This is a genomic window from Sphingobacterium bambusae (assembly GCF_033955345.1).
Lineage (GTDB): Bacteria > Bacteroidota > Bacteroidia > Sphingobacteriales > Sphingobacteriaceae > Sphingobacterium > Sphingobacterium bambusae.
Window position 1 is genome coordinate 691,014 of sequence record NZ_CP138332.1, and the last position, 230,686, is coordinate 921,699.

150 protein-coding genes and 4 pseudogenes (2 of these 154 only partly in view) are annotated in these 230,686 nt (G+C 42.3%); 55 read left to right on the top strand and 99 right to left on the bottom strand.

The genetic code is table 11. From position 1 onward, the window contains the following. Positions 1-117, top strand: a pseudogene (locus SCB77_RS03040) (IS256 family transposase) (its annotated part extends 688 nt beyond the left edge of the window); the annotation flags it as partial. Positions 118-214: 97 nt separating this feature from the next. Here the strand turns inward: SCB77_RS03040 and SCB77_RS03045 are convergent. The 9 genes from SCB77_RS03045 to SCB77_RS03085 form a co-directional block, all read right to left on the bottom strand. Next, entirely contained in the window at positions 215-1,018 is an 804-nt protein-coding gene (locus SCB77_RS03045) for a M16 family metallopeptidase (protein ID WP_320184954.1), read from the bottom strand. 106 nt (positions 1,019-1,124) lie between these two features. Further along, complete coding sequence (locus SCB77_RS03050) at positions 1,125-3,041, bottom strand: M16 family metallopeptidase (RefSeq protein WP_320184955.1); 1,917 nt, start codon at positions 3,039-3,041, stop codon at positions 1,125-1,127. 148 nt (positions 3,042-3,189) lie between these two features. After that, entirely contained in the window at positions 3,190-4,386 is a 1,197-nt protein-coding gene (locus SCB77_RS03055) for a glycoside hydrolase family protein (RefSeq protein ID WP_320184956.1), read from the bottom strand. Positions 4,387-4,485: 99 nt separating this feature from the next. Beyond that, the gene (locus SCB77_RS03060; protein ID WP_320184957.1) at positions 4,486-6,030 is read right to left on the bottom strand and encodes a redoxin domain-containing protein; all 1,545 of its coding nucleotides are present in this window, start codon (positions 6,028-6,030) and stop codon (positions 4,486-4,488) included. Positions 6,031-6,135: 105 nt separating this feature from the next. Continuing rightward, on the bottom strand, positions 6,136-7,848 hold the full coding sequence (locus SCB77_RS03065; RefSeq protein WP_320184958.1) for a PKD-like family lipoprotein: 1,713 nt from the start codon (positions 7,846-7,848) through the stop codon (positions 6,136-6,138). Positions 7,849-7,965: 117 nt separating this feature from the next. Continuing rightward, on the bottom strand, positions 7,966-8,583 hold the full coding sequence (locus tag SCB77_RS03070; protein ID WP_320184959.1) for a DUF4843 domain-containing protein: 618 nt from the start codon (positions 8,581-8,583) through the stop codon (positions 7,966-7,968). Between the two features lie 106 nt (positions 8,584-8,689). Then, positions 8,690-10,147 carry a RagB/SusD family nutrient uptake outer membrane protein gene (locus SCB77_RS03075; protein ID WP_320184960.1) on the bottom strand — a complete coding sequence of 486 codons (1,458 nt, stop codon included), beginning with the start codon at positions 10,145-10,147 and terminating at the stop codon, positions 8,690-8,692. Positions 10,148-10,167: 20 nt separating this feature from the next. Beyond that, positions 10,168-13,542, bottom strand: a complete 3,375-nt coding sequence (locus tag SCB77_RS03080; RefSeq protein ID WP_320184961.1) for a SusC/RagA family TonB-linked outer membrane protein — start codon at positions 13,540-13,542, stop codon at positions 10,168-10,170. A gap of 192 nt (positions 13,543-13,734) precedes the next feature. Continuing rightward, positions 13,735-14,871, bottom strand: a complete 1,137-nt coding sequence (locus SCB77_RS03085) for a FecR family protein (protein WP_320184962.1) — start codon at positions 14,869-14,871, stop codon at positions 13,735-13,737. A 222-nt stretch (positions 14,872-15,093) separates the two neighbouring features. On the opposite strand from SCB77_RS03085, the gene SCB77_RS03090 reads away from it, so the two are divergent. Continuing rightward, positions 15,094-15,663, top strand: a complete 570-nt coding sequence (locus SCB77_RS03090; protein ID WP_320184963.1) for an RNA polymerase sigma-70 factor — start codon at positions 15,094-15,096, stop codon at positions 15,661-15,663. Between the two features lie 71 nt (positions 15,664-15,734). Then, positions 15,735-16,867, top strand: a pseudogene (locus SCB77_RS03095) (IS481 family transposase). A 54-nt stretch (positions 16,868-16,921) separates the two neighbouring features. On the opposite strand, the pseudogene SCB77_RS03100 reads toward SCB77_RS03095, so the two are convergent. The 6 genes and pseudogenes from SCB77_RS03100 to SCB77_RS03125 form a co-directional block, all read right to left on the bottom strand. Next, a pseudogene (locus tag SCB77_RS03100) lies at positions 16,922-18,109 on the bottom strand (IS256 family transposase). A gap of 638 nt (positions 18,110-18,747) precedes the next feature. Beyond that, positions 18,748-19,014, bottom strand: a complete 267-nt coding sequence (locus SCB77_RS03105) for a hypothetical protein (RefSeq protein ID WP_320184964.1) — start codon at positions 19,012-19,014, stop codon at positions 18,748-18,750. A 218-nt stretch (positions 19,015-19,232) separates the two neighbouring features. Then, the gene (locus tag SCB77_RS03110; RefSeq protein ID WP_320184965.1) at positions 19,233-20,510 is read right to left on the bottom strand and encodes a TolC family protein; all 1,278 of its coding nucleotides are present in this window, start codon (positions 20,508-20,510) and stop codon (positions 19,233-19,235) included. A 44-nt stretch (positions 20,511-20,554) separates the two neighbouring features. Then, a complete protein-coding gene (locus tag SCB77_RS03115; protein ID WP_320184966.1) occupies positions 20,555-23,683 on the bottom strand; it encodes an efflux RND transporter permease subunit in 3,129 nt (1,042 codons plus the stop codon). A gap of 131 nt (positions 23,684-23,814) precedes the next feature. Beyond that, positions 23,815-24,843, bottom strand: a complete 1,029-nt coding sequence (locus SCB77_RS03120; protein ID WP_320184967.1) for an efflux RND transporter periplasmic adaptor subunit — start codon at positions 24,841-24,843, stop codon at positions 23,815-23,817. A 283-nt stretch (positions 24,844-25,126) separates the two neighbouring features. After that, a complete protein-coding gene (locus tag SCB77_RS03125) occupies positions 25,127-26,047 on the bottom strand; it encodes a helix-turn-helix domain-containing protein (protein WP_320184968.1) in 921 nt (306 codons plus the stop codon). 259 nt (positions 26,048-26,306) lie between these two features. On the opposite strand from SCB77_RS03125, the gene SCB77_RS03130 reads away from it, so the two are divergent. From SCB77_RS03130 to SCB77_RS03180, 11 genes and pseudogenes are all read left to right on the top strand, one after another. Further along, positions 26,307-27,221: an SDR family oxidoreductase gene (locus SCB77_RS03130; RefSeq protein WP_320184969.1), complete on the top strand. Its 915-nt coding sequence runs from the start codon at positions 26,307-26,309 to the stop codon at positions 27,219-27,221. A gap of 396 nt (positions 27,222-27,617) precedes the next feature. Then, complete coding sequence (locus SCB77_RS03135; RefSeq protein WP_320184970.1) at positions 27,618-27,824, top strand: hypothetical protein; 207 nt, start codon at positions 27,618-27,620, stop codon at positions 27,822-27,824. Positions 27,825-27,826: 2 nt separating this feature from the next. Further along, on the top strand, positions 27,827-28,183 hold the full coding sequence (locus SCB77_RS03140) for a hypothetical protein (RefSeq protein WP_320184971.1): 357 nt from the start codon (positions 27,827-27,829) through the stop codon (positions 28,181-28,183). A 282-nt stretch (positions 28,184-28,465) separates the two neighbouring features. Then, positions 28,466-29,275, top strand: a pseudogene (locus tag SCB77_RS03145) (MBL fold metallo-hydrolase). A gap of 57 nt (positions 29,276-29,332) precedes the next feature. Further along, a complete protein-coding gene (locus SCB77_RS03150; protein ID WP_320184972.1) occupies positions 29,333-30,238 on the top strand; it encodes a helix-turn-helix domain-containing protein in 906 nt (301 codons plus the stop codon). Positions 30,239-30,404: 166 nt separating this feature from the next. After that, positions 30,405-30,962 carry a Crp/Fnr family transcriptional regulator gene (locus SCB77_RS03155; RefSeq protein ID WP_320184973.1) on the top strand — a complete coding sequence of 186 codons (558 nt, stop codon included), beginning with the start codon at positions 30,405-30,407 and terminating at the stop codon, positions 30,960-30,962. A 78-nt stretch (positions 30,963-31,040) separates the two neighbouring features. After that, positions 31,041-32,009, top strand: coding sequence for an SDR family NAD(P)-dependent oxidoreductase (locus tag SCB77_RS03160; RefSeq protein WP_320184974.1), 969 nt, complete (start codon positions 31,041-31,043; stop codon positions 32,007-32,009). Between the two features lie 194 nt (positions 32,010-32,203). Next, complete coding sequence (locus tag SCB77_RS03165) at positions 32,204-33,121, top strand: NmrA family NAD(P)-binding protein (RefSeq protein ID WP_320184975.1); 918 nt, start codon at positions 32,204-32,206, stop codon at positions 33,119-33,121. 12 nt (positions 33,122-33,133) lie between these two features. Continuing rightward, positions 33,134-33,901: an SDR family oxidoreductase gene (locus tag SCB77_RS03170; RefSeq protein ID WP_320184976.1), complete on the top strand. Its 768-nt coding sequence runs from the start codon at positions 33,134-33,136 to the stop codon at positions 33,899-33,901. 20 nt (positions 33,902-33,921) lie between these two features. After that, positions 33,922-34,839, top strand: a complete 918-nt coding sequence (locus SCB77_RS03175) for a helix-turn-helix domain-containing protein (RefSeq protein WP_320184977.1) — start codon at positions 33,922-33,924, stop codon at positions 34,837-34,839. A gap of 223 nt (positions 34,840-35,062) precedes the next feature. Next, on the top strand, positions 35,063-35,455 hold the full coding sequence (locus SCB77_RS03180) for a TetR/AcrR family transcriptional regulator (protein WP_320184978.1): 393 nt from the start codon (positions 35,063-35,065) through the stop codon (positions 35,453-35,455). 1,276 nt (positions 35,456-36,731) lie between these two features. Here SCB77_RS03180 and SCB77_RS03185 read toward each other — a convergent pair. The 10 genes from SCB77_RS03185 to SCB77_RS03230 all read right to left on the bottom strand — a co-directional run bounded on the left by SCB77_RS03185 (position 36,732) and on the right by SCB77_RS03230 (position 53,150). Beyond that, the gene (locus tag SCB77_RS03185) at positions 36,732-39,566 is read right to left on the bottom strand and encodes a M16 family metallopeptidase (RefSeq protein WP_320184979.1); all 2,835 of its coding nucleotides are present in this window, start codon (positions 39,564-39,566) and stop codon (positions 36,732-36,734) included. A 143-nt stretch (positions 39,567-39,709) separates the two neighbouring features. Continuing rightward, positions 39,710-40,813 carry a TlpA disulfide reductase family protein gene (locus tag SCB77_RS03190; protein ID WP_320184980.1) on the bottom strand — a complete coding sequence of 368 codons (1,104 nt, stop codon included), beginning with the start codon at positions 40,811-40,813 and terminating at the stop codon, positions 39,710-39,712. A 7-nt stretch (positions 40,814-40,820) separates the two neighbouring features. Continuing rightward, positions 40,821-42,611, bottom strand: a complete 1,791-nt coding sequence (locus tag SCB77_RS03195; protein WP_320184981.1) for an FG-GAP repeat domain-containing protein — start codon at positions 42,609-42,611, stop codon at positions 40,821-40,823. A gap of 60 nt (positions 42,612-42,671) precedes the next feature. After that, positions 42,672-43,736, bottom strand: a complete 1,065-nt coding sequence (locus SCB77_RS03200) for a TlpA family protein disulfide reductase (RefSeq protein ID WP_320184982.1) — start codon at positions 43,734-43,736, stop codon at positions 42,672-42,674. Between the two features lie 77 nt (positions 43,737-43,813). Beyond that, positions 43,814-45,466 carry a PKD-like family lipoprotein gene (locus tag SCB77_RS03205; protein WP_320184983.1) on the bottom strand — a complete coding sequence of 551 codons (1,653 nt, stop codon included), beginning with the start codon at positions 45,464-45,466 and terminating at the stop codon, positions 43,814-43,816. 34 nt (positions 45,467-45,500) lie between these two features. Beyond that, positions 45,501-46,217: a DUF4843 domain-containing protein gene (locus SCB77_RS03210; RefSeq protein WP_320184984.1), complete on the bottom strand. Its 717-nt coding sequence runs from the start codon at positions 46,215-46,217 to the stop codon at positions 45,501-45,503. Between the two features lie 2 nt (positions 46,218-46,219). Next, a complete protein-coding gene (locus SCB77_RS03215) occupies positions 46,220-47,725 on the bottom strand; it encodes a RagB/SusD family nutrient uptake outer membrane protein (RefSeq protein WP_320184985.1) in 1,506 nt (501 codons plus the stop codon). Positions 47,726-47,737: 12 nt separating this feature from the next. Next, positions 47,738-51,145: a SusC/RagA family TonB-linked outer membrane protein gene (locus SCB77_RS03220; protein WP_320184986.1), complete on the bottom strand. Its 3,408-nt coding sequence runs from the start codon at positions 51,143-51,145 to the stop codon at positions 47,738-47,740. Between the two features lie 134 nt (positions 51,146-51,279). Then, entirely contained in the window at positions 51,280-52,404 is a 1,125-nt protein-coding gene (locus SCB77_RS03225) for a FecR family protein (RefSeq protein WP_320184987.1), read from the bottom strand. Between the two features lie 176 nt (positions 52,405-52,580). Continuing rightward, on the bottom strand, positions 52,581-53,150 hold the full coding sequence (locus tag SCB77_RS03230) for an RNA polymerase sigma-70 factor (RefSeq protein ID WP_320184988.1): 570 nt from the start codon (positions 53,148-53,150) through the stop codon (positions 52,581-52,583). A 391-nt stretch (positions 53,151-53,541) separates the two neighbouring features. On the opposite strand from SCB77_RS03230, the gene SCB77_RS03235 reads away from it, so the two are divergent. The 5 genes from SCB77_RS03235 to SCB77_RS03255 all read left to right on the top strand — a co-directional run bounded on the left by SCB77_RS03235 (position 53,542) and on the right by SCB77_RS03255 (position 61,486). Beyond that, entirely contained in the window at positions 53,542-54,099 is a 558-nt protein-coding gene (locus SCB77_RS03235) for an RNA polymerase sigma factor (RefSeq protein ID WP_320186605.1), read from the top strand. 130 nt (positions 54,100-54,229) lie between these two features. Next, complete coding sequence (locus SCB77_RS03240) at positions 54,230-55,198, top strand: FecR family protein (protein ID WP_320184989.1); 969 nt, start codon at positions 54,230-54,232, stop codon at positions 55,196-55,198. 228 nt (positions 55,199-55,426) lie between these two features. Further along, a complete protein-coding gene (locus tag SCB77_RS03245) occupies positions 55,427-58,927 on the top strand; it encodes a SusC/RagA family TonB-linked outer membrane protein (RefSeq protein ID WP_320184990.1) in 3,501 nt (1,166 codons plus the stop codon). Between the two features lie 3 nt (positions 58,928-58,930). Further along, entirely contained in the window at positions 58,931-60,346 is a 1,416-nt protein-coding gene (locus SCB77_RS03250) for a RagB/SusD family nutrient uptake outer membrane protein (RefSeq protein WP_320184991.1), read from the top strand. A 12-nt stretch (positions 60,347-60,358) separates the two neighbouring features. Continuing rightward, a complete protein-coding gene (locus SCB77_RS03255; RefSeq protein ID WP_320184992.1) occupies positions 60,359-61,486 on the top strand; it encodes a TlpA disulfide reductase family protein in 1,128 nt (375 codons plus the stop codon). A 516-nt stretch (positions 61,487-62,002) separates the two neighbouring features. Here the strand turns inward: SCB77_RS03255 and SCB77_RS03260 are convergent. From SCB77_RS03260 to SCB77_RS03270, 3 genes are all read right to left on the bottom strand, one after another. Beyond that, positions 62,003-62,431: a nuclear transport factor 2 family protein gene (locus tag SCB77_RS03260; protein WP_320184993.1), complete on the bottom strand. Its 429-nt coding sequence runs from the start codon at positions 62,429-62,431 to the stop codon at positions 62,003-62,005. A gap of 283 nt (positions 62,432-62,714) precedes the next feature. Continuing rightward, a complete protein-coding gene (locus SCB77_RS03265; RefSeq protein WP_320184994.1) occupies positions 62,715-64,349 on the bottom strand; it encodes an alpha-L-fucosidase in 1,635 nt (544 codons plus the stop codon). 204 nt (positions 64,350-64,553) lie between these two features. After that, positions 64,554-64,952, bottom strand: coding sequence for an L-rhamnose mutarotase (locus tag SCB77_RS03270; RefSeq protein WP_320184995.1), 399 nt, complete (start codon positions 64,950-64,952; stop codon positions 64,554-64,556). 334 nt (positions 64,953-65,286) lie between these two features. Here SCB77_RS03270 and SCB77_RS03275 point away from each other — a divergent pair, with 334 nt between their 5' ends. Beyond that, positions 65,287-66,168, top strand: a complete 882-nt coding sequence (locus SCB77_RS03275) for a helix-turn-helix domain-containing protein (RefSeq protein ID WP_320184996.1) — start codon at positions 65,287-65,289, stop codon at positions 66,166-66,168. Here the strand turns inward: SCB77_RS03275 and SCB77_RS03280 are convergent. From SCB77_RS03280 to SCB77_RS03305, 6 genes are all read right to left on the bottom strand, one after another. After that, positions 66,165-67,190: a zinc-binding alcohol dehydrogenase family protein gene (locus SCB77_RS03280; RefSeq protein WP_320184997.1), complete on the bottom strand. Its 1,026-nt coding sequence runs from the start codon at positions 67,188-67,190 to the stop codon at positions 66,165-66,167. The genes SCB77_RS03275 and SCB77_RS03280 overlap by 4 nt on opposite strands. Beyond that, positions 67,190-68,227, bottom strand: coding sequence for an aldo/keto reductase (locus SCB77_RS03285; RefSeq protein WP_320184998.1), 1,038 nt, complete (start codon positions 68,225-68,227; stop codon positions 67,190-67,192). Before SCB77_RS03285 ends, SCB77_RS03280 begins: the two co-directional genes overlap by 1 nt. Positions 68,228-68,236: 9 nt before the next feature. Next, on the bottom strand, positions 68,237-69,499 hold the full coding sequence (locus SCB77_RS03290) for an MFS transporter (protein ID WP_320184999.1): 1,263 nt from the start codon (positions 69,497-69,499) through the stop codon (positions 68,237-68,239). Positions 69,500-69,832: 333 nt separating this feature from the next. Then, the gene (locus SCB77_RS03295; RefSeq protein ID WP_320185000.1) at positions 69,833-70,207 is read right to left on the bottom strand and encodes a DoxX family protein; all 375 of its coding nucleotides are present in this window, start codon (positions 70,205-70,207) and stop codon (positions 69,833-69,835) included. 18 nt (positions 70,208-70,225) lie between these two features. Next, on the bottom strand, positions 70,226-70,948 hold the full coding sequence (locus SCB77_RS03300) for an FAD-binding oxidoreductase (protein WP_320185001.1): 723 nt from the start codon (positions 70,946-70,948) through the stop codon (positions 70,226-70,228). Between the two features lie 385 nt (positions 70,949-71,333). Beyond that, positions 71,334-71,972, bottom strand: coding sequence for a TetR/AcrR family transcriptional regulator (locus SCB77_RS03305; RefSeq protein ID WP_320185002.1), 639 nt, complete (start codon positions 71,970-71,972; stop codon positions 71,334-71,336). A 531-nt stretch (positions 71,973-72,503) separates the two neighbouring features. On the opposite strand from SCB77_RS03305, the gene SCB77_RS03310 reads away from it, so the two are divergent. Next, positions 72,504-73,112 carry an IS3 family transposase gene (locus SCB77_RS03310; RefSeq protein ID WP_320185003.1) on the top strand — a complete coding sequence of 203 codons (609 nt, stop codon included), beginning with the start codon at positions 72,504-72,506 and terminating at the stop codon, positions 73,110-73,112. Positions 73,113-73,627: 515 nt separating this feature from the next. Here the strand turns inward: SCB77_RS03310 and SCB77_RS03315 are convergent. Next, a complete protein-coding gene (locus SCB77_RS03315; protein ID WP_320185004.1) occupies positions 73,628-74,212 on the bottom strand; it encodes a TetR/AcrR family transcriptional regulator in 585 nt (194 codons plus the stop codon). A 128-nt stretch (positions 74,213-74,340) separates the two neighbouring features. Between SCB77_RS03315 and SCB77_RS03320 the strand changes: the two genes are divergently transcribed. Further along, positions 74,341-74,520, top strand: a complete 180-nt coding sequence (locus tag SCB77_RS03320; protein ID WP_320185005.1) for a hypothetical protein — start codon at positions 74,341-74,343, stop codon at positions 74,518-74,520. A 771-nt stretch (positions 74,521-75,291) separates the two neighbouring features. Here the strand turns inward: SCB77_RS03320 and SCB77_RS03325 are convergent. The 5 genes from SCB77_RS03325 to SCB77_RS03345 all read right to left on the bottom strand — a co-directional run bounded on the left by SCB77_RS03325 (position 75,292) and on the right by SCB77_RS03345 (position 86,707). Next, positions 75,292-76,944 (bottom strand): glycoside hydrolase family protein, encoded by a 1,653-nt coding sequence (locus tag SCB77_RS03325; RefSeq protein WP_320185006.1) that lies wholly within the window; start codon positions 76,942-76,944, stop codon positions 75,292-75,294. Positions 76,945-76,996: 52 nt separating this feature from the next. After that, the gene (locus SCB77_RS03330) at positions 76,997-79,612 is read right to left on the bottom strand and encodes a glycoside hydrolase family 2 protein (protein ID WP_320185007.1); all 2,616 of its coding nucleotides are present in this window, start codon (positions 79,610-79,612) and stop codon (positions 76,997-76,999) included. Positions 79,613-79,637: 25 nt separating this feature from the next. Further along, positions 79,638-81,866 carry a glycoside hydrolase family 95 protein gene (locus SCB77_RS03335; RefSeq protein WP_320185008.1) on the bottom strand — a complete coding sequence of 743 codons (2,229 nt, stop codon included), beginning with the start codon at positions 81,864-81,866 and terminating at the stop codon, positions 79,638-79,640. Between the two features lie 77 nt (positions 81,867-81,943). Beyond that, on the bottom strand, positions 81,944-83,548 hold the full coding sequence (locus SCB77_RS03340) for a RagB/SusD family nutrient uptake outer membrane protein (RefSeq protein ID WP_320185009.1): 1,605 nt from the start codon (positions 83,546-83,548) through the stop codon (positions 81,944-81,946). A gap of 78 nt (positions 83,549-83,626) precedes the next feature. Further along, the gene (locus tag SCB77_RS03345) at positions 83,627-86,707 is read right to left on the bottom strand and encodes a SusC/RagA family TonB-linked outer membrane protein (RefSeq protein ID WP_320185010.1); all 3,081 of its coding nucleotides are present in this window, start codon (positions 86,705-86,707) and stop codon (positions 83,627-83,629) included. A gap of 401 nt (positions 86,708-87,108) precedes the next feature. On the opposite strand from SCB77_RS03345, the gene SCB77_RS03350 reads away from it, so the two are divergent. Beyond that, positions 87,109-91,203: a hybrid sensor histidine kinase/response regulator transcription factor gene (locus SCB77_RS03350; RefSeq protein ID WP_320185011.1), complete on the top strand. Its 4,095-nt coding sequence runs from the start codon at positions 87,109-87,111 to the stop codon at positions 91,201-91,203. A gap of 312 nt (positions 91,204-91,515) precedes the next feature. On the opposite strand, the gene SCB77_RS03355 is transcribed toward SCB77_RS03350, so the two are convergent. Beyond that, on the bottom strand, positions 91,516-94,047 hold the full coding sequence (locus SCB77_RS03355; RefSeq protein ID WP_320185012.1) for a glycoside hydrolase family 95 protein: 2,532 nt from the start codon (positions 94,045-94,047) through the stop codon (positions 91,516-91,518). A 103-nt stretch (positions 94,048-94,150) separates the two neighbouring features. On the opposite strand from SCB77_RS03355, the gene SCB77_RS03360 reads away from it, so the two are divergent. After that, positions 94,151-95,026 carry an AraC family transcriptional regulator gene (locus tag SCB77_RS03360; RefSeq protein ID WP_320185013.1) on the top strand — a complete coding sequence of 292 codons (876 nt, stop codon included), beginning with the start codon at positions 94,151-94,153 and terminating at the stop codon, positions 95,024-95,026. A gap of 51 nt (positions 95,027-95,077) precedes the next feature. On the opposite strand, the gene SCB77_RS03365 is transcribed toward SCB77_RS03360, so the two are convergent. From SCB77_RS03365 to SCB77_RS03385, 5 genes are all read right to left on the bottom strand, one after another. Next, positions 95,078-96,274 (bottom strand): DUF4998 domain-containing protein, encoded by a 1,197-nt coding sequence (locus SCB77_RS03365; RefSeq protein ID WP_320185014.1) that lies wholly within the window; start codon positions 96,272-96,274, stop codon positions 95,078-95,080. A 28-nt stretch (positions 96,275-96,302) separates the two neighbouring features. Beyond that, on the bottom strand, positions 96,303-97,529 hold the full coding sequence (locus SCB77_RS03370; RefSeq protein ID WP_320185015.1) for a DUF5000 domain-containing lipoprotein: 1,227 nt from the start codon (positions 97,527-97,529) through the stop codon (positions 96,303-96,305). Positions 97,530-97,578: 49 nt separating this feature from the next. Next, positions 97,579-99,516 carry a RagB/SusD family nutrient uptake outer membrane protein gene (locus SCB77_RS03375; RefSeq protein ID WP_320185016.1) on the bottom strand — a complete coding sequence of 646 codons (1,938 nt, stop codon included), beginning with the start codon at positions 99,514-99,516 and terminating at the stop codon, positions 97,579-97,581. 7 nt (positions 99,517-99,523) lie between these two features. Next, entirely contained in the window at positions 99,524-102,676 is a 3,153-nt protein-coding gene (locus tag SCB77_RS03380; RefSeq protein WP_320186606.1) for a SusC/RagA family TonB-linked outer membrane protein, read from the bottom strand. Between the two features lie 931 nt (positions 102,677-103,607). After that, a complete protein-coding gene (locus SCB77_RS03385; RefSeq protein ID WP_320185017.1) occupies positions 103,608-103,964 on the bottom strand; it encodes a PKD domain-containing protein in 357 nt (118 codons plus the stop codon). Between the two features lie 95 nt (positions 103,965-104,059). Between SCB77_RS03385 and SCB77_RS03390 the strand changes: the two genes are divergently transcribed. Beyond that, a complete protein-coding gene (locus SCB77_RS03390; protein ID WP_320185018.1) occupies positions 104,060-104,452 on the top strand; it encodes a hypothetical protein in 393 nt (130 codons plus the stop codon). A 6-nt stretch (positions 104,453-104,458) separates the two neighbouring features. Here the strand turns inward: SCB77_RS03390 and SCB77_RS03395 are convergent, their stop codons facing one another. The 10 genes from SCB77_RS03395 to SCB77_RS03440 form a co-directional block, all read right to left on the bottom strand. Beyond that, complete coding sequence (locus tag SCB77_RS03395; protein WP_320185019.1) at positions 104,459-105,220, bottom strand: outer membrane beta-barrel protein; 762 nt, start codon at positions 105,218-105,220, stop codon at positions 104,459-104,461. Further along, positions 105,217-106,284 (bottom strand): PCMD domain-containing protein, encoded by a 1,068-nt coding sequence (locus SCB77_RS03400; protein ID WP_320185020.1) that lies wholly within the window; start codon positions 106,282-106,284, stop codon positions 105,217-105,219. Before SCB77_RS03400 ends, SCB77_RS03395 begins: the two co-directional genes overlap by 4 nt. Positions 106,285-106,302: 18 nt before the next feature. After that, the gene (locus tag SCB77_RS03405; RefSeq protein ID WP_320185021.1) at positions 106,303-108,795 is read right to left on the bottom strand and encodes a mechanosensitive ion channel domain-containing protein; all 2,493 of its coding nucleotides are present in this window, start codon (positions 108,793-108,795) and stop codon (positions 106,303-106,305) included. A gap of 703 nt (positions 108,796-109,498) precedes the next feature. Next, positions 109,499-110,677: a lycopene cyclase family protein gene (locus SCB77_RS03410; protein ID WP_320185022.1), complete on the bottom strand. Its 1,179-nt coding sequence runs from the start codon at positions 110,675-110,677 to the stop codon at positions 109,499-109,501. Between the two features lie 695 nt (positions 110,678-111,372). Next, a complete protein-coding gene (locus SCB77_RS03415; RefSeq protein WP_320185023.1) occupies positions 111,373-113,904 on the bottom strand; it encodes a S8 family peptidase in 2,532 nt (843 codons plus the stop codon). 35 nt (positions 113,905-113,939) lie between these two features. Next, positions 113,940-114,935 (bottom strand): AAA family ATPase, encoded by a 996-nt coding sequence (locus SCB77_RS03420; RefSeq protein WP_320185024.1) that lies wholly within the window; start codon positions 114,933-114,935, stop codon positions 113,940-113,942. Between the two features lie 480 nt (positions 114,936-115,415). Beyond that, positions 115,416-116,387: an STING domain-containing protein gene (locus SCB77_RS03425; protein ID WP_320185025.1), complete on the bottom strand. Its 972-nt coding sequence runs from the start codon at positions 116,385-116,387 to the stop codon at positions 115,416-115,418. Then, positions 116,377-117,459 carry a nucleotidyltransferase domain-containing protein gene (locus tag SCB77_RS03430; protein WP_320185026.1) on the bottom strand — a complete coding sequence of 361 codons (1,083 nt, stop codon included), beginning with the start codon at positions 117,457-117,459 and terminating at the stop codon, positions 116,377-116,379. Before SCB77_RS03430 ends, SCB77_RS03425 begins: the two co-directional genes overlap by 11 nt. Before the next feature lie 3 nt (positions 117,460-117,462). Then, positions 117,463-117,636 carry a hypothetical protein gene (locus tag SCB77_RS03435; RefSeq protein WP_320185027.1) on the bottom strand — a complete coding sequence of 58 codons (174 nt, stop codon included), beginning with the start codon at positions 117,634-117,636 and terminating at the stop codon, positions 117,463-117,465. Between the two features lie 450 nt (positions 117,637-118,086). After that, on the bottom strand, positions 118,087-120,660 hold the full coding sequence (locus tag SCB77_RS03440) for a winged-helix domain-containing protein (protein ID WP_320185028.1): 2,574 nt from the start codon (positions 120,658-120,660) through the stop codon (positions 118,087-118,089). A gap of 987 nt (positions 120,661-121,647) precedes the next feature. Between SCB77_RS03440 and SCB77_RS03445 the strand changes: the two genes are divergently transcribed. Then, positions 121,648-122,001, top strand: a complete 354-nt coding sequence (locus SCB77_RS03445; protein ID WP_320184445.1) for an ISAon1 family transposase N-terminal region protein — start codon at positions 121,648-121,650, stop codon at positions 121,999-122,001. After that, positions 121,994-122,977: an ISAon1 family transposase gene (locus tag SCB77_RS03450; RefSeq protein WP_407028955.1), complete on the top strand. Its 984-nt coding sequence runs from the start codon at positions 121,994-121,996 to the stop codon at positions 122,975-122,977. Before SCB77_RS03445 ends, SCB77_RS03450 begins: the two co-directional genes overlap by 8 nt. A 304-nt stretch (positions 122,978-123,281) precedes the next feature. Here SCB77_RS03450 and SCB77_RS23140 read toward each other — a convergent pair whose 3' ends face one another. Then, entirely contained in the window at positions 123,282-123,605 is a 324-nt protein-coding gene (locus SCB77_RS23140) for an SdpI family protein (protein ID WP_407028956.1), read from the bottom strand. Positions 123,606-124,110: 505 nt separating this feature from the next. Here SCB77_RS23140 and SCB77_RS03455 point away from each other — a divergent pair. Then, on the top strand, positions 124,111-125,226 hold the full coding sequence (locus SCB77_RS03455; protein WP_320185029.1) for a 5-methyltetrahydropteroyltriglutamate--homocysteine S-methyltransferase: 1,116 nt from the start codon (positions 124,111-124,113) through the stop codon (positions 125,224-125,226). Positions 125,227-125,529: 303 nt separating this feature from the next. Here the strand turns inward: SCB77_RS03455 and SCB77_RS03460 are convergent, their stop codons facing one another. Together SCB77_RS03460 and SCB77_RS03465 are read right to left on the bottom strand one after the other, a co-directional pair. Continuing rightward, positions 125,530-126,189 carry a VOC family protein gene (locus tag SCB77_RS03460; protein WP_320185030.1) on the bottom strand — a complete coding sequence of 220 codons (660 nt, stop codon included), beginning with the start codon at positions 126,187-126,189 and terminating at the stop codon, positions 125,530-125,532. Positions 126,190-126,406: 217 nt separating this feature from the next. Then, positions 126,407-127,138, bottom strand: coding sequence for a siderophore-interacting protein (locus SCB77_RS03465; RefSeq protein WP_320185031.1), 732 nt, complete (start codon positions 127,136-127,138; stop codon positions 126,407-126,409). 474 nt (positions 127,139-127,612) lie between these two features. Here SCB77_RS03465 and SCB77_RS03470 point away from each other — a divergent pair, with 474 nt between their 5' ends. The 3 genes from SCB77_RS03470 (at position 127,613) to SCB77_RS03480 (ending at position 131,953) form a co-directional block, all read left to right on the top strand. Further along, the gene (locus tag SCB77_RS03470; RefSeq protein WP_320185032.1) at positions 127,613-128,155 is read left to right on the top strand and encodes a sigma-70 family RNA polymerase sigma factor; all 543 of its coding nucleotides are present in this window, start codon (positions 127,613-127,615) and stop codon (positions 128,153-128,155) included. 60 nt (positions 128,156-128,215) lie between these two features. Beyond that, on the top strand, positions 128,216-129,124 hold the full coding sequence (locus SCB77_RS03475) for a FecR family protein (RefSeq protein ID WP_320185033.1): 909 nt from the start codon (positions 128,216-128,218) through the stop codon (positions 129,122-129,124). Between the two features lie 84 nt (positions 129,125-129,208). Continuing rightward, the gene (locus SCB77_RS03480) at positions 129,209-131,953 is read left to right on the top strand and encodes a TonB-dependent receptor (RefSeq protein ID WP_320185034.1); all 2,745 of its coding nucleotides are present in this window, start codon (positions 129,209-129,211) and stop codon (positions 131,951-131,953) included. Positions 131,954-132,020: 67 nt separating this feature from the next. Here the strand turns inward: SCB77_RS03480 and SCB77_RS03485 are convergent, their stop codons facing one another. Together SCB77_RS03485 and SCB77_RS03490 are read right to left on the bottom strand one after the other, a co-directional pair. Beyond that, positions 132,021-133,298 (bottom strand): DUF4374 domain-containing protein, encoded by a 1,278-nt coding sequence (locus SCB77_RS03485; protein ID WP_320185035.1) that lies wholly within the window; start codon positions 133,296-133,298, stop codon positions 132,021-132,023. A gap of 11 nt (positions 133,299-133,309) precedes the next feature. Next, positions 133,310-135,508, bottom strand: coding sequence for a TonB-dependent receptor (locus tag SCB77_RS03490; RefSeq protein WP_320185036.1), 2,199 nt, complete (start codon positions 135,506-135,508; stop codon positions 133,310-133,312). Positions 135,509-135,623: 115 nt separating this feature from the next. Here SCB77_RS03490 and SCB77_RS03495 point away from each other — a divergent pair, with 115 nt between their 5' ends. Further along, on the top strand, positions 135,624-136,610 hold the full coding sequence (locus tag SCB77_RS03495) for a helix-turn-helix domain-containing protein (RefSeq protein WP_320185037.1): 987 nt from the start codon (positions 135,624-135,626) through the stop codon (positions 136,608-136,610). Here the strand turns inward: SCB77_RS03495 and SCB77_RS03500 are convergent. Both SCB77_RS03500 and SCB77_RS03505 read right to left on the bottom strand, forming a co-directional pair. Then, a complete protein-coding gene (locus tag SCB77_RS03500; RefSeq protein WP_320185038.1) occupies positions 136,607-138,157 on the bottom strand; it encodes a PepSY-associated TM helix domain-containing protein in 1,551 nt (516 codons plus the stop codon). The two genes, SCB77_RS03495 and SCB77_RS03500, sit on opposite strands and share 4 nt — an antisense overlap. Then, positions 138,154-138,420 carry a hypothetical protein gene (locus SCB77_RS03505; protein WP_320185039.1) on the bottom strand — a complete coding sequence of 89 codons (267 nt, stop codon included), beginning with the start codon at positions 138,418-138,420 and terminating at the stop codon, positions 138,154-138,156. Before SCB77_RS03505 ends, SCB77_RS03500 begins: the two co-directional genes overlap by 4 nt. A 505-nt stretch (positions 138,421-138,925) precedes the next feature. On the opposite strand from SCB77_RS03505, the gene SCB77_RS03510 reads away from it, so the two are divergent. Next, a complete protein-coding gene (locus SCB77_RS03510; protein ID WP_320185040.1) occupies positions 138,926-139,882 on the top strand; it encodes an alpha/beta hydrolase in 957 nt (318 codons plus the stop codon). A gap of 258 nt (positions 139,883-140,140) precedes the next feature. Here SCB77_RS03510 and SCB77_RS03515 read toward each other — a convergent pair whose 3' ends face one another. Further along, positions 140,141-141,280 carry a 5-methyltetrahydropteroyltriglutamate--homocysteine S-methyltransferase gene (locus SCB77_RS03515; protein ID WP_320185041.1) on the bottom strand — a complete coding sequence of 380 codons (1,140 nt, stop codon included), beginning with the start codon at positions 141,278-141,280 and terminating at the stop codon, positions 140,141-140,143. A 105-nt stretch (positions 141,281-141,385) separates the two neighbouring features. Here SCB77_RS03515 and SCB77_RS03520 point away from each other — a divergent pair, with 105 nt between their 5' ends. Then, positions 141,386-141,571, top strand: a complete 186-nt coding sequence (locus SCB77_RS03520; protein WP_320185042.1) for a hypothetical protein — start codon at positions 141,386-141,388, stop codon at positions 141,569-141,571. A gap of 1,545 nt (positions 141,572-143,116) precedes the next feature. On the opposite strand, the gene SCB77_RS03525 is transcribed toward SCB77_RS03520, so the two are convergent. The 4 genes from SCB77_RS03525 to SCB77_RS03540 all read right to left on the bottom strand — a co-directional run bounded on the left by SCB77_RS03525 (position 143,117) and on the right by SCB77_RS03540 (position 147,403). Beyond that, positions 143,117-144,439: a gluconate:H+ symporter gene (locus SCB77_RS03525; RefSeq protein ID WP_320185043.1), complete on the bottom strand. Its 1,323-nt coding sequence runs from the start codon at positions 144,437-144,439 to the stop codon at positions 143,117-143,119. Between the two features lie 16 nt (positions 144,440-144,455). After that, entirely contained in the window at positions 144,456-145,952 is a 1,497-nt protein-coding gene (locus SCB77_RS03530; protein WP_320185044.1) for a gluconokinase, read from the bottom strand. A 267-nt stretch (positions 145,953-146,219) separates the two neighbouring features. Then, positions 146,220-146,798, bottom strand: a complete 579-nt coding sequence (locus tag SCB77_RS03535; RefSeq protein WP_320185045.1) for a hypothetical protein — start codon at positions 146,796-146,798, stop codon at positions 146,220-146,222. 65 nt (positions 146,799-146,863) lie between these two features. Next, positions 146,864-147,403, bottom strand: coding sequence for a hypothetical protein (locus tag SCB77_RS03540; protein ID WP_320185046.1), 540 nt, complete (start codon positions 147,401-147,403; stop codon positions 146,864-146,866). Positions 147,404-147,526: 123 nt separating this feature from the next. Between SCB77_RS03540 and SCB77_RS03545 the strand changes: the two genes are divergently transcribed. The 4 genes from SCB77_RS03545 to SCB77_RS03560 all read left to right on the top strand — a co-directional run bounded on the left by SCB77_RS03545 (position 147,527) and on the right by SCB77_RS03560 (position 151,047). After that, positions 147,527-148,099 (top strand): Crp/Fnr family transcriptional regulator, encoded by a 573-nt coding sequence (locus SCB77_RS03545; RefSeq protein ID WP_320185047.1) that lies wholly within the window; start codon positions 147,527-147,529, stop codon positions 148,097-148,099. Positions 148,100-148,213: 114 nt separating this feature from the next. Beyond that, positions 148,214-148,912 carry a type 1 glutamine amidotransferase domain-containing protein gene (locus SCB77_RS03550; RefSeq protein ID WP_320185048.1) on the top strand — a complete coding sequence of 233 codons (699 nt, stop codon included), beginning with the start codon at positions 148,214-148,216 and terminating at the stop codon, positions 148,910-148,912. A 670-nt stretch (positions 148,913-149,582) separates the two neighbouring features. After that, positions 149,583-150,110: a hypothetical protein gene (locus tag SCB77_RS03555; protein WP_320185049.1), complete on the top strand. Its 528-nt coding sequence runs from the start codon at positions 149,583-149,585 to the stop codon at positions 150,108-150,110. Positions 150,111-150,360: 250 nt separating this feature from the next. Next, positions 150,361-151,047, top strand: coding sequence for a hypothetical protein (locus SCB77_RS03560; RefSeq protein ID WP_320185050.1), 687 nt, complete (start codon positions 150,361-150,363; stop codon positions 151,045-151,047). 112 nt (positions 151,048-151,159) lie between these two features. Here the strand turns inward: SCB77_RS03560 and pgl are convergent, their stop codons facing one another. The 5 genes from pgl to SCB77_RS03585 all read right to left on the bottom strand — a co-directional run bounded on the left by pgl (position 151,160) and on the right by SCB77_RS03585 (position 158,617). Beyond that, positions 151,160-151,879 carry a 6-phosphogluconolactonase gene (pgl, locus tag SCB77_RS03565; RefSeq protein ID WP_320185051.1) on the bottom strand — a complete coding sequence of 240 codons (720 nt, stop codon included), beginning with the start codon at positions 151,877-151,879 and terminating at the stop codon, positions 151,160-151,162. Then, a complete protein-coding gene (gene zwf, locus SCB77_RS03570) occupies positions 151,863-153,401 on the bottom strand; it encodes a glucose-6-phosphate dehydrogenase (RefSeq protein WP_320185052.1) in 1,539 nt (512 codons plus the stop codon). Before zwf ends, pgl begins: the two co-directional genes overlap by 17 nt. Before the next feature lie 11 nt (positions 153,402-153,412). Then, complete coding sequence (gndA, locus tag SCB77_RS03575; protein ID WP_320185053.1) at positions 153,413-154,813, bottom strand: NADP-dependent phosphogluconate dehydrogenase; 1,401 nt, start codon at positions 154,811-154,813, stop codon at positions 153,413-153,415. A 157-nt stretch (positions 154,814-154,970) separates the two neighbouring features. Next, positions 154,971-156,161, bottom strand: coding sequence for a PepSY-associated TM helix domain-containing protein (locus SCB77_RS03580; RefSeq protein WP_320185054.1), 1,191 nt, complete (start codon positions 156,159-156,161; stop codon positions 154,971-154,973). Between the two features lie 8 nt (positions 156,162-156,169). Beyond that, positions 156,170-158,617, bottom strand: a complete 2,448-nt coding sequence (locus SCB77_RS03585) for a TonB-dependent receptor domain-containing protein (protein ID WP_320185055.1) — start codon at positions 158,615-158,617, stop codon at positions 156,170-156,172. A 188-nt stretch (positions 158,618-158,805) separates the two neighbouring features. Between SCB77_RS03585 and SCB77_RS03590 the strand changes: the two genes are divergently transcribed. Continuing rightward, positions 158,806-159,387, top strand: coding sequence for a DUF1003 domain-containing protein (locus SCB77_RS03590; RefSeq protein WP_320185056.1), 582 nt, complete (start codon positions 158,806-158,808; stop codon positions 159,385-159,387). Between the two features lie 44 nt (positions 159,388-159,431). On the opposite strand, the gene SCB77_RS03595 is transcribed toward SCB77_RS03590, so the two are convergent. The 6 genes from SCB77_RS03595 to SCB77_RS03620 are packed head-to-tail and all read right to left on the bottom strand — an operon-like array spanning position 159,432 to position 170,437. Continuing rightward, positions 159,432-159,926 (bottom strand): cupin domain-containing protein, encoded by a 495-nt coding sequence (locus tag SCB77_RS03595; protein WP_320185057.1) that lies wholly within the window; start codon positions 159,924-159,926, stop codon positions 159,432-159,434. A 4-nt stretch (positions 159,927-159,930) separates the two neighbouring features. After that, positions 159,931-161,397, bottom strand: a complete 1,467-nt coding sequence (locus SCB77_RS03600; protein WP_320185058.1) for an arylsulfatase — start codon at positions 161,395-161,397, stop codon at positions 159,931-159,933. Positions 161,398-161,440: 43 nt separating this feature from the next. After that, positions 161,441-162,142, bottom strand: a complete 702-nt coding sequence (locus tag SCB77_RS03605; protein ID WP_320185059.1) for a DUF6250 domain-containing protein — start codon at positions 162,140-162,142, stop codon at positions 161,441-161,443. Between the two features lie 9 nt (positions 162,143-162,151). Further along, positions 162,152-164,854, bottom strand: a complete 2,703-nt coding sequence (locus SCB77_RS03610) for an exo-rhamnogalacturonan lyase family protein (RefSeq protein WP_320185060.1) — start codon at positions 164,852-164,854, stop codon at positions 162,152-162,154. Positions 164,855-164,866: 12 nt separating this feature from the next. Further along, positions 164,867-167,125: a RagB/SusD family nutrient uptake outer membrane protein gene (locus SCB77_RS03615; RefSeq protein ID WP_320185061.1), complete on the bottom strand. Its 2,259-nt coding sequence runs from the start codon at positions 167,123-167,125 to the stop codon at positions 164,867-164,869. 21 nt (positions 167,126-167,146) lie between these two features. Then, entirely contained in the window at positions 167,147-170,437 is a 3,291-nt protein-coding gene (locus SCB77_RS03620; protein WP_320185062.1) for a SusC/RagA family TonB-linked outer membrane protein, read from the bottom strand. Positions 170,438-171,076: 639 nt separating this feature from the next. On the opposite strand from SCB77_RS03620, the gene SCB77_RS03625 reads away from it, so the two are divergent. From SCB77_RS03625 to SCB77_RS03645, 5 genes are all read left to right on the top strand, one after another. After that, on the top strand, positions 171,077-171,403 hold the full coding sequence (locus tag SCB77_RS03625; RefSeq protein ID WP_320185063.1) for a hypothetical protein: 327 nt from the start codon (positions 171,077-171,079) through the stop codon (positions 171,401-171,403). Positions 171,404-171,614: 211 nt separating this feature from the next. Next, positions 171,615-172,211, top strand: coding sequence for a TetR/AcrR family transcriptional regulator (locus tag SCB77_RS03630; protein ID WP_320185064.1), 597 nt, complete (start codon positions 171,615-171,617; stop codon positions 172,209-172,211). A gap of 113 nt (positions 172,212-172,324) precedes the next feature. Continuing rightward, positions 172,325-173,524 (top strand): efflux RND transporter periplasmic adaptor subunit, encoded by a 1,200-nt coding sequence (locus SCB77_RS03635; protein ID WP_320185065.1) that lies wholly within the window; start codon positions 172,325-172,327, stop codon positions 173,522-173,524. Between the two features lie 18 nt (positions 173,525-173,542). Continuing rightward, positions 173,543-176,728, top strand: a complete 3,186-nt coding sequence (locus tag SCB77_RS03640; protein ID WP_320185066.1) for an efflux RND transporter permease subunit — start codon at positions 173,543-173,545, stop codon at positions 176,726-176,728. Positions 176,729-176,744: 16 nt separating this feature from the next. Beyond that, complete coding sequence (locus tag SCB77_RS03645) at positions 176,745-178,157, top strand: efflux transporter outer membrane subunit (RefSeq protein ID WP_320185067.1); 1,413 nt, start codon at positions 176,745-176,747, stop codon at positions 178,155-178,157. Between the two features lie 113 nt (positions 178,158-178,270). Here SCB77_RS03645 and SCB77_RS03650 read toward each other — a convergent pair whose 3' ends face one another. Together SCB77_RS03650 and SCB77_RS03655 are read right to left on the bottom strand one after the other, a co-directional pair. Beyond that, positions 178,271-178,642, bottom strand: coding sequence for a response regulator (locus SCB77_RS03650; RefSeq protein WP_320185068.1), 372 nt, complete (start codon positions 178,640-178,642; stop codon positions 178,271-178,273). 237 nt (positions 178,643-178,879) lie between these two features. Further along, positions 178,880-179,659, bottom strand: a complete 780-nt coding sequence (locus SCB77_RS03655) for a metallophosphoesterase (RefSeq protein ID WP_320185069.1) — start codon at positions 179,657-179,659, stop codon at positions 178,880-178,882. 199 nt (positions 179,660-179,858) lie between these two features. Here SCB77_RS03655 and SCB77_RS03660 point away from each other — a divergent pair, with 199 nt between their 5' ends. Beyond that, complete coding sequence (locus tag SCB77_RS03660) at positions 179,859-182,852, top strand: ATP-binding protein (RefSeq protein ID WP_320185070.1); 2,994 nt, start codon at positions 179,859-179,861, stop codon at positions 182,850-182,852. A gap of 16 nt (positions 182,853-182,868) precedes the next feature. Here SCB77_RS03660 and SCB77_RS03665 read toward each other — a convergent pair whose 3' ends face one another. The 17 genes from SCB77_RS03665 to SCB77_RS03745 form a co-directional block, all read right to left on the bottom strand. After that, positions 182,869-183,882, bottom strand: a complete 1,014-nt coding sequence (locus SCB77_RS03665) for a cytochrome-c peroxidase (RefSeq protein WP_320185071.1) — start codon at positions 183,880-183,882, stop codon at positions 182,869-182,871. 71 nt (positions 183,883-183,953) lie between these two features. After that, positions 183,954-184,811: an MbnP family protein gene (locus SCB77_RS03670; RefSeq protein WP_320185072.1), complete on the bottom strand. Its 858-nt coding sequence runs from the start codon at positions 184,809-184,811 to the stop codon at positions 183,954-183,956. 64 nt (positions 184,812-184,875) lie between these two features. Then, on the bottom strand, positions 184,876-186,870 hold the full coding sequence (locus SCB77_RS03675) for a TonB-dependent receptor plug domain-containing protein (RefSeq protein WP_320185073.1): 1,995 nt from the start codon (positions 186,868-186,870) through the stop codon (positions 184,876-184,878). Continuing rightward, positions 186,870-187,790 carry a hypothetical protein gene (locus tag SCB77_RS03680; protein WP_320185074.1) on the bottom strand — a complete coding sequence of 307 codons (921 nt, stop codon included), beginning with the start codon at positions 187,788-187,790 and terminating at the stop codon, positions 186,870-186,872. Before SCB77_RS03680 ends, SCB77_RS03675 begins: the two co-directional genes overlap by 1 nt. A 243-nt stretch (positions 187,791-188,033) precedes the next feature. Beyond that, on the bottom strand, positions 188,034-188,258 hold the full coding sequence (locus SCB77_RS03685) for a hypothetical protein (protein WP_320185075.1): 225 nt from the start codon (positions 188,256-188,258) through the stop codon (positions 188,034-188,036). A 306-nt stretch (positions 188,259-188,564) separates the two neighbouring features. Further along, a complete protein-coding gene (locus tag SCB77_RS03690; RefSeq protein ID WP_320185076.1) occupies positions 188,565-189,707 on the bottom strand; it encodes a DUF4998 domain-containing protein in 1,143 nt (380 codons plus the stop codon). Between the two features lie 48 nt (positions 189,708-189,755). Further along, the gene (locus SCB77_RS03695) at positions 189,756-190,967 is read right to left on the bottom strand and encodes a DUF5000 domain-containing lipoprotein (protein ID WP_320185077.1); all 1,212 of its coding nucleotides are present in this window, start codon (positions 190,965-190,967) and stop codon (positions 189,756-189,758) included. Between the two features lie 18 nt (positions 190,968-190,985). Then, entirely contained in the window at positions 190,986-192,920 is a 1,935-nt protein-coding gene (locus SCB77_RS03700) for a RagB/SusD family nutrient uptake outer membrane protein (protein WP_320185078.1), read from the bottom strand. Between the two features lie 16 nt (positions 192,921-192,936). Then, positions 192,937-196,233 (bottom strand): SusC/RagA family TonB-linked outer membrane protein, encoded by a 3,297-nt coding sequence (locus SCB77_RS03705; protein WP_320185079.1) that lies wholly within the window; start codon positions 196,231-196,233, stop codon positions 192,937-192,939. A gap of 584 nt (positions 196,234-196,817) precedes the next feature. After that, positions 196,818-198,734: an AAA domain-containing protein gene (locus SCB77_RS03710; RefSeq protein WP_320185080.1), complete on the bottom strand. Its 1,917-nt coding sequence runs from the start codon at positions 198,732-198,734 to the stop codon at positions 196,818-196,820. A gap of 96 nt (positions 198,735-198,830) precedes the next feature. Next, entirely contained in the window at positions 198,831-200,564 is a 1,734-nt protein-coding gene (locus tag SCB77_RS03715; RefSeq protein ID WP_320185081.1) for an alpha-L-rhamnosidase-related protein, read from the bottom strand. A gap of 66 nt (positions 200,565-200,630) precedes the next feature. Further along, positions 200,631-201,527: an AraC family transcriptional regulator gene (locus SCB77_RS03720; RefSeq protein WP_320185082.1), complete on the bottom strand. Its 897-nt coding sequence runs from the start codon at positions 201,525-201,527 to the stop codon at positions 200,631-200,633. A gap of 33 nt (positions 201,528-201,560) precedes the next feature. Further along, on the bottom strand, positions 201,561-203,636 hold the full coding sequence (locus SCB77_RS03725; protein ID WP_320185083.1) for a glycosyl hydrolase: 2,076 nt from the start codon (positions 203,634-203,636) through the stop codon (positions 201,561-201,563). Between the two features lie 201 nt (positions 203,637-203,837). Beyond that, positions 203,838-205,529, bottom strand: a complete 1,692-nt coding sequence (locus SCB77_RS03730; RefSeq protein WP_320185084.1) for a hypothetical protein — start codon at positions 205,527-205,529, stop codon at positions 203,838-203,840. Positions 205,530-205,577: 48 nt separating this feature from the next. Further along, a complete protein-coding gene (locus SCB77_RS03735) occupies positions 205,578-206,978 on the bottom strand; it encodes a sialate O-acetylesterase (protein ID WP_320185085.1) in 1,401 nt (466 codons plus the stop codon). A gap of 337 nt (positions 206,979-207,315) precedes the next feature. Continuing rightward, positions 207,316-208,080 (bottom strand): response regulator transcription factor, encoded by a 765-nt coding sequence (locus SCB77_RS03740; RefSeq protein WP_320185086.1) that lies wholly within the window; start codon positions 208,078-208,080, stop codon positions 207,316-207,318. Positions 208,081-208,085: 5 nt separating this feature from the next. Continuing rightward, positions 208,086-211,274: a ligand-binding sensor domain-containing protein gene (locus tag SCB77_RS03745; RefSeq protein ID WP_320185087.1), complete on the bottom strand. Its 3,189-nt coding sequence runs from the start codon at positions 211,272-211,274 to the stop codon at positions 208,086-208,088. A gap of 470 nt (positions 211,275-211,744) precedes the next feature. Between SCB77_RS03745 and SCB77_RS03750 the strand changes: the two genes are divergently transcribed. Further along, on the top strand, positions 211,745-215,032 hold the full coding sequence (locus tag SCB77_RS03750; RefSeq protein ID WP_320185088.1) for a SusC/RagA family TonB-linked outer membrane protein: 3,288 nt from the start codon (positions 211,745-211,747) through the stop codon (positions 215,030-215,032). A 33-nt stretch (positions 215,033-215,065) separates the two neighbouring features. Beyond that, entirely contained in the window at positions 215,066-217,072 is a 2,007-nt protein-coding gene (locus SCB77_RS03755) for a RagB/SusD family nutrient uptake outer membrane protein (protein ID WP_320185089.1), read from the top strand. Between the two features lie 86 nt (positions 217,073-217,158). Here SCB77_RS03755 and SCB77_RS03760 read toward each other — a convergent pair whose 3' ends face one another. Continuing rightward, entirely contained in the window at positions 217,159-218,568 is a 1,410-nt protein-coding gene (locus SCB77_RS03760; protein WP_320185090.1) for a sulfatase family protein, read from the bottom strand. Between the two features lie 550 nt (positions 218,569-219,118). Here SCB77_RS03760 and SCB77_RS03765 point away from each other — a divergent pair. The 8 genes from SCB77_RS03765 to SCB77_RS03800 all read left to right on the top strand — a co-directional run. Further along, complete coding sequence (locus SCB77_RS03765; RefSeq protein WP_320185091.1) at positions 219,119-222,394, top strand: SusC/RagA family TonB-linked outer membrane protein; 3,276 nt, start codon at positions 219,119-219,121, stop codon at positions 222,392-222,394. Between the two features lies 1 nt (position 222,395). After that, on the top strand, positions 222,396-224,381 hold the full coding sequence (locus SCB77_RS03770) for a RagB/SusD family nutrient uptake outer membrane protein (protein ID WP_320185092.1): 1,986 nt from the start codon (positions 222,396-222,398) through the stop codon (positions 224,379-224,381). A 35-nt stretch (positions 224,382-224,416) separates the two neighbouring features. Continuing rightward, on the top strand, positions 224,417-225,616 hold the full coding sequence (locus SCB77_RS03775) for a DUF5000 domain-containing lipoprotein (protein ID WP_320185093.1): 1,200 nt from the start codon (positions 224,417-224,419) through the stop codon (positions 225,614-225,616). A 43-nt stretch (positions 225,617-225,659) separates the two neighbouring features. Beyond that, the gene (locus SCB77_RS03780; protein ID WP_320185094.1) at positions 225,660-226,808 is read left to right on the top strand and encodes a DUF4998 domain-containing protein; all 1,149 of its coding nucleotides are present in this window, start codon (positions 225,660-225,662) and stop codon (positions 226,806-226,808) included. A gap of 39 nt (positions 226,809-226,847) precedes the next feature. Next, positions 226,848-228,350, top strand: a complete 1,503-nt coding sequence (locus SCB77_RS03785; protein WP_320185095.1) for a family 43 glycosylhydrolase — start codon at positions 226,848-226,850, stop codon at positions 228,348-228,350. A gap of 174 nt (positions 228,351-228,524) precedes the next feature. Beyond that, positions 228,525-229,316: a response regulator transcription factor gene (locus tag SCB77_RS03790; RefSeq protein WP_320185096.1), complete on the top strand. Its 792-nt coding sequence runs from the start codon at positions 228,525-228,527 to the stop codon at positions 229,314-229,316. A gap of 117 nt (positions 229,317-229,433) precedes the next feature. Then, positions 229,434-230,420, top strand: coding sequence for an endo alpha-1,4 polygalactosaminidase (locus tag SCB77_RS03795; protein WP_320185097.1), 987 nt, complete (start codon positions 229,434-229,436; stop codon positions 230,418-230,420). A 141-nt stretch (positions 230,421-230,561) separates the two neighbouring features. Next, on the top strand, positions 230,562-230,686 hold the 5' end (the start) of the coding sequence (locus SCB77_RS03800) for an enolase C-terminal domain-like protein (protein ID WP_320185098.1). The gene runs 1,090 nt beyond the window's last position; the window shows 125 of its 1,215 coding nt (coding positions 1-125); the start codon lies at positions 230,562-230,564; the stop codon falls past the right edge of the window.

Below are 230,686 nucleotides of genomic sequence, written 5' to 3' on the forward strand. Positions count from 1 at the left end.
ATCGAAACTGGTCTATTTAGCACATAAAAACATAAAGAAAAAATGGCCGATGCCACTGGTCAATCGGGGACTACGGCTCAGAAATTAGCGATTTGGTTTCCGGGAAGAATGGTGTGATATTTGCAATAAGCAAAATGGCAGAATTACCGCGACGCAGCGGTAATTCTGCCAATGACAAAGTTTGATTTACACTCCCAAATCAATATAATTAAGCTTATTTACCTTCGGGCATATGTACAAAACGCTTAAAAGAATTCGTGTTTAAATAATCTTCAGCTGCTTGTTGCACATCATTGGCTGTTAATCTATTCAATAACTCATCTTCATTCAACAGGTCTTTGGGATCTTCATTATTACGATAAGATTCTGTTAGGTATCCTAACCAAAATCCATTATCACGTACCTTAACTTCATTTTGTCGTTTTTCCTCACTTTTGAATTTCTGTAGATCCTCTTCGGATACACCGTTTTGTTGTAGCTTGCGAATTTCATCCAAAGTCGCTTCGATCAATTGATCGACGGATCCTGTGGAACAGCCAAAATTAGCCAAGACACTGTAACGTCCTGTTGGTATAACGCTTGTAGAAGCACCAACACTTGGGGTATACACCCCACTTTCCTTTTCACGAAGACGTTCCATTAAACGATAACCCAATATTTGCTCTAACGCACTCATCTTAACATTTTCTAATGGGTTTGCAATATAGTTACCATCAAATATCAATACGACTGTAGCTTTGTCTTCTTTGCCTTTATAAACAGTTTTACTGATCAAACCCTGAGGAGATCTTATACCTAGATCTTTAAAGTTCTCTTTCCGGTCTATAGAAGGTAGTGAACCTAGATATTGAGCCAATAAAGGTACTATCTGATCAATCTTGAAGCTTCCTGTAAAGACGAATGTAAAATCACTTGCATCCGCAAAACGATCTTTATAAATCGCTAAGACTTTATCCAGATCAATCGTATGCAGTCGATCAAGAGTCGTTGCCGCTCTACGGTAGTTATAGTTACCCATTACTGTAGATACTGTGTCACGAAATACATTCTCTGGTTGTTCATAACGATTTTTAACACTTGCCTCTGAATTACTTAATATCTTTTTAAATATTTCGCTATCACTCCTAGGTTCTGTAAAAGTACAAATACACCAATTGTAAAGCCGTTTCTAAATCTTTGACACTAGTAGCTCCATTAATCCCCTCAAAATAATCGTTAATATACGGGATAACCTGAACTTGTCTACCCGTTAACAACTTAGGAAGTGAAATAGGATCATGCTGTCCCACACCTGAAGCGGACAAGATACCTGATGCATTACGTGCAGATTCGAAATCGGCATCAGTATACAATGATGTTCCTCCAGTACTGAATGATCTAAATTGAATCGCATCATTCTGAAAATCAGTTGGTTTCAACACCACTTTAACCCCATTAGACAAGATCAACTCTGTAACACCAAGTTCCCTAATTTCATACTGGTGTACAACTTTCCCTCCATTAGGAACGTTTGACATAAGGGAAGAGGCCAGCCCATCCTCTGTGTATGCCTCCGCAGCTAATTTATTTCCATTAGCTAACCACTTTAACACTGTTGTCTCCGTAGGAAGCGTTAATTTATCTTTATCGGGTCCTGTGATAACGATATCACGATCTGTTTCTTTCAGTAGTTTTTTAATCTCTGTATTGACTTCTTGAAGCGTCATTTCATCTAAAACAGACATCACCCATTTATATTCGGTATCCAAACCCGGGGACAACTCACCTGTGGTAAAATGCCGTTGGTACTCCGACACAAACTCCTCCGAACTACGCTTGTTTTTTTCAGCTATCAAACGATCCATTGATGAACGAAAATTTGTTTTCACACGATCTAATTCTCCTTGCGTAAAGCCAAATCTTATAATCCGAACAATCTCTGCCCATCCAACCTCTACAGCTTCTTGAAGTTGTCCTTCTTTTGGAGAAAAAGATAAAGAAATTGTCGATAAATTTGATAAGAAACTTCCATAACCGGCCTGAATACTTAACATCGGAATACTAGGTTTCTTGCCATATTCAGTTATACGGGATGCTAGTAATTGTCCTGAGACATTACGTAGCATACTCGCTTTAAACATCTCGAAACTTTTGGAGACTATACCTTCATGTTTAATATACATTTCGAAACCTACCTGTGGAATCTCTGGGTCTGTAACAGTAATAAATTGATTTTTCCCGGTAAGTAAGATACGTATATCTTTTCGCGCTTTCGTATGCTTAGGCATTTTTAAATCTGCAAAGAGTGCTTTTACCTGCTCTTCAACCCTAATTGCATCGATATCACCAACGATTATCAAAGCCTGTAAATCTGGACGGTACCAGTCCTCATAAAAAGAAACAATATCTTCTCTTTTAAAGTTATTTAAGACCTCATCTGTGCCAATAGGAAGTCGGTCCGCATAGATACTACCATTTAACAACAATGGCAAAGTTTTATTAGAGACACGCTGTTCAGCACCTTGACGAAGTCTCTTTTCTTCCAAAATAACTCCTCGTTCTTTATCTATTTCAGATTGTTGTAATAATAACCCCTGTGCCCAGTCGCGCATAATTTTCAAGCCATTATTAAATAACTCTGCATCATCAGTCGGTATAGGCAATTGATAAACAGTCTCATCAAAAGAAGTGTATGCATTGAGATCAGAGCCAAACCTTACACCAGACTTTTGAAGATAATTGATCAATTCATTTTTTGGGAAGTGAGTGGTCCCATTAAAAGCCATATGCTCCAAAAAGTGGGCTAAACCTTGTTGTTTATCTGTCTCTAAAACAGAGCCCACTTTATTAACTAGATACAATTGTGCGCGTTGCTTCGGCTCTTCATTGTGTCGCACGTAATAGGTAAAACCATTGGGTAGCTTACCGTAACGAACTTCGGTGTCCAATCCTGATTGTTGTGCCTCCGCCCGAAAGCAAAAAGCAACGAATAGCACAAAGGCTATCAAAAAGTTAGAAAACCTACATTTAAGCAGGACGTAATCATTTTTTTGTTTATTCAATTTGTACATTTATTTAAAAAATTTTCTGTGTAAAATAATTGGCATCTGAAACGTACTTAACTGGTCGCAACAGAATTCATACCTCATAGTTATTACAATATTTTTTCTTTGCAAAATATTTACGTTCATCGGGTTTGCAAAAAACAGATTACGGAATTTTAGACATTTTCAATATATTACCATTACCATAGTCTATCCAAAATAACAGGATCTGCTTAGAATCTCCATGAATCAATATCTTCTGAAAAGCACCAATATAATCAGTATAACCAACAGACTGGCTCACCTTAATCTTACGCTCACTTTTTGGCTTGCATAATTCCGAAATATTATACTGTTCGTAGATAAACTTAATGCCTACATTGTCCTTAATAAAATAGCTGGTATGTAACACACTATTGCTACCAATAGCAGTACTTAACAAGAACCCTGTATCCGCAATACAAACCGGGCTTGTCCAAGTCGTTCCAGCATCATTACTACACAATACATATAATCCACCCAATTGATGATTTTTTTGTATAGAAATAACCATATCATCTTTATTGCCTGTTTCTAACTCCGTCATTGCAGCGCCTAATTCAGAAGAAATTTCACTAATACCATGAAAAGATAAATCCTTATTTTGAAATAGTCTTCCAGCTTTCTGAATAGCGAAATAAACACTATCCTGATGAAAACTTCCTACCGAAAATAGAAGATTATCTTTTGATATCTTGGTCGATGCCCCTAAAAACAAGATATTAGATTTAGGAGAAATATCAATAGCACTACTCCAAGACTTCCCTCCGTCTACAGACTGTTGATGCAATACCCGTCCTTCTGACATTCCGGAAGTATAAATAACATAGGTCAATTCAAAAATTCCATCTCTTACAACCAAAGATGGTTTATCCAAAAGGGCGCTTGTGGAGGAAAATGGCTGTGAAATATGAGAAAATTTTTTACGAACTACATCATATTTAAATAATTCTAGTCTAGAGGAAAAGAATGTATGATCTACGCTCATCAATGTCAAGTACACTTCTCCATTGTCATCCATCGCCAACTTCGGATTGGCCGTAATCATAGAATTAGGAAAATCAATTATAGATTTTTTAACCCAAGTTTTTCCAGTATCTGTGGAAGTAGCATAATAAACAGCTACATCCTTTATACCACGACCTTGGTTTACGACATCTGGACGATCGCCCATCCAAACTGCTATTAGATCTCCTTTGGAAGTTAAGATTGCATCTACTTCATAGGACCTCCCTTCATCAATTAAAATAGGAGTCTGTTGGGCATGGGAAAATAAAACAGCCAACAAGCTCACAAAAAATATAGATACACATTTTTTCATCATGTTTTATAACACCTCTAAAACGTCAACTAACAACAAAAAAACCGAGGCTGTTTGCTACTGAACCTAGCAAACAACCTCGAAAAAATTACAACAAAAAATCTATTTAAAAATTTCAGATAAAAATTCTTCTAAGAACTGATCTCGAAGTTTTCTCGCAATAATCTTACCTGTGGGGTCAATTAGTACGTTATCTGGCACACTGTTTACTTCGTATAGTTGAGAGGCTTCATTTTGCCAGCCCTTCAAATCTGAAACCTGTGTCCATAATAAATTATCGTCTTTAATCGCCTTCAACCATGCTTCTTTATTTTTATCCAAAGATACACCCAAAATTTCTAAACCTTTGTCTTTATACTTCGCGTAAGCAGCAACTAAATTGGGATTTTCTTCACGACAAGGAGCGCACCATGACGCCCAAAAATCAACCAATACGTATTTGCCACGATAGTCGGATAATCTTACTGGTTTACCAGCAACATCATTCTGAGTAAAATCTTTTGCTTGCGTATTGATATATGCCTTCTTATCAATCGGTTTCACAATCTGGATTGGTGCGGCCGATGCGACATCAGATATCTTCTCTACTGGGGTCAACTTTCCTGCTTTGTACTGTTCCAACATATTTTGTAAGTAATTCACAGTCTCGACATTTGCTCCAGACGTCTTAGCTACATTTATTGCTAGCTCTTGAGTAGCCACAGCCCCTAACTGATCTCCTACTCTAAATTTCACCTTAGCCTGCTGATCCAACACTATGAAATCCTTTCCACCATTGAATTCTTTAATAAGTCGATCAAATAATGAAATTGCATAAGCATTAACATCCTTTGACAACACATTAGCGGATTGAGCAATATCAATAGCGGTATTTGCAATGATACGATCTTGTTCCTCTGGATTGGTCAGGGTGTCAATGACAGGTTTGATAAAATCATAAGCATCCCACTCGGACAATGCCAACAAAGAGAAGAACTTCTCAGAGATGACTAGATTGGCCTTATCCGGTTGTTCTCGAATAAAAACATCACTTAGATAAACGACTTTTAAATGCTCCTTATCACGTTGCTGTTTGCGGATGTGAGCTATGGACGCCGCTGGCTGTTCTAACAAAAACCAAACTGCTGTTGCTATTTCATCAGCTATCTGCGGCGACCATGCATCCCATCTCCCGACAACATTTCCCGCCTTATCGATTAAAATCATGGTAGGATGACCTGCGTTTACAGATTCTGCATAGCTATCTCCATTTAATACAGTAGAAAATTTATGACCAGTATTTTTCCAGTAAGTTGCTGGATCGTCGCTTTTTCCTGTTAAATTTTCCTTATGATTGACTCCTATCATCTGAAAATCATCTCGTCCATGATAATTACCAATCAAACTATCCACCCTACCCGTTAGCGATCGGCAAGGTCCACACCAAGTTGCCCAAAAATCAAGAAGAACCACTTTACCTTTCAATTTTTCTGAATTTACAGCTTCACCATTCAACATCTTGAATCTGAATGGCTTAATAGCGAAACCGATATCCATACTTTCCGTACTTCCAAAATATTGCGTAAATGGCTTATCAACCATACTTTGCGCCTCAAGTTCATTTGCTAATCCTATTAGACCCAAAAACAAGAAAAAAATTCTATTCATATATATTATAATTTACTATCTAAAAGCAGACGACACGTAAAAAGCGATAAACCGCAACCCCAGTGCGCTGATTTGCCGTGTAGCTAATTGAACGGCAATCTATTGTTAATAAACATTATGTTTTAAGACAACATCATCAATATGACCAAATCCAGTATAAGTATTTTTCAACGATAATGTACCATTCGTCGGGTGTATATCATATACATATAGTTTACCATTATTGCTCGCATCGAGGGTACCAACCAATACAAGCTTATTGCTATTATAAGCATTGTCCCAACCCTCTTCTTTGAATATTTTCATCATGGTCACCTTTTCGCCAAAATCTGCATATGAAACGGCCAATAAAGCATCATTTGCTGTATTATCGTAGCGGTATTGATACAATTTACCTTCCGTAGCATAGTAGGCTGCCTCTCTTATCAGACCAAAAGAAAAAAATTTCGCATTATTGATTTCAGGTAAATGTTGCATATCTTTCCTTCGATAGGCGACCCTTTCTCTTTCAGAATTTTCGTCAAAATCGAATTCCGCTAAGTATAAATTATTGGTAGCATCGTCTTTCATAACAGCGATACTCGTGCTAGCAGGATGTCCCCAAGGCATATAATAGCTACGCTTCTCGAAATGAATGAGTTCAGCTTTCATCGCTGCAGGGTTAAACCCTACAGTACTGTTCGCATTATTGGGTAATCTCGATATCCCACCACCGTAGTAACTACCTGCCGCAACCATAAAGGATTTACTCAAATTATCAAAAAAGACAGCACCAATACCATTATCTCCTCCAACGATTACAAACTGAGGAGCTGCGTAATAGTTGAACGTTGTGTTAACATAATAACTGGTAAAAGGTCCACCACCGCTTGACTGATAAAAGAAATGTCCATCATCCACGATAGCTTCCAAATAAGAAGCATCATATGTTTGGTAAGATTGTGGTTTATTGAAGCCTAGACCATCAGCAATAAACATTTTTCGATAGTCGGTCCCCAATTCTTTCTGTAGGTAAAAATAGTCTGCCACATAACTACCCTGAGATGTATATATATATATTGCTCCATTACCATAAAATCGAATATGATGAGCCGGATTGGACGAATCGGGATTATATCTCGGATTGGATCTGAGATAACTTCTCTTGGCAATCTGTTTTCCAACACCTGGTATTCTGGCACTATTCACACGCGAGTAGTAAGTGGGATCCACCACGTTTTTATTTCCGTCATCAAAGTACGTAAACTCGTCTGTAGCAATGATACCGATATCTGATGACTCACCATCTGAATGCAGTACCATCAACCCCTCCAGTATGGATTCTTCTCCAAAAGTATTGTTAACAGTTACATCGATCACTCGAGAAAATGTTTTATTGGTTTCGTTATCTGTATCGCTTACTAGCGCTTTCATATTCGTGACGGCTAATCGCAATTTATATGTATTAACTGGCATAATCGCAGAAATGGCAACATTAGGAGTCCAAATATATTCACTCAAATTCTTTCCCTCATGCAATAAAACAAATTTAGAGACATTAGCGTTCCATATCTGCCATTCATATGCCAAATCCGTACTATTACCATCATAGGTAATAGCGGGATTAATCTCTGTAGGCTGGGTCTGAGAAGAGCCTGCTTTGTACAACTTTTCTCCCATATTAACTTTAAAAGTACCTACCAGATCCGTTGTATCAACCGATATACTTGTCGCTACGCTAGTATTATAGTTGTAATTACCCAAATCTTTATAACAACTCTGTAAAAACCATATACAGACGGTGATCAATATCCCGTATTTTAAATATCTACTATTCATATGTATAAAATTTGATTTTGAATGACCATATGGAATATCCAGCTTTCATGCATAGGTTGCTTGTATTTTACGAGCAAGGATATTCCATATTATTATTCATTATAGATTAATCTTCTGTTATTGTCCCCAACTAACTGTATCGCCATTTTCATCGACAAAATGGACGCCGTGTTCTTTAAAATACTCTGCTAGAGCAAGGTTCAAACGAAACTTCACATAGGCTAATTTTTCAAGATTATTTTCGTTATTGGGTCCTTTGGGATTTTCCATCGAACCTATAACGTCTAGATAAAACTGCATACGTAATACTGTGAACGGCTGATATTGAAAAGCATCATCCCACCAGTCTGGCTTTTCAATCTTATCCGAAAAAGATAACTCAAACTGTTCTCTAGAAAGTTTAGCTGCATTAATATCTTCTGAATCAACCAGTCTAAGCCAAGTGATAAAAGCATCATCTCTCATCTGCTCATTGCGATGCACCAATATTTTCATCATCGTTGTACTTGAATCTTTAGGCAGTACTATAGGTAATATTTCAAAATCTTTCCCCTCTACAGCAAACAAAGTACTGTCTACCACAACATTTATGGTTCTATCATGATCTGCTAAACGACCCAGCAATTGTAATGGTATATCTATGGTATCCACATTAGACTCATCTGACATACCATAAAAAGTATAAAGAAGACTACGATTTACAAAGAAAATAGAGTCTTTTGAATCATAGCTCATGATGTCTTTTTGACACGAGCTACATAAAACTGCGATCAAGAAAACAAATATGTATTTATTGAATTTACACATAAGTAAATAATTTTATAAGATATAGTGTTGTTAATTAACGTCCTCCGGCTTCTATTTCTTCAATAGGCAGCGAGAAAATATATGGATCTCGGTCTACAGGTAGATTCGGTATAACCTCATAATTATATCGCTTGAAGAAATACCAAGTTTGTCCTTCATTGATAAACTCTCTTTGGTATTCCTTTTGAAGCTGTATACGTATTTCTGCTGCATTACTTGCTGTAATTGGCGAAGTCCTTCCTCTGCTCCCAGCAACTTTATTAAGCAAAACTAACCCATCTTCATAATTTGGTTCACACTCTGCCGCAATGTAGTACATTTCAGAAATACGAATGATAGGCATCTGATGCTTAAAGTAACTAGCTGTAGAGGCATCCTGATACAATTTGGTAGGGAAATAACTCTGTTCACTATACTGACGCATTAAGGATCTGTATCTTGCATCTCCACCATCGCTAAACATATCGTTCAGAACAGCTGCATTCATATATAATAAATTGCTTCCAGAGCCAGAAGAAGATGATGATAGGTCATTTGGAACAGTAGTTTCTAAAGCACGGATATTTAAGGCGAAGATATGTTCTGTAGCAAAGGTACGATCTCTCTTTGTACCATCAATAGAAGCCAGCGGCTCTACCAGATGTTTGGAGAGCAAAATCCAAGGAAATCTCTCCTCCTGAACGGCAATCACCATTTTTGCATATCGGAGCGCCTCCTCTTTATTTCCCATCCAGAGGTGTACACGCGCTAAAGTTGCTAATGCAGCGTAATAATTGAATGTGTATTTTCTATTGAAAGATGGAGGTAATACAAAATCTTTGTCCCCTGTGTTAGCTGGTCCAGGCGCTAGAACGGCATTTGGAAAAACACCAGTTTTCATCGGGTCCTTTTCCAATAAAACAACAGCTTGCTCCAATTCATCAATAATCCGATTTGCTGCCTGTTCCATCGTTAACAACGGCTTGATATTGACAGACAAAGCATCTACGAAAGGAATACTTAGTTTTTCCTTTGCGCCTTCAACCAAAATGCCTGGCCCATAAATACGCAATAAATCAAAATGAAGAAAAGCTCGTAAGCCTATGGCTTCACCTTTTATCACCGTATAGTTGTCTTCTGAGAAAACGTGCTTTTGTTGATCAATAACTTCTAACACACTGTTGATCTCTGCGATTTGCTTGTAGAGACCTCGCCATATGCCATCGCGATATGCATCTGTTATATAGCGCCTTGCGTAAGACCCTAAGTCGTAATAACCTGCCATGGCGTCTAATGTCCCATAAGTAAGCGCTCTTCCGTAAAGACTTTGATCCGTCAGGCCAGAATAGGCTCCTGTCATTGCCAAACTAAAACCTTCCTCTGTTTGGAAAAGTTCCGCCCTTGGCAATTGTGTTTGAGGCTGTGCATCCAACCACTTATTACATGCTGTAAACAGTACTGTTGTAATAAAAAAGCCAAAAACAAAAACTATTTTTATATAAAACTTATTCATAATGATTATCCTCTCTACGTTTAAAATGAAGCTTGCAATGAAAATGAAAAATTACGTGCAAATGGATAACTTAAACCACGCTCGATCTGTATCGATGATATACGCAATAATTCATTCGTATAAAATGTTCCCCTCAACTGATCTAAACCAATTTTTTTCAAAAACTCTCTATTCTGAACAGCATAGCCTATATTAACAGATGAAAAATACAGCTCATTATTGTCCTGAAGAAATCTTGTTGTTGGTCTTGTCGTCCAAGGATCCATATTTGTACTGCCGACATTTGGTTTTCTATAAATAGCATTGTCACCTATTTGAGACCATGCATCCAAAATACGCAAATCAAGGTTTGAACGACCATCGATATCCTCTACACGCTGTGGGATAGTAGAGTTGTATAGTTGTCCTCCAAATCGGAATGTACAAGTCAAGGACATTGTAAATCCCTTGTAACCGCCATTAACATTAAAATTACCATTCAATTTTGGTTCCGTATCACCTACGACAACCTGATCTCTAGCCGACCAGGTAAAAGTCTGATTACCGTCAGCTGTTAAGTAGATTTCCTGTCCAGTTACGGGATCAATACCCAAAGATCTTACTGCCCATATAGGTGTCAAAGACTGCCCCTCAACGTACTTCACAGTAGGCTTAATTAGCCCTGTCCCTTGGGCTGCTAGTCTATCCTGTTCATCATTGTAACTTCTAAAAGCATTGGATAATTTATGTAACCAGTTTTTGTTTTTGGAAGCAGCAACAGCAAAATTCAAATAAGATCTTGTAGCAGCATCGTTAAACGCCTGGTACCTGACGGAGAATTCTTGTCCTTGATTGATAGAGCCGCCTAAATTTATACGATAGGTACTTGCTCCGATAGAAGGCGGTGCAGTGACTTCTTGCAATAAATTGGTCGTCACACGCTGATATAAATCATAACGCAACATCAACTTACTCTTGAAAATAGTTACATCTGCTCCAAAATTATAAGTTGTTTGTCTTTGCCACTGCAAGTCAGGATTAGGAATACCTAGCAGTGTAACACCTTTTTTGCCGTTATAAACTATACTTCTGTAATTATATGTAGCAGCAGTCAAAAATGAACTCGCATTCTGAGATCCTGTAGAACCAATTGAACCACGTAATCTCAATTGCTGAAAGATATTTAAATTTTTGACAAACGGTTCATTATGTAAATTCCATCCAGTACCCAGGGACCAGAAACCTTCCCAGCGACTATTGCTACCGTAAAGCGATGAGGCGCTTGTACGGTATGAACCGTCAAACAGAAATCGGTTGTCATAAGCATAATTGGTCATAGCCATTATACCTAGTGTCCTGCTAAGACCATCGCTACCCGAGGGCGAAGAACCTCGTTGATAATTTGCACCTAAAGAGATATCAGCAGCATCATTACTGGCAAACCCTTCTGCCGCAATCAAGGTAGAACTATTTTTATTCTCGTTGATATTGAATGTAATGTTACTCATCACAAAATGCTTACCTGCTGTTACCGAATAGTCTGCACCAACGTTACTCTCAAAAGATTGATTACCACCTAAAGATCTTGTCCATAGACCACGATACTCATCCGTTCCATCGGCTACCGTATAATTTATATAATCCGTATGTCCAGGAGGGGTGAATTTATTTTGTTCTTCTTTTTGATACATATACTGTAATCCACCTTTTAACCTCAGGTTATTCAATACTCTCCATTCAGCATAAAAATTTTCTATCACCTCCTGATATTTACTGCCATTTACTCCGCCTAATTGCGCATTGTATAAAGGGTTATAGGTAGGGTTTAATCCTCCAGAACCGACAGATGTGGGATAATAGCCCAACAACATTTTCAACGCTCCTGTTTCGTTCGTTGCTGTCCAATATGGATTCAGTTTTACATAGTCAGAAAATTCTCCATAAGGAGAGTTTTTTGCATTATTATGTGTAATTGTCAAGGCATTTGTAAATATTAAGTTTTTGTGCCGATATGATAAAGTAGAATTTCCGCTAAAGGTATTTCTCCCAGACTCTTTCATTGCTCCGGTAATCGTATTTTGCATCAGGTTCACACTGTAACGCACATAGTCATCACCACCGTCTATGATAACGGAATGACGTTGCCCAATCCCAACTTGCAAAGGTTTAGACAACCAGTACGTATCCACACCTTTCATATAAACGTCTTGATAAAGTTGATTGTAAAGATTCTGACGCATTGTATTCAATTCTGGATTAACAGAATAATACATGTTATGATTCTTCTCCCAATCCAGTTTTTGTTGGGCATTCATCAGATTGTATCCCGTCAAATCAGGAGCTTCTATATTTAAATTGCCATTGTAGCTTAAACGCAGTTTACCACTAGCTGGAGGGATTGTCTCAATAACCACGACACCATTACCGGCTTTAGCACCATAAATAGCCGCTGCGGCAGCATCCTTTAATAAGGTCACCGATTTCACTCTATTCATATCCAGATCATAGACCCGCTGTAATGTTGTTTCAAAACCATCCAATATAAAAAGTGGCTGGTTTGGATTACCGGTGTATGTTCCTGTCAAATCAGGCATGCTGGATTTACCCCGAAGGTTAATCTCTGGTAGTTGATTTGGATTGGACCCCATATCTAAATTGTCGGCAAAACGAAATGATGGATCAATATTTTTAATGCTCTGCAGGACATTCATGTTACCGCCATTGAATAACTGTTCTTTTGTAATCGTTAATGCCGATCCCGTAAAACTTTCTGCTTTACGCGTAACTAGCCCAGTAACAACGACATCCTCTATCGCTATACTCTTTGTTTGCAGTTTCACATTATAAACAAACTTATTACCATCGACATTAGTTTCAAAAGTTTCATAACCTACTTTTGAGAAAACAATGACATCTTCTATCTCAGCTTTGATCGAAAAAAAACCGTCTTCACTAGTTCCTACCCCTGCTTGCTTATTTTTTTGAAAAGAAATACTGACTCCTGATATAGGCTTACCGCTGTCATCCATGACAACCCCTTTGATATCGATCAGACTTTGTTTTGTGCTCTCTTTTTCATTTTTTTTACGACGTATCACGACGGCTTCGTCTATAAACTCATAATACAGATTCGTTTTCTCCAATGAGCGATCTAATACATCCTTGTAAGAAACATCTTGGACTTCGATAGAAATTTTACTTTGATCTACAAAGTATTTTTCGTCATAAAGGATAGAGATTCCGGTTTGTCGGGACACCTGCTTCAGCACATGCTGAATCGGTACATTTCTCATGTTTAAGGTAACATTCTGAGCCTTAACACTCCATGCTCCCATCAATCCTATAAATAACAAGATTGTTTTAAATAGATTTGTTTTTTTAATAGCAACTTTCTCTAGTTGTTGTTCAAAATTCATAATTTTAAAAGGTTTTTTGTCTTAAAACACACATAATATCGTGTGATAATTACCAACGTTGGGAGTTGCCGCAAACAACTTCCAACATTTTTCATATCATCTTCTGTTGATTTTTATTTCTATAACTTTTTTCTCAATTACAGACCTCCCTTTTTTAGATTAAAAATTGTTGGTTGGTTATCTTAAGTACTACTACTGTATATTACTTGGCTTTGATACATATAGTACATTGTTTTTCATTCTAAAGTTTAGATCATTTTTTTCAAGAATCTGGAGTATTTTCCCCAAGTTCATGTTTTTGCTGATACGTCCGCCTAATTTCACATCTTTTACTTGTTCATCTATGTCAATATCAACAGCATACCATCGTCCCAATTGTAGCATAATATCTTTTAAAGGCGTATTATCAAATTCAAAAAATCCTTCTTTCCAGGCAACATCTTGGTACACGTCTACATCTGTAGGTAACGGATCAAGAAGATTGGAAGTCAATAGGTGCTGTCCTGGTTTTACTAATTTAGTTTTGCCTTTATAACTAACCTCGACAAGCCCTTCAACTAATGATGTCTTAACCCCATCACTATCCAAATAAGCTTGCACGTTGAAATGTGTCCCCAATACCCTGACTTCAGTATCTTTAGCGAATACTTTAAATGGCTTTAATTTATTTTTTGCTACCTCAAAATAAGCTTCTCCTGTTAAATGTACGACCCGCTCACTTGATGTAAAATGAACAGGGATTTGAAGAGCAGAAGCGGAGTTTAACCACACAGATGTACCGTCTTCTAATCGAACCTCCAATTTGTTTCCCCCTGCTGTACGTATAGTATGGTATGATAAATTGTTATTCATATGATCATGGTTAGCTGAATATATCAACACACCATCTCGATAATAAATATTTACCCCTTCTTGAGAAAACAACTCTCCCTGGTGCGCATCGTCTAATACGATTGTGGATCCATCAGCAAGCTGGATGGCGCCAGCGGAAATACCCGGGGCAATATTAATCTGCTCAGCATAAATAACTTCATGTTGCCTTTTTAAATAAAATGCAGTTACAGCAAGACTAATAAATAGTACCGCAGCTGCTGCATAGCGAGTCCACATATATCTAATTTTTGGACGATAATCGCCATTAGACAGATTATTTTCTATTTTAGAAAATAATCGCTCCTTTGCAACATCAAACTCTTCGTTCTTCCATGAAAGAGTTTCGTCATCATCTTCATTATACCAATTGTCGAGCTCAATTTGTTCTTGCTCTGTAATGGTTCCCAACAAATATTTATTTGTTAGGTCTTTAATGCGCTCTGATTCTATACTCATCGTCAAAATTTTGGCTATTTAACTATATAGCGTACAGATCACGGCAAATCCCCTAGTAGGTTGTTGAAATATTTTGCATTTTTCTAAAGCAGAGCACATAAACATTGCAATAATTGCAACAAAAGCAAAAAATCACTAATGAGATTTTATAATAGTTTAAAGAAAATATGTCTTAAATATAAATTTTATGTAAGTTTGCATTATCTAGTGGTATCAAACAATATGCACATAGGAGATAATTTAACGGATGAAGAACTCTTTTCGCTACTTAGCCAGCACGAAGAACATCGTGCTTTTCGGCTATTATACCTGCGTTATTGGGATAGGTTACTGGCTCTAGCGTATAAAAAATTACAAGATACTGAAGAAGCGGAAGAAGTCGTGCAGGAAGTATTTACGAACCTATGGAGAAGAAGAAAATCGACAAAACTTAAACATACATTCAATACTTATATATCTGCATCTGTCAAATATGAGATTTTCTCTTGTTTTGCTAAAAGAAATAAGAAAAATCAATTAACCGAATACATCCAAACGATCGGCTATTCTGTAAATTCTGTAGAACGATGGATTGACTACAAAGATGTTTTATCAACAATACAGAATACTGTTTCTAACCTACCCGAGAAGTGTAGATTGGTTTTTCAATTAAGCAGAGAAGAAGGGTATACACAGCAAGAAATCGCCAAAGAATTAGAGATATCTACAAAAACAGTAGAAAGCCATATGACTAAAGCATTAAAGGCAATACGTATTTCACTTCATCTCCTAATACTTCTTTGTTTAGTGTGACTTAAGTTGAAGTAGTCAAGACTTAATCTGACAGTTGCAATAAATTCACAACTGAAAAATAGATTAGAGTTATGACAACACAAGAAAAAATCATCAAGAACAAACTGGGTGTTTTAGAGCTTGCCCAGCACTTAGGGAATGTATCAAGAGCCTGTAAAGTAATGGGCTATTCCAGAGACAGTTTTTATCGGTTCAAAGAATTGTATGATCAAGGAGGCGAGCTTGCACTTCAAGAACCTTCTAGAAGAAAGCCCATATTAAAGAACCAAGTAGAAGAGCATATTGAAAAAGCTGTTGTCGATCTAGCGATAGACCAGCCTGCTTTAGGTCAGTTACGTGTTTCTAATGAACTGAAAAAGCAAGGTATATTAATATCTCCTAGAGGGGTTAGGAGTATATGGATGAGGCATGATCTGCAGACCTTCAAGCTCAGATTAAAAGCCTTAGAGGCAAAGTCTGCTCAGGAAGGTATTGTTTTAACGGAAGCTCAGCTTGTAGCGCTGGAAAGAGCTATAGAAGAGGAAAAAGGCACACGGCGCGATAGAAATTCATCATCCCGGATATCTAGTCGCTCAGGATACATACGACGTCGGGAATATTAAGGGAGTTGGGCATATATATCAACAGACTTTCATTGATACATATTCTAAAGTCGCTTTTATAAAGCTGTACGATCGTAAGAATGCATTAGTTGCCGCAGATATGCTCAATGATCAGTTAGTCCCATTTTTCGAACAACATGACTTAGGATTTTTAAGAATACTAACCGATCGAGGAACAGAATACTGCGGGGTAAGAGACCAGCATGAATATCAGCTCTATTTAGCCATCGAAGATATAGATCACACGACAACAAAAGCAAAAAGCCCTCAAACAAATGGTATTTGCGAACGTTTCCATCGTACTATTCAGGATGAGTTTTATGCCGTTGCATTCAGAAAGAAAGTATACCGAAGCATTCAGGAACTCCAAAACGACCTTGATCGTTGGATGGAATTAATATAATCAGGATTGTACCCATACTGGAAAGTATTGTTTTGGAAAGACACCTATGCAGACCTTCACTGATACAATTAATTTGGCAAAAGAAAAGATGCTGGAGACACTAAAAGAATATCCACTCGTTACTTATCCGGTGCAAGAAAATAAGCAACAAGTTGAATCTATAGATTTTGCGGAAACATTACTATATTCAAATAGGTAATCTGATATTTTTTAAAAACAACCAACTGTCAGATCAAGTAGTGGCTATTACAGCTTATTGCAAAGCTGACACTATTCTTTCCAGAAACAAAATCGCTAATTTCTGAGCCGTAGTCCCCAATTGGCCAGTGGCATCGTCCATTTTTTCTTGATGTTTTTATGTGCTAAATAGACCAGTTTCAATAAAGCCATATCTGAGGTGAAGGCACTTTTGGTTCTAGTTACCTTACGTACCTGACGATCGAATCCTTCGATCGTACTGGTGGTGTAGATCAATTTTAGGATGAATTTATCGTATCGGTTATAGGTGGTCAGACGATCCCAGTTACGCCGACAGGAGTCGATGACCACCGGATACTTTTCGCCCCATTTATCCTGAAGTTCATCCATCCGCAGTCCGGCAAGATCCAATGTATCGGCTCGGTACACTGGTTTTAGGTCGTTCATAAATTACTTCTGGTCCTTACTGGCCACATACTTTAAGCTATTACGGATCTGCTGCAAGACGCAGGTCTGCACTTCGGTGTCGGGAAAAATACTTTGTATCGCCTCTGAAAAGCCTTTTAGATTATCGATACATGCTATTAAGATATCCTCCACACCCCGGTTCTGTAAATCGGTCAGTACGCTCAGCCAAAAGTTAGCACCCTCATTTTCCGAGAGATACATTCCCAGTAAATTCTTGTACCTATTTCGATCAATGCCAAGGATATTGTATACTGCCCGAGAAACAAAACGATGATCTTCTTTTACCTTGTAGTGCATAGCATCCATCCACACAATCGTACAAAGAGAATCCAAGCTTCTTGATTGCCATTCCTTGATCTCAGGAATGATCTATCGGTAATGGAAGAAAGTGTACTGTGGCTGATGTCAGTGTCGTACATTTCCTTGATGTGGTTCGAAATACCACGTAAGCTCATACCAAGACCATACATGCCTAAAATCTTTTTCTCCAGGCTCTCAGCTAAAATAGTCTCACGTTTCTTAACAAGCTGGGGCTCGAAGGTAGATCGACGATCACGAGGTGTTTCGATATCGATCGTACCCTCCGAAGTTCGGATCTCTTACTGGGCTTGCCGTTACGCCGATTACCACCGGAGCGTTGGGCCTCATCCATATGGCTCTCCATCTCAGCTTCTAAGGCTGCTTCTAAAAACTTTTTCATTAATGGAGCAAAAACTCCGTTCTTACCATAAAGTGATTCTCCGCTGCGTCACTGCTCCAGAGCTTTGTCCTTCATGGACTCAAAATCAAAATCGTTTTCTTTAATACTCATAATTACTATCTCAAAAATAATATTTCTATTTATTATCCTTGACACAGTTTATTCTACAGTCTCATACTATATTCGAATAGGCAATCTGACAATTTAAAAACAACCAACTGTCAGATGAAGTAGTGGCTATTACAGCGTAGATCCTATTTTAACTAAATTAGTTACCACCTATTTGTTGGATTAATTGTTGGACTAACCTAGCTTCGTACTTAATAACCTCGTCATCCCTCAGGTTTAGATACCTATTAATGTTGATATAGTTTAAATACTAATATTGCAACAACTCATTACCCTTTATTAATCTACATCTACGCAACTGAACCTGTATAGCCCACTCATTTTCATTAAAATAAGAAACTTTTCCCTCAAGCTCTACTTCTATTAATTCATATATCATAGTAGTTCGTTCCATAAAAAATTCGATAGATTTCCTTTTTACTTTCGAAATACTGGTAGATTTTAGATCTAGAACAACCCACCTTATTTTGAAGTTCTTTGAATAAAAAGTCAACCTTACCACTAAATAGAAACAAATCTTTGGCTTTATTTATTAAAGACAGGACAAAAGCAGATTCCTCTGACATCACATATTTTTCTAGTAATTAATTAGGAGTATATTCTGAGAAACTCAAATACTTAAAGCTAAACCCGAAAGAACTCATGAGCATCACCACTAGATTATCTACGCGTTCTAAAACTAAAAATTGCATTTTAAAAGAAGTATCTTCCATTTCTATCGCTTTAAGTTTAATATTGGGTATGTTGCTGTTTAATATCTCCAATACCCTATTTTTGTGTAAAACAGCCTTTTTACACACATTAAAATTCAACACATATTTCATGTTAATCAGTTTTTTTAATTGACTCATACTTGCACTTCTAATAAAGTTCAAGATCGTATATAGGCAAAGCCTTGGAAGGTACCAACATCACTTATGGGAATGAATTTGGACGCCTTTATTGATCAAATACACTCCAAATAAATTACGCTAATTCAAAGGTTTACAAAACTGTTAGAAACCGTTTTAACACGCTCTTACAAGAATTAAACAACGATTTTCGTTTTGATAACACACTCCCTTATTGTTTAGCAATTTTTTCGTCCAATCGTCCGTTTAAAAATAGCTTCATTTATATTAAATAGTACTTTAGCATCAATCACATTTGAATATGCCTGTTGCCAAAGTACCTGTGCCTCTTGTACATCTTTAGCAACAATGGTTCCAGCTTCAAATCGATCCTGTGCCAATTTAAGATTTTCCTCAGCTTGCTGTAATGATTGTTCAGCAAGCTCAATCTGCTTTATAGACTGCCCCAATGTTAGCCACGCCTGCTGTATCTCCAAATCCACAAACTCTTTAGCTTCTTCTAAACGAAGTCTGGTAATCTGAGTTTTAAGGTCATGTTCTTTTACCTTTTTAGCATTTCTGCCCCAATCAAAAATAGGTATTGACACATTCAAAACACCCAGATAAGTAGCAAAAGTATTGTTACTCGTAGTAAAATCAACATTTTTACCTATAGACAAACTCCCCATTCCTAGCAGGCCAACAGTAGGTAATAATTCACTTTTAATCATTTTTCGCTCCAGAGCCTGAGCGTCAAGAGCCATTTCCAACATCCGAAGTTCTGGCCTTTTAATTAACTCCTGTTTAACTCTTAACTCATGATGTAATCTGTACATTTTATTCAAACTATCTGAAACATCGTAATCGGTATTTCCACTCTGCCCTATAAGCTGCGATAATGCGAGTTTAGACATGATAACCCCATCTTTAGCTTTTCGAATGTTTAAAAGGGCTTCATTGTGAGCCACCCCTAAACGAAGAAGGTCATTTTTATAACTAAGCCCTGCTTCATAGGCATCATTCAAATCTTGATAAAACACAGATACTAATTGCTCGAATTTTTCAGATAGAATTACTTTCTGCTTAAGCTGTACCACTGTCCAATAGGCCTTTTCTACATCCAAGGTGATATCAGCATCTGTAAGCAATTTTTGTTCTTGAGCTATATCAACTGCTTTGTTCAATAGTTTATTTCCCAATGCAATCTTACCTCCTGTATAAATAGGCTGAATGATACTGACGCTAGCCCCGCCTACTACCTCTGGAAAAATATTATTTAATGGTTTCCCTATGTAAGCTCCGATTACAGAGCCTTGAATATCGGGAAGAGCGTTTAATCGCCCGCCTTGAGCAGCTGTATTTGAGGCATCAATATCCAGTTGTGCCACTTTTACCTTTTTATTATGAGAAATTGCAGATTGAACACATTCTTCTAAGGTAAATACTACAGGGGTCTGTGCTTGTAGTTTTGTTGTTAATAAACTGCAGCATAAAGCTGCCATTAGTATATACTTCATTTCTTTTATTTGTTATTGCACCTCAAGTGAGAATTACTATATTTTTAATGATGAGATGGTTTGTATTGTATTTCAATATCTGGATCCGATGTCTCTTCCTCTATACTTCTTGTACCTCTAACGAAGAAGCTGTATAAAACAGGAACTACAAAAAGTGTCAATATCATAGATACTATCAAGCCAAAAGCCAATACACTTCCAAGCGGCGCCCACATTGGCGAGCCACCCAAAATCATCGGAACTACTCCGACTGCTGCCGCTGCTGATGTTAGAAATATAGGTCTCATCCTGCGTTTAGCCGAAGCTAACGCCGCAGATTTAATAGAGTAACCATGATCTCTTACCAGCTCATCAGCATAGTCTACGAGGATAATTCCGTTACGAACTACAATTCCAATCAAACTAATTATACCCATGAAAGCAGTCATACCCATAGGATTATTGGTGAGGTATAATCCCATAAATGCTCCTAATAAGCTCAATGGAAAAGTAGAGAGAACAATCAGTGTTTTTCCTAGTGTTTTAAACTGAAAGAGTAAGGTTAAAAAAATCAACACTAAACTTGATCCCAAAGCCAGAGCCATTCCCGGTGCATTTTCAGTTGAACTTTCTGCATCTCCTCCATACTCAATTCGTATACCATCGGGAAGTTTCAACTGTTCTATCTTTGGCTGTGCTTCTTTTAAGATAACCGAAGCCCGTTTTCCCATTTGTGTTTCCGCCAAAATGGTTAATGTACGTACGCCATTTTTATGAACAATTTCGCCTGTGTGCCATGTTGGAGTTAAATCTACAAGTTCCTTTAGGGGCACATGTCCTCCATAAAGTGTATTAATACTTAAATTGCCTATATCCGAAAACCCATTTCGGTTTTGCTGGTCAAAACGTAGGAATACATCCACAGGCTTATCGCCCTCCCACATCTGGGTAACAGAAAATCCAGTAAGCCCCGCTCCAAGTGTTTGTGTCACTAGTTGCATAGGCACGCCCAAACGTGTCGCCACATCCTCTTTAGGCTGTAAATTAAGAGCTAGAAAATCCTCCTGATAATCTGTCCGTATCCAGTTTGGACCTTCCAGTTCAGCTAGAATATCCATAATCCGCCTGCCAACTATTTTTTGATCGGCTAAATTTTCTCCTACTACCCGTATAGCGATCGGTGCCCCTTCTTGCATGCTTAATTGACGAAGGTTAATAGCCGCCCCAGGAGCAAACTCCTTAAATTTAGGCAGGTATTCTTTCACCAACTCATTAACAGCTTCTGAACTTTCAGTTGTAATGAATAGTTGTGCGTAGTTTGTTCTAGGAATTTCGGGGGCATAAGCAAAATTAAATCGGGGAGAACTCATGCCTACAAAACTCGAAATTTCCAATACCCTTTTATCTTTTCTGAATTCTGACTCAACTAATCTTGTGATCTTATCCGTTTCTTCTAGTGATGTACCCGATGGCATCCAAACTTCAGCATTAAACTGCTTGGTTTCACTCATCGGAAAAAATTCTTCCTCTACATTTCCGGCTAAAGATAATCCCAAGGCAACTCCTAATGCTCCCAAAGCAATTGTGGTTTTAGGCCATCTAAAAGCTGCCTCAATAGCTGTATTAAAACCTTGTTGAAGATAATCAAGCATACTTTTCTTACGCACTTTGCGCATGTCCATCGTATGCTTCAATCCTTTTTTTATAAAGATGTAACACATCAGCGGCGTTAATAACAATGCAACTAACATGGAGACAATCAAAGCCACCGCTACGGTGACCGGTAGCGTAGCGACAAAATCTTTGGAAATACCATGCATGAATACTGCCAACGGAGCAAAGGCAAAAATAATAGCCATTGTCGCTGTTAAAATCGGTAATGATAGTTGCTGTGCTGCCTGCCACGCTCCAGTCCATGGTGTGATGCCTTCGTCCAGTTTTTCTACGTAATTATCAACAACTACAATAGCATTATCTACTACCATCCCCAAAACGATTATGAGTGCAGCAAGCGAAACCTGGTGTAATTCTACACCCATCAAATTGATAATTCCGAAAGTGATTAAGATAGAAATAGGTGCCGCCACCGAAGCTACTGTAGCTACACGAAGAGGCAACAAAAGCATAACAACAACCACAACAGCCAGAATAGCCAAAACAAACTCCTTCATAAAGTGTGAAATACTATCTTTTACCACTTCGGGCTGACTCACAATGGTCTTTATCTTTACATCATCAGGAAAACCCGATTGTATTTCTGCTAGTTTGCCTTCTATTTCTTTACCAAAAGCTACAATATTATTTCCAGGTTGCATTTCTATTGCAACCACCAAGGTCTTATCATCACCTATGCGAACATAGGAACTCTGCTCTTCGTAACGTCTTTCTATGGTAGCTACGTCTTTTAAACGCACAACTGTTCCTTCCGGACTTGTATAAACAAGTTGATTGGCTATGTCTGCTTCGCTTCTAAACTGACTCTCGGTAAAGACCGGGATATTCGTCCCATCTGTTTTCAATTCTCCCGAATAGCCAACTAGATTTTGTGCTTGTAAAACCTGTATAATCTGACCGATGTCAAAACCATATTGTTGTAGTTTTTTATTGTCGACAGATACATAAACCTGTTGTTTTTGTAAACCACTTCTATTAAGTCGAGATACAGATTTGATAAGCTTCAAATTATCTTCTAATTTATCCAAATACGATTCCAGTTCTGCATAGGATCTGGTAGGAGAAGAAAGTGTTATAATTTGAGCTGTAACTTCTCCAAAATTAGCATCTACGATAGGACCTATAACACTATTAGGTAAAACTTGTGGCATGTTAACATTAAGTCCATGCTGTAATGTGCTCCAAAACTTTTTCCTATCTTTAATACGGGCATGGACATGAACCGTAATAAAGGTCTGTCCATTCTTGGTCTGAGACTTAGTTTTTTCTTTGTCAATTTCTTCAAAGGAAAAAAGATATTGCTCTATTTTGTTGGTTACCTGTTTTTCTGTTTGCAGCTCATCTGCTCCCGGATAAAAAGCCATTACCATGGCAATAGGCATGTCTAGTTTTGGATTCTCCGCTCGAGGCATATTTAAAAGAGAGTAAACACCCAGAGCCATGAATAGCACTATAGTAACAATAGCTACTTGTTTGTACTTCATGGCAGCTTCTATGAAATTTATTTTTCTTTTTTTCATAATATATTTGAAATCAATTAGGCAAAGACCTTCCTACTTTCGCTGCTGTAGCAAGAAAGCACATTGACTTTGAGTCATTTTTTATAGGTTGAAGATTAATTCAACCTTTTTTAAAGATTTTAAGATTTTATTTAGAAGCTTACAGAACTTCCGTCTTTTAATTTGGCTTGACCATTAACGACCAATCGGTCCCCCTGCTGTAGCCCCTGTTTTATTATCACACTGTTTTTTCCTGTAATTGAGCCTAATTCCACTCGCTTGCGTAAGGCCTTATTTTTATCCGTTACTAAAAAAACATATGATACATTATCTTCTCCTTTGATAATGGCACTTGCAGGAATATGTATGACCTGATCTGATTTACCTGTTTGCACGGAGGTTTGGGTTAACATACCAGGCAAGAGTTGTCCTGAATTAATAAGCCTGATTTTGACATCATATGTTTTAGAAACAGGGTCTGCTTGCGGAATAATAATAGACACTTTTCCATTAAAAGAAGCTTCTAATGTTGGTATATAAACAGTCGCATCCATTCCTTTCTTGATAATTCCTACTTCACTTTCAGGTACAGTAACTTTGGCATACAGATAGTCCGTTTTAACGATATTAAACGCAGGCATACCCGGAGCGGCAGTACTGCCTTGCTCGACCATTTTCTGTGTAACAATTCCGTCCATGGGTGACAGTAATTTACTGTCTTTGATATGCTTGGCGTTGATGGCTTTATTTGCTTTTGCCTGTGCCAGCTTAGTTTTTATATCGATATAATCTTTTTCAGGAAGACTTCCCTTGGAATAAAGACCATTTAATCTGGTAAACATATCCTCTGCCTGTTCTAATGTAGCTTGGGCTATCTCATGAGCATGGATATACTCGGTAGCATCAATACTTGCTAATAACTGCCCTTTCCTTACGAATTCTCCCTCTTGTATACCAACGTTATTAATAACTCCGGGCACTGCAAACCCAATCGTCACTTTGTTATCAGGCTCTAATGTACCTGAATATTGCAATACGCCAGGTTCATCTGAAATTGTTATTGTTTCTGTGGCAACTTTTATCGATTGCTGAACATTTTCCTTTTTCTCCTCTGTTCTGCATCCAGTAAGTGCAAGTATTAAGATTACTGCCCCTGCAGCTTTCCATTTGAATATTCCCATGTATTTCTTTGCTTTATATTTTTTACTATTTTAATCACTGATAGATTAGCATTTTAACGACCAGTCACGAACTTATTGCAAAGGTCAGCGGTAATTAGAATATTTTCTTGCCCAAAATGAGACAAAACATGTCCGTTTCACGGTTTAGGTATTATTGGAAATACCCGAATTAGAAAATGGACAACTTATTTAGCAGAGAATTTATGTAAAAAAGAATATGGCAAAATGAGAGAAAACCTATCTGATATTTATAATATAGGCGTTCTTTTTTAATACGAGATGTTTATGACTTTGAACCAATGGTCCTGCGGTATTCCTGCGGAGAATTTCCTGTCATACGCTTGAAAAATTTTGAAAAGAATGAAGGACTGCTATAATTAAGATTGTACGCTATTTTTGATATACTTTGGTAAGGATCAGCTAAAACACGTTTGGCCTCAGCAATATTCGCTTCATCAATTACAACACCTGCGGTTTTACCAGTTACTTCTTTCACTGTTTCAGATAAATACTTGGCCGTTACAAAAAGTTTATCGGCATAATAATCGACTCTACGTTCTGAGAGACATTCTTGATCAACCAATTTAAGAAACTTTAAGACCAAATCTTCCTTTCGACCGAATTCCAAGGAACTTACGGCTTGAGATCTTGAATTGAAATTTGCGATATCGTATAAAAAAGTTAGAAACACATTGCCTAATATTTCCTTTCCAAATAAATGAGATGACATTTTTGCCACCCGCTTATTCAATTCTGCAAGGTTATCCATAAAAACCAATCGCTCTTCCTTATCCAATATCCATGATTCGGCAGGTTTAGAAAGATAATATTCCATTACCTCTACTAAATTAACGGTTGCACTCAAATCTTTAAAAAAATCAGCGGTAAAAGTTATTAGAATTAAACGACTATCGCTTTCACAACTAATTACTTGCTTGAAATGTCCTGGCAGAAAAAAAAGTAATTGATCCTGAATACCTAATACATCCTTTTGATTAACGCGTAGATTAATATGTCCATGATCGATAAATAGAACTACAAAGAAATCAGATTGCACTGATTCATCAAATAAACTATAATCTTCTAATGATATACGCTGAAGATCGATATTCGAAATAGAAAAATCATTAAGATAAACATCATTACTTTTAGGATTTTTAAAAGCGGATAACATCTCATGTTTTATATGACTTTTTCTTTTCATTCCTCTAATGTAGAGATAAATTTAAGTAGGCTGCGAAAAATAGATCGGGTAATATAAACAAAGATTAGTAATTAATTTTCCGAATATTAACACTTCAACAAAAAAAATAAATTCCTGAAGAAGAATAGCGTTAGTATAACCGACTCCAAATCATTCACCCTTTCCACTACAACAATACTCCTTTTGGCTACATCCGTTTTTTTGTCATTGCTGAATTTTGCAATATCAAAATTATTGTAAAACTCAAAAGCAATTAAAAATGAAAAATTGGACCGCAGCTAATATTCCACAAAACAGTGGCGATTTAGCCCTAATTACAGGAAGTACGGAAGGTATTGGTTATGAAGATGCATTGGCATTGTCATCTGCAGGATGGAAGGTGATAATGATGGGACGTAATGTCCAAAAAGGATCGGATGCCATTGATAAAATCCAACAGGTAAATCCAAAAGCAAAAATCACATTTGAAGAAATTGACCTTGCCGATTTATCGTCTGTCCTATCCTTTGCTGATAGAATGATTGCCAAAGGGCAACCCATCGACCTTTTAATAAATAATGCAGGAATAATGACTCCACCGCAACGTTTGGAAACTAAAGATGGTTTTGAGTTACAGTTTGGCACAAACCACATCGGCCACTTTGCATTAACTGCACAATTACTGCCTTTGTTACGTCAATCAGCTAATGCTCGTGTGGTAACGGTGTCGAGCATTGCCAATCGTGACGGGTCTATCAATTTTGACGATTTACAATCCACCTCATCTTACGTACCCATGAGAGCTTACGGTCAGTCGAAATTGGCGAACCTTATGTTTGCTTTAGAATTGCAAAGAAAAAGCGATAAACACGGCTGGGATATAACTAGTATAGCGGCACATCCTGGTGTTTCCCGCACCAATCTGATTCTTACAGGTTCGGGACAATGGAGTATACAAGGAATAACAAGAACGCTCTTGCCATTTTTATTTCAACCTTCTTCGCAAGGAGCATTGCCTACATTATACGCTGCATCCTGCCCGGAGGCGAAAGGCGGCATGTACTATGGACCTGACAAAATGAGTGAGACCCGCGGCTTTCCTGCATTAGCTAAAATCCCTGCACAGGCGGAAGATTTGGCTGTAGCTGCCAAACTATGGGATGTGTCGTTACAACTGGCAAAGGTGCATTTTTAACAAACTGAATTTATACGAAATGAACATCAAAATACTATTCATCATATTAATAAGCATCGTTAGTTTCTCATGCAGTCCTAACAAAAGCATATTCCTGAGCAACAAAACAGGAAGCCCTATTACACTCATTGTAGATATCGAAAAGGCACAAACTATGGCTTTCATAGACTCTTTAAATGGGTTATGAATAGAACAGAAAAAAGTGTTTGATTTTGGCAAAGGTAAATAGACAAAGGAAGACAAAGCTAATCTTGAAGAACTGCTAAAACATACAAAAATTATCGAAGAAGGAAGTTCAATGCCAACAGACTTACCTTCCAAGACCAATGTATCACATATCAGTTTGAATGTAGAGAACTTTAGCTAAGTATTAAATAAAAATTAAAGAAGAAAAAAATGAACAGTCAAAAGCAAGTCAACGACAAATTACCAATGGGTTTAACCATACTGTCAAACGCATTGCCACCGGTAGGTTTTTATCTGTACTACCGGTTTGGAAAAGCATTTCCTAAAAAAGCACGAACGGCTCTCATCAATGGCATTTTGGGCATACCTATTGGTACGATGGGCGGATATTTATTACAAACTTACGTTTTCAATTAATTATGATAAAGAACATCGTTTCATTATTACTGCTGTTAGTTTCGGCAGGTTTGAATTTCAGCCACGGCTGGGGTTCGTTTAATTACAAGAAAAATCCGGAATCGTTTAAAATGATGTCGGAGTTGGGGTTGGCAGAATGGACCATGCCTATGTTTGGTTGTATGGCAATGTTGGTAGGTGTATTGTTGCTGATACCGAAAACATTTTTAATCGGCAATCTGCTAAATGCCTTATCGGTTGTATTTATTATGGCGATGGCTTTGCGTGCGGGAAACATACGAATAGCCTTGATAGAAATTCCATTCTTACTAATTCCGTTGGTGCTAATTTGGCTGAAGTATCCGTTTAAAATTAAATAGATGTCTAAGCGAAAACTTTTCTGGTTATCCCTCTTGGCAATAATTATCACAATCGTAAGTATGGCTTTTTTAACGGCTTCATCAGAAGTAGCAGCGGTGCATCATCGTGTAGGTAATCCCGATTTAAAAACTATTTTACCATCCTGGCAAGGTACACATGTGGGCAAAAATGGACGATTTATGAACCACGAATTTCCGGGTAAGCATAGTTTTAAAAATGTGTTGAAATGGCAGTTTCAAAAAAATCCGCAAAGGGAATTGAAGAAGAGCGATACATGGAAAATGCCTGTGGTAAAGGATAACAGCTTTCTTCACACAAATGAAGATGTGATTGTAGCATTGGGACACGCTACATTTTTTATTCGACTGAATGGCAAACAAATCCTTATCGACCCGATTTTTGGAGAACTGTCTATGCACACACGCTACACAGATTTTCCTATTGAAACAGCTCAGCTTACAAACATCGACTATGTATTGATTTCGCATTCGCATTACGACCATTGCGATAAGACTAGTTTAAAAATTATTCAAAGTCAAAACCCCAATGCCGTGTTTCTGGCAGGGTGAAAAATGAAAGAATTATTAAGCAATTGGGTTGAAGAAAACAAAATTCAAGAAGCTGGCTGGTATCAGCAATACAAACTTGATAATGACAAGCTTGAAATTTTCTTTTTACCTGCACGGCACAGTTCCAGACGCTCATTGAATGATGTAAACAAAACTTTGTGGGGAGCATTTGTAATAAAAAGCAAAGACAGCCCCATCTATTACGGAGGCGACTCGGGCTATGGAAGCCACTACAAAGAAGTGGGCGAACTGTTTACTAATATAGATGTTGCACTGCTTGGCATTGGTGCCTATTCGCCCCGTTGGTTTATGTCGCCCAACCATCAAGATCCCGGACAAGCTGTTCAGGCATTTAATGAGACCAAAGCCAAGACGGTGATACCATTTCATTACGGAACTTTTGATATGGCAGACGAACCGTTTTCCGAAACCGAAAAGATATTAAATGATTTGGTTGCAGAAAATAAAATAAACCGAACATTGAAAATAGTAAAATTAGGACAAGGTGTTGTGTTAAAATAATCAATAAGTATTTGTCTTCTTCATCCTTATCATAACAAGATTATATAAATTAGCAAAATGGAAAATAATAAACCATACCGTATCAAAACCATCAGCGAAGTCTATCGTTTGTCGGGTAATGAAAAACCGCACCATCCGCTTATCGGTATCATCGATTTGAGCCAGTCGAGAAACGATGCAGAAGTGAGTGCTGTTATTTTCGATTTTTATGTCATTACCATGAAATCCGGTTGCGATAAACTTTATTACGGTCAACAAAAATACGATTTCGACGAAGGCGTGATGGCATTGATGGCACCCGGACAAATATTGCGGGGTACTTCGGATGCTAACTCGCAGATGAAGGGCTGGATGCTCTTTATCCACCCCGATTTTTTGTGGAATACCTCCCTTGCCAAAAAGATAAAGCAATACGAATATTTTGGCTACAACACCAGCGAAGCTTTATTTCTATCGGATAAAGAACAAGCACTTATCAATACGCTCATTGATAATATTAAAAACGAATACAGTTCCAATATAGATAAATTCAGTCAGGAGGTGATTATTGCTCAATTGGAATTACTCTTTACTTATGCCAAGCGTTTTTATGAGCGTCAGTTCATTACCAGAAAGGTTACGAACAGCAAAGTTTTAAACCGAGTAGAAGAAGTATTGAATAACTACTTCAACGGAGAAGAGATTGTTTCAAAAGGCTTGCCCAGTGTTCAATACGTGGCAGAGGAGCTGAATATTTCCATCAAATATTTAAGTAGTTTATTAAAGCAACTTACAGGATCAAGCACCCAACAACACATCCACGAAAAACTCATCGAAAAAGCCAAGGAAAAACTATCCACCACTGATTTATCGGTAAGTGAAATTGCCTACGAACTCGGCTTCGAGCATTCGCAATCGTTCAGTAAATTATTTAAAACCAAAACCAAGCAAAGTCCGCTGGAGTTTAGGGCTGGGTTTAATTGAGTAAAAAAACGTCTCAAATTTAGCTACAACGATAGCAGATTTGGCTACATCGGATAGTCAAATCTCTTCAAGCAGACATGACAGACGGAAAACCAAGCCGGCTCACTGCCCAATATTTTTACCAAATGTGAAATGACAGACTAGCAACAATGGCTAATTTTGAAGAATGAAAGAATTTATTGAATATCTACTGAAATTTGGCAATTTAAACAAACAGCAAATTAATCTCATTACAAGTAAAGCCACAGAGTTGGAACTTCCGAAAGACGGCTACTTTTGGGAAGCAGGAAAAATGCCCAAACATATTGGTTTTATTGTGGAAGGCGTTGTACGAGTTGCATATTACGACAACAAAGGTGAAGAAATAACCAAGTATTTTTTTGACGAAAATCACCTGATAAAAGATTGGGACAATTTTGAAGCAACATTTTATCTGCAAGCTGTTACCGACTGCAAATTCATCAGATTCACAAAAAAAGATTGGAAAGAAATTTCAGACACCATTTTAGATTGGGACAAGATGATTGATAAAATCATGATCAAAAACCACACCGAAAAAATGAATAATATAGCTCCTTTAATTTCGCAAGAAGCAACCACACGTTACCTTGAATTTCTAAAAAAATTTCCAAATACAGTTAATCGTATTCCGCTTTCTTATGTTGCTTCTTACTTAGGAATAACGCAACAATCTTTGAGTAGAATTAGAAAAAATATCAGCTAAAATCACTATTTACCAAATGTGAAATATTATCTCTTTTAATCGTGCCACCTTTACACCATAATTTAAACAAAGTAAAATATGGCAACGATTTTAATCACAGGCGGACATAGCGGTATAGGGATTGAATGTTCTAAACTTCTTGCTTCAACTTATCACTACAACTTAATTTTAGCAGGGCGAAGTCCTGAAAAAATGAATGAATTTGCGACTGAATTGCGAAACGCTTATGGGATAAAAGTAAGCGTTCTTAAAATGGATACATCATCTTTATCTTCTGTAAGATTGGGTGTTGCAGAATGTTGCAAAATGCTTGATAATGGAGAGGTAGACACTTTGCAAGCAATTATTTGTAACGCAGGTATTCGCCTCAACGGAAAAATTTCTTACACCGCAGACGGTTACGAAGAAACAATTGCCACCAACTATTTAGGACACGCTTTATTAGTAGAGTTGCTAATAGACCGAGTTGCAGAAAATGGGCGTATTGTTTTTACTGCAAGTGGCACACACGACCCCGACACTACAGACGGGAAAATGATGGGCATTGCGGCAGAGTATAGTGTTACGGAACTTGCCAACACAGGAAAAGACAGCAAAAAACCTGTTTCTCTTGGCAAATTATATGCTACTTCAAAATTGGATATAATACTTTATGCCTACGAGCTGGACAGACGATTAAGAAAATCGGGCAGTTCAATTTTATCAATAGCGTATGACCCCGGTGCAACTTCGGGAACCGGATTTTTGAGAAGTATGCCAAAACCTGTTCAATGGTTGGCAGGCAGTTCATTTGCGCATTGGTTAATGAAACGTAATGGCGTAACGATGGGTGATATAGTATTGTCGGGCAAGTTTCTTGCAACAGTTACAGCTAACCCAAAATATGCAAATGGTTCGGGCAAATATTTCCAGTCAAATGACGGCAATTTGATTGAGCAAAAATCTTCCAAACTTTCGTATGACGAACAACGAGCAAGAAAATTATGGAACGACACTAAAACGCTTATTCATTTGCAACCGAACGAAGAAGCTAAAATATTTCGTTGAGAATAAAAACTGCTTACAGGATCAACTATCAATGTGAACGGTGGTTATAATGCGTAAGATTTTATCAATCGTATTTACCGGAAGTTGTGGTTATTTTTTAACGCCAACTTCAAATCTGGCTACAACAAAGCAAGATTTGGCTACATCTGTTATATAAGTGTTGGTGAACTTTGCAGCAACAATATCACAGAAATATGAAAATAGTACTTACAGGCTCATTGGGGCATATTAGCCAACCACTTGCCATAGATTTGATCGCAAAAGGACATTCGGTAACCGTTATCAGTAGCAAGACAGAAAGGGAAAAAGAGATTGCCGCTTTAGGTGCAAAAGCGGCTGTTGGCAGCATTGATGACGCAGGTTTTCTTACGAAAACTTTTAAAGGAGCAGATATCGTTTATACTATGATCGCTCTGAACACTCATTCAGGAGCTTATTTTGATAAAAATTTTGATTTGGAAGCAGGGCATAAAAGAATAGCCGAAATTTATGCCCAAGCTATACAGGATGCAGGCGTAACAAAAGTAATTCACCTAAGTACCATTGGTGCCCATATGCCGACAGGTGTAGGGATGCTAAACCCGCATTTTCATGTGGAAGCCACGTTGAATAAACTGCCCCAAACCATTCACATAAAATTTATGCGACCTGTCGGGTTTTACTACAATATGTTTGGCTATATCCCCGCTATTAAAAACACCAGTTCCATAGTTCAAAATTATGGTGGAAACGAAAATGAACCTTGGGTTTCCCACTTGGATATTGCTGCAACTATTGTTGAAGAAATGGAAAAGCCTTTTGAAGGGCGTGCCGTCCGATATATTGCAAGTGATGAAGCTGCCCCAAATGAAGTCGCTACAACTTTAGGAAATGCAATTGGTATTCCCGATTTAAAAATCACGGTTATTGCGGATGAAGAATTTAAAGCTAACCTTATAAAAATAGGAATGACCCCTCAAGTAGCCAAAGGCTTAACCGAAATGAATGCAAGCCGTGTTAATGGCGTATTATACCAAGATTACTACAAACACAAACCAATACTCGGCAAAGTAAAACTAGCAGATTTTGCCAAGGAATTTGCAGCAGTATATCATCACAACAATTCAAACTAAAAATAATATTAGATGAAAACATTTGAACGTAAAATAGCATTGGTAACAGGCGGAAGCCGAGGCTTAGGCAAAAATATGGCCATTGCCATTGCCCAAAAAGGAATTGACCTTGTAATTACCTACAACAGCAACAAAGCAGCTTCCAATGAGGTAGTTACTGCCATTCAATCCATAGGGCAAAAAGCCGTGGCATTCCAATTGGATACAAGCAACACCAAACAGTTTGACACATTTATTGAACAGGTAACCACGTATTTGAAATCGGAATACGGGCAAGCCAAGTTTGATTTTTTAATCAACAATGCAGGTACGGCATTGTATGCACCTGTGGGCGATGTAACCGAAGAACAGATGGATGCCATTTACAACATTCACTACAAAGGCGTTTTCTTTCTTACACAAAAGGCCTTGCCTTTCTTACATGATGGCGGAGCTATCATCAATGTATCGTCTGGCCTTACAAGAATAACCATGCCGGGGGCTTCTGTATATGCTTCATTAAAAACTGCTGTCGAAACCCAAACAAGGTATTTGGCAAAAGAATTAGGTGGCAGAAAAATTCGTGCAAATGTGGTAGCACCGGGAGCTATTGAAACAGATTTTGGAGGAGGACGCACAAGGGACAACAAAGAAATAAACGCTACCATTGCAGGCTTTACGGCATTGGGACGAGTAGGCTTACCCGATGATATTGGCGGTGTGATTGCCTTTTTATGTACCGATGATGCGTATTGGATTAACGGGCAACGCATAGAAGTTTCCGGAGGACAAGCCCTTTAATTAAAAACTATCTTTGTGCCATGAACAATACTACACCTACCAAAATAAAATCAATAAGCGAATACCACCGTTTGCGCGGATTGCCACAGCCGGAACATCCGTTAATCAGCGTGGTAAATTATGCAGATATGCAGTTTACAACGGATGAAAACCCTGCCGGATATGTGTTTGAGCATTATTCGATTGCGCTAAAAAGAGGTGTGGGCAAGTTGTTCTATGGTCAACAAAAATATGATTTTGATGAAGGCGTGATGTATTTTATGGCACCCAATCAGGTGTTGAAAGTATATAACAATCCGGGTGATAGAACTTTACGCTCGGGTTGGTTGTTGTTGGTTCATCCCGATTTTTTATGGAATACGCCATTGGCAAAAAAAATAAAGCAATACGATCATTTTGATTATTCGGTACACGAAGCCCTGTTCCTTTCCGAAAAAGAAGAAGCTGTTTTAAACAACATTGTACAAAATATCAAACAAGAGTATCACGGTAATACCGATAAGTTCAGCAGGGATATTATCATCTCACAAATAGAAACTTTATTAAACTATTCAGAACGTTTTTACCAACGCCAATTTATCACCCGTGAAATCTCCAATCATCAGCTATTAGAGCGTTTGGAAGAGTTATTAAATGATTATTTTAATAAAGATGAATTGATAACAAAAGGATTGCCTACGGTTCAATTTGTTTCTGAAAGTTTGAACATTTCAGCAAGCTATCTGAGTCGAATGTTAAAGACTCTAACAGGTAGTAGTACCCAACAGCACATCCGTGAAAAGCTCATCGAAAAAGCAAAAGAAAAACTCTCCACTACCAAATTATCCGTGAGCGAAATCGCCTACGAATTGGGCTTCGAGCATCCGCAATCATTCAGTAAATTATTTAAATTAAAAACCAAGCAAAGCCCGTTGGAGTTTAGGGCGTGCTTTAATTGATTTAAAAAAACCTCAAATTCGGCTAAATTTGTTGTACCAGTTTAACAACAGTGTAAAAGAGGTATGATAACAGTAATTAAAGGGTCATTGGGGCATATCGGTAGTCTTATTATACAGAAATGTATTCACTGGGCTAGGCGCTAATCATCCTAAAATATTACACTAAAAAAAATCGAAATTATATTTGGAACCAACGGTTTAATTCTTTCAATTTTGCAAAAATATGCCAAGGCAAAAAGAATTTGATTACGATGAGAAGTTGATTTCAGTACGAAACCTTTTTTGGGAAAAGGGCTACAATGCTACGTCTATGAACGATTTGGTAGATACGCTTAAAATCAACAGAAGTAGTCTGTATTTAACGTATGGCAGCAGGCACGACCTTTTTATCAAATCCTTGACCAGCTACAACAAGCTAATAGAAGACGAGTACAAAAATGCAGAAACCAGCAATGAGAATTCACTAGAAGCAATAAAAAATATGGTGATTGCGGTTGTAGATGTTATATTAAAGGATGATAAAACCTGTTTGGTTGTCAACTCTTCGTTTGAGCTTGCCTGTACTGACGATGAAGTGAAAAAAATGATCAGCAATCAAATTGGAGGAAGCATTTAAACAGCAGAGAATTTACTTACAAAAGCCAAAGAAGAAAAATTGATACCATCTGATAATAACAACAAAGTATTAGCTCATTTTATTATAATGAGTATCACATCGCTATGGCACACACAAGTTATTTTCTGTTATGCTAAGCTTACCAAACAACTGACAGCGATTTTAATCGAAAACACCAGCAAATAATTTTTTCACCCAATATCGGAACGATTAGTTTAACTGAAATTCTACAATCATCATAAATTAACAAAGGCAATAAAAAAATGAGCAAATTGAAAAACAAAGTAGCAATATTATACGTCATTAATGGCTCTAACCATTTGGATTAAATACGATTAGCGGGAAGACTTTATTGCAAACTATTAATGCTCCGTAAAATTATATCGCGATCAGAATTGTCTCAGTTTTAATCCGCACATGAGGTATAGTGGACAATATTTTTGATCATAAACTTGTCAAGTAAATAATCAGTTGACAAACAAAATACGATTAAGGCTGCACTCGGGCGAGGCAGCCTTAATCTTGCTAACTAAACAACAATACCCTGGTGGGTATCTTCTTTTGGAGAAAGTCAATGCTTTCTCATACAGCTTAGCTCCGCTGTATTTACATGTCTTCTTCAAGTGCTACAATAAATTGCATTTATCAGGAAGCAGTAATTTCTAAATATTGAAAGTTATAAAATCAACAGTTCGTAACACAAAAATCTTAAAATCAAACAATTGCACCTTGTGTTGAGCGTGATATTCTTAAGAATACCACGCAAAATTCATCTAAAACCTATTTTGCGATCATCTTTTTGCAAAACATTCAAATTTCTTAAACGATTTATCTTTTTATTTCTACTCTAACTTCGCTCTGATAAAGGGTTAACGTACGGCGTGCTGACGACATGGATTTATCGATAGTTTCAAGTCCGCATATTTGACAACTTTCTTCAAATTTTAATTTAGCAAAAATTTCAGCTCCCCTTTGTTAGCTACTAGAATCCAAACCCACATATACAGCATTATAATTTACAGGCTTCACCAGCTCCTCTTGCAGCCGCAATGCTAAATTCAGTTGTTGCTTAATCAAGTTATTTTCTTTTTTAAGCATTTGCTGATTCGAAAGCTAGAGCGAGTGACTAACCTTTGATAAATGTTGCTAAAAAACGCATTATTTACAATGAACGCATTCCATTTCTGTAAAAAAACTTTTTAAAACTACGATATCAATAAATTTATAAGCTCTACAACATTTAATATCTTACTTTCCTATAAATAGTCAACCATAACTACTTAGCTTCAGGAATGTGTACAAAGCGCTTAAATGATTTTGCATTAATATAATCTTTAGCAGCTTTTTGTATGTCAGTTGCGTTCAACTGATCCAATACATTATCTTCGTTTAGAATTTTAGTCGGATCCTCTTGATTACGATAAATCTCCGTTAAATAACCTAGCCAGAACCCATTATCACGGACTTTAACCTCATTTTGTCTTTTCTCTTCAGTTTTAAATTTTTGCAAATCGTCGGCAGACACACCATTTAGTTGCAAATTTTGAATCTCATCCATTGCGGCTTCAATCAATCGGTCCACCGCATCAGTAGAACATCCGAAATTAACAACTATACTGTAGCGGACTTTTGGAATGCGCACAGTTGATATTGCGACGCTCGGTGTGTAAACACCGCTTTCTTTCTCACGTAAACGCTCCATCAAACGATAGCTTAAAATCTGTTCTAAGGCACGCATATTTAAATCTTCAGTTGGATTTGAGACATAATCACCATCAAAAACCAATACAACAGAGGCTTTATCTTCTTTTCCTTTACGTACAGTTTTACTAATCAAGCCCCTTGGAGATGTAATACCTAGATTTCTGTAATTTTCCTGACGCTGTATGTTAGGAAGATTTCCTAAGTATCGCGCTAACAGGGGGGTAATTTCTTCAACTTTAAAACTACCCGTAAACACAAATGTAAAATCACCAGCATCAGCAAAACGATCCTTATAAATCGCTAGGGCTTTAGTTAGATCAATTTCCTTCAATCGTGCAATCGTTGTTGGTACTCTACGGTAATTGTAACTCCCCATGACTGCTGTTATTGTATCTCTGAATACGTTTTCTGGATTATCGTATCGATTTTTTATGCTATACTCTGCGTTCGCTAATATTTTCTTGAAAATTTCACTATCCGCTCTTGGTTTATTAAAATACAAGTAAACTAATTGCAACGCAGTCTCCAAATCTTTAATACTAGACTCACCATTAATACCTTCAAAATAATCATTGATGTAAGGGCTGACTTGAACCTGCTTACCCGTCAAAACGTTTGACAACTCTATCGGGTCAAATTGTCCTAATCCGGAAGCTCCTAATATACCTACAGCGCTTCGGGCAGACTCAAACTCAGCATCAGGATACAAAGATGTCCCACCAGTGCTGAAAGATCTAAATTGAATAGCATCATTTTGAAAATCAGTAGGCTTTAATACTACCTTTACACCGTTGGATAATGTTAATTCAGTAATACCTAAACCCTTTATTTCCAACTTAGAAGAAATTTGCCCCATATTTGGGATATTGGCTAAAAGTTTATCAGCAATAATTTTATCGACATAAGGTTCGCCAGCTGTCTTATCCCCATTTGCTAGCCACTGCAGAACAGTAGTTTCATTAGGCATGGTCACACTTTCTTTTTCCGGACCGGTAATAATGATATCACGATCTGTATCCGTAATCAATTTTTTCGTCTCGTGATTAACTGTCCGAAGTGACATAGTGTCCAAGCTTTCGATCACCCACTTATATTCGGCGTCTATGCCAGGAGCCAATTCGCCTGTCGTAAAATTTCGTTGATATTCAGCGACAAATTGTGCTGAACTACGCTTTTCTTTTTCGGCCAAAATGCGATCCATTGACGAGCGGAAATTTACTTTTGCACGATCTAATTCTGCCTGCGTAAATCCAAATTTGGCTATTCGAGCTATTTCTGTCCATCCCGCTTCTACAGCCTCGCGAAGTTTTCCTTCTTTAGGAGATACCGTAAGTGATAGTGCCGCTATATTGGAAACTAAACTTCCATAACTTGCATCTAAACCTATCATCGGAATATTTGGATTTTGTCCATATTCAGCAATACGTGTGGTTATTAATTGACTTGCAAGGCTACGAACAATGCTTGTTTTAAATGATTGCAGACTATTGGGAACGATCCCCTCATGTTTGAAATGCAAGACGAAACTGATCTTTGGTATTTCCGGATCAGTTATCGTAATAAACTGGTTTCTTCCCTTTAACTGTATCCGGAAATCTTTTCTTGGTTTAGGATTTTTAGGCATTTTCAGATCAGCAAAAAGAGTCTTCACTTGTTGTTCGATCTGGGAGGCATCAATATCACCTACAACGATCAATGCTTGCAAATCTGGACGATACCACTCTTGGTAAAAGGATACAATATCTTCTCTTCTAAAGTTATTTAACACATCTTCTGTACCGATAGGCAGACGTTGAGCATAGATACTGCCGTTTAATAGTATGGGTAATGTTTTCTCGGACACGCGTTGTTCAGCTCCTTGACGCAATCGTTTCTCTTCCAAAATCACCCCCCGTTCCTTGAGTAGTTCCTCAGGTGTTAACAACAGCCCTTGAGCCCAATCGCGCATAATTTGAAGGCCATTATCGAATAAGTTCTTGTCATCCGTCGGAATGGGCAACTGATACACTGTCTCATCAAAAGAAGTATAGGCGTTAAGGTCTGACCCAAATCTAACGCCAGACTTTTGCAGATAGTTAATCAGCTCATTCTTTGGAAAGTGAGTTGTACCATTAAAAGCCATATGCTCTAAAAAGTGAGCTAAACCGCGTTGCGTTTCGGTTTCTAATACGGAACCGACTTTGTTGATTAGGTACAATTGCGCCCTTTGTTTAGGCTCATCGTTATGCCTAATATAATATGTAAAACCATTAGCTAGCTTACCGTACTTGACATGAGGATCTAATCCTATCTCTTGGGCTGCAGCGGAATGCGCATATAGGGAGATTAGTGCTACCATCGCCATTAGCATGTAGGACCAACCTGTAAAAGGTCCACTGTAGCTTATTTTATTCATTAATTTATGCATTGATAAAATATTTTATAATTAGATCGTTTTGAAACAATCATTCAAAACTGGTAATAATACACCTAGATAATATGATGTAAACTGCGGGAATTAGATGTATAAGCAGTGCGTATTTAATTGCTCAACATCTAATCACTAAACTTTTATTTCATCAAATCGTGAATACAAATTGATAACTCATCACCGAAAAGATTCTTAGCTACAATGTAACCCTTACTATCCAATAAAAAATTTTGCGGTAAAGTATTGATATCATACAAGTTAGAAACAAAATTCCTATTCCACCCTTTCAAATCAGATAGCTGTACCCACGACGCTTTATCAATATTAATAGCTTTGAGCCATTCATCGCGATCTTCGTCAAAGGAAACAGCTACAACAGAAAAGCCTTTAGATCTGTACTTTTCATAAATCGGTAAAATAGCGATATTTTCTTTGCGACCAGAGGGACTTCCAGCCATCCAAAAATGTACTAATGTATATTTTTCCCCCAAGACGGATGAAAGTTTGACCTTTCTCCCACTTCTATCTGGTTGCTCGAAATCCGTAAAGATTTCACCGATAGCGGTTAATTTTTTCTTTGCCAATAGATCTGTAATTTGCTCACCCATTTTAGAAGATTTGATCTGAGGACTTAAATTATTAAACAAAGAGAGCCCTTCTTTATAAGCAACAGCATTTTTTGTTAAAAGAGCATTTAAGGGCTCCAAAACTATATAAAGCTCGCCATGATTTCGTACGAAATCTTTATTTGCAGATATATTTTCAGCTAACTTGGAATTCCATTGCTGCTGGATCAGCAGCGTCTCGGCTGTATCCTTCTGTTTTTGAGCAATAGCGAATTTTTGATTTAGATCTTTAAAATAAAGAGCATCTTTTTTCTCTTTTATTTGTAAAATTTCAAATGCTTCCTGATTGGCGCCGCCATTAATTTTTACGGTTCCATATTTATCTCCGTTAAGAGTAGTCTTCCCCTGTTCAAGTATAAAATCTGACCGCCACCGATCTGTTTTGCTGTACAGCGTAGCTTTGACTGGATGCGGCACCTTGGAGCTGAAAGAAAAAATGCCCTCACTCGTAAGCGCTGCGGAATCCAAACTATATTTGCCGTAATCGTCGGTATATGTTAGATAAATCTTGGAAGATGTCAAGCCAGTGACTTTTCCTTCCAACGTAAATTGTTCCTGTGCGAGAACCAATGTCGGGAACAAAAATATGAAGTAAGCAACTATATTGTTTAAAATCATCTTATATTTACTTTAGGTAATTGATTGAAAGATCGATGTGTGCTTGTTGTGGAGGCAAGCACTGCATACTATTACAGCTCTGATACTCAATATCAACAGCAAAGTTGTATTCTCCTGCCTTTACATTAGTATCAATAGCACGGACGCGCTGCACGAAAGACACTTGCCCAGTATATACGTCGCTTGGTCCTTTACGGTGTGATGCTGGAGTTTGTAATGGACCTACCTTTTCAAACTCTTTGGGTAACTGTAAATTGATAACTGTAGGAATCCATCCAGCTTTTAAATTGGCATCCGTACTTGCATATCCGTACCAATCCCTTTCGAACGTCACCATAACACGGACATCAAATGTATCCAAGGAATGAATATAGGTGGGAGTTGTTACCTCATACGACACTTGTTCGTGACCTCCTTTTTGCTTCAATTCCCTCTGAGGAGGCATAATCTCCTCGTGCGCAATAACTCCACGAATGGGTATTGCAGTTGACTTATTTCGCTCACCAAGCATCACATAGATAAAGCCTCGGTGACGAAGTGTTAAATATTTTTGGTCTGTCAGCTTGCCCATATAATAATCTTTCAATAAAGGATTGGAAGCAACTTTCAACTTTAAACTGTCTAACCCACCTGACCAAGCAATGGCCAAACCTGCGTCTTTGCCGGGTGCCTCTATACCAAAATCGTTTAAATACCCCCATGTGGTCAAGGAATCTACCTCAAAACCATTAACAGTAGGAATAGATATGCCTATTAATAGATCATTAACACCATCGTTGTTGTAATCCACCACTGATATATTAGGTTGGCAACCAGGAAATGTTTTGTAAGCGTCCGGGAGTGTAAATAAGGCTTTCGCATCTTCAAAACGCAGACCTTTGTCGGTTTGTACCCCACGAAAGAACACCACTGGATCTTTGGCCTTTTTGTTTCCATAAAGATGCGTGACCAATAAGTCCAAAATTCCGTCACCATCCCAATCTACTGGCGTAATAAAACTTTTGTATACTCCAGCGTAGTGTGGAGCTTTATATTCGGCAAAAGCTTTATCAATTTGCTCTTTCGTAGGCTTGATTACAGATATAGGAAAGCCGTCGATACCTAAAATATTTTTACGAAGACCAAACTTAGGATGCTCTTTCGTCCCTTCGTTCAGTGCAACACGCAATTCGCCAAATCCACCGACAAACATATCTGATAGACCATCACCATTGAAATCTGCGAAACTAACGGAGGTATAGTTCCAGTAGTCGTTGCTACGTGGATCGGATGCGTCATAATTTTCGTTCATTTGCCCATCCTCGTACCCCGCTTGCTCCACAAATACCCGCTTTTGGAATCCATCCATAGATCCTGCCCAAAGCGATACCTTTCCAGGATTGTACTGACCACTTAAGATATCCAAATATCCATCTCCATTGATATCGACAACACGGGGATGTATTCCCATACAGCACCATTGGTGGTTGCTAATCGTATTCCCGTTGGTATCTTTTGCATAGAAATATTCACCTGTGAACTTGGGCTTCTTCTTAGTACCAATATTTAGGTACACTTTAATATTAGATCCAGTCTCGCCAGTCTCAAACTCGCCTACGATCAAATCGAGCTTTCCATCACCATTCCAATCATAAAGCGTCGGGTATGCTAGACCATGTTTCTCGGTACGAATATCTTGTAAGGTTCCGTTTACCAAAGTTGGCTGACCAAGTACCGGAGCTCCCGCGATAGCGGTGTTGACAGGCTTTGGAATCACTGGGATTCCGTATGTCCGAGGTTCGTTTTGAGCTGAGGCCATGCTTGCCTTTAAAACAAGAAGAGCAAAGTACCCAAGATGTTTAATAATAGTTTTATGCATCTATTTTCGGTATTGTTCTAGTTGATTATTAAACATCTTCTCCATCATTTCGTCTTTCTTTTCTTGCGTATTAAGTAATGACAAGCCATCTTCCAGAGCTTGAATAGCCAAATGCTTATGCCCCATTTCAAGCATTATTTTTGCTACTGTACTGTAAAGAAAAACATCGTTGTTTTTTAAATTGTATTTGCTTAACAAAGCTGTATACAAAGCATTTGGAGTAGTAAGATTTGCAGAATCTGCCGTGCCAAATGTTTCGGCAAGTGCGTACAAATCTGTCGACAATAAAGTCGCTATTTTAAGTGTCTTTTTGATCTCTTCATCGCTTTTCATGTTGACAAATAGATTTATCTTATCCTTGATCAATTGATTTTCGGCTTTCTTTAATTCATATTGATATTTATCCGTTAACAAAAGGGCTTTAAATAGATCACCTTTTTCTGTTGCTAGCTCAATATCTTTTCTGGAAACCATCTTACTTTCCAAAGCGATCTCTGTGAATGCTGCGATTTCCGCCGCAGTTTTAGATGTCCAAGAATCCCAACGTCCGCGTATGTATCCATTATCATCAATCAAAAGGACAGTAGGATTAGAAGCGTTCAATGCCATTCCAAAAACATCATTGTTCTTAGTCATTGGGAATCCATACTCATGTTCTTTCCAGTAAGCAATGGGATCAGTTCTTTTATTGACCACATCTTCGCGGAAAAGGACCCCTAACATCTGAAAGTCTTCTCTATCCTGAAACTTACGCAATGAGCTATCGATTTCTGCCGTAAGCATACGACAGGGCGCGCACCAAGTTGCCCAAAAATCCAACAATAAAAACTTACCTTTCGTATTGTCATTAGTAAAAACCCGACCATCAGGAGTTTCAAGATTAAACACGGGCAATTGTTCACCAACATGTAGATCACCTCCATGCATACCTGCAGACGTATAGACCTTTATCCCACTTAAATCTTTGATAGGCAGTGGAATGTCTAACATTTGTGCTTGCGTAAGCGATCCCATCAGTGATAGCATCACACTAAAGGCTATTCTTATCTTCTGCTTATTTTTCATACAATCTTTACTTTTTAATAATGTAACACATTCATTGATCTAATAATAAATGTGTTACATAAAATTTTCACAAAATCTTACCAGCCACCACCCCAGCCGCCGCCTGAACTCACTTTAACCGCAGCAGTTTTGATATCTACGTCGTAAATTTCACCAAAAGTTTTTCCAACCGTTCCATCTCCAGCAAAAATAGTGGGCGTCAAAAGTGCACCGTTATTGATATCATACCGGTAGGCGTAGATTTTACCAGCGCCTTGCGGATTTTTCGTTGATACAATCAATAAACTATTCGAATATTGATAGTTATCAGTAGGATTCATACCAGAACCTTCAGGATTTTCATATTTCACAATTTTCATCATAGTAATCTCCTCATTGCCATAATCCGTAATTTGATTGGCAGTGATGCCATTTACATATGAAAATCTGTAAAGCTTATTATTGCTAGCACAATAATTAACATTCGCTCCTCCACCAAAAGCATAAAATCGAATTGCATTTATTTCGGGCAACGTAGATAAACTATATTTTCCCTGCAAAACTTTCCCGAGTTCATTTGTATACAAGTTTAAATCCAACAGAAAAAACTCATCAGCTCCGGCACCTTTCATCACTGCGATCGTAGAGGAATTCACAGTGCGTAGCTCTAGGTGCAATAGATCTGCCTTAGTGTCTGTCAAACTAAAATTCTGAGTGGTTGACTCGGAAGATGGAAACTTATTAAGCAAAAAGCTGCTTGTGCTAGGCGCTGAATAGATAAAAGAGCGGCTAAGTTGATCAAATGCTATAAATCCCACGCTTCCTTTTCGAATTAATTGTACAAAGGGAGCTGCATGGTAAGAAAAGTTGTTACCAACCATAGGTCCATACATAAGGCCATAGAAAAGTCGTCCCTCATCAATTAGGGCAACTCCTGGATTAGACGTCAAAGCTCCCATACGTTCAAAAGCCTGTAGCTTTCCAGATGCATCGCTTGGATTGGTCATCAAGGCAGAATAGCTTAGGTTAGTGTTCTCGAGGTTTTCATACTTAGTGCGCAGTCCTACCTGATCGGTGATGATATAGACATTACTGGATCCAACCGTGTAGGTCCCGAAATCCTCTCGCTGTCCTACTCTTGTTACTTTGATTCCACGACCCCTAATCCTATTACCACCGTTGAAGCTAGAGTATAAATTTGAGATAATCTCATTTCCGGCAAACGTCATGCTTGTTTTTGCAAATAAAGGATGATCAATAATACCGACATCCGAACTCGTCCCGTCACCGTGCAAAACCATTAGGCCCAAGTACTCTCTTGAACTTTCGGCGACTACGGTGATAATTCTAGAATACTGCCTGTTTGCATCCATATTTTTCTCATCTCGCGCCCGATTTTTGTTTTCAACAGCAAGACGAATGTTGTAGGCAGCAGCTGTAGGCATGATAGCATTACCTCCAACTTGGTAATTCAATACTTTTCCCTGTTGCATGGGAATATATTTAAACTCATCTTTTGACCATATTTGCCACTCATAACTTAAATCACTTTCATTTCCGCTATATACAATGCTAGGTTCAATGTGTAATACAGACTCGTTGAGCACAACGTTATAGACTGTCGAGGATAGAGCTATTTGAACAGTATCACCAAGAGAACTGTAGTCATAATTACCCTTGTCCTTAAAACAGCTTGCAGCCGAAATAAAAATGAGGCAGCATGCGACTAATTTTATAATTAAAATCTTCACGTTATTTTCTTTACTTGTAAATAAAAAATATTATTTAATCCCCCCAAGATATGCGATCTCCATTCTCATCCCTTGGATAATCTCCGTTTTGCGCTCTATATTCTAGAACTGCAGTCTTGAGGCGAAACAGTACATAAGGGAAGTCGCCAGGTATATATAGTGGCTGTAAATCGGTTCCAATAACATCTATGTAAAACTGCATTTTTCCGGACGAATAGAGAATATTCATAGGTGTGAAGTATAGATCCCACCAAGACGGTTTTTTGAGCTGATCAGAAAAGGCTACTTTATACGTTGTATAAATATCATCTTTATACTGAGCGCGTTTTAACGAAGTGTCATCTTTAATACTTAACCAAATTGTCCTTGTTTGCGTTTTCAGTTGCCCGGTCCGATAGAGTATTACGTTTGCAGTAGTCGAAGCTGCTCCTTCTTTAAGTACCACTGGTCGCTGAATTTTAAAATCAACACCTTCTACAGCATTCGTACTATCATCAACTACAAGGTTAATCGCTCGATCTTCAGAACTTACCTTCCCAATTAAATCAATACGCACTTTTACCGTATCCTCAATAATATTACTTGGTTTTGTGTAGAATGTATAGAAAGATGTATCACCTGCAAACTTGACATAATCGTCACTCTCGTAACGGACATACTCTTTCTCGCAAGAGACAAAAACTGATGACGACACGGCCATAAAAACCACGTAAGTCACTATTTGTAAGGGTCTGTATAACTTTATTCTCATGACTATCTACCTCCATATTGAAATTCATTCTCGGGCATATCGAAGACATACCATTCCTTGTTCCATACGCCCCAGTCAAACAATTCGTTGAGTTGAGGTTTGCTAAGATCTTTACGCTTGCAATAATACCATAGTTGCCCATCGCCCAAAAATTCCTTCTGGTACTCTTTAAGGATTTCATTGTCTTTATTCACATTAGTCAATGAAAGTATCGACGTTATTTTTCTAGCACTTCGTACCGTATTGAGATACTCAGACGCCTCTGCAAGGTCTTCCGTGCACTCAGCGGCTATATAATACATTTCCGAAATACGAATCAATGGTATCTGTTGTTTGTACCAAATGCTATTTCCTGCATTTTGAAGATATTTTGTGGGGAAGAAATAAGTCCTACTATTTTCACTATTGACATATGCTGTGAAAAAATATTGATTTCGAATATCCTCGGTATTGTCCTCATATATCGTTGTACGATTTTGCTGGGATACGACCAATCTTGTTGCCGCAGAGCTACCTCCAGCCGTAAAATAGAGCGGTGCATAATCTTCGAGGAGTGGGTTATTTAACGCGAAGATATGTTCAGTTGTAAATGTACGGTCTCGGGCCGTATTTCCTTCAACAATGATATTTTGTGGATTTGCAACCCAAGGAAATTTTGCGGACTGAGCATCAATAGCTATACGCGCATACTTAGCAGCGTTGATTTTATCATTTTTCCAAAGGTATACACGCGCCAAGGTGGCGGCAACAGCGTAATAGTTAAAGCGGTAACGTCTGTTATGGTATGAGGAAAGTGTAGAGGATGGCGATGCAGGAGCCAATATATTATTTGGATTCTCTCCAGTACGAATAGGATCTTGATCCATGAGTGCAAGTGACTTTTGCAAATCTTCAATAATACGATCTGTCGCCTGAGTAACCGTCAATCGCTGAGTAACTATTGAGCTCAAGGTATCAACATACGGAATGGATAACGCTTGTTGATCAGATAAAAAAGAAGGCCCATACATCCGTAGGAGATCAAAGTGCAAAAAGGCTCGTAATCCCAATGCTTCACCTTTGATCAATCTGTAATTGTCTCCGGTGAAAACACTTTGACGACTGTCGATGTTCATCAGTACATTATTAAGATTGGCTATCTGACTATACAATCCTGTCCAAAAGTTATTGATAATATTTACGACAGTTTCATCCTTATTGGCATTGTTACGCTTATAAGGATAGTTAGTACGGATTTTACCATAGGCCTGCGTACCTCCATCTTGTGGAGTGTAATAGCCAGCCATCACGTCCAATACCCCAAAAGTCAACTCTCTACCATACAATTGTGTAGCATTCATACTCCCATAAACGCCGATCATTGCTTGACTAAAACCGGTTTCTGTAGAAAACACACGGTCAAATTGATCTTCGGTTATGGGTCTGACATCCATCCATTTTTGGCAAGATGAAAATGACAAAAATGTCAACAACGGAAGCATTATATATAGTTTAATATTTTTTTTCATATTCAAAAAGCTTTAAAATGTTGCATTGATCGCAAATGAAAAGTTACGTGCAAATGGATAGCTAGTACCACGCTCAATGTCAATTGAGGATAGTCTTAAGACTTCATTACTATAGACTGTAGCCCTTAAGCGCTCTAAACCTAAACGCTTCAAAAAGACTTGTGATTGGACATCATAACTTAAATTGATCGTTGAGAAATAAAACTCATTATTTCGTTGAACAAACCTTGTTGTAGGGTTTGTGAAGACCATGGCTTGGCTTCCCATTCCAACTTGCGGCGCTCTGTAAATGGCATTATCTCCAGGTTGACGCCAAGCGTCTAAAATCCGTATGTCTAGGTTGCCTTTTCCATTAATATTTTCCACGCGATCTACAAGTGTGCTGTTATACAATTTTCCTCCAAATCTGTATGTGCCTGTCAACGATAATATCAATCCTTTATAGCCCGCACTGACATTTACGTTGCCATTTAATTTGGGTTGTTGATCACCAGCTACAATTAAATCAGCGGAGGACCAAATATCTGTCAAATATCCAGCGCGATCAAGGAATACCTCATTACCATTAGCTGGATTGATACCTAATGACCGAACAGCCCAAATAGCATCCATTGACTGCCCCTGTACGAAACGTGCGACGGGCTTACTATATTTAGTTTCATTACCACCGTCCAAAATTTTGTCTACATTCTCATTGTAGGAAGTAAATGCACCAGAAAGCTTTTTTAGGACATTCTTATTCTTAGTCGCTCCAACAGCGATATTCAAAAACGACTTAGTTTCTGCATGATTAAACGCCTGATAACGGATATTGGCTTCAAAACCACTGTTCTCAACTTGGCCAATATTAGCCATATAGGTAGGAAATCCCGTTGAGGGAGCTGCCTCCATAGAAGTAACTTGGTCATTTGTTGTTTGACGATAGAAATCGACTCGAGCTGAGAATTTGCTTTCCCAAATTGCTAAATCAGCACCTGCATTATAATCCATTTTCTTTTGCCATCTCAGATCTGGATTTGGTAAAGCTGATAATACAATACCGCGTTGACCATTATATAGATTCGGAAGATATGTGCCTAAAGCCATGATTGCGCTATAGTTGCTATTTTGCGAGCCTGTGTAACCTACGGACCCCCTAATTCTTAGCTCGCTAAAACCTAGTTCTTTTATAAAAGCTTCACGATGAAAGTTGTAACTCGTACCCACCGACCAAAAGTTTCCCCAACGCGCATTAGCTCCATACTGCGAAGAACCTTGTGTACGATAAGATGCATCGATATTGAAACGTTGATCGAAGGAATAATTAAAAATACCCACTACACCAACTGTACGAGCCCAGCTATCCGAGCCCCCCGGTTTCGCTGCTCTTTGATACGATGAGGCTAAAGAAATGTCCGTAGCAAAATCGTTAGCAAATCCTTCGGCAATGAAAGAATTGTTTCTACTTTGTTGGTCATTCGTGTTTAATGTAACACTTCCCGTCAAGATATTACGGCCAATAGTATTAGTATAGTTTACACTGGTATTGGTTTCCAAATTTCGAATAGTTCCGTTTCCAGTTGTCCATTGCCCTTTGTACGGTGCCAGCTCACTATTGCTATCGTAGTTGATAAAATTGGTGTGACTGGGCGGTATAAAACGATCAGACGAATTGCGCTGTTGCGTAAAGCCTAGGCTAGCAGTGACCCTCCAGTTGTTGTCCATGCGATATTCGGCATAAAAGTTATCAACGAATTGAAGATATTTGTTTTGGTCAATTGTATTTAAACTAGCGTTGTACAATGGGTTGTAAAAAACTTCAGCGCCAGAATAAGTAGCAGTAGCGGGATAAAATCCAGCAATTTTCGCCAATTTTCCGTCCTTGTCATATGGGCTGTAATAAGGGTTTAAGCCAACATACTCCGAAAAAGAACCATAAGGAGAATTTTTACCTAAATTATTTGAATATTCTAAAGTGTTTCGAATAATCAAATTTTTGTATCGGTAAGATAATATATTGTTGATTGTGGTGGTCGTTCTATTAGAACCTTTCATTGCACCTACAATATCATTGTAATTTAATGAAGCGGAGTAGCGAAAAGCCTCATCCCCCCCATCTACATTTAGTGAGTGCTGTTGCCCGACGCCAACTTGTAAAGGTTGGGAAAGCCAATAGGTATCGACTCCTTGCAGATATACTTTTTGGTAATATTCATTGTATATACTTTCTCGGTAATTATTCACGTCAGGAAATGAGGAATTCCACATATTATGGTCCTTTTCCCATTGCAGTTTTTCTTTCGCATCCATGAGTTTATATCCTGTCAAGTCTGGAGCTTCTAAGTTTAATTTACCATTGTAATTAATACGTACCCTACCAGCCTCTGGCTGAATTGACTCGATGACCACAACGCCGTTACCCGCTTTAGCCCCGTAAATCGCCTTGGCTGTTGCATCTTTAAGTATCGTGACACTCTTAACACGATTCATATCCATATCATAAATACGTTGAACTGTAGTCTCGAAACCATCTAGTATAAATAGAGGCATATTTGGCGTTCCGTCAAACTCACCTGTCAGGTTAGGAATACTAGATTTACCGCGAAGCACTAAATCGGGCATATTGTTTGGATTAGATCCCATTTCTAGGTTTTCCATCAAACGGAATGCGGGATCGATATTCTTCAAACTTTGCAAAATATTCTGATTACCGTTTTGTAATAACTGAGCACCGGTCACCGTATTTGCGGCTCCTGTAAAAGTTTCCCGCTTACGATCGACAAATCCACTTTTGACAACCACTTCTTCCAAATCGGATAAGTGTATGCGCAGAACTATTGTCCCGACATCTGGTTTTGCATTGACCCAGGTCGCCACATATCCGATCGCCGTTACAACGATTCGTCCATCACGAGGTACACCGAGAATAGTAAATTCACCATTTTTGTCTGTAGATACCTGTGCTATTGTTTTGTCATTAAAGGCAGCATACGCAGAGACCGTAATACCAACAAGTCCATTTCCCAGCGAATCGACCACACGACCCCTTACATCTATATCACCCTGTTTATCAACACCTTCTACTTTCGAAATCTTCGCTCCTGTAGTCTTTGAAGAGGGGGAGTTGGGTCGGAGGATAATATTCCGACCTTCCTTACGATACGTCACGTTTTGATTTCTCACTATAAGATCCAAAAAATTGTCCAATGGCATATTTTTCACGTCCATAGTAATTGGCTTTAATTGCTTCAATGCAGCAGAATTCCCCGATACGGCGTAGCCAGTTTGCTTGCGTACTGCCGAAGCGATCTCGCTCAGCGATAAATCACTTCCCTTTAGGGTGACGCTTTGTGAATAACTGTTCGCGTTCACATGTAGCAGTCCCAGAAGTATAAAAAAGAAGGTTAATTTCATCACATATAAAAAGTAATGCTTTTTCATTAAATTTGTTACGGTTTGAATGAGTTAGTTAGTTTAACAATTGCAGACCATTTTAGGGGAGTGTTGGTAGCACTTCCCTTTTTTTTAAGACGCTGACCTCATACGTCTGTCAGTTAAAGGCTATCTGATATATCTTATTTTCTATAGCTGATTATTAATTTTCTGTCTGAAGTCACACGATACTTTATTTTATCACTCTCCAAAAGTCTTAAAACACTACCGAGATTTTCCGTCCGATATCCTTCTCCGAAAAACGTTTCTTCTGGTATATCGCTTTCGTAAACAATCTCCAAATTGTACCATCTTGATACGTCCTGCATGATTTCATCAAAAGTCTTTTCATGAAAACTGAACAAGCCCGATCTCCATGCCAGAGCGTTATCGACATCTATCTTTTGCACTTGAATCTCTCCTTCATTCCATACACCTTGCTGGCCAGGATTCAAAATCTTCTTCACTTTACTATTACCTGTGGCTCCTATCTCAACTCTACCCTCAATTAAAGTAGTCTTTGAAGCAGCAATGGGATACGCTTCGACATTAAAATGCGTACCTAGTACCGAAATAGTCTGCTCGGCAGTATTTACTAAAAAAGGTTTGCGAACTGGCTTGCCGCTATCCTCCGAGATCATGAACTGTGCTGCTACTTCGAAATAGCCTTCGCCTTCCAATTCAACTTCCCTTCGATCGCCTTCAAAACGCATAGGGTAACGCAGCGATGAGCCAGCATTTAGCCAAACTTTCGTCCCATCATCCAGTATAAGATGAAAGGTTGTACCCGTCGGTACTGTTAAAGTAAGCTGTAGATTACGTTTATCTTTTTGCAGTTCGCTAATAGTTGTACCATCCGTGTATTGAATTGATTTACCCATGTTGATCCCGCCGTGTTCGACATGTAATGGTACAACAGTCCCATCGGCTAACCTAATGGTAACACCCTGATCAGCCTGTGCAACGACGTCATCCAACCGCATTTGTTTATTATATAACAGAAAATCACCTTTCCACAACATTAGTATACCAAATATTAATACGGCAGCCGCATAGGGCAACCATTTTAGTATTTTGTTAGATTTAGGATTCAATCTTTGCCATACCACATCGGTATCGGCCAAAATCTCTTCCGCGGTATACTCTGGAACGTCTTGATTTCGCTGAGCATCCCATGCGTACCAACTTTCTAGAAATGCTACATCATCATCTGTCGCTTTACCTTGGCGATAGCGCTCAACAATTTTTTTAATATCCACCTTTTGCATATGATAAACTTAAGGTCAAATAGTCAGTTTAAATAGCTTTTTATTGCTAATATAATTTAAGACAAGAAAGAGGGGTGTAACAGGTAGTGAAAATTTAAAAAAAATAAAAAAATATCATAATGGATGATAAGATATGGCAATCATTACACGAGAGATGTGATAAAATGGCAACAAAACTAATTGAATAACATAATTAAATAAACTATTATCCCAAGGCGCTTACGCAAAATTTTAAGGGCATTGGTTATATGTTTACTTACTGTCTGCTCAGACAAGCCCAATCGTTGCGCAATCTCTTGATGTGTAAGGTATTCTTTTCTACTGAGCTCAAAAACTTCACGCATTTTCGGGGATAAGCGTGCTACTTCATGTTCAATTAGGGCGGTTAACTGCTTTTCTCTAATTAAATGGTCGGCGACAGGTATCTGCTCGCTTGCGTACAATTCCATAGACATCATATACTTTTCCTTCACCTCTTGATGCATAAGTTGATTCAAAGTTATATTAAGTACGGACTTATATAAAAAACCAGACAGATTTCTATTGATGGCCAAATCTCTGCGTTTAGTCCAAAGCATAGTGAAGACCTCTTGAACGACATCTTTAGCATCCTCTCTATCTTTCGTTTTTTGAAATGCATGGTGCAGCAGCGGAATAGCATAACGACGATATAGCTCGGTATAAGCATCATAATCGTCGGTTTGCACCAAAGCAACCAAATCCATATCGTTCAATCCTGTGTACATGTCGGTAGTTGATAAACAAAAATAGAAAGACAATTATACAAAAGCAACCTCTATATAAAAACAGGTTTCTTGTAATACGTTTTACATACTCGATTTAGTTTAATGATTTGCCCGATGGTCGGGAGCAGTCAGTAGATGTATATGTTAAATACATACAACCTTGAAGCGCACTCCTAGATGATGTCGCATCACTCGTATTTTAGCGTGCGCTGTTAACAATTTGAAGCTTCAAAAAAAGAATAATGCTCAGAAGCTTACCAAACGCTAATATTAACTAAATTTAGAAGATTCGTCGACCGGAAAAAATGATTATTTCAGTATCAAACAATTATATTTGCAAAGTTAATCACGATCAAAATTGGCCATCTTCAGATTAGATAATGAATTGGATTTGCTCGAAAGGGTTGCTATGAAGGATGAAGAAGCTTTCAACAAGATCTACAACTTTTATTGTGACCGGGTCTATGCTTTTTCTCGACGGATTCTGCAGAATGATTTCTTGGCCGAAGAGGTAGTGCAAGATGTATTTACAAAATTTTGGCAATACGATCAGCTTGCCGAAATTGAAGATCTGTATCTGTGGATAAGAGCCTTGGCTCGCAACCAATCCCTCAAGATCCTTCGTCGGCAGGCTGTAGAGGTTCGAGCTGGGGTTGAACTGGCCAAAACATGGGTGGAGCATGGAGATCTGCTGAACGATCAAGTAAGCTACCGAGAGACCAAACGCTTGTTGGATAAGTCTGTAAATAACCTCTCCGATCAGCAGCGAAAGGTGTACTTTCTCTGTCATGTAGAAGGACTATCCTATGAAGAAGCTGCTAAAAAGCTGGGCGTTTCTAAAAATACGCTCAAAACACACTTGAAAGCCGCATTAAAACATATTCGAAAGGACTTGCTTGCAGGGGATCGCCTGACAGCGATTTTATGTATCATGGGACTACTTCGCTAATGAATTCCTCTATTCAGTGAGGTTTTATTGATTCTTTAATAATTATTTTACATTTTCTTTGCTTTTTTTTAAAATAGACTCACCCTCGGGGATGGGGTTAGGGATCATATAGGTAAAGGGGACTATATTTATGGATAATCGTCTACGATATTTACTAGATCGCTACTGCGAGGGAAGCGTCACGGAAAGTGAGCTTGCCGAATTTTATAATATTCTAGTGCAGCGGGGAGACCATCAGGAACTAAAGGATTTGCTAGATGAAAATTTTGATCAGCAATCCATTTCATCTATCCCACTAGATCGTAAAGAGTTTATTCGAGGTCTGATCGTGAATTCTGGTAAACCTAAGGCAAGGAGGCTTGTATTTAATCATTTCTTTCGGTATGCTGCCGCAGTGCTGATCTTGGCAAGTGCTATTGGCACTTATTACTGGCAGCGCGAGGCTATGGAAATCGAAGTCGTACCTTCTACAGTATCGCGGTTTTCAAATAAGACCTTGAATCTTCCGGACGGGACGGTTGTTATCCTGAAAAAGGATGCAACTTTGCAGTTGGGAAGTACATTTGGTACAACCGATAGGGCTGTATTTCTTCGCGGAGAAGCATATTTCAGCGTAGCCAAAGATAGCGTACATTCCTTTGTTGTTAATACCCCGCATGGTATAGCAGCACGAGTGCTCGGTACTAAATTTAATGTCAGGGCTGATTCGGATAAGCAAGTGGAAGTAACCGTGAGCGAGGGACGTGTACAGGTCGAATCTGGTAAAAGGGTCTTAAAAGTACTGGGCGCGGATCAGCAGTTAGTTTATTCAACACAAGACCATCGATTTGCAGAGAAAAAGGTCGACGCCTCAAAAATTGTTTCTTGGCAAACAAAGGACTTGTACTTCAATGATTTAACCCTAAACCAAGTCGCTAAAATATTAGAGGAAAAGTACCAGATCGCTATTCATATAAAGGACGCCAAACTTGGCGCTGAGCGTGTCTCGGCAACCTTCCTGGAAGATGAATCCTTGGAAGATGTTCTCCATGTACTCTGCTCATTTTTAAATGCTTCCTACAAAAAGGGCATCCATAATGAAATTATAATCACCAAGTAGTACCGCGCGATGTTGATGGTGCATGTCATAGTAAGAAAGGAGAATAAAAGACCGGCTTATCCAAAAAAATAATAAACATGCAGGGCTAGGCTCTGGATGAAAAATGCCTGGACCCGGGTGCAACCAGATCACAGGCTTGTGTTTTAAAATCTTACCAATCATTTAAAACTTTACTAAAATATGAATTTTTTTCGGGGAATTGTTCCCCCAAGTTTACTGTATAAAATTATGCGAATCAGCATATTAATAAATCTCGTGATGTTGACAGGTCTGCAGTTGTATGCCACGGAGATTCGTGGACAGCGATTAGATCAGACCAACGTAAAAGTATCGCTTTCAAACAGCGATCTACAATCGGCACTTGAGCAAATAGAGCACACAACTGCTTTTCGTTTTGTTTATAGAAACGATGATATCAAGAAATTTAAGGGACTGACGTTGCCGTCCGCAACGCGAACGGTCAGCCAAACGCTTGCACTTTTGTTGCAGGATACAGATATAGAATACACCCAGATGGGATCCAAAGTGCTGCTGCGCAGGACTGACAAACCATCGATTGAAAGCGAGCAGCGTTTCATCGATGTAACCGGTTCGGTACGAGATTCCTTGGGCAATCCACTCGCAGGGGCAAGTATATTGATTATGGGAAGCAACCGAGGTGTATCTTCGGATGCACGCGGACGATTTTCATTCTCCCAAGTGGCAGATAACGCTAATCTATATTTTAAATTGATAGGCTATGAGGACAGGGTGCTACAGGTGGGAACTTCGATGGACGTTACACTAAAATCACAGAGTGGCACTCTTGAAGAGGTTATCGTTAGCACTGGCTACCAAAAGATCAGTAAAGAGCAGGTTACCGGCTCTGTCGTCAGTCTTGGCGCCGAAGAACTGGAAAAGCGAAATGTTGTCAATATACTGGATAATCTCGAAGGTCGTGTCCCAGGCCTTACGCGCTATAATGGGGCAACCACCATTCGTGGGATTTCAACCATGCGGGCAAATGCCGATGTTCTTATTGTTGTTGACGGATATCCTCTTGAGGGAGGGATCGAAAATATTAACCCTTTTGATGTAGAGCGTATCACCGTACTCAAGGATGCTGCCGCCACGGCAATCTATGGAGCGCGGGCAACGAATGGGGTTATTGTAGTAGATACCAAGAAGGCTAAACAGATCGGGCGTACGCAAGTTGATCTCACTAGCAACATCACTGTGTCGCAGAAGCCTGATTACGGCAATTACCACTATATGTCTGCCGCCGAGCAGGTGCAATGGGAGCGCTCCTACGCTGATTTTTATTTTAATGGTACCGGAAGCGGTTCAGCAGACCCGATTGCGGCATTCGAATCGAACGTTGAGGCAGGTTTGCCGATTACGGGTGTGCAATATGCCTATTATGAGTTTCAAAAAGGACTAATATCCTCTCAAGAGCTTGAACAACGCTTGGCCGATTTTAGCCAAAATAATTTCTTTGACGAGTATAAACGTTATGCCCTTCGCAATGAAATTACGCAGCAGTATAATGTCGGTATCCGTACGGCCTCGGACCGATCCAATTCAAACTTGGTGGTCAATTATACAGGCAACAATGCGGGAATTATCAATGCATTTGATAGGCGATTGAATATTTCATTTAAAGGGGGATACAGAATTGCAGACTGGATAGATGCCAATTACGGTATCAACGCCATTTTAGGCAATGCACGTAGCCATAACAACCAAAGTGCAACAACGCCTTTTAATGTTCCTGCCTACTACAGTATGTTTGGCGATGATGGGCAACGCGTTGCGTATGCATTGGATGAATTTAATGTCTACAGCTCTTATAATGAACTTTTTGCAGCGCAGCCAGCGCTATACGAAATGGGATTTAACCACCTTGATGAGCTTGAACGAGATTTTAATGATAGAAAATTGCGTAACACCAGATACTTTGTTGATCTAGATATAAAACCATTTAAAGGTTTGTCGATTAAGCCCCAGTTCCAATATGAAGATAATCGATCCGAGTCAAGTATTTATTCGGAGGAGGATAGCTATGCCATGCGTCGACTGATCAATGCCTATACCATTCAAAATGCAAACGGCACCTATTCCAATTTAATTCCTGCTGCCGGAAGATTAAGAAATAGCTTTACCAATGGGCCTAGCTACACCGCTCGCTTGCAGGCTGCCTTTGACCGTACTTTTGGCGACCATACGGTATTTGCAATCGGCGGTGGAGAGTTTCGCGAGGTGGGAGCCATTACCCGCTCAAGTCTGCTTTTTGGATACGACGATCAGCTACAATCCCAAGCGAACACATCACTAAATTTTGTAGCTTTGCGCGCACATACCACTAACTTTTGGGGAGCGAGGATTTACCCGAATGCACTTTTTGGTTCGGATATTTCTGGTTTTACGACCGAAGATATCAAGAACCGGTTTGCATCGGCATACGGTAACATTACCTACACCTATAAGCGTAGGTATAATCTATTTGGATCGATCAGGAAAGATTATGCTAACGTTTTTGGACTGGACAAGGCGTATCGTGGACGTCCGCTGTGGTCTGTGGGTGGATCTTGGAATGTGACCAATGAGCCTTTTATGTCGCAAGTCGACTTCCTAAATAACTTAAAAATACGCGCAACATACGGGATCACCGGAAATATCTCCAGTACGACGACCTCACGACTAACCGCAAACATTTTGGGAACTAATCCCTTGAGCGCTCAGCCCATTGCTACGATTGTAACCCCTCCCAACGAAAAACTTCGCTGGGAGAAAACTGCGACAACAAATTTTGGCGTAGATTTTAGCCTATTTCAGAATAGGTTGAGAGGAACATTGGACTATTACAGAAAGGAAGGTACTGATCTTTTCGCAACGACGCGATTGGATGCGACAATTGGTTTCACACAGATGGTGATTAACAATGGAGATATGGTAAACGATGGTCTGGAAGGGTCTCTGAGCTATGATTGGTTCCGCGCGCGCACGGGACGGAGTTTTCGCTGGTCTTCGACTGTGAACTTCGGATACAATAAAAACAGGATCACTTTTGTTGACGAACTTGTCACCAACCCGGCCGTGCTTGCCGGATCTAATACGTTCACCATAGGAAATCCCGTCAACTCGTTGTATTCTTATCAATTCCGGGGGTTGGATGAAACAGGACTACCATTGTGGCTGCTGCCGGACGGCTCATTGGTAACCACTAGTTTAAATAACGGCGATATTAACGCCGTCGTGTTTTCTGGAGGAGCTAACCCAGTGACAAATCTAGCATTAAACAACGAGGTGGCCTATAAAGGTTGGTCGTTGAATGTATTTATGATGTACTATGGAGGTCACTACCTGCGCGACAATCCTCCAAGGATATATCGAGAATTGATCTACGGCGCCGCGCCCAGTTACTTGTTGGATAGTTGGACACCTGAAAATACCGATACCGACATTCCTGCTTTCGGTGAATACTATCAGGCGGCATCCATTAACAATGCGCTACTGTTTGCGGATAGGTGGGTGAAAAAAGCTGACTTTTTTAGGGTGCGTACTATAGCCCTAGGCTACACATTGCCCAAATTGGTATCAAACACGCTTAAGGTAGATAACATCAAGCTACGTTTTCAGGTAGACAACCCCAATCTGATCTGGACAAAAGTGCCGTTGGATATAGACTCTGAAACCCGCGGTCTACGCACTCCTACAAATTATGTTTTTGGTCTAAACCTAACTTTTTAAGGTATGAAAATAATTAATAGATTATTAATGGTAATCCTTTGCGCGGTTTCCATGAACTCTTGTGATCGCTACACAGATCTGACGCCAAAAGGAAAAAATCTACTGCTGAATGTAGATGATCTGGATTACTTACTGAATGTTAATCTTTCCGCATCCACAGCATTCTACATGCAAAATTTGCCGGCCTTGACAAATGATATGTACCTGACAACGGTAAGCAATATCCTAGCAAATAACCAAACGATGAATTATGCGATCCTGACCTATGATGAAACGCTCAATAGGGCGGATCTTCAGAAAACCGACTTGGTTTATGAGCAGCTTTACGCGCTGATCAGCTCCCGTCTAAATGTCCTTTTGGATCAGGTAGACAATGCAGAGGGAGATGTTTTAAAGGGGAAGCGCCTTAAAGCCGAAGCATTGACGTTACGCGCATTTCTGCATTACTTGGTTGTCAATATTTATGCGAAAGCCTATGATCCTGCTACAGCCGCACGCGAGGGCGGCATTGCATATATGGACAAATTGGATTTTGAAAACTTGCCGCAAAAAAGCACGGTGGAGGAAGTTTATCAAAAGATTTTGACGGATTTAAGGCTGGCCGAAGAGCTTGATGCCCTGCATGATCTACCTCAAGTAGTAACGCGACCGAGCAAGGCTTTTCTTTACGCGGTTAAGGCAGAGGTCTTTAGAACAATGCGACGTTACGAGGACGCAATTGTTGCTGCGGACAAGGCTTTGACATATAACAATAATTTAGAAGATCATCGACCGTTTATCGCTACAGGTATTGCCGTACGCACAAACCGGACTGCAAGCGATAACATTTTGCTCGCGGCAGATAAGTTGAATAATCCGACATTTAGGGTTGTATCTATAGAAGTTATGGAGAAATATTTCGAAAAAGGGTATATCTTAAAGGATTACACTTCAACCTATTCTTATACTACCGGGGGCGTAAATTATAGTGAACTTAATGGAACACAGTTCGCTTTTGCTGGGGCGCTCATGTTTTATGCAAATGGCTATCAGCAGAATGCCGCGGGAATGACGGTTTCAGACCTGTACTTTATAAAAGCCGAGTCGCTGATTCGGTTGGGACGTTATGTTGATGCAATGACCCTTCTAAATTATGTTAAAGAAAGGCGTTTTCATCCCAGCGATTATGTGCCCTATGTGGCAACTGATGAACAACAGGCGATGGCTGTCTTTAAGAAGTTATCCCGACTGGAATTTCTATTTACGTGGAAAAACTATGTGAATATCAAACGGTGGAACACCGAGGATCGCTATAAGGAAACGATTACTCGAACTATAAATGGAAAAGTGTATAGTTTGTCCCCCCAGTCTCCTCTTTGGATATTTCCATTCCCGCAGAGCGTAACAAACTATAATACAAATATGACCCAAAATTATTAAAGAAGAATTATTATGAATAGAAAATATCTAATCGTACATATCATGTTGCTTTTGCTCTTATCATATGCTGAGTCATTTGCGCAAAAAATTAAAACAGGTGAGTATTCCCTGAGCGGAAATTTCAAAGCACTTGATGGTTACACCGGAAAGGTTTATATGTATGGGCGTACGCTAGATCAGGAAATATTCCGAGATTCCGTTCAGGTTCAAGGTGGGAAATTTCATTTTTCAGGTAAACTGGATGAGCCCATGCGGGTCTCTATTTATAGTGAGAAAACCGAAAGATTTCCAAACCAGATTGCTTTTAATGTGTATTTAGAAAATAGTAGAATTGTGGTTTCTGACGAGAAAGGTGTTAAAATTGTTGGAGCTAGACTACAAACCGAAAGTGATTCCATTAATCGCTATTTGAAAGCTAAAAGTGGTTTAGACACAATCAGCGCGGCCTACCAACATGCACTATCTGCGAAGGATTCTGTGACTATGGCAAATATGGTAACGATGCATGCTCGTGCGTTAACTACTTATAAGAAACTTTTAGTTGATGTCATACAGGATAATAAATCAAACTATTTGACTTTGGATATGTTGGCCGATCTCATCAGCAGTAGAGAGGAAGAAGATGTTAAAACAGCAAAGGCATTATTTATAACTTTGTCCCCATCAGTGCGGGAAACTAAACGTGGACAGCTACTTTCGGAAACTATAGCGTTTCATGAAAAAGGCTATATTATAGGTAAACCTGCAGGAGAGTTCCTGATGACCGATAAGGACGGGAAGGATGTTAAGTTGTCTGATTATCACGGAAAATATGTTCTGCTGGAATTCTGGGCATCTTGGTGTAAACCATGTCGTGCGGAGAACCCAAATTTAATCAAAGCATATCATGCCTTCAAGGCGAAGGGATTTGATATCCTCGCGGTTTCCATTGATACAGACCGAACGCGTTGGATTAAAGCTATTCAAGAAGATGACCTACCTTGGACCCACGTAAGCGATTTGGCTAAGAAGAATGCTGCAGCCACGCAGTTTGGTGTTGATGCAATTCCATCTAATTTCTTAATTGCCCCCAATGGTACCGTAATAGCGCGCAATTTACGCGGCGAAAAACTACAGGAGAAACTGTTAGAATTGCTTTGATTGCTGTAGGTGATCTATCATTTAAATATAGTTTACTAAAGAGAGCGACCGAAAAGGCGCCCTCTTTAGTAAATATCTATTTTATCAATATTGGAAAGCGTCTATACTAAGCCAACATTTCCCCAGAAGCGTGACAGCATTTATCACTTGGCGATTTGGACAAGTAAAAATAATCTGAGACGTCTTTCAGATTTGCATCTTTAGTGGCACTATAAATAAGTCTTGCATAGCGAAATGTAATAATATCAATATCTGATGACTTTCCTTCACTAACCGTAATTTACCATTATATCAGGAGCTACACACTACTAATTCTCGACGATTGACTTACAAAGAAATCAAATAAGCGTGAGCACTTATTTAAGATTGGGCAACCTTCAAGATAAAACCTTATTTTAAATCAAATTAACAAGAAATATAACGGATCGGCGCGAGCTATTAATTATAGAATTTACGTTGCATTCCGTTATGAGGAGTAAATCCAAACGAAATTTCAGCAACTTACCTTCCACTATCTTACTGACCGGTAGCTTGCCTCGCCAGTAATTTCCAACCATCTTTTTGTTCTATCCACAAGTTAGTAAATCGCCGATTTTTCACCTTTCCATCGCTAGCAAATTCTTTTTCAGCCCCCATAACGATTGCTAGAGGACCTTGAAAGGTTATTCTTTCAACACTCCGCTCTACTTTGGGAAAAACGTGCCCATTTTTTATTAAGACTAAGATGTCTTTCACACCAACTATTTTACCAACTGCATTATTCACAACATAATTATCCATCCATATGTTTTTTAATGCACTTGTATCTTTTTTGTCTAATAAGGTCGTCCATTCCTTCTCCAATTTTCGAAGCTGGCATTCCCTACTTATGGTTTGCCCTATTAATTTACCTGATAAAAAAAACAAAATAATTAGCCCAAAAACTGATTTACTTAATAAATTCATATATGAAATGTTTCAAATCAAAAATCAATTTTAAATATACAACAATTTTACAAGAGAAAAAAGCTAAATATTTGTTTAATACTATTTACCCCAAATACGCAATACGAATATTTCATAGGCCACACCTAGGGGCTAATTGCGCACTTCCTATAAGAAGATTTATAACTAGCGGAAGATTGTTTTTGCAAGTATTTACGGGTTAATTTGATTCTTATACTTTATTAATAATTTTTGCCTAGACTATATATACCTTTTCAGCAACCCAACTCATCTCCGTGTTGAACTATGTTATTTTTATTACGATACCTATATCGTTTGTGGTCAAATCCTTTGGCAGCGTAACATGTAGATATTCTTCATGCTGTGCAAAACTTGCATTCTCCTTAAGACCCAAAACCTGTACGCTCTTAATATTTTTTTTCATGCTACTCGCTTTTCCTAAAGATTTAATAGTGACCGTATTGTTATCAGGGATTCCCAAAACCGTAGCAAACAGATCCTTTCCCTTGGTGGTGAAACGGATATCATCTGCTGTGAAGGGTTTACCTTTGCCTTCATTGAATCCCTGCGCCTTTAATTCCGGTGCATCTTCCTGTGCAGGACCTTCACCGAAAACATGCCAAGGTCTGCTTCCTATTATAGCCTCGGAATTGACCTGCATCCAATCGGCTATTCCTTCAACCACCCGGCGCGCCTTATCATCCAAAGACCCGTCTCCGCGCAGTGGAACGCTCAAAAGCAAATTGCCATTTTTACTAACCACATCAACCAGCATGTGAATCACCGTCTTTGCCGATTTATAAAGTCCTTTATCATATATCCTTCGATCGTAGTGCCAAGCACCTATGCAGGTACAGGTTTGCCATGGTTCGGGTTCAATTCTATTGCTCTGTCCGCGTTCTATATCCCATACCATGCATTTACGTTGCTGTTCATCCAAAATCTTACCGTTTATCACAGCTTGTAGTTTCCCACCATTCCATTTTTGGTTCTCGTTATAGAAATGTGCAGCTATCTGAAGCCCTACCTCACTTATAGGCCATAGTGGAAGGGCAGTATCGTCGAAATATACAATATCGGGTCGATAGTTATCAATGAGCTCTACTGTTCGGTCCCTGAAATTCTCGCAATAATCCTTCGTAGGTACGTTAACTCCGGTACTGACATCCCAATGCCATTGTCTGTGAATACTATGCCCATCCTCGCTGTCTTTGCTCAAGGGGTGGTTCTGGGCATAAAGTACCTGTGGATCCATCCCTTGCCACCAAGTTCCTTTCCCTTCGGACTCTTTTAGCTTACCATCATATGGAACGCCTTTACGTGGCCCATTTTTATCTGATCGTTGCGCAGTTTCATACCAAGTCCAGGCATGTGCGGCATGCACACTCACGCCGAAACGCATACCTCTTTTTTTTGCTGCCCGCTCCCATCCTGCTACGATATCCTTTTTTGGACCAACCTTCGTACTGTTCCATTGATGATGACTACTGTTATACAGGTCCAAATTATCATGATGATTGGCCAACGCCATAAAATACTGTGCACCGGTACGTGCATATAGATCCATCAATTGTTCAGCATCCCATTGCTCGGCCTTCCATTCATTTATAACGTCCTTGAAGCCAAATTGAGAAGGATGACCGTAGGTCTGAAGGTGATAATTGTATTGATCAGATCCTTCCTCGTACATCCCCCTAGCATACCAATCGCCACGCTCAGGCTGACATTGCGGCCCCCAGTGCGCCCATATACCGAACTTAGCATCTCGAAACCAGTCGGGAACGCGATAATTCTCTAAGGAAACCCAATCAGGTCTAAACGGCACCTTTACCCAATTTCCCTGACCATGGGAAAATTTACTCAAATAAAGAGTTGGGATAGCTGTTCCCAACATCTTAATAACTGTTCTCCTATTCATAAATCTTCTTTTTCGTAAAATCCGTTGAACGACCTCGTTTGTCAGATTTGACAATCTTAGGGTAACTCTTCGGTTTATAAAAGGGTTATCATTACACTAACAAATTTAAGTGTCTTTCCAAAAAACAAAGCCCCCATTATCGACTAAAAATTGTCCTTTATCGACTTTACCTCGTTAAAACTGCAGCAAATCCATACTGATCAATCAGGATGTAAGCGGATACAAATGGAAAATCCTATCCATCAATCTCCATTTTTTGTCCGTCGTCCCATTTTCAGTCTGCTGGAATGAGGACATCCAGCATTCCCATTCTTGCTGTCTTGGGAGTGTGGCCAAAATTTCAAAAGCATCTTCCCACTGGAAATCGACGCCCGTTTCCACGATCATAAAAAGCTTATTCTCCAATAGATAAATTTCCATCTCCAAAATACCAACTTGCTTTATACCTTCCCTAATTTCCTGCCAATGAACCTCTTCGCTGTGCGCGGCAAGGTACTTTGCAATAAGTTCGGCATCATCGATTAAATCAAGTGTTTGGCAATAGCGTTTTATTGGTTGTGCATAATTTTTCTGAACTGCACCATATTTATCTTTTATCTCCATTATGGTTTGTTTGTTACTGAGGTTACCTTATGCTATTGTCAGCAAAGATTAGGGTTTCGCTTAAGGAGCTAAGCACCTTGGGTGAAACAAATCAGATGGACAATATGCACGGCTACTACTGTTAAGGCCTATAAGTCAAAATTAGCCATGAAAAGCCACCTCCACTTGACCGTCATCGATAAGAACATGCACTAAATCGATATTTTAAAAGCTAGCCTCTTGACACATCTCATAAAAGATGGTTAACTTTACGCTAACAAAGACGTACGTATCATATAGCCTATACCATAGGCCGACATATTCATTCAACCGACCCTTATCTTGAAAAAGCCAAATGAAAAGAGAAAAGTACAATTTAGATTTTATACTATTGAACATTGGTTATGCCGAACATCATGCAGACTGGAATTGGAAAAATATCAATAGCCCTTTTGCCAGAATTCATTTTGTGGTAAAAGGCGCCGCGAAAATCGTACGTAACGGTGGAAAGACAGAACTAAAAGAAGGTCATCTTTATCTCACCCCCTCCTATACCCACCATGGGTACGAGTGTGAGGAAGATCTTACCCTTTTCTACATCCACATTTACGAAAGTCCAGATAAACCACGCAGTATTTTCGATCAATTTGGTTTTCCTGTTGAAATAGTAGGCGATGGACTCTGTGCCAACTTGGTTGAGCGTCTATACGAGATAAACCCAGGAAGGGAACTGTCCTATTATGATCCGAATGATTATGATAACTCTACCGAGCTAATCAGGAATATAGCACTTCAGGGAAATACCCCGCTGGCTCTGGAACTCGAAAGCCAAGGAATTATAAAACAGATCCTCTCTCGTTTTTTTGCACACGCAAAAGAGAAAACTCCTGATGTAGACGAAAGGATGTCCAGGGTACTCGACTACATCCATTCGCACATTGATACCACTATATCCATTTCCGAATTGGCGGATATTTCCTTTTTGACGAAAGATCACTTGATCAGATCATTCAAAAAAAAAATCAACTGCACACCTGGAAAATACATCAACCGAAAAAAAATCGAAAAGGCGCAGCTCATGCTATTAGTGGGCGATTATAGTGTGCAGGAGCTGGCCTTTAAGTTAGGTTTTGATAACGTTTTTTATTTTAACCGTCTTTTTAAAAAGTTGACAGGTGAAAACCCTACTTCTTACAAAAAAAGGCTCGAAATTTTTGCGAATCAAGCGAAAGACTAAAACTCCACTACTGCCTTTATAACCTGGCTATCTGATCGTGACAAAGATTCAAATCGTCCTGCGAGATCCTCAAACGCAATACGATGGGATATATAGGATTTTGAATTGATCAACCCGTTGCTTAAACAGGAAGTGACATGAGTAAAATCCTCCTTTGTTGCATTCCTACTACTCATCAAAGTCGCTTCGCGCCTATGAAACTCGGGATGTGAAAAGGATAGCATCTCTTTCTGCAGACCGATCAGAACATACCTAGCTCCATGAGCTAAATAGTCGAAGCCCTCGTGTATCGCTAATTTGTTTCCTGTTGCATCCAATACCACCGTGGGCATGTCTCCGCCGGTAATGCGCATCAAGTTTTCTTTTACATTTTCTCGCTTCGGATTGATCACATGATTCACACCCAAATATCGGCGACAAAAGTCCAGTCGATCGTCATTTACGTCCAAAGCGATAACCTCCGCTCCGGCTATAATGGCGAACTGCATAGTTGCTAGGCCAATCGGACCCGCTCCCATGACCAAGACATACTCCCCGTTTTTTACGTCAGCTCTCCTTACACCATGTGCCCCTATAGCCAGGGGCTCCACTAGTACAAGTTGGTCTACAGTCAAAGAACCTGCCTTGATGAGCAGATGTGAAGGAACTACCATATAGTTTCTCAATGCGCCGTCGATATGAACGCCCGCTACTTGCATTGCTGCACAGCAATTATTCCTACCTGTACGACAGGCGATACATATTCCACAGGCAAGGTACGGCATAAATGTAGCCAATTCTCCTTTTACGAAAGCCCCGTCGCCTCCATCTACTATCTGGACGGCGACCTCATGTCCTAAAATCCTCGGATAATCAAAAAAAGGTTGATTTCCCTTGAATGCATGATAGTCCGTTCCACAAATTCCTACCTGAAGAATCTTAACCAACACCTGATCCGCTTGCGGCTTAGGAATGGGCATCATCCTATATTCAAACCTGTTTGGTTCTACGCATACCAGCGCATTCATATTATCTAAAGCCATTATCCAAATACCCTTTCCAATAAACCGAGTGCATGCATTTCTTCCCAAAAAGCACTCGGGATGATCTTAGACGTCATGTTTATATTCGGCATCACCTTCTCAGGCTTTGTCGTGTTGAGTGCGATACTCGCTACTCCTGGGACATTGAAGCTGAAATTGAAGCATGCTTCGGCTGGCTTTACTCCATGTTTATCGCATATCGACCAGAATTGATCTCGCCAGTCATATAAATCTTGTCCTGCTTTAGTACTCCTGTCCACTAAACGATAGTTATAATGATCACCTCCTGTAAGAAATCCCCCATTGAAAACTGCTGAATTCACAACACAAACTCCGCGCTTCTGCAGCTCCTCGATAAAGTCCATTAATTCCTGTGGATGGCTATGGATAGTCAGGCTATTGGCGATCATTACCCAATCTAAATCGACATCAGCCGCAATTCGCTGTACAACTTTCCAGTCCTTACATCCTACCCCTACGCCGATGATTTCACCTGCCTCACGCAGTTCCAAAAGTGCCCGGTAAGCTTCCAAGATCTCCGTATACCGCAATTGTGCTTCTTCCGCTGAATCTGCAGTTGATAGGTATTCATCTGGATCATGCACGGACAAGAGTGCAGCTCTGTATGGGTAAAGGAGCTCGTTTCCCTGCCTGTAGCATTCTTTTATTCCTTTATAACTGATCCTTTGCTCGGCATCATTTTTAATTCCTTTCCATACTCCTGGCTCAAAGGTTGGTTCTTGAGTTAGCAAAGGTGTCTGAAACCAGCCCAATTTATTACTGATTAGAACACGCGATGAATCGACATTTAGATCCTGTAGACACTTCCCCAGAACATGCAATGACAATCCCGCTCCATATTTACCGGCAGAATCAAAAACCGTTATTTCCCGCGGTTCCCCCTTCATACATTGCTCAACAACTTGAAGTTTGGAAGCGTAAGGAATATCTTCGTAAAGATTACCGAGGCCACTTGTTCCGAATACAACTTGCGGTAGGGGGAGAGGCGCCTTATTTTTGTTTGCATTTTTACTCATATCTGATAATTAGTTGACAACTTTAGTATGTGGTTTGTATTTGTAGGCGCCAAATAAGGCAATTAAGACGAAACTTAGCATGGGGATAGCGTAACCTAACCGAATATCACCAGATAAGTCGCTAATCATTTTAAAGCACCAAGGAAGCACTGTGCCTCCAACAATAGACATGACAACTAAACTACTGCCGTATTCAGTATCTCCATCTAGTTTATTTATTGCCAAGGCAAATATTGTCGGGAACATAATGGACATTAAAAAACAGATTGTAATTACAGAGTACAAACAAACCATACCTTTTGCCGTGATCGCCAAAATACACAGCAACACATTTACTGAAGAATAGATCGAAAGGAGCAAGCTGGGCTTAGTGTAGCACATGAAAAAAGTCCCAAAAAAACGGCCAATAATAAATGCAATGCCGCAAATGTAAAGGTAATGATTGGCTTCATCTAGAGATACATCAGCAACCTCTTTAGCATAAAGTAAAAAAAAGGTAAAAATTGACACCTGTGTCCCTACATAAAAAAATTGTGAAATAACCCCCCAGACCAAATGGTTATTCTTCAACACTTTAAACAGATTAAAGTTGACATCTATTTTAACTAGCTTAAAAGGAATTTTTGGAAGCGTTACCACAGAAAACAGCAACATTATTATCCCTATAACCAATCCCAGAAGAAAATATGGTTCCATAATAGTATCTTCTTCAAGAGCTACCGTGGCTTTCCTTAAGGATGTATCCATTTTAATAAGTTCCGGCAGTATTACAGGCTCCATCGATCTTATTTTTGAGCATAAGATCGACACAAAAATCACTCCGATACCATCGAAGGAGTTGACGAGATTTATCCTGACTGTAGCAGTTTCTGAGAAACCCAAATTTTGAACATAAGGGTAAATGGTTGTTTGAATGAGAATTTTTCCAGAAGTCATTACAAATAGTGCAATAACAAAAAAACGATACGACTGCGAATGTACTGCTGGAATTAGTACAAAACATCCAATTGCAAGTGTAGTAAGACCGATAATAATTCCCCAACGGCCGCCAAAACGCTTCATTATCCAGCCGGCTGGTAGCGCCATCAACAAATAAGCAATACCCGTGCAAGATTTGGCTAAAGCAAAATTCGGAGGAGACAAATCGAAAGTTCTTTTAAATTGAAATGCCAATAGATGCTCAAGATTCTCAGAAAATCCTAAGATAAAAAAAATCAATGATGTTAAAATGATAACAATCTTTACATCAAAAGTGCTTCTAGATTCAATCATATTGAAACACAATCTTTAAAGTATTCGATAAGGGAAAGACCAAACTTGACTGAACAATGTAAATTTTACGGTTGTTAGCATTCTGAGACAAAAAAAACATATTCAAATAAACTCAAAATATCATTATAGATTTATAAAATTATCGACTAAATGTTGTAGAAAATCGACACATCAGGTTTCCGTTAAAATTGCTTACTAAATATACACCGTTTATCATGGATTATATAAGGAATGTTGGCGTTAGATCCATGTATAAATATGACCATAGTTTTAACCGATTTTAAGATGGATAAAATATATTGTTTTTCATATTTATTGAAATCTTCAAAAAGCTCAACTAACCTCTTTTTGAAAATTAATATCCTGAGTGCATGAAAGCAAAACACCCAGCAAAAGAAGAAATACATTAATTGCAATCACATTAGTCTCACACCTTATTATATGAAGTGTAATTGCTCCGATCATAATTATAATTACACCGAAACCAGAAATTTTGGTTAATTTTTTAAATCCTAAAAGAGGAAACACTAACAAACCAATACCGACAGAAGTATCTGCAGCAAGAGAAAGAAGGCTGAGATTAGGATACACTTCCATCCAAGGGTATAGCGATGAATTTAATAGCTTGCTAATACCCGCATAAACTAATATAGCACTTACAAATAAGCGAGATAGCCAAACGGCTATGTGTTTAAAATTTACTTTCATTATCTTAACTTTGCAAAGTTACTCCAACGCTACTTTACCGGGCATCCAAAAAGGTTTGGTTTTGAATTGTTTTTTTGATAAGCCACGTATTTTCAACAGATAGTTACTCAAGGCTACACAAAGCCTACCATCTCCACCGATGTAAATCATTGTATTATCCAAACTTAGGACTTTCAATTTATTGATAATCTGAATCACTGTTTGTTCTTTGACCACATGAAATTCAAAAGGCTTGCTGTTATCAATATCCGGAAAAAAGTGCTCTGGTTTATCACCGTATATAATCGCATCGAACGTTTGTTCTGCAGAAAGTTGTCTTCTGAAAAAATAATAATGTGCGAGTGTACTTACATCACCTATAAACAAGTGTTTAGTAGCTTCTTGTTGTAAAGTGAATTTACCAAATGGAGCTGACAGTAGTACTTCTTGACCAATTTCTAACTCATGTATCCATTTACTACCAAGTCCGTCAGTAAGTGAACAAATAGCAAAATGACAAACGCCTATTTCATCAGTTTCTTCGTATTTCCAAACAGAATATGTACGTAATCTATCTTTTAACCTGCTATTTATATTGGGATAAATCAATATCCTGATGTGTTGTCCAACAGCCATTTTTCTAAATGAAAAATTGCCTGTTACTGTGAGGTGGTACACTGCTTCACTTATTTTCGTCTTTTGCGTTACGACACCACTTTTCAACACTAAACGAGTGTATAATATTTCTTCTATATTGACCATATTTACAAATATAAAAATACATGTAATATATTATTTATTCCTTAAATTGAAAAGATATTTTATTCTATCACAACAAAGAGGGCGTAATTTTTCTAAAACATTTATAGTCCGATATAGATAGTCTGGCGTATTTGCTGCAACATAACTAAGTGGAATAAACTTTAAGTATTTAGAATATTTGCTTTTCTATTGATAGAGTTTAAACAAAGTTGCTAGTGGTTAAATTGATCGTCACCTAATTGAAAAACCTGTCAATGTCATAAATAACTCATCTAAGCGAAGAACAAATACATCTGCTAAAAGTACGCATATCAACTAAGTTCTCTTTAATATTCTCTATTGCTCTGACACCCTAGTCCCATTCATTAATTTAATAAAGTGAATACTAACTATAATTAATAATTGACCATAGTTTTTCAATTATTCTTTGGCGATCACTAGGCTCATTCAAAGAAATCCCCATCCAGCTCCTTCCATTTCTTGCATACAGCGACATAGTAATCACACTTGATATTAAAATATCCAAAGATTCCAATTTGCAATTCTCATCTCGACCCGCTACTTCATTTTTAAAAAATGTAGAAAAGTATTTCCTCTTCTCACAAGAGAATGTCTTTAAAACATTTGGCGCTCCAACTAGATCCCAAACCAAAAGCGCTAAAAAGTCTTTATGCTCGGAAAAGAATTCGATTATGTTATTAATCTTAAACATTACAATGTCTCGCGTGGAATTGCACGTGTTGTCACTTAAAACTCGCTGTTCATTATTTTCTAATTGGTTCCAGTAATTCTTGGAATCAACATATGTTTTAATAAGTTCGTCAACAGATCCGAAGTAGAGATATATTAGCTTTGCATTCATTTCCATCACTTTGCTAATATTTGTAATAGTCAATGATGAGTGACCTTGATCTCGTAGAATTGCGCCTACCGCAGTTAATATCTTTGCTTTTGATCTTTGTTTGTTCCTCATCGGCCCATCGACCACTTTTCGATTTTTGTTTTTATATTTTAACTCATTCATTATTAATAAATTAATTTTTTATTTTTACAATTTCAAAATTACAATTCATGAAACTCACAGCTCATTACTAAGCAAATATAAGCACTGATCGCACCGTTTTTCGCTAATTTTTACAGATTATTACAAGTTTTATTCAATGAATAATTAATAAATAAAAATAGAATTAGTATCAATTCGATCTAAAAGCTATTTTAATTCTCATCCGATCAATAGTATACTTTGTTGACTTAATAAAATAATTCAAATCAAAATAGTAAGATATTAATTTACATGTTTAAACTATCGGGGAATATTAGAGTGCAAATCCAAAATGGATAGTGAAACTCAACTTTATTCCAATCATAGACTTACCTAGTTATACAAAAAAGGCTGTAAGCATCTTCTCCAAGAACGATGACAGATATTGGGGTTCATAGCGGATCACTGCATGATATTCTCCATCGAGAAGATTTTCACCGTGTTTAAAGTAAGTAGACGGGGGGATACAGGTGGTTGAAGCGCACAGCGTGATGCCGTGCTAGGGAAAACCAAATGCTTGAGCATGAAATACGAAAAGCTTTCAAAGAGAGGAAAAATAGATATGGAAGCCTCAGGATTACAAAGGCTTTGAACGAAAAGAGGATTAAATTTTCTAAAGCCCGAGTAGACCGAATAATGAAAAAGATCCATTTACAAAGTATAGTGAAAAACAAATTCAAGGTGACTACCGATTCTAATCACAAATTTACTGCACCGGAAAATAAGCTGGATAGTAATTTCAAAACAGGGAACTTAGGAGCTATATGGGTATCCGATATCACGTATATTAGAACAAAACAAGGATGGTTATACCTGACAACGGTGATAGATATGGGTGATCAAAAAGTAATCGGCTGGGCTTCAAGCGCAATAATGAAGGCCATTGACACCGTAATTCCAGCATTTAGCATGGTGCAAAAAAACAGACCGACAACACAAGATCTGATATTTTACTCAGATAAAGGGATTAAGTATGCTTACAATGAATTCCGGATTTTATTGGAAATAAACCCGCTAATTATAATAAGCATGAGAGAAAGAGAAATTGCTGGAACAATGAAATCGCAGAAAGCTTTTTTAAGACAAGTAAAGCAGAATGTATATACCGCAATAACTTTGTAGATAAACACAACGCAGCGATTATCGTGTTTGAACACACATAAATTTTCTATAAATGAAAATTAATTGCCACCTAACAGAGTATTCATTTCACATAAAGAGTTTGAAAGAAATCTGAATTGTAATAGATATACAAAATATTGCAGCTTAACTAAATTTCCATTCAGCCAATGACACGTTTTGTTTTACACTACGGTCCATTTTTTTGGCAATTCCAAGTCTCGACAACATCCTGTTTCTTAAGGCATTGGTTCTCCATACAATTAATTAAATAAATACTTTAAGTATTTAATAAATGCGAAGTCTAGGTTAGTCGAAAATATTTACTATTTCATGATCTTTTTCATAACGTATCATCCATCCTCATTCAAAATGGGCTAACTTCATCATCAATTCTTCAAAATGAATATGATGCGCATATGTTACATTATTTTATTGTAAATAGTACCATTGTTACTTCTTTACCTTAATTTTTCATTTCGAACTTAATAACGCCTTACGATTCTTTCTTTAAAATATTAAATAATGTACGGCTTGAAGACTGATAACATGACGTCCATATAACTTTTCTCTGCCTCAATACCTTTTAACTGTTTATTAATTTCATTGCTTGATAGCCAAAAATCTGATATCACGTAGATTTGCTGAACTATAATTGACCAATCGTGCTCACTTAAATCGTTCCTAAATGAACCCTGCGCAGACATCCTCTTCAAGAAATTTAGAACTTGTTTTTCCCTTTTAACGGCCAGATCGTGGTAAAGAATTTTGATATCTGGAATCCAAATTGTTATTTCTACGAAGTGCAGAAAGATAAATCTGTAACGATTAATTATACGAAAAGAGACTAATATGAAATCGGCTAACAATGTCATATTAAATTCATATTGGTGCTCCAATGCATGCAATAAATCTGCGTATTCGCCTGCCAAATCATTGAAAATAGTTTTAACAATATCTTCCGTGTGCTTAAAGTGATAATGTAGGTTACCAGCACTGATAGACAAATTAGCCGCAATATGCCTAGTTGTTATCTTCCTTACGCCATGTAAGTTGTACAACTCGATAGCAGCATCTATAATTCTTCTCTTTACTTTTGACATCAGTGCAAAATTAATGTTTATTCCCCGCATCCTACAGAAAAAGAAAGCATTAATCCGAAACAATAGCAAACTGTAAAATTTAGAACATTTGTTCTAAATCAAATTATATCGTATATTTGTAAAAAATTATGGCAAGAAAAAATTGGTTTAGCCGCCAGCTGGCGGAAATAAAAAGCACGTTGGTTCCTGTGAATCCAACTGACAGCCTATATAAAAAATTTTTAAAACAAATAGTTTGGATCATGTTTTTATTACTAATGCTATGTGGCACAATCGCTATGTTGACCGCTATTTCATTCGCGCATTAATACTGTTGTTCGTAGACAGATACACATGTTTATACGCTTGTTCTTGGTTCGCAATTCGAATTAGTAGATGTATAGGTAAACCTATTCCTTTTATAAACAACTATTTGACGGACTTTGTCTTTACGCCGCTAATCCTTCATTTTACATCTATACTTGGACTTTACTTATTCAAATCTTATTTTCCATTAAGATTTCCATTGTGGCAAATATTATTTTTATCTACATATGTTTCGATAATATTTGAATGGCTTGCCCCTAAATATACATCGTATAATGTAGGAGACTGGGGGGACGTAATTGCTTATTTTGCTGGTGGCCTTTTCTATCACTACATACATAACATTTATTTTTGTAAAAAAGTAATTAAAATTAAGAATTTGCAAATTTATAAATCTATCCGTACAAATAGGTTTTTTTGAAGATTCTTATCTAGAACTGAAATTACTATTCATCACTTAAGGTGCATAATCTAATTTTAGAATATCTTAAAACAATGTTATCTTCGCCTAGCCTAAGCAAACAATTTTTAATGAAGTATTTTTGTCTTGACAATATGAGAAAGATTCCGTCTTGAGGTTTTATTTCTCTTATTAAAAGCATAAAGTCTTTAGTCCCTCGTTTTTTAGGGTAAGATTATTCAGCTTAGCATAAAGTATATACGCTTCAAAACTAAAATCTTTTCAAAGAGTATTTAAATTTTATTAAAAACAAATTTGGTTAAAAAAAAATAAGGGACCGATTTCGCAAAACCAGTCCCTCCCATTCTAAAAACTAGTCTTTAATTGTACTTTTGAAACTAAATTTTGATACGATCTTGTTACTTTCTACTATAGAGACCGTCACCTCGTATTCTTGTCCTTGCAAAAGCTCACCTTTACTTTTCAATATAATTTCGGAATGCGAATAAGGAGAAATCGGCTGTATAACGCCCCAGGAGCTAAATAAAGTTACACCATCTTTTTTATAAATTACCTTAACATCCGACTTCTTAGACAGTACCTGTCCGAAATTTTCGACATTGATTTTTGAATTCCACTTATCGCCCTCAAGAGTGATTATGGGAGCACGAGCAGAAAGAATAGGAGCGTTATAATTTACATAGGGCAATCGGGCAAATCCGAACAACATCTTTCCATCAGCATATTTTCCGATCAATTTTGGAGCAAATTCATCATTTGTAATTCCCGAACCACTCGCGTCAAATATAAGTATAAGGTCTGAACCTTCTTTTTGTGTCCCTAGCAAAATACTTCCTCTGCCGAAGTTGACCTCTGCGGATGCTCCAAATCGCAAAGATGATAAATCAATGTCACGGTTAGGATCAAAACCATCTTCAGCGTGAACTTTCACGCGAATTTCTTTCGTTTTTTTATTAATAGGATTGTTATTTAATACCGTAAGTATTAAACCTGGATTTAAAGGAATAGTGATTTGTTTTGAACTATGGACATCACTTGCAAAATCCTCCTCCTTCTGCACATCGACAACAGCTAAATTAGCCTGAATAGCCCGTCCAATACTGTCTTGGTAAATTTTAATTCGCTCATATTTAAACCAATTTTCAGATCGACCATCCGCATGACGAGCAATTCCTGGAGCGTATGCCTCTCCGGGATCAACAACCCAGTTAACACCATCTTTAGATCTTAGATAATAAGCAATACGACCGAGCCAATCATTAACAATTAAATGGTACTGAATATGATCCTTCCAAATAACCGGATCCTCAAACTCTCCGTCGACAGCAGGATAAACGCTCTTTTCTGTTAATAAACCATATTTCGATAACCCGTCTTTACTAACCCATATTCCACCACCCCTATTGACCATTAGGTATGAGCCGTCTTCTCTCCTTGCAAATGAAAGATTAGACATATCCTCCACCACTTTACGATCTCGTTCGTCAAACTCAAATTTATCGTACTGCCAAGGACCTCCTATCTTTTCAGCTACGTATCTTCCACCAATAACATATAGTACATACCTACCGTCTGCTAATCTAAAAGCTTCTACGTTATGTCCCTTCCCAATCATTTTGTTCAATTTGTAAGGACCTTCCAAATTGTCTGAAGTAGCGTCAAAAAGGTAAGAATTAGGCCATTCAAAATGACCCTTTGGACTAGCCTCTAGCCAACCACACACAAACATATGGTATTTTCCTTCATCCGATTTTTGAATGCTTCCGCACCAATAAGACCAGATATTATCTTCAATACCATTGTCAACAAAACGAGGCTTTACCTGGGGAGCTCCCCAGGTGCCGTCCGAAAGAACTTTTCCTTTCATCGGTAGAAAACGATCCATAAAACGTGCTCCAGACACCAAATTTGACCAAATCTGCGGACGTTCACGCTCCGTTATCTGAGCAAACGCTACTTGATACAAGATAATTAAAGGAGCGACTACTAAATACTTAATCTTCATCTTTAAATAATAATTTTGAATTTACACTTAATTAGTTAAAATTTAAACGAACCTAATTTACTACCTCACCTACTATTTCTACTTCGCTTATTTTTGCTTTTTTAAAATTTGTAAACCTAACTCTAACCAATGCAGCAACTTGCCCAGCAACAATTATTCGTTTACGATCAAAAAAATCCTCGCCCGTTAAAAAGTCAGCTATTTCTACCCATGTTTTATTATCATTAGAAACCTCAACTACAAAATGGTATTTATCCTTTTCTGGAAACACCAGATTTATAGAGTGTATCTTGAGTTTTTTCTCTGTATCTACTGACCACCAAGGATTAATGTCATCTTCTTGAGATTGCCAATATGTTTTTTCATTATTATCAGCTGCATATCCTGTAAGATGACTGGGGTTAGCTGAGCTTGCAAATGTCGGATTATGGACACCAAATTTCTGCAAAATAGTTTCTTGACGATCTCTGACAAACCGTTTATATGAATTATCTTTCGTGATTTGGCTTATGCCATCCACGTAAGGATTTTCACCTAAGAATGTTAGCTTTACTTCGGCTGGCGATAATCCCGGCGATGTCGCACGGATAATCGATTCACCAGAAAAATATGCTCGTGCGGATATTGCAGCTTGTCCATCTAAAATACGGATGTCGCTATCCTTTTCGAAAATTATATTCTTACCTGTAGGAAATCGTGCTGGCCCTGTTACAATTTCTAATTTTACAGGTGGGCAGTTATTCAAAGCATTATCATCACCATCTCGAACACTGACTATTAGCTGAATATCTTCTGTACCATCTGAACTAACTACTAGTTTACTGGCTTCTATTTTTAACTTCGCAGCAACTCCATGGATAGGCCACTCTGGAGGATCAATCCCCTTATTAGCATGGCGATACCAATACCATGCTCTTTTAGGTATTCTAAAATAATCAACAATTCCCATTTTACCCAATCTTGATCCAGCAATAGATCCGTGGTCAAAACCGCACCATATTGCTTGTCCAGCCCGCCAAGGATAAATAGGCTTACCTTCAACTTTTGATAAATCTCCCCATCCAGGTTCGTAATCACCAGGCCTGTCGGCAGTGGTGCTTCCATATTCAGATACGATTGAAGGTATTCCAGGATTTTGAAAAATATCAATTACGCCACCATCCCCATTATAACCAGCAATATCTCCAATTATATCTATGCGATTCGCATCTAAAGGTCTCTGCGCCCCTCCCACAGCAGCAGGTCTACTTGGATCAAGCTTTCTTGACAACGCTACAAGATCTTTTAAAAGATTTCGCGTAGGCTCAATTGTATTAGCTGCTGTAAAAAATGGTTCATTAGACATACTCCAAGCAATGATCGATGGGCTATTGCGATGAATACGTATCATATCGGTTAACGTTTGCCGATTGCTATTTTCAAAAGACTGTCTGTCTTTTTCTACAGTGGGGTAAGCGCTGGTGTTCCAATACCCTTCCGGGACATTGTCGCTACCGCCGATACCCCAAAAAGTACTTTCCGACCAGAAAAACATACCTATACTATCACATGCTTCCACAAAAGCAGGATCATGGGGATAATGACTGCCTCGGATAAAATTAAAACCAGCATCTTTCATCATCTGTACATCACGAACAAATCCCATATTAGTAACCGCATCACCCCAGCCAGCTTGATCTTGGTGCACGTTGGCACCGAGTAGGTATATATGTTTATCGTTTAAAAAAAATCCTTTATCAGATGTCCACCTAATCGAACGAATTCCAAATTTACTCTCATATACATCTTCTACCTTACCATTGACAACCAATGTCGTCACTGCAGTATAGCGGTGAGGATTTTCTAAAGTCCATAGGTGAGGGTTTGATAGGTTAGCTGCCGTTTGATCGAATAGCGCAATTTCACGCGGTTTCAATTGCCTAGTTGTAGATATCTTCTTCACAATCTTTCCACTAGGTGACTTGATTTGCGTTATCGTTTGGACTTCTGCAATTTTATCTTGATCGTTCTTTACTTCCGTTTGTATACGTACAGTTGCTGACTTACTGCTAACTTTAGGCGTCAAGATAAATGTTCCATTCCAATCAACGTGCACTGAATTCGTCAAAACGAGATAAACATCTCTATAGATTCCTCCAGAAAAGACATGTTCCCCTGCCCTCGGTGCTAAGCCCGGGTTCCAAATATTATTTACGCGTACCGCTAAGATATTCTTACCTCTTTTTGCAGCAGAAGAGATATCTACGTTAAAGCCTGTGTATCCTCCCTGATGCTTCCCAACTAGAACTCCATTCAAGTAGATTTCAGCTTCTTGGAATACACCTTCAAACTCTAAGAATTTCTTTTTATTGTCATATAGCTCTGGTAAGTCGAAAGTCTTCCTGTACCAGCCATACCCAACATAAAACTCTGGAGACATAAAGTATGGCATGCTAAAAGAATGTGGTAAACCTACCGCATCCCAATCTTCATCTTGAAATGCAAAATCTAGCGCTTGGATATGATCGCCCAATTGAAATTTCCATTCGCGGTTAAAATTTAGCTTAATGCGCTTTTTACCATTTATTGTAGAAAATTCTTGTGCCAAAAGTGATGCCGTGTGAATTAGCATCAGAAGCAACACGGTGGAAAAGCTTCTCACTAGTGGTATTCTTATAAGTTTTAACATAATATATTTTTCATTCTATAATTTATTATCCTGTAAAGAAAATATACTTCTTATTCTTTTTTGCAGTGAAAGAATTTAAGTAGTATCCTTTATGTTGCTTGACGGCAACATCCAAACCCTTACAAGCTATGGGGCTGCTCGTACGAATAACGCACACTCCAGAAGCCGCAGCATACACCGTAGCACTCTTTAATCGCCCATCAGCCCAAGCCACATCAACAGTATAATTACCAACGGCTTTAATACCCTTAATCGAGCCACTATTCCAAGCTTTCGGCAAAGCAGGCAATAGGTGTAATTCATTATGCTGACTTTGTAGCAGCATTTCTATGATGCCGGCAGTAGCGCCAAAATTACCGTCAATCTGAAAAGGGGGATGTGAATCCAATAAGTTATCATATACGCCACCTTGATCACTATCCATACTTACCGAGGTCATAGTAGATCTGGTCAACGCAGCTTTAAGCAGTTTATAAGCATGATCACCATCAAATAATCTAGCCCAACAAGCAATTTTCCACGCTCTACTCCACCCTGTGCCTTGATCTCCTCGGGAAATCAATGATGTTTTAGCTGCATCAGCAAATTTTTCGTCATCCAAATAAGAGATTTGATTGCCAGGATACAAAGCCATCAGATGTGACAAGTGTCTATGGTCATCACCTTTGACATCAGGCTGAGCTTTCCATTCTCTAATTTGTCCCCAATCACCAACAGTTACACCGTTATCAAGTTTTGAAAGCTTACTCTCAAGTTCTTGAACAAAAACATGATCTGCATCTACCAACTTGCTAGCTGCTAAGGTCTGATTAAACAACTGATAAATTAACTGTTGTGCATAAGCAATCCCATCTTCCCAATTCCCGTGTTCTGGTGACCATTCATCAGGAGCGACAAGCTTTCCATCTTTCCCTTCGACCAGTCTGTCAAACCAATACTCACAGGTTGTCTTCATTACGGGAAAAGCTTTAATTTTTAAAAAGTTGCGATCTTTGGTGAACTGATAGTGTTGCCACATATGCATGCAGTACCAAGCATTTGCAGGGCGGTTAGCGTTCCAATCTGTATGACCAAATATATTACTTTGTGTATGAATTGCCCACCCCCTATGCCCAAGATCTTTTGCTATCTTTTGCCAGGAACCATCCTTCTTTTGAGATTCATAAAAAACGTAATTTAAGAACGGCATATGACACTCCGATAAATTTGCAGGCTCTGCAGGCCAATAATTCATCTGGATATTAATATTGGTGTGTATATCTGACTGCCATGGTGGATCATTATCATTATTCCATATCCCCTGCAAATTATTTGGTAGATCCATTCCTCTTGACGAACTTAACATGAGATATCTTCCGTATTGGAAATAAAGCATATCAAGGTGTTTACTTTGATTATGTTTTTTTATCAATTCATCTGTTGGAATAGTCGGAACAGGGGTATTTAGATCGAAGGACACGCGGTCATATAATGCGCTATAATCTTTTACATGCCTTTCTTTTAAAGAATCATAAGATTTTTTTGCAGCTTTCTCAACACGCTTAGACAATAAGTCATTCAAGGAATGCTTTGATCGTCCGAGATAACCTGAGGATTTTATGTCAAATGTAGTACCTGCTGCTAATAAGATCGTTACAGCATCAGCTTGGTTTACAGTAAGTGAAGTATCTGTGGATTTTAAACTTCCACTTTCTAGAATAATCTTTAGTTGAGCTTCATATTCCAAATGATCCAATTTACCGGAAATAAACATCATATTATTACGGATAAAAGTTTTTTCTCCATGAGCACCCTTCATTCGCAAGTTAAATGATATCTTCCCTTTGCGATCTATAGCTTTTAGACGTACCGCAATAATTTGATCCGGCCTACTCACAAAAAATTCCCTTTTAAATGCTACGCCATTTTTTCTAAAAGAAACAGATCCCAACGCACTGTCCAATGAGAGTTCACGTTGATAGTCCTCTACATCTTCTTCAATATCAAAATCTAAAAAAATATCACCAAAATTTTGGTACGATCCTCGTATCTCACGACTGCCTGTCCAAAGCGTTTTCTCATTAAACTGGATCTGCTCGTGTCCTATGCGCCCGAAAAACATCGCACCTAATTCTCCATTTCCTATTGGGAGAGCTTCTGTCATCCAATTCTTCGCAGGACGATCGTACCACAGTTTCAGATCTCTTTGGCAATAAACTGTTTCACAGCGTAATAGGAAAACGCCCGTCAAAAAACAAAATAAAAGTAATTTCATAAAATTAAAAAAAATCATGCTGCAAATAATTTATTACGCCCTAATGTAGGGTGACCTATCAGCCACCCCTATAAACTCTAATATCCCTTTTCCTTTTGCGCAGTCTGCAAGTTTGGATTTCTATCCATAGCAGTTAATGGATATGGCATATAATAATACCGTGGTTCCCATTTTCTCGCTTGGGTAGTTTCATTGGTAATATCCCGAATGTCTTTCATTACCTCAGCTGCAATTGCCAACCTGCGGATATCCCAGAATCTCTGTCCCTCGCCAGCAAGCTCAATCCGGCGTTCATTTTGTATCAGCGTTCGTAATGTGTTTTTACTTCCATAGCGCGCTTGATCAACATCAGGCATTCCAGCTCTACTTCTCACTAGATTTACGGCCTCGTAAACAGCAACTGAGGGACCGTTCAATTCGTTCTCTGCTTCAGCGAATGTCAACAAAACCTCAGCATAACGTAAAAGCTGAAAATCGCTATCTCCATTTTGTTCTTGGATGTAATTTGGATCAGCAATTTTTCGAAAGTTATATCCTGTTTTTGAATTATTATTACCACCTTTCCCCCAAGAGAACTCTTGTACCTTTCCATCAACAAACAAGGAATTACCAGGAAATAAGATAGAAGCATACAATCGGGTGTCTCGATTTTTGAACTCTGTCAAGTAAGCAGCTCCAAACGCTCCATTATTATAATTTGTGTTACGCTGAGCTGGCGTAGGTAAATTTGTAACTGGATCACCATTACGATCGCCATAAGCATCAACCAATGATTGTGTCGGTGTTACTGAACTCCAACCATTTAATGCTGCAGGAAACAATTTTGTCGTTGCTAAAGTTTTATTGATATTAACAGCATACTGTCTAGTTAATATCACTTCGGAATTTCGCTCATTTATAGACCAAAACTGTTGGGTATAACTTACCAGTCCACGATAAAAGCGTTGCTTTTCCGCATCATTTGCAAAGGTAACGAAATCACTATAATCTTCTTGAAGATCGCCGCTACTCGGATCCTTTTCAAATAATGTGTGAATGTTCAAATCCATTACCTGCTTCGCTGAACTTGACGCAATGTTATAATTTTTATAAAATAGAGCTATCCGCGATCGTAGAGCCAATGCTGCACTTCTAGTAATCCTGCCGTATTCATTTCCGCCACCACCGCTGTAACTTGTAGGTAAATCATTTACAATATCTCCGAGCTCACTTAAAACAAACTCTACAACCTGTAGTTCCGCCGTTGGTTCAATTTTTGCGTCTTGAGGGTTTTCAAGGGCATCCACTATTAAAGGAACTGGACCGAAAATAGTTGTTAGATTAGCATAAGAATAAGCTCTTAAGAAACGCACTTCTGCTTTATACCTTTTCTTAAGCTCTTCGCTCATTTGCACATTCTCTATCTGGGAGATAAAATAGTTAAATCGTCGAATTCCCTCGTATCTTCTACCGTAACCTAAGTCAGTGTTAACAGTAATATTTCCCGCAGAAACCTCTGTGGCAGCACTCTCCCAAGGATATTGCGCAAAAGCATTATCTGACATCGCTTCAAAATAGATATTATCTTGATTGCCATCCAAATAACCATAACAGCCATTAAGAGCCAAAAGCGCATCATTAGCATTCGTAAAAAATGTTTCAGTCGCTAACTGATCATTTGGATACTGATCAATTTGTTTCATGCAACTACTTAATAGACCTGTAAGTGTTACAAGTATGTATGTATATGTGTTAAATTTATTTTTCATGATCTACTGAGACTAAAATGTTAATGAAAGCCCTAATGAAGTTGTTTTTGTCTGCGGATATGAAGGAGATCCGGAAGGTACTTCTGGATCAAAATCTTTCATACGCTTGTCACCTCTAAATGTTAGTAGGTTGTTTGTTGTTAAGAATATTCGTAAATTTTTTGCCTTGATTCTTTGCAATACCGCATCATTAAAGCTGTAACCTATGGTTACATTCTTCACCCGGAAATAGCTTGCATCAAACAACCAGAAACTTGAATTTACCATATTTTGAGTATTGTCTTCAGAACGCAATAATCTAGGATAGGCCGCATTTGCATCTGGATTGTCTGATGTCCAACGATCCAGATGATAACGGCGCACGCCAGATCCGTTAAAAAAGGCATGGGCTGCTTCATTATTAAAATAAGCGTCAACGTCCCAAACCCCTTGTCCCATGACGGTCAAGTCCAAACCCTTGTAATTTAGTGAAAAGTTTAATCCATAGGTTTTGTAAGGTACGTCATTACCTACAATCACGCGGTCGTTTCCGTCAATCACACCATCATTATTTTGATCCACGTATTTGATGTCACCAGCACTTGTGTTGCTGGATTGAAAAGCCCAATTATCTACTTCTTGATCAGATGTAAACAATCCTGCAGATTGATACATATAGTATGCACCTATAGCTTGTCCTACGCGCTCAATGTAAAACCCGTTGGGTGGTAATTCATCAAGGCCATTAAGATCAATTATTCTGTTACGAATATAATTTATATTACCACCAATGGTGTACTGAAGATCGCCAATTTTATTGGAGTAATCGATCGCTAGCTCCACCCCTCTATTTTGCACCTTTCCAGAATTGATATTAGGAACATTGCTTATACCAGATTCTAAAGGAACGGAATTTGCATTACTCAATAAAATGTCTTTTGTCAAGGCGTTGTAAGCATCAATTTGAATGTTTATTTTGTTTTTAAACAAAGAAAAATCCAATCCGATATTTGTCATCTCCTTCTTTTCCCAAGTCAATAATGGGCTTGGCAATGCACCAGGCCATGCCCCGTCCACCCATGTCCCGCCTAAGAAAGCGCCCTGACCCGTCGAAATGCCGCCGAAATAATCATAGAAACCAACATTGCCAACGTTACCAGCCACACCCCATGATCCTCTAATTTTAAGTTCAGAAACCCAGTCTAAGCTTTTCATAAAGTTTTCCTGTGATAAGCGCCAGCCGACTGATGCAGAAGGGTAGGTTCCGCCACGATACCCTGGAGCAAATTGCGATGATATGTCATGCCTAAGGTTGAAACCAAATAAATACTTATCGGAGAAAGTGTAATCAAGTCTACTAAAATAAGAGAGGAAGGCGCGTGTATTAATAACGCCATTAGCTGTAGTGTTTGCCGGATCCGTTGATCCCGCATTAATCGCGTCTAAATTATTTGTAGGAAAGTTGTTACGTGACACCTCTATTTCACGTTCATTATAGAACTCGTAGGATGTTCCGACTAAAACTTTTGCGTAGTGTTGCCCAAATGTCTTTTCGAAAGTTGAGGTTAATTGTGAAAGTAAACGATGGTTCCTCGTCCAGCGTTCGTTAAGATTGTTTGGATCACGACCGGTACCTGGGATTAACTCTCCGGTAAAGAAATTTGTCAAAGGATCTCTTCGGTTCACAAATAGTGATCGGTAGAAGTTTTGGGTATAATAAGATATGTTTCCATCTATCGACAAACCTTCGATAGGCCTAAAACTTCCATTTATCGCGCCCAAAATACGATGGGTGACCTCTGAAGATCTGCCGCCCTCTTCAAGAACCAAAAGTGGGTTGGTATTTGCCATACTGGCATCAATACTACCCGCATTGACAGTCCCCCATTGACCATTTGATTGTTTATTTACCATCATCGGTACCATTCTGGACAACCATGACATAGATTCCAAATAGCCGCTCTTGTTTTTGATTCCGTCACGGACTAATGAAAAGTTCGTACCTACGGTAAATTTTGAACTAATATCAGTTGAAGTATTGGATCTTGTGCTATAGCGCTCTAGACTTTTGCCAGGGAACAGCGAACTTTGGTTTAAATAAGAACCACTTGCGTAATAACGCGTTTTTCCTCCACCCGAAAAACTAAGCTCGTGCTGGCTTAACGGAGCATTGTCTCTTAAGACAAGATCATACCAATCATTATCTGGATAAAGATCTGGCTGCGACTGGTTACGAATAATTTCTAACGTAGCCTGATCAAACTGCGCTGATCTACCGGCATTAGTTTGGGCCTCATTTCGTAAGGTGGCATAATCATATGCCCCTAAATAATCGGGTAAAAACGCAGCTCTCTGTAATCCATAAGATCCGTTATAGGAGATATGCGATTGACCTTCCTTCCCCTGCTTAGTCTTTACCAAAATAACGCCATTAGCTGCTCTTGAACCGTAGATGGAAGCGGCTGCGGCATCTTTCAATACAGAAATGGACTCTACATCTCGGGGATTTATCCGAGCGAAATCTCCACCAGACAAAATAACACCATCAATAACGTATAGCGGTTCTGGAGCACCTAGGTTTCCTCTACCTCTTAGTGTGATGCCACCTACATCACTCCCTACATCTCCCGGACGTGCTAGGACTGTCAGGCCGGGAACTACACCTTGAAGTGCATTGTTTAGCGATGTAACAGGTCGGTCAACAATTTGTTTTTGAGGTATAGTAGCAATAGCTCCAGAAATCGTCTTCTTCGATTGTTGCCCATATCCAACAACCACCACTTCCTCAAGATCTTCACTATTTGGTGTAATTGTCACCTCCATACTTGCAGATGCTGGTTTTGTTAAAGTTTCATACCCTAAAATCGAAAAACTTAGCAGCACTCCATCTTCGATATTATCCAACGAAAATCGTCCACTATCATCAGTTGACGCAATGGGCTTATTACCTATACTAATGGAAACCCCACTGATAGCTTGGTTAGTTTTAGCATCCTTTACGACTCCTTTTTTTTGATTTTGCTGGGCAAAACCTTCGAACGAAGAAATGGCTACTAAAACAAGCAGTATGCACAATCGAATTGAACATAACTTAAATTTGAGAATTTTGATCATAAAATTTATAATATTAAACGTTAGCGACACAGGATAGCAAAAGCAAAATCAGCGTATACTTCGGAACAATTCTTAGTGCGTCTGTGTGTATTAAATATGGTTTATAAATAGCGATCGAGAGCTTTAAACAACATCGTGCATTACTATCGACTGCCATTGCTAAACTAAGAAGGATCAATTATTAAAAGCAAACAAATAAGATTATACACACCCATATAAACGATTATACCCCCTTTATTTGCAAAAATCAAGGAAGAAAAATGTGAGACGATTGCTTGAGGGCTTTATTAAGAAAAGGCTTTTTTAAATTCTTTTTTAATTTATGAACCCTTTCATTTGAAAGCAAGCATGTTGGTAGTTACCTTTACTGTATCGAATATCATACACTAAAAACTCAAGCTGTGAAAAGGTTTATAATCACTTTGATAATATTGCTACTCATAACAATAGATTTGGGTGCTCAAAATAGCAATCAGGTTCAAACTATTGGAATCGATCAAGGATTATCTAACAATAATGTCACTAAAATTTATAAGGACAAAGAAGGCTTTATGTGGTTCGGAAGCTACGACGGCCTAAACAGATATGATGCATACACCTTTAAGATTTATCGTAACGATCCTTCCGACATTAATTCGTTGCCAGATAATCGTATAACCGACATCATAGAGGATGGAAAAAGAAACCTGTGGGTAGGAACTCGTGCAGGTTTGGCCGTTTTAGATAGGAACTCAGGATTATGGAAACGGCTACATTTGTCAAAACAAACGAAGGTTGCCCGACGAAATCGATACGAGGTCAATAAATTATTATATCAGAATAATACAATCTATGCGGCGACAGATCAAGAGGGTATCTTGAAAATAGTTAATCATGATGGCAATTGGCATCTTGAGAAAATTCAGCTTAAGTTAGACAGCTCCATTTTAAACAATTATACAGTCAGATCGATGTGCATGGACTTGAACAATAATTTATGGGCTGTTGTACGCGACATTGGTCTTTGCTTATTGGATAACAAAGCGAATCGATTAAAGAAGATTACATCTGACATTAAGGATGCGAACGACATGACTATTTCTCAACGGAACGAAATTTGGGTAGTAAACAATTTATCACTAAAAAGTTATAACAGAGAGAATAAACAAGTAAAAGAATATTTGCAAAAGGACGTCGTTTCAAACACTAAAATGGTCAATATTCTCTCTGTCGATAATCATATGTGGGTCGGTACAGACGGAAGTGGAATAATGATTGTAGACAGTGAAACTGGCAATGTTTCATATCTCGACGATGGGACGGGTAAAGATATTCTTAGCAGTAAATCAGTATTCTCATCCTACAAGGATAATCAAGGTAGAATCTGGGTAGGTACTTTACGGGGAGGTATCAATTTACTAGATCCTCTCAAGGGAAAATTTAAGAGTTTCCAAAATGATGAAAAGCCCGATGTATATGCAAGGAATTATGTGATGTCATTAGCCGAGAATTCCGCTGGACTAATTTGGATTGGTACAGATGGAGCTGGGCTATATCAATTGAACAGAAAGGATAATGTTTACAGAAGATATGGGGCTACAAGTTTAAGAAATACTCTCAGCAGCGATTATATTACACATATTATCTGTGATAAACATGATGACCTTTGGATAGGAACATACCACGGAGGTATCAATAAATATAGTGCTAAAACGAGAAAATTTGAAAGGTTCAATCTTGAGAATCCAAATAGCGGGAAAACACAAAATTTCGTTTGGAAACTTTTTATAGATAGCCAAGATAAAATCTGGGCATCAACGTTAGATGGTGGTTCATTGTACATTTACGATAAAAAGCTAAACGTGTTTAAGGCCCTGAATCAACCTATTCATGATGTCATCAGTTTTTATCAAGAAAATAGTTCGACAATATGGTTTGGCAGTTGGGATGTTGTAATACGCTATGATGTAAACACTCACGCTATGCAAAAATATGCCATGCGGCATCCCGTCAGATTTATACAAAAAGATCATAACTCACATTTATGGATAGGCACAGAAGGCGGTGGATTAATAAAGCTAGATTTGCGCACGCAAAAAACAAAAAGCTTTACAGAAAAAGATGGACTTCCGAGCAACACGATTTTAAATTTGTTGGAAGACCGTTACGGTTACTATTGGATTTCGACATATAACGGATTATCGCGTTTCGATCCAAGAAAAGAAAAGTTTGAAAACTTTCAAAAATCTGATGGATTACAAAGCAACCAATTTAGCTACAATGCTGCAGTTGGGGTAAAAAGCGGCGAGTTACTTTTTGGAGGTATTCGCGGTTTTAATTTGTTTAATCCAAAAGATTTTATCGAACACTCATCTACCGCACCAACAATTGCCTTCACCGAAGTGTTAGTTCAAAACGACAGCTACTTTCCTTATCAAATTAAGAAAGGAATACCTAGTGATACTCTAAATCTTGTTATACCCTACGATAAATCTGTTTTGTCCGTTGGTTTTTCTGCTTTGGAATATTCTTTTTCTGATAAAATTAAATATGCTTATAAATTAGATGGATGGGACAAAAATTGGCACTATGTAAATGATCAACGAAGGATCCAATATTCGAATTTAAGAGAAGGAACCTTTATTTTAAAAATTAAGTCTACGAATGCTTCTGGACAGTGGTCATTGAAAGAGAAGGTCATGCTAATCCATATATTACCGCCGTGGTATAGAACCTATTGGGCATATATAGGCTATCTATGCCTACTGTCCTGTCTATTTTGTGGATACATATATTACGTAAAAAAGCAGACAAGCCTTAAGTATCAAGTTAAAATAAAGGAAGTTGAGATAAGAAATGAGCGCGAGTCGCACGAAAAAAAATTACAATTTGTATCGCACATTGCAAATGAGTTCAGAACCCCCTTAACACTAATTCTGAATCCAGCTAAAGAAATGCTGAAAAACAGAAAAGATGCCGATGAGGAAACAGCGCCCTTGCGTCATATGTATAATAATTCTAAGAGATTACTGACATTGGTCGACAAGCTTATGCTTTTTCAAAAATCTGAACATGATTTAAGCGCGTTAAATATAAAGGAAATAGATATTAACAATCTTTGCAAAGAGGTATATCACTATTTCGAACAACATGCTACATTAAGGCAGATTAACTATATCTATAAAGGAATAATAGAAGACGATTTGACAGTGAAGGGTGATAGAGAGAAATTAGAAATATGCCTTTTCAACATTATAGGTAACGCCTTGAAATACACGAATAAGGGCGGCACCGTTGATGTAACGTTAGCTACTAACGAAGAAAGCATATTTATCAACGTAGGTGATACAGGACCTGGAATTAAAAACGAAGTTGGTGAAAATATCTTCCAGATGTACGAACAGTATCGTAGTGATGGTGAGAAAGTACGAGACGGACTTGGGATAGGTTTATTTTTCGCACGAAAGTTTGCAAGATTGCATAATGGAGATTTATTTTATACTAACAAACTACTTAACGGAACTTTTTTTACTTTACAACTGCCCTTAAAGAACAATTCTCAGACATTCAATTTACCGAAAAAGAACAGCCAATTGCAAAGTAACTTATTTCCAAAACCGGTGGTAGACCTTTGCGAGGATTGGGATGACGAAGATCAAGCCATAGATAGTTTGGAAAAAACTAAACTCAACTTTAGAGAGCGAGATAAGTTATTTATTGACAAACTAACCCTCTTAGTTGTCGACGACAATTCCCAAATAAGAAAGTACATTAAATCAGTTTTTCACAGAGATTATAACATCGTTGAAGGTTCGACGAAAGAGGAGGCGGTTGAACTATTGCGTAATAGAGAAATATCACTAGTTATCAGTGATATTTTACTTAGAAAAAGTTCCGGAATTGATCTATGTTTATTCATTAAACAAAGTGATATGTATAGCCATATCCCAGTTATTTTAATATCTGGAAACATTTCTGATGATGCAGAGCTGAGGGGTTGGGAAAGCGGAGCTGACGACTATTTTACCAAGCCCTTTAGTACGGATATATTGGCTGCTCGGGTGAAAAATCTGATAGCAGGCAAAAATAGATTACAGCAATATTTTTATAATGAAATCACTTTGCAAACCAACCACTACAAGATATCAGAGGACTATAGTGCATTTCTTAAAAAAGCGATTGAGATAGTTGAAAAAAATCTTACTAATCCTAATCTTGGCGTAAAGCTTCTTGTTGACGAAATTGGAATGAGTCATTCCTATGTTTATAAAAAAATAAAAGTTATATCAGGGAAGTCGGCAAATGAGTTCATCCGGTATATCAGACTTCGAAAAGTTGCTCAGCTCCTTTTGGATACAGATCTAAAAATTAGTGAAGCAGCCTACAAGACTGGGTTTAATGATATAAAGCATTTCAGGCTTCAGTTTTTAAAGCTTTTTGGAGAAAAACCTTCGGACTACAGAAAAAAATATCAGTCATTTAAACGCACAACCAACATTGCCTTGAAAGAAGAATAATGCAATAACGTTGTTAACTTATATGACCGGTAGCGTAAAACAAAATTTGTCAATGGCTGAGTTACCGACCTACAGATTGGTAACTCAGCCATTCACCTTTTTGCAAATCTAACACCATTCCTCATGGAGTAAATTGGCAATTTATGGGATCAACACGTCAACGCATTCAAGATTGAGTATGACGCTCAAACCGGTACTAATCTAATTACTCGTTATCTCGCATCGCTAACCGACATCCCATTCTTGTATAAGAACTTAAAGACAGTTACGCAAGTTTACTATTTATACAGAATTTCAATAATAAGACGTAATTTACAATACCAAAAAATCCTTAGATGTGAGCATAGTTTTTTTTCCCCCCTCAACGAAGATCTCCTTTACTCTATCTTTATATCTAATGAGCAGCTTCTTGGAATGTCTGCTTAAAATGGAAACATTCTCCAGCACGCCCTCACGCCAAAAGATGTCAACTTCAAAACCGCCTTGCGCTTTAAGTCCTGTTACATATCCATTTTCATGTCCTGCTATCAAAGCTGGTAATATATTAAGCTCACCTTCTCGACTTTGCAATAGCATTTCACCTATTGCTGCCGTAATCCCCAAATTACCGTCGATTTGCCAACCGCCCATAAATCGGCTTGTAAAATTCGGATATACAGCCTTATCGAAATGCATATCAAATACGCTACGCAAGTGAACAGGATCTTCTAGTTTTGCCCAATAATTTGCTGCAAAAGCAGCGGTCCAACTTCCTGTGCCATTAGTATATTCAGGTCTCCTCGCCTCCAAAGTTTTTCGTAAAGCATTCGCAAGCTCTGGTGTAGAGTGTAAATTAATCTGATCTGAACAAATTAATCCCCAACCATGAGGAAGCTGTCCATTATCTGGGGAAAATGGTGACCAATCTTCCTGCCATTCCTGAAGTTGCCCAGTAGTTGGACTAATTTTTAAAGGTGGTAATTTATCTAGGCAAGATACTAGTGAATCAATGTAGACTTTATCATTATCAAAACGTCTAGCAGCATACAAAGTGTTTTTAAATAGAGCGTAAATAATTTGCATATCTTGAGATGCACCTTCAGCTACCCACCCTTTCTCACCTTGAAAATTTACATAATGGTTCTCAAAAGATATTGAAGGACTAGTCACTAAATAGCCAAGTTTGTTTTCTTGAAGGTTATCCATATAAAATATTGAAGCTTCTTTCAAAATTGAATAATGGTCTTTTAGGAATTTTTCATCGTTTGTGAAAAGATAATGTTGCCATATATGCTGACAAAGCCATGCTCCCCCCACTTGATAAAGTGCCCATAAGCCAGTGCCACCAACTGGCCATGTTGTCCTCCAAATATCAACGTTATGATGAGCAACCCATCCTCGCGAATTGTAGAGATTTTTTGCCGTCTTTCTTCCATCTATGGTGATATCTCGAATCAATTGGAAAAGAGGAGAATGGCATTCAGAAAGATTTGCACTCTCTACAGGCCAATAGTTAATTTGAGCATTACAGTTTATCGTCCAATTTGCACTCCAGGCAGGTTGTAGCAAATCGTTCCATATACCCTGCAAGTTAGCCGGCTGAGATCCTTCTCTCGATGATGAAATTAGGAGATAGCGACCAAATTGATAATAAAGCGCAGTCAATTCTGGATCCGACTCTTCTGAATATAACTTAATCCGTCGATCCAGCGGAATAGAATCTCTCGACGAGCCTTCGAAAAACATATCAACTCTTTTAAACAACTTTTGATAATCCTTAACGTGATTCTTCTTTATCTCAGCAAATTTCTTAGATGAAACATCACTAGCATATTTATTACAAAGCATATTTTCATCCTTTCCCTCAATATAGGGATCTTTTTCAAATCCGTTAAAACTTGTCGCCGCTACAAATATCAAAGTTACGTAAGAAGCTTGATTCACCTCCAATTTATGCGCATCCACGAAAACCTTCCCATCCGTTTCCGTTACTAATAAACGTCCTTGAAATCGCATCCCATGACCATTCTCGTAGATGGGTTCATGTTTACCTTGATAGTTTGGTTCAACATGTTTTGGCGCCGTACCATTAATTATGAGTTGGTTATTTGTCGCAGACTGTTGGTGCTGTACTAGGCTTTGCATATCTGAAACAAAACTGATAGCTTTCTTTTTATCCGCAATAAGCCTAATAATTATTGACTGGTCAGGATACGACGCAAATATTTCTCTTTTATAATTTATACCATTTTGCTTGTAAGATATCCTCACAATACCGCTATCTAGGTCTAATTCACGCCTATAGTTTACATAGTTTCCCTTAGACAACATTTTCAAACTAATATCAGCCAAGGGCATGTAACTTTGGTTGTAAGGCCCCAAAAGTTGTGCATCTATCAGTTCCTGCGCTCTTTTATTATCACCAATCTTCAATGCTTGGCGAATATCTTTAAGATGATTATAAGTGTTTGGACGCTGGACGTCAACAGGTTGACCAGACCAAAAAGTATCATCGTTAGTTTTTATAAGTTCCAAATCTACACCACCATATACCATTCCTCCTAATCTTCCATTACCAACAGGGAAAGCTTCATTCCAATTAGCTGCTGATTGAGTCAAATGTAAGACATTTTTGTTTTTTAACCCCTGTCCCTTTGTTACATTAAAGCATAGAAAAAACACTAAGAAACTTACGTAAAAAACTGATCGCTCTTGGGTATGAAAAATTTTGTTCATATAATAATTATTATAAAAAGACGGATAAAAACTATGCTTGCCAATATTTAATATATATGTTTCCGATTTAAATACACTTACAAAAAATGATTTAAAATACATCCCTAATATACGGAAATGTTTTCTCATCTGCATTCCAAGGCTATCCACCAAATGAGAAAGTATTAAAATTTCTCCTTGATAATATGTACAAAATCGCTGATATTTATGCGTCGATCTCAATTATTAAAATATGCTAACAAAAAATCTGGACACTGACCTTATCCTACTAAATGCAGGTTATGCAGAGCATTATGGAGACTGGAACTGGAAGGATTTGAAAAGTCCAATTATTCGAATCCATCTCGTTGTTAAAGGTGCTGGAGTGTTGGAACGAAATAGCAAAAGCTATGTAATGAGAGCAAACCATATGTATTTAACCCCGTCGAATCTGACGCAAAGCTATATCTGTGATGGCGAATTATCATTATTTTATATCCACTTATATGAACCGATAGAAAAACAAAATTTGCTATTCGATTTTTTGGAATTCCCTGTTGAAATTGAAAGTGATGATTTTATATTAGAACTTTTTACAAGGTTGATTTGCGCAAACCCAGATCGGGATTTAAAAACATACGATCCTTCGATTTACGAAAACGGAAATGAGTTATTTCAGAACATAGCAACTCAAAAATCAGATTCTTTAGCAAACTCACTTGCCTGTAAAGGAATAATACAATTAATTCTCTCCAAATTTGCTATTAAGGCCATCGAAAAATTTCCATCGGAGGATCCTCGCGTCATGGAAATATTAAAGTTCATTCATCATAACTGTCACAAAACTATCTACCTAGAACAACTTGCCGATCAAGTCCATATGTCAAAAGATCATATGATAAGGATTTTCAAAAGGGAGATTGGGGTAACTCCTGTCGAATACATCAACCGCAAGAAAATTGAAAGATCACAAATGATGTTAATAACTTCGAACATAACAATAAAAGAGATATCTTACAGCTTAGGCTTCGAGAGCATATCATATTTTAACCAAATTTTCAAAAAGCATGTCGGTCTGACGCCTCTCAGTTTCAAAAAGATGATAACAAATAAACAAGTAGAAGAATAATTCCAGGCTAAATCTAGCCAATACCTAACCTGGAATGATTCAACTTCATAATTAGTAGTGAGCGTACAAATTTATCTTTTTTATTCTCCAAAATTGGTTTCCGCGCATATTTACTGCAAAACCGATGGAAACAGGACCTTTTGATGGAACTACAAAATTTAGATTTCTAAGATCCAAATCTGCAGTAGCAAAAACCTCTGAAATACCACCGTCGGCATTTATGTCTGGCAAAACGTCACCGGGAGCAGCAACAATTTTGACTTGCGAGGTATTAATTCCAAAACTAGCCAATTCAATTTGAACAGAGTAAGTACCAGAAGGCAAATCAACATTTTGATACAATTTTCCATTAATAATATCATTAGCCCCCCAGCCAGATTCCATGACTAAAACCGTGCCTTCGTCGGTTCCCCATCCTCCTCTGCTATTGTGATTTTTGACAGGATCATTAACTATCCAATTGAGAGGGTCACGAAAACGGCCATCAGATTGTTTAGCAGCGAAAGGTTGACTAAAGTTAGAAAGGTAAACAGAAGATATGTCTTTCTTAATTTGCATCCGATCCTTATTTAAGGTAAAAAATGTATCGAAAGCGTCTTCTGCAGGCCTATATGAGGACTGATATAGCATTGGAGTGCCAACTTTCCAATTAGAAATTGTGATTTCTCTTTCGACCTGTGATATCGACACCTGCTTCATTTGCCCGAAAGTATCTGTATACTCTATAATTGTTTTTTCATTTGTAGGTAACCCTTCTGTAAAAATTATCGTAACCTTATTGTCCCCATCCACATTTGTACTCAAGATTGGCCTATTCACTAAACCTTTACGGTAATATTCACCATAAACCTTGACATTACTTACAGAAAGTGGGATAGACCTGTTATTATGCTTATCAACGGTATAAATCGTAAAAAAATGCGTCCCCTCTTCGATATTGTCTATGATGATATCTCCAATGGCACTATTTGCGTTATCTTTCGCGTCAAATATCGCTGAATCCAATCCATTGTTCCAATATAATATATACTTCATTATTGAAGGGTCTGGGCTGATATTCCACTCGAATTTCACACGGCCATTTCCAGAATGGGCCTTGATATTACTAGGTGTTCCAGGATAGACTATTTCTCTACCATCGTAGAACTTCAGAAATTCGGTATCCAATTTTTGACATCCTGTAACACCCCAGATAAGTATCAGATTACAAAAGACATAAAGTATTTTGTTTAATTTAAATATTTTCATAATAGTTTTCCAAAAATTTAAACTTTACCTAAAGTTGCCCTCCAAATAATGTGAGCTCGCAAATGTAAGCTGCAGTGTGGTTACCCCAAGTTTTATTAACAGCAATACGTAAAAACCGAACAGGTGGGGAATTTGTGGGCATAAAAAATTCGACCCCATCAGTCCACCATTGTATATCACCCGCAGTGGGGCTTGATATAGGGTTTCCAGAGGGAGGCCTTGGAAAATCGAAATTACCCATATTAACCCATTCACCGACAACTGTGCCGACAGGTGCCAAAACTGGAAGGTTAGCGTCTCTGGGTGCAGGAACGTTTGTCCCCCACAAACTAAACTTTTCTACCGTTCCATTTGCCCAATACGCTCCTTCCCAACTGTTTCGTTGATTTAAAATAAACCGACTAATACGCGCTTCTTGCCCTAGCCCGAACGTACCTACATGAGGATAAGGCTTTGCAGTTTCTGAGGTATGCCAGAAATTGTTACCAACTATTACACCATCCCAAATATGTTGTAAATTCCAACCGCCTAATAAAGTATTATCAGAAGGTAGGCTATACGTTGAAAACTTTGATTTATCCAACAATACTTCATACCATGGAGATACCGTTGAATAAAGCGGTTGCGATTTGTTACCAAACTTATCTGTAACGTATATACCAAATTTCTTGGGATCCGTGTCAAATCCGCGAAGTGCATAATTAATCTCCAGCGCATCGTGATATTTTTGTTCCCGTATGACGTATTTGCCGAAAATCGGATCATCGTACAAATATACCAATGTTACGCCAGCAGCATCCGGATTTACTGTATGTGCATTGACTCCTCCAAATGTTGGAGAAAGTGTTAGACCTGATGCAACTTCTAAGTATGGAGGCACGCCTGGATGTACATTAACCTGCACAGGATCAGACATAATGTTAGATCTAGAAACGGTTCTAAGTGTAACCGTATAATCTTTAGATTCCGCGAATCCTTCTACTTTTGTCACATCGGAATAATAACTGGTCTTTGTTTGCCGAGTAACTTTTGTCTGCTCATTGATTACATAATCAGCTACTACATATAATGTATTCTCTGTATCAGGCAAATCATACGTTATATAGGCTCCTCCTTTAAAATTTTGAACTTGTATATTTTTGGGTGGATTCGGCTTTGTTTTATCGTTGGATATCGGATCTTGATAGATATCAAAATCTTTACAGCTCGTTAAAACGATGACGAAAAAAGTGTATAAAAATAATTTAATTTTCATATAAATATTATTATTGATACAAATCTGTTAAATAAATCGTTAGTTAATGTCAGCGCCAAATGGGGGACTGAACCAAATTGTTATTTCGAAGTAACTCACTTATTGAAACAGGCCAAAAATAATCTTTATTGGTTAACGCAGGAATCAAATAAGTTTGCACCGTATAATATGCCCTAATTTCTTCTTGGTTAACATTCCAACCTTGAATAGGCTTTGAGACTTCGTTGACATACTCCTTCCATCGACGAAGATCCCAGCCACTTTTGCCCTCAAACATAAGTTCGACTCTTCGTTCACGGTGGATGATATCACGTAAACCTTCCTTGGTTTGGGGTTTGTTTGGTAAAGAAGAGTATTTCGTCCAAGATTGAACAACTCCCTTTAGCCCTGCACGAGCTCGTACACGGTCAATATAATCGTAAACTTCTGTAGACGGTCCCTCGCTTTCATTTAAGCATTCAGCATACAACAGATATAAGTCTGACAATCTAAGTCGCGGCATCCGGTAGTTATTAATAGTCACATTGCCACTATTCGGATCAATGGAAGTAAGAAAATTCACCAACTTTTTAGGCCAGAAGCCGGTTAGGTTGGCTCTTCCATATTCTAGCACCCCACTATTTCCACCTTTTCTAGCCTGTACGTACAACATAGCATTCGGATCTAGCACACCGCCACCATACCACGCTCCACCATCAAAACCAATGCTGGCGTAATATCGTGGTTCGCGGTTGAAGTTAGCACTAACTGTGGTGTAATTCTCACGAATATAAAACCTATCAACACGATCAGCAATCTTGAGATTGTAACGCTGGTTATAATCAAATGTATTATCCTCTTCCAGAGGTACGCCGTTCTGCGTATAGTACAGTTCAGCGACGGCTAAAGGCACACCAACATTTCCATGACTATTTCCACGAACAGATGCAAGTCGAGGAATATAGTTCTCTTGATAACCAACAGTGCCATTCAAAGCCCAAATGACCTCTTTATTTAAATCCCATTTCTCCGTTATTGCTTGTTGTAAGGTAAGCAGCCTTTTAAGAGAGTCATTGATTTCTAAAGGTATTGCTGCTGGAATTATTAAATCATATAATTCATGTCCTTGAGCTCGTGCATGATCGATCGCTTCTTTAGCGGCTTTTGCGGCATTTCGCCATTTCGATATATCCTGCGTTTCTGCAAATAGTGCTTCGCCCTGTTGATCTCTAAAAGAACTATAGTCGGGGTTGCCATTAAATAAGGGGCTAGCTTGTAAAGCCAACACTTCTGCTTTTACTCCTAGAGCGATTGATCTTGTGATTCTCCCGAGCTCCTGTGAGGTATTAGATATTAACACCGGCAAAGAGGGAATAGATTCATCCAGTAAGTTTGTGATATAAGAAAAAACTATATCTGCATGCACACGCTTTTTTCGGTATACCTCTAAAGATTCACTAATGTCATCAGCATTGTCCATAATTGGAATGGGCCCATACATTTTCAAGAGAATATAATGATAATAAGCTTTCAAAAATTTTACCTCTGAAATCCATCTCTCTCTTTCCGTATCACTAAGATCGATTGGTTTTTGAATATTTTCTAACATGATATTACAGCGCCTAATCCCTTGAAATAAATTTATTCCACCAGCAGTCCCTTCCCAATAGTTTAAAATTGGAGAATTGGTATTTTGAGTCCCACTTAGGATCAAGAAATTAGTTGCCGCTAAATTATCAGCATAGCTATTATTGTAAACTTCTCCCGATGTAATAAACCCCGGATCATTGATTTGAGTATTCAATCCTTGCAACGTATTGTAACAAGCAAATAAATATTTCTCCGCTTCGTTTCTGTTTCGGAACGCATAGTCGATGGTTCCAACATTTTCAGGCGTGACATCTAAATAATTGCCGCAGGAACTTGCTAAAACCGTTAGAAAAAACCACAGAAATCTAACGGCAACACGGCAAAATGGGCTACCGCTATTATTATCTTTAAAAAACATATTTTATCTATAAAAAGTTAACATTTACACCTATATTTAAAACTCTTTGTATTGGATAGTTGAACGCTCCTCCTCCTTGTTCGACATCCCAAAGTTTAAAATTGCTTAAATTGAATAGATTCATCCCATTAATAAATATTCTAGCCGAGTTCAGATGCAACATGCTAGCCGTCTTTTGTGGCAGACTAAACCCTATCTCAGCCATTTTTAATCGTAGAAAATCGCCTCTACGCATCCACCATGTACTCGTTTGTAAGTTGTTAGATATTTGATCAGGAGTAGTACCCAACCTTGGATACATCGCATATAAATCTTGGTTCTCTTCAGACCAATGGCTATCTGCATATGCAGCCAAGACTTGCGTCACGCCGCCGCTACTTGGCATGAAAGGGCTAGTGCTATTAGGATCAATAAAAAAATTTGATCTTGCAGCACCCTGAAAGCGCATATTTAGGTCAAACCCTTTATAACCAAAAGTGAATCCAAAGCCATAAATTACCTGAGGCGTTGTTGGATACCCAATGGGCACCTTATCCGCATCAGTAATAACTCCGTCATTATTTAAGTCTCTATATTTTATATCTCCGCCTTTAGGCAATTCTCCACCAAAAAGTTGTACAGGAGATGCTGCCACTTCTGCGTCATCAACAAAAAGCCTTTCTGCCAGATATCCAAAAGTCTGTCCGAGTAGGGTGCCAGATCTATATCGCCAAGGTTCAGTATAGGAAGGTTCTTCGTAAACCCCATATCGGCCTTGCGAAAATGTAAAATTGGACATAAATTGAAGCCAAACATCTTCGTTAAATCGTTGGTTAAAATTTAAACTCAAATCTAATCCCCGAATAGTCGCCGTGCCAACATTAGCAGATATAGAAGATTCTAAACCTGCGCTCAACGGAACATATCTTTGCATCAGTATATTAGATCGTAACTGCTCCCAGTATTCAGCAATCAAATCCAACTTATCGAATAAATTTATCTCAAGACCGGTGTTAAAGATTCGTGCTCGCTCCCATGTTATAGATGGATTTTCATAATTATTTATTATCACTCCAGGTCTCGTGTAAGAATTATCAACACCAAAAGAGGCACCGTTATTACCCTGCAGATTAACGTCCGATAGATAGAAAAAGCGCTGGCTACTGATATCATCATTGCCAGTGAATCCATAGCTAGCGCGTAATTTCAAATTGCTAACAACATCCCTCACGTTCTCGTTCCAAAAACTCTCTTTCGAAATTATCCATGACCCTCCGATAGTTGGAAAGAAGCCAAATCTGTTATTTTCGGAAAATCTTTCTGATCCGTTCATACCGGCATTGACTTCTAAAAAGTATTTCGAAGAGAAATTATAAGACATCCTTCCAGCTATGTTCAAATTTCGATATGGAAGAGATTCCTGTAACGACGGAGCGCCAGAAATCTGCCTTTGTTGTCTAACACCTATCAAGGAGGCTCCAACGGAATGCTTTCCAAACTGCCTTCCATAGTCCAACATACCTTGAAAATGTATAAAAGTATTAGCATTTGTACCTAAACTCGCATATATTAAATATTCGGTAGGCAATGGATTGCTTAGTGTCGAAGAATTTAACCACCTCAGTTTATATGTATTCGTTGCTACATCATAGTTCCCTGGAGAAACTGTATAATAAAAAGGATTGTAGGCCATTTGATTAGCGAAGTAAGAATATCGGTTAGTGGAAAAGAAGCCATTGAATTTTAACCCAGGAATTAAATTCTCTAAATCTTGATTTAACTCAAGGGTTGCAGACATCCGAGATTCCGAAAATCTTTTATAACCTCGTAACATTTCAGCATAAGGGTTTCTAAACCCTACATTACTTGCATTCGAAGTCGTTCCAGAGTTATTGCCGAATAGGATGTGCTGAGCCAATGCCGTAGCATCATCTGGAGCATAATAGGCGGGAAATAGCACTGGACTTGTTTGTAGAGCTATTCGATAGAGATCAGTCGAGAACGAGGCATCTTCTGTAATAGGACCACTGTAATCGTTAAAATTACCCCACAGTCTCACAACAAGTTCGGTTTTCTTCGATATGTTAATATTCACGTTGGATCTGAGTTGATAGTTTTTATAATTTACATTATTATTAAAATTATTTACCTCATTTGTTTTTATAATCCCATTATCGTTGGACAATGACGTTGATACCATATATCTAGCTACACTTCCGCCACCGTTTATGTTCATTGTAGCACGCTGGTTAGCTGCTCGATCTTTGAACATCAAACCCATCCAGTCGACAACTGGGTAGACATATTTATTACTTCCTTGTTCGTTATTGATAGTACGCATACGGTTGTATATATCATCTTCCGTAAAAAAAGGAATCGCCTTAGGATTACGTGTTATTAAGGCATCATTATACATTCGCATATAAGTAATTGGATCAGCTAATTTTATACTTCTGGTTGGTTCAGAAAAAGCTTGATCCAGTCTTAAATTCATTTTTGCACGACCTTCTTTACCTGATTTCGTAGTAACTAATATCACTCCGTTTGCCCCTCTAGCTCCGTAAAGCGCGGTAGCACTAGCGTCCTTTAAAATAGAAAAGCTTTGTATATCCTCGACCTGCAAGCGTGCCAAATCATTAGATGTTAATTCAACATTATCTATGAGGATAAGTGGATTTTGTCGATATCCAAATGTTGTAACTCCGCGTATAAAAAAATCCGAATTGTCAAGACCAGGTTGCCCGCCCTGTTGATAAGCAATAACGCCAGCTACTTGTCCTGCAAGAGCCGTAGTCAAATTTCCTGAAGGTACTCTTAACTTATCTGGCTCGATCGTTGAAACAGATCCAACAACAGCCTCGCGTTGCACACGACGACCGAAAGCAGTAACCACTACTTCTTCAATATTTTCTGAGGTTCGGTATAAGATAACCTTGAGGTCGAACTCAGCACCTATGACGATTTCCTGAGTCACGTGGTTTATTAAACTAAATATTAAAGTCGATCCCAATGGAACGTCAATTTGAAAGTGACCTTTTAAATCTGTTGTAGTTTGATTTTTTTTATCCTTAACTGCAACTAATACACCTGCCATAGGTGACCCGACGGAATCAAGAACAGTACCTGTAATACGTTGCTGAGTACTTAAAGGAACTACTTTATGATAATCATCTGATCGAATTAATGGCTTTGTAGCATACGAGTCTAACTTCCCTATGCCTTTTGCGAATGACTTTGAAATCGTCGCACCAAGCACTATGAAACTTATGTTCAAGCATAAGATAATAAGAATTTTTCTCCGGACATACCAATCCCAGGAGCAGCAAAAACTGCAGTAAAATTTAATCATGATTTAGATTCATTTATTGTATATAATTTTGGTTACTATCAGTTACTATCTTTTTTATTAAACATTACGACCAAAAATTCACATTTCCCTCAGCAAAACATACCAACCACTTTTTAAAGGATTTCAATTTAATACAATGAGACCATCTACGTTTACAAATACTTGAAAATACAGTAGCTCACTTCATCTTAAAATCGAAAATGGTAGAACTGTGAAAAAGCTTAGGAATTAACAGTTTTATTACACTTAGTTTATAATTTATAGATACAAATGTAAATCATAGCGGAGGTTATAAATTATAAGAAATCGACAAAAAGCAATAAAAAATCGACCATTTTTGTAAATCTTGAGACAGGCGTGTTAATATCTGCGAAAAGTAAATGTAGACTTCGTTTAATAATACATTTCTACTTGGTACACACAACATAGTAAATAGCACTAATTAGTGGATATGAAAGCCAATCAAAATATAACTGATGCTTCCGCTAAATACAGTATGTAGCAGAATTGCTGGCTTTTACAAAAAGCATAGGACAAGGCTTCCCCATAAAATATGTCCATTTTCATCCTTGTATTTACAATAGCGAATAAAAATGGATGAAATGTATTAATAATTCTATTACATGAAGCTCATGCAATAGAATTATTGGCTTTTTGCCTGAACAATGAACTTTATCGTATCGCCGCCGTATCATCATTTGCAGCTCAGGCCATAACCCACAAGAGCGAACAGGAAGGGTCGGGCGATCTATTCCTATCGAAACTACTGTAACGTAACCGTTTCCTTGACGTCGTGTGTACAATTTCCCCCATTTAGCGTAACTGTAGCCGTTGCAGTATACGTACCAGCTTGGGCGTAGGTATGGCTGGTTGTTGTACCAGTTACCGTTTGTTGCGCAGAACCATCACCAAAGTTCCATTTTACCGATCCATCCAACTGATGACTTCCGGAATAAGAAACACTGTAGTTCACTGTTTTTGAATTTTGGGAAGAGATATTGTGTTGGGCGCCAATGTATAGCGATTCGCTTATACAGTCAACAATGCTTTTCTCGTCCTTATCACTACAGGAAAATAAGCCGAGTATTGCGGCAACTAGCATAATTCTTTGCATTTTCATAAGCTATGTATATTAAGTATTAAATTAGTTATCAAAAGAAGAACAAATCGCTGATCATATTGTTTTTACATGGATAACACCTGAAAAATCTGACTATGAAACATTTAATTGCCAAATCATCCCTGTTCTGCCTTCTTCTTTTCCCGTCGCATAGCACCATTTCAACACCGACTTTCTCGGGTTGTGAAATGACGATAAGCTACGCGGAGATGGCCTTCGCTTCCTATAAAAAAGCCCATCAGGCAGCTACCCTTGAAGCAGCGGCAGCATTTTTAAAAGAAGGCAACAGTCAAGCTAAAGAGGCTGCTGCATATGCCGTTTCTTCGTCTTGCGGCTGTTCTTCAGCGGAAACATATGCACTGAGCGCTTTCGCATTTGGAACCAAGGCGCTCAAGGCCGACGACCTAGATAAAGCCCGCAAATTGATAAAAAAAGCGATGAACATGTCCTTGGATATATTGACCGTTGCGCCCAACTGCAAGGATTGATGTTAGTTACCATAAACGATAGGCCGCGCCAAGGGTCACATACATATTGTGCAAGTCATAGCCTACACCTTTGAAAGACGAAGGAAAGATGGGCTGGGCGCCTACCTGCGCGGTGAGGTTCGCCTGCCAGTGCTGCCCAAAGTTGCGCGCAAAGGCCATATGTCCTCCCCAGTCCCAGCTACGAATCTGCTGGGCAAAGTCAAACGTAGCCCTGTCGATAAGCACCTTTTCACCAAGGGAGTCGCCTTTACGGATATAACCATCAGAGACGCTGCCGTCAAAGCGTCCGTTGAGTAGCCTAGCTACATACAGACCCAGCTTAAAATCCCAAGCACCAACGCGGTAGCCCGCAAAGACAGGAAGAGTTAGGTAACTGTTTTTCGCTGTTGTGGCGTTAGTCCCACTAAAATCCCCCTCGAACGTCCCTTGGTCTCCAGCGCCGTTGTCGACCGTGATGATCGTATGAAAATACTGCACGCTGTCCGTTACTTTCATGCCCTTGACATCAAAACGGAGTCCTGCGCCGACCAACCATTTTTCGGAAACATCATAGGTAGCTTCGTATCCGATGGACGGCGTAAAAAGTGGGGCGTAGCTTTTTATCTCCCGAATGGTATTGGGCAGCGAAAACGGGGCGCTAGCGCCAAGGTTGTAGCCGATACCTACATGGTGTTTTATATCGCTGAATCGAAACATATGTTGCCCATAGAGCTGGCTTATTTGTAAAAATAGGCCGCAGAGAAGTATTCGGAATATATAAGAAATCATAACCTTGGAATTACACGTAAACTATCTACTACCAAACGGGAGCCAATTGCTCCACGGTACTCATTGCCATCCGCACTGGAGGAAGCCACGATGGCAACCATCACCTTATCGCTGATAGGAACACCTTGCCGATAGACAAAGGGAACATCAAAGCGGGTAAAGGCAGCCTTATCTGATCCATCAGCTAGTTCTGCTCGGGCAATCACCCGATCAGATGTCATTACATTCGTGGCATTTAGGCGTTCGGATCCATTGAAAAGCACGGCATATATCGCACATTTGTCTTTTACCCCGGGTTGTACCACACCTTCTCGGTTCTGGTATTCCGCCCCGGCAGTGTATGTATAGTAACCTGTTAGTCTATCCGGAAGTCCCACATAGGGCTGACCAAATTCTGTGGCTGCCAGTGGATTAAGCAAAGCTTGGGAAGCATTGAAATCCCCTAAAAAAAGAGATCCGGCAAACAGTCGGATACCGACAAACTCCGATAGCGTAGTTCCTTTGATGGTAACCAGCTCGGCCGCCTTGCTCCCCAGGTAACCAGCTGTTGTTGACCTCGTCGGATAGGCATCACGTCGCGGCGGTATGCCCGATAGCGCAACGCCGGGATTCCCGGAAGACCAGATCTGCACGTTGCCACTTTCTATTGGAAACTCATAACCATCGGTAGGGTTGCTTTGCCAATTTTCAAAGTCGAATCCCCAATTTCCAACATTGACAACTTTTACCGTGTATACCTTGCTGTTCTCTCCGGAAGCCGAAGTTACGGCATAGGTAATATCCGCTGTCCCGTCAAATGTAATCGTGCTTCCACTGGCCGGTATCACAGAGGCACCCTCGGAAAGCTGCAGCACCGGGCTAATTCCATTTTGGAAAGCATCGGCAGTGAGGTTTAGGGTGATGGTTCGGTTGATTTGGTCAATGAACACATTTCCCGTTAACAGGCTTTGATCGACCTGTACCGATTCAATATCGGCCTCGGGATTGGGCGGAGCATCCTTGATGCAGCCCTGTAGGACAAAGAAGCCCAGGCAGAGCCCAGCTAAAATTTTTCTATCTATCATTGGTTTAATCTGTTTATTCTAATCGCTGTTTTGGTCTGTATTCGCTTGCTGATGCGAAGGCCTTGTCACGACATTGATTTCCTGCTGACTAATCGCCAACGGTATATGGTTATCCTGGAACAGGTGTCCTACGGCAACCAAGATATCGCTTTTGATCTGCCCCGCATCTTTTAATGTTTTCACCCAGAAATAAACGTCAATAGCAACCGACTGTGCGGTTACCTCTGCAAATTGAACAACCGGAGAAGGGCTGGACAGCACCTGCTCCTCCTTTTCAAAAAGATCGAGCAAAAGCTGCCTGATGTTCTCCAGATCAGTGCCATACTTCACCTCAAGCCTGATGTGTAGACGCTTTCGAAAGCCACCCAAGGTCCAGTTGATCACATGGGAATTGAGCAGGTCGCCGTTGGGCATAATAAGATCGGCTCCATCTGCGGTCGCAATCACACTGCTACGAAAGCCGATGGATTTTACTTTGCCAGCTTGCCCCCCTATTTCGATCTGATCATCTACATTCACGGGCTTCTCGAATGCTATGATCAGCCCGCTGACCAAATTATTGACCAACGTTTGTAGTCCAAAGCCAATGCCTACGCCCAATGCACCAATAACGATGGTGATCTGTTGCAAGGGAATACCCACAGCTGAAAATGCTAAAAAGAACCCCAGCACAATGATACTGATGCGTACCAAGAGGATCCAGCTGCCTAAATGAAACTTCTTATCATCTTTTTCATCGCGCGTGTTCCACTGCGGATCTGCCGCGAAAAATGAAACAACCTTGGAGAGTACCGTAGCTCCGAGCATAATCAGGAAAAAAACGACGATATTGATGACCGAAAAGCTGTATGCGCCCAGTTGATGCTGGTTATAGAAAAATGCGCCCAGCGGTTCCGAAATAAAACGAAACTCATAAAAGTTCCGACCAAACAAGATAAACCATCCCACGATCAATAATGCGTAGAAAAAGGCAGGCGCACGCTTTCCCACCCTATTGTAGTTGATATAGAAAAGACGACGCTCCTGCTTGGTGTAAAGAACGGAGGCGAAGCTAAGTCCCTCGTTGACCAGCCTTACTACCCACAGAAAGATGATTGCCACGGTGACATTAACGAGTCCCGACACCATCAGTGCCTTCCCAATGTTAAAGAGGCCAAAAATATTGAACAGTATGGCGCCAATCTCCAGAATCCCCATTAGGCCGATCGGAAAAAGAATCCATCTTTCCTGCAGTTCGCGATGTCTAGATCGATTAAAAACTGCAATACCGCTGCTAATGGCGGCTAGAATCGATATGCCGATCATCAGGTAGCGCTCCGGACGGGAGGCCTGAAGCACCATGTTATCCACTGCTGCCAGTACGTTGAGCACGAAAATGCTCAGCCAAACCAGCATCCAATAGGTAGCGATAAATCGTCTGAAGATAAACGTAAGGAGCAGCGCGCTGAGCGCGAGAAAAGTTGCCGAGAACACAAAGGGTGGATTGGGGAAGATAAATTGGCCGATGGAAAGTCCAATAAACAGGCTCGAGCTAATTGGCGACGATAAAAGCATACTTTTGCCCTTCGTTTTATTACCCTCCTTTAAAAGTCCCCGCTTGAGCGAATCGACGTACAACAGCACGACAAGCAAGATTAGAAAGCTGATGAACAACTTTCCGGTATGTGCCCTAAGGTAATAGGTAAAGACCAATTGCGCCTTGAGGATGGAGAAGTGCACGATCTCCCCTAAAGGTCGGTTGTACGTGCTTTCCTCCCACAAAGCTGTGAAATCCTGCGCAAAATTCTTATTGGCGATCTCATGCTGGTAATATAAAATTTCCTCCAGGCCGTTCTCCAGGGCAAGGAGTTCGATGTTTACATCATCCTGAATGGATTGTATGCCATTGATGTTAGCGGTAAGCTGCTTGTTTATGGGGCTTATAGCGCTGGATAGCAGCCTTAATTTTTTAATGTATTCGCTGAGCTCTGTGGAATCTTTGGAGAAAACAAAAAGGGATTTATCATTGGACAACGAGTCGATCTGTAGTCTAAACCCCACCAGCTGTTCCTGATAATTGTCGACCTGTTTTTTGTAGGCTAAAACCTGTATTTGGAGTGCATTAAGAATATTGTAGGTAGCGGTTAGATTTCGCGAAGTATGGGCGCTGCCCCGATTTTGAAAAACCCCATCGCCCGAAATGGCGTGCCATCGCACAATTTCACGAAGCTGCTCGCGCAAGGCCAAGGTATCAAAGCCTTTTTTTAGAAAGGATCGTGCCTGTCTAGATATGACCTTGATCTCCTCGAAAATCCGGCCTTGACGGATCAAAGCCCTATCCAAGGCGAGGTCGTTCTCGCTCTGAATGGATGCGCTCCGAAAAAACTCATCCATACTGGCCACATAGTCCTTCTTGATACGTACCAAAGAATCTACACTATCTTGTTGTGCGACGAAGCTATGGGCTGCAAAGAGACTTTCCCTTGGAGAGAACAGGACATAGAAAAGAATTATCCAAAACAATCTTGTCATAAGCGCAAATAAAACACCCCTAGAAGGCGTTAGTTTATAGGTAGATGTGGTGCTACTGAACTAAAGATACTATTAAAATTTGTTTATATCGATATTAATTACAACCAATTTTTTTGATAGATAGTGTGCTTTACTCTTTCTCACATAATTTATCGCACGCACCAAATCGGTGCTAAAGATCTGCTTCTTTCCGGTGCTTAGTAGTGAAAAGATGAACAGTTACCTCAATGAGTTGTTATCCCTGTGCGGAATTTCGAAGAAAATCATCTTCGATATTTTTAGAAAAATCTTACGATAGTGGCAACACTTCTGGAACGATGCAGCCATAGAGACAGTTTCAAAATTTTCAGTACACCCAAAATAAACGATACCGAGTTATAGCAAGCTATTGGAATCAACCAGTGGGTCAACGGCATCCACATACTTAAACAGTCTTCAAATTGAAAAAGGCATGTCTATTCATACCCGTTTTTGCAGTCATCTTCCGCAATAATACTTGTCTGAGAATATTAAATCACAACGGCAATCGAAGCTTTGATGAACTTCGATCATCTAATTGGCTGTAATTCCTTTTAAAAAATTAATAAGTGATGTACTAAATCCCTATCTAAAGCTTATCCGGTTTCCGAGCAGATGTCAAGTCTCAAAAAAATATGATGCGCGCAATTTGCATGACTGTTAAAACTGTTAAAATTGCCATTTTCTAATATGGTTTTGAAAGATTTCTATAAAGTATTTTAACAAAGTGTTTGATAAAAGGTGGTTTTCTAAGAGTCGTCATCACCTTAACATCGTTCTTTAATGAAGATTCCGCATCCAAAAATTTGAAAATATTTTTAGCTGGTGTGTTTTGAAACAGATCGGTAAATATTTCATGTCCCGGATAATTTCTCTCATCTAGCACGGATAGGAGTATAGAATCATATAGTTTTTCTTTAGTACCAATCACTTCATTTTTAAAAAATGGCTTGCCTGTCTGTTGAAAAGAGGATATTATAGTATGAACTGTTTTCTGAACATTCATGAAAGTATATCCTGTAGAGGGCCGCGTATCGCCACCTGCCGAACCTATGTAAATAATATTTTTTTTTCGTCTTGGAAAATTATGATCCGTCATTGGGATAATTCCCTGTTCTTCTGATTCAATAGTATAGTCGCTGATTTGCAATACACGTGACAGATATGATTTAATCGCATCATCGTACTCATCCACCGGAATAAGAGATTTGGAGAAGAGTGTGTATTCAACAAAAAGCTTTTTTTCAGACATCGGAAGACAATAAAAAAACGTAGTACCGTGTTTCTGATCCGTCCTATAGTCCATTATAATAGCTTCATCTTCGTTTGATATTGGTTTACTAAGTGTTATCTGAACTCCTTTAAAATGTTGAAGAAAATAATGGTGCTTATCTGAAACATCAGGCTTAAAAAACAACGAGTTAAAGACATAAGAAGCGGTAAACCTCCCCTCTTCCGTATCAATTATGCACTGAGTTTCGTCGGAAATACAATCCAATATCTTACCTTCCACAAAGGTAATGTTTGAAAACTGATATATATATTGATGGTAAGTTTCCAAAAGCTGATCGCTAGCGATACTAAAGTATTCGTAATCGCCAATTTCAAGCTGCTTCTTTTTACCGATATGGCTAATAAAAGCAAGTCTTTTCCAGTTAGCAACTGCATATTTTTTTAATGGTGTCGAACGATCAGCCCAGAATGAGATTAACTTACTACCTCGATCACCAAATTTGTGGTCTATAACAAGAATACGTTGATCTTTCCAAATCCCGTTTTGCATCGCTTCATATAGTAGGCACGAGCCAGAAATGCCGAAACCTGCAAAAATAATGTCATAATGGTTTTCTTGATTTTTGTTCATATCCAGCGCAAAATTATATGTAATAAATGTACTCTACGGAATATATCGTATGCAATGTTACAAACAAATATTAACTTAACAAACAGGCTGTAACGCACAAAAAAAATAAGGGTCGGCTTTTCCAAAATTAATTTTTTTCGAGTATATTTAAAACGACATTTGATCAAATTCGTTCATTGTTCAATCAAGATTTAGCAAGCAGGCTTAGTTTAGCAAATGCTTCGTAAAGTACAAATTTTATAAAGTGCATGATAATCTTTGTGGCAGTTTTGTGGCAATGGTTTTTAAAAATAACTTATTTAACTATCTAAAAAAAAGTCAGTTACATCAGTTCAAATCCCTCCCTCTCCGCAAAGACTTAACAAAAGTTCAACGAAAGTTGGACTTTTGTTATTTTTAGCAGCAGCCAAGGGATGAGAACCCGCAGGGTTTGAACTTCTCTCGTTTAGGGCTGTGCTTGGGGTGGTGGGGCTAAACATATCCCGCCCTCTCCGCCCAAGGGATGAGTACCAGAAGGGTTCGAACGGCTCTCGTTTAGGGTTGTACTCGGGGATGGTGGGGTTAAACATAGGCGGTCATCAATAATCAGGGAGGCTTCTATCTCATGGAAGTTTAGGTACATATATCTAAAGCCGTGAAAGTTACAAAATAAAAGAGTGTCATTTAATCCAATCCAATATTATGAAAATCAACAACTAGACACCTGACGATAAAGAAACTTCGGATTCGGATTCCACTTGAACATTGATTTTAGACATTAAATGATAGATAGGTATTTCGGCGTTCAAAACTTCAAAACTCACAATAAAAGCGTATGGAACGGATTCCTCAGGATCCTTCTCCCAGCCTTTATGCCCAACTATTGCAAATGAAATTTCGGAAGATAGATGGTATGACCTAACAAGAGCCCAATCTTTTTGGTTTGCACTAGATTGCCTATTTAATCCTTTTACTGTCCCACTATTACTACGATCGCCTATTACCCAGGGAATACTTTTAGGAGAATCGATAATATCAGGATCATCAATCTCTGATTTTGACGTCAAATTCTTAAGCACCTGTTGCTTGAACACATCAAAAGTTTGACCTAAAAGTGCTGATTGCCAAGACAGCCACGATGACAAGTAAGACTTTATTCTCCTACGTGTTCGTCTATTATTTGCCGTGTAACATAATGAAACTTCAATGAGGATTTCATAATCCTCACCTTGACGGCGAAGTTCCTCAGGAATCGTAACAGTGTAAAGATTGGCCTCCCCTGACGAGATTTTTCCAGAAGATGTAAAGGTAATCCTTTTAACTGAATTCTCTACCGCTCGATCGACATCTGGTATTCCATAACCATAGTGACGAACCTCGTCCAACGTAGGAAGATTTCCAACATGTTCAGGCAACCGTGCAGACTGCAATAGAAGCGCTTTATGAAACAGCGAAACTTGATCGGGAAATTGAGCAATAAGTTTTGCCAAAATATGCGAAACTTTTGGTGCCGCAAAAGAAGTCCCTACTGCATCTCTCGCTACACCAGGACCTTTGGAGATAACTGTCTGAGGACATGTTGCGGACTTAAAAATTAAGTTAGGTCCTTTTTTCTCAGCCACCCAATCCCCACCGTACTCAACCAACTCTGGTTTAATCGAATCCCACAAACCTACTCCACTTCTGGAAAAAGACGAAACATGGTGTTTACTACCAAAGGATTTATGATCTTCATCCTCAAATTCGTCAACGCATACCGATCCAACGGTGATAGAAAATAGGCTTTGGGCAGGATCAGCAATTCGGCATGAAGGCTCCAAAAGAAAGGTAGGATATTTTTTACCCGCCAATAAATGGTTTTTGATTCCTGGGTTTGCAACATGCGTATTTTCGCTTCTAATATTACCCGCAGATACGACAAAAATATGTTCAGATTCGTTTGAAATTCTATCAAGAGATGCCGCCCACTGGGACATACGTGCTGTACGACACGGAACACTATTATTTATAGACAAATTAAAAACCTGCGCATCGGCGTAGTGAAGGCAAACATCTTCCATTAGCTCGGGGGGGAAAAGCTCTGGTACTAGCGCATTATTTTTATTAAGTACTCGAGCATTCAAAATCTGACAAGGTGCCTTGTACTTTCCATCTGTAGGCACCTCCCTTCCAAATACGATTGAGCCTGCAACTCGAGTACCATGTCCGCCGTTTGGCACCTCATCTGCCACATCCGTAGTATTTAATCCCGGAATAAAACTTCTGGAACGCGCTGATAATATTGCAGGACGAAGCAAGTGATGTCCCTCCGCAATACCACTGTCGATGATGCAAATTTTTGGAGCATCTTTATCCGGAGGTAATAAATCCACTTCCAAACTGTGATTCTTCATTTCGACCACAGGTAAAGAATCAATCACTAGGTCCTCAACGACTTCAAAAACATATGGATAGTTGAGTACAAAGTCTTTTAGTGCAATACCTGATAGTTGCACCTTAAATCCAAAACTATCCTCTTCAGAAATATATCCGCTCAATATTTCGGCTCCATGCCCATCAACCAAAAACCGTTCGATTTCATCTTGCCTACTAGATGCCAACTCATCCAATTTTATGTAATATTGCGATTCCTTTTCTTCCCATTTCGCCCTTCTCTTTTCATATCGACCATCGCTCTCGTCTAATTTCCTTCCACTGAACTCTGGACACTTCAAATAGCATGCAATTGAGATATTCACTATAATGCAATCATGATCAGATATTTCTCCCCATTTGTTCTGTAATTCATCGGATAATATATGACCAACTCGCCATTTATCACCTAGCACAATATCCCAAAGCATAGCAGTATTAAGTGCACCCTGCTCGCTTTCAAAACTTTTAATTTTATCTCGTAGCGATTTAAACCCATCTATACTCGCCCCAATTATAAATCCATCATCTTCCTCTGCTATAACTTCAATACCAAATCCTTTCAGGGATTCTATATCGAAACCGACCGGATCTACCTGTAAAAAAACAGGTATTGTGTCATAAGATAACTCTGGAAAGCCAATTTGTTTCCTCCTGTCTAAATCTTCATAGTGCATTTCTTTGACAGCAGCTGAACTTCCCTCAAGAAAAGCAGCATGTGCAGGTTTATTTTCACGATTAGCCTGTGTCCTAGGATTAGGTTTGCGAGGAGTTTGCGGAAACTTAAAGCGTCCCTTAAAAGTATCCCTCAACGGTAGGTGGGGAAATTTAGGCATAAATAATTAGGTTAATTTAAAGTGATTCAAATATGCTATGTCTTGTATTGCTTATTCTCGTTAATAGATTGAATTATCTGTTGCATGTTCACTTCTTCTTTACCGGTCAGCACGGTAATTTTTGCAGCATCGAGTGCTATCTTGACGATAAGAGCAGCGGAGTAATCGAGCAGATCATTCGCTAACAAGTTCCAATTCATCCCACTCCCAACTTTTATAGTCCCCAAAGTATTCTTGAGAATATTAATTATCTCCGCCTTTCCTGGCTTTGTCAACTCAATTAAGTCATCAAACCTACGAAATAGCGCAGGATCGATAGTCGTCTGAAGATTGGTGGTAGCAATTACTATCCCCGGTCCGTCGAAATCTTCGAGCACGTTAAGTAGTATATTAACCACGCGATGCATTTCACCGACATCTTGTCTATCCCCTCTTGCTTTAGCAATAAAATCAAATTCATCAAGCAATAGAACGCAGGGATAGTTTGCTATCGCCTCAAAAATCTTTATAAGATTACTTGCTGATTCACCCAAATATGATGATATCATCGCTTCGAAACGAACTTTTAAAAATGGCAACCCCGTGTTCCATGCAATTCTTTCTGCACTCATACTTTTCCCGCAACCAGGAGCACCATGCAAAAGAATACGTCTCTTAGGTCTGAGCCCGAAAAGAGCTAATCGTTCTCTGGCGACAAATTCCTTTTCAATCCGCTGTATCTTTGATTCAATTCCCGGAGGCAATACCATCTCATGTCGCAATTGCTCACGAGGAATTTCAACTGCCAGTGGAATATTTCTGCGGTTGTCCGTAGGTATCGAAAGCGTAGATCCGAAAATATTCTTAAGTTCCCCTTTAAGGGTGTTTGTGGTCTGTAAATTTCTCTTCAGAATACCGGTTAACCGATCGGCAAGTTTGCTATGGCCCTTTTTCCGCTCAGAATCGATGATAGCATCTGCTACCTTAACAATATCATCATTTGCATCCCCCTCGATTGAGCGAAATAGTCGAAGCATTAAATCCTGATTCATGTTGTATAAACGTTTTTGTTTATAATCCCGTAACTAAATATACGTATTTATTGTTTATAGAAACGGGCGAAGTTACAAATATATTTTAGTTATGCTTATTTTAAAATACTCTAATCCACTCATGCTCGCTTACTATCTCCTTCGTGTACTATCCGCTACAAGATCTATTATTTCGAAATTGTATGCGTACAATATTCTCAATTTCTTCTAAAACCTATGTATATGGAGTAATTTCTATCAGGATTGCTCTTCAATCAGGATTTTCCTTTTTTAGGGATAAGTCTATTGGCAAATAGAAGCAAATTGATTTTTTCAAGGTAGATAGGAACAAAATATAATTTCCTCCACCAAATAATCGCTTCAAATCTGACGAGAAAATCTAATAGCCGAGCTACAATAATAGGGCACAACTTGTTAAAAAGAAAAGCCCCGCCATACATTTATGGCGGGGTTTGTTCTTTAAAAAAATTCTAAATAGCCTTAAATGTTAACTATTTCAATATCGACGATTCCATTACACAAAGCACTTCTGCATATTAAATATTGCAACGTTCGTGCAAAATTTCTTATTTCACGATATTCCAATAAGTTCTCTTTAACTGTCTTTCCGATATGTTCCTTTTTAGAGTACAATTCTATTGACTTATTAAGTGCATTTAGAGTCAGCGGTATATCGACTAGATGTAAAAGACCATCATCAACTTTGGAGACGTCTATTGAAAAATCGTAATCTCGCACACTTTTAGGCTCAACCTTAAGTTTTTGCCAACCATCTCGAAGACGTTTGGCCGAAACTTTTTTGAACATATCATCGCTAAGATCATTCGGAATCAAAATAGTCACTTTTAAGTCGCTAATATTAAATCGTGTAGCATTTTGCAGAAAAAAGTCTTTTTTTTCACTTTTATCTTCCAAAAGGCGTTCAACGGTACGCTCAATAAAATTTGAAAAATAACCAAAAGCCAATGTCGTACTAGGAAGAAAGCCTAAATCAAAGGTTGCCTCCTTACTTTCAATATGCTGTTTAATAAGTTCACATGACTCATTAAGCTTAATACCAAAATCTGGAGATTGAATCAAAGGTATGCGAGGCAATGTTATCCCTAGGAGATCGGAGGGTAGCTTCGAGGACTCTTGCAGAACCAAAAATGTCCTTGAACTACCGATTCCACCAGTAAACAAACCGTATTCAAAGATGACATTATCACGTGGAGACATAGTCTTTCTGCCTCTTGAAAGTGTAACATCATCAGTACTAGCGATAAGAACAGCATAATCAAAAAAACTTAGCTGCGAGGTTAAATTATCGAAGCTACTTTTGTTCAGATCAAATAGATTAGTCCAAACAGTAATTTTACCGGTAGATCCAAGAATTCGCGCCATCTCATTTGCTATTGTGAGTCCTTCTTTACTGGAGCCGATAAAGATCGTTGGCAAAACATTATCTAACATAACTCTGAACTAAATGGATAGCGAGATCTTTTAAAACATCATCAAGTTCTACACACATATGCTGTAACGCGCGAACCTTTCTATCCTTACCTTTAAAAATAAATTCAGATCCATCTACAGAAACCAATGAATCTCGATATAGACTATCGGTATTCAACCTTTCAAATTCATGATACAATACGGGTACAAGCTCGTAGAATGGTTTTGTAGCATACTTACCGGTATTAATGTTATAACATATGGCGTTAATTTCAAAGCTAGAGAGATCAATCTCAAAATCTGCGTCACACTTGATTGTTTTAGCAAAACGTATCATTTTCTTAAGACGTCCATTAACGGTCCCATCTTTTCCATTAATTCTTTCGATACTTACAAAAGGAGATTCTACACGTCCAACATCGTTGGATTCCTTGTCGTAAATTCTAATGCTGTTCTTCCTGATATCAGCATCTCGTATTCCTTCAAAAGTGTTATGCCACGCGGCAACAACAATATCAACATCGCGGTGTAAATGTTGGTTGGTAATCGCTATTGATTTTGATTTACTCGTATCACAGAGAAAATATGCACTCGTCAATTTCCTTTCAGAGGACATCCTAATATCTAGAAGATCTTGGTTGCTATTGCCTAAGTACTTTCCAGCATTTACATGAGCCTGAAGTCGAATCCTTTGGGGTTCATTTAATAGGTAAGAATTGACCGCTTTTACAAACTCGCTTTCAATCCTATGATTTTCTGAAAAGTAGAATTTATCACTTAGCACCAATAAATCTATATCACTATTCCCTTTAATATGCGTATTGGTCATTACAGATCCCTGATATTCATAATCAACCCTATTTAGAACAAGTTCTAGATGCGATTTCACATTAGATCCAGCTGCTATACTTTTATCAGTATATTCTTTTGCGACGCCTTGCATGGAACGTTTAACATACTCCAACATGCTATTTGTGGAGGCAGCAGCAAGCTCAACAGCTTCGACATCCCCATATAACTTTCTATCACTATAGTTTTCCGGATTCATTCTATTTTGAAGCCGTGAAAGTAACGTTTTATAATTTTTACTCATCTCTTATTTCTCCTTTCGTACCCCTTTGAACTTACCTCCACCTGTTTTGACATCCATAAACTGTCCAGTTTGTGTATCTCGCTTTGTCCAAAGTCCAGTTTTTGGATTTTGAGTCTGGGTTCTACCAGCTACATATCCATGACGACGATTGTCGCCAGATTTTCCATTTCCTGCCATTTCTAAAAAATTACAATTGAATAATAACAAATACAGGTGCTAAGAGCATAAACTTTCAAACGTTTTATTGCACTATGCTAATAAGCCACTGTAAAACAAAAAAAAAGAAACAGATTGTTCGATAGGAAGACCGGTCTGTTTTCTAGTTCCGGCAAGATTCGAAAGGAAAGTGTTTTTACGGTTTTTCAGCAAATTCTTGATTTTAAAAAACAAAATTGCTTACTTCGCGCTTAATAAACTACAGTAACACTTATCCGCAGCTTTCGAGCTCTGGATGATATTATTTTTTTAAGGCTAAGTGTTCCCGCACTTAGCTTTTTCATATCATCTCCTGTTGTATTGATCTCCTACATATTTTTATCGGTTAAGTGAGTAAATCCTGAGTAAATCCATAGCTCAAAAATACTATTTTTTTTAGCTATGAAAAAGCAATTATATCTCATTATTATTTTATTTATAATCAATTTCAAACTGTTTGATTTTTTGTAAGATTTCTTCTACAGGGGTAACCAACTCAGTACCCATTTTTACAATTTCATTAGGCATCTCATCTTTTAAAAACGTCATAAGAGCATAGTATATGGGCTTAACGAGGTTTTCCAAACCCTGCTCACTTTTAAAAATGCTGTATACAGTATGATACTGCTTTTTTGCAAGTAACATCAGTAGTACATGGCTTAAAACCATAACATTCCCATCTTTGGCATCAGTCAACTGAGACTGTAAGATTGTATCCAAAACAGAATCATACCTATCATTCCATATATCAATAATTACCCCATAGGACATCCAGGCTGTTTCTGGATCCAGATCAACCAATTTGTTGTAGATTTGATTTGCTTTATCTTTTTCAAATGTCATTATGATATAATAAAGCAACAAGCTTGACAATGCTTTTTCATAACGATAAGTCTCATCGGCTTCCTTTTCAAAGAGTTGTACAGCGATTTCAAACTGCTCAATAACGTCATTCATCTTCGAAGTATCAATCATGCTACTATCGTCAAATGATGCTTCCGTTTGTTTTACTACGGCTGACCAATAAAAAAATCTCGCTGATCTTTCCGTAACGAATGTCAGAAGCGTAGAGGCTTCTGAATTTAATTCAATATCTACATCGTAATAATCTTGAATAAAAACAATGAGATCGACGAGATCTTCAGCCTTCAAATCACCCAAATCAAATTTTCTACGAGCTTCACTAACTACTGCGTCAACATCGGAAGTCTCCTTTAACAGCTCAAGAATAGCGAACTTCACTTCTTCGTTACTAGATGAAAGTGCACTAACCAGCTCAGCTTTTGCACGCTCATACTCGCCTTTTTTAAGGTAAACTTCTCCTCTGATAAAACTACGATCAAGAGCCTCTATTCCTTTTACTTTATCAACTTGTTTAAGTAACTCATCATACTGACCAACTTCAAAGCATAAGAATTTGTAGAAGTTCAACTCATCAATTTTGATTCTTTTAACTCTTTTTATAACGGAACTTGCTTCTGAGCTCTGTTTATTCGTCAAATAGTAGTAAGCTAGCACGAGGTATGTTAGGTTTACTGGATTTTTGATACTATTTAGAACCTCAATAGCTTGCGCAATATCACCCGTATCAAATTTACGATGAGCAACTGCCATTTTCTTGTTATTAAATAGATTAGGTAAATAGCCTCCCTCACCATTTTTCAATATTGCTGAAGTTTCTTCAATAATGCCATCTAATTTCTTAAGATCAATCTTGTCTGAGTTGACTAGTGCTTCAGCGATCAGCAAAGCCGAAGAGGGAATGAATTTCCCCGACCGAAGAGATTGAATATGGTTACGAATAAAAGCGTCGAAACTATCATCATCATCATACCACACCTCTAAGAACTTAGTTAACCACGCAACTCTTTTTCTATCTCTACGATCGCCATTACGCATTAAATACCAAATATTAAAAAAGCGTTCCCGTAATTGGTAAAGATGATTTTTTGTAGTAGTCCCTTTTTTCTCGATTACATTATTACGTTCCAATTGGGCTAATTGGGCAGAAACTAGTTTAGTTTGCATTTTCCGACCATCTTCCCGAATTTCTAAAGCTATTTCCTTTGCGCTTACGGCATCCCATTTCTTTGCTATTACATCGACTATCCTACGCTGTTGTAGCGGAAGATCTTCGATTCGATGCTTAAAAAGTGGCGTTACTTTATCAAGTACCTTTTCCAAATCTTCGAGAGCTTTGCCGTTAGGGTCATCCAAAAGTACTTGATAAAGCATCATAATGGTTCTAATTACCCCTCCTGTCAAAACAGTCAGTGTATCAATTTTCGCTTTGTGCTTTTTTATATCAATTTGTCTTTCACTATTACAGTCTTGCTGTAGTTTGGTTATAAGCTCGTAGGTCTCCTCTTTATTTAATCCTTCTAGATAAATAATTTGAAAATATTGAAAAAATGGTTCGCTGTAATCGTGAAAATCATTTATAACCACTGCCGAAGCTGCGACAATCCTAACATCATTACAGTCAATCAATATCTCGCGCAATCGCCGCTTTTCTTTGTCCCGAAGGTTATCCAGAAAAAGTTCACCAAAATTATCAAAGAAGATGATGAGCTTTTTACTTCGTTCGCGTAGCTTTTCTATTAAAAAATCAAAGCATAATCTTTCATAATCTTCTGAGTCGACAAACTTTTCGGTGTACTCATAAAATTCTCCATCCGTATCAAAATAATCATCGAGGTACTTTAACAACTTTTCCCAAAAGCTTGAAAGGCTATTGACATCATAACTTTCCTCATTAAAAAAAACAGGTATCACCCATTCCCTAAGCGAATCTTCGCGCTCTACTTCATATTTTAATCGAAGAAGCAAAGTGGTTTTTCCCATCCCGCGCTGTCCTTGTATCAAAAAATGCTTTTCTGGATGGCGCATATCACTATCCTTAATATCACTAAAGATACGCTCAAAAATCTTCGTGCGAACTACAAAATTTGAAATCAAATCTTGCCTATTTAAGGTCGCCGGATTATATAAGGTAGTTTCTGCCATGCTTACAATCTTGTTTTATATACTTACTTTGTAGTTATCTTTTAACAAAAATACTATTGTCAAAAATAGTAACAATATTTTTATTGTCAAAATTTAACAATAAAAATATTGTTAAAACCAAACGGATTGGATGGAAGTCAAATTGTAGGTCTGTGGATCAGTGTAAAAATTCAATAAGGTTTTTGCAGCTTACATTAAATCAATGTCGCTATCGCCCCCCAAAAAGATATTGTTAACCAAAAATTTACAAATTAGTCAAGCACCGTATAACAATAATTACATAGAGAGCACTAGCTATATAAAGTAACCAATTTTAATGCTACTTAATAAAAGTCCTCAATATACTACAGACAAATTCCAGCAATCTTTCAACCGGCATTTAACTTAGCTAAGAGCGGATTTTTCTTACAACTAAGCTTTCATGAAACCTATTTTTTCACTAATTTAGTACTCAATCTGATCAAAATCGTTCTTTTCAAAATCAGAAATTAGCAAGCTAAAATTTTGATGTTTTTGTCGAGTAAAATCGTAAAATTTTCAAATAACATCATAATGTTTGTGGCAGTTTTGTGGCAATGGTTTTTTAGAAATACTTAAATAACTAACTAAAAACAAGTTAGTTACAACAGTTCAAATCCCGCCCTCTCCGCAAAGACCTAATAAAAGTTCAACGAAAGTTGGACTTTTATTATTTTTGGCAATCGCCAAGGGATGAGAACCCGCAGGGTTCGAACTTCTCTCGTTTAGGGCTGTGCTTGGGGATGTGGGGCTAAACATATCCCGCCCTCTCCGCAAAGACTTAATAAAAGTTCAACGAAAGTTGGACTTTTGTTATTTTTAGCAACCGCCAAGGGATGAGAACCCGCAGGGTTCGAACTTCTCTCGTTTAGGGCTGTGCTTGGGGATGTGGGGCTAAACATGGATCAAGCAGAATCTTTGGGGGGCATAGAATTAATTCTTAGCTTAGCGCTCTTAAAATAGATTACCTTGCAAGACGCTGAACGTAAATTACTGTCTTTATTGATGCCCGAAGGGCTTTTAGATTATTTTGATATTATTGATGGTTCCAAGGTTGATGGAGAACTTCACATCTATCTTGATGAAAGAAACATTGCCCCCTCAGGCTATGAAAACAGTAAGCTGGAATCCAAAGGCTTTATGCCGGTTTCCCAGATCAAGGACTTTCCCATCCGGGGCCAAAAAGTCACCCTACATATCAGACGTAGACGTTGGACCGTGCTGGATACACGGGAGATCATTACCAGGGATTGGAACCTCGTTCATGAAGGTGCTCGGATGACTACGGAATTCGGGCTTTTTTTAAAGGGGATATTTGGATAACCATCCCATCAGTGCGCATCTTTTGGGACTTCTCTTTCAGCTGGATGGTAAGCAGCTGCAGGATCAGTACAGGAACCATCTGAGCGACTTTCATGATTGGGATCAGAAACACCACGCCGAGTACTGGACGGTATTTCCGGCAAATATCTCCGAGCGGCTGAGTATCGATGAGACCAGTTTTAGCAATGGCGAACTCTATACCGTTGTGGGCAGCAAAGCCTCCAAGGGAAGAAAAGGCACCATCCTGGCCAGCATTAAGGGAACAAAGGCAGAAGATATCATCGCTGTACTGGAACGTATCCCGCTCAGGTTGAGAAATAAAGTTCGTGAGGTAACGATGGATATGGCTCCCAATATGGCAAAGGCAATCCGCCGGTGTTTTGGGAATGCCAGAAGGGTCATCGATAGGTTCCATGTGCAGAAACTGGTTTATGATGCCGTTCAGGAACTGCGTATAAGGTACCGTTGGGAGGTGCTGGATGAAGAAAGTAAGAAGATCGCCAGTGCACGTAAGAAAGGTATTCCCTACGACCCTGAGCTGCTGTCCAATGGCGATACCATCAAACAGCTACTGGCAAGATCAAGATACCTGCTGTTCAAACATCCTTCCAAATGGACAGAAAGCCAAAAGCATCGTGCGGAAATCTTATTTGTACGTTTTCCCCTGTTAAAGAAAGCGTATGATTTGGCGATGGCACTGGGAGATATCTTCAACAAATGCAAGGATAAGACGGTAGCTTTTACCAAGCTTGGCCTGTGGCACAATCAGGTAGAAAACTCCGGTATTGCATCTTTTGAGAGTGTCGCTCGGTCAATTGCAGCACACCACACAGATATCCTTCACTACTTCGACAATAATAGTACAAATGCTTCAGCCGAATCCTTCAATGCAAAACTTAAAGCCTTTAGGAGTATATTCCGCGGAGTCAGGGATACAAAATTCTTCCTGTACAGGGTAATGAAATTATATGCTTAAATTTTATCCCCCCAAGAATTCGGTATGATCCCTAAACATATCCCGCCCTCTCCGCAAAGACTTAATAAAAGTTCAACAAAAGTTGGACTTTTAATATTTTTGGCAATCGCCAAGGGATGAGAACCCGCAGGGTTCGAACTTCTCTCGTTTAGGACTGTGCTCTTGGGGATTGTGGGGCTAATACTAAGAAAATGAAGACAAGAGATTATAACTGCGCTAGAATGCGAGCCTATAGAAGTTTTTATCGGCGTTCGGGATATAGCACTGGAGAGAGAAGAGGTGGAGGAATGAGCAATTCAGCCCACTACAATCGCTTAAGCTTTCTTTCGGTAAGAAAATATGTGGTAGCAAAACCGCCAATGATAAGCATCAACACTATTGCTGGATCATCTTCCTCGTTTCGAAAGTACTTCCATAGAGTGTATGCAGTAGCGGCCGCGATAAAAGGAAAAAAAATCCTTGATGCAAATCGGTTTGCTACAATCCAGTTTCTTTTCGAACTCATCGATCGCTTTGTCCGATATCCTGCATATGGTGAAATTTCTTTCGGTGGCGATAGCAACCACGCAAGACATCCAAGGAAGGTAAGCGCAACTAGAATTACTGGTATCAGATCAATAACAAACATGAAATAAAAATAGCATTATTCTTTCAAATAAACATCAACCATGCAAGGATCAGAACAATTTATAACGGTAATCCTTTTCTCGGTATTACCATTGGAGATCACTGGAATTGCAACAAAAAAATGGACATTTAGTTAAGCTGCAATATTTTGTTCATTCAGTTTTCTTCTAAACTATTCAGGAGACATAAATCCCAATGCTGAGTGTATTTTTTTCTGTTATACCAAACCTCTATGTATTCAAACACGACAATCGCTGCAAGATGTTTATCTACGAACTTTTTCTGGTATATATGTAATCTTCCCCGAAAACAGACTTCTTCATTTGATAGTATAAACACCATCGCGTTAACAAGCGCTAAGATAATTTATCTCCGGCAGTCATTAAAAAAACATTAAAAAAGAATTAAAAACCAAAAAAAACATACTAAAAAGATTTATTAACTGCATTTAACTATTTACTCAGAACAAAAATACTATTTAAGTATTTTTGTAAAAAGATAGAATTATGTATACAGTAAACACAGCTAAGATCGATACCGTAGGTAGTTTTTTGAGACCTGAAGCTCTCAAAAATGCCCGTATTGCGTTTGAAAGAGGAAATCTAAGCCGTCAGGCGCTTACAGAAGTGGAAAATGACGAGATTAGAAGGATAGTTCAAAAACAGAAGGAAGCCGGGCTATCCGCAGTCAGTGATGGCGAGTTCAGGCAGAGCTACTGGCACCTTGATTTCTTTTGGGGATTTGAAGGTGTAGAGCACAATCTAATGCCACGGGGCTATATGTTTCATGGTGAGGAGACTCGTAACGATTCTGCACGCCTAAATGGCAAACTCAGATTTAACGAATCACACCCGATGCTCGCGTCTTTTAAATTTTTGAAAGAAGTCGCTGGAAAAGATGTCATCCCAAGGCAAAGTATACCAGCACCTGCGCAGTTCTATGCAGAACTGGTGCGCGAGAGCAATGAAGAACGGGTGAATGAGTTTTACCCCAACCGAGAGGATCTTTACAGGGATATATCCAAGGCTTACCATGATGCCATACTTGCGTTGTATGCTTTGGGGTGCCGCGACTTAAAACTTGACGACTGCACGTGGGGAATGCTCTGCGATGTCAACTTCTGGAAAAACATGGCCGGTGATAACTATGATCCTAATGAGCTTAAAGAACTCTATCTGCGCCTGAACAATGAAGCATTAAAAGAACTGCCGAAAGATTTAAGGATTTCTACACACGTGTGCCGGGGCAATTATCATTCTACTTGGGCCACATCGGGAGGCTATGAGGCCGTAGCTTCCACGTTGTTTGCAGGGGAAAATGTAGAAAATTTTTATCTGGAATTCGACGATGAGCGTTCGGGAGATTTTGAGCCACTGCGTTTTGTGCCTGAAGGAAAAAATGTGGTTCTCGGACTCATAACCAGCAAAAGTCCAGTATTGGAAAATAAGGATGTTATCATAGCACGGATCAGGGAAGCCGCACGATACGTACCTTTAGAGCGATTGAGCCTTAGTCCACAGTGTGGTTTTGCCTCAACTGAAGAAGGTAATATTCTTACCGAAGAAGATCAGTGGAAAAAACTTTGCCTTATCCGGGAAATTGTACAAGAAGTTTGGGGATAAGTCATTGTTTTTTGTTTTGCCAAAGCGGATACATCGGAGGTGTAGCCGCTTTTAATTTATTACAAACACTGACTATCATGCTATTGATGATGTAACGTTTAATTTCATTTTCGACCTGCCGGCATATCATCCGATTCTCTCCACTTTTGGTAGTCGTGCAGCGCAATGTACCACAGGTAGAAACGTACGTAAACCCACCTTTTATCAATCAACTTAAATGGAAAATCGGTTTCTGGAATTGCAACAAAAAAATGGACATTTAGTTAAGTAGTTTTGGGTCTAGCTAACTAAGAGAAGATATCCCTACTTCAAAATTTCACGAAGGTCAAGCATACCGCCCTCAAGTTCGACATGCTGCAGACCTTTTCCAGCAACGAATCGCAAACCCACCATATCGCCGAGCAATAGTTCCAGAAGTTTCATATCGAGGCCATCGCTACCAATATGGAGCGCTGAGACAGCGGAAACGCCATTCGGATGCCGAATGTGCTGAGGCCTCGGATTGGGGACGTAGGCCGACATCAAAAACGGAAATACGATATCATTAGGTATCAACAGATCCCAGCGTAGCGTTTGCCCTTTGGTATCCTTTCGTTTTGCTCGGTGAAACTTGAATCCAACGCCACTTTCCTTCAGGAAAATCTTTTCAGCAGCGAGATTGTCCACTGTCGATTCCAAGGACCATTCGCACCAACCATTTTCCACCTGTTCCCATTTATTCATCCGATCCAAAATTGGAGCGTAGCCGAATGTTTTCATAAACCATTTTACTGGCGCAGGAAGACCCGAATTTTGATAAATCTCAATAAAAACACCCTTCTCAAACCATATAAGTGCATTGTATGCTTTTCGTGGATCAGTACCATACTCCACTATAAATCCCGCATCCTGCAAGCTCTTAACCGATTGATGAAGATCTTGTACCCTATAGAGCACATGGCTCAACTGCAATGTATTATTCATTTATTTTGTATCGTTTAAAGGCATTCGCTGAATTTCCCATCCTGCGATCCTGTCAGCAAATGACCTATCAGGTGTTTTTGCTGAATATCCCAAAGATCAGCACTCCGCTCGGTTTGAGGAGCTTTGCAATCCTTCGATGGTAATCCGACTTGCTGGAGGACGGGAAATGTGCGTATATATTATTTCTGTTGAACACCTATCGTTACCTGCATAGTTCTTAAAGCCCCGGCTTCCCTTCCGCCCAGTAAGGTTCAGTATGCACCTGTCGGCGGCTAAAACCATGCTCCAAAAGGAATTTCCGCAGCGATAAAATCGAGCGAGCGTTTCCGGTCAAATAAACTGCCGTCCGCTCACTATCCATTCCTGCTTCCAAGAGCTCTTGCAACTTGCCTATGGCATCGACACCTGCTTTTCCGCCGCTAAGGCAAACAGAAGAAGCCTTTAGCCCGAGCAACTGCGGCCAATGGGCATGTCCATCATCCAGCTCAGCAATTCCCACAAAGCGATCACCCCTATTTTCCGCCTCGCTAGAGATACACCGAAGCAGACCCAGCGATGTTTCATCGCCAAAGGCAAGGTGCGTGCGGCAAGATAGATCATACTTTATTTTACCGCCCGGCCCCAAGAGATCCAGCGTATCGCCTTCCCGAAGGCCTTCGACCCAACGGCTTCCTGGTCCCTTATCGTGCAGATAGAAGAACACCTCGCAAATGCCCTTCTCCCGACTGAAATACGAAGGCGTGTAATGCCTGAACTCCGTATCGCTGATCCGGAACTCGATAACATTTCCGGGAATAAAATCCTTTTTCATATTGGCGAAACTTCCCTCGAAACGTACGCTGCGCAAGCCTACCGCCACATCTTCTATCTGTGTTACCCGCACGGGATGATACATCCCGCTAAAGAGCGATTGCATGGCGTCGGCCATCCATTTGGGTACTTTGGGCATATCTTTTTATTTTACGATTAAACGATCTATGAGTTCCAGCTCTATTATGCTTAACATTCTCATAAACAGCTTGCTAGGAGCAGTATCATCAGACACGTGACTTAAACCCTACGCGCATCTGCCAATAGAAGCGCAATCACGATGAGCGAGAACAAAACTATCTATTAAGAATCTTTCTAAATAAAGAACCGTTTCCAAAAATAGCTAATCTTACGAAACAGGAGGTCTGTTATTGGGAATAAAACATCCGCCAAAGGGAATAAATCATCGCAAGAGGGAATAAATCATCGCAAGAGGGGCGTTTTTACACCGACCTGACAATACGGGGCTGGAGCATATGGAATTGAGGGTAGGAACCCAGACAATTTCCCCATCAAGCAATTTCGTATCGCTCCACGTCTTCTGCAAGGGCATTAGCTTCAGAAATAAAATTATTTTGAATCAGTCTAATTAAGATGTACTTTTGCCCTCGTCATGACAACCTTGCCATCAAGTCAGGAAATATATCAACTTACCGAACGTGAATTCACCGTCCTATTCGATCAGTATTGGTCCGAAGTTTATCGTATTTGCCATTATTACACGAATGAGAAAGCTGCAGCCGAAGATCTGACACAAAATGTTTTCACGATAACTTGGCAGAAGCGCGATATGCTGCAAGAGAAGGAACTGCTCGCCCATTTCCTTTTTCGTTGTGCAAAGCTTGAAGCCTTAAGCTATGTCAAGCAGCAAGCCTCACGCCGAGAGAAACTACATCAGATGCAAGGAGACGCCTCAAGCGCATTCACATCGAACACAACCGAAGCGGATATTCTTTATGCAGAAGCGCAGGCCAAACTTAAAAATGCCTTGGCCGAATTACCTGAAAAAACAAAGCTAGTTTTTGAAATGAGCCAGCTTCAAGGAGCCGAGGTAAAGACCATCGCCCAAACGCTTAAGCTGGGCAAGAAGTCCGTTGAATACCACTTGTACAAAGCCATTAAAAAAATAAAATCAACTTTTTTGTTTTTGCTTTAGAAAATCGAACGCCTTGTTCCGTATATCCTTGTTATTCCAAAAAGGGAATACAATAGGAACATGGAATTTGACCGTAAACTTTTGGATGCCTACTACAGGGGCGAGTGTACCGAAGCGCAAAAACGCGAAGTAGAAAACTGGCTCGACATGGAAGACTATGCCGAATACCAGGTACTGACGAGTGCATCCCAGAAAAAATCCATCTGGAAAAAAGTAAAGGCCAACACCATCGGTAGGCATAGCACCCTAACCTATAAGATCGCTGCCGCCGCCCTGCTACTGTGCTGCCTGACCTTCGTCGCCATCCGCTACCAAGCGGCAGACACGGCACAAGAGATGCTGACCGTCACAACGGCCAAGGGTCAGCGCGCCAAAGTGCTGCTGCCCGATAGCTCGCTGGTGTACCTCAAGCCGCAATCGACCCTCACCTACAGCAAAACCTTTGCCGACGGCAGGCATGTACAGCTATTGGGTGAAGCTTTTTTTGAGGTACAGAAAGATCCCGAACATCCGTTTACCATCACAGGAGACCGCACGGAAACCAAAGTTTTGGGTACATCCTTTAACCTGCAAAGCCGCAATCAGCAACAGAGCCTGACCGTGCTTACCGGAAAGGTGGCCTATCGCGACCTAGCCACAGGACAAACGGAAATTGTAATGCCCGATGAACGTGCCGAGCTCGGTGTAGCAACTAAACTGTCCAAACAGCGGGTCTCTGCAGAAAGCTATACCGCTTGGACAAAAGACGAGCTGCGATTTGAGGATATGCCGCTGGGCGATATGATTCCCCAACTGGAAGAGTGGTATGGCGTATCCATTAAGCTCGCCGACCGGCAGCTGGCCAAAAAGACATTTACCGGTCGCTTCCACGATCCATCCATCAATGCGCTGTTGCACAGCGTAGGTTTTGCGTTGAAATTTGACTACCGCATACAGGATAGCACGGTCACCCTAACAGCCCAACATTAACATGCAATAAAAAACCCGGTAAACCTTGGCGGGACCTACCGGGAATTACTTAACCTTTCATCATTAAATAATTAGTACAAAAGTATGAATCCATTTTCAGATTCACCATCTTACCGGTGCAACAAAACCAAGCTCCTTCTTTTAAGCGTCTTGCTTTCCCTACTTAGCATCAGCATCTATGCGCAACAACAGCCCATATTGGACCAACCTGTTTCGCTGCAACTCCGCCGCGCCACAAAAACCGAGGCCTTAGATGCCCTAGCGGTCGCCGCCGGAGTCAGCATCAGCTACAGCGGTAGTGAAATCGACGGATCGACACGCGCTACCTATGCCATCAACGGGAAAACACTGCGTGCCGCGATAAACGAAATCCTAGGGGCGGCACTAGATGACCTCCTTGTTTCAGAACGAACCATTACCATCCGCATCAAAGATACCCCTACGCGGGTGAGGGGTAAGCTTACCGACGATCAGGGCATCGCCATCTCCTATGCCACGATCACGCTAGATCAAAAGATCAGCATACAGACCGATGAAGACGGAAATTTCTCGATCTCCATGTCCCCAGGCCGTCATCATATAACAGCAAGCTCACTGGGCTATAGCAGTAAGCAGATCAACTACCATACGGCGCAGAAAACCAAATCCCTGCATATTGTGCTACAACCAGATGTGGCTGCGCTGCAATCGGTCGAAATATATGGACAAAAGGACCAAGCCTACCGCGCCGACCGCTCTTTCATAGGAAGCAAGGTGGAAAGCAAGCTACAGGAGCTGCCACAAGCTGTATCGGTGGTCACCAAAGAGCTTATTGCCGATCAGGGTGCTGTACGCATCGGTGATATTATCAAAAACCTAAGTGGTGTAAGCCCCTTTTCGAGTTACGATGATATGGTGATCCGTGGTTTCAGGATTGAGGGAAACAAGAATACACAATTGATCAACGGCATGCGCAGTTTTACCGGATATTGGAAACAGCCCATGGTGAACTACCTCGAACGTGTCGAGGTGCTCAAAGGACCCTCGTCGGTGCTCTTCGGCAATTCGAGCCCCGGCGGCGTCATCAATCGCGTGACCAAGAAGCCACTGGATGAAGACCGCAAATCGCTACAGTTTTCCGTGGGCAGTTTTGATGCTGTGCGTGCATTCGCGGACTTTACCGGCCCCATGACCAAGGATAAAACCCTGCTCTACCGCCTTAACCTAGGCTATGAAGATGCAGAAAGCTTTCGCGACCTGCTCTTCGACAAAAATATCGTGATCGCTCCTTCGTTCTCCTTTGTGCCCAACGAAAATACCAGCATCAATTTTGACATGCTTTACAACGATTCGAAATCACGATTGGACCGTGCACAGGCCGTGTTCGCCGATGGCGACCTCTACTCGACTCCCATCAGCCGCACCATGAACGCTACCAACGATTACCTAAATGAAAAGAACTTTACCGTGACCGCTTCGCTAAGCCACCGGTTCTCCGAGCGGCTTAGTTTTAACGCTTCATATATGAAAACGGGCTACAGTGAGGATCTTTTAGAACACCGGTCTATAAACACCTATGCCAAAGACGGAGCTGGAACAGACCTGAACAATATGGTTTTTAGGCACCTATGGATGCGAAAAAGCTATCGCTACATGGACAATGCCACGGCATTTTTAAACTACCGGCTACCCGGCAAGCGGCTAGCACACAACCTGATTCTAGGCTACGACTATGCGCAGATGAAAGTGCCGCTAGGTGGATCGCAAATGACAGCCACAGGCTATAGAAACAGCGATAACACCGGCTTTATCGCGAACTATGACCCTACAAAAAAGGATCTATACCTCTTAGATCCGCAAACGGGAAACCCGGTACCGAATGTGCCGGCCTACGACCTGAATGATCCGATCAAAAGCCATGAAATGCAAGATGTATCGAAATATTTCTTTACATCAAGCACGGTGCAGCCTACATTTTACAGCCTCAACTCCTTGTACCTGCAAGATCAGTTAACGGCCGGAAAATTTAAGCTATTGCTAGGCCTTCGCTATGAACGCTACAGCGACCTGCTGAACTACAAAACGCTTGAGGAAGATCAGGTAAGGCAATCGGTATTCTTGCCCCGGCTGGGCGTTGTCTACGAAATCAACCAGCAGATCAACGCCTATGCCACCTATGTAGAGGGCTATAACCCACAAACGGCGTCAGCACTTGCCAATCCGAATGCAGGCGGGCCTTTTGATCCGCTGGAGAACAATATGGTAGAGGTTGGTTTAAAAACCAGTTGGTTTGACCATAGGCTTGATATCACGAGCTCGGTCTATAAAATTGATCAAAGGAATACCCTATACCCTGCCCTTGATTCCGATAATCCGGAACGCCTTGAGCAGATCGGCAAGGAACGATCTACAGGTTTTGAACTGGATGTGCAAGGCCGTATTCTGCCCAACTGGAGCATCGTGGCTTCCTATGCCTATAATGATGCACAGATTTTGGAAAGTGCAAACGACTATGACCTTGATGTGCAAAAGCCCAATGCCCCGAAAAACTCGGCCAACCTATGGATGCGCTACAACCTGAGCAATGGGCTCTTCCAGGGTGTAGGTGTGGCATTCGGGATCAACTATGTCGATCAACGCAATTTAAGGATCCGTAGCTCAGGAAAACAAACTATTCCTGCCTACACTATAGCCAATGCCGCGATCTACTACAAGGTGAAGAAGGTACTTATTCAGGCAAACCTCAATAACATTACAGGCAAGACCTACTGGGTGGGCGGATATGACTATGTGCGCCTGTTTCCGGGAGCACCGCGAAACTTCCTGCTGACGCTGGGTTATCAGTTTTAAACAGGCATAAAGATCGTCCCTTTGCGGCAATGCCGCGCAGGGACGATCTTTACTTACACTATACGTACTACTTTGTTACAGGAACCCAATTAATCGATCGAATGATGTTCTGTCCCTCAACGGTAAGACCAACTTTAGCGGATGCCGTTTCTGTATCAAACTTGTATACCTGAGAAACGAATCCTTCATCCGTAAATGAAATAATACCTACATAGCCAGTTTTTCCATCTCGTGGAGAATAATTACCACTATACTCCGTTATTCCCAAAATAGTTGCAGGATCAGGAGTGCCTGTTACCCATTTAAACGACTGGGTGTATACATTCGCTATAGCAAATTTCTTGGCATTGTTAGCATAGGTATTATGCGTATCAGACATCATGAGCAAGAAATTTCCCTTGCCTAGATAGAGTTTCCGGAATACATAGTTATTTCCCGATACATTGGAAATATTGAAAAAGTAACTCTTATCATATTCGGTGGTACCTTTTGCAATTTTCATGATTCCAACTGGCTTCGTAGAGTTTTTAGTATTACTAGATCCATTTTCGGTACCTAGAGACATGCCTATAGCATATACATCGCCCTGCTCATCCACTTCGATAGCATCTGTAAAATAGGCACCTATCGCTCCGGTACGATTATCTCTTATGACCTTCTCAAATTTCATTTCTGGGTAAGAGTAAACAGCGATCCAAGAGCTATCCGGAAAGCTGGTGCCGAAAGAGCGTGCTGTTTTAATCGAAAGAAATGGCGCAAAAACCTTATCACCTACCTGTTTCACACTAGAAAACATAGCCATCTCCCCATTGCCTGACAAGGTGTTGGTATTAATCTGCCCCTGACTAGCGATCTGTAAGGAATTGGTGTTAACGCGATACCAGTTGGACATACTCTGTGTAGGCTCCCAAGCATTCTTAAACATTAAGATATCCTCGCCTACGGCTCCAAAGGCTGTCATTGTTTCTGTTTGGAAATTCGATAGCTTTTGAAGCTGCGCCTGTTCGTTCATCGAATAGGCCGTTACCGATCCGGGATTTCCCTGTCCGAACAAAAGGCTAAAGAACTTATTGTTGGCAATTACATAATTGCGGTTTACCCCATCCTGTTCCAAGCCTGTTCCTGTTGTTACCAACGTGCCGGAATCCAAGCTGTTCGTCGTGTAGAGCAAATCTGCGCCATTACCCAAGATGTATGACATGTAGGGCAGTGCCGTCACCACAAACCTGCCCTCTTGCGGAGTTTCTTCCACCGGCGGCTCTGTGGGCTGATCATCTTTCTTACTGCAGGCTGCAAAAATCAGTGCTGCCGATAACAAGCAGCCCATCCATTTATTCGTGTTCATAGCTTTTATTATTAATGTTTATTGTAATCGATGAAATAGCGCATTTTTAGATAGAATCCCCTACCCGGCTTCTGCAGGCTGAAATTATCGTAGAGCCGGCGATCCGTAAGGTTTCTACATTCCAATGCAATGTTATATTTACCTTGAGCCAGGGTATATGCGATGCTAGCATCTTGCGCAAGCTGCATCGGTGTACTGCGCATGCTCGCGGGATTGGCACTACCCGCTGGATATAGAAAAAAATCATGCACATAGAGCACATTGTAAGAGACTATTAAACGGTTTCCCTGTCCGTACACATTATTGAAAAAAATCGAAGCATCCGCGTTCCCAAACAGGTAAGGGATATTGGGAATACGATCGTTGTAAGACTGGCTTTCCAACACAATACCTTGGGGAAGGTCGGGCAGGTAACGCTGACGATCCCGTATGTTCTGGTACGTCAAATTGGCCCCCAGCGTCAAACGATCTTTGTAAGCATAGCGAAATTCAGATTCAATTCCAAGGTTGGATACGGCCGAGAGGTTCTTGGCCACAAGCCTATTGTTCTGATTCACGGTGTAAAAGATGTAATCCTTCGCGTGGAAGTAAACGCCAGTGAGGTTGACATAAAGCTGATGGCGCCCCTTAAAATTGTGATTCAGGGCAATGCCCAGATTTACATTATCGCTACTTTCAGGACGTACGTCCCAATTGGCCTCTCCGTTGATAAGATCACCAAAGAAATCATCATACTCGGGCATACGGTTGGTTTTTTCATAGGAAAGCTTTAGTTGAAGATCCTGCCGTAGAAAATAGCTACTTGCCAGTCCATAACCAAATCGGTGTCTATTTACCTCCACATCTCGGTATACAGTGTCGGTGGGGGTTGCAACATCCGTCTGTATTAAGATGGTCGATGCCTTTTGGTAGAGATATTTGGCAAATACCGAATTGTTCCACCTGTCATTTGCCGCATATTGATAACTGGCGCCTAGTATATTTTTATACGTCTGCTGAGGTAGTTTGTAGCGACGCTCTTCAGGAAAAAGCATATTTCCACCTTTTCGATCAAAACTGTTCCAAACATTGTTCAGCGCGAAAGCATGCTTCGTATTGGGTGTATAGCTCACACTGCCTGCCACGTTAGCCAAGTTATTGCGATAGCGCAGCAACTGATGGGCACGTTCTCCGCCAGCTCCCGCATACTTGATCGAGTCGCCCAGCCACCCGTAACGCGCAAAGACCGTATCTATATTCTGCTCCGTACCCATATTATAGTTGGCATTCAGCGAGACATCCAAGCCATCTAACCATAAATCATTTTTGCGGTAACGCAGGGTCGGCATCACGATACTACCACGTGTATGCCAAGCACCGAAAACGGCATCCATGCGCGCTCCGGTCTGTATTTCCTTGTAGTTTTTACCCAATGTGATGCCCAATAGCAACTCATCGGCCCATTCCTTATCCAATACACCAACCTGCGTAATGATCGTTTCATTATGGAACCTGTCATGAAAGCGACGCACCGTCGTATCCGGATAGTATTTACCCGTGCGGATATCCGCAGCATCTAACGTTACCTTGTAATCATTATCCGAATAGTTTTGAAAGGCATTCAACTGCAAAGTGAGTCCACTAGATGAGGTTATCGCCGCATTGACATTGCTGCGATGTGTGTTAAAGGAACCATACGAATACCCAACATCCACAAAATTGCGTTTTTTATTTCCTGTAATAATATTCACTGCTCCTCCTAATGCGTCACTACCGAGCCATATGGGTACTACGCCCTTGTATACTTCAATACGTTCGGCGATATTAATCGGAATATTATTTATCTGGAAAGAAGTGCCAAAATTGTCTATAGGTACGCCGTCCATGAAAAACTTGACGCGCTTCCCTGAAAAGCCATTAATGGAAAAATCAAAATCAGACCCTACTCCCCCCGTCTCCCGCAAACGCGCGCCGGGAACCCGATCCAGCACATGGGCAATATCAAGGGTTGTGTTGTGTAATTTTTTGGCATCTACAGCAGTAATATTATAGGCCCTTCTGCCTGCAAGTTGCGCCGCAGAAAGCCCCAAGACGCTTACTGTTTCGATGCTAGCGGTATCGGCGCTTAGCGCAACACTATCGGGTTGGACAGATTGCGCCCGAACTCCAGAAAACAATATCAAAAGCGAAGCAACAGCTGCTAATATTCGGAATAAGGGAAAAGAGATCAAGTAAATTTTTATTTATATTAATTATAAACTATTTTTGAATGGCCAAACTTAGCGCTTTTGCTAGCGATAATTTTATGGGATTGGAAGTATTAATTATGCAAAAAGAAGTATTGCGATGATCGAGACAATTCGAAATACCGACTTCGAGGATTTCACGATTCCCCATCCAACTAAGGTGGGTAAGGACGAGCCCTCATATTGGAGCGACAGCCTTTTTTCTACCCCAAACGGTCCTATACATTTTGCCGAACAACAACTGCGAGAAGAGCTGTCGATTGTGCAAGGGCGTTATGAACTATCCAAGCACACCAGCATTGATGGGGCTGGCGACGGCGCATTGTTGGAGATACAGTTCAACCTGTCGCAACATGACATACATTACCAAGATAATGATGGACGTGAATTGACTTCTGCTGCTCAATCTTGCAACATCGTTTACCTTTCTGTGACGGATAATGCTGCAAAAATACACTTTAAGAAGGACATCACTTACGACACCTTTGACATCCACCTGCCCATTGGACTGCTTGATGTGTACGCTGGTGAATCCAAACTCATGGATAGTTTTATTCAAAGTATACATCTAGATCGGAGCAGTATGTTGTCTGCACAGCGTATGTCCATCGATCCTAAGTTGTTCAACTGCATTGTCGATATAAAGGCTTGTAAACTCGACGGGCTATCACGTAAGATATACCTCGAATCGAAGGTCTATGAACTGATCGCGCTACTTACTGGCAACGCAGAAAAGTCGGAACCAGTATGCAAATTGGGCAAGGAGGATCAGGAGCGTATACATCATGCAGCGATTTTACTACGTGAGCATATAGATTCGCCGGTAACGATCATCGAACTATCGCGCCTTGTGGGCATCAACCAAACAAAACTTAAATACGGATTTCGCGAGTTGTTCGGCACAACGGTGTTCGGATACATTCAAGAAATCAAGATGCACCAAGCAAAGCAAGAGCTTCTGGATACCGATTTATCCATTCAGGAGATCGGCTATAGACTCGGTTACCAAAACATGTCCAACTTCAGTATCGCCTTTAAAAAGTTTTATGGCTACTCGCCGATGAAATTGCGTGGACACAAAATTTAAGACAAATTAGTAGCTCGTTGCTTTTGGGAGTACCCAGCACAAAAGACAGCTATAATTCCCACCAAAAGCCAGCAGCCATCAACAATAGATACATAAGGATAAGCGTCGCCAATCTCCCAACCCCAATCACCGGTTCTCCAACCGTTTGAAATCGGAACTAGTAGCGCAAATATCCCCATCAAAACCAGGCAACGTATAAATATATCGCGTTCATTCTTCATGAAATAACACACCACCGACAACATGAACCAGCTCCCGAAAAAGATTGCGTTTACCCGATCAACATGGTCTGCACCTTTTGGCACCCAATGTTCCGCATTAAAAAGTAGCGCTGTGGCGGGAAGAAGCGAAAAACAAACCGCTAGGTAAGCCATGGTTATTCGGTGGTGAAAACGACGCTGCCCTTCGGTATAGCTAGGTTTGTTCCTTGCCTGCTTCCACATCATCACACCGCTAATGATCACAAAACAGCTGATCATGGATAGCAAAAAATAGAAAAGCTTGAGCGGCCAGCCGCCAAACGTAGCGAAGTGCAATTTACTGATGCCCTGTAGTAGTGATTGTTGGTAGTTCTTCTCTCCGGGTGAAAGCGTTAGCTTGTAGTTCCCCGTGTTTAGATCGGCGATAATCAAACCGTCCGAATTGAAACGTTGTGGATCAATAAGGTCCATACTCATCACAGCATTGTCATGTCCTGGATTTACGATTTCTAGATAGGAAACAGTAGCATCTGGATAATCCGCTCGTACAGCATCAAGAAGCTGCTGAACGGGGATATTAGTGGCGGGGCGGGCATCTTCACCATGTGCATGGAATGCTTCGGGCGGATAGATCATCGTCACCAATTTACCCTGATCACCTCCGAACAGTACAAAGACTGCGGGCGCAAGGATAAATAGGCTGAGCATGTAGAAAGCTCCCGTGATGGCATACATCAATTGGAAAGGAAGCCCCAAAATACCAAACACGGTATGGGCATTTGTCCAAAACTGCTTTCGCAGATCTCGAAAGGAAAAAGCGAAAAACTTACTTCGAATGTTCTGCCAATGGATGAGCAGCCCAGTGACGACCGCAAAAGAAAAAAACAACGCGACAAAACCAGCAATATATCGTCCGATATACCATGGTAGCTGATCCAAAAAGTGAAGACGATAAAGTGTCTCTCCTACAGTAGCCCCTTCGCCATCCTTCAAATCCAGCAAGCTATCGGTCAGTGGATTATACGTGTAGGTTTCGTACGCTTCCGACTCACCGGTCAAATAAAACGTATAGATAGGCTTTGCATCAGTGGGTAGAATTACCCGTAACTCGTGAATCTCCATCCCGCCGTTACTCACCGATGCGAGCCGATGCATCATCCTTTCGTAATCCAGTTGTGTACTCTTTTTTATGCGCGCCTCTGGATCTTCCCATTGGTAGACCTCCTGTTTATAGAGTGCTATTGCACCAGCAAAAAACATAATAAAAAGTACCGCACTAATAGCTATCCCGCTCACGGTATGGGTGTGGAACAAAATATTAAAGTGTTTTACGGACAAACGTTTCATAACGGCCCTCCCTGAAAAGCAATCAGTAACATGACGACGGTTAATAATAAATAGATCCCCCATACGTGCCAACCATTTTTAGCTAAAAAGGCAAGCACCATCAGTATGGTCCAGAGGAAGAAACCAACAAAGGCACCGGACACGAGCAAGTTTAGACCAATCAACGGAATTCGTGCCATGGCCAAGTGAACCGCTGTGGAGAGCAGGTATCCTCCAAACAATCCCGCCGAAATCTTCAGCATGCGTTGACCGGGACGATTCAAGTATTTGGATTTTGCAGGCATACTAAAAAGAAAGAATAAACCCACTTAGGCAGAGTAGGTGAACGAGTAATAAAAATGCTAATCTGAAAATTCTAGACGACGCTAAAAAGAAGATTGTGGTGGAAAAAATAGCCATCAGCGTAGCCAAAAAAAACAATATTCCCGTAGTAACTCCTTTATCCAAACACAAAAGTAGTAAGGAGAGCAACAGTGTTGTCCAAGTACAATAACGTATGCAGGGCATTGAAAAGGAAGTTCCTTTAGGCAGCGGCCAAAACCGCGATTGCCTGTAACTACCCAAAACACCGAGAAAACTTAGATAAATCGATATGCTGGTCATAATAATTAAATGCAATCCAAAATTATCTCCAATTGGTACGAAAAACTTATGCAGAGCGAAGTTTTTATTATGCAAATGGAAGTATCCGCCCAGCTCAGCCAACCGATAACAGACTTTAGACCGGATTGCTTTATCTTTACGTAGAATAGATAAGATGAACTGCATATGTTGTTGCTTAAATGGTTTTCGTTGCTGCTAATAGTGCTGCTCACTACGGGATTTGGGTATGAACAATTTTCTCGGTGGCGTTTGGAACGTAGCATACGCAAAAACAGGACATTTGCCCATGTAAATTCGAAACCTTTACATTACGTCAAAAAAGGAAACGGAAATGCCACGGTTGTTTTTGTTTCGGGAATGGGTAGTGGCCACGTCATTTGGCAGGAATTGCAGGATAGCTTAGCCCTACATGCGACTACGCTTTCCTATGACCGCAATGGCATACTCTTCAGCCCGGCAAATGGTGATATGCTGAGTAATGAGACCGTATCTCAAGAACTAGAAGCTTTACTCGAACAAACCAAATGTCCAAAACCCTATATTTTGGTTATGCATTCCATGGCCGGAATATATATGCGCCCATTCATTGCACGCCATCTACATGATATTAAAGGGTTGGTCTTTGCCGAAGCAGCCCATCCGCATCAACTACGTGAAGCATCAGACGAATTGTTAAAATCTCGTTTTATTCCACCAAAGTGGCTGGTCAATTTCGTAGTAAATCTCGGTATATACAGAACGTTTTTTTCTTTCTTCCCCGTTTCGAATGAAATTCCGATGGATCACCGTCTTCAACACGCAGAAAGGAATTTCTTTTATAAATCTTATCGACGTTTGTTAAAGGAAGTGGAGTCCGAGCAGCAGAACTTCGATGATGCATCACGCCACGGCGATTTCGGTAACACGCCACTTATCATCATCGCGGGAACTTCCGAAAGCCGGTACAAGAATATAAAAGATCAGACGATCAAAACAGAATACTGCCAGTTGATGGAAAAACTCTCCAAAGATTTTCTCCAGTTATCTAAAAAGAGTGAGTTAATAACAACAGAAAAAAGTGGACATATCCTTCAAGTTAATGATAACGAGCTACTATGCAATGTCATCAAAACACTATTTTGACTAGACTGAAAAAGTCGGGGCAAATAAAGGAGGTGGGGTAAATAACAGCGGTATAGGCAAGGGCTACGGCATACACGGCTTTATGGAACTGGTCAACGCCAAAACCGTGCTCCACCAGTCAGCGACAGCACCTGAAGAAGAGTTTTTGAAAGCGCCCTACGACGGTAACATAGATATCATCAGACCGGCATTTCAATAACACGGTCAACCGATATATGGGTTAGGATCTCGCAAAAAAGACCTAACCCTAATAAATAACTAAACAGCCCACACCTCTTCCGCAATTTCGCGGATCAGCGCCATTTTCTTCCATTGGTCCTCTTCACCCAACTTATTACCCGTCTCGGTTGAAGAAAAACCGCATTGCGGACTTAAACAAAGCGAAGCCAAGGGCACATAGGCTGCAGCCTCCGCAATCTTTGCCTTAATCGCATCCTTATCTTCAAGTTCCGGAAATTTAGACGTCACCAAGCCCAACACCACTTTACCACTACCGGGGCGCCATTTTGCCAGCGGCTCAAAACCACCCGAGCGATCGCTATCATATTCCATAAAATAGCCATCGTAATTTGTCGCAAACAATTGCTCGGCAATAGGCTCATAGCCACCGGAGAAAATCCAGGCCGAAGCGTGGTTTCCACGGCAGATGTGCGTCGTGATCACCATGTCTGCCGGTTTCGCGACAAGCACGCGGTTGATAATATCCGTACACAGCTGGGCAATTTCATCCGGATTCATCCCCTTCTCTACCAAACTCTTCCGCTTTTCTGCATCGATCAAAAAAGCCCAGTTTGTATCATCAAACTGTATATAACGACATCCGGCAGCATAAAAAGCCTGAATCGCATCTTGATAAGTCTGCACAAGATCATCGTAGAAAACCTCCCTATTTGGATAGATCTGATCGATGCGCGACGAACCAAGCTTCGCCAACAGCTCCTGACGGATAACCATGCTTGGGCTGGGGATGGTGGCTTTTGCGATAAACTCACCTTCGCTACCTACCGCATCTTTTAGGAAGGTAAAATCCGCAATAAAGGGATGGTCCGCAGGAAACCACAAAGGCCCTACAATGCGCACATCATAGGCCGGTAGAGCTGCCCCCTTGAACGTCTGGTTATAGCCCTGCTCGGGTACATAACCTTCAATACCCTCAATGCCCTCCATAAAGTCAAGATGCCAATATGCACGGCGGAATTCTCCATCGGTAATACCTTTGATACCAGCGGTCTTCTGCTGTGCCACTAAACGTATAATCTCTTCATTTTCTATATCCCGTAGTGCACTTGCTGATAGCAGGCCTGCGGCCCGCTCTTTGCGAGCCTCTTTGATACGCGCGGGACGCAGAAAACTTCCCACGATATCCACGATAAAAGGTGCAGATTCTTGCTGTTTCATTTATTTATATATATGATGAATGTTATGCTTCGAAATTAGGAATATTTTGAGCAAGACAGGAATCTTACTGGTCTTTTTCCAATCTCTGCTATTGATCCAATAGAAATGATTAAGATCAGGTTGGAAGAGTTCGACTATAATCAAAATGAATTAGGTAATAGAAGTACGATCAGTAAATTGCTCAACTATAAGCAGCCCTTATCGTTGAAGATGATACGCGAATTTTCGGAAAAACTTAAAATTCCTGCCGAGTTTTTGATCAAAGACTATCAACTTAAGGTCGGACATTAGTCCATCGGGCTTTAAATAGATCCAAAAAAAACGAAAAAAAACTGGTTTTTAACATATTTCAGAAATCGAATATCCGCTAACATTTGTGCTTTTTTTATACCCCCAGCTGGGTTTTACCAGCAAATCACGCTAGAAATGCTACGTAGCATTCGCTTATCCGACATATTTTATGAAGCATCACACGCTGCTGACGGATTAGCGAACAGTCACTCAAATCCATCTAACATATGCGAATATCTGTCTGACGAAGACTGATTGTTGCACTACAAGTGATTTATGCCAACCTACCTACACGGAAAGTCAAACGTCGTATTCTAAACACTGTCCATAACGAACAGGAATGCAGATGATCCGTTTTAAAAAGTGTAAAATATCATCATACTAATATATTAAGAGTCTTTTAACGAAATATTCTATTTCTTCAAACGAATACTACGTAGCACTCACTTATCCAACATGTGTTGAGAAGCATCCTAGGGTCCCGACAGATCGGCAAACAGTGACTCAAATCTATCTTACATGTGCGAAGATCTGTCTGACAAAGAGTAATTGTTTTACTTTAGTTGGTTTATGCCAAAGTGAGTACGCAGATAATCAAACTTCTTATGCTACAAACTGCCCATGGCAAACAGAAATGCATACGAATAATTTTAAAAGCGTCGAATATCATTCTATTCATATACCAGCATTCGTTTAACGAAAATATTCATGTTTTAAAAACGAATGCTACGTAGCATTCGAGCATCCTTTCCCTCCCACAATCCGCCGTTTTTTATTTGCAAAGCACCGAAAGATAACGACAGCTCGTCGTTACTTACGATGACGTATACTATAGTCGTAGCAAACCAAATTACTTGCAATAGAAATCTCCGCACAAGTAAGAAAGATTGAATGCTACCACAAAAGGATTGCACTAGTCGTTTATCCGCCCAGATTAACTTTCCGATGCTTTACTGTGCCTGCGCGCTGAATTTACCGTAATGTCTGTATAACAACAAATTGTTTGAAAAACAGTAAACTTATCTAATCACCTGTGAAATTATACGTCGAGCAGGGATGCACGACATTATTTTTTTAGCAGAGAACTTTTCACGGCACAGCAGGTTATACTAATAGCAAATAACAAAAACTTCAATTTCTCTCTATCCCTCGGTCGCATTTTCCGAGGGATTTTTTTTGCATTAGCCATAACCATTAAGCCGCAAGCCCGTTCAACAGGAAAGGAATAACATTTGCTTAGGTTTTCAATTTTATCCTCCTGTACCGACATGCAGGGGGATTATTTCTTTGGACTTTTGCACAGCCCAAAATCCAGCCATAGCAATCAGTTGCCAGCTCTCAAGGTATCGCCTGGGCTGATCGAAAGTGTATTTCCGCTATATTAAGCTTTCAATGAGCAGAAAACCCAATTAGCTTTCCTGGTTATCCAATCAAAAAAATAAAAGCACATGTATCATGTGGCTGTTTAGTAAGATACGATACCTTCTTCGCTACGATGAGCGACACTTGGTATAGTTTGTCGTACACTTTCCCTAGAACGAGAGCTTAAAGCCCCAGCCCATGTAAGGCCAGCACGCCGAAAAGGCCGATGATAGACACCAGCGTTTCCATGACCGTCCAAGAGCGAAACGTATCCTTCATGCTTAGCCCAAAGTACGTTTTGAACATCCAAAACCCCGGATCGTTGACATGGGAAAACATCAGGCTACCTGCCCCAGTGGCGAGCACCATCAATTCCGGCGTAATATGATTAGCCTCCACAATAGGCAGCATAATACCCGCCGCCGTGAGCCCAGCCACACTCGCCGAACCGATTACCAAGCGAATGATGCCCGCAATACACCAGGCAAGTACCAACGGAGACAGGCTGAGATCCGTTGTTAAGTTAGCGATATAGATGGCTACACCACTATCTACTAAGATCTGTTTGAAAACGCCCGATGCAGCAATAATAAAAAGGATCATCGTTATGCCACGGATGGCATCTTCCACGCTTTCCGACTGCTGCTTTAAGCTTTTACCTTGGCGAATACCCATGGTATACATGGCTACCAGCGAAGCAATCATTAATGCCACAACGGGATCACCCAAAAAGCGTAAGGCTGTCAGCCAAAAAGACCCTTCCGGCAGCAGTAAATAAGAAAATGAACCCAAAGCAATCAACAAGATTGGAAACAACCCCGTAAACAGACTTATTCCAAAGCCGGGCAGCTTTCTTTTATCGCCCTGCTGTTGTTGCGGAAAAAGTTCGGGAGGCGGATTGGTAGCGATGCCTTTAAGTGTCCTGCCAAAGAATGGACCACTGATAATGATCGCTGGGATCGCCACAACAATCCCATAGGCCATGGTTAAACCTATATCCGCTTTATAGGTAAGCGCGATGGCCGTAGCTCCCGGATGGGGAGGCAAATAACCATGCGTTACAGACAGCGCCGCCAACAGCGGAATAGCCACATACAGCATAGGCAATTTGTTGGATGCACAAACCATAAAAACAAAAGGCACCAATACAATAAATCCAACATTGTAAAATAACGGTATGCCTACTAAAAAGCCAGTGAGCACCATTGCCCAAGGCAAATTCTTTTTGCCAAACACCGCCGTTAATACCGTTGTGATCTGCTCTGCCGCTCCCCCATCGGCCATCAACTTTCCTAAAACAGCACCGAAAGCCAGCAAAAGCGCCAGCTGCCCCATCGTGGTACTCGCTCCCGTCTCGACGGATTTAAGAATATCCACCGGACTCATCCCCATGGCAAAGCCCACCGCAATAGACGTAATAAGCAAGGAGAATACCGTATTTAGACGAACGACGGTGACCAACGCAAGCAATAGCGCTACTCCAAGCACAACAATGATTAAAGGCATAACGATTTATATTTAGTTAAAACTCGCCTTCCAACTTATGGTATAGACGTTCAAATTGTTGAAAATTTTTGCTGTATACCAGATGGTTTTCTTCACGAGGCTTATAATACTGTTCCACATCGACTGTCAGCTCCTCCTCTGCAGAAGGTGCTGCCTTCTCGCCCAAGGCTTCCATGCCGATCAAGGCCGCTCCCCATGCCGAGCTTTCCACCGTATTTTTAACGAACACCGGTTTGTTGAAAATATCGGCCAGCATCTGCACCCAAGAGGGCGAACGCGCAAGGCCGCCACTCGCATAGATCGTATGAATGGGTCCGGTATTTTCCTCCAAAGCCATCCCCACACTGTAAATCGCAAACAGCATGCCCTCCATCATGGCGCGGGCGAAATGTGCCCGCGTATGTTGCAACTGAATGCCAAAATAAACGCCTTTTGCATGCGCATTCCAATGCGGCGCTCGTTCACCAGTAATATAGGGCAGAAAAACCAATCCCTCCGATCCGGGAGCAACCGAATCCACCAGTTCATTCAATACGGTGGTGAGGTCTTTATGCTCTTCATCGGACGAGTTTTCATCCAAGAAAGTATCGCGAAACCAGTTGCGTAAAAGACCTCCATTATTCACCGCTCCCCCGATGACATATTCATTTGGCCTAAGCAGATAGCTGAATAGCCTTTGCTTTTCCTCCCTATTTGGCAACGAACTAACCACGCGGATGGCGCCACTTGTGCCCACCGTGACCGAAGCAACACCGGGTTTCACGGCGCCCACGCCCAGATTGGCCAAACAGCCGTCGCTCCCCCCAATAACAAAAGGAGTATCCTCTGAAATACGCATGGCACGTGCCATATCTGGGTTGAGCGATGTGCAAATATCCGTTACCGGAACCGGCTTCGACAGCTGTTCAGCCGAAATACCCGACAGGCGCAAGGCAACTTCCGACCATCCCAGCTGCCGTATATCAAATAGTCCGGTGGCCGATGCAATGGAATGATCGACCAGATAAACGCCAAACAGTCTATAGAAAAGAAATTCTTTAATACCAATAAACTTATACGACTGCGCAAATAATTGTTGGTCATGGGATTTTATCCACATGATTTTGCAAAGCAAAGACATGGGATGAATGGGCGTACCTGTTTGTTGATACAGCAGCATGCCCATCTCTGTCGCCTGCAAGTCTGCCGCAATTTCCTCACTTCGTCGATCGGTCCAAATGATGCAATTCGTAAGCGGCTGGCCCAGCCTATCAACGGCAATGAGTGCATGCATGGCACTGCTGACGGCAATACAAAGCGGTTTGAGTGTATTACCTAAGTCCGCCAGTTCCGCCATTACTCGCGCAATGGAGGCAACACATGCCTGAAAAATAATCTCGGGGTCTTGTTCGTAGTATCCTTCCGAAGGATTTAGTGTAGGATAGGTTATATTATGTTGAGCCAAAACATTTCCCGATAGGTCAAATGCAACGGCCTTGGTAGATGATGTGCCAATGTCTAATCCAATAATCATATTTATAATGTGTAGCGCTAAGATGGGGCTGTCCAAAAAGCTAATCGATTAACTTCAAAATGCGTCATTGCGAGGAAGTATGACGCAGCAATCTGCATTTTTATTTTCTAAGATTGCTTCGTCGTCGTTCCTCCTTCTCGCAATGACGAAAGGTAGTTATTTTTTAGACAGCCTCTCCTCTAAACTCCCAATATAGCAATTTTCTCGCTGTTAATATGGGATTATCGAAAATCACTGTGCTTTGCACGAGCTTCAACAAAATGTCTATTACCGACAAGGGACGAGTACAATCTTGGTGTAAAGTGATGGAGGCAGCGAGTCATAGTCGACGAACTCATAGCTGTAGTTGATCACCCCATATCGATCATGAGCTCTAAAATCCGAAAGCTCTTCAGGAGTAAGCATATTGAAGTACTCAATAGCATTTCGAATAACATAAGACAGGCTATCTAGTTGTACTCCCTTTTGTTTAGAAATAGAATAATATACATTATCTTTATTAAGCATCAAGCTGTCGGAAAATTCACCCTTAATAGTAAAAAACATCTTATAATCGCCAGACCAGCGAATACTTTCGTCTTTACTCAAGGTATAATTAGCTGATGCCAACTCTCGACAAAATGAGTAAAAAAGGCTGCTGTTAATCATCTTCGTACCCCTATCTCTAAACAAGCTCGGATTTAGTGCTTGTAACTTTACAAAATGGGGATAATCTACACCACTATCATCCACGTTACCATTTTCATAATAAATGGTTATTTGGTCGGTGGGTGATTTCTCCACATGTGCACATCCCGATAAAGCAAGAAAAGGAATCAAAAAAAACAAACTAATCTTTAATCTCATTGTCTCGCAATATTAGGTAATAGATACCATTTGTTCTTTCGATTGCAAATATTTCTTAAAATAAACTAATTACCAAACGACACATTCAGACTGTGCTTTTCCGCGTAGGCTTTTCCCAATTCCAACAGCGCCATGTACCGCTCCTCGAAAGTAGGACCAAAGGTTTCTATTAACCTGGTTGAGGCCGCGGCAATATCCGCTTCGGGCTGTCTGGTATCACATAATTTCGCTAGATCTAGATATTCCTTTTTGTAAACAGGCAGTACAAAATTGTAAAGCTCCAGCGATTTTACCTTGATCGTTTCGCCATCTTCGTCTGGAGGCGTTGCGTCTTCGATGCGTTGGATGGTTTGCTCGATGTAGCCAATTTTTGATTGGATAATCTGTTGCGCTTCGTCGCCATTTTTTTTACTTGCAGGCACATCAGGAAACTCTATGGTATTATCAACCAGCTCTTTGGTAAATCGTTCGGTAGCGAAGCCCACTAGCACATTGGTATTCAAGACAGTGGTCTGAAAAAATTGATCAGGACTCGGGCGATTACAAGATATTAAAAATACAAACGTTGATAGATAAAGAAAAATTAATGTGCTGATTTTTTTCATGATGTTTTGTTTGTTAAAAACAGCATCAGCACAAAACACAAGCCATTTTTTTATCCAATCCATAAAGCCTATACCCTTTATTTCGTAAATTCGAAACACACAGCAGTAAATTCAAGACAGTCAATGAACTGGAAAAACATATTACGTGAACATATCGAGCGCAAGGTCAGCATCAGCGACGATCAGTTTGACTATATCGTATCCTTTTTTAGGCCGATGTCGTTCAAAAAGAAAGACAAGCTTATCACAGCAGGAGAAACCGTGCAAGCCGAATACTTTGTGTTAAGCGGTTGCCTTTCTACCTATGTGGTTAACGACGAACAAAAGATGCACATCTTACAGTTTGCCTTGCACACCTGGTGGGCGTCTGACTACAATGCGCTATACAATAACGACAAGGCATCTGTACATGTTGACTGCGTGAGCGATGCCGAGGTGCTATGCCTGTTGAATGAAGACCGCGAAAAGATGTGTCGCGAGCTGCACAATATGGAAAGCTTCTTCCGCTGGCGCTCCAATGGCGGTTATGTTAGTCTGCAGAAGCGGATACTATCGCTATTAAACGATGACGCACAAAGCCGCTACGAAGAGCTCATGCAACAATATCCTGAATTGTACAACCTGGTGCCCAAGCATTTGATAGCCGCCTACCTAGGCGTTTCGCGCGAAACCTTGAGCCGCTTTCAGCCCCACTAAATGCGGTGATGTAGATCACAAAATTATCCAGCACAACGATTGTGATCTACATCACCTATAATTCTTTAAGCTTATGCGCAACTTTGTATAAGTATAATAAAGAAAGACAGTAACATGGAAAATCAAGATTTAAACGTACTATTTGTCCTAACCTCGCACGACGAGCTAGGCAACACCGGATTGAAAACAGGTTTTTGGGTGGAAGAGTTTGCTGCGCCCTACTATGCGCTAGCCGATGCGGGCGTGCAGATCAGCATAGCCTCGCCAAAAGGAGGACAGCCACCCATAGACCCCAAAAGCGCACTGCCCGACTTTCAAACCGAGGCCACCAAACGATTTGATGCAGACCAAGCCTTGCAGGAGAAGCTGGCGCACAGCCTACCGCTGCATACGCTGAAACAGCAGGACTACGACGCGATATTCTACCCCGGTGGGCACGGACCATTATGGGATTTGACCAACGACCAAGCATCGATAAGCCTTATCGAGGATTTCTGGAATAGCGGAAAGCCCGTTGCAGCCGTATGTCACGCGCCGGGAGCGCTCCGCTTTGTTAAAGACAGCGACGGCAAGCCACTGGTGCAAGGTAAAAAGGTAACCGGTTTTTCCAATACCGAAGAGGCTGCCGTTGAACTCACCGATGTTGTCCCTTTTTTGGTGGAAGACGAACTGAAAAATCTCGGCGCCGACTATAGCAAAGGAGCAGACTGGAGCAGCTACGTGCTACAGGATGGCAAACTTATTACCGGACAAAACCCCGCTTCGTCTGAAGAGACCGCCAAGGCCTTATTAGCACTGCTCCAAACAACATAGCGCTCATTCAAGCTAAACAGAAAACAAGGCTGTCTAAAAGTGATTAAAACTCGTTATACCTCCTCGCGATGACCAGTATGAATCACTTTTAGGCAGCGTCTTACCTATCCTCTACGCAGCCGCTAAACACCCTATCGCTAAACATCTTACAGCGGATATTGCGTGATGTCCACACAAAAGCCCATGAAGGCAGGTTGGCCTTACACTAATGCGCGCATTTGCCAAATGATGCAAAGCAGGCCCTGATGCTCAGCGAAGCATCTCGAAATTACAGTGTTTCGTCTACGGAGTACAGCAAGCGCTAGATTCGCTACAGAAGGAATACGGTTTTATGCGAGTTAACATTAAAACACTCGACCAATTTCAAATCGATTTCATACGCATTAACAAAAGAAATTTTAAACAAATAATTACAACCAAAAAGAAACACAAGAAAACATACAGAAAAAACAAAAGATCAAATTGGATAGATTAATTTCAAAAATTAACATACAAGATATATCATTTTTAATATATTTGTTACAAGAAGGAAACATAGTTGGTAAAGCAATACTACAGCGACAACTTGTTTATTTTTCGAAACCTTTATAAACATATTACACAACAGAGAAACGTTGTTTCTTTTAGCACGCTAAAATAGATATAACCAAACATCCATAAAATGAGAAAAATGAAGCTACTTTTTAGTGTAGGTTGCCTAGCAGCGATAGCACTAACGTCTTGCGGTGGAAGCAACGAACCTGCAACAGCCATCAATGCCGAGCAATTTGATCAATTACGCGAAAACAAAGAGAATGCCGGCAAGCGCTTCAGTGTTACCGGTTACCCCTACCTTAGCGGTGATGTCACCGTAGGCAATAACATGAATATCTCTGTGGAGCTTTATACAGAACCAAAAGGCGAAGGGGAACTGCTTGGCAGCTTTAAATTGGGATACAAAGACCGGAAAAATGGCATGTATGTGCCCGACGAGTTTACCGCCGAAGATCTACAGATTTTCGACAACGAAGGCAAGTCGTCAGGCATAAACGACAAAATCACGATTTCCTTCACCATGAAACTCGACGTAAAGAGAGCCCCCATTACTGGACAAACGAAGGTTGTTAAAGATGAAAACGGGATGATGAAATCTGTGGAAAGAGCGCCGCAGTATTATGGTGACGGGCCGGTCGATATCAAGATCGAACGCGCCAACTAAATAGGAAAAAAATGCGTTTACTATCTTTTACCTTGTACTACTTGAGTTTCTTATTGGGAGCTTATGCTGTGATCTTTGCCGTAATAAAGTTCTGGGAATTTAGAGCCGATGTATTTCCGCAAATTAAATATGAGTTATTCTTTTTTGCGATCGCCATGTTTCTATTATTCCTATCAAAAGTCATGAAGCCCAAGGTTCGTCAAGATCAAGATGGCCGAACAATAACCAAAAAATTATAAAACATTAGCTTATGTGGATAATAGCCATACCCATAGTCTTTATTGGGCTTTACCTCGTTTATCAATTTGTATTGCTGCCCAAGATGAACGCAGGCCAAGAAAGAAAACTAGAAGCGAACAGACAAGAGTTTGCGTCGCGTATTGCCGGGCGAGAGGAGGCGGTTAAGCAACAATTCATTCAGGATAATGAACACCTGCTGCCCCTTGTTTTCCAAACGGACGAGCAAGACATAATCGGCATTATTTCCTGCCAGGAAAAGCGCGAAACCAAGGATTTTCTACGGCAGCAAGCCATCAATATGGCTGGGAGGGCGCTTGGCAAGCTGACGGCTGTAGGCGTACGCGAGCTGGACAATACAGAACACTATTTCTTGGTTTTAACGCCCAGCAATCTACATTACCTGCATTACTCCGAACAAGGGCAGTGCAAAGAGCATATTGCTTTCGATAGGACAAAAATGACCGATATGGAAGTTGGAAAAATAACCTCCGCCGACATGCTAAAAAACAGCGCTTTTGCTGGGCAAACGGAGCGGCTGAGCTTTATATCCGAAGACACGCAATACAAGTTTTTCTTCTACGACAAACTGTATGCCCATCCATCGGCAAAGGACGAGAGCTTTGAAAATATAGCAGAAGTGAACTACCTATTTGCTAAGCCATTTTTGGCTTTTGCGGAGCAATATAGACGAGGTTAAAAGGGCCTTTTTGAAGGTAACACATCTCTGCCGGGAGCAGGTGTAGCCCTCGTGCTGTAAAAAACGGCGTCATTGCTTCTTTATAGGTTCTCGCAATGACGCCGTTTAACACTTATTTTAAATAAGCCGCAGCTTTATCATCGACCATAAAAATTAGATCGCCAGCAGCAGGCTTCAGCAGCTGACTGGGGTACAAGCTAGGGTTATAGTCGCCCTGCAGCACATGCTGAAGCGCGCTTGCTTTTTTATCGCCGAAGCTGATGACCACAATTCTCTTGGCTTTATTAATAAAGGGTGCCGTTAAGGTGATACGAAACATCTCTTGTGGCGCTAAATAATAAGCGTCCACCCATTTTTCCGTTTCCTGTAGCACGGCCGTTCCCGGAAAAAGGGATGCCGTATGCGCATCATCGCCCATGCCCAACAAGATCAAATCCAGTACGGCATCGCTTCCGAGCGCTTCTTTCAGGAACTGTTCATAACGAACGGCATAATCTTGCGGTTCTATACCATCCGCATACATCGGGAAAATATTGGATTCGAGCACCGGAACTTTATCCAGTAGCGTCTCAAAAGTCATCTTCGCATTGCTCAGCTTATCCGCCAGCGGAACCCAACGTTCATCACCCCAAAAGATAAGCACCTTGCTCCAGTCGACAAGCGTTATATACGCATCGGACGCCAATAGCTCATATAGGCCAATAGGCGACGATCCACCCGTAAGCGCGACAGCAAACTGTCCCTTTGTTGCGATAGCCTCCTTGGCAGACTGCACAAACAGATCGGCCGCGGCTTTAAATAAGTCGTTTGTATTCTTAAACTGTTGTACCATGTTTTTGCGTTTCTGATTTGGTAAATGGAGGAAAGCTAGATAGCCAACGGTGCCCCTGTCTTTTCAGCAGCTCTTCAGCCTCCTCAGGCCCCCAGCTCCCAGCCGGATAGGTATAGATCGGCGACAAGTCGCCATGCTCCCATTCTTCCTGTATACTCTCGATGATATCCCAAGCCTCTTCCACCTGATCCGAGCGCATAAATAAAGTCGAATCGCCATCAAGCGCATCCAACAATAGCGTTTCATAAGCTTCAGGGCCATTGGAAGCACATTGGAAATAATCGAACACCATCTCCGCCGGCGTCATTTCCATATCCAGCCCGGGCTGTTTACTCATGAACGACAAGCGAATATCCATTTCAGGCTGTATGTTGATCGTCAACTGGTTGTTTTCGATACTACTCCTATTGGCGGGAAACTTCGTCTTTGTGCTGTCCTTGAAATTGATCACCACCGCCGAATGCTTCTGCTGCAGGCTTTTGCCCGTACGCATGTAGAAGGGCACACCCAGCCAACGCTCATTATCGATGTAAAATTTCATGGCCACAAAGGTCTCCGTTCTCGATTGCGGATCTACCCCCGGTTCGTCACGATAAGCCTTTTTGGGCTGCCCATTGATTTCGCCGGCAGCATACTGTGCCCGAACCGTGTAGTGATTGATATCTTCGCGCTTAATCCGTCGCACAGATTTCAACAGATCAGCTTTCTTGTCACGGATCTGTTCCGACTCAAACTCGTTTGGAGCCTCCATGCCCACCATGCAAAGAATCTGCAACAAATGGTTTTGGATCATGTCGCGCAGCGCACCAGAATGATCATAATAGCCGCCCCTATTTTCAACGCCAACCTGCTCGGCCACCGTGATCTGTACCGAATCGATATGCCTATTGTTCCACAACGGTTCGAAAATAGAGTTGCCAAAACGGAAAGCCAAAATATTCTGCACCGTTTCTTTCCCTAGGTAATGGTCTATACGGTAGATCTGTTCCTCATGGAAAGTTTTAGCTAACATTTCGTTTAGCCTGATGGCAGAGGACTTATCATAGCCAAAAGGTTTTTCAAAGATAATGCGGTCGCCGGCTACGTTATCTGCAAGCGCAAAAGTCTTCAACCCATTGGAAACCTGCTCAATAAAACTTGGCGCTATAGACAAGTAAAACAGGCGGTTTCCGCGCTCGCCCCAACGGTCGTCATTCTGACTGATCAGCTGATGCAGATCCTGATAAGATTGATCATCGTCGATGTGCGCGTTGAAGAAGGTAATATGTTTCCTAAACTCATCCCACTGCTCCTTCAAAAAGTTAGGATTACGGGAAAAGGCAAGCATATTTTCGTGAACATAATCCCGGAAAGCTTCCTGATCAAATACCTGGCGCCCCAAAGCAATAATCTGGAATTGTTCAGGCATACGCCCATCGATATAAAGGTTAAAGAAGGCCGGAAACAGCTTGCGTTTTGCCAAATCGCCGGTACCCCCGAAAACAACAATGGATGTGGGCCTAATATGTGTATCGTGCGTCATGTCCTTGTCTATTAATCCCAAAGGGTATGAAAAATTCCTTCTTGATCGATACGTTCGTAGGTATGAGCGCCGAAGTAATCACGCTGCGCCTGGATAATATTAGTAGGTAATCTTTCCGTGCGGTAGGCATCGAAATAAGAAAGCGCATTGACATAACCAGAAACCGGTATACCATGGGCAATGGCATCTTTCAATACCTCGCGAAGACTAGCCTGTGTATCGATCAACTTCTGCGCAATAGCACTATCTAGCAGGATATTGCGCAAGGCAGGATTGGCCGCATAAGCCTTTCTAAAGTCCTCTAACAAGACCGCACGAATGATACAGCCACCTCGCCAAACTTTGGTAACCACCTGTAGATCCAGCTCGTAGCCATACGTTTCCGACGCCACGGTAAGCTGCGCCAAACCTTGCGCATACGTGGTGATGACCACAAAATACAGCGCATCTTTCAGACGAGCGATGATCTCCGCCGCGGGTTTGTCAACAGCTTGACCTTCCCAAGGAAGTAATTTGGCTGCTTCTAACCGCTCGGGCTTATATTTGGACATATCCCGCATATTAACTGCCGCATCGATCACCGGCACCGGCACCTGCAGATCCATCGCATTTTGCGAGGTCCATTTACCTGTTCCCTTCGATTTCGCCCAATCGGATATCAGATCGACCAAGTACTGGTCGCCTTCTTTTTTCTTTAGAATCTGCGCCGTTATCTCAAGCAGGAAAGAGTTTAATTCTTCCTTGTTCCACTGCTCAAAAGTCTGTTGTATCGTTTGGTTATCAAAACCATACAGCCGCTTCATCAGGTCGTAGGTCTCGGCGATAAGCTGCATAATACCATATTCGATACCATTATGCACCATTTTCACATAATTTCCAGCCGATCCATTTCCCAAAAATTCCACACAAGGCTCGCCATTTACCTTGGCCGCCACAGCTTCAAATATCGGTCTTAGCCTTTCGTAAGCCTGCCTATCGCCGCCCGGCATCAAGCTTGGTCCACGACGAGCGCCACTTTCTCCACCAGAGATGCCCATCCCGAAGAAATGTATGCCCCGCGCAGACAGCTCATTAAATCGTCTGTCCGTATCCAGGAAATAGGTATTGCCACCATCGATGATGATATCGCCCTTATCTAAAAAAGGAACAAGGCTCGCAATAGCCGCATCAACGGGCTTTCCCGCAGGTACCAACAACATAATTGCTCTTGGTTGCTGCAACGATCCTATAAACTCCTCCGCTTGGGTCGTTACTTTTATTCGATGTCCTTCGCTTGCTTCAGCTTCCAAAGACTTTGCCTTCTCTAGATCAAGGTCCAGTCCTGCTACGGCGAAACCGTTGTCGGCCATGTTCAGCAACAAATTACGTCCCATTACGCCTAGTCCAACGATTCCAAAATTGTAGTTATTCATTGTATCTTCAATAATAATTAAATGCACTTTTTTTCAGCGTCGAAATTTACCACTTTTATTGGTGCCGTGAAAGATAAAAAATCCACAGCCTAAACTTTACACACTTCTATGACCAGCAAGTCGATGATCGGCCGATGCTATTCCCATAAAGATGGGATCAAACAGAGCGCAATCTCCCCTTTGGTCTATAGTTTCCCACCACACTTGCACCATCTGTGGATCCAGCGGTTTTCTTCGTTTTCTTTTTCTTCCTACCCAAGTAGATAAACAATCCCGTAAAAGGCAAACTTGCTGCCACCAACATCGCGATGAAATAGATAATCTTCGTTGTTAGTCCGGCAAAGCTGCCTGTATGCAGTGGCAGGATAAAGCGACGAACCTTCATGCCCCGCGTTTGCTCCTCATAGGGTTCGGCTTTCAGAAAATCGCCGCTTCGGCTATCAAAAAACAAGCGATCCACCACATTGGGGATAGCTGCAAGCTCATTCTCACGACTGATTTCTATGGCATTCTCGTCCTTTCCATCCGGCAGCGATATCTCGATGTCGCCCGGATAAGGTAGGCGATGCTGCGCCTGCTCGAAAGCATGCTGAATAGGCCAGGTCAAACCATCCGTTGTCAGCTCGGGAAGCTCAAACTTGGCCAACACCTTCTGCTGCGGAGCGCCATCAAACAGGTAAAACAAACCTTGGTTGTACCACTTGTAACTCCACACCAGTCCGGTCAAACAGATCAGCAACAAAATAGGCAGCGTATAAAAGCCACCCACGGCATGCGCATCCCAGTTCAAGCGCTTCGCCTTGGCATCCCATTTAATCTTCAGCCTTGTGCGCAGCATCTTTTTGTTTTTCGGCCACCACAAGAGCAATCCGCTGATCAGGATAAGGAGGTATGCCAAACAGGCTGCCCCCGTTATGGCTTTCCCCACATTGCCTGCAAAAAGCTTGCGATGAAGCTCCTCCATAAGGTAGAAGAAATTCCTGCTTCCGTCGAGCCTACCGAGCAATGCGCCCGTTTCCGGATCCAACCGCAAAAGCGATCGTTCCAAACGCTCTCCCTCAGTTCTGAAAATATAGGCAGATCCGTCCACCGACTGCTTGATGCTTAGCCCATACAGCGGCTGCCCAGCATGATAGGTGGAGGCTCGTTGATAGAGACTATCTAAGGGCAGACGCTTTGCCGGCCTAGGATCAACCTTCCCAGCGTAGATCTCCGGATAGACCAGCGGATAGAGCTCATCTTCGAAGATCAAAGTAGCCCCTGTTATGGAGGCTATCGCAAACACCAAGCCCACCACGATCCCTAACCATAAGTGCAGCCAAGTGTATATTTTTTTAAATACCTTCATGAATTTGTTTAAAAAGTGTAACCCACCGAGACCAAAAAGTTGCGCGGTGCTCCGGGGAACAACCTATTGAAATCAAAACCGCCCACCCAGTAGGTCTCATTCAACAGGTTATTGACATTCGCCTGAATCTTAAACTTATCTACGGTATAATAGAGACCCGCATTCGCTACCCAGTAGCTAGGGAGTTGCAGGATATCCCTATTGGTATTTCGCTTGGAGGCATAGTTTGCTCCCAACGCAACGCCAAAGCCTTCCAAAAGGGGATCGACAAAATTGTAGCGCATCCATACGTTTCCTTGGGATTTCGGCGCATTGGGCATAATGTTGCCCACCTCTTCGGGATCATCACTAGCGGTAATCTTGGCGATGTTATAGGAAAAGTTTCCGGTGATGCTAAAGTTGGAGCGAATCTGTCCATAGGCCTCCAGCTCGACACCTTTTGCCTGTTGTTGACCAATTTGACGCAGCAAATCAGCGTTGCCCGCAGCGCCGGCATTCACCAAAATATTGTTCTGCTCGATCCGGTACACCGACGTGGTTACAAAGAGCCGTTTGGCGAGGAACTCCATTTTCGCACCCGCTTCCCACATGTTGCTGATCAACGGATCAAAAGGACCGCCATAAGTCTCCGGCGCACCGATGGTTCCGGCCGACTGCGGCTGGTAGCCCTCGACATAGGTTGCGTAGAAACTTACTGCCTCGATAGGTGTATAGACCAACCCAATGCGTGGGATAAAGGCACGCTGACGAACCTTGCGTTCATCATCTTTTTCGTAGTTCAACAGATCGGTATAAAACTCCTGACGGAAACCCAAAAGCACCTGCAGGGTTTTCCACGCCAACTGCTCTTGCAGATACACACCATGCACATAGTAGCGCGAAGGTGTCTCTTCGTCGGAAACATTGATATAACGGGATATTTCAGAAATGGAGTAATCAGGGTTGGCTAGGTCAAAGTAAGGCACATTTGGCACCGGCAATCCGCCTTCAAACTGGTACAGCTCTGGCTTAGACTTGTCGTAGGTAGGGTACACACTCTTTCCATCACGACCCAAGAATCCGGAAGCATTATACGTGGAGTTACCACGAGGGAAACGTTCGTTGATATGATCGTAGCCGACAAGCAGCTTATGGGACACCGCACCTGTTGTTAGCTGCATATTGAAATAGGTGCTTAGATTGTCCACGTAGTTCTTCCGCAGGCGACGTATCGTAGACATTTCCATAAGTGTAGGAATAGCGTTGCCCAAGGAGTCCTTTGCATAGCGATTGTTGGTGCGGTGCTCCAACAGGTCCTCGTCGTACAGCGATTTTAGGTAGGATGCGTTGAAGCTGATATTGTCCGTGAGCTTGTGCTGTAACGAAATGGTGGAGAAGAGATTCATCTCGTTCTGGTAATCGTTTTTTCGCCCCAAGGCGAAGGATATCGGTGTCGAATAGATATCCGCAGCATCGGTGGCATTAAATATCGGTTGCCCGCGGTCCAAGCGTCCTTTGTTGGATTGGTATACCAAATCAAAATTCACCCGCGTTCGGTCGTTCGGTACGAAAGAAAACGAGGGTGCAAGCACCATAGCAGAACCATCCTGCAACATGCGGAAGGACTCGGCATTTTGGTAGGCCAGATTGACGCGGTAAAGCAAGGTCTTGTTATCATTCATTGGCCCTGTAAAATCTAGCGTGCTGCGATAGGTGTTGAAGCTTCCCGTCGTGAAATTGATCGCGCGTCGCGGCTCGTCCAACGGTTTCTTGGTCACGGTGTTAATCGTTCCGCCGGGATCGGTATTGGCAAACAAAGCCGAAGCAGGCCCTTTGATCACCTCGATACGCTCTACATAAGGCAGCAAGTTTTGCGACCAGCCCCGAGTAGATATACGCAGACCGTTGATCAGCGTGTTGCTGGCTCGGAAGCCGCGAAGTACAAAATCGTTGTTATTGTACGAAAACTGGTTTACACCGCTGACATTTTTAATGGCATCGCTGGTCTTAAATGCCTGCTGATCTTCCAGCGTCTCTTTGGTGACATAGCTGATGGTTTGTGGGGTAAGCTTGATGGCCGTTGCCGTCTTGGTGCCGCTAAAGGAAATACTATTTTTATAGCCGCTTTCCTTTCGGCCAATCACTTCCACCGACTGAATCTCATCTGCCGAAAGTGTGAGGCTAACCGACAGCTTGTGTTCCGACTCCCCTTTTAGATAAACCTGTTCGTTCAAAGGTTCATAGCCTATCAATCGAAATTCGAGCTGCAGGCTGTCTGATGGGACCGCGATGCTATATTGCCCGAATGCATCTGTCAATGTTGAAATTTTTAATTGTTTAAGGCGGATAGTGACGCCCGGCAAAGGCTTTCCGTCAGCGGAATGGACGGTTCCGGAAATAACTTTTGCCCGATTGCTTTGTGCGGAAAGGTTGAAAAACATCGCACAGCAAAGCATAATGGTGAGGTAGTGTCGCATGTAAACGGTTTAGTTGCGTGTTAAACTGCCGCGAATATAGCGTTTTATTTAGACTTGTTATAAATAAAAACGTATTACATTATGTTAATTGCTCATAGAGATATGCGCAAGTTCCCGTAAAGTTGATATCTTTAACAGGCGCCGGAAAAACCAGCGACGCATAACTCGTCAATATAAACACCCATCCTATGGCACATAACAAGGTAAAGAATGCAGAGATATTGAAAATGATCGAACAAAGCGATGCGCACAGCCGAAAGCTGCAAGAGATCGTCAAGAAGACCATGGACGAAGAGCAGCTCATTGTAGATAACCTCGCACACCCGCCGAAGGAAGTCCTTTCACGTGGTCAGCAAATTTCGGACAAGGTTGCCCGCTTCGGAGGAAGCTGGAAGTTCATTATTATGTTTACCATCATATTGGCTGTTTGGATCTTGATCAATACCTTAACCGATAAGAAGGACCAATTTGATCCCTATCCATTTATTTTAATGAACCTACTGTTGTCCTGTGTGGCGGCACTTCAGGCGCCCGTCATTATGATGAGCCAAAACAGACAAGAAGAAAAGGATCGCCAGCGCGGTGAGAACGACTACCTCGTCAACCTCAAAGCCGAACTTGAAATCCGTAGCTTACATGAAAAGCTTGATATCTTATTGGAAGAGCAGATCAAAGAGCTATTGGAAGCACAGGTAGCGCAAGTAAAACTATTGAAGGAGCTATCGACACGCATGGATCAACTAGAAAAAAAGAAGAGTGGAGACAACTAAAAAGGAATAAAAAACAGGAACAAACGACTGTTTTTTATTCCTCTTTATACACTTGCATCGAGCAAAATGGCTAATTGCACGCAAGGATGGTCGCTGCGATTACTCCAAGCGTGGTTGGTCCCCGTCTGCACGACGATATCTCCCGGTTTTAAGAGCGTCTCTTCCTCATCAAGAATAAGATAGAGTTCGCCCGATAGTATGATGATATAGTCCAAGGTATCCGTTTGGTGCATAAGGGGATGCTTCTGTCCTGCTGGCACTTCGAGGCCTAAATCCCTATCTGGCGGAATAGTCACATAACGCACATAACTACCATTTTTTGGTACCTGAGGAAAGCCGGTATTTAGCGTTTCTGCACGTTGGCCTATAGCCACAGGCATGCTATCCGTTGCCCATATATCCGAAATAACCAAATCTTTAAAATGCTCCTTTACATCTTGCGCCAAACTATCGTTAGCGATAAAAGAGCGATTCCCCTTGTTGCCCGTGACGACTACGCGCGGCACGGTGGGAAATACGATGTTTTTGTCTTTACACATTGTTCTAGTTTTCACTATTTTGCTCTTGTTTTGCGGTTGCAGCAAAGGGAAAAATACGACTTTCCACATGTGCTTCTGTCATCCATTTTTCAATCTGCGCAACCACGATCGCGTTGTCCGCTGCTAGATTGTTTTGCTCCTGCGGATCGGTATCGAGATCGTACAACTCCAGCGCTTTGGGCTGTTTTGTGGCAGCCTGTAGGCGAATGCCCTTCCATTTGCCATAGCGCAACGCTTGCTTTCCACCTTGTTCATGAAATTCCCAATATAGGTATGGATGTTTCTGTTGCTGTGGGGAATCGGCTAATGTAGGGAGAAAAGAAAGACCATCCGTAGGCAGGCTTGGCGATGCGCTGGCTACCTCGGCAAAGGTGGGAAAGAGATCCCAAAACGCGGCCACATGCTGCGTTGTTTTTCCCGGCTTGACCACCTGCGGCCAGCGCACGATAAGTGGCACGCGAATACCGCCTTCATAAAGATCGCGTTTGACACCACGCAAGCCCCCAGCGCTGTTGAAGAAAGCCGGATCGGCACCGCCCTCCTGATGAGGGCCATTATCGCTGCTAAACACAATCAATGTATTTTTATCTATCCCCAATGCCTTCAAGCGGTCTACAACTTCGCCTACATACCGATCCAAGCGGGCTACCATAGTGGCGAAGGCAGCATGCGGATAGCGTTGCGAAGCATAGCCTGCCGACTTTGCCCCCAATCCATAATCATCACCCGCATAAGGCGTTTCCGGAAACTTCCCTACGTAAGATCGAAAGAGACTATCGTCTGGCACGATCAATTCGGCATGCGGCAAGATTTGGGGTAAAAACAAAAAGAAAGGACGATCTTTATTGGCATCAATAAAGCGCAGCGCCTCCTTTTGAATAATATCTGGCGCATACTGTTCCCTATATTCGAGATCGCCATTTTTCTCTAACATAATCTTTTGCGTATTGTTCCATAGATGTGTGGGATAATAGCGATGGGCCTGCGATTGGCAATTATAACCAAAAAACTGATCAAAGCCTTGCTTATTGGGATCTCCTGCAGACAACACCGGTCCTAAGCCCCATTTTCCAAAAGCCCCGGTCACGTAGCCCGCTTGCTGCAACAGTTCGGCGACGGTCAACACCGAATCGGCAAGCGGATACTGCCCTTCGGGCGATACGCCAAGATTGCCGCGAATAAACGTGTGTCCGGTATGCCGACCGGTCATGAGTGATGAACGTGAAGGAGCACAAACCGACGTTCCGGCATAAAACTGCTCGAAAAGCAGCCCCTCGGCAGCGAGGCGATCAATGTTTGGCGTTTGAATGAGCTTTTGCCCATTCACGCCGATATCACCATAGCCCAGATCATCCGCTAGGATAAAAACAATATTGGGCCTTTGTTGCCCAGCGGCATGGCTTAGGCTTAACAGTAACACGGCAAATATGCCGTATCCGCGGGCCGTATTCAATAAAATCTTTCTCATCATATGGAGCTTATTTAATTTGTCCGATAGCGAACCAAGTCACTAATTACTGTTGTCCATGCAAACTGTCCAGCTTATAAATTCTTACATTTCTGATTTTCTGACGGGCAGCGGTCTGTCGAAAACCAAAAAAGCCTGCATGGTGCAATGCACCTTTATAGGAGAATAAAAGCTCATTATTTACGTAAAATGCCGTAAACCCATTTGCGGGTGATACCACCGTCTTTATGGTATAATACACATTGGGCTGCAGCAAATAAGCTTGCTCATTTTTCTCGTCCAGCAGCAGGCGCTCGCCGGTACCATCATAATGCCGAAAGCGTGTGGTGCTGTTGTTGTTGCCGCCCATGCCCACATAAAATAGATCCAGCGCATCATATGAAGCCAGTTTTCCGTCTTTCCCATGTAACGTACCTACGGCATCTGCTTCATTGGCTAGCCAAAATTGGTTAAGATCGGAAAGCCGATCATATTTACCCGAATCGAGCAGCACCATACGCTCGTACTCAATAATGTAATCACCTGTCAAAAGGCTGTCCAACCAAAGTGTGGCTCCTCCAAAAGATTCGATTGTGATGGTCTCCCCATCAGTATATAGCCGCGACTTATGCGGATATTCAAATTCAGCACGCCATCGCGAATGGTTTTCCAGATCCATGCTGATCGTTGAGGTTGCTTGCCTTTGAGCAGCCGTTACCCCAGCAAGCAGCAACACAAAAGCAATCGTTAGCAGTTGTCGTAAAATCATCTTATAATATTAACGATATTTTCCGATAAAATGTAAACATTGGATAGCGGTAAGACCCCATTGAGCCGCCCAATTGGTAGAGATAGCAGGCCATTCCTGTATCGCTGGCCAAGCATTCTCCGCGGTCAAACTGGTCACTTCTCGAGTTTGCACATTTTCGTCGGCGAGAAATTCTTGCCACGCTCTTTCCGCAAGCTGCCGATCATCCAACTTGGCGGCGGCATAGGCGGTCAAGCGGGCATGGCTACTACGTAAGTTAAATTTACCAGCTGCCGTCCCCAGTTTTTCCAAGCGCTCTTCCGCTGACGCGTTGTACAAACGGCAATAGCTTAGCCAAGACTGTTCAAATGTTTTATCAGGAATGCTGATCAATATTTCCTGTACGATCTCCACCAAGCCAAACACGGCATTCAGATGTGACACGGAGATTTTAGCATGATCTTGCTGTTCGAAGCTCCCTGTATCGGGATCGAAGAGACTCAAGCCTGTAAAAAACCCTTGCGGCTGCTTGGCAATACTACGCATACTCTCTTTCAATCGTGCCAAGATTTTAGGGTCTCGAGTACGCTCCCATTCGGTAAACCAAGCAGCAGCGACCGCTCCCCAATCGGTACCAAAACCGACAAGCATTTTCCCTTTCGGCGCGTGTAAAGGCTCGTTGATACGTTTCCGCAATGCTACGACATCTTCTAACTTACGTACCGCTTCCACCTGCTCACGTAAGAGATCACCAGTGCGTTCATCTGCTGTCAAGTAATAGTAAAAACGCCTGTTGATTGCGGTGCTGATTCGCAATTGCTTGGCGCTACAGCCCCAATGCATCACATTATGCCGGCTCCCCAAGGGAGCAAATTTACCGAGGTGATAGACGTCTACTTCGCCCGTATGTCGGCACATCGCTTCGGCCATACGAAAAGCATCTGCTCTACCCGAACGCAGGTAGTAATACCACAGCCATAGATCTGTGGACAACTCGGAATTATCCCAAGCAAAGCCGCCCACATCATAGCGCCATACATGCCGGTCTTCATCATAGGCGTGCATCACGTCGCCGTAATTCCAAAAGCCGTACCAAGCGCGGCGATCGACCTCCTCTCGATAAAATGTAAACAGCTTGTCCAGCTGATCCTCCAGCGCTCGCTCAGTAGCTGTTTGTCTAGCTGGCGGGCTCCAATTATCCCCAAAAACGCCTACGCTAGACAGATAGTCGGGCGTTGCGGTGAGTAAAGGCGGGCTTTGATAAGCATGCGCATAATCAGCCAAGGTTGCTGTAGCCGGTGTTTCAGAAAAAAAGCTGAGGTAAAGCTCACTGCTGCGGGCAACACCATGTGCGGTCGCGTAACCAGCTTCATAATCTTCATAGGTAATTTCCAACCCTTCCCATTGCTTTTCATAGGTGTCTTGCCCCATGCCATCGTGATAGAAGCGTAGATCCATAGCTGGCGCACGGGGTGCCCACAGCCAAGCCGTCAAAGTGCCTTCCTCACGGGCGGCATGACGTATATCGAGTTGCGCCGGATAGCTTTGCCAAAAATTGCGGATCCCAAAAGCCACACCTCCCTCGGCACTACCTAGATAGGCCGTACCATTTGATCGCTTACCATCTACAGCGTGAATCCAGGAATGCCCTTCGGTCGTACGTTTATCAATACGGAATGCCGAAGCGTGCAACTGTGAAAGGCTGTAATCGCCAAATTCCGGAATATACGGAAGGCCGCGACGCACACGCTCATCGATCGCCTCTAGCGGAAAGGCCTTTCCCTGCACCTGCAACGAACGGATATCCTCCCCCGGGTCGCGGCGCAAACCGGTCAGTCCTTTTACAGATTCCGCAAATACGGCAGCTCCATCGCCCACGAATCGCACATAGCGATTGTAAGTAGGCTGCTCATGAAAAGGTACTGACAGCGATAAGCCAATACCTTTAATAAAATCCGTCTGTTCATCACCGTCATATAAAAAGGTGTACATCGTTTTGACGGTCTGCTGGCTTTTGTAGATATAAAAACGGAGGATGAACGGAAACTTTCGTTGCCCTTCTTGATCCTGATGGAATCCATCTACACGCAGCAACAGGCGTTCCGAACCCTGATTCTCTATATATGTATGCTCGATAATCGACAGCCACTCCTGTTGTTGAATGACAGAGACGCCTTCGGTATCCGGTTTATCCTGCAGAAGTATTTTCAAATGTGCGTCGCGAGCCACCAACTTGTTCGCTATCCAAATATGATGGAGCACACTTGATCCCTTTTTTGCAAACTCCAGTCGCAAACTACCATTATCGATGATAAAGCTCTCCTGCCCTTCCGTTACACGAATGCCCGCATCCCTTTTTATCTTTTCGGTTTCCTTTTGCAGATACAAACTGCCGACAGCCCGATCCATTGCATTGGATAAGGCAAAAGCCGACCATTTTACCGATCCATCAGGCCAAAAAGCAAGTGGCCAAGACTGCAGGTTGGCGATCTTCTGCTTGTCATCACGAAGCACAAAGGCATCGCTTTCCTTCACGGCGCCAAGTGGCCAAGGTATGCCAAAGGTTGTTCCCAATGAAACACGAGGTCCCTGTTCGTCGATCCACTTTAAAGCTACCTGCTTTAGGTTTCGCTGTTCCGCTCTCCTCGCCGATTGAGCCACAGCAGAGAGCGGCCCAAGAGACAGGGCTAGCAGCGCCGAATTTTTCAAAAAATCTCTTCTTGTAGGTGTCATTCCATATAGGTTTTAGTAGCCCGGATTTTGATAGGCTCGTCGAGCGGCCTCATCCAAAAGTACGGCATTCTCATCGGTTAACATACTGATAAATGACTGCGGAAACGGCTTGAACGTATGGAACGATGTAAAGGTACCTTTTCCGTTGCCATCCTGCCCATTTCCATTCGTTGGATTATCCGCCGATGGCCAAGCCGCGGAGCGATTGGATGCCAACTGTGCATGATGCAAGACCCGCTCCAATTGAATACCCGCATGGTGTATACCTTCGTAGACATTCTGTTCGGTGTTAAATTCACGCGAAAACTCATTATAAATAAAGTGTATGAAGCGCTTTTCGTTAGAACTGGCTTCCAGCGGATAGTTTTCTGCTTTTGACTTTTCAGAACTGCCATCCCAGTAGCTTGCGTCCACGCGAATGCGGTCGTAAGTGCCAGCAATGGCCACATACGGATAGCTGCGCTCGTCTGCCTGCAATTGGTCGGCTCCCGGATAAAGGCGAGCGAGTACTTCGGCACGCCTTTCGCCAGACTTGTATGCTGCACGGCTACGTAGCGTATTAATATCAGCAATGGCACTGGCGTAATCGCCCTTTCTACCATAGGCTTCCGCCCGGAGCAGATACGTTTCGGCTAATCGGAAAATCGCCACATCACGCGTACCAAAATGGTTGTCTACGGTGCTGCGGTTGGGGTCAACAAACTTTCGCGACGATGGCCTTACCCGCCGACTAAGGAGTAGTCCGGCATTGGAATTTAAGCGGTCGGCTCCCGTTTTCCGATAGTAGATCTTACCCTCTTGCTTTACCCATCGTGGATAGAGCACGTATGGTTGAGCTAAAGCCTCCTGTATGTCGATAGCAGTTTCCTTGCTATTTTCCAAAAACACGAGCGCCAAATCTCCGCGCCCAATTTTCCGTTGACCGGCAACAGCCTGTCTATTGTCCCAAGAGGGTCGTTTGTAGGTAGGCTTAATGAGGCTATTAAAATAACTAGCCTCTGCCGCCTGCCAAGCTAGGGATGCATTTTTGGAATCGGTGTAAGCCAAGCCAGGACCATCCGTTTGCGAAGCATTATCGAAGGAAGCACTCTCATACTCCAGCTGAAATGATTTTTCAAAACGGGAATCGTTGATCTTATCGGTGAATACATCGTAGCCCCAATCGGAAGGAAGAAAGCTCTGGCCTCTTAACAAGCCATAGCCCCATGTCCAACTCGGGATATTCCAGGCGGCGTTACGATAGTCTCCGGTAAATGCCGCATTTGTACGCGTTCCATAACGGCCATTGTCCAAATTATTCCCATAAGATGCCTGTAGAATGATCTCCGCATTTGCCTCATTAGACCAATCGCCCCTTGCGACGGCAAACAGATCCCAATAATCGTCAGCCAACTGTATGCCCGAGCTAATCACTTTGTTTGCGTAAAAAATCGTAGAATCTAGGTCGGCAGTTCCTTCACCCTTATATAACAGCCCAAGATGAGCATTGCTGCTACTCCGATCTATGCTTCCGTCAGCATTCCTGTAAGAGCTGAATGGCGCTGCCTGCTGCCGTTGTAGATATAGCTTGGCCAAAAAGTGGGCGGCAGCAGCGTTCGTCAAACGTCCTCGCTGCGTTTGTGAACGATTGGGCAAATGTTCTTCCGCGTAGCGCAAATCTGTGATAAGCTGGCTATAGATGGTTGCAGAAGTAGACTTAGGCAGATAAAAATTATTGGGTAAGGTATTGTTGCTCTTAAGCGGGAAAGGCACATCGCCTAGCTGCGTTACCAACAGGTAGTAAGCATAGGCCCGCAAAAAATAGACTTCAGCAAGCCGCTGTGCTGCATAGCTTTGATCTGTAGCATATTTCCCAGGAGCCCTTTCCAAGATGATTTCGATTGCTTTGTTGCAGTCGTTGATAATGGGATAAGCTCCCAAAAGCTGCTGTTGGTAATAGCCCATCAGATTGTTGGCATAATCGCCTGCAGCGCCCGATGCCGACCATACGGCAGGGCTAAAGGTGGCCCATGCGTTATCCAGCGGCTCCACAATATCATTTCCGGTTTCGAAAAGAAAGGGGCCTTCCATAAAGCCAAACTTCCAACGTAGGATATTGTAATTAGCAACAACCAATTCATCCAAGCCTTTCTCCGTTTCAAAATAATCTTGGGTGATGGTGGAAACCATCTCTTCTTTCAAAAAATCTTTGCATGACCATGCCGAGAGCGCACTAACGGAAAAAACGACGACCACAAACATGCGGTTGGTTATATATTTTTTAGCTTTCATGTTATTATCGTTAAATATGTACTATAAACCTATACGTAAACCTACTACAGCGCTACGCAACAAGATGGTATTGGCCGTTTGTCCCCCGCGCTGTGCCCCCGCCACCGTATCCCATCCATTCACATCCTCAGGGTTGAGCCCGATTTTGACTGCTTCGCCGCCCCAAATGACGGGGTTCAACACCTGAGCATAAACTTGCAAGCTTCCAACATTTAACCGCTCCAGTAAAGATTGGTTAAAGCGGTAGCCCAACGAAATATAGCGCAAGGAAATTAAGCTTCCACTCGTATAAGTTCTGGTATAATTGTAATTCGTGAATGTAGCGGTGGTGGGTTGAGGAAATGATGCGTCCGTATTTTCCGGACTCCAAATATCGTCCTCCGTACGACGTCCATAGGTTTGCAATGCACCGTAATACAAGTTGCCTATACGTGCATGCAGAAAGAAGGAGAAATCCCAATTTTTGTAGGCAAACGAATTGACGATACCGCCTACCCATTTTGGGCGATTGCTTCCTAAAATAGCTTTATCATTGTCATCAATCGTCCCAAAACCGTTGTCCAAGAAGGTTACAGTTTCGCCAGAAGCCAAGGTCACGGATCGAGCGCCTTCTGTGCCCAGCGCTACCTCCCGCAGCTCCTGATCCTGAACCTTCACTTGGCCCGGCAAGGCCGTAATGTTTCCTATCTTGCGGTATAGCTCCATCAGGCGATGATCTTCTGGTGTATCCTGCCATAAGCGATCATAGGCATAGTCGCGAAAAACAGCAATAGGCTGCCCAATAAACCAACCGTTGGCAACATCGTCAACCGCGCCATCCGACAACGCTACAATCTGCTCTTTGTTCTTGCTCCAAGTCAACGTCGTCGACCATGAAAAGTTGTTTCTTTCTAGGTTTCGACTTGTTATGGCAATTTCCAGCCCACGATTGCTCGTTTTTCCAATATTCGAGAGCACACTGTTGTAACCCAAAACATTCGGAATAGATCGCGACAGCAGTAAATCGTTGGTTTTAGCCTGATACCATTCCAACGATCCGGATATCCGATTATTTAGGAACGAAAAGTCAATGCCCACATTATGTTGCTGTGTTTTCTCCCATCGAAGGCCGGCATTAGGCATAACAGAAGATTTGTATCCGGGATACTGCGTTTCGTCGAAAACATAGGCAGCTCCTCCGATCGCGCCTGTGGTTTGGTAGGGAGATACCGAAGAGTTCCCCGTAACACCCCATCCATACCGCAGCTTGAACTGATTAACCCAACCCAAATCTTTCACCCATTGCTCTTCTTCTAGTTTCCAACCTACCGCTAAAGAGGGAAAAAAATCAAACTTGTGGCCTTCGGCAAGTACCGAAGCACCATCCCAGCGCCCTGTCGCAGTCAAAAGGAATCGGTCTTTAAGTACATAATTGGCGCGAAGCATATACGAAAGCAGCGAAGAACGGCTGTATGAAGTACCATAGCTCATGGGCCTACCGAGATCGTTCGCCGATAAATTATACCATAGCGATGTGGGAAAGGTGATCTCTTGCGAACGAATGTTGATTCCGTTAGACTTATTTTCCTGTGAGGACTGCAACGCATCAATCTTCAACGCATGGTCCTGCCATTGCTTATCAAAGGTCAGTAAGTTCTCCGCTACCCAAGATAGATTTTTACCATGGTTATTGTAACCGATCAATGGCGCGGTTCCTACTGCCGAAAACGGATTTGTATAGTTGGGTCCATAAAATGACCCGTTTTCAGCACCTGAATATTGCACGCCAAATTTCAGCTGGTAACGAAGGTAAGGGCTGAAATTGATCTGTGCAAAGGCGTTCGTGAGCACACTGTATCGGGTATATTCGTTTTTGCTATTTTCAATGTTTAACAGCACATTATGTGCCGAAAGGCCTGTACCATTACTGTTCAATATATTGCCTTGTTCATCATAAGCGGGTGCGTAAGGCATCAGCTGTAAAGCCTGTCCATAAGAATCCTTACCCCCTGAATTCCCGGAATTATCTGCCATACCATAATTTTGTAGCGAATAGCTGCCAAAGGTAGAAAGGCCTAGTTTAATCCATTTACGAGGCGAAACATCGCCTTTCAACGTAACCGAATACCGCTTAAAGTCCTGATCGATCATCGCGCCTTCCTGATCCAACAAGCCAGCGGACAAATACAGACTGGATTTTTCCGTCCCCGAGGATAGGGCAATACTGTGGTTTTGTGTCTTCGCTATACGGGAGACGAGATCCGTCCAATTTTGATTCAACAGATTCGCTGCATTGTAAACCGGCACCTGACTGCTGTATCCATTGGCAATTTCTTCAGGAGTAGCATCCCGCAGGACGATCTTTCCCGCTGCATCCCAAGTATAAGCACGTCTAATGGATTCCTGACCATAGCTATCATTTCCACCAAAATTGGAAACATCGAAATCAGGATCAGGAGCCGTTCCGTACTTCCCGGTATACGTACCCCCATTGATATGCGTCTGCCGCTGCCAATTTAATAGTGCAGCAGCATCCATCCAGTCTGTTGTGGCGTGAAGCTGATCAAAGGAAACCGATCCATCGTAGCGTACCGAAACCTGCCCCTTCTTGCCTTCCTGTAAAGTAACTAATATAACACCATTGGCACCTCGCGAGCCATAAATAGCGGTTGCCGATGCATCTTTCAGCACCTCAATGGATGCAATATCTTTGGGGTTAATCATTGCCGCTTCACTTGCAGAAATGGGTATCCCATCCACAACGTACAGCGGTGCATTGGACGCGTTAATCGAACGATTTCCGCGAATGCTAATAGCGCCCACCCCTCCCGGACGATTATTGGACGTGATATCGATTCCGGGTACCTTGCCTTGCATACCCTGTACAATGTTAGCAATAGGCCTGTCATTGAGGTCTTCCCCTTTTAATTGTGAAATCGCGCCCGTGACATCGCGTTTTTTTGATGTGCCGTAGCCCACAACGACAACTTCCTCCAGATTTTGATCGATTGGCGTTAATCTGATCTCCACAGGTGAGCGATCGACCGTAATGGTATCCGAAACATAGCCGATATAGCTAACGATTAAGCGAAAAGGAAATTTCTGACCTGTTCGAAAGGCAAATCGACCGCGAACATCAGTCTGCACAGTATGCGTCACGGCATCAAGTTGTACCGTAGCGCCAACGATGGGAATGTTTGCTGTAGCATCCCAGACGGTGCCATTTAGGTCGGCATTAATAATCGGAGAAACTTGACCTTGACCGTAAAGCTTACTTACACAAAGAAAGACAAAACAAACCAAGACCGATTGTTTCCAATGGTTGTTTTTCATGGGTTAAATAGGGTGTTTAGGTGATTAATCCTAGCCTTACAAAAGGTTTGGCCAGTATATTGCTCCTATCAACATCTTGATGACACACAGCAATAACCGGAGGCATCAGAAAGATGGATTGCAGAAGCTTCTTAGAAAGTCTCGGTGATTAGGACAGTAGCGAACACATTCTTGAAGACATCTGTCTACTGATCGTAAAGCGATAAAGGATGGAATTTGAAATTGTTAATGCGCGGTAATACTTGTTCATAATATTGTTTTTTTGTGGATACTATCTACTAATCGCTGCCAACGCCAATTGTGTAACGATATGCAAATATAGTACAATATTCAATAAAAACTAGTAAACCAATAGATTTTATTTCATAATAGATTACAGCCTGGCCATACATATTATAGTCGATAGCGTAGAGGAACATCATGCTCTATCGCTGGGGATTCCGCTACGAGCAATTTAGCAGAATCAAAAAAAATAATTATTAACCAAAACAACCATATAAAAACCTTTACTACTAAATCGCTATTAAAAACACAAACAGATAACCCAATATAATTTAACTTAATTTCTAATCAAATTCTAATCCACATCTTATCTTAAAACCGTATATTTAGAGGTAAATTTGCACGACAAGAAACAATATGCGAAGTATTAGTGAAAAACAACATCGTACATTAGTAGATGGATTGCAAAATCTTCAAGAAATGCTGCTGCAAGAAAAACTCGAAGGGACTGACAGCACGCAAGAAATTGAGGAAAGCATCAGTATGTTACTCAGCACCTATCAAAAATATGAACATCTTCTTGCACAAATGACCGTCATGACCGAGCAGTACAAAAAGATCCATCGACATGTGCGTGCGAAAACATTGGCTCCGGTGCTAAGAGCACTCAAAAAGAAATTAGAAACCGAATCGCCTTGTTATTTTCTGGTTCGAGAAATCTTGTACAAAACAAAAAATCTGTGAGCTCCTTTTTCTTATAGCGCACACCTTTATCAATGCAAACAACCTTTACAGACAAACTAACCCACACTTATCCAAACAAAATCTCGAATTGCTTCGCTAACTCGATCTAAACTTTTTAAAAGAAAAAGCGATATGACAAATCTATGTCAGTCGATTCCAAATTTAATTCTACTTTTGCCTAACGCTGTTAAATATTTTTATAGCATTAGAAATGGGAAGCAAAGAACGTATACAAAGGCAAAAAGAGAGCAACCGGAGCAACATTCTGGAAGCCGCGCTGAGCATCGTCAAAGAAGACGGATGGCAAGCGCTGAGCATGCGGAAAATTGCAGACCAGATTGAATATACCGCCCCCATGATTTACGAATACTTTGTGAACAAGGAGGCTATCTTGAACGAGCTCGCTAGGCAGGGGCATCTGCTATTGGCTAAGCATGTTCGACAAGCTAAAGCCGAACATACCGAGCTCGACGCACAGCTAGAAGCCGTGTGGATCAGCTACTGGGATTTTGCTTTTCAGGAACGTGAACTCTACCAACTGATGTTTGGCGTGGGAACGGCCTGTTGCGTGGGCGACAAATTAAAAGGTGTCGAATCTTTCGGTGACATTATCGCTGGCATCATTAAGGAAATCATGGCCGATAAATCACCATCTGACGAACTGGTTTGTCGAAAGTACTTTACGTTTTGGTCGATCATTCACGGCTTGATTTCGATTAATTTGGTTGACAAAGGCAATGGACCAACTACCAATGAGCAAGTTCTCAAAGACGCCATAAACGGCATCACACGCTCCTTATACGATTAATTTTTTTTGCACATAACAAAACATCGTTTTATTACCTAACAGTGTTAAATAATCTAATACACTAAATTAAATATTTACTCGAGTTTAAACTCCCTTAATTACCCACAAATCATATGAAAATGCATCCAACATCCAAATTCGTAAACGGCCTTTGGCTTAAATTTAACACTGTTAAATTGTTTACACCAGTAAAATCAATCGTGTACCTCCTTCCATTTTTGCTCTACAGTTGCAGCAGTGGCAACAGCCAGACGCCCGCAGCAGCCGTCGCGGTAGCCGTGCCGGTAATAACGATCGCCGATCGTGGACAAATGCTAGAGACAGAATATCCAGCGGCCATTGAAGGCACGGCCAATATCGAAATACGTCCGCAGGTGGACGGCATACTGGAGCAGATATTCGTAGACGAAGGCGCTAAAGTAGCTAAAGGACAATTGCTATTCAAGATCGACGGTCGCCCCTATCGGGAACAGCTCAATCAGGCAAAATCCAATCTGTTGGCCGCCGAGGCAGCCCTTGAAAACGCCGAGTTGGAAGTCGAAAAAAAGACGCGCTTGGTAAACAACAAAGTACTGACCGACTTCCAGTTGAAGTCCGCGCTAAGCGCTCGGAATATTGCGAAGTCCAATGTCGAAATAGCCAAATCGGCGGTGGAAACAGCAAAAATAAACCTCGACTACACACAGGTACGCGCTGCTTCGCAAGGATATATTGGTCGATTACAGCGTAAACAAGGAAGCCTAGTGGGCCCTGCTGATCAACTGCCGTTGACCACGCTTTCCGATGTGCACGATCTGCACGTTTATTTCTCGCTAAGTGAGAAAGATTTTGTCAAATTCACCAATGAATCCAAGGGTGACAACATAGAGCAAAAAATAGCCCAACTGCCCCCTATCTCTTTGATTTTAGCTGATGAGCGCCTTTATGAACATGAAGGAAAAATTGATATGGTCGATGGGCAGTTTGATAAAAACACAGGTGCCATCAGTATCCGCGCTACCTTTCCCAATCCGCAGGGGATTTTGCGAAATGGAAACACCGGTCGCATCCGCTTAGCGAAGACCTATCAGGAGGCCATCCTCGTGCCGCAAGCGGCCACGGTAGAAATACAAGATAAGGTCTTTGTATTTGCCGTAGACAAGGACAACACCGTATCGCAACAGTCTTTGGACATCGTCGGCAAAAACGGAGAAAACTACCTGGTAACGGGCAGCTTGGCTCCCGGATCAAGAATCGTTTCCCGAGGAATGGAACTATTGAAGGATGGGCAGCAGATCAGTCCTCAGGATAGTAAATCAAAAAACACAAAATAACATCAACGCAAAAGAACCATGCTAAAAACTTTCATAGAACGTCCTGTACTTTCTACGGTCATCTCCATCCTGCTCGTTATACTGGGCGTGATCGGTATATTAAAGCTTCCGTTACAACAATTCCCGGAAATAGCGCCCCCGGCTGTGCAGGTAACCGCACTTTATCCCGGCGCCAATGCAGAGACGGTGCTGCGCGCCGTGGCGCCATCACTCGAAGAATCCATCAATGGTGTGGAAAACATGAGCTACATGAGCTCCACAGCCAGTAATGATGGGTCGCTGATGATTACCGTTTACTTTAAATTGGGAACAGATCCCGATCAAGCGGCCGTCAATGTACAAAACCGCGTCGCGCAGGCAACCAGTCAATTGCCCAGTGAAGTGGTGCAAGCCGGTGTAACGACCGCCAAGCAACAGAACAGCCTGATCATGGTGCTCGATCTGTACACCGAAGGCGAGAAATATGATCAAACGTTTATCAATAACTATGCGCAGATCAACATCATCCCAGAGCTTAAACGTATTCCCGGCGTGGGGCAAGCCATTGCCTTTGGCGGCAACAAAGATTATGCGATGCGTGTATGGCTCAATCCGAGCCAAATGGCGACCTACAGACTAACGCCCGCTGAAGTTATGGCTGCCATCCAAGATAAAAATATCGAAGCGGCTCCTGGCAAATTTGGAGAAAATACCAAGGAAGCTTTTGAATTCATCATCAAATATAAAGGGAAGCTCAACCAACCGACGGATTACGAAAATATCATCATCCGTTCAAACAGTGATGGATCGATCCTTCGGCTAAGAGATGTTGGCCGCGTTGAACTTGGGGCATACACCTATGCCAGCAGTACACGCATTAATGGCAAAACGGGTTTGAACATTGGTATTATGCAAAACTCCGGTTCCAACGCTAACGAAATTCAGATCGCTATACAGGAACTTATGGATAAGGCATCACTGAGCTTTCCAAAAGGCGTAAAATACCTGGTTTTATACAATACCAAAGATGCGCTAGACCAGTCGATCGACCAGGTCAAGCAAACCTTGATCGAAGCTTTTATCTTGGTGTTCTTGGTCGTTTTCCTATTCCTGCAAGACTTCCGATCAACCTTGATTCCAGCTATCGCTGTTCCAGTAGCCATTGTGGGCACCTTTTTCTTCATGCAGCTCTTCGGCTTCTCCATCAATTTACTGACGCTGTTCGCTTTGGTATTGGCCATAGGGATTGTCGTGGATGATGCCATCGTTGTTGTAGAGGCCGTACATAGTAAAATGGAGCATAGCAATCTACCGCCAAAGCTGGCTACAACATCCGCCATGGGCGAGATTACCGGTGCTATTATCTCCATCACCCTGGTGATGTCTGCCGTGTTCCTACCGATTGGTTTCATGGAGGGGTCCACGGGTTTATTCTATCGGCAATTTGCCTTTACTTTGGCCATAGCCATTGTGATATCAGCCATCAACGCCTTGACACTGAGCCCAGCCCTGTGTGCATTGCTGCTCAAACCGGTGGAACATCACGGATCCAATACGAAAAAACTAAATTTTAAAGAGCGCTTTTTCGCGGGGTTCAATGTAGGTTTTGATAAAGTAACGAACAACTACTTGGGAGGTTTGCGTTTTCTGATCCGCAAGAAATGGTTGGGTATGGCTGCCCTTGCGCTGTTGATTGTTTTAACCGTCTTTATGATCCAGCGAACACCTACCGCGTTTATACCATCGGAAGATCAAGGGTTTGTTGCCGTTTCCGTATCGTTGCCCGCCGGTTCATCACTAAACAGAACGTCCAATGCATTGAAAGAAGCAGAAGAACTTTTACAAAACGCACCCTTCACAAAAACGTTGAACGTAATGTCGGGATTCAATATCTTGACCCAATCGACCAGTCCTTCGGCCGGCGTAGCTTTTATTCTGCTAAAGCCGCATAAAGATCGCGGACCACAAAAGGATATCGATGCCATTATGGGCGAGATCAACGCCCGCTTGGCCAAGGTGAAGGGTGCCAACTTCTTTGTGTTCACCTTCCCTACAGTTCCAGGATTTAGCAACGTGGACGGACTGGATATGGTTTTACAGGATCGAACAGGTGGTAAATTGGATAAATTTAGTGGCGTTGGCCAAAATTTCCTTGCCCAATTGATGCAACGACCGGAGATCATGATGGCCTTCACGACTTTCCGTGCCGATTATCCGCAATATGAACTACAGGTGGATGACATAAAGGCGGAACAGATTGGTGTAAAGACCAAGGATATTTTACAGACCATGCAAGGTTACTTCGGTAGTGCCCAAGCATCCGACTTTAATCGATTTGGTAAATACTACCGGGTGATGGTCCAAGCAGATTTTGAAAACCGTAAAGAGCTCGCGGCAATGGATGGTATTTTCGTAAAAAATGTACAGGGTGAGATGGTTCCGATCAATACCTTAGTGCAATTGAAACGGGTATTTGGTCCAGAGACGGTATCGCGTTACAACCTGTTTAACTCCATCGGCATAAATGCCATTCCGAAACCGGGATACAGTTCCGGTGATGCCATTCGAGCGGTGGAAGAAGTCGCTGCACAACAGCTACCCAACGGATACGCCTACGAGTTCTCGGGTATGACCAAGGAGGAAATCGTTTCCGGCGGACAGTCTACCTTGATCTTTATTCTTTGTTTAGTGTTTGTTTACTTTTTGCTAGCGGCACAGTATGAAAGCTATCTGATACCACTAGCGGTGATCCTGTCCATTCCAACGGGCATATTTGGTGTATTTGCTGCCATTGGGATGACAGGTATCTCTAACAACATTTACGTACAGGTATCCTTGGTGATGCTGATCGGTCTATTAGCAAAAAATGCCATCCTGATTGTGGAGTTCGCGCTGCAAGGGCGTAAGAACGGCCTATCCATAGCCAACGCAGCCCTCGAAGCTGCTAAGCTACGGTTACGCCCCATCATTATGACTTCCTTGGCATTTATTGCCGGCATGATACCGATGATGGGAGCCGTGGGCCCCTCGGCGCAGGGGAATCATGCCATTAGTATTGCCGCTGCAGGCGGTATGGCGGCAGGTGTCGTCCTAGGGCTGTTCATTATCCCGGTTCTCTTTATCCTTTTCCAAACGTTGCAAGAAAAACTTATGCGAAAAGGAGAGCATAATACTTCGCACCCAGACAGCATCAATCAACAAACCTTAGCGGAGGCACAACTTTAATTTTACCACGAGTATCATGAGCATAAAACGCAATTTTCTATTTTCGCTTGGCGCGTCCACTTTACTTTGGGCCTGCCAAGCGCAAAAAATCAAACAGGACGTCATACCGGCGCTTCCCGACAACTACCGTACAGAACAAACATGGAGCAACGATAGCAGCATCGCGCATATACAATGGCGCGACTTCTTTACAGATCCCTTCTTACAGGCATTGATCGATACCGCACTTCTCAAAAACGTAGATATGCAGATCGCCCTGAAGAATATCGAATCTGCAACATTGGAGGTAAAGCGTGCCAAGGCCGCTCTGCTCCCTAGCTTGCAACTGCAAATCCAAGCAAACACGACCAATCCATCTAACAACAGTTTAAATGGCGTTAGCTTATCGCAGTTTTTAGGACAAAACCATATTGAAGATTACAATGCAGCACTTGCTGTATCTTGGGAAGCCGATATTTGGGGAAAGATCAAAAGCCAAAAAGCAGCGGCTTTTGCCTCCTACCTGCAAACTACGGAAGCCAAAGCTGCCATCCAAACACAGCTGATCAATCAAGTAGCGAAAGGTTACTATAGGTTGTTGATGTTGTACAGCGCCAAAGAAATCGCGGAACAAAGTCTGCGCTTGAGTGAGAACAGTCTTGCGCTAGCCCAATACCAATATGAAGTTGGCGACATCAGTCTGCTTGCTGTAGAACAGATCGCCGCCCAAAAATTGGCCGCTGCAGCGCTAATCCCAGACTTTCAGCAGCAGGTTGCACTACAGGAAAACGCGCTACGCATCCTGAGCGGGGAGCTACCCGCGGAAATCCGCATCCAGAAAAAACTACAGGACGTAGAACTCCCCAGCCTGATCGGTGTGGGGGTTCCGGCACAGCTGTTAAGCCAGAGACCAGACATTAAACAACGAGAATTGGCAATTGTGGCCTCAGAAGCCTCTGCGCATGCTGCCCGAGCACAAATGTATCCCTCGCTGGTTATTAGCGCCCAAGCCGGAGTCAATGCACTTACTGCCAGCAACTGGTTCAATATCCCAGCTTCGCTCTTCGGATCGCTGACCGGCGGCCTGACCCAACCTATCCTTCAGAAAAGACAGTTGCGCACGCAATACGAATTGGCGCAAGTGGAATACGAAAAAAGTGTGATCCTGTTTAGACAAGCAGTCCTAAATGCCACAGGAGAAGTGTCGGACGCTTTGGTCTCCATTCATCGTCTTGCGGAGCGCGAAAACATCGTTTTAGAAAAGACAGCCCGCCTTAAAAGTGCGATACAAAATGCTGATTTACTTTTTGAGACAGGTTCAGCGACCTATCTCGATGTGGTGGCTGCCCAAAGCAGTGCGCTGCAGAGTGAGCTTGAACTGGTACAGATACGCCAGTCAGAACTCGCAGCAACGGTAGACCTCTATCGCTCCCTTGGCGGAGGCTGGTAATACCTTTAAAAACTCGTTTTTATATACGATGTCCCAAATTAACAATTCATAGGATGAGCTTGTTAATTTGGGACAAAAATAATTATAAAAGCAACGTGAGATCTATTCGCTTTCTAGGAAATCACCTTATTAACGACAGAAAGCAAGTCCGCTATATCAAAAGGTTTTGCCAAAAACTTATCCGCCCCAGCATTCATGGCCACAGACTTTCCATTTAGGCTTGCCGATATACAAAGAATAAAAACATCGTCGAACTTGATATCAGCCCGTAGTTGACGAACGATAACATCGCCCGCCATATTGGGCATCCAAAGGTCGATGATCAATAAAGCGGGTTGGTTGATTTCTAAACGTGATATTAATTTTGCGCTATCAGGTTCTTTGTCAACCTGAGCGCCCGCACTTTCAACAATTAATTCCAACATATTTAGGATACCGTGATCATCATCACATATCATCACCTTGCTTCTATCGCGAACATTCATCGTGTTTTCTCCCCTTAATTACATGACATCATCTCCAAAAAACGTATAACTATTGACCAGCTTTTTTGCGGATGAAACAGTTTTTACTTCTTTCTTGATAGAGCAAATCTCAGACCAATTGTTGTTTGCAACCGGATACTACACAAGCCGTATACTTAAAATGAATCCCTCAAGCCCATTAAACAACCGAAAATTATACACTGTAAAAAAGTATTACTCCAAAGGTCAAGATAAATACTAACCACGAAGCATGCTTTGACTGTAAAGTTCAGGTATAAGTGTGGATTGCCAATACTCTTTGGAGTCGATATCCATGATGCTGAGTCGTCCCTTTCCTCCAGCACCCGTATCCATATTGGTGATATTAAACACGGTCATGGGTTGATCCGAATTCCAGTTGATCGTCTGTGTGTGCCCAATATAGATTTCTGCAAACGATGTTTTTTGGTTTCCCCATGGAGCGTAAACATCTGGATCAATCCCATTCATTGCATCCATCCACAATGATCGGTCAAAGTAGTAGTTTTCTTCATCCTGCCCGTGGAAATAGGTTCTTGTATCAAATCCAGCATGCACAAATAGGCGCTTTTGATCGTCTATATAATAAAGCCGTTGCTCTTGAAAGAATTGATGATGATGTGCTGGTATGCGATGGGGCGCAAGCGTCGTTTCAAAGCCATCTCCTTTTGGAAAATAAATATCGGGAGGTTGAACATGTCGAAGATAGGAAATAATTGTTCCCACAGCGCCATGCCTCCAGTGACGAGGATGCCTGCCCGTTTCAAGAAACTCCATGAACCAGACGTCATGGTTGCCTTTGATAGCAATCAGGTTCTTAATTTTCAACAGCTCCTCCACACATTCGAATGCTTGATCTTTACCGTCCAGCACGTCCCCCAATTGGATCAATGTATCCACTTCATAATCGAAACCCGATAGCTGCAGACATTCCTGCAAAGCTGCAAAGGCACCGTGAATATCGCCCATCACAAACGTACGTTTAGTTCCTCCATCCATAGCGTGCATTTAGTAATAAACGCAAACCGGCCTAAATAGATTTTACGATGTTAAAAAATAATAAAAGCCAACACACTACAGCCCATCCTATTTTTGTAAATTCAAAAAAATATTAATTAGTGCCAAAAAGGTGATAAAAATCACTCCAATCCTAGCGTCCCCCTTGCCGTAACATGCCATTATTACCGTATATTTGTAGATGCCACATACACAGAAGGACATCTTCCTAGCCTTAAACCATAGTCCAGAAGCAACGGCTATTTATAACAACAGTTCGATAAGAATTGCCTATGTCAATCTTAAGATGTTGGAGATATGGGATAAAGAGGCCGACATTATCGGATCTAATTTTGGCGATGTTTTCCCAGAATTCCGGGAGCAGGGCTTTGACGACATCTTGAAGAACGTATGGAGGAGTGGAGAAACCTATATGGCAGAAAATACGGCAGCGGATGTCAAGGTAAATGGTGTATTGACGCGTTTTTATTTTGACTTCACTTACAAAGCGCTCCAAAAGAATGGTGAGACCTATGCGATCTTACATACAGCACGTGAAGTATCGGAAAGAATGGCTGCATGGGATAAATTGGCCGAAAAAGAACGTATACAGAAGTCCCTCAACGAGGATTTGGCAGCTTCCAATGAAGAAATTCAGGCCTATGCCGAGGAATATCAAGCTATTAATGAAAAGTTGCAAGACACCTTACAGGATCTAAGTCTTTCCTACCATCAACTCCAAGAAATCCACGATAAGCTTTCTGCTACCGAAAATCGGGCGACCTATTTGCTGGAGCAAATGCCCTTAGCTATTGGCGTGTACGATGTACTTACGGAAGCCATCCAAACCGGAAACCACTTGTTCAAGGATTTGTGGCAAGTGGATGATTTTTCGACAAATGGACACCTATCATCTTTTCTGTCGCCAATTTGGCAAAAATTTTTCGAGGAAATGATCAACCGCGTGCGGCATACAGGAAAGAGCAAAACAGTACTCGACAAGAAAATCAATACCAACAGGGACCACGAAGCATTCAAGTCCTTTTACAACTTCGTTTTTCAACCCATAAAAAATCAAGCGAATCAAGTAGTTGCCATCCTTATCGTAGCAAACGAGGTAACCGATCAGAAGTTGGAGAAAGAAAAGGTAGACCTTGCTTTGGAACAAGCCCGGCTGGCCAAAAAAGCAGCTGGTTTTGGGGTGTTCGATTTCGATCTTGCCCGAGAACGGTTGACCGGCGATAAGCGTTGCCGCCAAGTGCTGCAGCTCGATGAGGAAAAACCCATTTTTTACAAAGAAGATTTCATTGAACGTATACACCTACAGGATCGAGCGCGCGTACAGCAGGAAATCAGACAGACCTTCCATCGAAAAAATCTGAACAGCCACCTCTCTACAACCTTTCTGCTCGAACAAGCAGAAGAGTTTCCCAAAATCTGGGTGCAGCTTATCGGAGAGGTTTATTACGACAAAAAAGGGCTCGCCGCACGTTTTATTGGAACTATTGCCGATGTAAGCGAAGACATGCAGCTCCGGCAGGAACTGCTAGACAGAGAAAAGAACCTCCAAGAAAGCAACGAAGAACTTGCCGTCACGATGGAAGAGCTTGCCGCCACCAACGAAGAGCTGCTCGCCATTAATGAGGAGCTGCAACGTAGTAAATCATTGACAGAACAAGTAAATACAGAATTAACGACAACCTACAATAAATTGCTGGTTAGCGAAGAGCGACTGGAAGTTGCTATCCGATCGTCACAAATGGGCGTTTGGGATGTCAACTTTATCGATGAAACCCTCAATTGGGATGCTCGAGCGAAAGAGATATTTGGCCTAGACCCTGAAAAACCTGTTCCATATGGACAACGTTGGAACCATATCCATGATGAAGATCTACCAGCTGTGGAGATGGCCGTTAGCATGTCCAAAAAACCATCATCCGAGGGTCTATTCAACACGCAATTTAGAACGACGCCCAATGAAGAGGGAAACTCTAAATGGGTGCAGCTGCAGGGTCAGGTATACTTCTCTGAAGTGGGTGATCCTGTTCGCTTTGCGGGAACAGTGGTTGACATTACGGAGAAGATCGTCTCGCAGCAGCAGATCGATGTGATCAACCGCTCTATTGCGCAAAAGGAAATCGAGCAACGCATGATTGTCGATGCCGGAAAAATAGGCACCTATTCTTTCGATCTGCAGAGTAAAGTCGTCACGACAAACAAACATCTACGCGAATTGCTACAGCTGGATGGAAATAAGGATATTTGGACCGAGCGCATCTTCCGTAGACAGGTACATATACAGGGCGAAAGACAGGAGACATCACTATTGAGCATTATCTCCGATCAGGAGCTGTTCGATGTCGAATTTGAGTTGGAATCCACCACCAATACTAATAAAATATGGCTACGATCCATTGGGCAGAGCACTTTTGATAGCGAAACTGGAACAAAAATGGTTTACGGTATCCTGCTCGATATTACCTTGCAGAAACTGGAAGAAAAGCGTAAGATGGACTTCTTAGGCATTGTTTCCCATGAGCTGAAATCGCCCCTCACATCCCTTTCGGGTTATATCCAAATTCTAGAAAACAAAAGCAAAAACTTGGAGGATAAACTTTTCTCCTCGTTGCTTGCCAATGCTTCACGGCAAAACGTACGCATGCGCAACCTGATCGAAGGTTTCTTGGACGTGGCACGTATTGGTGAGGGCAAATTGGGATTGAAATTAGTGTCGTTTGACACACAGGAATTACTCGAGCAGATCAGGCAGACCTATATGGTGACCACAGATAGCCATCGCATGATCTTTCAAATCGACACCCAACATATGCTGACTGCCGACCAAGATAAGATCGAACAGGTGATTGTCAATTTCATCAACAATGCCATCAAGTATGCACCGATAGGGTCTGAAATTAAAATAGAAGCCACGGTTCATGAAGAAGTATTTTTAGTTCGCGTGACCGATCAGGGTCCCGGGATATCCGCGGATAACAAACAAAAAATATTTACCCGTTTTTTCCGCGTGGAAAACGAGCAAACCGAACTGATCAGTGGCTTTGGCATCGGCCTCTATATTTGCAGCGAGATTATTAAGCTACATGGCGGGCAAATTGGCCTCGATAGCGAACAAGGAAAAGGAGCTACATTTTGGTTTAAAGTGCCCATAGCTTCTTCCACAATTACACTTTTGTAATAAACTGTTCTGCCGCCTATTGTTTAGTAAAATCGTGATCGCTCAGGGTTTCTAGAAAAGTAATTAAGTCGCTTTTCTCCTGCTCCGTCAAGGGAATTCGATTACCGTTTTCTTTCAATATAGGATCTAAGTTATCGGCCGCGACAACGCCTTGATCAAAATAATCCAGTACAGCTTTTAAGGTAGCGAACTGTCCGAAGCTACCATAGGGCGCTGTAAAAGCAACATTACGTAAAGAAGGCACACGAAATTTTAGATAATCATCAGCACGGCCCGTAACACGGGCCCTTCCAGCTTCTTCCGTGCTCGGATTTACGGGAAACCCTATGTTACGGAACGATTGATCGGTGAATAGTGCAGCGCTATGGCAGCTCGCACATTTCTGTTGAAACAGTTCAAATCCTCTAGCCTCTATTTCAGTGAATGCTTCGCCCTCTTGCCGCATCACCTTGTCGTACTTGCTGTTCGCCGAAATCAAGGTATACTCATACTGGGCAATGCTTTGGTAAATTCGATCCGCCGTAATATTTTCGTCGCCAAAAGCCTTTTTAAATAAAGAACGGTAACCGTCTTCTGCACTTAGTTTGCCGATAACCTCCACAATAGAAGAATTCATTTCTTCATGCGTGATGATAGGCACTAACACCTGCTTCTCCAATTGCAGCATATTGCCATCCCAGTTGTAAAATTTCATAAAGGCCATATTTTGTACGGGAGGTGTATTGCGAAGCCCTACCCTTCCTTGAATACCCAAGGCTTGGGAATTGGCATCAGCAAAAGCATGTGCAGGCTTATGGCAGCTTGCACAGGAAATGCTGTTATCTCTACTAAATTTGGGTTCATGAAAAAGACGCTCACCAAGTTCAACGCCATACTTTGTCGGCAAATTTTGCGATACGGCTGTATTTAAGACGGGAAATCCTTCAGGAATATCCAACTGCAGGACAGGATTATCGAGAACAAAGGGCTCTTCTTTGCTACAGGATAGTACGATAAGCAGTAGCGCAAGCACGAAAATAACTTTTTTCAAAACGAAAAACTTATGTAAATAGTTTGAGCTGATCTACCGCCGTTAATTCCGGCGGTAGATCATCCCTACTCTTAATTTGTTACGGCCGAAACAGAAAACATGCCGGTCAGGTCATTTGTACCGTTTCCGCCCAAGTTATCAACGTAAAGTACCATATTTGCTGCCGTATGCACACTGGGTGTAGCATTACCGTCGCCTAAGGTTATGGTATTTATTTTACCGCTCAACAGTTTATCGAAGTCAGCTTTGATACTGATTCGTGGTGCACTTTGCCCAACGATGGCATGTGTGGAGAGGTCTAAAATAACATCTCGGTAAGCATCCACCCCTTGCACATAGCTTGCCGGATCGTCTTTCGTTCCCTCTACTGTGCTCCCCGTATGAATAGATAAGGTTTTGTTATCTGCCCCGTAAAACCCTTCTATTTTAGTAAAACGGTAGCCTGTTCCCCACTCCCAGTGCATCTGTGTATCATTTGCTCCTGCAATTCCATAAAACGAGGGGAAGCGTACCTGATCCAAGGTATTCAGCGCCTGAGATACACCTAATCCAAATTTGATCTGCTTGTATTCCCCCGCTGGGATATCACGCAAGACGAAGTCCAACGTCGCTTGTTTAGATTGGTCGATCACCGCAGCGCCCCTATCGAGATCGGCAACGTGATACGGAAATTCAACGCCATCCGCTTTTACCAAACGTATGTTACTGATAACATAACGTAATTCCGAAAAATGGTGTTGCTGTCCTTTTGCGGAGGTATTAACCGTTGCCTCGGTAGCACTTGCTGCGCCCAACACGATAGTTTCATCTTTAAAGGTGTTGTTAAAGTGTAACGTAAGGCTGTTGGCCACGGGAACATCACTTTTGCTACACGAGATCAGTGCTAAGAAACCTAATGTTAATCCTAAATAGTTCAATAAATTTTTCATTTTTCTTCGTTTTTATGCTGTAAATATTTCTGTCAAAATTTTAATTTAATCCCTTATTCCGCTGTTAAAAAGATAGCTTGAGCGACGTGAATAGGTTCCTCCCCATGCGGGGAATATTACCCCAGTCGGCATATGTACTGTAGTAGGCATCGAAAATATTTTCCGCCCCAACCTGCAACATAGCCTTGCATCTTCCTATTGGGAAAGTATAATCCGACGACACATTCCATATGTTATAGGCTGGCGTTTGATCTTCACCAAACTCTGGGCTGTAATCCGCGTGTACGAAATCGCCATTCAGCGACGTCTGTGCTCCAAATCGCCCCTGTCCGTAGTGTAGCGAGGTTTGGTAGCTTAACGGTCTAATAAAGGGCAGATTTCCGCCATTATCATCCTGCGCACGCGCATAGGTAAGCACCCCAGTCCAATGCAAGTTTTCCAAGATGTGGTAATTCCCTTTAAGGGCGAGATTGAACAGGCGTGCGTAATCCAACGAGGTGTAGCCTTTCACGCCTACCGACTGATAGTTCATCGGGCTTCCCATGCCCAATATCCGCCCGATGATGTAATGCTCGATGTGAAAGTAGTTGGCCTGCAGATCCAGGTTAAACTTGTCCTTTTTGTAGCGGATGCGCGCATTGGCTTCGTAAGAAACCTCATTGGACAAATTGGGATTACCGATGTAGTCGTAGCGATCAAAGCTATTGTAGATATAGTAACCATAACCCTCGGAAACCGATGGGGCACGATGTCCATAGCCCACCCCGGCAGCAAGCTGAAAATCAGCAAGCTGACACTCATAGCGTGCATATGCGCTCGGCAATATTCTTGTTTTTTCCTGTGGCGCCCCGGGATGAAATATCCAATTGAACTCGACGTACTTCGCATGGTTGTAGTTCAGTCCCAGCGATCCGCCCAGATGGATTTGGCTTTTCTCGGTAATATCCCAGGTGTTATTCATCGACAGGCCACCGTAACGCGTGGTCACCCAAGGCCAACTGTAAGCAAACATCGTCCGATTGCTGCGATCTTGCGGATACATCCGCATTTCCGCGATCGAAAGGTTATCGTATGCATTAAGCTGTATTTCGGAAGAATAGCGACCACGGCTTAAGGTCAACTTGCTGAGCAAACCATAGGTAGTGCTCCACCCGGGCATATCCATGTGCACCAAATTCTCCGGACGCGTTGTATCGTCCATGTAATGCTCTATGGCATTGTAATAGATCTTGGATTCCCAAGCTTTCACCAGTCCCTGCTCAAACAATTGTTTGTAGGTTGCCGAAGTAATCAGCGCACGTGAAAGCCAAAGATCCATGGGCAATGCCGGAAAACCCACATCTTTCGCCCGATCGAAAATTGCATCTACCCGCAAGGAAGACAGATCGCTAGTTTTATAAGCCAATCCGATTGAGCTGTTGAACTTGTTGTACTGCGAATGCCGAACCTCTTGTCCGCTACCATCCACATAATTTCCAGCTTTGCGAACAGAAAAGCTTCCTTCCGCAACAAATCGTTGATCCGCATAAGCCACATTTCCCAAATTAAAAAACTGCTTATTATTGGCTTCGAAACCTGTCTGATAAGCGCCTGTCCACATTTTACGCGTTTGGAAAGGTGTATTTTTACGCTTTAGGTCAATGCCACCCGCTACAGTTGCCCCATGCATATTGCCCGATTGTCCGGAGCTGATGTCTATGGTCGAGAGATTATTGCTCTCCACGTAAGAGGTTATTGGATCCATCTTATCCGTGCAGGCACCGAAGATGTGCATGCCATCGATCGTCAGATTGGATCGTTCCGTTCCCATATTGTTAAGTAGGGGCTCCCAAGCATAAGCACCACGCTTGATAAAGCTTATATTTTCCGACGACGCCAAAAACTCGTCCACGGAAACCGACATCTTCATGGCGGTCTCCATTTTTCGCTTTGCCATTCCCTCTACACGAACTTCCTCAATATGCCGGGTGCTATCTTTGTCGACTGACTGCACCTGCGCTTGTGTACATGTCCAAGAAACGAACAGCAACAAGCTAATTCCCGTTATCTTCATCTTCATCAAAATAAAATATCGAGATAAAGTTCACTTTTCACACCTTGAACCCCTGGTGTAAAATCATCGGGTACCACGGTCCCCTTTACGATCTTCCCCAATGGATCCGACAGGATAAAGTTTAAGGTCCAGTTTCCCGTCATCGTATAATTCACTACGCCTTGGTACAAGCCATCACTTCGCGCTGTCAAATCTTTGTTGTTGGGCGAGGAATGATTGCCCATGGACGGCTCGGGCATACGTGGATCTAGCTGTAATGTGTACCCTTCAACAGCGGCATAAGAAAACAGCTCGGGCTCGGGAAAATTACCTGATGTAGCCGTGCTGGGTTTATCATATCGATAGATACCCGCAACAAGCTCGTTCTCCGCAACGTTAGGCTTTTGAGGGCCTACCAATGCAATGACGTAATGCGCCCCGTCGCTACCTATGAAGCTGGTCATATTCAAATTTTTATTAGGTTGAGGTACAACAGCAATGGCCTCATCGAGCTGATGTGTGACACCATTAGTGCGGAAACTCATGTACAATCGCCATTCGTTGCCTGTACCACTTTCTTGGGTAAAGACCACATAACTTGTATGGTAGCCGCTATCCGCTTGATGGACCAATTGATAGCCATGTGGCCCTGTCGTATGCTGGCCTTGGGCATCCGTAAAAATGGGGAGGCAGGTTATCTCCTCAGGCTCTACCGCTACAGCTCCGCGCTGCACCGATACGTGAACTTCATTGTAACCTTTATAGAAAGTGCCATTTAAACTGGCAATGTGGATGGTATACCCATCTTTTTCAAAACGTGCCACTTCCTTAAAAGTAAGATGCTCGGTAACGACCGTTTCAATTTCGGCCTCATAATCTGTTTTATCCTTCGTGCAGGATGAGACGACCACGTATAGGGCAGCCGCCATAATCATCAATAGTTTCATGAATGATGTTAATTTTTTTGAATAGGAAAATTTTGCGTATTGAGCTATCGTTAACCGAGCACGATCCGTAAAGGCAATAGCCTGAGCCTTGTCTGCACCATGCTCATAATTGGCGTAGGCAAGCTTAATCGGATAAAGATGTTCGATTAAAAAATAGCGAAGCGCGTTAAGCGTAGAATACTGAACATATGGGCATCAGCCCAGCGCTATAGCGATGGACCTGCTTCGTATCCAGAAATTACGTTAAACCTGTTCGTCGAGACGGGAAATTGGAGGGCGGAATACGGATTGGTTATGATCAAAGCTGTAATCAACAGTGTAGGCAGGGAAGAAAGCCGTTTGAAGAGGTTCGCTTGGCAAGCACATGGAAAACCTGATGTAGTCTTTGTGCAGGTAAAGCGCATTGCTTTCATACACGAGCATGTTCTTTTTAGCGTCCTTTTTCTCCTGTTCTTTGATCTTTTTCATCAAGATACATTGTCCGTTACAATGCAACTCGGGCCGGCTTTTGTTTATACATTTCGCCAAATACGCCGGCAGGTGCATCTGATATTCCACAGTCATTATACTGCGGTAAAAAGATTGCAATGTCAATGCGATAAGCAAAAAATACGTGCAAAAAGCTTTCAAGATCTGTTTTTGTTAAACGATATGCGACAAAACTAAGAAAAGAATTTTGCAAAAAACACAAAACGAAGGTCAAAAATAAAAAATTAAGGTGTCGATGCTATACACTTGTACAACATCGACACCTCTATCAGCTTGCAAGCTAAACTATGGCGTGCTAGTCCCGTAAACCGAGAATTCAGCTAAATGGGAATGTGGTGGCCCGCCACCATTCAACTGATAGATCCGGATATACCGAAGGGTGGGCGCGCTAGCAATCAAGAACTGTTGTGGCCCAGCGACATCGGCAAGATTAAAGGAACCATAGGGTACCCATTCTTCCGTTTCTGCGTTACGTCCTTCGATCAAGAAATCCTTAAAATCGGCACCTAGATAGTCATGTCGTGAAGTCAATTCCACCATATCAACTTTTACAGGCTTTTTCATATCGAAGGCCAGCCAATGCGGAAAAGGCGTGGTGCCGGCAGAATGCCTGGTATGCCAATAGGTATTCGGATTGTCATCGATCACGAAATGCGGAGGACCACCATTGGGCAGCTGGCCGGTTGCTTCGTAGGTATCTGCTGTAGCCAGCCAATCGCTTTTATCAATCTTGTAGGAATAAGCGTGTGCCTGCAATGGTGTACCAAAAGTATCTATAGACAAGGTATCTGGGATATACAGGGTACGATAGCTAAAGGTGGTTTCCGGTTTGTAGTTTGGCAATACCGACCTACTTTCCCCGACAGGCGTATTGATTCGTTTGATACTATTGCTCTTGTCGGTATACTCCACCTGTGTGGATACAGCGCCCAAAGTCTTGTCAATATCCCGCCAGACGATTGTTACATTATCGTTTTGGTCGGCAATTGCCGAGATAATGAGTCGATTGTTCAACGAGGCTTTGTAGGCGTCGCCGTATGATTGCCCAGTAGCATAAACCGGAACAGACCGGTTTCCTAACGCATCGAACGTATGGATACGGAAGTTGTAGAGGTTTTCTGGCAGGCTGATGAGTTGCCGCATCGTATCTATTCCGCCGGTTTTAACGACGGGCACATCCATCGAATCACGCATATTGTTCCAATAGATACGGCACATGGTGACCTTCGGATCCGATCGAAAAAGGCCCTGAACAAGCACCCGCTCGTCGCCGGAGAACACCACTACTGAATCGATCTTTCCCGTGTAGGAAATGTCTCCGTTCTCCACGAACTGCTTGTAGTCGTCTATTTTTGCACAAGCACCTAGCAGCAAGAGAAAAGACAGTATCACATAGCTCCTCTTAAAATTATTATATCGTTTTTTCATTTTTGTTCATCTTAAAATTTAACAATACCTGTTCGACAGTAAGTTTCACTAACGTGTATCACCATAAACGTTGATCTCCTTAATTTCAAACCAGCTTGTTCCCATCCAGTTTTGAATGCTTTTAAAGCGTAAATACCGCACCTTAGGTACACTGGGATCAAGATTGTAGTCAAATCCGGCAACCGCTATATCCCAATCCTCGGTCGACGTTTGGCCATACGGCAGACCGGAAGGTTTTACATTTTCAAAAGTGCCCATCTTGGTCCAGCTATCCCAACTACCATCCGAGCTTGGATTAGCCGATCCCCATACCTCGAAAAAGCGGAGCTGCCCCCTGTAGTAAAACTGATGATTACCGTTGCTCATAAATTCCGCATAGTTCCATATTTTCACTCGGCTTAATTTCGCCAAAACACCAAGGTCAATGCTTATCCACTGTGGATTCGGATCAACGACATCCGTAAGCATCCGGTTACTGCCCGAAGAGCTATTATCACCGTCCCATATAGCCGGAATCCCCGATGTAACCGTCTGTATTTTGGCGTCTCCTGGCAAGCGTAGCTCTCGGAACAAGGATTTGCTTAAAGCCTCCTCATACAAGGGACTGATCTTATCAAACAAGGTATCCGTATAGTTCATGAAACGATCGCGTACCGTCACACCAAACTCCTGCCCCAAGGTGTCCAAGCCCCGAGTGGTGTGGCTAATATCACGCTGCGACGAGTACACATAAGGTAGAAAAGGCTCCCATCTACCCAAGGAATCTTTTCGAACAATCTCCAACGCGATGCTGGCCTGCGCCGGATTCTGCGCCGTGATGCGTATGCCTGCGAAATCGGGAAGGATGCGCAAGCTGCGATAGACGGCCCATATAGGATTTTCCAAAGGACGCACAGTCACCATCACCGGAGCCGACGCTACTTCGCTCCGATTGACCGCGTAAAGCCTAACCTCATGGTCTTCCGTATCGGCAAAACCATCCAACTCCATGCTGTTCGCGTAATAGGAAGATTTTATCTCCCGCACTACACCTGGTCTTATTTCATAGACAGCCTTTACATACAGCAGGTCTTGGTCGCGTGGTAGTACATACGTAACGCGAGCCTTCCCGGCTTGGTTTTCTACGGAAACGTTAGTTACCTCCCCTGGTGGATTATCGTTTCCTTCCAGCGGGCCGATCTTATGTTCTTCACACTGTGTGCATACAAATAGTAGTAAAACTGCCGTCGTCACCGCATAAATTCTTTTATATATCTTCATGATCTCATCTTTTAATTATTACCATCCTGGATTCTGTACCAAGTTTACATTGACCGTCATTTCCGATAGACGAATAGGCCAAAAGTAATCGCGCGGCGCAATAAATCGTTGTTGAAAGATTGTGCGTACTTGGTAATACGCAATAGCATCCTTTTGGTTGATATCCCATCCGCGAATGGGGCCATTGAGCTCGCGCGCCGCTTCCTTCCATCGGCGTAGATCCCAAAAACGGCTTCCCTCGAAGGCCATCTCAATAAGCCGCTCACGGCGAATGATGGCGCGCATACCTTCTTTTGTGGTGGGTTTTGCGGGGTTTGTGGAATACTGTTGCCAAGATTCCTGCACCCCCTTTAAGCCTGCACGGGCACGAATAAGATCGAGGTATTGGTGCACCTCTGCCACTGGACCAGCAAATTCATTTAAGGCTTCCGCATACATCAAGTATACGTCTGCTAGCCGTATTTCGGGCCAAGGGTATTCGCGGATGGATGCATTGGCGGCAAAGCGAGATTCCCAGTTGACTAGCTTTTTGCTGTAGTAGCCTGTTTCCGAATAGAGTCCGAAAGTCGCTCCAGCACTAATCTGCCCTACCTTTGCTTTCACCGTATAAGCCTCATAATCTCGACGTGTCGGCAAATCAGCCGTGAGCCACTTACCCCCGTCGAAGCCCACACTGGCGTAGAAACGGTTTTCACGATCGTAGTTCAAACGCGCCGTTTCGTAGCGTTCTTCAAAATTTACGCGTTCCGCCGATGTTGCAATACGCAACTGATCGATTTGGCTAAAATCGCGTGTTTTATCTTCTTCGATAGGCACACCATGGTCGCTGTAAAACTGTTGCACTACCTTCAAGGTTGGCGCAAGGGAAGCATAAGCGGAATTCACGCCCATATCTGCATGCAGCAAGGGCTGCGCAGCGCGCTGCAGCGTGCCGGCTCGGCTATTCGAGAGTCCCCAAACGACCTCATCGTTCCAACGTTCGGTAACGGCTCCCCGAATGCTCATTTGGATCATGCTGGTATCCGTCATCTCAAACTCTGGCGTGCGGTAGTAGTACAGTTTATGTCCAGCAGCTTCCGACTCGTCTATCGCCTCCTTAGCAGCATCTGCTGCCCGCTCCCATTTTTCCATACTTGCAGCTGCCGGAAAAAGTAGCTCACCATCTGTATTGGCAAACGAAGCATAATCAGGATTTCCATTAAACAAAGGGCTAGCGGCCATCAGCAACAGTTTTGCTTTCACGGCACGATTGATGGGACGCGTGATGCGACCGAGTTCATCGTTTCTATTGTTTATGATGGCCGGTAGGCTACTGTATGATTCGTCCAGTAGCGCCACAATATAGTCAACGCATTCGTCCACCGGACGACGTTTGATGCGCACAGCTTCGGGTGCTGCGGAGATCGGAATATTCTCGTCAACAATAGGAATGGGTCCATACATGCGCAGCAGGTAAAAGTGATAGTAAGCCTTGAGGAATTTAACCTCTGCCAGCCAACGAGCACGTCGATCGACCTGTAGGTCGCGTACCTTTTCTGTATTGCTGACGTTCTCGATAAAGATGTTGCAATGGCGCAGCGCCTCAAATAGATCCTTGCCTTCCTGCATGCCGTCCCAATAGTTCGCGGCAGGCTCACCGGAATTTTGCAATCCGCGAGCGATCACGGTCCAAGGTGCAGCCTGAAAGTATTGCCGATAATCCGGGATCCACAGTTCGTCTCCGGCCAGGAGGCCAACATTACCTTGCGTGGAACCACTCCTCGGCAAGTAACTGTAGCAGGTGAAAAGGTACTTTTCTGCCTCCACGGTATTCGCGAAAGCATGGTCAATCGTTGCCACGTTATCCGGAACGATATCCAAACTGTTTGTACAAGAAACGCCAAGACAAACGAATATAGCGGCGGCTAGTGCGTACAGCCGTCTACTTTGATAAGGTTTAATGTTCTTTTTCATGCGATTGGTCTTTAGCTTAGAGTCCTAGGTTTATACCGATATTGTAAACACGCTGCACGGGGTAACCGAGACCGTTTCCACCCATCTCCGGATCCCATGTTTTAAAAGAGCTGATCACGAATAGGTTACTGGCATTCACATATATCCGACAATTGGACAACTTCAGGCGATTCAATATTTTATCGGTCAGCGTATAGCCCAGCTCTACGTTCTTTAAGCGTAGAAAAGCACCATCACGCAGCCACCAAGTGGATCGTTGGTTGTTGCTATTGTTCTGTATGGTACTGAGGCGAGGCCAAAAGGCATAGAGGTTTCTGTTGTCTTCCGACCAATGATCGTCGGCAATCACACGCAACAATCCATTTTGCTGTCCACCGTCATTGACAAAAGGCGATATTGCGGAAGGTTCTATGAAAAACGACGATTGTGCAGAACCTTGAAAAAAGGCACTAACATCAAAGCCCTTATAGCCAAAACTACCGCCCAATCCATAGATCACCTCTGGCGATGTAGGCAAGCCAATCGGTACCATATCCGCTTCATTGATTACCCCATCAGCATTCACATCACGGTATTTGATATCGCCGGCACCGTAGGCCGCTTCACGGCCTGATCCAAAAAATTGTGTAGGAGAGTTGGCTACTTCGTCATCATCTACAAATAGGCGCTCGGCAATGTATCCCCATTGCTGGGTAACAGGATAGCCCACGCGTGATCGGTACCACTCGTTGGCGGCATACACCGGTTCATCGTATACTGTAGCCTTGTTTCGCGCATAGGTAAAATTTCCACGAAGCTGCGCCCACATGCCATTCATAAATCCTTTGTTGTAGTTTATTCCTACATCAATCCCCTCCGATTCCGCCTTACCCACGTTGGCCGCCATGCTGGCCTGCAGTCCCATCGTTCCCGGGACGTAGGTTCGCGTCATCAGGATATTGCTCCGTTTTTGCTGATAAGCATCAATAATCACGTCGATACCATACATGGAGAGGTCTAAACCTACGTTAACCTGTCGCGACTCTTCCCATCCAATTTGATCGTTTGCATAGCGCGAAATGGAGACACCTGGCCGCGAATACTCCCAATTGGTTCCGAAACTGGAGCCATAACTGCCGTTGTTCAGATTGACATCCGACATGTAGAAGAATCGTGCATTAGCATCGCCAATGGCATCATTTCCTACCATTCCGTAGGAAGCACGGAATTTCAAGTTGGTGACATGTTCCTTAATGGGTTCAAAAAACTTTTCGTTGGACAATGCCCAAGCCACGCCCAAAGAAGGGAAGAATCCCCAGCGATTGTTGGCCGCAAAGCGTTCCGATCCATTAAGTCCAAAGTTAAATTCCACAAGATAGCGGGTATCATATACATAAGAAAAGCGTCCAGATAGCCCCATATTTCTGCGGGGCAACGATGCCTCTAGGCTTTCGTTGGTACCATCGCCCAATCTATAATAACTGACGATGGAATTTTGTACAATTCCAATCAGCATGGCCGTTACATCATGTTTCTCCTGAAAATTGCGTGCATAATTGGCAGCTACCTCGGTGTAATAGGTGTTTGTTTGGTCTTTGTCTCCAGCTGTATAGTTGAGATACTCCCTCCCTGTTTCGCCCACCGAGCCGGCGCTGCCATCGTTAAGCGCAGTGAGGTTTATGTTGCCGTCCACCGCATTTGCCCGGTAATAAAAAGGTACGTAGCGGCGCTGCGAAGCAAAGCGTGCATAGCGTTGCACATAGCCCATGGCTCTCGCCGACAATCCGGGCAGTAAAAAGCCAAAATCCTGCTGCACCTGAAATTGTGCATTAATGGAAGAGGAACTGTAGCGCTGATATCCGGATACCATATTTGCATACGGATTCGTATAGAGTGTAGAGGTGCTGCCCGGAACAAGCTCACTGCCGAACATAATATGGCTCGTGTAGGGCGAATATTCTGCGGGATACATGACCGGAAAAGCCACGGGATTAGCTTTCAGAACGGAGTTAAACGTTGCTTGTCCTCCACCTATAGGGCCACTGTAGTCATCAAATTGTCCATAAACCCGAACAATAGCTTCCGTAGTTTTGGTTAAGTTTAGGGTATTGTTTGCACGGATGGAGTAATTCTGCAACTTGATGTTGTTACCAAAAGCGTTCATACCATCGTTTTTAAGCACCCCGTTATCAATATTATAGGTTCCCGCAATATAATACTTGGCTACTTTTCCACCACCAGTAATGTTGGTGTTAAATCGTTGGTTCATCGTGTAGTCGCGGATCAGGAGGTTCATCCAATCGTTATTCGGATAGAGATACGGATCGCCACCATTTTCCGTAAAATCAATCTTAGAAAGCGCATAAGGCACTGGGGCCAGCGGGTTTCGTGTCAGTGCCCCCTCGTTGGCCAAGCGCATATAGCTGATATTATCGGCCATTTGAAAATTACGGGTGTTGCTGGAAACCGAGTTCTCCGCACGAAAGTTGAATTTTGTCCGTTCGTCAACCCCTTGTTTGGTATTCACGAGCATCACACCATTTGCTCCGCGCGCACCATACACGGCTGCTGCAGTAGCATCTTTCAGTACCGAGAAGCTGGCGATATCATCCGGTTGCAACCTAGCCAAATCTGTCGCCGATGATTCTATACCATCGATTAAGATGAGTGGATCAACCTTTCCACCGCCAAACGATCCCAAGCCACGCACAAAAAACTGGGCGTTGTCCTGCCCGGGCTCACCGCTGCGCTGGTAGGAGATCACACCAGATATCCGTCCGGCAAGCATCGTCGTCAGGTTACTGGTGGGCCCCTTTAATTCTTTTACATTAACTGTCGTCACCGCGCCAACCACATTCTGACGCTTTTGTTGACCAAAACCGACAATCACCACCTCGTCAATTGCCGTATCCTCCGTTTTTAACACCATATTCAACACGGAAACATTGGCCAATACCACACTTTGTTTGACATAGCCTACGGCACTAAATTCCAGTGTTTGTCCAGGCTGCGCCTGAATAATGTAGAGACCATCGTCGTTGGTCTGCGCCTCGTGGGCTGCGCCAACGACACGAATGGAAACGCCGGATATGGGCCTATTGAGCGAATCTGTTACCCGGCCAGATAGTTGCCCTTGAGCGAGCGATAGCACGCTAGCAAATTTATTCGTGTTTGTAATAGGATGGTTAGTGGTTAATATTGGTTTGCCGGCGAGTCTACTGCTCGGATTTCCGGAAACGTTTTGTACGCTAATCGTAAAAAGTGTACTCGTTAACAATAGAAACCATAGGGCACGACACTGCCGAAGCCTTAAAATCGTTTTAATTGCATACATTTGTTTGTCTTTAATAATTGTGTTAGAAATTGCGATTACGGAAGGCAACTCCAATCGGCAGTGTTTGCAGCACTGTCGATTTCTGCCTTGTATTCAGGTTAACTTATGTTTCTCCCATACTGCTATTTTTTTAGGTTTTCATTTTAGTTTTATCTCCTCAAAGTTCATTGACCTCAACGCAATCTGTGCGCTTATCATCAAATGATAGTCAACAACATGCTTATATGCCTAGGCATTTCTTTGTCGCCGAACAAAATAGATGTCAACATATCCGATGTAAGCCCTTCATAATTATCCATTGGATCAATTGTAAAAAGTTCTTCTCCTCTATCATTTGCTTCAGAAACGTCCTTCTCTTCGATGCGTTCGCATGCGTAGGTTATGAAGCAAATAGCAAAACAACTCTGCTAATATGTTTTAGTTAGCTATACTCAAAAATATTTTATTTTTACCTGAAAACTGTACTGTACTGTCCTGCTTACTTAAAAATCTGTATTACAAATAAATAGACATAAAACAAGCTTAACGCAGGGACGGATTGGGCATCATGTAGTCATGCTCAATGGATTTAGGTTTTAACTTAACTATTCCATATCAAGGCCCCATTCCCAAACGCTATGGTAATGACCAATCGATTCCACGTAGCGAATAAATTCTTTATAAAACGGATACTCGCCAATGGTACCACTATCGCCCAGTACAATCAACTTTTTCTTGGCTCGGGTCATAGCCACATTCATTCGACGCACATCCTGCAAAAAACCGATCTGCTGTTCTGCATTTGATCGCGTCAAGCTTATGTAGATCACATCTTTCTCTTGCCCTTGGAAGCTATCGATCGTATTGACTTGTATGGCATGAAGAAAAGGATGGATAGCTTCATCTTGCTGCACCATCTCTTTCAATAGCTGCGTTTGTTTTCTGTAGGGAGCGATAATACCCACACTTGGAAAGTTATCGCTGTTGTAACTATCCTTTAGCTGAGCGAACGTTTCCAAGAGGTGTCGTTTGAGGAACAACGCCTCTTCCACATTGCTGATCGCACCATCTTCTTCGTTTTCTTCAAATCCTGCTCCAGCCGTATCGATAAATAAGATCGGTGCATCGTCGCCGTCGAGCGTTCTACTGGAAACCGAGGCTGCTGCTACCAACCTATCCGCATACAAGGCCGAGGAAGGATACTTCATAATTTTCTCGTGCATCCGATATTGCACATCGAGCAAGGATACTCGGTCCGGATGACTGGCCACCAGTTTCTCAAATAGCGTAACAAATAACCCTTCACCCATCTTCTTTACCGACTTTACCGTGGGCGGCAACTGACAATGATCGCCCGCTAGAAGAACCTTCTCAGCTTTTAACAGGGGTATCCAGCAAGCCGGCTCCAGCGCCTGCGCCGCTTCATCGATCACCAGCATGGCATACTTCCTATCACGAATGGTATGATGGTTGGCGCCCACCAAGGTAGCCGTGATCACTTGAGTTTTGTCTACAATATCAGCAACGATAAAGTCCTGTATTTTGTCGATTTCCGTTCGTAACTTACGCGCCTCGCCAAATAAGGCTTTCCTTTGTTCGCGCTCCAGCTTGCCAAAATTGCGTTTGTATTTATGAGCCATATCGAGATAAGCGTTGGCCTGTTTTGCCAACGTTTTCACTTCTTTTCTGGCGGGGTGTTTTTCTGCTTTGGCATCGAGTGTCAGCGACTGCAGATGATCTGAAACACGTACAGGATTACCGATGCGAACCACCGATATGCCCATATCGTCAAGTCGCTCCGTCAAGACATCCACCGCCGTGTTGCTTGGCGCAACCAATAGAATCTGTTTATTGTTCTGCTTTAAGAGCGCTTGAACAGCATGGATGAGTGTCGTTGTTTTCCCTGTACCAGGTGGGCCATGCAGGATGCTCAGCGGGCTGGATCCCAAAACATGTGCTATCGCCCTATTTTGGCTCGCATTTAAATGCTCGTTTTGGTAATGTGCCGCTGTTTCCTCTACAGGATAGAAAGACTCTTCGCCCAACAGTTGGCGGATATGTTTGCCCTGTCGTAAATCAGCATGTAATTCCTTTGCCCGAATAAGCGCTTCGTGCATCTCCCGGTAGGCATTTTCATCAAAAAGCAGATCCACGCCAAGCTTACCCCGTCGGCTCCAATCGGGCAATTCGTCCAAGCGAAACGATATCCGCATACTGTCGCCTCCTACGTAGGCTATGATGCCTTGAACCCGATCCTCTTCGGGATTATAATTTGAAAAAATAGCAACCGGCATACCAAAACGAAAACGATGTCCCTCTTCGGAATTGTTCGTCTTTCTAACGGTGATGGTTAAGTAATCGCCTCGTCCTAGCTCACTATTTACTACCGCTATTGGAAACCAAGTTACTCCTTGCGCTTTACGTTCTTGCAGATTACTTTTTCGCAACAACGACTCATGCAAATTACGATCATGATTTTGCTCTTCATTCAATAAGGCCGCAAGCCCGTCAAAATAATTCATACAGCTTTATACGCATTAAGATATGCGCAAAGTAACGGTTTTTAGGCGATTTTTGCCCTAACAACAATCCATGCTCGACCATTAAAGATACAGACGCTAGTCACGGATGATGCGTACCTCCGCGGGAGCCTTGATCTCCGACTTTGTTTTTCCATTCTTGTCCTTGCTATGCTTGACATAGATTACACCATAGGGCGTGGGATAAGAGCCTTCAGCAAAACTGAGGTTTCCTAAATTCGGTTTCACCCGATAAACCTTGCTTCCGGCTTCCACTACCTTGATCCCGAGCACATGCTCGGCAAGCCAAGCTGTTGGCCCCGACGCCCATCCGTGGCAAAAGCTGTGTCGATGACCAACATAGCAATAATCACCAAAGGTAGCGTGAACATCGACCTTTCCTGCTGAAGGCAATTCATCTATCCTTCCGGCATTGGGCAGCCAATCGATATTAAAGTCTTCCCAAAAGCTGGTCGCACCTAGATCCAGCATGCCGCCCCAATACACACGTATAATCTCCATAGCCTCTTCATATCTACCCGCCTTGGCCATAGCTTGAAGCATGTAATAACCATAAAAAGTGGAAAAATGTTTTGCGCCCCCCTTCGCTAGTAGTTCGTATGCAGCATCGGGGTCCATTATGTTCGTCTCCGCGAAAAGAGCTGCTACTTGTTTTGAATCGTGATGTGCAGGCACATAGTTGCGCATTTCTTTTACCGTTTGCTCACAGCGCTTTTGCGTTTCTTTATCGCCCAACACAGCACTCAACAGAGCCGCTTTCTCCAGCGAATAAATCGTCATCGCTTGCAGTCCTGCATGCACGGCAATACTATCCTCGCTGGATGGCCAGTCCAAGAAACGATTACCATCCATGGCCTCCTTTCCATGCTTCACTTTTCCCACGATCTGGTTGACCAATGCACGCAGATAGCTATGTTGCTCGTTGAGGTAATCTCTATCTCCGTGGTGCATGTACCAGTCATGTTGCAACACAATCCACCACATGGAATAGGTGCTTATACCGCACATCCATCCCGGCAGTGGCGTTGCATCCCGTGCCAAATCTAGACTTTTGGGAACAACTTCATTAAAACCAAAAACAGCGTTAATGGTGGCTACCTCCGGATGTAAATCGCCTACCCAAACGAGGCGATCGCGCTTGATGCCGTCCCACAGATACGCCTGCATGTTAAGATGTACCGTATAGGCACCGACTTCCCAAATCTCGTTCAAGCGTTCATCACTGCTGTTAAAGCTTCCCAAATAGGGTATATCCCGATAGGTAAATATCGTTCGCACCTCACGCAGTTGCAGTTCAGCCTCGGCATCCAAAAGATCAATACGCACAAACCGAAAGCCAGATTCGCCCGTTTGATTTTTGCCGAGCCAAGGCAATTGCATGGTAAAATCACGTATCGCATGGTCGTTTGTGGCGCCATGTTCCGCCAAGGTCGACATCGCTTCGCTTACCGATTCGCCGAAGCGTACCCGTATATTTCTGGGCACATTGCCCCCAGCCCACATCCCCGTAACAAACTCCACTGCGCCGTGGAGCTCCTTCCCGAAGTCCAACAATAGGCTACTGGTTTTACCAGCCGTATTGCGCATCCGTACCATGCCCTCGTTGGTCAAATTTGCTTGGCCATTTCCTTGCTGCAACAGTCTATCTACATGCTGTACATCACCGTCCGACCATACTACACGTACCGGATAAACATACTCCCTTGTCAGTGGGCTGATCAGTTCTTTTCCATCACTCAACTTGCGCTGGGCAAAAAGTGAATAACTGCTTAAAGCAAAAAAAGAAATCAATAAAAAAAATCTACAGCTCATAAAAATCAATATACAAAAGTTACTCAAAAAATTGTCGACCCCGATAGCGGTATGCGTCGTTATTTACTACGAAGGACACACGATCGCATACGTTTTTTTGAAGGCCATCGGCGAGAGGCCTGTTTTATCTTTAAAAAATTTTGAAAAATAATATTCCGACTCAAAATTAAGCGCATACGCTATTTCTTTCACCCGTTTTTCCGAATACAAAAGATGGCTCTTTGCTCGTTCAATTTTCAACTGCGTGAGGTATTGACCTGGTGCAAGGCCCGTATGTCTTTTGAATATCTTTCGAAACAAGGAATAGCCCAGTTTCAACTGCTCGGCAATTTCCATCAGGGTTATCTTTGTTTCGGTATTTTCGCGAATCAATACCATCGCCTGCTGCACCAAGTTCACATGCTCGCCACTCTCCCGTTCTACCCGCTGCTGCTTAATCAAGGCATACACAAGCCCCAGTAGATGAGCAACCATACCCGCAACCAAGGGCTGGTATCCGGGCAGCTCGGACCGCGTTTGCGTCATAATATCCTGATACAAACTGACAATCCCCGGGTGCAGCCCCGTTTGGATTACCGGCTTGTTTCTATAAAAGAAGGAATGCTCAAGCATGGTATCTGCAGTAGAACCTTTAAAACCCACCCAATATTCTACCCAACCTGTCTGGCTATCGGGCCGATAGCGGTGCCACTCTCCAGGGAATAGCAAGATCATCGTTCCAGCAGAAACCTTACGCAGCCCTCCGTTTTGCGACTCGAAAATCCCCGTCCCTTTGGATATATAGATCAATTGATATTCTTGCAATCTCCGTCCCTGTTTCCATTGAAATTGATAAGGCTCAGGGTGTCCTGTTAGGGGATAGTTAGCACAGTTCACCACTTCGCCACAACCTACGTTCAATAGGGTCAGTCCCCATTTATCATCATCGCCACTTGTCGGTAAATATCTGTAATAACTCTCCATAGCTCCTAATTCTTAGTAAATCATGCCTTTCGGTCAACGCTCGATCAAAAACAAAGATTTAAAAGGTGCCAAACGCACCGTCACCGCGGTTCCTGACCCTTCGCGCTTAATGATTGCCCTTTCAGACTCCATTTCTCCAGTATGCGGATCCCAACATGCTAGATCAAAATGCCCATCCAATACAAAAGAACTCCTTTTTTCATCGCTGGAACTATTTCCGAAAAATAGGATGCGTTTTCCTGCTAATTCCTTTTGTATGATCGGTATCGGATGCTGCTTAAATTGCAAGAGAAATGGCGTCTTCACCTGCTGCAAAGCGGCTTGCAAATTCCGAACGGTTGGCTTCTCCAAAAAATGCACATTGTTTCGCTTCAACATTCCTTTTAAGATGTTACGCAACTTTTCATCATCTTCTCGCCGTGTGGCCTGTGCAGGTAGCTGCGTCGTAAATAGAACGGTTCCGCCGGCTGCGGCAAAGGCATCAATCTTTTCGATATTACGCAAGCTGAGGGATCTGGAAGCTGGCACAACGATCACTTTAAAATTATTGTGCTGGCGCTTATTATGCAAGGACAATTGTCCGTCTTTGACCTTACACTGTGCGTCGAGCACCTCCGGATGTAGGTACATATGGTCGAAACCTAGGCTGTCAAATAGATGCACACTAAGATCCGTATAATCCAAGTAAGGTAGTTCAACACCGCCCTTATAGTAATCCAACGGTCCATCAAAATAATGATCGCCCTGCATACTCGCGATAGGATACAACACAGCGATGTCGCCCAACCAACGGGCATCATTTTTTAGCAAGACGTTCAGTCGGGTCAAATAATCGGTAAATGTACGTAAGCTATCGGCGTACAGTGGATTTCGTAGCGATAGTTCCGGCAGGAACGTTACTTTTTGATCATTATACCATGCCGCGTGTGGAATCAAGGTATTGATACCTTTGCTATATTGGTCAATGCTGATGCGGAATAGTTCATCCCAAGAAATATTGCCCATGTCGCCAAATGTTTCCGACATCACCAAATATTTATCCCAATTGTAGGCCGCTGAACTAATAAGTTTATAAAATCGCTCTGCGGGACGCTGCCCACCAATCTTATCGATACCGGGTGCTTCCAAATATTTAAAAGCCTTCATAAAGTCGCCCGACGTGCCAACGGCATTTAAAATCTCTTCGTTGTCTAGGTGTCCTGTGGCATACACCCCATGCTTACGGCTCCATTCGTCTACCTGCCGAATGTAGCCTTCAGCAAACAGCTCTGCACGAAAGCCGAAAAGGTAGTTGCGGGCCTCTACCGTCTCAGGACCTATGTCATACCATAATGCCGGATAGAGAAGTAGCGGATTGAAGCCATACTTTTTTTGAAACTTCTCGTTAAACGCCGGCGTCCAAGTTCTTCCCTCCGCGTAATACATGGTGGGCTCATCAAAAAAAGTACCTTCCACAACGTTTCCAAAATAGTCGGAAAAACGTTTTTGATATGCTTCATGAGTCATTTCAATATATAGTGATGCTGCTTCTGGGTCTAAGTAATCAACAATAGAATTGCCCGCATCATTGCAATAAAAGGCCATCACCTTCCACGCTCCTTGCGGTGCATTCCACTGTATTTTTTCGCCTTTCAGCAGTTTGCTGAGGTCAATCCTACGGTGATCCAACGTGTCCAAAGCCACCACGCCTATCAAGTTTGCACGACTTATCGTCGCTGTAAAACGCCCCGGTTTCTCGACCATAATCTCGGTCTTATCCAAGCGCTTGTTTGTCAAATGTGGATACCGTTGCTTAAAGCGCCCCACACCATCACCGTTGATATCTCCCGCGGTGCCGCTCGGAAAACCATATTCATCGTATATGTGAACTCGCATACCCAATTTCTTAGCTTCCTCCAAGCATACGCGATAAGCCTCAAAGTAGGCTTCAGAAAGATATTTCGGTTTAAAATCCTTACCAAAAGGAAGTATACTGACACCGCCATAGCCAGCCTGTTGCAACTGCGCCATTTGCTTTTTTATCTCCATGGGCATCACTTCCGTGTTATTCCAAAACCAAAGTGGCACCGGCCGATGTTCAGTTGGCATTTGCTGAAAATCTGCTTTCATTTTTTGCCAAGGCTGTGCATGAAGCGTGGCGATCATGCAACTACATCCGATCCAAAGGAGTATCAACGATTTCATAGGTGTATCAATGAGGGTTTATAAAAATATCGTAAACACAAATTTAACCGCGTCACTATCTGCGGCATTGCACGAAATGAGATTTCCGTTGTGTTTTCTGACATAAATAGACCTCCCTCACAGCTGCTAGTTGCCGATCCCCAGATCCAAAGCCAATTGCTGTTTCTGTGGATGAACCTGAAAAACAAATGATGCATCTTTTCCCGTCAACAGCGTGCCTTTCTTGCAACGAACTCGAAAGGCATGATCTTTAAACACGGCCGCAATCTCCTGTTGGGCAATATTTTTGAAAGGTAATATCGTTTGCTTTTCTGTAGGCACCTTGAGCTCAAAAAACCATTTAAGATCTTTTTGCTTCGGTTCGCAACGCAAAGACAGCTCTTTCTCCTTCAGCAGAATAACAAACAAGTTTCCATATTGATCCCTGCTACGAACCTCCAATGTCTTATGGTCAGGCTCTGTCACTGACGGTGCTTGTAATATCAACTCCTCGCCTTCTCCATTCGCTTTCTTGTGCATTATGCGCAAGCCTGCGCGTTCTGTTTTTGTACTCCAGAAGAAACCATCAACCAAGGGCAAGGTGAAATAGTAGAATTGCCCTTCCGTGCCCGGCTTATCGAGATACAACGATTTAAAATGCTCGTCAAACAAATGTATATCGCGAACGCGAAAGGCATTCTTCTCCCAATAGAGATTGGCGCGATAAAAGCGGCTGTTATACCATATGCTTTTGTTGCCCTGCTCTCTATAATCGTCCAGCGCCACCACTGCCGTCGCGGGCGTTTGCGGAAACTGCTCGCTAAACCAACGTCCTGCCTCTTCTAGAGTCTGCACACGCACTTTACCCACCTTCCGCAGCGAGTCGATCATCGGAAACTGCATCTCCAACCCCTTTTTCATGGCGTCCCATGTGAAGGAATTTTCTTGTCCTGCCTGTGCATAATTGAATGCCAAACTAGGCTGGTCAACGATCGCGTTAAAGAATGAACGCGTCCATTTCTTATCCATACCGCCATCTTCGTAAACCGGCTCCAACGTAATCACTCCCTGTCCGCCAGTGCCCACGCCCAAATCATATTGATATATAGGATCACTGCCTAGCATCCTGAAAACAGGAACCGGAATTTGGTTCTCTGTAGACTGTGCTGGCATGTAAGCATTATATACACTGGGATAATACGCCTGGTTCCAGTAGCCGCCCCAAAGCGTGTAACCATCTGTACCGACTTGATCCTTGCAATTGCTGGATGCCACGATCTGATATTTCTTGTACATGTAGCCTAAGGTATGCGAATCGATAAACCAAGAACCGACCGACTTTGGATATCGTCCAAAAACAGCCTTGAACTTTTCCATGTAGACATCTACCAGCCGTTCTCGTTCCTGTTGGGTATAGCCCGTTGTGAAGGCAATATTTGCGGTTGACACCCAAGGGTGTTTACCGCGCCACTTGATGCCCGCGGCCTCTACATGAGGTTGGGTAATTTCCCACCAAGCGCCCACTTCAATCTCTGTAGGCGATTCCCCTTTCAGTAAGGTCTGATATTTCGGATTGATTAAGGCATCGTATTGCAGCAGAAAAGTACCGCTTAACTGGTATTTTTTCATCAGCGCAAGCTCCCGCTCCGTAGCATCAAAAAGTAGGCTGTCTGCATCCTTCAGGCGGTAATCGGTCTGTCGAATAAAGTTCACGATGGTGATAATACGTGGACTACCATCGGCAACAACGACCGCGGCTTGACTGAGCAAAAATGTATGAAAAGCTATCCAACAAAGAATAAGTTTGATTCCTTGGGAGGCTGTTTTCGTGTTAATCATGGGCTTCGATGTTAAAGGTGTAAATACATTAATATGCTGTAAGACAAACTAAAAGGACCAATCATCCGTTCGGAAAGGCGCTACCGGCAGACCATTGCTGTTAAAAAGATTCGACATATCCGTTTCTCCAAAACCGAAACGCACAGCCACTGGCGTAGCAACCGATGCTGAGGACACCAGCAGTTGATTGCCCTTAACCACCGCCACCGCTTCGTGGAAAACCTTATCTTGCCCCGCAATAAAGAGATGCTTGACCGTTTTTCCTTCAACTACCAAAGACTTACCTACATGGTCAAAATCGATAACCATTGTTTTACCGTCTACACGGTGTCCTTTATACATCGGCGATTTATAATCGTCTCGTTCTCCCTTCAGGTAATGCTCATGCAACGCAATGTCTGCAAGGCGTTTTGCTACGGCTCTTTTTTGAATGGGATGAATATCGCCCACATTGTCTACCAAGTCCGTCGTCACGACCATCGCTGTTTTCCGTAGTGAGGTCGCGGTCTTCATCTGCTGTTCGCGTAGCAAAGCCGCTAGTGGCAACTTATTGTTGTAGGTAAAAGGCGCTATCTGCACGAAATAGAAAGGATAGTCTTGGTTCCAAGCGAGGCGCCAGGATAAAATCATGCGCTGCATCAAGCGATCGTAAGAAGACCAGGTAGCCACATTGCTTTCTCCTTGATACCAAAAGACTCCAGATAGTTTATAGTTAATTAAAGGATGCAACATACTGTTCCATAAGACGCCCACCGCGTGCGGTCTGAAAGAAGCTGCCGTTTGTTTTTCAGCAGCGGCACGCAATTCCGGATCAGGGTCTACAAAGTAAGAGGGTGTCCACACCTCGGCAGCGGTGCCTCCCCAGCTGGCATTGATAATGCCGATTGGAACACCCAATTCCTTGCGCAGCTCCTTCGCGATGAAATAGCCAATGGCTGAAAAAGGTTTTAAAGATTGCGCATCCAATTTTTGCCATTGATTTGGAATATCATCCTGCGGATAATCCGATCCGTAGCGGCTTACCTGCAGCAAACGGATCTCCGGATCGTGTGCTTTAGGCAGTTCATCAAGAATTTCCTTTAGATTTTGCTCGCCACTCCACTCCATATTTGACTGTCCCGAGCAGAGCCATACATCGCCCAGCAATACGTTTTGTAAGGTGATACGTTCGGCATCCGCTTGGACATCCAAGCTGTAGGGCCCTCCAGCGTTCGAGGTCGCGACAGCCGTCTTCCACCGTCCCGAGCCGTCCACCACAAAACGCGTCGTATCTTGAAGCCAAGAAGCCGAAAGCGAAACTGTTGATCCCGCTCGTCCCCATCCCCAAATGTACACGGTCGCATTACGCTGTAAAACCATATTGTCAGAAAGCACATGGGGCAACCGCAACTGTGCCTGAACCGCTACGGCAGAAAATAGCAACAATAAAATAACAAGATTTCTTTTCATGATTTAGATAGTAGTTCTAAGTTTACGTACATTTTTAAGGTATGTTAGCAGGGAGCGCGTCAAAAGTCTCCAACAATTAATCGTTTTAGCATTTTTAGTTTAGTCATCCCGTTTTTACCCCAGTCATCCTTCTCGTGAATGTCTGTTTGGCACCAATCGGCCTATTAGTCAATGATTATCCAGGTTTATAGATTCCAAGCTTATCGTATCACTTGAAATGCTTTAGGGGTAGCGATTCACCTTATTGTGAAAAGCGCCCTCCTTCAAAAATATCTACTTTACAAAACTTAACCGTCCTGCCCTATCCTGCGCCACAGAAATAGACGGCTAGCCTTGACTATTCCTTTGCTAAGGAATTCATATAGCCCTGTGGCGATACATTGAAATAACGTTGAAAATTCTTATTGAAGAGGCTTTGACTACTGTATCCTACCATCTTAGCAATTTCGGACATCGTAAATTCATTCTGTGCAATCAACTTTGTGGCTTTTTTCAAGCGTGTTAGATCGATCAATTCTTTCGGCGTGAGGTCGGATATGGATTTTATCTTGCGGTAAAACGTAGGTCTGCTCATATGCATATGATCGGCCAGCTGATCGATATTAAGCGCCGTATCATCCAAGTTTTTCCGAATATAACTATCCAGTTTTTTAAGGAAAGCTTCGTCTGTTTTAGAATGCGCCATCACACGCACATCTTCGAAGGGAGAACTAGCAAAGTGCATTTTAATCTTCAAACGGTTCCCGAGAAGATTGGCAATTTGTAATTGCAATAATTCGGGCGAAAAAGGCTTTTGGATATAGAGGTCAGCTCCCACCTCAAGCCCTTCAATGTGGGCATCGTAGCTATTCTTGGCCGTGAGGAGCACCACCGGTATATGGCAGTAGTCCACATTGGATTTGATCAATTTACACAGTTCGAAGCCGTCGATGCCGGGCATCATAATATCCGACACCACCAATTCGATGAACTGCAGGTCTAAAATCTGCCGCGCATCCTCACCATTCTCTGCAGTATATAGGTCATATAAATCACCAAGCACCTGCGCTAAAAACTCCAGGATATCTTCGTTATCATCGACGATCAGAATTTTGTTTTTCATAGGGCCTACATCTTTTTCCAACTACTCAATTTAAATTCAAACTTTTGACGCATCGGCAGCTGAAGTTCGAACAGCACCAGCTGTTCGTCACTGGGTAGCAGTCGAAGTGTCCCGTTGTGCAACTCTGTTAATGATTTCGCCAGTGAAAGGCCAATGCCCGTACCCGGTTGACTGTTGCCACGCATCCTAAAAAAAGGCTCAAATACCTTCTCGCTCATCCCTAGCGGAATACCTTTTCCGTCATTGCACACCAGTACAGTAAACGTTTGTTGTTTTCCATCCGCAACAAACAGGCGAACATGTGCCTTGGAAAAGGCATATTTAACTGCATTAGATAGCAGGTTGCTAAAAATCTTTACCAATGCTTCTTTATCCGCAAATGCTTCTAGCGGATCCATTGGTAAATCCATGGTCAGCTCGATGCCTTTCTTCTCCGCTTCAGGCACAAAATTCATTACCTGCTCCTTCAACAAAGCACGGATATCCGTATGCACAAAATTTAGCCCAAACTGGTCGATCTCCGTTTTCCTAAAATCCAACAATTGGCTGGTTAGCTCTACCAACCGCTTGGCGTTGCGCTGCACCATTGCTAGACTCTTCTTTATACTTTCGTCTTTCGTACGATGCACCATCAGCTCAATTGGTCCTAAAATCAAGGTAATTGGCGTCTGTATCTCATGGGCGATATTCGTAAAAAATTCGATCTTAGCACGGTACACATCTTTCTCTTTCTCATGCTCGAAAAGCTTCTGCTTATTCCGGTTTATTCTTTCGAGGTAACGATGGTAGTAGCGCACGGCAAAAAACACCATCCCTATTATCAAGAGCAGGTAAGCCGCATATGCATAGCTCGTTTGCCAGTAGGGCGGTAAGATCTTGATATACAGCTTTCGCTCTTTCCCTATCCAGCTATCCACATTGCATTTAGCCCGCACCGTGAATACGTATTCCCCCGGAGAGAGGTCCGTAAAATAAGCTTTGCGGTTGCGACTCAAATAGGTGCCCCGACGATCCACGCCTTCCATAAAATACTCATAACGCGTAACTTCAGGCGAGGCGTAGTTCAAGGCGGCGAACTCGATATTGAAGTTATTCTGCAAATAGCTTAACACAATCGTATCCGAGTAAAACACCGAACGTTGAAGCGGACTACCTTCCGTTCCCGGCACTACATCCTTATTGTTTACCTGAAAACCCGTGATATAAGTTGCCGGTCCTGTGCTGGTCTTTTCAAAATCCTTCGGGTCAAACACGATCATCCCCTTCACCGATCCAAAATACATCTTCCCTTGTGGGTCCTTGTAGGCCGAACTGAAGTTAAACTGATCCGTGATTAAACCGTTGGCTTTCGTATACACTTTGATATTATCGGTTTTTCGATCCAAACAAATTAAGCCCTTCAGTGAACTTATCCACAACCGATCCGCATCATCCTCCAACATCCGGAACAATAGGTTACTGGGCAGCCCATTGGCCACGGTAAACTTTTTCACTATTTTTCCTGCTGGGCTAACCTTCATCAAGCCACCCCCACCGGTAGTAAACCACATGAAGTGATCCTTATCTTCAAAGATCCCATGTACGGCAAACTCATCCCTATATTTGCCGTTAACCTTGTCCGCAAAGCGAATATTGCCTTTTACACCGGTCTTCGGGTGGTAGTAATATGCCCCACGGTTTATGCTCCCCGTCCAAATATTCCCTTTGGCATCTTCACGCACATCAAAGACATAGCTGTCTGTCGGAATTTCCTTCACGCGCGTTAAGGTCTTTTTCTTTGGGTCAAATCGAAACAAGCCCGATCCGCCATAGCCTGTGCCCACTAAGATCGTGCTGTCACGTGTTTGGTAAATAGACAGCACAAAGTCGCTCGCCGGACCATCTTTCTCGCCAACCAGCTTGAAGCGATCGGTTACCAATCCTCGTTTTACGTCAAACACCTCCATCCCATTATAGTAAGGGCCAAAAAGCAACTGATTTTTATAGGCCAACAGACCATGTATATTGGCGTAAGGAATAAGCGCCTTTTGATTGGAAGAAAGAAAATTAGAAAATATGCCCGTCCTGAGGTTCATTTTGTTCAAGCCTCCGTCTTCCGTGCCTATCCACAAGTCTCCTTTATGATCTGGGCTAAGTTCACGCACCGCGTTTCCAGATAAAGAATTTACCCCCGCCACGGGATAGTATTTTTTGAACCGGGCATTGTTGGGTGAATAATAATGCAAGCCGCCAAAAAACGTGCCTGCCCACATCCCCCCTTCCTGGTCTCGGTACACACTATACACCGCGTTATCGGCCAGCGCATAGGGATCATCAGCATGCTTACGCAAATTCACATGCTGTCCCGTTTTCAAGTTGTAGATGTAGATGCCCGATTCTGTCGCAACCCAACATTCCGATTTTGTAGACAAACCAATGTCGCGTACGTAAATATCCGTGTTATCATGCTCGCGCAGTCGCAATGAGACGATCTTGCCCGTCGAAAGATCATAGCTTTTCAAGCCCTGCTTAAAACAGCCGATCAGCGCCTTACCTCCATCTAAAAGCACAATTTTACTGATAGAACGTAGGTTGTCCGGTATTTCTTTACCCAACACCTGAATCTCCGATCGCTGCCCCGTCAACATATCATAAAGGGTAATCGATCCACCATGATTACCTACCCACAGTTTATATTGTCGTTCATCAATCGTCAAACAAGAAGCCTGTATCTTGAGGTTTTGGAGACTATCCTGCTCCACATCATATTTATGCAATTCTGAATTTAGAGAAAACCACAGGTTGTTGTGGCGATCAACCTGCAGGTGGCTGATGTAGGCACGTGGAGCAGACTCCAATCGCGTGAATACTTCCTGAAAAGGATCATAACGGTAAATACCACGTCCGGTGCCTATCCAAAGCATGCCATCTTTATCTTCCGCCAAGGCCGTGATCACATTATTGCCTAAATAACCAAATCGGTCGTTTTTGTTGCGAAAATTCTTGAAGTTATACCCGTCAAAGCGATTTAATCCTCCGCGTGTAGCCACCCAGATCATCCCTTTGCTATCCTGCATCACAGCGCCTACCGAATTATGCGCCAACCCATCCTCCGTTTGATAATGTTTGAAATAATACTGCTGCTGTCCGAAACATATTGATGTCACAGATAGCATACATACCTCAATCAGCATTATCAAGAATAGGTTCCGCATAGTTTATAATTATCAAAGATATAGAAATAGGCGGGAAAATTACAACAGCGAATCTCGCTGTTGAATGTCCAGTTTTTTCGGCGATATGGGCATCTCTCCCTCTCCTAAAACGTTTAATAGCTTCATGCACCTGCATTTGAGCGAACTGCACAATAAATTTGAGACAGAACGACAAAAAGATGAACAATTTTTACAATTTCCATTGCTTTACTTTGAAGAACAGTTAACAAATTAATAAACGACACCGCAACACTGTTCTTCTTCATTAAGCAGCCGGTACCATCCGAATGGCCTATCTTGCTTAAACTATGCTTATGTGCCCGCTAACGCACACGACCGGAGAAGCAGCTGTTGACGCATAACACAAAACCAAAGAGAGGGAAACCATGTAAACAAAAATCACATACCTCGCGGTTGCCCGCGGACTTGACTAGCATAACCCTAATTTAAGAACATCAAAACATAAACCTATGATAAACACGTACATGCTTCGGCATACCAGTAAACTCGTGCGATTAAAAACGCTCGTTTTATTGCTATGCTGCTACCTCATCCCGGTGCAGGTGGATGCTCAAGAGGCTTCCATAAGCGGCACCGTAACCGATGCGACAACCGGAACGCCCATACAGGGCGCCGTGGTCAAAATACAGCAGAGCGACGCCGCGACAAGCAGCGACCTCAATGGGAAATTCGCTATACAGGCTCCCCGAAATGCGATATTACTCATATCTTCCATAGGCTATAGCAGCCAAACGATTCCGTTGGAGAACAGGACCACCCTTCAAATTGCGCTCACACCGACCAATGAATCTCTGGATGAAGTCGTCGTCGTCGGCTATGGAGCTATGCAGAAAAAAGACCTTACAGGCTCTATCATCCAAATCCGTCCCGACAAAATTGCCAATGAAAACCCGAAGACCGTGCAGGATATCCTTCGCGGCACGCCAGGAATTCGAGTAGGCTACAACGCTTCAGCAAAAGGTGGCGGCGGCATCAACGTTCGTGGGCAGCGCTCCGTGTTTGATGCCGGTGGACGCAATAGTCCACTGCTTATTCTCGATGGTATGCCCTTCTATGGCGAACTGTCCGAAATCAATCCCGACGACATTGAGCAAATCGACGTACTCAAAGATGCTTCGGCAGCAGCCATCTACGGATCAAAATCAGCTTCCGGTGTCATCATTATCAGTACGAAAAAAGGAAAACAAGGGAAGCCCGTCATCAACATGACCACAAATATCGGCACCACAACGCTCGCCAATTTCCGGGAGCGCTTCAGTGTCGAAGGTTACCTTCAACATCGCGAAGACTGGTTAACGAAAAACACCTATGGCGTTAACCCCGAAACGGGAGCCTATGAGGCCTACCAAGCGGGTAGCTATACCGATAGACCCGGCTATTTTATGCGCCCCGATCGACTACCTTCCTCCGTTGCTTTGGAAGATTGGCGGGGTTACGACCAAAACGTTGGCGATCAGTCCGATCTTAGCATCTGGGCACGCAGGTTAGGATTTAACGGCAATATACTGCAGAATTTTCTAGATGGCAAGACGGTGGATTGGCGCGACCATACCTACCGGAATGGTTTCGATCAGGATTACAACATCAGCGTAAGCGGTGCTAGTGAACGCAGCAACTACTACCTATCTATGGGGTATTTGCAAAATCAAGGCGCCGAAGTGAGCGACGCCTACCGCGCCATACGCGCCAATATGAAGGTGGATACCAAAGTGACCAGCTGGTTTGAGGTAGGAGCAAATATTAACTTCCAAGATCGGTCGGATGGCAATATCGGCATTGATCTCGATCAATCCATGCGTAACAGTCCTTTTGCGGATTATGCCGACGAAATGGGGAATCCTACGCAGTTTCCTTTAAGCCCAGAATATAGCCAACGTGGTTACAACTACGATTTCCAGCGCCAATACCTCGAGCTTGACAAAGGATACACGGTGTTGAACAGCATACTTTATGCTAAAATTAAGTTGCCTTTCAATATCAGCTATTCCTTCAATGCTTCACCTCGTTTTCAGTTTTTCTACGATCGCTACTTTATGTCAGCGGAGCTACCGGGTTCTAATCCCGCAACACGTGGAGCAAACCGGGAACAGGCCAAACGCTTGGATTGGTCGTTGAACAATACCATCAGCTGGGATAAAACCTTTGCCGATAAGCACCGTTTTACCGTAACGCTCGTTCAAGAAGCCGAAGAACTACGCTTATGGCGCGATCGTATTGAAGCACGCAATATTTTACCCTCCGACGCCTTAGGATTTCACAATGTAGGCTACGGTTCCAAGCAGGATAGTAATTTCTCCAATGAAGATACGCAAGAAACAGCCGATGCACTTTTAGCTCGCCTCTTCTATTCCTATGACGACCGCTATCTCTTGACCACCTCCATCCGTCGTGATGGATCCTCCGCTTTTGGCACATCCAATCCGTATGCTACCTTCCGTTCCATATCAGGTGCATGGGTATTCAGCAATGAAAATTTCTTCAAATGGAAGCATATCATGAGCAGCGGTAAACTGCGTCTTTCCTATGGCGAGAATGGAAACCGTGCCCTTGGCAACCCCTACTTTGCCTTGGCCAACCTTTCGGCAGGTGGCGGTAAGATGCATGGGTACATCAACAGTTCTGGCGATTTATCACTCTACCGCTATCTGATGATGGATCGATTAGCCAATCCCAACTTACGCTGGGAGAAAACAGACTCTTGGAATGTAGGTCTTGACTTCGGTCTATTTAACGATCGGATCTCCGGTACGTTTGAATACTACAAAACCATTACGCAGGACATGATTATGAACGAGCGCCTACCTAGCTTCACCGGGTTTCAGGGTATTGCAACAAACTTAGGTCGTGTAGATAACAGTGGGATTGAGCTAGCGCTAAACACCGTCAACATCCGCAAGGATAATTTTCAATGGTCGACCACCCTTGGCTTCTCTTACAATAAAAACACCATCAAAAACCTCTATTACGACTATGAGGATGTCCTAGACGAACAGGGCAATGTGGTAGGTCAGAAAGAAGCCGATGACTTGCAGAACAACTGGTTTATCGGCCAACCAATAGGTGTTATCTGGAACTACCGGGTTACCGGCATTTGGCAGGCCAATGAAGTCGAGGAAGCCGCTCGTTACGGACAAAAACCGGGCGATCCCAAGGTGGCTAACAACTACACAGGCGATGATGTTGTCAATGCAGACGGTTCTGTAACCCATGTGTACAACAATTTTGACAAAGAGTTTCTCGGACAAAGCATAGCGCCCTACCACTGGTCGTTCCGCAACGAATTTGTGCTGTGGAAAAACTTGAATCTTTCTTTCAATATCTATTCCTACATGGGCCACAAAAGCCTATTTGGCGACTACCTCAACAACGACGATGACGGTGGGCGTATGCAATATGGGATGGCTAATTTACCTTATAAAGAATACTGGACGCCAGACAATCCAACAAACGAATATGGTCGTATCGAAGCCGCTGGTCCTACTGGCGCCGCCTCTGCCGGAAAACTCTACGATCGTTCCTTTATCCGACTTGAAAACATTTCGGTGGGCTACACGCTACCGCAGGCATGGACATCTCGCTGGCAGCTCAACCGTGTCAAAATATTCGGAACAATCAGGAATGTAGCCACTTGGGCAAAGGATTGGGAATATGGCGATCCGGAGGCCAATCCGGCGTTTGATCAAGGTGGAGGTTTATCCACTCGACTGTACAATCTCGGTCTTAATCTTGTTTTTTAATCCTTTACAGGATAATATGTATTAAATGATTTGATGATGAAATTAAAAAAAATAAACACCATATCCTTCGCACTGCTAATGGGCGGTATGCTTGCCGCCAGCAGCTGTAGCAAAGACTTCCTTACCCCAAAGCCACTCTCGTTTTACGAGCCTAACGCCACCTTCACCACCGAAGCGGGATTGATGTCGGCCATGGCCATCTCTGATCGGCACCTCAAGTTGTATTGGGCGACGGATCATAACGAGATGCTTACGCTTGGAACCGAATATATCTTCTCCGAGCTGATGGTTGCCGGTGCCACCGATAAGCGCAACATGCTCTGCGACATCGCTAATATGTTGACGCCAACAAGCGAAACCTCCTACCAAAACCTCGACCGTACCAACAGTATCTGGTATTTGTGGGAAGAAACGTACAAAGGCATTATGTTTGCCAACACCATTATCCATTATGTAGATGGGGTGCAGGAACTTGATGAAGCAACGAAGAATGTGTACAAAGGAAGAGCGTATTTCCATCGTGCATTCCGCTACATGGCACTCGTGTTTCAATTTGGGGACGTGCCGCTAGTCGCTAGCCTGTTGGAATCTCCAAAACAAAACTACCGTAGTACAAAACGCGACGCCATCCTACAGATGATTACCCGCGATATGGAGCTTGCGGTAGAATGGGTACCCAATCAAAGTGAAATCGGTTTAGTAGGCATGGTCAACAAAGGAGCCTGTCGCATGCTGCTCGCCAAATGCTACTTAGCCATAGGTGAATATGCAAAAGCAAAAGAGCAGACCGACATCTTGATCAATGAATCGGGCTACGCGTTAATGCAAGATAACTTCGGCACCTTCAACGATGGCGGTGAAGCGCAAACATGGCCTATTACGCGCAATGTGATCTGGGATTTACATCGACCCGAAAACAAATTGATTGCCAGCAACCGCGAAGTCATCATGGGTCTGCCTAATCGGGGTGCCGAAGCGGAATCGTTCGTCAAAATGCTAACCATGCGCATCCTCTATCCTTTTGTATTTGATAATCGTATACAAACCAAAGACGGTAAGCAGGCTCTGTTAAACATTCGACGCAACACCGCCAACTACAATGCAAGCTATGACTATATGCGCGCTTTCGGACGCGGTATTGCTACCTTCAGGCCTACCAGCTTTCAAACCAAGAACCTGTGGCGTGTCAATGGAATGATGGATGCCACTGACCTACGCCATAGCTCGGCTAGTGGAAACTGGATACGTATGGAAGACTACAAAGTAAACAACCGCGAGTCATCCGAATTTGGAAAGCCACTTACCCTATTCAATCCCGATAACGATCGCCTTCTTTGTAGCGATACTATCCGTCGCTGGTTTGATGTACCCCATTACAAGTTTTATTTGGATGATCCCGTTAGTGAGGCTAACATCGTCGGATCCGATGGGCATCGCGGCGCCACCAATGGTGCCGTCGCCGACTGGTACCTCTACCGTCTTCCGGAAGCCTACCTGCTCCGCGCCGAAGCAAAATATTACCTAAACCCGGGCGATGCAACGATTAAAGACGACCTCAATATCATCCGTCAACGTGCCCAATGTACGCAGCTCTATCAAGGCGCCGTCACTATTGGCGACATCATGAACGAGCGCGCACGCGAGCTGTATTGGGAAGAATGGCGTAATGTAGAGCTGAAGCGCGTATCCCTATGCCTTGCCCGCAGCGGCAGACCAGACGAATGGGGAAACACCTACAACTTGGAAACATTCGATAAACAAACCGGCACCGATAACCAAGGTGGAAGCTACTGGTACCAACGTATCGTGCATTACAGCATGTACAATAAAGGCCCTATATCCATCAACTCGACCGGTAACAACAATCCGAACTACACCATGGATAAGAAGAACATGTACTGGCCCATTCCAGAAGCAGCCATTACCGGTAACAAACGTGGACAGCTCAGCCAAAACTTTGGCTACAACGGCTACAACGCCGCTACGCCAAAATGGGAAACCTGGGAAGAGGCTGTAGCCGACGAAAATATAACCGAATAAGTAACGCAAACACAAAAAAAACAGGCGCTCTACCTAAGAAAAAGGTAAAGCGCCTGTTTGTTAAACGGGAATGCTTTCTTTAATTATCAAAAAGGTTTATCCATCGCCACCCCGCTATCCTGCTGTTGTTCCATCCATTTTTTCAAGGCCCGCTCCATTGTTCCAATCCTTTTCTTATACCTTTGCTGATCCGCCAAATTGTTCAATTCATTGGGATCTTCTTGCAGGTCATAGAATTCAAGTCGGGGATGTTTCACAATTCTATCCGCCAAGAAACGCGCCTTTTCATCTGTTGCCGCCCGCTGCCGCCAAGAGCTAAACACCTGCCCTTTATTATTCGTGTTGGTCATGTATTTGATGTGGTAATCCTCCTCGGCCAGCAAGTTCCAGATCAACTTGTAACGTTTATCCCGTATGCTACGCATCGGGAATGCCGGTCCTTCCGGGATATTGTTGTGTATGCCAAAGGCAAATTTACGATGCTGCCCTTCTTTACCATCGATCAAAGCCCGAAAACTACGGCCATCCAAGTCCTTATCCGGTGTTCCGCCAGCAATATCGATCAAGGTCGGCGTGATATCCTCATACTGCAACAGCGCATCCGTTTGCCGGCCAGCAGGAATTGCCTTGGGCCATCGGATAATCATGGAGCTCCGTTGTCCATTGTCATACAGCGTCCATTTTCCTCCCGGAAACTGCGGTCCCTGTTCGCCCAAGAAAATAACCAGCGTATTATCCAATTGATTTTTTGATTCCAATAAAGCCAATACATCCCCCACCTGATCGTCCAGCCGCTGCACTTCGGCCAAGTAACGCGCAAATTGACGCCGTGTGGGCTCTGTATCCACCCAATGTGCGGGCAATTTCAACGTTGCCGGATCAAACGCATCGGCATTACCTACCGTCCACGGCGCGTGTGGGTTGCAGCTCATCACAAATAAGCAGAAGGGCTCTTCCTCTTGCATAAACTGCGCAACACTATCCAAAAAGTAATCATCCGTCTCGGCTACACAATTCGTTTCAAAACCGGGCACAATCGTAAATGGAAACGTGCGTCGTGGCTTGGTCATATGGTCCTTCCCCGTCAACGCCACGCGGTAGCCCAGATCGCCTAGGTAATGGGCAATGCTTTTCAGATCCGCGTGAACAGGCTTATGGTTTTGGTAAGCACCATGCCTTGCAGGATAAAGTCCTGTAAAGAGCGAGGCGCGCGTAGGCACACACATCGCTTCCGAGGCAATCAGGTTGTCGAACTTCAGTCCTTCCTTTGCTAAGCGGTCAATATGTGTTGTTTTCAAGTTCTGTCCGCCGTAACAGCTTAGCTGTCTACTGTCCAGATCATCCGCCATAATTACGACGATATTGGGACGTACTGCAGATTGTTGCCCTGCGGCTGGCGACTGGGCGAAGGCCGGCAGACGGCAGCAACAAATAAGCAAAGCAAGGGTTGAAAATCCGTAGACCAGAAAGCATTTTTTTAAAAGATTGAAGCACATAGGCGGTTTATTTTTGGGTAAATTGAAACAAAATAAGCTGCTCGAAAAAGGTAGAAGCCCCTCCCACAAGCCCATCAAAAATAATGATAAGCACAAGAATTACACGCTGTTAAACCGAAAACAGTCTCGATTAATCAAGTTTGAGACAAATTGACCAACAATTGATACGCTAAGGTAATTTTATATTGCTCGTATTGAGGATATTTGTTCTATAAAATAACGAGCTACCAGATTATAAAACGTGAAGAGACTGTCTAAAAAGTAAGGCAGGAATACTGTTCGATAAAGCGAAAGAATGATGTTCTTTCAGATTTCCTGTTCTTTTCAGCAGCTCCTATGACCATGATAAAAAGCATATAAACCTATGTACAAAACATATTAAAAAATAAGTAAAGCGTTACCGAACTAACCGATCCGTAAGCAGGTTCATCTTTACTTCCGCAGTCCCACAAAACTGGCGGAACGGATCAATCTATGCCTAAAAAAAGGGAAATGAATATACGCTAACAGCGCTAAGAATAACCACGATTATAAATCTAACAGTACAACCATGCGTAAAACCGATTTAAAACGTAAAGCAAAAAACCACAGCCCCACAAAGGTCATCACAGTGGCCAAAGTAGTCTGCCTGCTGCCTGTCCTGTACCTCGCAGAGGTCAGTGCGCATGCCTACGGCAGTACGATGCCCAGCGAAGCTATGCGAACGACGCCTACTTCCAGCACTTGGCTACAGGATAAAGATATCCGCGGATTGATCAAGGACGACAAAGGCAACATCTTGCCCGGAGTATCCGTCACCTTGAAAAACAAACCCAGCGTAGGTACCACCACCGATTTGAACGGGCGCTATGTACTTAAAGTTCCCCCCGATGCCGTTTTGGTATTTAAGCTAATAGGTTACGGCAGCCAAGAGATCAGCACAAGCAATCGCGATGTGATCGACGTGATCTTGACGGAAGCCGAAAATCTGATTGAGGAAACCGTCGTTACGGCATTCGGACAACGGCAGCGCAAAAACGACCTGATAGGATCCGTTTCCTCGATCAATCCGGAAGAACTTCGCATTCCAAGTAGCAACCTTACCGGAGCCCTGCAAGGGCGCGTCGCTGGTGTGATATCCTTTCAACGTAGTGGCGAACCCGGATTGGATAATGCCGATTTCTTCATCCGCGGCGTAGGAACCTTCGGTGTCAACCAGCGTCCGTTAATCCTGATAGACAACATGGAAGTGTCTACAGATGATCTGGCACGAATACCTGTAGACGACATCGCCAGTTTTTCTATTCTGCGTGATGCTACCGCTTCTGCCGTCTACGGATCGCGGGGAGCAAACGGCGTTATCCTCGTCACCACAAAACTGGGAAAAGAAGGAACGCCCAAGATCACCTTCCGCGCGGAACAGCGACTATCCTCGCCTACGGACATGCCTAAAATTGCCGATCCCGTTACCTTTATGAAAATGCATAACGAAGCGGTGCTCACGCGCGATCCCTTGGCACTCACCCCTTACACCGATGAGAAGATTGCCATGACCGCATCCGGTGCCGATCCTATACAATATCCAGCCGTCGACTGGCTCAGCGAGGTCACGAAGCCCAACACTCGCACCCAAAACTACAACCTCAGCATCTCCGGCGGCGGTCAGGTGGCCAGCTACCTCGTCAGCGGAAACCTGACGCAGGATGATGGGCTGATCCGCGTCAACCCCATCAACAACTTCAACAACAACGTCGATTTCAAAGTGTACAACCTGCGTAGTAACATCAATATCAATGTCACCAAATCGACCCAGTTGATGGTACGTGCTATCGCCAACTACCGCAATTATAGCGGTCCGCCAGAAGGAGGAAGTTCATCGTTCCGTAATGCCCTACGTGCCAATCCGGCACTCTTCCAGCCAGTGTACCAAGTTGGGCCGCAGCAATCATACATACAGCATCCGCTTTTTGGAAATTACGAAGACGGCAGTGGGAATCTATACCTCAATCCCTATGCAAATATCGTTCGCGGCTACTCCGAGTGGTCAGAAAGCAATATGCAGGTACAAATTGAATTGAAGCAAGATCTATCCCAATGGGTGGAGGGCCTTAGCTACCGTGGACTGGCCAATGCTTCGCGTGGAGCCTATATGGAGTACCGCAGGCAGTACAATCCATTTTACTACACCCCCACCTCCATTGATCCGAATACCGGGCAGTATTCCTACCTCAACCTGAATCCCTTGGGCGGAACGGAATACCTGGATTACAGCGACAACGGCAGAGGACAAGAGTCGTTATTTTACATGGAGAATGCGATTAACTATGCCCGCACCTTTCAGGATAAACATAGCGTCACCGGGATGCTCATCTCCACGATCCGAAACCGCATCACGCTACCACGGGATGTGGTCGGCAATGTTATCAACACCTTGCCCTACCGCAATGCCAGTTTCTCTGGAAACTTCACCTACGTGTATGACAACCGCTACCATGCACAATTTACCTTCGGTTACAACGGATCCGAAGTGTTTGCCGAAAACCACCGTTGGGGCTTCTTTCCCTCGGCCGGCGTCGCTTGGACCATCCACAACGAAAAGTTTATGGAACCCGTTCGCGACATATTCAGCACCGCCAGGTTGCGGATGACACACGGCCTAGTGGGTAACGACAATATACATAACACGCGATTTTTCTACCTCTCGCAGGTGGACCTCAACAACAGCCTACGCCGGCACAACTTCGGGGTGAGCACGGGCGACGAGAACTATGGCCGCAACGGGATAAGCATACAGCGCTACGCCAATCCCTACGTCAAATGGGAAGTATCCCAGCAAACCAACTTAGGTATCGATCTAGGTCTTTTCAACGGCAAGTTTACCTTCACCGGAGATATATTCCGACAAATACGACGTGATATCGTGCAGGATCGGGCTGCCCTGCCATCTTCTATGGGGCTAGCCGCTACCGTACTGGCCAATTTAGGTAAATACAAGAGCCAAGGTTTTGATGCCGAGCTGACCTACATGCAAAGCGTTAACCAAAATCTATGGTTTCAAGGTCGAGGTACCTTCACCTTTGCCAAGGGCGAATACCTGTATTATGAAGAGCCCAACTATGAGTATCCCTACCTGACACGTATTGGCACCGACGCCAACCAGCGCAGGGGCTATATCGCCGAAAGATTATTCATAGACGATGAGGAAGTACGCAACAGTCCGCAGCAGCTCTTCGGGCAAATGGTTATGGGCGGCGACATCAAATACTTGGATGTAAATGGCGATGGCGTCATCAACTCCAACGACGTGGTGCCCATCGGGTTTCCGACGACGCCTCAGGTAAACTTCGGCTTCGGCTTGACGACCGGCTACAAAAATGTGGATTTCTCCTTTTTCTTCAGTGGTATGTCACGCACATCCCTGTTTATAAACCCACTATCGTGGGATCCCAACAATGTTAACAACAGCGGCTCGGCACCATTCGGCAGCCAAACAGCGCCTAATGCCGTGTTGCAGGCCTGGGCCGATAGCCACTGGTCTGAAGACAACCGCGACATCTATGCCTTGTGGCCTCGCCTCAGCCAAAATCCGTTGGAAAATAACACCCAAACCAGTACCCATTGGATGCGTAATGGCGCGTTTCTACGCTTAAAGCAGGTAGAACTGTCCTACACCCTCAATTCCGATTTTACGCGTCGCTACAAGATCGAGCGGTTCCGGATTTATGCCAGCGGCACCAACCTGTTTAACCTCAGCGCTTTTGACCTGTGGGATCCCGAAATGGGCGGCGCAGGCTTACGCTACCCTATACAGCGGGTATTCAATCTAGGCCTGCTAATGACGCTATAACATGAAGAAAAAAAATAAAGAAACGATACGTATGAAAAATAGCCTAAAAACATGCCTTCTTTTCGGGCTGTTGCTGCTAGGCAGCTGCAATAAATTTATGGATATCGTGCCCGATAATGTCGCCCAACTCGAGCAGGCGTTCAGCATGCGCACGATGGCCGAACGCTACCTATTCACCTGCTACAGCTGGATTCCTCGAGGCTACTACCTGAGTTCCAATGCCGCTTTGCTTTCGGGCGATGAATTTTGGTTGAACTCCACCAGCAACTTCTCGCAGGGTAACTGGCCCAATTGGTACATCGCTATGGGCGGACAGAACACCAATAGTCCGCTCCTCAATTTTTGGGATGGCAACAACCAGAGTACCGCCGGCGACGAGCAAATATCGCTGTGGCGCGGCATCCGCGATTGCAACATCTTCTTGGAGAATATTCACCGCGTGCCCGACATGGATCCCACGGAAAAAGAACGATGGGCCGCCGAGGTGCAGTTCTTAAAAGTATATTTCCACTACTACCTACTCCGGATGTATGGTCCTATCCCGATTGTGGATGTCAACACGCCAACCTTTGAAGATCCGGCCAACATCAGTTTCGAACGTCAATCCACCGACGAGGTGTTTACCTATATCGTTTCAAAAATCGACAGTGTGATGCCGCTCTTGATGCCCGACCTGCTGTTGCCCGCACAAGAAAATGGACGCGTGACGCAAGTAGTAGCCAAAGCCATGAAAGCCGAAATATTGGTCACGGCAGCCAGCCCATTGTTTAATGGAAATGGAGACTATCCAAGTTATAACAACGCGCAAGGACAGCCGCTGTTCAACGCCAGCTTCAGCGCTGAGAAATGGCGCTTAGCCGCCCAAGCCTGTAAAGAGGCAATCGATGCGGCACACGCTGCCGGCCGATCCCTACAAACCTGGACACCTGCGCCCACCATGGCCAAGGCGCCACAGCAGAGCACCATCTTCCAAATGAACCTGCGCCAAGCCGTAACCGAGCGGCAGAACAATGCGGAAGCCATATGGGTAAACAACCGCAGTTCGGCTGTGCTAGACCACCAAGCGCGCGCCTTCATGCCGCGCAGTATCGATCCAGCACGTATCACCAACCAGTCCATGGGTGGTTACCTCGCGCCAACCTTGAATATGGTCATGAAGTTTTACAGCAAGAATGGCGTGCCCATCGAAGAAGATTTCACTTGGGACTACGCCAAACGTTTCGACCTGCGCAATGTGCCTGTGGGCGAGTCGCCCTACTCCTACAATTTAATCTCCGGATACACCACGGTAGGCCTACATTTCGACCGCGAAAACCGCTTCTATGGCGCACTGTCCTTTGATGGCGGCCGCTACTTTATGAACAATAACAACAACGACTCATTGGCCTACGCCACTAATGCTCGTCCAGGCGGGAATATAGCCGCCACGAACTCGCCTACCCAATATTCAGGCACAGGCTACACCCCTAAAAAACTGGTGAGCTATATGAACACCATTGGCGAGAACAACAACTTCACCACCTACGTCTATCCTTTTACGATGATGCGATTGGGTAATCTATACCTCCTCTACGCCGAGGCGCTCAATGAGATCGATGGTCCTTCTGAGGAAGCATTCACCTATCTTGATGCCATCCGCGAGCGTAGCGGGTTGCGTGGCGTGGTTGAATCTTGGGCCGACTTTTCCATCAATCCCGGTAAACCCAATACACAGGACGGACTACGCGAAATCATCCATCGCGAGCGTACGATCGAGCTGGCCTTCGAGTCGCAGCGCTATTGGGATCTCAGACGTTGGAAAACCGCACAGGCCGAGCTCAATACACCGATCTATGGATGGGATATTCGGCAGATAACCCCACAAACCTATTACCGCAGAGTGGTGATGTACAACCGTACCTTCACCCAGCGCGATTATTTCTGGCCCATTAGCATTGCCGAGATAAGGCGCAATCCAAAGCTTCTGCAAACGCCTCTTTGGCAATAGATCCATCATCCTTTGAACACATTACGATGAATGTTATGAACACGCTAAAAAAAATATTATCATACAGCCTACTCGCTTTGCTGAGCACCCTTGTGATCTCCTGTGAAGACAAGCAGGCACCCGGGCCATCGCGCACCGGTGAAAAACCAGATGCCATCAGCACCTTTCAGGTACGCAGTATTCCAGGAGGAGCCGTCATCAGCTACGACCTACCCAACAACAGGGATCTGCGCTACGTCAAAGCCGTGTATACCCTTGGGGATGGCACCGTACGCGAAAACAAAGCTTCCATTTACCAAAACAGCATTGTTGTTGATGGTTTTGCCCAAGCGGGCGAATACCCAGTGAGCCTTGTCGCGGTTAGTGTCGGCGAAGTGGAGTCCGATCCGAAGCCATTGACCGTAACCACCCTCACACCGCCCTATTTACTGACCTTAGAAACGATTGCCAACGAGGGCAATCTACTGCCTACTTTCGGCGGTATCCGCTTGCACTACGAAAATGCGGTGGAGGCCCCCATCGTGATCCATGTGCTGGCGAAAAATGACAACGGGCAGTGGCAGCGCGCCACTGACCATTATACCAAGCGTGGAGTAGGCATGTTCAACGTACGTGGCTTTGCCGCAGAACCGCGCGAATTTGGGATCTACATTACCGACCGTTGGAACAATCGTTCCGACACCCTAGTGCGTACCTTCCTACCCATATTCGAAGTGATGATGGAAAAGTCTCTCTTCCGGACCTACAACCTACCCAGCGATACCTATGCCGCGCATACCGGATTTCGCTCCACCGAGGTTCTTTGGGATGGCGCCCATCGTGTAGCCTCCACTATTTTGCATACCAAGCCGGGCAGTGGCATACCACAGCATTTCAGCTTTGACATGGGCGTACAGGCCATGCTCAGCCGTTTCGTGATGCACTCGCGCTTAGACCACGAATACCGCTTTAACCATCCGAAAGTTTTTGAGCTCTGGGGTTCCAACGAACCAAACCCCGACGGGAGCTGGGAAACATGGACACAGGTAGGCACCTTTACCTCCATCAAACCTTCGGGCTTGCCACTGGGCGAACAAACTGCCGACGACATTGCCTATGCACGTGCCGGTGAAGAGTTTGACGTCGAGTTGCAACAAGTTCCCTACCGCTATTGGCGCTTTCGTACACTGGATACCTGGGGCGGAAATTCCGATGTTGCTTTGGGTGAACTGACCTTTTATGGAAAAGTAGAATAACAGGAATTGGTATAGCATGCAAACCGCATTTGAATTGAACATTATGAAAACAAAAAAAATATACAGGCACTTCAGCATCTTGGTTCTCAGCATCATCCTATTATGGCGATGTACACCGATAGACTATTACTACAGTGATTACCTAGAAAACGCCGAGAAAGTATATCCCGGGAAGGTCGACTCCATCTCGTTCAAGCCCGGCTACAACCGCGCCGCCATACGATCGCTGATCAGCACAGATGCTAGAATCGTACGGATGAAAATATCCTGGGGATTGAACGGCACGTTTGAGACCCCCATTAACAGTACCGATATTGCGCAGTACAAAGAAATCTTGATCCCCAATATCGATGAAGGCATCTACACCTTTGACATCCGTACCTTCGATAGTGAGGGCAACCAATCCATGCGTGCCGAAGTATTTGGCCGGGTGTATGGCGCAAATTATTCGGCCAACCTCAACAATCGCATTATCGAACAGATCCGCAAGGAGAATCAAGACCTTGTGGTAAACTGGATTCCCGAGTCGGGCGATAGTACGCTGCGTGGAACCGAGATAGCCTACCTCACCCTGTCCGGCGATTCGGCCACGGTATTTACCGAGCCTCTGCTTCATCAAACACGCCTGCCCAATTACAAACCCGACACGCGGATCAACTATCGTACCTTGTTCAAGCCGAGCTCGCTAGCCATCGATATGTTTTATGCCGCCGAGCAAAATATCGATCCGGTAAGCTACATGCCTACTGAGCGCACGCTACATGCGCGTAGCAGCTGGACCATCGCCGGCTTTAGCTCTGAAGAGCCTGCCAACAATCGGCTGGCCAACCGGGTTATCGACAATGATGTCGCCACATTTTGGATCACACGCTACTCCTCGCAAGCCACCGATTACCCCAACCACTGGATCACTATTGACATGAAAGAAGAGCTGCAGGTGGACGGATTTTTCTTTGCGCAAAAGAATGGCGATAGAAAAATCCGCGAACTGGAGATATTCGCCAGCCAAGATAACCAAACCTTCGAAAGCGTGGGCCGATATAGCTTGGCCGCCATCGACCGTACCTACCAATATGTCGATTTATCGGCACGCAAATCCTTCCGCTACTTCAAGATTGTTCCGCTCAGCGGGCATGATACACAGCGGCAACCGGGTCTCGCAGAGGTGGGCACCTACACCATTGGTAATTAAAAAGCTTCATGATGATTGTTCGTATTAAATTTTTAACAAATGAAAAAGACCATGATTAAACTAGGCTGCGTATTAGCCCTGCTATCCGCTGTTTCATGCGAAAAAATAGGCGATTTTAATAGCGTAAATCCGCAAGAACAGGTTACCCTTGAAGACAGTTTTGTCAACCCCATTTTGCCAAGGGGTGCCGATCCATGGGTGACGCAGAAAAATGGAAAATACTACTTCACCTACACCCAAGGAAGCAAACTGGTGCTCTACGAAACCGACCGCATCTCGGAATTGGCCTTGGCCAAGAGCCACGATGCTTGGATTCCGCCAAGTGGTACAGCATACTCCAAAAACCTGTGGGCTCCCGAGCTGCACGAGATCAATGGTAAGTGGTATATCTATTTCTCTGCAGACAACGGCAGCAATGCCAACCACCGCATGTACGTGGTGGAAAATTCCAACGTCAACCCGATGGAAGGGGAATGGGTTTTTAAGGGAAAGGTGGGCGACTCTAGCAACCAATGGGCGATAGACGGCAGCATCTTACATCACGAGGGAGAGATGTATATGCTATGGTCCGGCGGAAATGCTGGCGCGCCACCACAAAACATCTACATTGCTCGAATGAGTGACCCTTGGACCATCGTTGGCGAGAAGGTCAGCATTGCCACGCCCACCTATCCTTGGGAAAAATTTGGCAATCCCATCAACGAAGGCCCACAAATACTGCATAATCCGGCCGGCGAAGTAGTGGTCGTCTATTCGGGCAGCGGCTACTGGGTGGATAACTATTGCCTAGGGCTACTGCGCCTAGCCAACGGTGGCGACCCGATGAACCCGGCCGATTGGACTAAAAAATCAGAACCGGTATTTTCCATGCTGGCCGAGAGTGGCGCCTATGGGCCGGGGCACAACGGCTTCTTCCAATCGCCAGACGGCAGTGAAGATTGGATTATCTACCATGCACGAAGCATGCCCAACGGCGGCGATAATAATGGTCGAAATGCACGCATACAAGCATTCGACTGGTTAGCTGATGGGACACCAAATTTCGGTGTCCCTACTAAAATTGGACAAGCACGAAAACGTCCGTCCGGCGAGAGGCTCAGGGAAATTTACAAGAAGGAAAACTGGTCCGTATTAGGCTACAGCTCCGAGGAGCTGGTCAATACCCGACTTGCCGACCGACTGATCGACAATGACCTTTCCTCTTATTGGATCACCCGCTACTCTTCCAGCCCTACCAATTACCCCGACCACTGGATATCCATCGATATGCAGCAATCCCTCGATGTGGACGGATTTGTCATCGTACAGAAAAACGGCGATCGCAAAGTCAAAACTTTGGACATTGAAATCAGCACCGATAACCAGTCTTGGGTAAGTTTGGGCGAGTTTGAGCTACAAAATATCGAAGGAAGAACACAGTATCTGCCGCTTGCCAACCGAACGGTGTTCCGCTATTTCAAGCTCATCCCTAAAAGTGGACTCGACAATCAGCTGCAGCCGGGGCTTGCCGAAGCGGGAACCTTCCGGTACAAGGCGCCATAAAACAAGCTGACGCTAACAGGCTACCTAGCACAAAGCCTGTTCTTCTTTAACCACCCGAGCTATTGCATAATAGTGCTGTAGCTCGGGTATAGGCAAAAATCGAGCAGGATAAGCATCTTTATCGTTTGTGTATCGTTAGCACAGCCCATGTCAAACCCTATATCTTCCGGATCTATGCAAACAAGTAAACCTGTAAAATATACCCTGCTGGTTGTGGATGACAACCAAGATATGATCGAGTTTCTAGATGATGTGCTTTCCGATAGGCACCACATCGTCAAGGCGCTAGATGGAGCTGCAGCGATCGATCTTATTGAAAGTACAGCCATTGATCTTATTGTGAGCGATGTGATGATGCCCTTCGTCGATGGTTTCGAACTGTGCCGCCATGTAAAGGGCAGCCTGCAGCTGCAGCATATTCCGTTCATTATGCTTACGGCGAAAAACACATTGCGATCGAAAATTGAAGGACTGGAACATGGCGCAGATGTTTACCTCGAAAAACCCTTTCTACCCGACCTTCTTCTTGCGCAGATCAACAGCCTGCTACGCAACCGCCAAAATATTCGGGTGCATTTTAACCGATCACCACAGTTTTCAGCCAGCAACGAGCAAGCTAACAAGCATGAGCAAGGGTTCTTGAAAAAATTAGATCTTTTTATCCTAGAGAATATTGCGGTGCGCACCCTTTGCGTAGAGCAATTGGCCGACTACATGAACATGAGCAGACCCACCTTGTACCGTAAAGTCAGGCTGCTGTCCAATCTATCGCCCAATGAGCTAATCAACATCACCCGACTAAACAAGGCGGCCGAGCTGCTACGACAGAGCCGCTTCAAGATCTATGAGATCTCCAGCATGGTGGGTTTTAGCTCATCCTCCCATTTTGTACGCAATTTTATTCGCAACTTCCACGTCAGTCCGAAGGCTTATAGAAACGAACATCAGGCCGCAGATAGTTCCTGATGGTAGCGCGCCAAAAGCGTTTCACACTTTTTAACAGGCGGCTTTCGCAAGGTTTATAAAATAAAATTCATCTGCTCACGTTAATGATGCAAATTTGTCCTTAAATCGTGTAAACCCATGTCCGTAAAAAACATAATCCTCCTCTTTCTTTTGGCGTTCACCGCTTGTAAAAAAGACAGTAACAGCCCCGATTCCGAAAATCCAGAAGTTAGCGATTACCGTCAAGCCATGCGCGACTTTGTGCAGGGCATTAGCGCCTACGGTAAACAACTGAAACCGGGCTTTATTATTATTCCGCAGAACGGACTAGATCTCGTTAGCAATAACGGGGAAAGCACGGGCAGTCCCAACACAGCCTATCTTGATGCCATTGATGCCAACGGCCAAGAAGATCTGCTTTACGGCTATGATGAAGATAATGTTGCCACGCCGGCGGCAGAAACCGCGAGGTTACGAGGTCTGCTAAACATGTCTCAACGGGCCGGCAACAGCATACTGGTGATCGACTATTGCTGGGACAGCCAAAAAATGAGCCGATCTTACCAAGAGCATGCCGCAGCGGGATACCTTTCCTTCGCTGCAGACGAACGGTCGCTAAACAATATCCCGAGTTTTCCAGCGAAGATACAAGGCGAAAACGCCAACAATATTACGAACATGGCGCAGGCCAAGAATTTTCTATACCTCATCAATCCCGAGAAGTACAACAGCAAGGCTGCTTTTATCGCTGCTGTGCGCGCCAGCAATTACGACTTGCTCATCATGGATCTTTTCCTTTCTGATGAGGCCTTCACGAAAGACGAAATCCAACAGCTGCAGGTAAAAGCCAATGGTGGGAAACGACTCGTGATCTGCTACATGTCCATCGGCGAAGCCGAAGACTACCGCTACTATTGGCAGTCTAGCTGGAACAGCAACAAACCCACATGGTTGGATCAAGAAAATCCAGATTGGAAAGGAAATTTTAAGGTAAAATACTGGAACAGCACCTGGCAAAATATTATCTACGGACAGGAAAACTCGTATACAAAGCGGATTATCGACGCCGGATTTGATGGTGTTTATCTCGATATCATCGATGCATTTGAGTATTACGAGCGTTAGGAAAACTGCGGCTTTTCACGAATAATAATTCTGCTCAACCGGTTTTTCAACTAAAATAAGTATATTGGCATCAATAACAGTTAAACGTTTTTGCTAATCTTGTGGTTTCACCATCAACCGAGCCACAACAATAAACCACTTATGAGGAGAAGAACATTCCTACATGCCTTAAACCTAGGCATCGCATCGACCGCTTTAGCGCACACCAAGCTAATGGGTATGCCCTTTGATTTGGATTTATCTACAGCCGCTGATAAAGAGCTCGA

Excerpts from the sequence above, each read along its gene's own strand:
- SCB77_RS03045 (WP_320184954.1), bottom strand. The coding sequence starts at position 1,018 with ATGGGTAACTATAACTACCGTAGAGCGGCAACGACTCTTGATCGACTG.
- SCB77_RS03055 (WP_320184956.1), bottom strand. The coding sequence starts at position 4,386 with ATGATGAAAAAATGTGTATCTATATTTTTTGTGAGCTTGTTGGCTGTT.
- SCB77_RS03060 (WP_320184957.1), bottom strand. The coding sequence starts at position 6,030 with ATGAATAGAATTTTTTTCTTGTTTTTGGGTCTAATAGGATTAGCAAAT.
- SCB77_RS03065 (WP_320184958.1), bottom strand. The coding sequence starts at position 7,848 with ATGAATAGTAGATATTTAAAATACGGGATATTGATCACCGTCTGTATA.
- SCB77_RS03070 (WP_320184959.1), bottom strand. The coding sequence starts at position 8,583 with ATGAGCTATGATTCAAAAGACTCTATTTTCTTTGTAAATCGTAGTCTT.
- SCB77_RS03075 (WP_320184960.1), bottom strand. The coding sequence starts at position 10,147 with ATGAATAAGTTTTATATAAAAATAGTTTTTGTTTTTGGCTTTTTTATT.
- SCB77_RS03080 (WP_320184961.1), bottom strand. The coding sequence starts at position 13,542 with ATGAATTTTGAACAACAACTAGAGAAAGTTGCTATTAAAAAAACAAAT.
- SCB77_RS03085 (WP_320184962.1), bottom strand. The coding sequence starts at position 14,871 with ATGAGTATAGAATCAGAGCGCATTAAAGACCTAACAAATAAATATTTG.
- SCB77_RS03090 (WP_320184963.1), top strand. The coding sequence starts at position 15,094 with ATGCACATAGGAGATAATTTAACGGATGAAGAACTCTTTTCGCTACTT.
- SCB77_RS03105 (WP_320184964.1), bottom strand. The coding sequence starts at position 19,014 with ATGAGTCAATTAAAAAAACTGATTAACATGAAATATGTGTTGAATTTT.
- SCB77_RS03110 (WP_320184965.1), bottom strand. The coding sequence starts at position 20,510 with ATGAAGTATATACTAATGGCAGCTTTATGCTGCAGTTTATTAACAACA.
- SCB77_RS03115 (WP_320184966.1), bottom strand. The coding sequence starts at position 23,683 with ATGAAAAAAAGAAAAATAAATTTCATAGAAGCTGCCATGAAGTACAAA.
- SCB77_RS03120 (WP_320184967.1), bottom strand. The coding sequence starts at position 24,843 with ATGGGAATATTCAAATGGAAAGCTGCAGGGGCAGTAATCTTAATACTT.
- SCB77_RS03125 (WP_320184968.1), bottom strand. The coding sequence starts at position 26,047 with ATGAAAAGAAAAAGTCATATAAAACATGAGATGTTATCCGCTTTTAAA.
- SCB77_RS03130 (WP_320184969.1), top strand. The coding sequence starts at position 26,307 with ATGAAAAATTGGACCGCAGCTAATATTCCACAAAACAGTGGCGATTTA.
- SCB77_RS03135 (WP_320184970.1), top strand. The coding sequence starts at position 27,618 with ATGAACAGTCAAAAGCAAGTCAACGACAAATTACCAATGGGTTTAACC.
- SCB77_RS03140 (WP_320184971.1), top strand. The coding sequence starts at position 27,827 with ATGATAAAGAACATCGTTTCATTATTACTGCTGTTAGTTTCGGCAGGT.
- SCB77_RS03150 (WP_320184972.1), top strand. The coding sequence starts at position 29,333 with ATGGAAAATAATAAACCATACCGTATCAAAACCATCAGCGAAGTCTAT.
- SCB77_RS03155 (WP_320184973.1), top strand. The coding sequence starts at position 30,405 with ATGAAAGAATTTATTGAATATCTACTGAAATTTGGCAATTTAAACAAA.
- SCB77_RS03160 (WP_320184974.1), top strand. The coding sequence starts at position 31,041 with ATGGCAACGATTTTAATCACAGGCGGACATAGCGGTATAGGGATTGAA.
- SCB77_RS03165 (WP_320184975.1), top strand. The coding sequence starts at position 32,204 with ATGAAAATAGTACTTACAGGCTCATTGGGGCATATTAGCCAACCACTT.
- SCB77_RS03170 (WP_320184976.1), top strand. The coding sequence starts at position 33,134 with ATGAAAACATTTGAACGTAAAATAGCATTGGTAACAGGCGGAAGCCGA.
- SCB77_RS03175 (WP_320184977.1), top strand. The coding sequence starts at position 33,922 with ATGAACAATACTACACCTACCAAAATAAAATCAATAAGCGAATACCAC.
- SCB77_RS03180 (WP_320184978.1), top strand. The coding sequence starts at position 35,063 with ATGCCAAGGCAAAAAGAATTTGATTACGATGAGAAGTTGATTTCAGTA.
- SCB77_RS03185 (WP_320184979.1), bottom strand. The coding sequence starts at position 39,566 with ATGCATAAATTAATGAATAAAATAAGCTACAGTGGACCTTTTACAGGT.
- SCB77_RS03190 (WP_320184980.1), bottom strand. The coding sequence starts at position 40,813 with ATGATTTTAAACAATATAGTTGCTTACTTCATATTTTTGTTCCCGACA.
- SCB77_RS03195 (WP_320184981.1), bottom strand. The coding sequence starts at position 42,611 with ATGGCCTCAGCTCAAAACGAACCTCGGACATACGGAATCCCAGTGATT.
- SCB77_RS03200 (WP_320184982.1), bottom strand. The coding sequence starts at position 43,736 with ATGAAAAATAAGCAGAAGATAAGAATAGCCTTTAGTGTGATGCTATCA.
- SCB77_RS03210 (WP_320184984.1), bottom strand. The coding sequence starts at position 46,217 with ATGAGAATAAAGTTATACAGACCCTTACAAATAGTGACTTACGTGGTT.
- SCB77_RS03215 (WP_320184985.1), bottom strand. The coding sequence starts at position 47,725 with ATGAAAAAAAATATTAAACTATATATAATGCTTCCGTTGTTGACATTT.
- SCB77_RS03220 (WP_320184986.1), bottom strand. The coding sequence starts at position 51,145 with ATGAAAAAGCATTACTTTTTATATGTGATGAAATTAACCTTCTTTTTT.
- SCB77_RS03225 (WP_320184987.1), bottom strand. The coding sequence starts at position 52,404 with ATGCAAAAGGTGGATATTAAAAAAATTGTTGAGCGCTATCGCCAAGGT.
- SCB77_RS03230 (WP_320184988.1), bottom strand. The coding sequence starts at position 53,150 with ATGTACACAGGATTGAACGATATGGATTTGGTTGCTTTGGTGCAAACC.
- SCB77_RS03240 (WP_320184989.1), top strand. The coding sequence starts at position 54,230 with ATGGATAATCGTCTACGATATTTACTAGATCGCTACTGCGAGGGAAGC.
- SCB77_RS03245 (WP_320184990.1), top strand. The coding sequence starts at position 55,427 with ATGCGAATCAGCATATTAATAAATCTCGTGATGTTGACAGGTCTGCAG.
- SCB77_RS03250 (WP_320184991.1), top strand. The coding sequence starts at position 58,931 with ATGAAAATAATTAATAGATTATTAATGGTAATCCTTTGCGCGGTTTCC.
- SCB77_RS03255 (WP_320184992.1), top strand. The coding sequence starts at position 60,359 with ATGAATAGAAAATATCTAATCGTACATATCATGTTGCTTTTGCTCTTA.
- SCB77_RS03260 (WP_320184993.1), bottom strand. The coding sequence starts at position 62,431 with ATGAATTTATTAAGTAAATCAGTTTTTGGGCTAATTATTTTGTTTTTT.
- SCB77_RS03265 (WP_320184994.1), bottom strand. The coding sequence starts at position 64,349 with ATGAATAGGAGAACAGTTATTAAGATGTTGGGAACAGCTATCCCAACT.
- SCB77_RS03270 (WP_320184995.1), bottom strand. The coding sequence starts at position 64,952 with ATGGAGATAAAAGATAAATATGGTGCAGTTCAGAAAAATTATGCACAA.
- SCB77_RS03275 (WP_320184996.1), top strand. The coding sequence starts at position 65,287 with ATGAAAAGAGAAAAGTACAATTTAGATTTTATACTATTGAACATTGGT.
- SCB77_RS03280 (WP_320184997.1), bottom strand. The coding sequence starts at position 67,190 with ATGGCTTTAGATAATATGAATGCGCTGGTATGCGTAGAACCAAACAGG.
- SCB77_RS03285 (WP_320184998.1), bottom strand. The coding sequence starts at position 68,227 with ATGAGTAAAAATGCAAACAAAAATAAGGCGCCTCTCCCCCTACCGCAA.
- SCB77_RS03290 (WP_320184999.1), bottom strand. The coding sequence starts at position 69,499 with ATGATTGAATCTAGAAGCACTTTTGATGTAAAGATTGTTATCATTTTA.
- SCB77_RS03295 (WP_320185000.1), bottom strand. The coding sequence starts at position 70,207 with ATGAAAGTAAATTTTAAACACATAGCCGTTTGGCTATCTCGCTTATTT.
- SCB77_RS03300 (WP_320185001.1), bottom strand. The coding sequence starts at position 70,948 with ATGGTCAATATAGAAGAAATATTATACACTCGTTTAGTGTTGAAAAGT.
- SCB77_RS03305 (WP_320185002.1), bottom strand. The coding sequence starts at position 71,972 with ATGAATGAGTTAAAATATAAAAACAAAAATCGAAAAGTGGTCGATGGG.
- SCB77_RS03310 (WP_320185003.1), top strand. The coding sequence starts at position 72,504 with ATGCTTGAGCATGAAATACGAAAAGCTTTCAAAGAGAGGAAAAATAGA.
- SCB77_RS03315 (WP_320185004.1), bottom strand. The coding sequence starts at position 74,212 with ATGTCAAAAGTAAAGAGAAGAATTATAGATGCTGCTATCGAGTTGTAC.
- SCB77_RS03320 (WP_320185005.1), top strand. The coding sequence starts at position 74,341 with ATGGCAAGAAAAAATTGGTTTAGCCGCCAGCTGGCGGAAATAAAAAGC.
- SCB77_RS03325 (WP_320185006.1), bottom strand. The coding sequence starts at position 76,944 with ATGAAGATTAAGTATTTAGTAGTCGCTCCTTTAATTATCTTGTATCAA.
- SCB77_RS03330 (WP_320185007.1), bottom strand. The coding sequence starts at position 79,612 with ATGTTAAAACTTATAAGAATACCACTAGTGAGAAGCTTTTCCACCGTG.
- SCB77_RS03335 (WP_320185008.1), bottom strand. The coding sequence starts at position 81,866 with ATGAAATTACTTTTATTTTGTTTTTTGACGGGCGTTTTCCTATTACGC.
- SCB77_RS03340 (WP_320185009.1), bottom strand. The coding sequence starts at position 83,548 with ATGAAACAAATTGATCAGTATCCAAATGATCAGTTAGCGACTGAAACA.
- SCB77_RS03345 (WP_320185010.1), bottom strand. The coding sequence starts at position 86,707 with ATGATCAAAATTCTCAAATTTAAGTTATGTTCAATTCGATTGTGCATA.
- SCB77_RS03355 (WP_320185012.1), bottom strand. The coding sequence starts at position 94,047 with ATGAGAAAACATTTCCGTATATTAGGGATGTATTTTAAATCATTTTTT.
- SCB77_RS03360 (WP_320185013.1), top strand. The coding sequence starts at position 94,151 with ATGCTAACAAAAAATCTGGACACTGACCTTATCCTACTAAATGCAGGT.
- SCB77_RS03365 (WP_320185014.1), bottom strand. The coding sequence starts at position 96,274 with ATGAAAATATTTAAATTAAACAAAATACTTTATGTCTTTTGTAATCTG.
- SCB77_RS03370 (WP_320185015.1), bottom strand. The coding sequence starts at position 97,529 with ATGAAAATTAAATTATTTTTATACACTTTTTTCGTCATCGTTTTAACG.
- SCB77_RS03375 (WP_320185016.1), bottom strand. The coding sequence starts at position 99,516 with ATGTTTTTTAAAGATAATAATAGCGGTAGCCCATTTTGCCGTGTTGCC.
- SCB77_RS03385 (WP_320185017.1), bottom strand. The coding sequence starts at position 103,964 with ATGAAAATGCAAAGAATTATGCTAGTTGCCGCAATACTCGGCTTATTT.
- SCB77_RS03390 (WP_320185018.1), top strand. The coding sequence starts at position 104,060 with ATGAAACATTTAATTGCCAAATCATCCCTGTTCTGCCTTCTTCTTTTC.
- SCB77_RS03395 (WP_320185019.1), bottom strand. The coding sequence starts at position 105,220 with ATGATTTCTTATATATTCCGAATACTTCTCTGCGGCCTATTTTTACAA.
- SCB77_RS03400 (WP_320185020.1), bottom strand. The coding sequence starts at position 106,284 with ATGATAGATAGAAAAATTTTAGCTGGGCTCTGCCTGGGCTTCTTTGTC.
- SCB77_RS03405 (WP_320185021.1), bottom strand. The coding sequence starts at position 108,795 with ATGACAAGATTGTTTTGGATAATTCTTTTCTATGTCCTGTTCTCTCCA.
- SCB77_RS03410 (WP_320185022.1), bottom strand. The coding sequence starts at position 110,677 with ATGAACAAAAATCAAGAAAACCATTATGACATTATTTTTGCAGGTTTC.
- SCB77_RS03415 (WP_320185023.1), bottom strand. The coding sequence starts at position 113,904 with ATGCCTAAATTTCCCCACCTACCGTTGAGGGATACTTTTAAGGGACGC.
- SCB77_RS03420 (WP_320185024.1), bottom strand. The coding sequence starts at position 114,935 with ATGAATCAGGATTTAATGCTTCGACTATTTCGCTCAATCGAGGGGGAT.
- SCB77_RS03425 (WP_320185025.1), bottom strand. The coding sequence starts at position 116,387 with ATGTTAGATAATGTTTTGCCAACGATCTTTATCGGCTCCAGTAAAGAA.
- SCB77_RS03430 (WP_320185026.1), bottom strand. The coding sequence starts at position 117,459 with ATGAGTAAAAATTATAAAACGTTACTTTCACGGCTTCAAAATAGAATG.
- SCB77_RS03435 (WP_320185027.1), bottom strand. The coding sequence starts at position 117,636 with ATGGCAGGAAATGGAAAATCTGGCGACAATCGTCGTCATGGATATGTA.
- SCB77_RS03440 (WP_320185028.1), bottom strand. The coding sequence starts at position 120,660 with ATGGCAGAAACTACCTTATATAATCCGGCGACCTTAAATAGGCAAGAT.
- SCB77_RS23140 (WP_407028956.1), bottom strand. The coding sequence starts at position 123,605 with ATGTTTGTTATTGATCTGATACCAGTAATTCTAGTTGCGCTTACCTTC.
- SCB77_RS03455 (WP_320185029.1), top strand. The coding sequence starts at position 124,111 with ATGTATACAGTAAACACAGCTAAGATCGATACCGTAGGTAGTTTTTTG.
- SCB77_RS03460 (WP_320185030.1), bottom strand. The coding sequence starts at position 126,189 with ATGAATAATACATTGCAGTTGAGCCATGTGCTCTATAGGGTACAAGAT.
- SCB77_RS03465 (WP_320185031.1), bottom strand. The coding sequence starts at position 127,138 with ATGCCCAAAGTACCCAAATGGATGGCCGACGCCATGCAATCGCTCTTT.
- SCB77_RS03470 (WP_320185032.1), top strand. The coding sequence starts at position 127,613 with ATGACAACCTTGCCATCAAGTCAGGAAATATATCAACTTACCGAACGT.
- SCB77_RS03475 (WP_320185033.1), top strand. The coding sequence starts at position 128,216 with ATGGAATTTGACCGTAAACTTTTGGATGCCTACTACAGGGGCGAGTGT.
- SCB77_RS03480 (WP_320185034.1), top strand. The coding sequence starts at position 129,209 with ATGAATCCATTTTCAGATTCACCATCTTACCGGTGCAACAAAACCAAG.
- SCB77_RS03485 (WP_320185035.1), bottom strand. The coding sequence starts at position 133,298 with ATGAACACGAATAAATGGATGGGCTGCTTGTTATCGGCAGCACTGATT.
- SCB77_RS03495 (WP_320185037.1), top strand. The coding sequence starts at position 135,624 with ATGATCGAGACAATTCGAAATACCGACTTCGAGGATTTCACGATTCCC.
- SCB77_RS03500 (WP_320185038.1), bottom strand. The coding sequence starts at position 138,157 with ATGAAACGTTTGTCCGTAAAACACTTTAATATTTTGTTCCACACCCAT.
- SCB77_RS03510 (WP_320185040.1), top strand. The coding sequence starts at position 138,926 with ATGTTGTTGCTTAAATGGTTTTCGTTGCTGCTAATAGTGCTGCTCACT.
- SCB77_RS03515 (WP_320185041.1), bottom strand. The coding sequence starts at position 141,280 with ATGAAACAGCAAGAATCTGCACCTTTTATCGTGGATATCGTGGGAAGT.
- SCB77_RS03520 (WP_320185042.1), top strand. The coding sequence starts at position 141,386 with ATGATTAAGATCAGGTTGGAAGAGTTCGACTATAATCAAAATGAATTA.
- SCB77_RS03525 (WP_320185043.1), bottom strand. The coding sequence starts at position 144,439 with ATGCCTTTAATCATTGTTGTGCTTGGAGTAGCGCTATTGCTTGCGTTG.
- SCB77_RS03530 (WP_320185044.1), bottom strand. The coding sequence starts at position 145,952 with ATGATTATTGGATTAGACATTGGCACATCATCTACCAAGGCCGTTGCA.
- SCB77_RS03535 (WP_320185045.1), bottom strand. The coding sequence starts at position 146,798 with ATGAGATTAAAGATTAGTTTGTTTTTTTTGATTCCTTTTCTTGCTTTA.
- SCB77_RS03540 (WP_320185046.1), bottom strand. The coding sequence starts at position 147,403 with ATGAAAAAAATCAGCACATTAATTTTTCTTTATCTATCAACGTTTGTA.
- SCB77_RS03545 (WP_320185047.1), top strand. The coding sequence starts at position 147,527 with ATGAACTGGAAAAACATATTACGTGAACATATCGAGCGCAAGGTCAGC.
- SCB77_RS03550 (WP_320185048.1), top strand. The coding sequence starts at position 148,214 with ATGGAAAATCAAGATTTAAACGTACTATTTGTCCTAACCTCGCACGAC.
- SCB77_RS03555 (WP_320185049.1), top strand. The coding sequence starts at position 149,583 with ATGAAGCTACTTTTTAGTGTAGGTTGCCTAGCAGCGATAGCACTAACG.
- SCB77_RS03560 (WP_320185050.1), top strand. The coding sequence starts at position 150,361 with ATGTGGATAATAGCCATACCCATAGTCTTTATTGGGCTTTACCTCGTT.
- pgl (WP_320185051.1), bottom strand. The coding sequence starts at position 151,879 with ATGGTACAACAGTTTAAGAATACAAACGACTTATTTAAAGCCGCGGCC.
- zwf (WP_320185052.1), bottom strand. The coding sequence starts at position 153,401 with ATGACGCACGATACACATATTAGGCCCACATCCATTGTTGTTTTCGGG.
- gndA (WP_320185053.1), bottom strand. The coding sequence starts at position 154,813 with ATGAATAACTACAATTTTGGAATCGTTGGACTAGGCGTAATGGGACGT.
- SCB77_RS03580 (WP_320185054.1), bottom strand. The coding sequence starts at position 156,161 with ATGAAGGTATTTAAAAAAATATACACTTGGCTGCACTTATGGTTAGGG.
- SCB77_RS03585 (WP_320185055.1), bottom strand. The coding sequence starts at position 158,617 with ATGCGACACTACCTCACCATTATGCTTTGCTGTGCGATGTTTTTCAAC.
- SCB77_RS03590 (WP_320185056.1), top strand. The coding sequence starts at position 158,806 with ATGGCACATAACAAGGTAAAGAATGCAGAGATATTGAAAATGATCGAA.
- SCB77_RS03595 (WP_320185057.1), bottom strand. The coding sequence starts at position 159,926 with ATGTGTAAAGACAAAAACATCGTATTTCCCACCGTGCCGCGCGTAGTC.
- SCB77_RS03600 (WP_320185058.1), bottom strand. The coding sequence starts at position 161,397 with ATGATGAGAAAGATTTTATTGAATACGGCCCGCGGATACGGCATATTT.
- SCB77_RS03605 (WP_320185059.1), bottom strand. The coding sequence starts at position 162,142 with ATGATTTTACGACAACTGCTAACGATTGCTTTTGTGTTGCTGCTTGCT.
- SCB77_RS03610 (WP_320185060.1), bottom strand. The coding sequence starts at position 164,854 with ATGACACCTACAAGAAGAGATTTTTTGAAAAATTCGGCGCTGCTAGCC.
- SCB77_RS03615 (WP_320185061.1), bottom strand. The coding sequence starts at position 167,125 with ATGAAAGCTAAAAAATATATAACCAACCGCATGTTTGTGGTCGTCGTT.
- SCB77_RS03620 (WP_320185062.1), bottom strand. The coding sequence starts at position 170,437 with ATGAAAAACAACCATTGGAAACAATCGGTCTTGGTTTGTTTTGTCTTT.
- SCB77_RS03625 (WP_320185063.1), top strand. The coding sequence starts at position 171,077 with ATGCGAAGTATTAGTGAAAAACAACATCGTACATTAGTAGATGGATTG.
- SCB77_RS03630 (WP_320185064.1), top strand. The coding sequence starts at position 171,615 with ATGGGAAGCAAAGAACGTATACAAAGGCAAAAAGAGAGCAACCGGAGC.
- SCB77_RS03635 (WP_320185065.1), top strand. The coding sequence starts at position 172,325 with ATGAAAATGCATCCAACATCCAAATTCGTAAACGGCCTTTGGCTTAAA.
- SCB77_RS03640 (WP_320185066.1), top strand. The coding sequence starts at position 173,543 with ATGCTAAAAACTTTCATAGAACGTCCTGTACTTTCTACGGTCATCTCC.
- SCB77_RS03645 (WP_320185067.1), top strand. The coding sequence starts at position 176,745 with ATGAGCATAAAACGCAATTTTCTATTTTCGCTTGGCGCGTCCACTTTA.
- SCB77_RS03650 (WP_320185068.1), bottom strand. The coding sequence starts at position 178,642 with ATGAATGTTCGCGATAGAAGCAAGGTGATGATATGTGATGATGATCAC.
- SCB77_RS03655 (WP_320185069.1), bottom strand. The coding sequence starts at position 179,659 with ATGGATGGAGGAACTAAACGTACGTTTGTGATGGGCGATATTCACGGT.
- SCB77_RS03660 (WP_320185070.1), top strand. The coding sequence starts at position 179,859 with ATGCCACATACACAGAAGGACATCTTCCTAGCCTTAAACCATAGTCCA.
- SCB77_RS03670 (WP_320185072.1), bottom strand. The coding sequence starts at position 184,811 with ATGAAAAATTTATTGAACTATTTAGGATTAACATTAGGTTTCTTAGCA.
- SCB77_RS03675 (WP_320185073.1), bottom strand. The coding sequence starts at position 186,870 with ATGAAGATGAAGATAACGGGAATTAGCTTGTTGCTGTTCGTTTCTTGG.
- SCB77_RS03680 (WP_320185074.1), bottom strand. The coding sequence starts at position 187,790 with ATGAAACTATTGATGATTATGGCGGCTGCCCTATACGTGGTCGTCTCA.
- SCB77_RS03685 (WP_320185075.1), bottom strand. The coding sequence starts at position 188,258 with ATGAAAAAGATCAAAGAACAGGAGAAAAAGGACGCTAAAAAGAACATG.
- SCB77_RS03690 (WP_320185076.1), bottom strand. The coding sequence starts at position 189,707 with ATGAAAAAACGATATAATAATTTTAAGAGGAGCTATGTGATACTGTCT.
- SCB77_RS03695 (WP_320185077.1), bottom strand. The coding sequence starts at position 190,967 with ATGAAGATATATAAAAGAATTTATGCGGTGACGACGGCAGTTTTACTA.
- SCB77_RS03700 (WP_320185078.1), bottom strand. The coding sequence starts at position 192,920 with ATGAAAAAGAACATTAAACCTTATCAAAGTAGACGGCTGTACGCACTA.
- SCB77_RS03705 (WP_320185079.1), bottom strand. The coding sequence starts at position 196,233 with ATGTATGCAATTAAAACGATTTTAAGGCTTCGGCAGTGTCGTGCCCTA.
- SCB77_RS03710 (WP_320185080.1), bottom strand. The coding sequence starts at position 198,734 with ATGAATTATTTTGACGGGCTTGCGGCCTTATTGAATGAAGAGCAAAAT.
- SCB77_RS03715 (WP_320185081.1), bottom strand. The coding sequence starts at position 200,564 with ATGAGCTGTAGATTTTTTTTATTGATTTCTTTTTTTGCTTTAAGCAGT.
- SCB77_RS03720 (WP_320185082.1), bottom strand. The coding sequence starts at position 201,527 with ATGGAGAGTTATTACAGATATTTACCGACAAGTGGCGATGATGATAAA.
- SCB77_RS03725 (WP_320185083.1), bottom strand. The coding sequence starts at position 203,636 with ATGAAAGCAGATTTTCAGCAAATGCCAACTGAACATCGGCCGGTGCCA.
- SCB77_RS03730 (WP_320185084.1), bottom strand. The coding sequence starts at position 205,529 with ATGATTAACACGAAAACAGCCTCCCAAGGAATCAAACTTATTCTTTGT.
- SCB77_RS03735 (WP_320185085.1), bottom strand. The coding sequence starts at position 206,978 with ATGAAAAGAAATCTTGTTATTTTATTGTTGCTATTTTCTGCCGTAGCG.
- SCB77_RS03740 (WP_320185086.1), bottom strand. The coding sequence starts at position 208,080 with ATGAAAAACAAAATTCTGATCGTCGATGATAACGAAGATATCCTGGAG.
- SCB77_RS03745 (WP_320185087.1), bottom strand. The coding sequence starts at position 211,274 with ATGCGGAACCTATTCTTGATAATGCTGATTGAGGTATGTATGCTATCT.
- SCB77_RS03750 (WP_320185088.1), top strand. The coding sequence starts at position 211,745 with ATGATAAACACGTACATGCTTCGGCATACCAGTAAACTCGTGCGATTA.
- SCB77_RS03755 (WP_320185089.1), top strand. The coding sequence starts at position 215,066 with ATGATGAAATTAAAAAAAATAAACACCATATCCTTCGCACTGCTAATG.
- SCB77_RS03760 (WP_320185090.1), bottom strand. The coding sequence starts at position 218,568 with ATGTGCTTCAATCTTTTAAAAAAATGCTTTCTGGTCTACGGATTTTCA.
- SCB77_RS03765 (WP_320185091.1), top strand. The coding sequence starts at position 219,119 with ATGCGTAAAACCGATTTAAAACGTAAAGCAAAAAACCACAGCCCCACA.
- SCB77_RS03770 (WP_320185092.1), top strand. The coding sequence starts at position 222,396 with ATGAAGAAAAAAAATAAAGAAACGATACGTATGAAAAATAGCCTAAAA.
- SCB77_RS03775 (WP_320185093.1), top strand. The coding sequence starts at position 224,417 with ATGAACACGCTAAAAAAAATATTATCATACAGCCTACTCGCTTTGCTG.
- SCB77_RS03780 (WP_320185094.1), top strand. The coding sequence starts at position 225,660 with ATGAAAACAAAAAAAATATACAGGCACTTCAGCATCTTGGTTCTCAGC.
- SCB77_RS03785 (WP_320185095.1), top strand. The coding sequence starts at position 226,848 with ATGAAAAAGACCATGATTAAACTAGGCTGCGTATTAGCCCTGCTATCC.
- SCB77_RS03790 (WP_320185096.1), top strand. The coding sequence starts at position 228,525 with ATGCAAACAAGTAAACCTGTAAAATATACCCTGCTGGTTGTGGATGAC.
- SCB77_RS03795 (WP_320185097.1), top strand. The coding sequence starts at position 229,434 with ATGTCCGTAAAAAACATAATCCTCCTCTTTCTTTTGGCGTTCACCGCT.